General features: G+C 63.9%; 234 protein-coding genes, 3 tRNA genes and 2 pseudogenes (1 of these 239 only partly in view). 146 read left to right on the forward strand and 93 right to left on the reverse strand.

Annotated elements, in window-relative coordinates; genetic code table 11:
- The 19 genes from rplX to hisC form a co-directional block, all read left to right on the forward strand.
- On the forward strand, positions 1-216 hold the 3' portion of the coding sequence (gene rplX / locus QY049_RS37120) for a 50S ribosomal protein L24 (protein ID WP_007603031.1). Its footprint begins 99 nt before the window's first position; only the last 216 of its 315 coding nucleotides appear in the window; its start codon lies beyond the left edge, outside the window; it ends in the stop codon at positions 214-216.
- Complete coding sequence (gene rplE, locus QY049_RS37125; RefSeq protein WP_011088141.1) at positions 209-766, forward strand: 50S ribosomal protein L5; 558 nt, start codon at positions 209-211, stop codon at positions 764-766. Before rplX ends, rplE begins: the two co-directional genes overlap by 8 nt.
- A gap of 46 nt (positions 767-812) precedes the next feature.
- On the forward strand, positions 813-1,118 hold the full coding sequence (gene rpsN, locus QY049_RS37130) for a 30S ribosomal protein S14 (RefSeq protein WP_057745473.1): 306 nt from the start codon (positions 813-815) through the stop codon (positions 1,116-1,118).
- A gap of 14 nt (positions 1,119-1,132) precedes the next feature.
- A complete protein-coding gene (rpsH, locus tag QY049_RS37135; protein ID WP_015685407.1) occupies positions 1,133-1,531 on the forward strand; it encodes a 30S ribosomal protein S8 in 399 nt (132 codons plus the stop codon).
- Between the two features lie 16 nt (positions 1,532-1,547).
- Positions 1,548-2,081, forward strand: coding sequence for a 50S ribosomal protein L6 (rplF, locus tag QY049_RS37140; RefSeq protein ID WP_194482265.1), 534 nt, complete (start codon positions 1,548-1,550; stop codon positions 2,079-2,081).
- An 11-nt stretch (positions 2,082-2,092) separates the two neighbouring features.
- Positions 2,093-2,455, forward strand: a complete 363-nt coding sequence (gene rplR / locus QY049_RS37145; protein ID WP_008549238.1) for a 50S ribosomal protein L18 — start codon at positions 2,093-2,095, stop codon at positions 2,453-2,455.
- 44 nt (positions 2,456-2,499) lie between these two features.
- Positions 2,500-3,093, forward strand: a complete 594-nt coding sequence (gene rpsE / locus QY049_RS37150; RefSeq protein WP_194482266.1) for a 30S ribosomal protein S5 — start codon at positions 2,500-2,502, stop codon at positions 3,091-3,093.
- Between the two features lie 25 nt (positions 3,094-3,118).
- Positions 3,119-3,325, forward strand: coding sequence for a 50S ribosomal protein L30 (rpmD, locus tag QY049_RS37155; RefSeq protein WP_092294155.1), 207 nt, complete (start codon positions 3,119-3,121; stop codon positions 3,323-3,325).
- A 76-nt stretch (positions 3,326-3,401) separates the two neighbouring features.
- Positions 3,402-3,887, forward strand: coding sequence for a 50S ribosomal protein L15 (rplO, locus tag QY049_RS37160; protein ID WP_258766516.1), 486 nt, complete (start codon positions 3,402-3,404; stop codon positions 3,885-3,887).
- 150 nt (positions 3,888-4,037) lie between these two features.
- Entirely contained in the window at positions 4,038-5,369 is a 1,332-nt protein-coding gene (gene secY, locus QY049_RS37165) for a preprotein translocase subunit SecY (protein WP_092228451.1), read from the forward strand.
- Positions 5,370-5,645: 276 nt separating this feature from the next.
- Positions 5,646-6,491 (forward strand): adenylate kinase, encoded by an 846-nt coding sequence (locus QY049_RS37170; RefSeq protein WP_301270716.1) that lies wholly within the window; start codon positions 5,646-5,648, stop codon positions 6,489-6,491.
- A gap of 188 nt (positions 6,492-6,679) precedes the next feature.
- Positions 6,680-7,048 (forward strand): 30S ribosomal protein S13, encoded by a 369-nt coding sequence (rpsM, locus tag QY049_RS37175; RefSeq protein WP_301270547.1) that lies wholly within the window; start codon positions 6,680-6,682, stop codon positions 7,046-7,048.
- Between the two features lie 122 nt (positions 7,049-7,170).
- On the forward strand, positions 7,171-7,560 hold the full coding sequence (gene rpsK, locus QY049_RS37180) for a 30S ribosomal protein S11 (RefSeq protein WP_007603045.1): 390 nt from the start codon (positions 7,171-7,173) through the stop codon (positions 7,558-7,560).
- 112 nt (positions 7,561-7,672) lie between these two features.
- A complete protein-coding gene (locus tag QY049_RS37185; protein WP_194482269.1) occupies positions 7,673-8,704 on the forward strand; it encodes a DNA-directed RNA polymerase subunit alpha in 1,032 nt (343 codons plus the stop codon).
- Positions 8,705-8,869: 165 nt separating this feature from the next.
- Complete coding sequence (gene rplQ / locus QY049_RS37190; RefSeq protein WP_057745449.1) at positions 8,870-9,286, forward strand: 50S ribosomal protein L17; 417 nt, start codon at positions 8,870-8,872, stop codon at positions 9,284-9,286.
- Between the two features lie 322 nt (positions 9,287-9,608).
- On the forward strand, positions 9,609-10,397 hold the full coding sequence (locus QY049_RS37195) for an SDR family NAD(P)-dependent oxidoreductase (protein ID WP_301270548.1): 789 nt from the start codon (positions 9,609-9,611) through the stop codon (positions 10,395-10,397).
- A gap of 9 nt (positions 10,398-10,406) precedes the next feature.
- Positions 10,407-10,703 carry a DUF1330 domain-containing protein gene (locus tag QY049_RS37200; protein WP_194482271.1) on the forward strand — a complete coding sequence of 99 codons (297 nt, stop codon included), beginning with the start codon at positions 10,407-10,409 and terminating at the stop codon, positions 10,701-10,703.
- A gap of 57 nt (positions 10,704-10,760) precedes the next feature.
- Positions 10,761-12,071, forward strand: coding sequence for a chloride channel protein (locus tag QY049_RS37205; RefSeq protein ID WP_301270549.1), 1,311 nt, complete (start codon positions 10,761-10,763; stop codon positions 12,069-12,071).
- 2 nt (positions 12,072-12,073) lie between these two features.
- Positions 12,074-13,132 (forward strand): histidinol-phosphate transaminase, encoded by a 1,059-nt coding sequence (gene hisC / locus QY049_RS37210; protein ID WP_301270550.1) that lies wholly within the window; start codon positions 12,074-12,076, stop codon positions 13,130-13,132.
- Positions 13,133-13,186: 54 nt separating this feature from the next.
- On the opposite strand, the gene QY049_RS37215 is transcribed toward hisC, so the two are convergent.
- A complete protein-coding gene (locus tag QY049_RS37215) occupies positions 13,187-14,200 on the reverse strand; it encodes a zinc-binding alcohol dehydrogenase family protein (protein ID WP_194482274.1) in 1,014 nt (337 codons plus the stop codon).
- A gap of 121 nt (positions 14,201-14,321) precedes the next feature.
- On the opposite strand from QY049_RS37215, the gene QY049_RS37220 reads away from it, so the two are divergent.
- Positions 14,322-14,699 (forward strand): helix-turn-helix domain-containing protein, encoded by a 378-nt coding sequence (locus QY049_RS37220; RefSeq protein WP_301270551.1) that lies wholly within the window; start codon positions 14,322-14,324, stop codon positions 14,697-14,699.
- A gap of 38 nt (positions 14,700-14,737) precedes the next feature.
- Here the strand turns inward: QY049_RS37220 and QY049_RS37225 are convergent, their stop codons facing one another.
- Positions 14,738-16,369, reverse strand: a complete 1,632-nt coding sequence (locus QY049_RS37225) for an OprO/OprP family phosphate-selective porin (RefSeq protein WP_301270552.1) — start codon at positions 16,367-16,369, stop codon at positions 14,738-14,740.
- A 315-nt stretch (positions 16,370-16,684) separates the two neighbouring features.
- On the opposite strand from QY049_RS37225, the gene QY049_RS37230 reads away from it, so the two are divergent.
- The 3 genes from QY049_RS37230 to QY049_RS37240 all read left to right on the forward strand — a co-directional run bounded on the left by QY049_RS37230 (position 16,685) and on the right by QY049_RS37240 (position 20,791).
- The gene (locus tag QY049_RS37230) at positions 16,685-18,091 is read left to right on the forward strand and encodes a DegQ family serine endoprotease (protein ID WP_194482277.1); all 1,407 of its coding nucleotides are present in this window, start codon (positions 16,685-16,687) and stop codon (positions 18,089-18,091) included.
- Positions 18,088-19,425 carry a replication-associated recombination protein A gene (locus QY049_RS37235; RefSeq protein WP_194482278.1) on the forward strand — a complete coding sequence of 446 codons (1,338 nt, stop codon included), beginning with the start codon at positions 18,088-18,090 and terminating at the stop codon, positions 19,423-19,425. Before QY049_RS37230 ends, QY049_RS37235 begins: the two co-directional genes overlap by 4 nt.
- Before the next feature lie 151 nt (positions 19,426-19,576).
- Positions 19,577-20,791, forward strand: coding sequence for an RluA family pseudouridine synthase (locus tag QY049_RS37240; protein WP_301270553.1), 1,215 nt, complete (start codon positions 19,577-19,579; stop codon positions 20,789-20,791).
- A gap of 24 nt (positions 20,792-20,815) precedes the next feature.
- On the opposite strand, the gene QY049_RS37245 is transcribed toward QY049_RS37240, so the two are convergent.
- Positions 20,816-21,262, reverse strand: coding sequence for a hypothetical protein (locus QY049_RS37245; RefSeq protein ID WP_258766526.1), 447 nt, complete (start codon positions 21,260-21,262; stop codon positions 20,816-20,818).
- A gap of 114 nt (positions 21,263-21,376) precedes the next feature.
- Between QY049_RS37245 and QY049_RS37250 the strand changes: the two genes are divergently transcribed.
- The 3 genes from QY049_RS37250 to QY049_RS37260 all read left to right on the forward strand — a co-directional run bounded on the left by QY049_RS37250 (position 21,377) and on the right by QY049_RS37260 (position 24,127).
- The gene (locus QY049_RS37250) at positions 21,377-22,162 is read left to right on the forward strand and encodes an ATP12 family chaperone protein (RefSeq protein ID WP_301270554.1); all 786 of its coding nucleotides are present in this window, start codon (positions 21,377-21,379) and stop codon (positions 22,160-22,162) included.
- Between the two features lie 64 nt (positions 22,163-22,226).
- On the forward strand, positions 22,227-23,867 hold the full coding sequence (locus QY049_RS37255; protein ID WP_301270555.1) for a flagellar hook-length control protein FliK: 1,641 nt from the start codon (positions 22,227-22,229) through the stop codon (positions 23,865-23,867).
- Positions 23,864-24,127, forward strand: coding sequence for an EscU/YscU/HrcU family type III secretion system export apparatus switch protein (locus tag QY049_RS37260; protein WP_301270556.1), 264 nt, complete (start codon positions 23,864-23,866; stop codon positions 24,125-24,127). The genes QY049_RS37255 and QY049_RS37260 overlap by 4 nt, the downstream gene beginning before the upstream one ends.
- Positions 24,128-24,161: 34 nt before the next feature.
- Here the strand turns inward: QY049_RS37260 and QY049_RS37265 are convergent, their stop codons facing one another.
- Both QY049_RS37265 and QY049_RS37270 read right to left on the reverse strand, forming a co-directional pair.
- Complete coding sequence (locus QY049_RS37265) at positions 24,162-24,758, reverse strand: hypothetical protein (protein ID WP_301270717.1); 597 nt, start codon at positions 24,756-24,758, stop codon at positions 24,162-24,164.
- A 164-nt stretch (positions 24,759-24,922) separates the two neighbouring features.
- On the reverse strand, positions 24,923-25,327 hold the full coding sequence (locus QY049_RS37270) for a DUF4260 domain-containing protein (RefSeq protein WP_301270557.1): 405 nt from the start codon (positions 25,325-25,327) through the stop codon (positions 24,923-24,925).
- 145 nt (positions 25,328-25,472) lie between these two features.
- Here QY049_RS37270 and QY049_RS37275 point away from each other — a divergent pair, with 145 nt between their 5' ends.
- A complete protein-coding gene (locus QY049_RS37275; protein WP_194482284.1) occupies positions 25,473-27,005 on the forward strand; it encodes an acyl-CoA carboxylase subunit beta in 1,533 nt (510 codons plus the stop codon).
- 124 nt (positions 27,006-27,129) lie between these two features.
- Positions 27,130-27,477 (forward strand): hypothetical protein, encoded by a 348-nt coding sequence (locus QY049_RS37280; protein WP_301270558.1) that lies wholly within the window; start codon positions 27,130-27,132, stop codon positions 27,475-27,477.
- A gap of 9 nt (positions 27,478-27,486) precedes the next feature.
- Here the strand turns inward: QY049_RS37280 and QY049_RS37285 are convergent, their stop codons facing one another.
- The 3 genes from QY049_RS37285 to QY049_RS37295 all read right to left on the reverse strand — a co-directional run bounded on the left by QY049_RS37285 (position 27,487) and on the right by QY049_RS37295 (position 28,642).
- A complete protein-coding gene (locus QY049_RS37285; RefSeq protein ID WP_194482287.1) occupies positions 27,487-27,639 on the reverse strand; it encodes a hypothetical protein in 153 nt (50 codons plus the stop codon).
- Between the two features lie 93 nt (positions 27,640-27,732).
- Positions 27,733-28,374, reverse strand: coding sequence for a glutathione S-transferase family protein (locus tag QY049_RS37290; RefSeq protein WP_301270559.1), 642 nt, complete (start codon positions 28,372-28,374; stop codon positions 27,733-27,735).
- An 82-nt stretch (positions 28,375-28,456) separates the two neighbouring features.
- Positions 28,457-28,642 carry a hypothetical protein gene (locus QY049_RS37295; protein ID WP_301270560.1) on the reverse strand — a complete coding sequence of 62 codons (186 nt, stop codon included), beginning with the start codon at positions 28,640-28,642 and terminating at the stop codon, positions 28,457-28,459.
- A gap of 172 nt (positions 28,643-28,814) precedes the next feature.
- On the opposite strand from QY049_RS37295, the gene QY049_RS37300 reads away from it, so the two are divergent.
- Positions 28,815-29,120 (forward strand): twin-arginine translocation signal domain-containing protein, encoded by a 306-nt coding sequence (locus QY049_RS37300; protein ID WP_301270561.1) that lies wholly within the window; start codon positions 28,815-28,817, stop codon positions 29,118-29,120.
- Between the two features lie 116 nt (positions 29,121-29,236).
- Here the strand turns inward: QY049_RS37300 and QY049_RS37305 are convergent, their stop codons facing one another.
- Positions 29,237-29,482: a hypothetical protein gene (locus QY049_RS37305; protein WP_258766537.1), complete on the reverse strand. Its 246-nt coding sequence runs from the start codon at positions 29,480-29,482 to the stop codon at positions 29,237-29,239.
- Between the two features lie 306 nt (positions 29,483-29,788).
- On the reverse strand, positions 29,789-30,487 hold the full coding sequence (locus tag QY049_RS37310) for a helix-turn-helix transcriptional regulator (RefSeq protein ID WP_301270562.1): 699 nt from the start codon (positions 30,485-30,487) through the stop codon (positions 29,789-29,791).
- Positions 30,488-30,633: 146 nt separating this feature from the next.
- On the opposite strand from QY049_RS37310, the gene QY049_RS37315 reads away from it, so the two are divergent.
- The 3 genes from QY049_RS37315 (at position 30,634) to QY049_RS37325 (ending at position 32,197) form a co-directional block, all read left to right on the forward strand.
- Entirely contained in the window at positions 30,634-30,942 is a 309-nt protein-coding gene (locus QY049_RS37315) for an NIPSNAP family protein (RefSeq protein ID WP_301270563.1), read from the forward strand.
- Between the two features lie 23 nt (positions 30,943-30,965).
- A complete protein-coding gene (locus QY049_RS37320; RefSeq protein ID WP_194482293.1) occupies positions 30,966-31,316 on the forward strand; it encodes an antibiotic biosynthesis monooxygenase in 351 nt (116 codons plus the stop codon).
- A gap of 71 nt (positions 31,317-31,387) precedes the next feature.
- A complete protein-coding gene (locus QY049_RS37325) occupies positions 31,388-32,197 on the forward strand; it encodes an oxaloacetate decarboxylase (RefSeq protein WP_258766541.1) in 810 nt (269 codons plus the stop codon).
- Positions 32,198-32,257: 60 nt separating this feature from the next.
- Here the strand turns inward: QY049_RS37325 and QY049_RS37330 are convergent, their stop codons facing one another.
- The gene (locus QY049_RS37330; protein ID WP_301270564.1) at positions 32,258-32,683 is read right to left on the reverse strand and encodes a hypothetical protein; all 426 of its coding nucleotides are present in this window, start codon (positions 32,681-32,683) and stop codon (positions 32,258-32,260) included.
- 165 nt (positions 32,684-32,848) lie between these two features.
- Here QY049_RS37330 and QY049_RS37335 point away from each other — a divergent pair, with 165 nt between their 5' ends.
- On the forward strand, positions 32,849-33,493 hold the full coding sequence (locus QY049_RS37335) for a trimeric intracellular cation channel family protein (RefSeq protein ID WP_301270565.1): 645 nt from the start codon (positions 32,849-32,851) through the stop codon (positions 33,491-33,493).
- Here QY049_RS37335 and QY049_RS37340 read toward each other — a convergent pair whose 3' ends face one another.
- Entirely contained in the window at positions 33,494-34,705 is a 1,212-nt protein-coding gene (locus QY049_RS37340) for a cytochrome c (RefSeq protein ID WP_301270566.1), read from the reverse strand.
- Positions 34,706-34,987: 282 nt separating this feature from the next.
- Between QY049_RS37340 and QY049_RS37345 the strand changes: the two genes are divergently transcribed.
- The 9 genes from QY049_RS37345 to QY049_RS37385 all read left to right on the forward strand — a co-directional run bounded on the left by QY049_RS37345 (position 34,988) and on the right by QY049_RS37385 (position 48,027).
- The gene (locus QY049_RS37345; RefSeq protein ID WP_301270567.1) at positions 34,988-38,479 is read left to right on the forward strand and encodes an indolepyruvate ferredoxin oxidoreductase family protein; all 3,492 of its coding nucleotides are present in this window, start codon (positions 34,988-34,990) and stop codon (positions 38,477-38,479) included.
- Positions 38,480-38,945: 466 nt separating this feature from the next.
- Positions 38,946-40,103, forward strand: coding sequence for a thiolase domain-containing protein (locus tag QY049_RS37350; RefSeq protein WP_194482299.1), 1,158 nt, complete (start codon positions 38,946-38,948; stop codon positions 40,101-40,103).
- Positions 40,103-40,492, forward strand: coding sequence for a Zn-ribbon domain-containing OB-fold protein (locus tag QY049_RS37355; protein WP_258766544.1), 390 nt, complete (start codon positions 40,103-40,105; stop codon positions 40,490-40,492). Before QY049_RS37350 ends, QY049_RS37355 begins: the two co-directional genes overlap by 1 nt.
- Positions 40,493-40,689: 197 nt before the next feature.
- The gene (locus tag QY049_RS37360; RefSeq protein ID WP_258766545.1) at positions 40,690-41,550 is read left to right on the forward strand and encodes a MaoC family dehydratase; all 861 of its coding nucleotides are present in this window, start codon (positions 40,690-40,692) and stop codon (positions 41,548-41,550) included.
- A 45-nt stretch (positions 41,551-41,595) separates the two neighbouring features.
- Positions 41,596-42,474, forward strand: a complete 879-nt coding sequence (locus tag QY049_RS37365; protein ID WP_301270568.1) for an SDR family oxidoreductase — start codon at positions 41,596-41,598, stop codon at positions 42,472-42,474.
- Between the two features lie 28 nt (positions 42,475-42,502).
- The gene (locus tag QY049_RS37370) at positions 42,503-43,456 is read left to right on the forward strand and encodes a dihydrodipicolinate synthase family protein (RefSeq protein WP_301270569.1); all 954 of its coding nucleotides are present in this window, start codon (positions 42,503-42,505) and stop codon (positions 43,454-43,456) included.
- Positions 43,457-43,460: 4 nt separating this feature from the next.
- Positions 43,461-44,255: an NUDIX domain-containing protein gene (locus QY049_RS37375; protein ID WP_258766548.1), complete on the forward strand. Its 795-nt coding sequence runs from the start codon at positions 43,461-43,463 to the stop codon at positions 44,253-44,255.
- Positions 44,256-44,334: 79 nt separating this feature from the next.
- Positions 44,335-45,249: a DMT family transporter gene (locus tag QY049_RS37380; RefSeq protein ID WP_301270570.1), complete on the forward strand. Its 915-nt coding sequence runs from the start codon at positions 44,335-44,337 to the stop codon at positions 45,247-45,249.
- 90 nt (positions 45,250-45,339) lie between these two features.
- Positions 45,340-48,027, forward strand: a complete 2,688-nt coding sequence (locus tag QY049_RS37385; RefSeq protein ID WP_301270571.1) for a PAS domain S-box protein — start codon at positions 45,340-45,342, stop codon at positions 48,025-48,027.
- A 13-nt stretch (positions 48,028-48,040) separates the two neighbouring features.
- Here QY049_RS37385 and QY049_RS37390 read toward each other — a convergent pair whose 3' ends face one another.
- Positions 48,041-48,394 carry a GrlR family regulatory protein gene (locus QY049_RS37390; protein WP_258766550.1) on the reverse strand — a complete coding sequence of 118 codons (354 nt, stop codon included), beginning with the start codon at positions 48,392-48,394 and terminating at the stop codon, positions 48,041-48,043.
- Between the two features lie 262 nt (positions 48,395-48,656).
- Between QY049_RS37390 and QY049_RS37395 the strand changes: the two genes are divergently transcribed.
- Positions 48,657-49,154, forward strand: a complete 498-nt coding sequence (locus tag QY049_RS37395) for a hypothetical protein (protein ID WP_258766551.1) — start codon at positions 48,657-48,659, stop codon at positions 49,152-49,154.
- 24 nt (positions 49,155-49,178) lie between these two features.
- On the opposite strand, the gene QY049_RS37400 is transcribed toward QY049_RS37395, so the two are convergent.
- Entirely contained in the window at positions 49,179-49,565 is a 387-nt protein-coding gene (locus tag QY049_RS37400) for a VOC family protein (protein ID WP_301270572.1), read from the reverse strand.
- 152 nt (positions 49,566-49,717) lie between these two features.
- Here QY049_RS37400 and QY049_RS37405 point away from each other — a divergent pair, with 152 nt between their 5' ends.
- From QY049_RS37405 to QY049_RS37415, 3 genes are all read left to right on the forward strand, one after another.
- Positions 49,718-50,272, forward strand: coding sequence for a hypothetical protein (locus QY049_RS37405; RefSeq protein ID WP_301270573.1), 555 nt, complete (start codon positions 49,718-49,720; stop codon positions 50,270-50,272).
- A 161-nt stretch (positions 50,273-50,433) separates the two neighbouring features.
- Positions 50,434-50,922, forward strand: a complete 489-nt coding sequence (locus tag QY049_RS37410) for a hypothetical protein (RefSeq protein ID WP_301270574.1) — start codon at positions 50,434-50,436, stop codon at positions 50,920-50,922.
- Between the two features lie 148 nt (positions 50,923-51,070).
- A tRNA-Arg gene (locus tag QY049_RS37415) sits at positions 51,071-51,147 on the forward strand.
- Positions 51,148-51,438: 291 nt separating this feature from the next.
- Here the strand turns inward: QY049_RS37415 and QY049_RS37420 are convergent.
- Positions 51,439-52,605 (reverse strand): site-specific integrase, encoded by a 1,167-nt coding sequence (locus tag QY049_RS37420; RefSeq protein WP_301270575.1) that lies wholly within the window; start codon positions 52,603-52,605, stop codon positions 51,439-51,441.
- Between the two features lie 2 nt (positions 52,606-52,607).
- Positions 52,608-53,072, reverse strand: coding sequence for a hypothetical protein (locus QY049_RS37425; protein ID WP_301270576.1), 465 nt, complete (start codon positions 53,070-53,072; stop codon positions 52,608-52,610).
- 101 nt (positions 53,073-53,173) lie between these two features.
- On the opposite strand from QY049_RS37425, the gene QY049_RS37430 reads away from it, so the two are divergent.
- From QY049_RS37430 to QY049_RS37480, 11 genes are all read left to right on the forward strand, one after another.
- Entirely contained in the window at positions 53,174-53,401 is a 228-nt protein-coding gene (locus tag QY049_RS37430) for a hypothetical protein (protein WP_301270577.1), read from the forward strand.
- Positions 53,402-53,662 (forward strand): hypothetical protein, encoded by a 261-nt coding sequence (locus QY049_RS37435; protein WP_301270578.1) that lies wholly within the window; start codon positions 53,402-53,404, stop codon positions 53,660-53,662.
- 217 nt (positions 53,663-53,879) lie between these two features.
- Positions 53,880-54,272, forward strand: a complete 393-nt coding sequence (locus tag QY049_RS37440; RefSeq protein ID WP_301270579.1) for a hypothetical protein — start codon at positions 53,880-53,882, stop codon at positions 54,270-54,272.
- Positions 54,269-54,532, forward strand: a complete 264-nt coding sequence (locus QY049_RS37445; RefSeq protein ID WP_301270580.1) for a hypothetical protein — start codon at positions 54,269-54,271, stop codon at positions 54,530-54,532. Before QY049_RS37440 ends, QY049_RS37445 begins: the two co-directional genes overlap by 4 nt.
- Positions 54,529-55,863: an AAA family ATPase gene (locus QY049_RS37450; RefSeq protein ID WP_301270581.1), complete on the forward strand. Its 1,335-nt coding sequence runs from the start codon at positions 54,529-54,531 to the stop codon at positions 55,861-55,863. Before QY049_RS37445 ends, QY049_RS37450 begins: the two co-directional genes overlap by 4 nt.
- Positions 55,864-56,030: 167 nt before the next feature.
- Complete coding sequence (locus QY049_RS37455) at positions 56,031-56,534, forward strand: hypothetical protein (RefSeq protein WP_301270582.1); 504 nt, start codon at positions 56,031-56,033, stop codon at positions 56,532-56,534.
- Positions 56,535-57,013: 479 nt separating this feature from the next.
- Complete coding sequence (locus QY049_RS37460) at positions 57,014-57,622, forward strand: hypothetical protein (RefSeq protein ID WP_301270583.1); 609 nt, start codon at positions 57,014-57,016, stop codon at positions 57,620-57,622.
- On the forward strand, positions 57,612-58,964 hold the full coding sequence (locus QY049_RS37465) for a DNA-packaging protein (protein ID WP_301270584.1): 1,353 nt from the start codon (positions 57,612-57,614) through the stop codon (positions 58,962-58,964). The genes QY049_RS37460 and QY049_RS37465 overlap by 11 nt, the downstream gene beginning before the upstream one ends.
- Before the next feature lie 13 nt (positions 58,965-58,977).
- Positions 58,978-59,826, forward strand: coding sequence for a hypothetical protein (locus QY049_RS37470; RefSeq protein ID WP_301270585.1), 849 nt, complete (start codon positions 58,978-58,980; stop codon positions 59,824-59,826).
- Between the two features lie 93 nt (positions 59,827-59,919).
- Positions 59,920-60,105: a hypothetical protein gene (locus QY049_RS37475; protein ID WP_301270586.1), complete on the forward strand. Its 186-nt coding sequence runs from the start codon at positions 59,920-59,922 to the stop codon at positions 60,103-60,105.
- 458 nt (positions 60,106-60,563) lie between these two features.
- Positions 60,564-60,827 (forward strand): hypothetical protein, encoded by a 264-nt coding sequence (locus QY049_RS37480; protein WP_301268940.1) that lies wholly within the window; start codon positions 60,564-60,566, stop codon positions 60,825-60,827.
- A gap of 29 nt (positions 60,828-60,856) precedes the next feature.
- On the opposite strand, the gene QY049_RS37485 is transcribed toward QY049_RS37480, so the two are convergent.
- Positions 60,857-61,447, reverse strand: coding sequence for a DNA ligase (locus QY049_RS37485; protein WP_301270587.1), 591 nt, complete (start codon positions 61,445-61,447; stop codon positions 60,857-60,859).
- Between the two features lie 499 nt (positions 61,448-61,946).
- Here QY049_RS37485 and QY049_RS37490 point away from each other — a divergent pair, with 499 nt between their 5' ends.
- On the forward strand, positions 61,947-62,309 hold the full coding sequence (locus QY049_RS37490; protein ID WP_301270588.1) for a hypothetical protein: 363 nt from the start codon (positions 61,947-61,949) through the stop codon (positions 62,307-62,309).
- 1,227 nt (positions 62,310-63,536) lie between these two features.
- Here the strand turns inward: QY049_RS37490 and QY049_RS37495 are convergent.
- Both QY049_RS37495 and QY049_RS37500 read right to left on the reverse strand, forming a co-directional pair.
- Complete coding sequence (locus QY049_RS37495) at positions 63,537-63,806, reverse strand: hypothetical protein (RefSeq protein WP_301270589.1); 270 nt, start codon at positions 63,804-63,806, stop codon at positions 63,537-63,539.
- A 49-nt stretch (positions 63,807-63,855) separates the two neighbouring features.
- Positions 63,856-64,158: a hypothetical protein gene (locus QY049_RS37500; RefSeq protein ID WP_301270590.1), complete on the reverse strand. Its 303-nt coding sequence runs from the start codon at positions 64,156-64,158 to the stop codon at positions 63,856-63,858.
- A 967-nt stretch (positions 64,159-65,125) separates the two neighbouring features.
- Between QY049_RS37500 and QY049_RS37505 the strand changes: the two genes are divergently transcribed.
- From QY049_RS37505 to QY049_RS37520, 4 genes are read left to right on the forward strand one after another with little or no spacing between them, the layout of a single operon-like run.
- Positions 65,126-65,320 carry a hypothetical protein gene (locus tag QY049_RS37505; protein WP_301270591.1) on the forward strand — a complete coding sequence of 65 codons (195 nt, stop codon included), beginning with the start codon at positions 65,126-65,128 and terminating at the stop codon, positions 65,318-65,320.
- 3 nt (positions 65,321-65,323) lie between these two features.
- Positions 65,324-65,794 carry a hypothetical protein gene (locus QY049_RS37510; protein WP_301270592.1) on the forward strand — a complete coding sequence of 157 codons (471 nt, stop codon included), beginning with the start codon at positions 65,324-65,326 and terminating at the stop codon, positions 65,792-65,794.
- Positions 65,791-66,021 carry a hypothetical protein gene (locus QY049_RS37515; RefSeq protein WP_301270593.1) on the forward strand — a complete coding sequence of 77 codons (231 nt, stop codon included), beginning with the start codon at positions 65,791-65,793 and terminating at the stop codon, positions 66,019-66,021. Before QY049_RS37510 ends, QY049_RS37515 begins: the two co-directional genes overlap by 4 nt.
- Positions 66,018-66,278 carry a hypothetical protein gene (locus QY049_RS37520; protein ID WP_301270594.1) on the forward strand — a complete coding sequence of 87 codons (261 nt, stop codon included), beginning with the start codon at positions 66,018-66,020 and terminating at the stop codon, positions 66,276-66,278. Before QY049_RS37515 ends, QY049_RS37520 begins: the two co-directional genes overlap by 4 nt.
- A gap of 42 nt (positions 66,279-66,320) precedes the next feature.
- Here the strand turns inward: QY049_RS37520 and QY049_RS37525 are convergent, their stop codons facing one another.
- The 5 genes from QY049_RS37525 to QY049_RS37545 all read right to left on the reverse strand — a co-directional run bounded on the left by QY049_RS37525 (position 66,321) and on the right by QY049_RS37545 (position 70,210).
- Entirely contained in the window at positions 66,321-66,590 is a 270-nt protein-coding gene (locus QY049_RS37525; RefSeq protein ID WP_301270595.1) for a hypothetical protein, read from the reverse strand.
- A gap of 588 nt (positions 66,591-67,178) precedes the next feature.
- Positions 67,179-68,363: an IS481 family transposase gene (locus QY049_RS37530; protein ID WP_301270718.1), complete on the reverse strand. Its 1,185-nt coding sequence runs from the start codon at positions 68,361-68,363 to the stop codon at positions 67,179-67,181.
- A 157-nt stretch (positions 68,364-68,520) separates the two neighbouring features.
- A complete protein-coding gene (locus QY049_RS37535; RefSeq protein WP_301270719.1) occupies positions 68,521-69,486 on the reverse strand; it encodes a helix-turn-helix domain-containing protein in 966 nt (321 codons plus the stop codon).
- A 141-nt stretch (positions 69,487-69,627) separates the two neighbouring features.
- On the reverse strand, positions 69,628-69,807 hold the full coding sequence (locus QY049_RS37540; protein ID WP_246755832.1) for a hypothetical protein: 180 nt from the start codon (positions 69,805-69,807) through the stop codon (positions 69,628-69,630).
- A gap of 130 nt (positions 69,808-69,937) precedes the next feature.
- A complete protein-coding gene (locus QY049_RS37545) occupies positions 69,938-70,210 on the reverse strand; it encodes a hypothetical protein (RefSeq protein ID WP_258766555.1) in 273 nt (90 codons plus the stop codon).
- A 344-nt stretch (positions 70,211-70,554) separates the two neighbouring features.
- Between QY049_RS37545 and QY049_RS37550 the strand changes: the two genes are divergently transcribed.
- Positions 70,555-71,016 (forward strand): host attachment family protein, encoded by a 462-nt coding sequence (locus QY049_RS37550; RefSeq protein WP_301270596.1) that lies wholly within the window; start codon positions 70,555-70,557, stop codon positions 71,014-71,016.
- A gap of 40 nt (positions 71,017-71,056) precedes the next feature.
- Here the strand turns inward: QY049_RS37550 and QY049_RS37555 are convergent, their stop codons facing one another.
- Positions 71,057-71,320 (reverse strand): hypothetical protein, encoded by a 264-nt coding sequence (locus tag QY049_RS37555; protein WP_194482316.1) that lies wholly within the window; start codon positions 71,318-71,320, stop codon positions 71,057-71,059.
- Positions 71,321-71,626: 306 nt separating this feature from the next.
- On the opposite strand from QY049_RS37555, the gene QY049_RS37560 reads away from it, so the two are divergent.
- From QY049_RS37560 to QY049_RS37570, 3 genes are all read left to right on the forward strand, one after another.
- Positions 71,627-72,073, forward strand: a complete 447-nt coding sequence (locus tag QY049_RS37560) for a hypothetical protein (RefSeq protein WP_258766558.1) — start codon at positions 71,627-71,629, stop codon at positions 72,071-72,073.
- An 89-nt stretch (positions 72,074-72,162) separates the two neighbouring features.
- On the forward strand, positions 72,163-73,041 hold the full coding sequence (locus QY049_RS37565; protein ID WP_301270597.1) for a DMT family transporter: 879 nt from the start codon (positions 72,163-72,165) through the stop codon (positions 73,039-73,041).
- A gap of 88 nt (positions 73,042-73,129) precedes the next feature.
- Complete coding sequence (locus tag QY049_RS37570) at positions 73,130-73,873, forward strand: hypothetical protein (RefSeq protein ID WP_301270598.1); 744 nt, start codon at positions 73,130-73,132, stop codon at positions 73,871-73,873.
- Positions 73,874-73,924: 51 nt separating this feature from the next.
- Here QY049_RS37570 and QY049_RS37575 read toward each other — a convergent pair whose 3' ends face one another.
- Both QY049_RS37575 and QY049_RS37580 read right to left on the reverse strand, forming a co-directional pair.
- Positions 73,925-74,194: a histone gene (locus QY049_RS37575; protein ID WP_301270599.1), complete on the reverse strand. Its 270-nt coding sequence runs from the start codon at positions 74,192-74,194 to the stop codon at positions 73,925-73,927.
- Between the two features lie 68 nt (positions 74,195-74,262).
- Positions 74,263-75,654 (reverse strand): deoxyribodipyrimidine photo-lyase, encoded by a 1,392-nt coding sequence (locus tag QY049_RS37580; protein ID WP_301270720.1) that lies wholly within the window; start codon positions 75,652-75,654, stop codon positions 74,263-74,265.
- 170 nt (positions 75,655-75,824) lie between these two features.
- Here QY049_RS37580 and QY049_RS37585 point away from each other — a divergent pair, with 170 nt between their 5' ends.
- Positions 75,825-77,555 carry a methyl-accepting chemotaxis protein gene (locus tag QY049_RS37585; RefSeq protein WP_194482321.1) on the forward strand — a complete coding sequence of 577 codons (1,731 nt, stop codon included), beginning with the start codon at positions 75,825-75,827 and terminating at the stop codon, positions 77,553-77,555.
- A gap of 92 nt (positions 77,556-77,647) precedes the next feature.
- On the forward strand, positions 77,648-78,040 hold the full coding sequence (locus QY049_RS37590; RefSeq protein WP_301270600.1) for a DUF2177 family protein: 393 nt from the start codon (positions 77,648-77,650) through the stop codon (positions 78,038-78,040).
- Positions 78,041-78,131: 91 nt separating this feature from the next.
- On the opposite strand, the gene QY049_RS37595 is transcribed toward QY049_RS37590, so the two are convergent.
- Positions 78,132-78,791 carry a peroxiredoxin gene (locus QY049_RS37595; protein WP_194482323.1) on the reverse strand — a complete coding sequence of 220 codons (660 nt, stop codon included), beginning with the start codon at positions 78,789-78,791 and terminating at the stop codon, positions 78,132-78,134.
- 392 nt (positions 78,792-79,183) lie between these two features.
- On the opposite strand from QY049_RS37595, the gene QY049_RS37600 reads away from it, so the two are divergent.
- Positions 79,184-79,768 (forward strand): hypothetical protein, encoded by a 585-nt coding sequence (locus tag QY049_RS37600; protein WP_301270601.1) that lies wholly within the window; start codon positions 79,184-79,186, stop codon positions 79,766-79,768.
- Between the two features lie 51 nt (positions 79,769-79,819).
- Here QY049_RS37600 and QY049_RS37605 read toward each other — a convergent pair whose 3' ends face one another.
- Positions 79,820-81,676, reverse strand: a complete 1,857-nt coding sequence (locus QY049_RS37605; protein WP_258766565.1) for an alkaline phosphatase family protein — start codon at positions 81,674-81,676, stop codon at positions 79,820-79,822.
- A gap of 1,008 nt (positions 81,677-82,684) precedes the next feature.
- On the opposite strand from QY049_RS37605, the gene QY049_RS37610 reads away from it, so the two are divergent.
- Positions 82,685-83,146 carry a hypothetical protein gene (locus tag QY049_RS37610; RefSeq protein WP_194482326.1) on the forward strand — a complete coding sequence of 154 codons (462 nt, stop codon included), beginning with the start codon at positions 82,685-82,687 and terminating at the stop codon, positions 83,144-83,146.
- A 25-nt stretch (positions 83,147-83,171) separates the two neighbouring features.
- Here the strand turns inward: QY049_RS37610 and QY049_RS37615 are convergent, their stop codons facing one another.
- Positions 83,172-83,486, reverse strand: a complete 315-nt coding sequence (locus tag QY049_RS37615) for a hypothetical protein (protein ID WP_194482327.1) — start codon at positions 83,484-83,486, stop codon at positions 83,172-83,174.
- A gap of 156 nt (positions 83,487-83,642) precedes the next feature.
- Entirely contained in the window at positions 83,643-84,485 is an 843-nt protein-coding gene (locus tag QY049_RS37620) for a GNAT family N-acetyltransferase (RefSeq protein WP_258766567.1), read from the reverse strand.
- Positions 84,486-84,601: 116 nt separating this feature from the next.
- Between QY049_RS37620 and QY049_RS37625 the strand changes: the two genes are divergently transcribed.
- The 5 genes from QY049_RS37625 to QY049_RS37645 all read left to right on the forward strand — a co-directional run bounded on the left by QY049_RS37625 (position 84,602) and on the right by QY049_RS37645 (position 88,618).
- The gene (locus QY049_RS37625) at positions 84,602-85,306 is read left to right on the forward strand and encodes an SDR family oxidoreductase (RefSeq protein ID WP_301270602.1); all 705 of its coding nucleotides are present in this window, start codon (positions 84,602-84,604) and stop codon (positions 85,304-85,306) included.
- Between the two features lie 275 nt (positions 85,307-85,581).
- Entirely contained in the window at positions 85,582-86,406 is an 825-nt protein-coding gene (locus QY049_RS37630) for an outer membrane protein (protein ID WP_194482330.1), read from the forward strand.
- A 233-nt stretch (positions 86,407-86,639) separates the two neighbouring features.
- Positions 86,640-87,083 carry a helix-turn-helix transcriptional regulator gene (locus QY049_RS37635; RefSeq protein WP_301270603.1) on the forward strand — a complete coding sequence of 148 codons (444 nt, stop codon included), beginning with the start codon at positions 86,640-86,642 and terminating at the stop codon, positions 87,081-87,083.
- Between the two features lie 2 nt (positions 87,084-87,085).
- Positions 87,086-87,577 (forward strand): SRPBCC family protein, encoded by a 492-nt coding sequence (locus QY049_RS37640; protein ID WP_194482332.1) that lies wholly within the window; start codon positions 87,086-87,088, stop codon positions 87,575-87,577.
- A 198-nt stretch (positions 87,578-87,775) separates the two neighbouring features.
- The gene (locus tag QY049_RS37645; RefSeq protein WP_258766570.1) at positions 87,776-88,618 is read left to right on the forward strand and encodes a hypothetical protein; all 843 of its coding nucleotides are present in this window, start codon (positions 87,776-87,778) and stop codon (positions 88,616-88,618) included.
- Between the two features lie 3 nt (positions 88,619-88,621).
- On the opposite strand, the gene QY049_RS37650 is transcribed toward QY049_RS37645, so the two are convergent.
- From QY049_RS37650 to QY049_RS37665, 4 genes are all read right to left on the reverse strand, one after another.
- Positions 88,622-89,830, reverse strand: a complete 1,209-nt coding sequence (locus QY049_RS37650) for an ABC transporter substrate-binding protein (protein WP_301270604.1) — start codon at positions 89,828-89,830, stop codon at positions 88,622-88,624.
- 41 nt (positions 89,831-89,871) lie between these two features.
- Complete coding sequence (locus QY049_RS37655; RefSeq protein ID WP_301270605.1) at positions 89,872-90,723, reverse strand: fumarylacetoacetate hydrolase family protein; 852 nt, start codon at positions 90,721-90,723, stop codon at positions 89,872-89,874.
- A 24-nt stretch (positions 90,724-90,747) separates the two neighbouring features.
- Positions 90,748-92,244: a bifunctional 3-(3-hydroxy-phenyl)propionate/3-hydroxycinnamic acid hydroxylase gene (locus QY049_RS37660; protein WP_301270606.1), complete on the reverse strand. Its 1,497-nt coding sequence runs from the start codon at positions 92,242-92,244 to the stop codon at positions 90,748-90,750.
- A 72-nt stretch (positions 92,245-92,316) separates the two neighbouring features.
- Positions 92,317-93,108, reverse strand: coding sequence for a DNA-binding transcriptional regulator (locus tag QY049_RS37665; protein WP_301270607.1), 792 nt, complete (start codon positions 93,106-93,108; stop codon positions 92,317-92,319).
- Positions 93,109-93,255: 147 nt separating this feature from the next.
- Between QY049_RS37665 and QY049_RS37670 the strand changes: the two genes are divergently transcribed.
- Together QY049_RS37670 and QY049_RS37675 are read left to right on the forward strand one after the other, a co-directional pair.
- Entirely contained in the window at positions 93,256-94,239 is a 984-nt protein-coding gene (locus QY049_RS37670) for a VOC family protein (protein ID WP_194482338.1), read from the forward strand.
- A 44-nt stretch (positions 94,240-94,283) separates the two neighbouring features.
- Positions 94,284-95,246 carry an MBL fold metallo-hydrolase gene (locus tag QY049_RS37675; protein WP_301270608.1) on the forward strand — a complete coding sequence of 321 codons (963 nt, stop codon included), beginning with the start codon at positions 94,284-94,286 and terminating at the stop codon, positions 95,244-95,246.
- A gap of 9 nt (positions 95,247-95,255) precedes the next feature.
- Here QY049_RS37675 and QY049_RS37680 read toward each other — a convergent pair whose 3' ends face one another.
- Together QY049_RS37680 and QY049_RS37685 are read right to left on the reverse strand one after the other, a co-directional pair.
- Positions 95,256-95,909 carry a response regulator transcription factor gene (locus QY049_RS37680; protein ID WP_258766575.1) on the reverse strand — a complete coding sequence of 218 codons (654 nt, stop codon included), beginning with the start codon at positions 95,907-95,909 and terminating at the stop codon, positions 95,256-95,258.
- Positions 95,906-97,291 (reverse strand): histidine kinase, encoded by a 1,386-nt coding sequence (locus QY049_RS37685; RefSeq protein WP_301270609.1) that lies wholly within the window; start codon positions 97,289-97,291, stop codon positions 95,906-95,908. The genes QY049_RS37680 and QY049_RS37685 overlap by 4 nt, the downstream gene beginning before the upstream one ends.
- 186 nt (positions 97,292-97,477) lie before the next feature.
- Between QY049_RS37685 and QY049_RS37690 the strand changes: the two genes are divergently transcribed.
- Positions 97,478-97,915: a DUF2380 domain-containing protein gene (locus QY049_RS37690; RefSeq protein WP_367401210.1), complete on the forward strand. Its 438-nt coding sequence runs from the start codon at positions 97,478-97,480 to the stop codon at positions 97,913-97,915.
- Here the strand turns inward: QY049_RS37690 and QY049_RS37695 are convergent.
- Genes QY049_RS37695 through QY049_RS37705 form a run of 3 tightly spaced genes read right to left on the reverse strand, consistent with a single transcriptional unit; the run spans position 97,912 to position 100,947 of the window.
- Complete coding sequence (locus QY049_RS37695; protein WP_301270610.1) at positions 97,912-98,943, reverse strand: L-idonate 5-dehydrogenase; 1,032 nt, start codon at positions 98,941-98,943, stop codon at positions 97,912-97,914. The genes QY049_RS37690 and QY049_RS37695 overlap by 4 nt on opposite strands.
- Positions 98,944-98,967: 24 nt before the next feature.
- Positions 98,968-99,735 carry an SDR family oxidoreductase gene (locus QY049_RS37700; RefSeq protein ID WP_301270611.1) on the reverse strand — a complete coding sequence of 256 codons (768 nt, stop codon included), beginning with the start codon at positions 99,733-99,735 and terminating at the stop codon, positions 98,968-98,970.
- 12 nt (positions 99,736-99,747) lie between these two features.
- Positions 99,748-100,947: a mandelate racemase/muconate lactonizing enzyme family protein gene (locus QY049_RS37705; RefSeq protein ID WP_194482344.1), complete on the reverse strand. Its 1,200-nt coding sequence runs from the start codon at positions 100,945-100,947 to the stop codon at positions 99,748-99,750.
- Between the two features lie 178 nt (positions 100,948-101,125).
- Between QY049_RS37705 and QY049_RS37710 the strand changes: the two genes are divergently transcribed.
- Both QY049_RS37710 and QY049_RS37715 read left to right on the forward strand, forming a co-directional pair.
- Positions 101,126-101,893 (forward strand): GntR family transcriptional regulator, encoded by a 768-nt coding sequence (locus tag QY049_RS37710; RefSeq protein WP_301270612.1) that lies wholly within the window; start codon positions 101,126-101,128, stop codon positions 101,891-101,893.
- 40 nt (positions 101,894-101,933) lie between these two features.
- Positions 101,934-103,298 carry an MFS transporter gene (locus tag QY049_RS37715; RefSeq protein WP_194482346.1) on the forward strand — a complete coding sequence of 455 codons (1,365 nt, stop codon included), beginning with the start codon at positions 101,934-101,936 and terminating at the stop codon, positions 103,296-103,298.
- A 9-nt stretch (positions 103,299-103,307) separates the two neighbouring features.
- Here QY049_RS37715 and QY049_RS37720 read toward each other — a convergent pair whose 3' ends face one another.
- The 4 genes and pseudogenes from QY049_RS37720 to QY049_RS37735 form a co-directional block, all read right to left on the reverse strand.
- Positions 103,308-104,558, reverse strand: a complete 1,251-nt coding sequence (locus tag QY049_RS37720; RefSeq protein ID WP_301270613.1) for an arsenic transporter — start codon at positions 104,556-104,558, stop codon at positions 103,308-103,310.
- Positions 104,559-104,583: 25 nt separating this feature from the next.
- A pseudogene (locus QY049_RS37725) lies at positions 104,584-105,839 on the reverse strand (MFS transporter).
- A 67-nt stretch (positions 105,840-105,906) separates the two neighbouring features.
- A complete protein-coding gene (locus QY049_RS37730; protein ID WP_301270614.1) occupies positions 105,907-106,347 on the reverse strand; it encodes an EamA family transporter in 441 nt (146 codons plus the stop codon).
- Between the two features lie 12 nt (positions 106,348-106,359).
- A complete protein-coding gene (locus QY049_RS37735; RefSeq protein WP_194482351.1) occupies positions 106,360-108,837 on the reverse strand; it encodes a PAS domain S-box protein in 2,478 nt (825 codons plus the stop codon).
- Between the two features lie 214 nt (positions 108,838-109,051).
- Between QY049_RS37735 and QY049_RS37740 the strand changes: the two genes are divergently transcribed.
- From QY049_RS37740 to QY049_RS37755, 4 genes are all read left to right on the forward strand, one after another.
- The gene (locus tag QY049_RS37740) at positions 109,052-110,170 is read left to right on the forward strand and encodes a putative zinc-binding metallopeptidase (protein ID WP_301270615.1); all 1,119 of its coding nucleotides are present in this window, start codon (positions 109,052-109,054) and stop codon (positions 110,168-110,170) included.
- A 176-nt stretch (positions 110,171-110,346) separates the two neighbouring features.
- Complete coding sequence (locus QY049_RS37745) at positions 110,347-112,362, forward strand: acetyl/propionyl/methylcrotonyl-CoA carboxylase subunit alpha (RefSeq protein WP_301270616.1); 2,016 nt, start codon at positions 110,347-110,349, stop codon at positions 112,360-112,362.
- A 145-nt stretch (positions 112,363-112,507) separates the two neighbouring features.
- On the forward strand, positions 112,508-113,374 hold the full coding sequence (locus QY049_RS37750) for an oxaloacetate decarboxylase (protein WP_301270617.1): 867 nt from the start codon (positions 112,508-112,510) through the stop codon (positions 113,372-113,374).
- Entirely contained in the window at positions 113,371-113,670 is a 300-nt protein-coding gene (locus tag QY049_RS37755; protein ID WP_194482355.1) for an acylphosphatase, read from the forward strand. Before QY049_RS37750 ends, QY049_RS37755 begins: the two co-directional genes overlap by 4 nt.
- A gap of 76 nt (positions 113,671-113,746) precedes the next feature.
- Here the strand turns inward: QY049_RS37755 and QY049_RS37760 are convergent, their stop codons facing one another.
- Together QY049_RS37760 and QY049_RS37765 are read right to left on the reverse strand one after the other, a co-directional pair.
- Complete coding sequence (locus tag QY049_RS37760; protein ID WP_194482356.1) at positions 113,747-115,267, reverse strand: PAS domain-containing sensor histidine kinase; 1,521 nt, start codon at positions 115,265-115,267, stop codon at positions 113,747-113,749.
- 148 nt (positions 115,268-115,415) lie between these two features.
- Positions 115,416-116,270 carry a LysR family transcriptional regulator gene (locus QY049_RS37765; protein WP_301270618.1) on the reverse strand — a complete coding sequence of 285 codons (855 nt, stop codon included), beginning with the start codon at positions 116,268-116,270 and terminating at the stop codon, positions 115,416-115,418.
- Between the two features lie 113 nt (positions 116,271-116,383).
- Here QY049_RS37765 and QY049_RS37770 point away from each other — a divergent pair, with 113 nt between their 5' ends.
- Positions 116,384-116,806, forward strand: coding sequence for a 4-oxalocrotonate tautomerase family protein (locus tag QY049_RS37770; RefSeq protein ID WP_301270619.1), 423 nt, complete (start codon positions 116,384-116,386; stop codon positions 116,804-116,806).
- Positions 116,807-116,850: 44 nt separating this feature from the next.
- On the opposite strand, the gene QY049_RS37775 is transcribed toward QY049_RS37770, so the two are convergent.
- Both QY049_RS37775 and lipB read right to left on the reverse strand, forming a co-directional pair.
- The gene (locus QY049_RS37775; RefSeq protein ID WP_301270620.1) at positions 116,851-117,564 is read right to left on the reverse strand and encodes a DNA helicase; all 714 of its coding nucleotides are present in this window, start codon (positions 117,562-117,564) and stop codon (positions 116,851-116,853) included.
- A gap of 199 nt (positions 117,565-117,763) precedes the next feature.
- Entirely contained in the window at positions 117,764-118,501 is a 738-nt protein-coding gene (gene lipB, locus QY049_RS37780) for a lipoyl(octanoyl) transferase LipB (RefSeq protein WP_301270621.1), read from the reverse strand.
- A gap of 68 nt (positions 118,502-118,569) precedes the next feature.
- Here lipB and QY049_RS37785 point away from each other — a divergent pair, with 68 nt between their 5' ends.
- Positions 118,570-118,812 (forward strand): FliM/FliN family flagellar motor switch protein, encoded by a 243-nt coding sequence (locus QY049_RS37785; RefSeq protein WP_011088012.1) that lies wholly within the window; start codon positions 118,570-118,572, stop codon positions 118,810-118,812.
- A gap of 163 nt (positions 118,813-118,975) precedes the next feature.
- A tRNA-Leu gene (locus QY049_RS37790) sits at positions 118,976-119,060 on the forward strand.
- A 44-nt stretch (positions 119,061-119,104) separates the two neighbouring features.
- On the opposite strand, the gene QY049_RS37795 is transcribed toward QY049_RS37790, so the two are convergent.
- Positions 119,105-119,362: a hypothetical protein gene (locus QY049_RS37795; RefSeq protein ID WP_301270622.1), complete on the reverse strand. Its 258-nt coding sequence runs from the start codon at positions 119,360-119,362 to the stop codon at positions 119,105-119,107.
- A 227-nt stretch (positions 119,363-119,589) separates the two neighbouring features.
- Here QY049_RS37795 and QY049_RS37800 point away from each other — a divergent pair, with 227 nt between their 5' ends.
- Positions 119,590-119,964 (forward strand): hypothetical protein, encoded by a 375-nt coding sequence (locus QY049_RS37800; protein WP_301270623.1) that lies wholly within the window; start codon positions 119,590-119,592, stop codon positions 119,962-119,964.
- A 9-nt stretch (positions 119,965-119,973) separates the two neighbouring features.
- Here QY049_RS37800 and QY049_RS37805 read toward each other — a convergent pair whose 3' ends face one another.
- Positions 119,974-121,239 (reverse strand): polysaccharide deacetylase family protein, encoded by a 1,266-nt coding sequence (locus tag QY049_RS37805; RefSeq protein WP_194482363.1) that lies wholly within the window; start codon positions 121,237-121,239, stop codon positions 119,974-119,976.
- Positions 121,240-121,417: 178 nt separating this feature from the next.
- A complete protein-coding gene (locus QY049_RS37810) occupies positions 121,418-122,224 on the reverse strand; it encodes a polysaccharide deacetylase family protein (RefSeq protein ID WP_194482364.1) in 807 nt (268 codons plus the stop codon).
- Between the two features lie 76 nt (positions 122,225-122,300).
- On the opposite strand from QY049_RS37810, the gene mgtE reads away from it, so the two are divergent.
- The 4 genes from mgtE to QY049_RS37830 all read left to right on the forward strand — a co-directional run bounded on the left by mgtE (position 122,301) and on the right by QY049_RS37830 (position 126,103).
- Entirely contained in the window at positions 122,301-123,722 is a 1,422-nt protein-coding gene (gene mgtE / locus QY049_RS37815) for a magnesium transporter (protein ID WP_301270624.1), read from the forward strand.
- 167 nt (positions 123,723-123,889) lie between these two features.
- Complete coding sequence (locus tag QY049_RS37820; protein WP_194482366.1) at positions 123,890-124,201, forward strand: DNA-binding transcriptional regulator; 312 nt, start codon at positions 123,890-123,892, stop codon at positions 124,199-124,201.
- 137 nt (positions 124,202-124,338) lie between these two features.
- Positions 124,339-125,157: an aldo/keto reductase gene (locus QY049_RS37825; RefSeq protein ID WP_258766595.1), complete on the forward strand. Its 819-nt coding sequence runs from the start codon at positions 124,339-124,341 to the stop codon at positions 125,155-125,157.
- A 49-nt stretch (positions 125,158-125,206) separates the two neighbouring features.
- Positions 125,207-126,103, forward strand: a complete 897-nt coding sequence (locus QY049_RS37830; protein ID WP_258766597.1) for a hypothetical protein — start codon at positions 125,207-125,209, stop codon at positions 126,101-126,103.
- Between the two features lie 760 nt (positions 126,104-126,863).
- Here the strand turns inward: QY049_RS37830 and QY049_RS37835 are convergent.
- Complete coding sequence (locus tag QY049_RS37835; protein WP_301270625.1) at positions 126,864-127,580, reverse strand: DUF599 domain-containing protein; 717 nt, start codon at positions 127,578-127,580, stop codon at positions 126,864-126,866.
- 120 nt (positions 127,581-127,700) lie between these two features.
- Between QY049_RS37835 and QY049_RS37840 the strand changes: the two genes are divergently transcribed.
- The 9 genes from QY049_RS37840 to QY049_RS37880 all read left to right on the forward strand — a co-directional run bounded on the left by QY049_RS37840 (position 127,701) and on the right by QY049_RS37880 (position 135,256).
- On the forward strand, positions 127,701-128,363 hold the full coding sequence (locus QY049_RS37840) for a glutathione S-transferase family protein (RefSeq protein ID WP_301270626.1): 663 nt from the start codon (positions 127,701-127,703) through the stop codon (positions 128,361-128,363).
- Positions 128,364-128,449: 86 nt separating this feature from the next.
- Positions 128,450-128,818: a YidB family protein gene (locus QY049_RS37845; protein ID WP_194482371.1), complete on the forward strand. Its 369-nt coding sequence runs from the start codon at positions 128,450-128,452 to the stop codon at positions 128,816-128,818.
- A gap of 205 nt (positions 128,819-129,023) precedes the next feature.
- Entirely contained in the window at positions 129,024-129,215 is a 192-nt protein-coding gene (locus tag QY049_RS37850) for a hypothetical protein (RefSeq protein ID WP_080137309.1), read from the forward strand.
- A 152-nt stretch (positions 129,216-129,367) separates the two neighbouring features.
- Positions 129,368-130,324, forward strand: coding sequence for a hypothetical protein (locus QY049_RS37855; protein ID WP_301270627.1), 957 nt, complete (start codon positions 129,368-129,370; stop codon positions 130,322-130,324).
- A 42-nt stretch (positions 130,325-130,366) separates the two neighbouring features.
- The gene (locus tag QY049_RS37860; RefSeq protein WP_301270628.1) at positions 130,367-130,807 is read left to right on the forward strand and encodes a DUF1489 family protein; all 441 of its coding nucleotides are present in this window, start codon (positions 130,367-130,369) and stop codon (positions 130,805-130,807) included.
- Between the two features lie 259 nt (positions 130,808-131,066).
- The gene (locus tag QY049_RS37865; RefSeq protein WP_194482374.1) at positions 131,067-131,990 is read left to right on the forward strand and encodes a division plane positioning ATPase MipZ; all 924 of its coding nucleotides are present in this window, start codon (positions 131,067-131,069) and stop codon (positions 131,988-131,990) included.
- Between the two features lie 342 nt (positions 131,991-132,332).
- Positions 132,333-133,193 (forward strand): alpha/beta fold hydrolase, encoded by an 861-nt coding sequence (locus tag QY049_RS37870; RefSeq protein ID WP_194482375.1) that lies wholly within the window; start codon positions 132,333-132,335, stop codon positions 133,191-133,193.
- A gap of 139 nt (positions 133,194-133,332) precedes the next feature.
- Positions 133,333-134,088 carry a VWA domain-containing protein gene (locus QY049_RS37875; RefSeq protein ID WP_301270629.1) on the forward strand — a complete coding sequence of 252 codons (756 nt, stop codon included), beginning with the start codon at positions 133,333-133,335 and terminating at the stop codon, positions 134,086-134,088.
- 442 nt (positions 134,089-134,530) lie between these two features.
- Positions 134,531-135,256: a DnaJ domain-containing protein gene (locus tag QY049_RS37880; protein ID WP_194482377.1), complete on the forward strand. Its 726-nt coding sequence runs from the start codon at positions 134,531-134,533 to the stop codon at positions 135,254-135,256.
- Between the two features lie 225 nt (positions 135,257-135,481).
- Here QY049_RS37880 and QY049_RS37885 read toward each other — a convergent pair whose 3' ends face one another.
- Positions 135,482-137,284: a serine hydrolase gene (locus QY049_RS37885; protein ID WP_194482378.1), complete on the reverse strand. Its 1,803-nt coding sequence runs from the start codon at positions 137,282-137,284 to the stop codon at positions 135,482-135,484.
- A 388-nt stretch (positions 137,285-137,672) separates the two neighbouring features.
- Here QY049_RS37885 and QY049_RS37890 point away from each other — a divergent pair, with 388 nt between their 5' ends.
- Complete coding sequence (locus tag QY049_RS37890; RefSeq protein ID WP_148754857.1) at positions 137,673-138,011, forward strand: phasin family protein; 339 nt, start codon at positions 137,673-137,675, stop codon at positions 138,009-138,011.
- Positions 138,012-138,084: 73 nt separating this feature from the next.
- Here QY049_RS37890 and QY049_RS37895 read toward each other — a convergent pair whose 3' ends face one another.
- On the reverse strand, positions 138,085-139,470 hold the full coding sequence (locus QY049_RS37895) for a pilus assembly protein (RefSeq protein WP_194482379.1): 1,386 nt from the start codon (positions 139,468-139,470) through the stop codon (positions 138,085-138,087).
- A 485-nt stretch (positions 139,471-139,955) separates the two neighbouring features.
- Here QY049_RS37895 and clpS point away from each other — a divergent pair, with 485 nt between their 5' ends.
- Positions 139,956-140,288: an ATP-dependent Clp protease adapter ClpS gene (clpS, locus tag QY049_RS37900; protein WP_027530069.1), complete on the forward strand. Its 333-nt coding sequence runs from the start codon at positions 139,956-139,958 to the stop codon at positions 140,286-140,288.
- Positions 140,289-140,590: 302 nt separating this feature from the next.
- Positions 140,591-143,002 (forward strand): ATP-dependent Clp protease ATP-binding subunit ClpA, encoded by a 2,412-nt coding sequence (gene clpA / locus QY049_RS37905; RefSeq protein ID WP_194482380.1) that lies wholly within the window; start codon positions 140,591-140,593, stop codon positions 143,000-143,002.
- Positions 143,003-143,078: 76 nt separating this feature from the next.
- Here clpA and QY049_RS37910 read toward each other — a convergent pair whose 3' ends face one another.
- From QY049_RS37910 to QY049_RS37925, 4 genes are all read right to left on the reverse strand, one after another.
- On the reverse strand, positions 143,079-144,497 hold the full coding sequence (locus QY049_RS37910) for an MFS transporter (RefSeq protein WP_301270630.1): 1,419 nt from the start codon (positions 144,495-144,497) through the stop codon (positions 143,079-143,081).
- 148 nt (positions 144,498-144,645) lie between these two features.
- On the reverse strand, positions 144,646-144,792 hold the full coding sequence (locus tag QY049_RS37915; RefSeq protein WP_258767134.1) for a hypothetical protein: 147 nt from the start codon (positions 144,790-144,792) through the stop codon (positions 144,646-144,648).
- 100 nt (positions 144,793-144,892) lie between these two features.
- Positions 144,893-145,918 (reverse strand): aldo/keto reductase, encoded by a 1,026-nt coding sequence (locus tag QY049_RS37920; RefSeq protein WP_301270631.1) that lies wholly within the window; start codon positions 145,916-145,918, stop codon positions 144,893-144,895.
- 213 nt (positions 145,919-146,131) lie between these two features.
- A complete protein-coding gene (locus QY049_RS37925) occupies positions 146,132-147,088 on the reverse strand; it encodes a helix-turn-helix domain-containing protein (RefSeq protein WP_258766607.1) in 957 nt (318 codons plus the stop codon).
- A gap of 196 nt (positions 147,089-147,284) precedes the next feature.
- Here QY049_RS37925 and QY049_RS37930 point away from each other — a divergent pair, with 196 nt between their 5' ends.
- Together QY049_RS37930 and QY049_RS37935 are read left to right on the forward strand one after the other, a co-directional pair.
- A complete protein-coding gene (locus QY049_RS37930; protein ID WP_194482385.1) occupies positions 147,285-148,301 on the forward strand; it encodes a carbon-nitrogen hydrolase family protein in 1,017 nt (338 codons plus the stop codon).
- A gap of 28 nt (positions 148,302-148,329) precedes the next feature.
- Positions 148,330-149,370 carry a phenylacetaldoxime dehydratase family protein gene (locus tag QY049_RS37935; RefSeq protein WP_301270721.1) on the forward strand — a complete coding sequence of 347 codons (1,041 nt, stop codon included), beginning with the start codon at positions 148,330-148,332 and terminating at the stop codon, positions 149,368-149,370.
- Here the strand turns inward: QY049_RS37935 and QY049_RS37940 are convergent.
- The gene (locus QY049_RS37940; protein WP_301270632.1) at positions 149,367-150,005 is read right to left on the reverse strand and encodes an HAD family hydrolase; all 639 of its coding nucleotides are present in this window, start codon (positions 150,003-150,005) and stop codon (positions 149,367-149,369) included. The two genes, QY049_RS37935 and QY049_RS37940, sit on opposite strands and share 4 nt — an antisense overlap.
- An 82-nt stretch (positions 150,006-150,087) precedes the next feature.
- Between QY049_RS37940 and QY049_RS37945 the strand changes: the two genes are divergently transcribed.
- The 4 genes from QY049_RS37945 (at position 150,088) to tsaA (ending at position 152,764) form a co-directional block, all read left to right on the forward strand.
- Positions 150,088-151,050 (forward strand): lytic transglycosylase domain-containing protein, encoded by a 963-nt coding sequence (locus tag QY049_RS37945; RefSeq protein ID WP_301270633.1) that lies wholly within the window; start codon positions 150,088-150,090, stop codon positions 151,048-151,050.
- Positions 151,051-151,152: 102 nt separating this feature from the next.
- Positions 151,153-151,893 carry an AzlC family ABC transporter permease gene (locus tag QY049_RS37950; RefSeq protein WP_301270634.1) on the forward strand — a complete coding sequence of 247 codons (741 nt, stop codon included), beginning with the start codon at positions 151,153-151,155 and terminating at the stop codon, positions 151,891-151,893.
- Positions 151,890-152,240, forward strand: coding sequence for an AzlD domain-containing protein (locus tag QY049_RS37955; protein WP_194482389.1), 351 nt, complete (start codon positions 151,890-151,892; stop codon positions 152,238-152,240). Before QY049_RS37950 ends, QY049_RS37955 begins: the two co-directional genes overlap by 4 nt.
- Positions 152,241-152,272: 32 nt before the next feature.
- The gene (tsaA, locus tag QY049_RS37960; RefSeq protein WP_301270635.1) at positions 152,273-152,764 is read left to right on the forward strand and encodes a tRNA (N6-threonylcarbamoyladenosine(37)-N6)-methyltransferase TrmO; all 492 of its coding nucleotides are present in this window, start codon (positions 152,273-152,275) and stop codon (positions 152,762-152,764) included.
- Positions 152,765-152,767: 3 nt separating this feature from the next.
- On the opposite strand, the gene QY049_RS37965 is transcribed toward tsaA, so the two are convergent.
- From QY049_RS37965 to QY049_RS37980, 4 genes are read right to left on the reverse strand one after another with little or no spacing between them, the layout of a single operon-like run.
- Positions 152,768-153,193, reverse strand: coding sequence for an HIT domain-containing protein (locus tag QY049_RS37965; RefSeq protein WP_194482391.1), 426 nt, complete (start codon positions 153,191-153,193; stop codon positions 152,768-152,770).
- A gap of 50 nt (positions 153,194-153,243) precedes the next feature.
- Positions 153,244-154,485 carry a GNAT family N-acetyltransferase gene (locus tag QY049_RS37970; RefSeq protein ID WP_301270636.1) on the reverse strand — a complete coding sequence of 414 codons (1,242 nt, stop codon included), beginning with the start codon at positions 154,483-154,485 and terminating at the stop codon, positions 153,244-153,246.
- A 54-nt stretch (positions 154,486-154,539) separates the two neighbouring features.
- Positions 154,540-155,286 carry a glycerophosphodiester phosphodiesterase gene (locus QY049_RS37975; protein WP_301270637.1) on the reverse strand — a complete coding sequence of 249 codons (747 nt, stop codon included), beginning with the start codon at positions 155,284-155,286 and terminating at the stop codon, positions 154,540-154,542.
- Positions 155,287-155,296: 10 nt separating this feature from the next.
- Positions 155,297-155,764, reverse strand: a complete 468-nt coding sequence (locus QY049_RS37980) for a RidA family protein (RefSeq protein WP_258766614.1) — start codon at positions 155,762-155,764, stop codon at positions 155,297-155,299.
- Positions 155,765-156,023: 259 nt separating this feature from the next.
- Here QY049_RS37980 and QY049_RS37985 point away from each other — a divergent pair, with 259 nt between their 5' ends.
- Together QY049_RS37985 and QY049_RS37990 are read left to right on the forward strand one after the other, a co-directional pair.
- A complete protein-coding gene (locus tag QY049_RS37985; protein WP_194482395.1) occupies positions 156,024-156,869 on the forward strand; it encodes a cell envelope integrity EipB family protein in 846 nt (281 codons plus the stop codon).
- Between the two features lie 71 nt (positions 156,870-156,940).
- A complete protein-coding gene (locus tag QY049_RS37990) occupies positions 156,941-157,342 on the forward strand; it encodes a RidA family protein (protein WP_194482396.1) in 402 nt (133 codons plus the stop codon).
- Between the two features lie 149 nt (positions 157,343-157,491).
- Here QY049_RS37990 and QY049_RS37995 read toward each other — a convergent pair whose 3' ends face one another.
- From QY049_RS37995 to QY049_RS38005, 3 genes are read right to left on the reverse strand one after another with little or no spacing between them, the layout of a single operon-like run.
- Positions 157,492-157,887, reverse strand: a complete 396-nt coding sequence (locus tag QY049_RS37995) for an ACT domain-containing protein (RefSeq protein WP_301270638.1) — start codon at positions 157,885-157,887, stop codon at positions 157,492-157,494.
- 24 nt (positions 157,888-157,911) lie between these two features.
- The gene (locus QY049_RS38000; protein WP_194482398.1) at positions 157,912-159,216 is read right to left on the reverse strand and encodes a DNA polymerase IV; all 1,305 of its coding nucleotides are present in this window, start codon (positions 159,214-159,216) and stop codon (positions 157,912-157,914) included.
- A complete protein-coding gene (locus QY049_RS38005; protein WP_194482399.1) occupies positions 159,213-159,524 on the reverse strand; it encodes a DUF3572 domain-containing protein in 312 nt (103 codons plus the stop codon). Before QY049_RS38005 ends, QY049_RS38000 begins: the two co-directional genes overlap by 4 nt.
- 214 nt (positions 159,525-159,738) lie before the next feature.
- On the opposite strand from QY049_RS38005, the gene QY049_RS38010 reads away from it, so the two are divergent.
- Complete coding sequence (locus QY049_RS38010; protein WP_008566616.1) at positions 159,739-160,104, forward strand: response regulator; 366 nt, start codon at positions 159,739-159,741, stop codon at positions 160,102-160,104.
- 14 nt (positions 160,105-160,118) lie between these two features.
- The gene (locus QY049_RS38015; RefSeq protein WP_301270639.1) at positions 160,119-161,492 is read left to right on the forward strand and encodes a PleD family two-component system response regulator; all 1,374 of its coding nucleotides are present in this window, start codon (positions 160,119-160,121) and stop codon (positions 161,490-161,492) included.
- Between the two features lie 184 nt (positions 161,493-161,676).
- On the opposite strand, the gene QY049_RS38020 is transcribed toward QY049_RS38015, so the two are convergent.
- Positions 161,677-162,264 carry a TetR/AcrR family transcriptional regulator gene (locus tag QY049_RS38020; RefSeq protein ID WP_301270640.1) on the reverse strand — a complete coding sequence of 196 codons (588 nt, stop codon included), beginning with the start codon at positions 162,262-162,264 and terminating at the stop codon, positions 161,677-161,679.
- A gap of 155 nt (positions 162,265-162,419) precedes the next feature.
- Here QY049_RS38020 and QY049_RS38025 point away from each other — a divergent pair, with 155 nt between their 5' ends.
- The 4 genes from QY049_RS38025 (at position 162,420) to QY049_RS38040 (ending at position 167,191) form a co-directional block, all read left to right on the forward strand.
- A complete protein-coding gene (locus QY049_RS38025; RefSeq protein ID WP_301270641.1) occupies positions 162,420-163,658 on the forward strand; it encodes an MFS transporter in 1,239 nt (412 codons plus the stop codon).
- 156 nt (positions 163,659-163,814) lie between these two features.
- Positions 163,815-164,354 carry a Crp/Fnr family transcriptional regulator gene (locus QY049_RS38030; RefSeq protein ID WP_194482403.1) on the forward strand — a complete coding sequence of 180 codons (540 nt, stop codon included), beginning with the start codon at positions 163,815-163,817 and terminating at the stop codon, positions 164,352-164,354.
- Positions 164,355-164,426: 72 nt separating this feature from the next.
- Positions 164,427-165,083 carry a hypothetical protein gene (locus tag QY049_RS38035; protein WP_301270642.1) on the forward strand — a complete coding sequence of 219 codons (657 nt, stop codon included), beginning with the start codon at positions 164,427-164,429 and terminating at the stop codon, positions 165,081-165,083.
- 248 nt (positions 165,084-165,331) lie between these two features.
- Positions 165,332-167,191: a caspase family protein gene (locus tag QY049_RS38040; protein WP_301270643.1), complete on the forward strand. Its 1,860-nt coding sequence runs from the start codon at positions 165,332-165,334 to the stop codon at positions 167,189-167,191.
- Positions 167,192-167,293: 102 nt separating this feature from the next.
- Here QY049_RS38040 and QY049_RS38045 read toward each other — a convergent pair whose 3' ends face one another.
- From QY049_RS38045 to QY049_RS38060, 4 genes are all read right to left on the reverse strand, one after another.
- Positions 167,294-167,626 (reverse strand): DUF3551 domain-containing protein, encoded by a 333-nt coding sequence (locus QY049_RS38045; RefSeq protein WP_367401211.1) that lies wholly within the window; start codon positions 167,624-167,626, stop codon positions 167,294-167,296.
- Positions 167,557-167,802: a DUF3551 domain-containing protein gene (locus QY049_RS38050; protein WP_194482406.1), complete on the reverse strand. Its 246-nt coding sequence runs from the start codon at positions 167,800-167,802 to the stop codon at positions 167,557-167,559. The genes QY049_RS38045 and QY049_RS38050 overlap by 70 nt, the downstream gene beginning before the upstream one ends.
- Positions 167,803-168,140: 338 nt before the next feature.
- A complete protein-coding gene (gene rpmG, locus QY049_RS38055) occupies positions 168,141-168,308 on the reverse strand; it encodes a 50S ribosomal protein L33 (RefSeq protein WP_057756569.1) in 168 nt (55 codons plus the stop codon).
- 124 nt (positions 168,309-168,432) lie between these two features.
- A complete protein-coding gene (locus QY049_RS38060) occupies positions 168,433-169,758 on the reverse strand; it encodes an LLM class flavin-dependent oxidoreductase (protein WP_301270644.1) in 1,326 nt (441 codons plus the stop codon).
- Between the two features lie 212 nt (positions 169,759-169,970).
- Between QY049_RS38060 and QY049_RS38065 the strand changes: the two genes are divergently transcribed.
- A complete protein-coding gene (locus QY049_RS38065; RefSeq protein WP_301270645.1) occupies positions 169,971-170,522 on the forward strand; it encodes a hypothetical protein in 552 nt (183 codons plus the stop codon).
- On the opposite strand, the gene QY049_RS38070 is transcribed toward QY049_RS38065, so the two are convergent.
- From QY049_RS38070 to topA, 4 genes are read right to left on the reverse strand one after another with little or no spacing between them, the layout of a single operon-like run.
- Entirely contained in the window at positions 170,523-171,272 is a 750-nt protein-coding gene (locus QY049_RS38070; RefSeq protein WP_301270646.1) for an NUDIX domain-containing protein, read from the reverse strand.
- A gap of 32 nt (positions 171,273-171,304) precedes the next feature.
- Entirely contained in the window at positions 171,305-171,745 is a 441-nt protein-coding gene (locus QY049_RS38075) for a DUF983 domain-containing protein (RefSeq protein ID WP_194482410.1), read from the reverse strand.
- Positions 171,739-174,090, reverse strand: coding sequence for a ribonuclease R (gene rnr / locus QY049_RS38080; protein ID WP_301270647.1), 2,352 nt, complete (start codon positions 174,088-174,090; stop codon positions 171,739-171,741). Before rnr ends, QY049_RS38075 begins: the two co-directional genes overlap by 7 nt.
- A 7-nt stretch (positions 174,091-174,097) precedes the next feature.
- Positions 174,098-176,845 (reverse strand): type I DNA topoisomerase, encoded by a 2,748-nt coding sequence (topA, locus tag QY049_RS38085; RefSeq protein WP_194482412.1) that lies wholly within the window; start codon positions 176,843-176,845, stop codon positions 174,098-174,100.
- A gap of 251 nt (positions 176,846-177,096) precedes the next feature.
- On the opposite strand from topA, the gene QY049_RS38090 reads away from it, so the two are divergent.
- Positions 177,097-177,312 carry a hypothetical protein gene (locus QY049_RS38090; protein WP_246755837.1) on the forward strand — a complete coding sequence of 72 codons (216 nt, stop codon included), beginning with the start codon at positions 177,097-177,099 and terminating at the stop codon, positions 177,310-177,312.
- A gap of 91 nt (positions 177,313-177,403) precedes the next feature.
- On the opposite strand, the pseudogene QY049_RS38095 reads toward QY049_RS38090, so the two are convergent.
- Both QY049_RS38095 and QY049_RS38100 read right to left on the reverse strand, forming a co-directional pair.
- Positions 177,404-178,851: pseudogene (locus tag QY049_RS38095) on the reverse strand (DUF5939 domain-containing protein).
- A 188-nt stretch (positions 178,852-179,039) separates the two neighbouring features.
- Positions 179,040-179,510, reverse strand: a complete 471-nt coding sequence (locus tag QY049_RS38100) for a helix-turn-helix domain-containing protein (protein WP_301270648.1) — start codon at positions 179,508-179,510, stop codon at positions 179,040-179,042.
- 121 nt (positions 179,511-179,631) lie between these two features.
- Here QY049_RS38100 and QY049_RS38105 point away from each other — a divergent pair, with 121 nt between their 5' ends.
- Together QY049_RS38105 and QY049_RS38110 are read left to right on the forward strand one after the other, a co-directional pair.
- A complete protein-coding gene (locus QY049_RS38105) occupies positions 179,632-180,405 on the forward strand; it encodes an SDR family NAD(P)-dependent oxidoreductase (protein WP_194482414.1) in 774 nt (257 codons plus the stop codon).
- Between the two features lie 175 nt (positions 180,406-180,580).
- Positions 180,581-180,763 carry a hypothetical protein gene (locus QY049_RS38110; RefSeq protein WP_194482415.1) on the forward strand — a complete coding sequence of 61 codons (183 nt, stop codon included), beginning with the start codon at positions 180,581-180,583 and terminating at the stop codon, positions 180,761-180,763.
- A 57-nt stretch (positions 180,764-180,820) separates the two neighbouring features.
- Here QY049_RS38110 and QY049_RS38115 read toward each other — a convergent pair whose 3' ends face one another.
- Entirely contained in the window at positions 180,821-181,429 is a 609-nt protein-coding gene (locus QY049_RS38115; RefSeq protein WP_194482416.1) for an FMN-dependent NADH-azoreductase, read from the reverse strand.
- Positions 181,430-181,512: 83 nt separating this feature from the next.
- Between QY049_RS38115 and QY049_RS38120 the strand changes: the two genes are divergently transcribed.
- Positions 181,513-181,923 carry a helix-turn-helix domain-containing protein gene (locus QY049_RS38120; RefSeq protein ID WP_194482417.1) on the forward strand — a complete coding sequence of 137 codons (411 nt, stop codon included), beginning with the start codon at positions 181,513-181,515 and terminating at the stop codon, positions 181,921-181,923.
- Here QY049_RS38120 and dprA read toward each other — a convergent pair.
- Complete coding sequence (gene dprA / locus QY049_RS38125; protein ID WP_301270649.1) at positions 181,920-183,062, reverse strand: DNA-processing protein DprA; 1,143 nt, start codon at positions 183,060-183,062, stop codon at positions 181,920-181,922. The genes QY049_RS38120 and dprA overlap by 4 nt on opposite strands.
- Before the next feature lie 90 nt (positions 183,063-183,152).
- Between dprA and QY049_RS38130 the strand changes: the two genes are divergently transcribed.
- Positions 183,153-184,397: an amidase gene (locus QY049_RS38130; RefSeq protein WP_301270650.1), complete on the forward strand. Its 1,245-nt coding sequence runs from the start codon at positions 183,153-183,155 to the stop codon at positions 184,395-184,397.
- Here QY049_RS38130 and QY049_RS38135 read toward each other — a convergent pair.
- The 4 genes from QY049_RS38135 to QY049_RS38150 form a co-directional block, all read right to left on the reverse strand.
- Positions 184,389-185,549 (reverse strand): patatin-like phospholipase family protein, encoded by a 1,161-nt coding sequence (locus QY049_RS38135; RefSeq protein ID WP_301270651.1) that lies wholly within the window; start codon positions 185,547-185,549, stop codon positions 184,389-184,391. The genes QY049_RS38130 and QY049_RS38135 overlap by 9 nt on opposite strands.
- A gap of 157 nt (positions 185,550-185,706) precedes the next feature.
- Positions 185,707-186,303 carry a glycerol-3-phosphate 1-O-acyltransferase PlsY gene (gene plsY, locus QY049_RS38140; RefSeq protein WP_258766630.1) on the reverse strand — a complete coding sequence of 199 codons (597 nt, stop codon included), beginning with the start codon at positions 186,301-186,303 and terminating at the stop codon, positions 185,707-185,709.
- A gap of 17 nt (positions 186,304-186,320) precedes the next feature.
- On the reverse strand, positions 186,321-187,622 hold the full coding sequence (locus QY049_RS38145) for a dihydroorotase (protein WP_301270723.1): 1,302 nt from the start codon (positions 187,620-187,622) through the stop codon (positions 186,321-186,323).
- A gap of 5 nt (positions 187,623-187,627) precedes the next feature.
- Entirely contained in the window at positions 187,628-188,575 is a 948-nt protein-coding gene (locus QY049_RS38150) for an aspartate carbamoyltransferase catalytic subunit (RefSeq protein WP_194482422.1), read from the reverse strand.
- A gap of 187 nt (positions 188,576-188,762) precedes the next feature.
- Here QY049_RS38150 and QY049_RS38155 point away from each other — a divergent pair, with 187 nt between their 5' ends.
- The 4 genes from QY049_RS38155 to QY049_RS38170 all read left to right on the forward strand — a co-directional run bounded on the left by QY049_RS38155 (position 188,763) and on the right by QY049_RS38170 (position 192,804).
- The gene (locus tag QY049_RS38155) at positions 188,763-189,512 is read left to right on the forward strand and encodes a M15 family metallopeptidase (RefSeq protein ID WP_301270652.1); all 750 of its coding nucleotides are present in this window, start codon (positions 188,763-188,765) and stop codon (positions 189,510-189,512) included.
- A 19-nt stretch (positions 189,513-189,531) separates the two neighbouring features.
- Positions 189,532-191,175, forward strand: coding sequence for an acyl-CoA dehydrogenase family protein (locus QY049_RS38160; protein ID WP_301270653.1), 1,644 nt, complete (start codon positions 189,532-189,534; stop codon positions 191,173-191,175).
- 23 nt (positions 191,176-191,198) lie between these two features.
- Complete coding sequence (locus QY049_RS38165) at positions 191,199-191,966, forward strand: CPBP family intramembrane glutamic endopeptidase (protein WP_301270724.1); 768 nt, start codon at positions 191,199-191,201, stop codon at positions 191,964-191,966.
- Between the two features lie 175 nt (positions 191,967-192,141).
- Positions 192,142-192,804: a CPBP family intramembrane glutamic endopeptidase gene (locus tag QY049_RS38170; protein ID WP_301270654.1), complete on the forward strand. Its 663-nt coding sequence runs from the start codon at positions 192,142-192,144 to the stop codon at positions 192,802-192,804.
- Between the two features lie 3 nt (positions 192,805-192,807).
- On the opposite strand, the gene QY049_RS38175 is transcribed toward QY049_RS38170, so the two are convergent.
- Positions 192,808-193,731, reverse strand: coding sequence for an AEC family transporter (locus QY049_RS38175; RefSeq protein WP_301270655.1), 924 nt, complete (start codon positions 193,729-193,731; stop codon positions 192,808-192,810).
- 3 nt (positions 193,732-193,734) lie between these two features.
- Positions 193,735-194,226 (reverse strand): Holliday junction resolvase RuvX, encoded by a 492-nt coding sequence (gene ruvX, locus QY049_RS38180; RefSeq protein WP_258766636.1) that lies wholly within the window; start codon positions 194,224-194,226, stop codon positions 193,735-193,737.
- 47 nt (positions 194,227-194,273) lie between these two features.
- On the opposite strand from ruvX, the gene QY049_RS38185 reads away from it, so the two are divergent.
- The gene (locus QY049_RS38185) at positions 194,274-194,489 is read left to right on the forward strand and encodes a hypothetical protein (RefSeq protein WP_301270656.1); all 216 of its coding nucleotides are present in this window, start codon (positions 194,274-194,276) and stop codon (positions 194,487-194,489) included.
- Here QY049_RS38185 and QY049_RS38190 read toward each other — a convergent pair.
- Positions 194,476-195,366, reverse strand: coding sequence for a LysR family transcriptional regulator (locus QY049_RS38190; protein ID WP_301270657.1), 891 nt, complete (start codon positions 195,364-195,366; stop codon positions 194,476-194,478). The genes QY049_RS38185 and QY049_RS38190 overlap by 14 nt on opposite strands.
- Positions 195,367-195,462: 96 nt before the next feature.
- Here QY049_RS38190 and QY049_RS38195 point away from each other — a divergent pair, with 96 nt between their 5' ends.
- From QY049_RS38195 to QY049_RS38235, 9 genes are all read left to right on the forward strand, one after another.
- Positions 195,463-196,443, forward strand: coding sequence for a nitronate monooxygenase family protein (locus QY049_RS38195; RefSeq protein ID WP_301270658.1), 981 nt, complete (start codon positions 195,463-195,465; stop codon positions 196,441-196,443).
- 17 nt (positions 196,444-196,460) lie between these two features.
- Positions 196,461-197,537 carry a nitronate monooxygenase family protein gene (locus QY049_RS38200; protein WP_258766640.1) on the forward strand — a complete coding sequence of 359 codons (1,077 nt, stop codon included), beginning with the start codon at positions 196,461-196,463 and terminating at the stop codon, positions 197,535-197,537.
- A gap of 76 nt (positions 197,538-197,613) precedes the next feature.
- Positions 197,614-197,901: an Asp-tRNA(Asn)/Glu-tRNA(Gln) amidotransferase subunit GatC gene (gene gatC, locus QY049_RS38205; RefSeq protein WP_194482433.1), complete on the forward strand. Its 288-nt coding sequence runs from the start codon at positions 197,614-197,616 to the stop codon at positions 197,899-197,901.
- Between the two features lie 18 nt (positions 197,902-197,919).
- Positions 197,920-198,132: a hypothetical protein gene (locus QY049_RS38210; RefSeq protein ID WP_194482434.1), complete on the forward strand. Its 213-nt coding sequence runs from the start codon at positions 197,920-197,922 to the stop codon at positions 198,130-198,132.
- A complete protein-coding gene (gene gatA, locus QY049_RS38215) occupies positions 198,129-199,604 on the forward strand; it encodes an Asp-tRNA(Asn)/Glu-tRNA(Gln) amidotransferase subunit GatA (protein WP_301270659.1) in 1,476 nt (491 codons plus the stop codon). The genes QY049_RS38210 and gatA overlap by 4 nt, the downstream gene beginning before the upstream one ends.
- Positions 199,595-199,897, forward strand: a complete 303-nt coding sequence (locus QY049_RS38220) for a hypothetical protein (RefSeq protein WP_301270660.1) — start codon at positions 199,595-199,597, stop codon at positions 199,895-199,897. Before gatA ends, QY049_RS38220 begins: the two co-directional genes overlap by 10 nt.
- Positions 199,894-201,372 (forward strand): Asp-tRNA(Asn)/Glu-tRNA(Gln) amidotransferase subunit GatB, encoded by a 1,479-nt coding sequence (gene gatB, locus QY049_RS38225; RefSeq protein ID WP_194482437.1) that lies wholly within the window; start codon positions 199,894-199,896, stop codon positions 201,370-201,372. The genes QY049_RS38220 and gatB overlap by 4 nt, the downstream gene beginning before the upstream one ends.
- A gap of 1,537 nt (positions 201,373-202,909) precedes the next feature.
- On the forward strand, positions 202,910-203,176 hold the full coding sequence (locus QY049_RS38230; RefSeq protein WP_301270661.1) for a hypothetical protein: 267 nt from the start codon (positions 202,910-202,912) through the stop codon (positions 203,174-203,176).
- Between the two features lie 94 nt (positions 203,177-203,270).
- Positions 203,271-203,504, forward strand: coding sequence for a hypothetical protein (locus QY049_RS38235; RefSeq protein ID WP_194482439.1), 234 nt, complete (start codon positions 203,271-203,273; stop codon positions 203,502-203,504).
- Between the two features lie 130 nt (positions 203,505-203,634).
- On the opposite strand, the gene QY049_RS38240 is transcribed toward QY049_RS38235, so the two are convergent.
- Positions 203,635-203,727: transfer RNA gene (locus QY049_RS38240), tRNA-Ser, on the reverse strand.
- 883 nt (positions 203,728-204,610) lie between these two features.
- Between QY049_RS38240 and QY049_RS38245 the strand changes: the two genes are divergently transcribed.
- Positions 204,611-206,158 (forward strand): porin, encoded by a 1,548-nt coding sequence (locus tag QY049_RS38245; RefSeq protein WP_301270662.1) that lies wholly within the window; start codon positions 204,611-204,613, stop codon positions 206,156-206,158.
- 244 nt (positions 206,159-206,402) lie between these two features.
- The gene (locus tag QY049_RS38250) at positions 206,403-206,954 is read left to right on the forward strand and encodes a recombinase family protein (RefSeq protein ID WP_301270663.1); all 552 of its coding nucleotides are present in this window, start codon (positions 206,403-206,405) and stop codon (positions 206,952-206,954) included.
- A gap of 551 nt (positions 206,955-207,505) precedes the next feature.
- Here QY049_RS38250 and QY049_RS38255 read toward each other — a convergent pair.
- The 3 genes from QY049_RS38255 to QY049_RS38265 all read right to left on the reverse strand — a co-directional run bounded on the left by QY049_RS38255 (position 207,506) and on the right by QY049_RS38265 (position 210,781).
- Positions 207,506-208,096, reverse strand: coding sequence for a hypothetical protein (locus QY049_RS38255; protein WP_301270664.1), 591 nt, complete (start codon positions 208,094-208,096; stop codon positions 207,506-207,508).
- Between the two features lie 27 nt (positions 208,097-208,123).
- The gene (locus QY049_RS38260) at positions 208,124-208,921 is read right to left on the reverse strand and encodes a hypothetical protein (protein WP_301270665.1); all 798 of its coding nucleotides are present in this window, start codon (positions 208,919-208,921) and stop codon (positions 208,124-208,126) included.
- A gap of 264 nt (positions 208,922-209,185) precedes the next feature.
- Positions 209,186-210,781 (reverse strand): tyrosine-type recombinase/integrase, encoded by a 1,596-nt coding sequence (locus tag QY049_RS38265; RefSeq protein WP_301270666.1) that lies wholly within the window; start codon positions 210,779-210,781, stop codon positions 209,186-209,188.
- Positions 210,782-211,019: 238 nt separating this feature from the next.
- On the opposite strand from QY049_RS38265, the gene QY049_RS38270 reads away from it, so the two are divergent.
- Complete coding sequence (locus QY049_RS38270) at positions 211,020-212,525, forward strand: porin (protein ID WP_301270667.1); 1,506 nt, start codon at positions 211,020-211,022, stop codon at positions 212,523-212,525.
- 422 nt (positions 212,526-212,947) lie between these two features.
- Here the strand turns inward: QY049_RS38270 and QY049_RS38275 are convergent, their stop codons facing one another.
- Positions 212,948-215,371 carry a transglycosylase SLT domain-containing protein gene (locus tag QY049_RS38275; protein WP_301270725.1) on the reverse strand — a complete coding sequence of 808 codons (2,424 nt, stop codon included), beginning with the start codon at positions 215,369-215,371 and terminating at the stop codon, positions 212,948-212,950.
- Between the two features lie 295 nt (positions 215,372-215,666).
- Between QY049_RS38275 and dapA the strand changes: the two genes are divergently transcribed.
- The 4 genes from dapA (at position 215,667) to QY049_RS38295 (ending at position 218,177) form a co-directional block, all read left to right on the forward strand.
- On the forward strand, positions 215,667-216,557 hold the full coding sequence (gene dapA / locus QY049_RS38280) for a 4-hydroxy-tetrahydrodipicolinate synthase (protein ID WP_301270668.1): 891 nt from the start codon (positions 215,667-215,669) through the stop codon (positions 216,555-216,557).
- Positions 216,558-216,606: 49 nt separating this feature from the next.
- Positions 216,607-217,020, forward strand: coding sequence for a large conductance mechanosensitive channel protein MscL (gene mscL, locus QY049_RS38285; RefSeq protein ID WP_258766646.1), 414 nt, complete (start codon positions 216,607-216,609; stop codon positions 217,018-217,020).
- Positions 217,021-217,094: 74 nt separating this feature from the next.
- Positions 217,095-217,568, forward strand: coding sequence for an SsrA-binding protein SmpB (smpB, locus tag QY049_RS38290; protein ID WP_035709956.1), 474 nt, complete (start codon positions 217,095-217,097; stop codon positions 217,566-217,568).
- Positions 217,569-217,583: 15 nt separating this feature from the next.
- A complete protein-coding gene (locus QY049_RS38295; protein WP_301270669.1) occupies positions 217,584-218,177 on the forward strand; it encodes a peroxiredoxin in 594 nt (197 codons plus the stop codon).
- On the opposite strand, the gene QY049_RS38300 is transcribed toward QY049_RS38295, so the two are convergent.
- Both QY049_RS38300 and QY049_RS38305 read right to left on the reverse strand, forming a co-directional pair.
- Positions 218,174-218,851 (reverse strand): uracil-DNA glycosylase, encoded by a 678-nt coding sequence (locus QY049_RS38300; protein WP_301270670.1) that lies wholly within the window; start codon positions 218,849-218,851, stop codon positions 218,174-218,176. The two genes, QY049_RS38295 and QY049_RS38300, sit on opposite strands and share 4 nt — an antisense overlap.
- Entirely contained in the window at positions 218,832-219,476 is a 645-nt protein-coding gene (locus QY049_RS38305) for an NYN domain-containing protein (protein WP_194482445.1), read from the reverse strand. The genes QY049_RS38300 and QY049_RS38305 overlap by 20 nt, the downstream gene beginning before the upstream one ends.
- A 329-nt stretch (positions 219,477-219,805) precedes the next feature.
- Between QY049_RS38305 and rpoZ the strand changes: the two genes are divergently transcribed.
- The gene (rpoZ, locus tag QY049_RS38310; RefSeq protein WP_008133017.1) at positions 219,806-220,198 is read left to right on the forward strand and encodes a DNA-directed RNA polymerase subunit omega; all 393 of its coding nucleotides are present in this window, start codon (positions 219,806-219,808) and stop codon (positions 220,196-220,198) included.
- Positions 220,199-220,299 lie beyond the last annotated feature (101 nt).

Below are 220,299 nucleotides of genomic sequence, written 5' to 3' on the forward strand. Positions count from 1 at the left end.
ACGGCGCTCGTGCGCGGCATCAACATGGTCAAGCGTCACCAGAAGCAGACGCAGGCCCAGGAGGGCGGCATCATCTCGAAGGAGTCGCCGATCCAACTGTCCAACATCGCGTATGTCGGCAAGGACGGAAAGCCGACCCGCGTCGGATTCAAGATTCTGGCGGACGGCAAGAAGGTCCGCATCGCCAAGAGCTCGGGAGCTGAGATCGATGGCTGAGGCCGCTTACACCCCGCGCCTGCGCGCGGAATACGACGCGAAGATCCGCACGGCCATGACCGAGAAGTTCGGTTATGAGAACGTGATGCAGGTTCCGCGCCTGGACAAGGTCGTGCTGAACATGGGCGTGGGCGACAGCGTCAACGACCGCAAGAAGGCCGAGACCGCCGCTGCCGAACTGACCCAGATCGCCGGCCAGAAGGCGATCGTGACCTATTCGCGCATCGCGATCGCGACCTTCAAGCTGCGTGAGAACCAGCCGATCGGCTGCAAGGTCACGCTGCGCAAGGCCCGCATGTACGAGTTCATCGATCGCCTGGTGACGGTCGCGCTGCCGCGCGTCCGCGACTTCCGCGGCCTGAACCCGAAGAGCTTTGACGGCCGCGGCAACTACTCGCTCGGCATCAAGGAGCACATCATTTTCCCCGAGATCGACTTCGACAAGGTCACGGAAGCCCGCGGCATGGACATCACCGTCTGCACCACGGCCAAGACCGACGAAGAGGCGAGGGCCTTGTTGACCGCTTTCAATTTCCCGTTCCGGCAGTGAGACGCTGACCTAAAGCCTCTCAAACGCGGATACCCAGGAGCCAAGCATGGCAAAGAAGAGTTCAGTCGAGAAGAACAACCGGCGCAAGCGGATGGTGAAGAACGCCGCCCCGAAGCGCGAGCGGTTGAAGGCGATCATCGCCGACAAGACGCTGCCGATGGAGGAGCGGTTCGCCGCGACCCTGAAGCTTGCGGAAATGCCGCGCAATTCGTCGGCCACCCGCATCCGTCTGCGTTGCGAGCTGTCGGGCCGTCCGCGCTCGAACTACCGCAAGAACAAGCTGTCCCGTATCGCGCTCCGCGACCTTGGCTCCAAGGGCATGGTCCCTGGCCTCGTGAAGTCGAGCTGGTAAGGAGGGTCGTTTAGATGTCTACGCACGATCCAATCAGCGATCTGATCACCCGCATCCGCAACGCGCAGATGCGCTCCAAGAGCAAGGTCTCCACGCCTGGCTCGAAGATGCGCGAGAACGTCCTCGAAGTGCTCAAGAGCGAGGGTTACATCCGCGGTTATGCGACCCTCGAGCACTCCTCGGGTCGCAGCGAGATCGAGATCGAGCTGAAGTATTTCGACGGCGAGCCCGTCATCCGCGAAATCGAACGTGTTTCCAAGCCCGGGCGTCGCGTCTACGCCTCGGTGAAGAACCTGCCGCGGGTCAATAACGGACTCGGTATTTCGGTGTTGTCGACGCCGAAGGGGATCATGGCCGACCACAGTGCGCGTGAAGCGAACGTGGGCGGTGAAGTCCTCTTCACGGTGTTCTGAGAAGGGTTTTTGATCCATGTCACGTGTTGGCAAAAGGCCTGTGGCGGTGCCGTCCGGTGTGACCGCGACCGTCGACGGGCAGACCGTCAAGATGAAGGGGCCGAAGGGCCAGCTTCAGTTCGTCGTCCATGACGACGTCGAGGTGAAGCTCGAGAGCGGCCAGATCAAGGTCCAGCCGCGGGCCGAGACCAACCGCGCGCGGGCGCTGTACGGCACCGCTCGCGCCCAGGTCGCGAATCTGGTCGAAGGCGTCACCAAGGGCTTCGAGAAGAAGCTCGAAATCACCGGCGTCGGTTACCGCGCCGCGATGCAGGGCAAGAACCTGCAACTCGCGCTCGGCTACAGCCACGACGTGATCTACACGATCCCGGAAGGGATCACGATCACCGTGCCGAAGCCGACCGAGATCACGGTGACGGGCAGCGACATCCAGCGCGTCGGCCAGGTCGCCGCTGAGATCCGCTCGTATCGCCCGCCGGAGCCCTACAAGGGCAAGGGCGTGAAGTATGTTGGCGAATTCATCTTCCGCAAGGAAGGCAAGAAGAAGTAACGGAGCCGGTCATGTCCAAAGCCAAGGTTACCAATGCCCGGCGCAAGCGGAGTGTGCGGCTGAAGCTGCGCCGCTCCGGTGGTGGTCGTCCGCGTCTGTCGGTGTTCCGCTCGTCCAAGCACATCTACGCCCAGGTCATCGACGACCTGAAGGGCGAGACGCTGGCCTCTGCCTCCTCGCTCGAGAAGGCGATGCGCGACGGCGGCAAGACCGGCGCCGACATCGATGCGGCGAAGGCGGTCGGCAAGCTGCTGGCCGAGCGCGCTGCCGAGAAGGGCGTCAAGGAAGTCGTGTTCGATCGCGGCAGCTACCTCTACCACGGGCGTGTCAAGGCTCTTGCCGACGCTGCGCGTGAGAGCGGGCTGAGCTTCTAACAGAATTTGAGGATTGAGGCGCAAGCCTCTGAAGGATTGGAAAAATGGCAGAACGCGAACAACGTGGTGGACGCGATCAACGCGGCGGCGGGCGTGAACGCAAGGAGCGCGAGGAGCGCGACAGCGAGTTCGTCGACAAGCTGGTCCACATCAACCGCGTGGCCAAGGTCGTCAAGGGCGGCAAGCGCTTCGGTTTCGCGGCGCTGGTCGTGATCGGCGATCAGAAGGGCCGCGCCGGCTTCGGTCACGGCAAGGCGCGCGAAGTGCCTGAGGCGATCCGCAAGGCCACCGAGTCCGCCAAGCGCAACCTGACCCGCGTGTCGCTGCGCGAGGGCCGTACGCTGCATCACGACATCGCCGGCCGTCATGGCGCGGGCCGTGTCTACCTGCGTGCCGCTCCGGCCGGTACCGGCATCATCGCCGGCGGCCCGATGCGCGCCGTGTTCGAGACGCTCGGCGTCCAGGACGTGGTCGCGAAGTCGATCGGCTCGTCGAACCCGTACAACATGGTTCGCGCGACCTTCGATGCGCTCAAGCACCAGGACAGCCCGCGTTCGGTCGCGGCGCGCCGCAACATCAAGGTGTCCACCCTCCAGGGTCGTCGCGTCGGCGGCGATGCCGAGGCGGCTGCGGACTAACCAACGTTTTTCGGAGTAGACCACGATGGCCAAGGACGCCGCTAAGTCCGCAAAGACGATCAAGCTCGAGCAGACTGGCAGCGCGATCCGCCGCCATCACTCGCAGCGTTCGACGCTGATCGGGCTCAAGCTCAACAAGATCGGCCGCACCAGCGAACTGCCGGACACCCCGGCCGTGCGCGGCATGATCGAAAAGGTTCACCATCTCGTTCGCATCGTCGACGAGAAGTAAAATTTGCGCGCATGATCCCGAAAAGTGGATCCCGGTTTTCGGACCAGATCATGCGCAAAACACAAGGAGCAGGGCGATGAAGCTCAGCGATATCGCCGACAACGCCGGCTCGCGCAAGAAGCGCATGCGCGTCGGCCGTGGCATCGGTTCGGGCAAGGGCAAGCAGTCCGGCCGCGGCGGCAAGGGCCAGACCGCGCGTTCGGGCGTGCGCATCAAGGGTTTCGAAGGCGGTCAGATGCCGATGCATCGCCGTCTGCCCAAGCGCGGCTTCAACAACATCTTCCGCGTCGAGTACGCCGAGATCAATCTCGACCGTCTCCAGGATGCGGTCGATGCCAAGAAGCTCGAAGCCGGCAGCGTCGTGAACGTCGAGGCCCTGGTGAAGGCCGGCGTGCTGCGCCGCGCCAAGGGCGGCCTGCGGCTGCTCGGCCGCGGCGAGCTCAAGGCCAAGCTGAACATCGAAGTCCATGGGGCCACCAAGTCCGCGATCGAGGCGGTCGAGAAGGCCGGCGGTTCGGTGAAGATCCTCGCCCCTGCCAAGGAAGAAGGCGAGGCGGCGTAACAACTGCGTCATTGGCCCGCGCCTCGCGGGCCTTTACGCAGGCGGGACGATGGACTTATCGAAGCCGAAGCCCCAGATAATGTCCGGCGTCCGCTAGAATAGCCCGGCCGCGGGTATGACGGCGCAACAGGCGGCGGGAGAAAGTCCAATATGGCCTCAGCAGCGGAACAACTGGCAGCCAATCTCAATTTCGGCGCGTTTGCCAAGGCCGACGAACTGAAGAAGCGCATCTGGTTCACGCTGGGTGCGCTGCTCGTTTATCGGCTCGGAACCTACATCCCGCTGCCCGGCATCGATCCCAACATCTGGGAGCAGGTGTTCAAGTCGCAGGCGGGCGGCATCCTCGGCATGTTCAACATGTTCGCCGGCGGCGGCATCCACCGCATGGCGATCTTCGCGCTGAACATCATGCCGTACATTTCGGCCTCGATCATCATCCAGCTCCTCACCACCGTCTCGCCGCAGCTCGAGGCGCTGAAGAAGGAGGGTGAGGCGGGCCGCAAGACGCTGAACCAGTACACCCGCTACCTCACGGTGATCCTGGCCGCATTCCAGTCCTACGGCATCGCGGTCGGCCTCGAAGGTGCCGGCAATGTCGTCAGCGACCCCGGCATGTTCTTCCGTCTCTCCACCGCGATCACACTGACCGGCGGCACCATGTTCCTGATGTGGCTGGGCGAGCAGATCACCTCGCGCGGCATCGGCAACGGCATCTCGCTGATCATTCTCTCCGGCATCGTCGCCGAGCTGCCCGCGGCTCTCGCCAACATGCTCGAGCTCGGCCGTCAGGGTGCGATGTCGACCGGCCTGATCCTGGTCGTGATCGTGATGGCGGTCGCCGTGATCGCCTTCATCGTGTTCATGGAGCGCGCACAGCGCCGGCTGCTGATCCAGTATCCGAAGCGCCAGGTCGGCAACAAGATGTTCGAGGGGCAGTCCTCGCATCTGCCGCTCAAGCTCAACACCTCGGGCGTGATCCCGCCGATCTTCGCGTCCTCGCTGCTCCTCTTGCCGACCACGGTTGCGAACTTCAACGCAGGCAAGGGGCCGGAGTGGTTCCAGTGGATCACCACCCAGCTCGGCCACGGCCGTCCGCTGTTCCTGGTGCTCTATCTCGCGCTGATCGTGTTCTTCGCCTTCTTCTACACCGCGATCGTGTTCAACCCGACCGAGACCGCGGACAATCTGAAGAAGCATGGCGGCTTCATCCCGGGCATCCGGCCGGGCGAGCGCACCGCGGAATACATCGACTACGTGCTCTCGCGCATCACCGTGCTCGGTGCGATCTATCTCGCGATCGTCTGCTTGATCCCGGAGATCCTGATCTCCTACGCGTCGGTGCCGTTCTACTTCGGCGGCACCTCGCTGCTGATCGTGGTCAGCGTCACCATGGACACGGTGGCGCAGGTGCAGGGTTATCTGCTGGCTCATCAGTATGAGGGCCTGATCCGCAAGTCGAAGCTGCGAGGCCGCCGCCGCTAAGCCGCGGCGTCCTCCAAGGCGGCGCGCCTGCGCCGTCGATTCGCCGCGCGAGCGACGCGCGGCGCCTTCGGAAGGCGATCGACAACGGTTCGGTCGCGCCGGCAGAGCTGCTCTCGATGCAGCGCAATCACTGATTTCAAAGCTGTCTTGGCGTCCGGGCGTTTGCTCCCTTATGATATGGGTAGCGGTGCGGCGCTGATTATGATTTGCACTGTTACTGAATTTTCAAACACAGGTGCGCGATCTGTCGCTCACCAATCCGGGGGGGCGTACGCAATGAGAATTATACTTCTGGGACCGCCGGGATCGGGCAAGGGGACCCAGGCGCAGCTGCTGGTGCAGCGCTACGGTATCGTCCAGCTCTCGACCGGCGAAATGTTGCGTGCAGCCGTCGCGGCGGGGACGCCGGTCGGGCTGAAGGCCAAGGAGATCATGGCCAGCGGCGGACTCGTGCCCGACGACGTCGTGGTGGGAATCATCTCCGACCGCATCGACCAGCCCGACGCGAAAAATGGATTCATCCTGGACGGTTTCCCGCGCACCGTGCCGCAGGCCGCAGCGCTGGATGATTTGCTCAGGCACAAGCATCTCAAGCTCGACGCCGTGATCGAGCTCCGCGTCAACGAGAGCGCGCTGTTGAGCCGCGTCGAGACCCGCGTCGCCCAGATGCGGGAGCGCGGGGAGGAGGTCCGGCTCGACGACACCCCGGAGGTCCTGACCAAGCGGCTCGCCAGCTACCGCAGCCAGACGGAACCGCTGATTCACTATTATTCCGAGCGTCGGAAGCTATCGACGATCGACGGCATGATGGCCATTGACGAGGTCACCCGTGCCATCCACCGCCAGCTTCTGGCGCTGGGCGCGGTCGAGCCAAAGACCCATGCCCGCAGCGCGGCCAAGGCGGCGCCCGCGAAGAAGGCGGTAAGGAAGGTGAAGGCGGCGAAGAAATCGGCCAAAAAGGCGGCGAAATCGACCAAAAAGGCTGCCAAATCGGCCAAAAAAGCCGTGAAGGGCGCAAAAAGGGCGGCCAGGAAGACGGTCAAAAAGACCGCCAAGAAGGCCGTCAAAAAGGGTGCCAAAAAGGCCGTAAAAAAGGTCACGAAAAAGCGAGCCAGGCGCTAGCGGCGGTTGACGGAAGCCCCCTGAATCCCTTAATAAGCCCCGCATCCAAGTCGGATAGTTTCAAACGATGCCGGGCCCCAGGAAGACCAGGGGTGGGCGTCGTGTTCGCGTTTGTGAACACCTGCCCGAGAAACACAAGCACTTAAAGCCCGATTCCTGACGAGGGATCGGCAACAGGAGAGAAGGCCGTGGCCCGTATTGCCGGCGTGAACATTCCGACCAACAAGCGCGTGCTGATCGCGCTCCAGTACATCCATGGCATCGGCCAGAAGATCGCTGGTGAGATCCTTGAAAAGGTGAAGATCCCCAAGGATCGTCGCGTCAATCAGCTCAGCGACGCCGAGGTGCTTCAGATCCGCGAAGTGATCGACCGCGACTATCTCGTCGAGGGCGATCTGCGTCGCGAAGTCGGTATCAACATCAAGCGTCTGATGGACCTCGGCTGCTATCGCGGCCTGCGCCATCGTCGCGGTCTGCCGGTGCGCGGCCAGCGCACCCACACCAATGCGCGTACGCGCAAGGGCCCGGCCAAGGCCATCGCCGGCAAGAAGAAGTAAGTTTTCGAATCCAATCGCGGCGTGTGGCGATAGGGGAAGCCCGTTCGCCACGCGCCTTTCGTTCCATCAGGTGTAGCCGCTGGCATTACGGCGGCGTTTGAGATCTTCAGGAAAGGTACTCTATGGGCAAGGAAGCCACCCGCGTTCGTCGTCGTGAGCGCAAGAACATCGCCTCCGGCGTCGCGCACGTGAACTCGTCCTTCAACAACACGACCATCACCATCACCGATGCGCAGGGCAACACGATTGCCTGGTCCTCCGCCGGCACGATGGGCTTCAAGGGCTCGCGCAAGTCGACCCCGTATGCTGCGCAGGTTGCTGCCGAGGACGTCTCCAAGAAGGCGCAGGAACACGGCATGCGTACGCTGGAAGTCGAGGTCGCCGGTCCCGGTTCGGGCCGTGAGTCGGCGCTCCGTGCGCTCCAGGCCGCGGGCTTCACCGTCACCTCGATCCGCGACGTGACCACGATCCCGCACAACGGTTGCCGTCCGCGCAAGCGCCGGCGCGTCTGATGCGAAGTTGCGGGCGCTGTGGTGCCCGCGATGCTTTTTTAAGAAGCCGCGGGTTTGATCTGCGGCCTTTCTCCAACGCCAGTATTTGAATTTTTCAAATCGACTGGCCTGTATGGGTGAAACAGTGACGATCCAGAAAAATTGGCAAGAACTGATTCGGCCGAACAAGCTCCAGGTCACGCCCGGCAGCGATCCGTCGCGCTTCGCGACCATCGTTGCCGAGCCGCTCGAGCGTGGTTTCGGCCAGACCCTCGGCAACGCGCTGCGTCGCATCCTGCTCTCCTCGCTTCAGGGCGCGGCGGTGCAGTCGGTGCACATCGACGGCGTGCTGCACGAGTTCTCCTCGATCGCGGGCGTCCGTGAGGACGTCACCGACATCGTGCTGAACATCAAGGACATCTCGATCAAGATGCAGGGCGAAGGCCCCAAGCGCATGGTCGTGAAGAAGAGCGGCCCGGGCGTCGTCACGGCCGGCGACATCCAGACCGTCGGCGATGTCACCGTGCTGAACCCTGACCTCCAGATCTGCACGCTCGACGAGGGCGCCGAGATCCGCATGGAGTTCACGGTCGCGACCGGCAAGGGCTATGTGCCCGCCGAGCGCAACCGTCCTGAGGATGCACCGATCGGCCTGATCCCGGTCGACAGCCTGTACTCGCCCGTCCGCAAGGTCTCCTACAAGGTCGAGAACACCCGCGAGGGCCAGATCCTCGACTACGACAAGCTGACCATGACGATCGAGACCAACGGCGCCATCTCGCCGGATGATTCGGTGGCTTACGCCGCCCGCATCCTGCAGGATCAGCTCAACGTGTTCGTCAACTTCGAAGAGCCGCGCAAGGAAGTCGCCCAGGAGATCATCCCGGACCTCGCCTTCAACCCGGCCTTCCTCAAGAAGGTGGACGAGCTCGAGCTGTCGGTGCGTTCGGCCAACTGCCTGAAGAACGACAACATCGTCTACATCGGCGACCTCGTGCAGAAGAGCGAAGCGGAAATGCTCCGCACCCCGAACTTCGGCCGCAAGTCGCTGAACGAAATCAAGGAAGTGCTGGCCCAGATGGGTCTGCACCTCGGCATGGAAGTGCCGGGCTGGCCGCCGGAGAACATCGACGAGCTCGCCAAGCGCTTCGAAGATCACTACTGAGAATTCGTCGTTCCGGGGCGATGCGCGAGCATCGAACCGGAACCTCGAGATTCCGGATCGTCGCTTCGCGGCGTCCGGAATGACCGACCAGGGCGAACGCAGGCAGCCCACCTGAGCAACATGTCCGACGAACCGTCGCGGCAGTTTTAAGTAAGGACTACACACATGCGTCACGGCAAGGTTCATCGGAAGCTCAACCGCACGGCCGAGCACCGCCGCGCGATGTTCGCCAACATGGCGGCCGCGCTGATCAAGCACGAGCAGATCGTCACCACGCTGCCCAAGGCCAAGGAGCTTCGTCCGATCGTCGAGAAGCTCGTCACCCTCGGCAAGAAGGGCGGCCTCTCCATGCGTCGCCAGGCCATCTCCGAGATGCGCGACAAGGACCAGGTCAAGAAGCTGTTCGACGTGCTGGCGCCCCGCTACAAGGATCGCCAGGGTGGCTACACCAGGATCATCAAGGCCGGCTTCCGCTACGGCGACAACGCCGCGATGGCCGTGATCGAGTTCGTCGATCGCGACGTCGATGCCAAGGGCCAGGACTCCGGTCCGGTGCAGGCGAAGGAAGCCGAGGCGGCGTAAGCCGACTCGCAATCAGCGTTTCAGAAGCGGCGCCCCTGGGGCGCCGCTTTTTTTACATCCGGCAGCCATTTCTCGTGCTGCGCACGATGATGACGAAATCAAACGTGCGATTGCGCAAGGCATCGCGCGCGACGGTCGCAAGCTGAAGCCGCCGATGGCCTATGCTGGCTGCGCCACCATGACGGCCCAGGATCTCGATGCCATCGTCGCGTTTGTCCGGACGCTACCGCCGAAAAGCTCAATCCTCACGCGTCGGTGAGGGACGATTGAAGCTGCGTGTGCAGCGCACGATATCTCCGTCAACAGCAATGGAGATTGACTGATGAAGATCGACCTTTCCGGAAAGACCGCCCTCGTGACCGGCTCGACCGCCGGCATCGGCCACGCAATCGCCAAGGGTCTTGCCGGCTCGGGCGCGAGCGTCGTGATCAACGGGCGTAGCCGGGACAAGGTCGATGCAGCCGTGCACAAGCTGGAAGCGACCGGCGCCAGGGTGCGCGGCATCGCCGCCGACGTTTCGACTTCGGCAGGCTGCAAGGCGCTGGTGGCGGCGCTGCCCGAGGTCGACATCCTCATCAACAACGCCGGCATCTTCGAGCCGAAGGACTTCTTCGAGATTCCGGACGAGGATTGGAGTCGATTCTTCGAGGTCAACGTGATGAGCGGCGTGCGGCTGTCGCGCGCTTACATGAAGGGCATGCTCGAGCGCAACTGGGGCCGCATCGTCTTCATCTCCTCGGAATCGGGTCTCAACATTCCCGTCGAGATGATCCACTACGGCACGAGCAAGACGGCCCAGCTCGCGGTCGCGCGTGGCCTCGCGCAGCTCACCCGGGGCAGCGGCGTCACGGTGAACTCGGTGCTGCCTGGCCCGACCATGTCCGAAGGCGTCGAAACCTTCGTGAGGGATCTGGCCAGGCAGAACGGGCAATCGGTCGACGAGGCCGCCGCCAATTTCGTCAAGCAACACCGCCCGAGCTCGCTGATCCAGCGTTTTGCCAGCGTCGACGAGATTGCCAACATGGTGGTCTATGTCGCCTCGAAAGAGGCATCCGCCACCAACGGTGCGGCACTGCGCGCCGAAGGCGGCATCGTCAATACGATTGCGTAAGAGGGGCGCATGACGGCGTATGTGATTTCCGAAGTCGAGATGCGCGATCTCGATGGTTTCGAGGCCTATCGCGCGCTCGCGGCGAAGACGATCGCGCAATATGGTGGGCGATATCTCGTTCGTGGCGGCAAGGCGGAGCTGGCGGAAGGCAACCTTCCGCCGAGGGCCATCGTCGTCGTCGAATTTCCGTCGATGGCGAGGCTCAAGGAATGGTATGCCTCGCCGGAATACGCCGAGGCGTTGAAGATCCGCGCCGGCGCACTGGAACGCCGGTTGCTGTTCGTCGAGGGCGTGGTTCCGGACTAGCTGGTCTGCCCACTTGCCGCTTTAATTCGGAGCCCGACCGGCTAAAACAGGGGCTCCATGTTCCGTCCCCTCTCGACCCGCCACAAGCGCCTGTTCAGGCTGACGTCTGCGCGATGGCAGCGACGGGCAATCTTTCTGCTCGGGGGGATCGGGGTCGGCGCTGCGGCCGTGGCGCTGGCGCAGCTCGCTGATCTCGCGCAGCACGCCTTTGCGCTCCTGCTTGGCAAGTCGCGCTATGCCGTGCTGGCGGTGACGCCGCTCGGATTCATGCTGTCGGCCTATCTGACCATCCGCCTGTTTCCGAACGCGCAAGGAAGCGGCATTCCGCAGGCGATTGCCGCGCGGCATCTGACCGATCAAAGTGCGCGCGAGAGCCTGGTCTCGATCCGGATTGCAATCGGCAAGATTATCCTCACGCTGTTCGGCCTCCTTTGCGGCGGCTCGGTGGGGCGGGAAGGGCCGACTGTTCAGGTCGGCGCCTCGATCATGTTCGCGCTCGGGCGTGTCTCGCCGCGCCGCCAGCCCGGGTTGATCCTCGCCGGTGCCGCCGCGGGCGTCGCCGCGGCCTTCAACACGCCGCTTGCGGGAATTGTCTTCGGCATCGAGGAAATGAGCCGCGCGTTCGAGACCCGAACATCCAGCCTCATCATCGCGGCGGTCATCGCGGCCGGCCTGACCTCGCTCGCGCTGGCCGGCAACTACGCCTATTTCGGCAGCAGCGCGATGTCGCTTTCGCGTGGCGCCGACTGGCTGGCCGTTCCGCTTTGTGGGGTGGTCGGTGGCCTCGCCGGCGGCCTGTTCAGCCGGATCGTCATCGCCTTGGCGCGCGGTTTCAAGACCCCGCTCGGACGTGCGATCAAGGGCCACCCGCTCTGGTTCGCGTGTGCTTGCGGTCTCGCCGTTGCGATCTGCGGCCTGGTGTCCGGCGATACGATCTATGGCACGGGCTATGAGCAGGTGAAGACGGCGCTGGAGCACGGTACGCCGCTGCCTCGAGATTTTGGCGTGCTCAAGCTTCTGGCGACCACCTTCGCCGCGATTAGCGGCATTCCCGGCGGCATCTTCTCGCCCTCGCTGGCGGTCGGTGCCGGCATCGGCAGTAACATCGCGGCGCTCTTCCACGACGCGCCGCTCGGCGCGATCATGCTGCTCGGTATGGTCTCGTATTTCGCCGGCGTCGTGCAGGCGCCGATCACCGCCTTCGTGATCGTGACCGAGATGACCGACAATCACGGCATGGTCGTGCCGTTGATGACGGCCGCACTGATCGCGCATTTCGTCTCGCGGATGATCTGTGAGGAGGGTATCTATCACGCGCTGGCAAAAGGCTTTGTCGAGCGGGCGACGCGTTCGCGTGAGGGGGAGTGACGATGAGCCGTTTCTGGAGCAGCTTGACCCATGAGTTGAAGCCCTACGTGCCGGGCGAACAGCCCCGTATGACAGACCTCGTCAAGCTGAACACCAATGAGAACCCGCTTGGTCCGTCGTCGCGTGCGCTGGAGGCGATTCGCGAGGCGGCGGCCGATACGCTGCGTCTCTATCCGGACCCGCAGGCCACCGCGCTGCGGGCGACCCTGGCCGCCTATCACGGCGTGAGCCCCGAGCAGGTGTTTGTCGGCAATGGCTCGGACGAGGTGCTCGCGCATGCCTTCGTCGCCCTGCTGAAGCACGATGCGCCGCTGCTGTTTCCGGATATCACCTACAGTTTCTATCCGGTCTATTGTCGCCTGTTCGGCATCGCCCACGAGACCGTGCCGCTCGATCAGGCCATGCGGATCCGCGTTGCCGACTATCGCCGGCCGGCCGGTGCGATCATCATCCCCAATCCGAATGCGCCGACGGGGATCGCGCTGCCGCGCGCCGAGATCATAACGCTGCTTGAAGAGCATCCGGATGTGCCCGTGGTCGTCGACGAGGCCTATGTCGATTTCGGCGCCGAGACCGCGATTCCGCTGGTCGCGTCCCATCGCAATCTGCTGGTCGTGCAGACCATGTCGAAGTCGCGTGCGCTGGCCGGGCTTCGGGTCGGATATGCGATCGGCGATGCCGATCTGATCGATGCGCTGACCCGCGTGAAGGACAGCTTCAATTCATATCCGCTTGGCCGGCCGGCTCAGGCCGGCGCGATCGCCTCGCTCGAGGACGAAGCCTATTTCCAGCAGAGCCGCCTTCGCGTGATCGAGGGCAGGGAGCGGTTGACCCGTGGACTCAAGGGCGCTGGCTTCGAGGTGCTGCCGTCGCTGGCAAACTTCGTCTTCGCGCGCCATCCCGCGCATCGGGGGGCTGCCCTTGCAGCGGCGCTGCGGGAGCAGGCGGTGATCGTCCGCCACTTCTCCGCACCTCGGATATCGGACTATCTGCGGATCACCGTGGGCACGGATGAGCAGATCGACCCGATGTTGTCGGCCTTGTCCCGGATCATGGGATAACTAAGAACGGTGGGCACGGCGCAAGCGCCTTTGCCCACCTTGCGAGAGACTTGCCTACCACCCCTCCAGCACGATCTTGCCGCGCGACTTGCCGCTCTCGAGCAGTACATGTGCGCGCTTGAGATTGGTGGCGTTGATCGTGCCGAAGGTCTGGTCGAGCGTGGTGCGCAGCACGCCCTTGTCGATGAGGTCGGCGACGTCGTTGAGCAGGTGATGCTGCGCGATCATGTCGGGCGTCTGGAACGAGGAGCGCGTGAACATCGATTCCCAGTGCACCGAGATCGCCTTGCCCTTGAAGGTGCTCATGGTGAACTCAGGAGGATCGTCGATCAGGCCGAAGCGCCCTTGCGGCGCCATCAACTCGGCGATGCCCTTATAGTGCTGATCGGTGAAGGTGAGGCTCGCCACCAGCGCGACCGGCGGCAGCTTCAGCTTCTCGATCTGCTCCCTCATCGGCTTGCCGTGATCGATTACCGCATGCGCGCCGAGATCGAGGCACCATTTCTGCGATTCCGGCCGCGTCGCGGTCGCAACCACGGTGAGGCCGGTGAGCCGGCGTGCCAGCTGGATCAGGATCGAGCCGACACCGCCGGCGCCACCGGTGATCAAGAGCGTGCGCGGATCGACGCTTTTGCCTGGGACCGCACCGAGGCGGTCGAACAGCAATTCCCAGGCGGTGATGGAGGTGAGGGGAAGGGCTGCGGCCTGCGCGAACGAGAGCGATTTCGGTTTGTTGCCGACGATACGTTCGTCAACCAGATGGAATTCCGAATTGGTGCCCTGGCGCAGGATCGAGCCCGCGTAAAACACCTCGTCTCCGGGCTTGAACAGCGTGACCTCGGGGCCGACGGCGTCGACCACGCCGGCTGCGTCATACCCCAGGATCTTGGTCTCGCCTTCGGGCGGGGCGGCGCGCTTGCGTACCTTGTAATCGACCGGATTGGCCGAGATCGCCTTCACAGCGACGCGGATGTCGCGTCCCCTGGGCTCCGGCTTGGCGGTCTCGAAATCGATCAGCGCGTCCCGATCGTCGATCGGAAGCGACTTCCTGTAGCCGACGGCCTTCATGGCTTGTCTCCATCAGATGGCGAATTCGCCTGCCGCTCTAATTGTCGCGCTGGCTCCCATTTGGCAAGTACTGTACGTTTGGGGATATAGTCCCTGTTTGTATACTATTGGGAAAATGCAGATGAAGCGGCGTAATCTTGCCCGTCGTCCGGGCTGCTCGGTCGAGGCGACGCTGGATCTGATCGACGGCAAATGGAAGGGCGTGATCCTCTATCACCTCCAGAGCGGCACCCAGCGCTTCGGCGAACTGCGCCGCATGATGCCCGGCATCACCCAGCGGATGCTGACCAAGCAGCTTCGCGCGCTGGAGGAGGACAAGCTCGTCATCCGCAAGGTCTATGCCGAGGTGCCGCCGCGGGTGGAATATTGCCTGTCCGAGCTCGGCGAGAGCCTGCGGCCGGTGATCGACATTCTCAAGGCCTGGGGCGAGAGCCACCAGCAACGGCTGTCCTGTGCGCCGCCGCCGGTGGTCGTGAAGAAGGCGAAGCGCGCGGCGTGATATCCGGGAGCGGCGTGCCGCTCCCGGAAGAGATCGCCTTAGAACGCGACTTGCGTCCGCATCGCCACCGCATTGAACGTCGACCCCGCGTTCACCGCGGAGACGGCGCTGACCTGCTTGGAGATGTCGCCATGCAGATAGTCGAGCATGAAGCGGACATTGTTGTTGACGTACCAGTTCAGCGCGGCGGTGTAGATGGTTTGCCGTCCACCGGCGATGCCGGCGGCGGTTGCGAGCTGATCGTTCAGGTTCATCGTGCTCACGCGTCCTGCGATTTCCCATGCGCCCCAGCCGCCGCCCGCGAGCGAGAAGGGATTGGCCGGCTTGATGCCGCCATAGGCGGCCGACGCCGGATTGTAGGCACGGTGCTCGCCGGTCAGGACGTACCCGACCTGCGCGTAACCGCCGTCGAACTTCAGGCTCGTCGCGCCAACCGGCGGCAGGCCGGTGTTCGCCGTGCGGTCGACGTTGAACCAGTAATATTCGCCCTGCGCGATGAACGAGCCATAGGTCGCGGCCGCTTCGACGCCATAGACCTGCGCGCCGGAGACGTTGGCGATTGCACCGGTCGAGATCAGCGTCGTCGGATCGATCCGCAACTCCGGCCGGTCGCTGAGCGTGAGCGTCTGGGCCTGCGTTACCAGGTTGCGCGGCGGCTGGATCAGCCATTCCGCGTCGGCGCCGATATGCACGGAGTAGCCGTTGCCGCTGATCGGATTGCCGGCGACACGGGCGACTGCGCCATACTGCTCGCTGGTGCCGGGCGGCGAGACGCTGGACGCCGAGTGGATCTGGCCAGTGGTCGGTCCCGTGACGTAGGCGCCCATCCAGAGCTGGTCATTCCACCAGCGGGTCCCGACGGCCGAGCGGAAGTCGCCGGCTGCAATATTCTGCGCGATGAGACCGGGCGTGGCGCGCTCCATGAACATGATGTCGTTGGAGCTGGTGGATTCATCCATGGTCCAGGCGATATCCATGACGCCGGCCTCGACCGCCATCTTGCCGCCGAATGGCTTGAGGCCGGTGTAGCTCAGAAAGGCGTTTTCGATGCCCGACGTTCCGCCGCCCGGAAGGAAGCCGACAGCAGTGCCGCCAGCCGCGCCGGTGCCGCCAAAACCGTCGGACGAACCGCCGAAGTCGTAGATGAGGCTGTAGTTCCAGTCGCCAAAGAACTTGCCGACGATGCCGATGCGCGCGCGGCGGATGTTCTCGCCGCTGTCGAGCTTTTGCGGCACAGTTGATGCTGTGTCGGGACGGTAATTGTAGCCGCCGACATCCCAGTGCACGCGGCTCGTGATGGCCACGCAGTTCTGGTCGTCGGCCGTGCAGATGGTCGGCCGGTTGTTCGGCATCGTCACCACGACACCGGACGGGGCCACCGGGCCCTTGACCGGAATTGCCGCGTTGGCATTGGCGAGGGCAGCCTTCGCCTCGGAGCGCGCTTCAGCCTTGGCCTCTGCCTTCGCTTCCTGTCTCGCCTTCGCCGTGGCTGCCGTGTTGGCGGCGGTCTGGCTCTGAAGCTTGTCGAGCTTCTGCTCGAGCATCTTCAGCTGCTGTTTCAGGAGTGCGATCTCCTGTTCGCTGTTGCTTGCCGATTGGGCCTGGGCCTGTGAGGCCGCCAGCACGCCGGCGAGACCAATCGCCGTGGCTGCAATTCTCGTCCTGCTCATGTTGTGACTCCATCCTTTGACGAACTTCCCCAAGTCGCAACGGGAGAGCCTAAGAGTGATCGATGACTGCCCCGCGACGGCACGCGCCCGGTTGCGCGGTTCCCACTGATGCCAATTCGCCGCAACCGAATCCGCCATCGCGCAGAATGCAAGATGACGCGCATCATGCCAATCCACCAACCCCTGCAGATCGCGATTTCGCACGCGGGGCTTGCATGCCGGACACACCGGCCAGGAGCTGAATATTGCGGTCCGGCGCCCTTCTATTGGGGAGCGAACGCGCCTATATTCCGGCGTCTTTTCCAAGAGGTAGGAATGTTTCGATCGACCTGGACCGCCGTCGTCACGGCATTGTGCATAGCCTTTTCGGCCCACTTCAATCCTGCTGCGGCGCAGGACCGTCGCGTGCCCTCGTCGCCGGCCGAGCTGCGGCTGTCCTACGCGCCGATCGTGCAGCGTGTGCAGCCGGCGGTCGTCAACGTCTATGCCGCCAAGGTGGTGCAGAACCGCAATCCGCTGCTGGATGACCCGATCTTCCGCCGCTTCTTCGGCGTGCCGGGCCAGCAGCAGGAGCAGGTGCAGCGGTCGCTGGGCTCGGGCGTGATCGTCGATTCCTCGGGGCTCGTCGTCACCAATGTCCACGTCATCGAGGGCGCCGACCAGGTGAAGGTGTCGCTGTCGGACAAGCGCGAGTTCGAGGCCGAGATCGTGCTGAAGGATTCCCGCAGCGATCTCGCGGTGCTGCGCCTCAAGGACACCAAGGAGAAGTTTCCGGCGCTCGAATTCACCAATTCGGATGAGCTGATGGTGGGGGACGTCGTGCTGGCGATCGGCAATCCCTTCGGCGTCGGTCAGACCGTGACCCACGGCATCATCTCGGCGCTGGCGCGCACGCAGGTCGGCATCACCGACTATCAGTTTTTCATCCAGACCGACGCGGCGATCAATCCCGGCAATTCCGGCGGTGCGCTGGTCGACATGAACGGCCGGCTCGCCGGCATCAACACCGCAATCTACTCGCGCTCCGGCGGCTCGCAGGGCATCGGCTTTGCGATTCCGGCCAACATGGTGCGCGTCGTCGTCGCCTCCGCCAAGAGCGGCGGCACCGCAGTGAAGCGGCCGTGGCTGGGTGCGAAGCTCCAGGCCGTGACACCCGAGATCGCCGAGAGCCTGGGCCTGCGTTCGCCAACTGGCGCGCTGGTCGCGAGCGTCGTTCCGAACGGTCCTGCCGCGAAGGCCGGTTTGAAATCCTCCGACCTCATCACCGGCATCGACGGCCAGACCGTGGACGATCCCAACGCGTTCGACTACCGCTTCGCCACCCGTCCGCTCGGCGGCAGTGCGCAGATCGACGTGCAACGCAGCGGCAGGCCGCTCAAGCTCGCGATCGCGCTGGAGACGGCGCCCGATACCGGCCGCAACGAGCTCGTCCTCACCGCGCGCTCGCCGTTCCAGGGGGCGAAGATCTCGACCATCACGCCCGCACTTGCCGACGAGCTGCACCTCGATGCCGACACCGAAGGCGTCGTGATCACCGATCTCGGCGGTGACAGCGCGGCCGCGAATGTCGGCTTCCAGAAGGGCGACATCATTCTGGCCGTCAACAACCAGAAGATGGTCAAGAGCGTCGACCTGGAGAGAGTCGCCAGCGAGCGCCAGCGGCTCTGGCGCATCACGCTCTTGCGCGGCGGTCAGCAGATCAACGTCACGCTGGGCGGATGAGTCCGAAGCGACCACAGGAGACGCCAACTCTCTTTGCCGCGGCGGGGCTCGATCACGAGGCCCCGCATCCGCTGCCGGATCGGCTGCGGCCGCGTGCGCTGTCGGAGGTGGTCGGCCAGGATCACATCCTTGGCCCCGACGGCGCGCTGACGCGCATGCTGGAGACGCGCACGCTGGGTTCGCTGGTGTTCTGGGGCCCGCCCGGCACCGGCAAGACCACGGTGGCGCGGCTGCTGGCGGATGCGACCGACCTGCATTTCGAGCAGATATCGGCAGTGTTCTCCGGCGTCGCCGACCTGAAGAAGGCGTTCGATGCCGCGCGGGCCCGCCGCGAGATGGGCAAGGGCACGCTCTTGTTCGTCGACGAGGTGCATCGCTTCAACCGTGCCCAGCAGGATTCGTTTCTGCCCGTGATGGAGGACGGCACCGTCGTCATGGTCGGCGCGACCACGGAGAATCCGTCCTTCGAGCTCAACGCGGCGTTGCTCTCTCGCGCGCGCGTGCTGGTGTTCCGCTCGCTCGATGCCGCGGCGATCGAAAAGCTGTTCGCGCATGCGGAGGAGGTCGAGGGCCGCAAACTGCCGCTCGATGCAGAGGCGCGCGCCGTCCTGGTGCGGATGGCCGATGGCGATGGCCGCGCGTCGCTGACGCTGGCCGAAGAGGTCTGGCGTTCGGCACGGGCTGACGAGGTTTTCAATGCCGCGCAGTTGCAGGACATCCTGCAGCGTCGCGCGCCGATCTACGACAAATCGGCCGATGGCCATTACAACCTGATTTCGGCGCTGCATAAATCGGTGCGCGGCTCCGATCCGGACGCGGCGCTGTATTATCTCTGCCGCATGCTCGATGCCGGCGAGGACCCGCTGTTCCTGGCGCGGCGCGTCGTGCGCATGGCGGTGGAGGATATCGGCCTTGCCGATCCACAGGCGCTCGTCGTCGCCAATGCCGCGAAGGACGCCTTCGACTTCCTTGGCCATCCCGAGGGCGAGCTCGCCATCGCGCAAGCGGTGGTCTATCTCGCAACGGCGCCGAAATCGAACGCGGTCTATACCGCCTTCGGGACGGCGATGCAGGTCGCAAAACAGGCCGGTTCGCTGCTGCCGCCCAAGCACATCCTGAACTCGCCGACCAAGCTGATGAAGTCCGAGGGCTACGGCGCAGCTTACGAATACGACCACGACGCCCCCGATGCCTTCTCCGGCCAGGACTACTTCCCGGAGGCCCTGGGCCGCCAGACCTTCTACGACCCGCCAGAGCGGGGCTTTGAGCGCGAGATAAGGAAGCGGCTGGATTACTGGGCCAAGCTGCGCAAGGAGCGGGGCGGCTCGCGCTAAAGCATGATCCGGAAAAGTGCGTAGCGGTTTTCCGAAAAGATCATGCTCAACAATAGCCTAAGGCGCGATGACGATTCGTCCTCATCTCGTCGCGCTTTAGAAGGGCCATTTCGTCGTGACGAAAGGCCACTTTTAGGGTAGGCAGGCAGCCATGAGCCGCCGCATCAAAAGAACCAATCAAGAGCCCCGTTCGCGCGACGAGCGCAAGGATTCGCGTCCATTCAAGGCGCGTAGCACGAAGAAGACGGGGCCTCGTCCGGCGGCCAAGCCGGGCAGCAAGCCGCCGCGCTTTGCGGCTGAGCGCACTGAACGGCGTCCGCCCAAGGCGGAAGCGGAGAGGGCCGTGCCGGCAAAGCCGGTTGAGGCGCTGCTGCCGACCAAGGTGCAGACCGTCACCGTGACGGCGGACGAGAACAACATGCGCGTCGATCGTTTCCTCGAAGCGCGCTTTCCCGGCCTGTCGTTCTCCCATATCCAGCGCGTCGTCCGCAAAGGCGAGCTGCGCGTCGACGGCAAGCGCGTCGACAGCAAGGACCGGCTGGAGGAGGGGCAGAGCGTCCGCATTCCGCCGCTGAAGCTCGACGCACCAAAGGTTGTCGGCGAGCTTTCGGAGGCCGCGCAGAAGACGCTGAAGGCATTGAAGGAGATGACCATCTACGAGGACGACGACGTCCTCGTGCTGAACAAGCCCGCCGGCCTTGCCGTGCAGGGCGGCTCGGGCATGACCCGCCACATCGACCAGATGCTGGAGGTGATGCGCGATTCCAAGGGGCAGAAGCCGCGCCTCGTGCATCGCATCGATCGCGAGACGTCAGGCTGTCTGCTGATCGCCAAGACGCGCTTTGCTGCCTCGCATCTGACCGGCGCCTTCCGCTCGCGCTCGGCGCGGAAGGTGTATTGGGCGCTGGTGCCAGGTCTGCCGAAGCCGAAGCAGGGGCGCATCTCGACCTTCCTTGCAAAGGAAGAGAGCGAGGACGACACCATCATGCGCATCGCCCAGCACGGCGACGAGGGCGCCAGCCACGCGGTGACCTATTACGCGGTGGTCGAGACCGCCGGCAACAAGCTGACCTGGGTATCGCTGAAGCCGGTGACCGGCCGCACCCATCAGCTGCGCGCCCACATGGCGCATATCGGCCATCCCATCGTCGGCGATCCCAAATATTTCAACATCGAGAACTGGCAGCTGCCGGGCGGCCTGCAAAACCGGCTGCATCTGCTCGCGCGCCGCATCGTCATCCCGCATCCGCGCGGCGGCGTGATCGACGCCACCGCGCCGCTGCCGCCGCATATGCAGCAGTCGTGGAATCTGCTCGGGCTGGACGCGAGCCGGTTCGATCCGATCGAGAACGCGCCGGAGGAGTAGGATTGGGTCGACGGTGTCGTCGCTTCAATTCCGAAACTGCTCCAGAAACATCCGCAATGAGTCATGCGGGCTCTCGACGTCGGTGATCAGCCAGCCCTCCGGCTCGTTGACCAGGATGAAGTTCAGCCTCACAGGCCGGCCGCGATTGTCGAAACTCGCCGCGACATAGGTCTTGTCGTATTCCTTGCGGATGATTGAGATCGCGACCGGGCCGAGCTTCCAGCTCGGGCTCTGAACCAGGAAATCGTAGGGCTCGCTGCGCGGCGCGGACCACGCTCTGCGCAAGGAGGGATCGAAGAATTGCCGGGCCGTGGCATCGTCCCGCGGCAGGCCCCTGGAGAGTTCCGGCACGCCCTCGCCATAATGGGCGTAGACGTTGCGGATCAGCGATTCCGGGGTGCGAAAGCCGGCCTCGGCTCCGGCCAGCCAAAGCCCGGCGAACAGGGCCACGATGCCCGCAAGTTCCCTCATGCCCGCTCGCTTTATCGGCCGCAACTCTTAGCATAAAATCTTGGCATAAAATCTTGGCTTAAAACGCGCTTACCTTAAAAGCCTAGCATCCAGTGACCGGGACCGAAAACTCACATGCGCGAATTGTTCGAAGAAGCCGCCAGGCAACCACCGCCGGACCCCCGGGAATCGGCGCGCGCTTCGGCACGGATGCCGCTGCGCAAGCGCTTCTACAGGGAGGCCGGCGTCACCGAGGCCGAGGGCGGCTTTACCATCACGCTCGACGGCAAGCCGATCCGCACGCCCTCTGCACGCCCGGTGGTGATCCCCTCGCGCGGGCTTGCCGATGCCGTGGCCGCTGAATGGGCCGCCCAGGGCGAGGCGATCGATCCTGTCACCATGCCGCTGACGCGGATCGCCAACAGCGTGGTCGAGGGCGTGGTCGACCGCGTCGAACTCGTCACGGACGACCTTGCAAAATACTTCGAGACGGACCTGCTGTTTTATCGCGCCGGTCATCCCGAGGGGCTGGTCGCCCGCGAGGCCGCCCATTGGGACCCAGTGCTGTTTTGGGCCGCCGAGACGCTGGGGGCGCATTTCATCCTCTCCGAGGGCATCACGCATGTGAAGCAGCCCGACGAGGCGCTCCGGGCGGCCCGCAGCGCGCTGCCGGGAGATCCCTGGTCGGTGGCTGCCCTCCACATGGTGACGACCCTGACCGGCTCGGCGTTGCTGGCGCTGGCGCTCGCCCATGGCGCGCGTGACGCCGATCAGGTCTGGGCCGCCGCCCACGTCGATGAGGACTGGAACATCGACCAATGGGGCGTGGACGAGGAGGCGGCCGTCCGTCGCGCCGCGCGCCTCAGGGATTTCGAGGCCGCCGTGGCGGTCCTGATGGCCGTGAACCCGCTCGGGGCCTAAGGTCCTTAACGAGAGGTTTACGAGGGGGCCTTAGGGTGGGAATCGCGTTCCCCGGGCCCTTGAGATGCCGACGCCGATAAGCTCGATCATTCCGGTCAGTGCCGCCAGCCCCGTGGCTGATGCGGCAACGCCCGATCTTGTGCTGCAGGCCGGGAGCGTCGTCGATGCCAGGGTCGTCAGCGTGCTCGCCGACAATCTGGTGCGGATCGCGATCGCCAATCTGTCGATGGACGTGATGTCCGAGGCGTCGCTGACCCCAGGGCAAAATCTCCAGCTTGCGGTCTCGCAAAACGACGGCACGATCAGGCTCGCCGTGGTCAACGGGGCAGGCGGGGCGAGCGCCGATCAGGTGACGTTGACGCCGACGGCGGCGTCGCTGGTCGACAGCCCGTCGCTTGCGCCGTCCGCAATCGCGGTGCGTAACCCCCTGACGCCGGCCGAGCAGGTCGCTGTCACCCTCGCCTCGGCCGAGGCCGTGACCAAGCAGGGCGGCCAGGCGCCTCTATTCGCCAACCTCGCATCGGTCGTCACCGGTAGCGATCTGCCTGAGGGGCTGAAGCAGGCCGTGCTTGATGTGCTGGCACAACAGACGCCGCTCACCACTGCGCTCGATGGCGGCGATATCGAATCCGCCTTCCAGAAGTCCGGACTGTTTCTCGAGGCCTCGCTTGCAGCAGTCGCGACGCCGCCATCAGGTGCGGTGCCCGACCTGAAGGCCGCGCTGCTCGTGTTGCGCCAGACGCTGGCGGCGACGTCAGGCACCCTCGAGCCCCCAGGGCCGCAAGTCGCAGCACAAAGCGCAGCGGTTTCGCTGCCCGCTGCGGCCGCGCCGCGGATCGCAGTTTCGGTCCCGCAAGCGGCAGGCGAGGCCGTGCAGTCAGTACTGCCGACGGTTGACGCAGAGGTTGCTCAATCCGCCCAACTGCCGCGCGAGGCTGCGCTTGCGGCTGCCGTGCTGAAAGACATGGCCGGCGGTGCGTCGCAGGCAACACCGCCGCGGACCATCTCCGCAGGCCTTGCCGCGACCCTGCTGCAAGAGGTCACGCAAAACCTGCCGCGCATGACCGGCAATGTGCCGGGTTCAAATAAAGCAGTGCCTGACAGTCACGCCTTCGAAGCGGCCGCGCGTGCGACCACGCCGCCACCGTTTCGCGGCGCGCTGCCATCGCCGCAGGCCGTCGCCTCGCCATCGCTTGCACCAAACGCACCGCTCGCTGCGACCGTGCATCGCCTGCTCGGCGACACCGATGCCGCGATCGCGCGGCAGACGTTATTGCAGGTGGCCTCGTTGCCCGATCGCGCCGATGCTGGCGGCCATCGCATCGACCCGGCCGTGCCGCAGTGGAATTTCGAGATTCCGTTCGCGACCCCGCAGGGCACGGCGATGGCGCAGTTCGAGATCTCGCGCGATGGCGGCAACGATCAGGCCGATCCCGCCAAGCGCGCCTGGCGCGCGCGCTTCACGCTCAATGTCGAGCCGAGCGGACCGGTGCATGCGCTGATCACGCTGAGCGGTGACAAGACCTTCGTGCGGATGTGGGCCGAACGCCCGGCGACCGCGCAGCAGCTCCGCGCCGGGATAGGTGAACTCAATCAGGCGCTGACGAAGGCCGAGCTCAAGCCCGGCGACATCATTGTGCGCGACGGCACCCCGCCGCAGCCGGCAACCGCGCGCGCCGGGCATTTCCTGGATCGCGCCACATGAACGACGAATCCAAGCTCGCAATTGCGCTGCATTACGAGAAGGGCAGCGGTGCGCCTGTCGTCGTGGCCAAGGGCAAGGGCACGATCGGCGCCAAGATCGTCGAGATCGCGAAGGCCAACGATATCCCGATCGAGGAGAACGAGATTCTGGCCGGCGCGCTCTCCAAGGTCGAACTCGGTGAGGAAATCCCGCCTGACCTCTACAAGGCCGTCGCCGAAGTCCTCGTGTTTGTGCTGCGGCTTTCGGGCCGCGCGCGCTAGCGATGATCCCTGGCGCGCCTGACGCGCGGGCGCATCACGCCTCGTCGGCCGGCTTCGTCGCCGTCAGCGCCTGGTCGATGGCGAAGCCGCCGATCTCGCTCATCGCCTGCGAGATCACGTCGCCCTTCCGCGCAAAGCCGCTGGAGAGATAGTCGAACTGGGTCCGCGCCAGCCGCAGCACCTCGATCGGCACGGAGATAGCGGTCTCGTTGAACGCGTCGACCGAGGCGCGCAACGTCTCGAGTTCGGTGGTGAGCTTGCCGATATGGCCTTCCGCATCCTGCATCAGGTCGAGCAGCTTGCCGCGCTCGGTGTCGAACGCGGCCCGTTCGGCGGCCGCAGCTGTCGTCGCCTCGGTGAGCTGCGCCCGCAGCGCGGCGATCTGGCCGACCATCGCGTCGGAGGCGAGCTCGGTGGCCTCGCGCAGCTCCACCAGGCGCTTGTTCTGTTCCTGCTGTTCGTGAAACAGCCGTTCGGCCGACATGGCCCGTTGGGTGAGTGATGCAATCAGCGCGGCCGCGCGCAGCAGAATCTCGCCGTTCCGCCCCGACACCATGCTGGCCATGCGCCGCAGGAAATCTGTGGTCTCGGACGCGCTGTTCTGAAGCAGGGGAACGACCGTGGCGGACATGAGGTGATGCTTGCAGCCGGACGTGGTGACCGCCGCCGTACCGACTGAGCTCACGCAACATTCGGCGCCTGATCGAAGCGGTGAGCAAGCCTGAATCGGCAGGCCCGGTCAACCTGTCAGCCCCGACAAAATGGCGGTCATCCCGCCGCCAGTCCGCGCAAGGATCAGGCGTCCTTCTGCCGGCCGATCCGCCCCAGATGGGTGAAGCCGAAGCCGGCCGTATATTTCAGGCCATAGCCCAGGGCCCGGTCGATGCCGATATGGGCGAGCCAGATCAAGGCGATGGACAAGGTGAGGGGCGAGGCGAGGCCGAACCCCAGCGTCATCAGCGTCACCGGCGCCATGTAGCTGTGGGCGGCGTTGTAAGCCAGCGCGCCGAATTTGGCGTCCGACAAATAGGCCAGGAAGCTCAGATCCGGCACCAGGAAGAGCAGTAGATAGACCGTCCAGGAGCCGCCCCAGGCCGCATAGAGCGCCGTCATGCCTGCGAACAGAACGAGCCCCTCGAGCCGCAGCAGAATCCGGACGCCGCCGGTCACGGCGCCGGCTTCAGTCCCTCTCTCGTCCATCGTCGCCTCCGGGCAAAACTTTGCAATTCCTTGCGCTTTCACGCTGCGGCAGGGCAGCCCTGCGGCGCCGAAAGCCGCTTCCCGGCTTGCAAAATGCCGTGTTAGAACCCCGCATCACTTAAGGCTTAAGAACTGGCGGGAGCAAATGAAACATATCCTGGACGCCCTTGAAGACCGTCGCGCCGGCGCAAAGCTCGGCGGCGGGGAGAAGCGCATCGAGGCGCAGCACGCCCGCGGCAAGCTGACCGCGCGTGAGCGCATCGAGCTCTTGCTCGACAAGGGATCGTTCGAGGAGTTCGACATGTTCGTCGAGCACCGCTCCACCGAGTTCGGCATGGAGAAAAACAAGGTGCCCGGCGACGGCGTCGTCACCGGCTGGGGCACCGTCAATGGTCGCAAGACTTTTGTCTTTGCCAAGGATTTCACCGTGTTCGGCGGCTCGCTCTCCGAGACCCACGCGCTGAAGATCACCAAGCTCCAGGACATGGCGATGAAGGCGCGCGCGCCCATCATCGGCCTCTATGACGCGGGCGGCGCCCGCATTCAGGAGGGCGTCGCCGCGCTCGCCGGCTATTCCTACGTGTTCCGCCGCAACGTGCTCGCCTCGGGCGTGATCCCGCAGATCTCCGTCATCATGGGCCCCTGCGCGGGTGGCGACGTCTATTCGCCTGCGATGACCGACTTCATCTTCATGGTGAAGAACACCAGCTACATGTTCGTCACCGGCCCCGACGTCGTGAAGACCGTGACCAACGAGGTCGTCACCGCCGAAGAGCTCGGCGGCGCCTCGGTGCACGCCACGCGTTCCTCGATCGCGGACGGTGCCTTCGAGAACGACGTCGAGACGCTGCTGCAGATGCGTCGCCTGATCGACTTCCTGCCGTCCAACAACACCGACGGCGTGCCGGAATGGCCGAGCTTCGACGACATTGGCCGCGTCGACATGTCGCTCGACACGCTGATCCCCGACAATCCGAACAAGCCCTACGACATGAAGGAATTGATCCTGAAGGTCGTCGACGAGGGCGACTTCTTCGAGATCGCGGAGAGCTTCGCCAAGAACATCGTCACCGGCTTTGGCCGCATCGCGGGCCGCACCGTCGGCTTCGTCGCCAACCAGCCGATGGTGCTGGCCGGCGTGCTCGACAGTGATGCATCACGCAAGGCCGCGCGCTTCGTCCGGTTTTGCGACGCATTCAACATTCCGATCGTGACCTTCGTCGACGTGCCGGGCTTCCTGCCGGGCACCGCGCAGGAATATGGCGGCCTGATCAAGCACGGCGCGAAGCTCCTGTTCGCGTACTCGCAGTGCACCGTGCCGCTGGTCACCATCATCACCCGCAAGGCCTATGGCGGCGCCTTCGACGTCATGGCCTCCAAGGAAATCGGCGCCGACATGAACTACGCCTGGCCGACCGCCCAGATCGCCGTCATGGGCGCCAAGGGCGCGGTCGAGATCATCTTCCGCTCTGACATCGGCGACCCCGACAAGATCGCCGCCCGCACCAAGGAATACGAAGACCGCTTCCTGTCGCCGTTCATCGCCGCCGAGCGCGGCTACATTGACGACGTCATCATGCCGCACTCGACGAGGAAGCGGATCGCAAGGGCGCTGGCGATGCTGAAGGACAAGAAGGTGGAAGCACCGGCGAAGAAGCACGACAATTTGCCGTTGTGAGGGAAGCTAGCCCTGCGGATGCGCAAAACGCTTCTGCTCGGCGCAACCCGCCGACTTAATATTGCGTATTACGGCTGCGCCCAGTTAATCGGCCGTACAACCGGGGTCCGGCATCCGCAATCCCATGACCGAAGACGATCCGACCGACGAAATCTCCGATATCGAAGACCGGATCGAGCGGCTCGCCGAGATCGCGGAGCGGTGCCGAAAGTACATCCTGGCGTCCAAGATCGCGATCGGCGGCGGTGCGGCGCTGCTCCTGGTCACCATCCTCGGGCTGTTTGGATTTGGTCAGACCGCCGCGCTCGGCGCGATCGCGCTGGTGCTCGGCGGCATCGTGTCGCTCGGCTCGAACATCAGCACGTTGCGGCAGACGGACGATGCGATCGGTGCTGCGGAGGCGCGGCGCGCGGCGCTGATTGGAACGATCGACCTGCGTGTGGTCGCCGATACGCCGATGAAGCGGGTGTGACGCGCTGCCTTACGCGGCAGGCTTGAGGCTCAGCACCTGCAACTCCGCGCGGCATTCGGCGGCGAAGGCCTGAAGCCGTTCCGCGGTGTGCTGGTCGAGGATCGCCTTCGCCAGACGTTCAGCACGGGCTACTTGCGCTTTGAGATAGTCGATGCGGGCCATGTGTCACCTTCCGCAGGGATAATTTGAGGCAAATTGCTTCGTTCCAGTGGCCATGAGCCTATGGCTAACCCTGGGTTAATGATGTGCGGTGGGTCACACCGAGCGCGTCGCGTCCGCCGCAGCGAAATGCGCCATCTGGTCGTCCCGCGCTTTTGCGAACGCAGGCCTCGCCGTGGCGCGCGCGACGTAGGCGCGGCAGGCAGGGCTCCCGGCGAGCCCGTCGAAACGTTCGACGATGCGCAGCACGTCCGCCATCAGGATGTCGGCGACGGAGAAGGAGCCCGCAAGCCATTCGCGGTCGGCCAGCACCGCTTCCATGCGCTTGAGGCGAAGCTCGATGAAGTTGTCGAAGAACTTCGATCCCGGCTCGCCCATGAATTTCAGCATCGTCCAGGGAAGGCTTGCCATCTCCACCGAATTGAGCGCGCCGAATACCCATTCCGTCACGTCACTGCGGCCGCGCCGATCAGACGGCATCAGCTTGGTGCTGAGCCCGCCGAGATGCAGCAGGATCGCGCCGGTCTCGAAAATCGAGAGATCGCCGTCGGTCAGCCATGGCGCCTGGCCGAACGGCTGGTGCGCCAGATGTGCTGGGCCACGGTCGTCGAATGGCGTGCTGGCGACGCGATAGGGCAAGCCGGCCTCTTCTAGCGCCCAGCGCACCCTGAGGTCGCGGACATAGCCGCGCGGTGGCGGCGGAACCCAGTCGTAGGTGAACAAGGTGAGGTCGGGCATGCGGTGTCTCCGTGCTGTCTCAGGGATAGGACGGATGGAGGCGGCGCGTTCCGACAGGCAGAGGCGATTTTTTTGCGTGGTGCTACCGGCACGCCGGGTAGCCGAAGCGCCTGACGATTTCGCTTCCCGAGATTGAATGAAAGGCGAAGGTGTCCATGAAATGGTTGCCGGTCACGTATTGGCGCAAGGCGGCGCTGTAGGCGCTGGCCATTTGTTGCGTGCGCGATGGGCTGATGATGCCCTTTTTCCTGGAGCCGCCAAGATTCATGTTCCGTCGCGCGGCGCTCGCGCGAGACGCTGGTGCTGGCGCAGGAGTTCGCGAAATAGCACGCTATCCTGACATCCTTGCAATGAACCTGAACGGGCGATTCAGCGGCAGTTCATGTCATGCCCGCGACACTTCCTCTGCATCACTTGATCGATGAAGCAGAGGATATCTCATGGAGCGCCGGAACTTTTTGAAACTTGCCTTCGGTGTCGCGGCGGGAGCGGCCGCGTTCACCGCCGCCGCACAGGCTGCGCCGCTGGCGCCGCAGGTGCTCGGGAATGGCGGCATGCCATCAGCCAATCCGGACGCTCATCCCGCCGTCACCAGCAGCGAGGAGGCAGCCCAGCTCAAGCCCGAGCAGGTGCATTGGCACGGTCACGGTCACGGCCACTGGCACCGCCGTCACTGGGGCTGGCGCCATCGCCATTGGGGCTGGCATCGTCGCTGGCACCATCATCGGCATTGGCGCCGCTGGTAACGGCGCTGGACTGAAAAGGGGATCGCGACTGCGATCCCCTTTTTTGTCGAGGTCGGGCCTCAACGAAAATGGCCGCGCAGGCTTTTGCCGCGCGGCCATTTCGCGGGTGCGGTCAATCAGAACGGACGGCAGCGGCCGGCGTACCAGCGGAAGCCATAGGGGCACACGCGCGGACGCACGACGACGACCGGCGGGGCGACCACGACCGGAGCGGGGGCGACGACGACATGACCGCGCATCGGACGGCAGCCGCCATAGGCGCCGCGGTACCAGCCCGGGCCGCAACCACCGGCGGCGCTGGCCGCCTCGCTGAAGCCGACGACCGCGCTGGCGAGCATCACGGCGGCAAACAGATATTTCATTTGATCTTCCTTCTCGTCCTTGGGACTGGGCCTGGCGCTTGCGGCGCACAATCAATCAAACCATACGATTTGACATGTTAATTTTTGCGACATGTCGGCACGGCGCGATCCAAACCTGCCAATCATGACCTGAATGCGGCATGAATATTCGCCGCGTGCGGCCTTGCGCGACATGATGGCGCGTGAGCCTCGTCCCGATGAATCGGAACGAGCTCACGAATCTTGTTTGATGCGCTTTGTGGACGCCCGGCCATGACGACTGCGAGAGTTCGCGCGCGATTGCGCACTGTCACGCAACTCGCGCGATCAGTCCTTGCCGTTCCCGAACAGGGCCGCAAACTGCTTCTCGCCGGTGCGCGTAAAGTTCACCACGCGGCTGCCGGGGGTGGCGTCGCGCGCGGCCCATTTCAGCTCGGCGAAACGCTGCATCATCGCGGCGCCAAGCGTGCCGGCGAGATGATGGCGCCGCTCGCTCCAGTCGAGGCAGGCCTTGCAGACCGGCCGGCGCGGATGGCTGAGCATGCCAGGCGAGATCTGCAGATGCTTGGCGAGGAAGCGCTCGCCGTCCGCGGTCAGCTCGATGTCCTGCTTCTTCTGCCTGACGAGGTTGCGCGTCCGCAGGCTGTCGAGCATCTGCACGCCGAGATCACCGGCGAGATGGTCGTAGCAGATCCGCGCGCGCCGCAGTGCCGGGTCCTTCGGCCCGGTGCGCACGCGCATGTGGCCGGTGCGCGCGGCAAGTCCGGCAAGGCCTTCGAGCACGCCGGCGACGTCGTCGTCTGTGAGGCGGTAGTAACGGTGACGACCCTGCTTCTCCGGCTCGACCAGCCCGCCGGCCTCGAGTTTCGCCAGATGCGAGCTCGCGGTCTGCGGCGTGATGCCGGCCTCCTGCGCCAGCTCGCTCGCGGTGAGCGCGCGGCCGTTCATCAGCGCCGTGAGCATGTTGGCGCGGGCGGGGTCGCCGACCAGCGAGGCGACCATGGCGATGTCGGGTCCTGATTTCATGCTTCGATGGTAGCCGAAGCATTGTGGTCGGGCAAGCGCGTAGCGTGGTGCTGCGAATACGTCATTGCGAGCGAAGCGAAGCAATTCAGGTGCTTCAGCGGCGACGGTGTCGCTCGCGCTGCGCAATGAAAACCAAGGAGCCCATCATGTCCGTCACCGTCTTCATCCGCTACCAGCTCGATCCCTTCAAGCGCGCCCAGTTCGAGGAGTATTCGAAACGCTGGCTCGCCATCATCCCGAAATGCGGCGGCGACCTGATCGGCTATTTCATGCCGCACGAAGGCACCAACAACATCGCCTTCGCGCTGATCGCTTTCGAGAGCCTAGCCGCCTACGAGGCCTATCGCGCGCGGCTGCGGCAGGATGCGGAAGGCATGGCGAACTTCCATTTCGCCGAGGACAACAAATTCATCCTCGCCGAAGAGCGCACCTTCCTGCGCAAGGTGGTAGTGTAGGCCATCCAGTCAAGGAGACGCCCATGATCGCCGTGATCTTCGAGGTCTGGCCCAAGCCAGAACACAGTCAGACTTACTTCGACCTCGCGGCCGATCTGAAGCCGATCCTGCAAACCATCGACGGCTTTATCTCGGTCGAGCGCTTCGAGAGCCTGACCGAGAAGGGCAAGATCCTGTCGCTGTCGTTCTGGCGCGATGAGGCCGCGGTGCAAGCCTGGCGCAACACGATGGAGCACCGCCGCACCCAGGCCAAGGGCAGGGCAAAGATCTTCTCCGACTATCACCTGCGCATCGCCAGCGTCGTCAGGGACTACGGCATGACCGATCGCGAGCAGGCGCCGAAGGACAGCCGCGCCGTGCACGACGCGCACTAGGGCTGTCGGGCGCGCACTGGCGCTGCCCACTCAGTGTGCCTATCTCTGCGCGGCCAACAAGGGAGAGAAACATGCATGTGACGACCGCTGACAAGCGCGCGACGTTCAGGAAGATGCACGAGAGCGGCTGCTTCATCCTGCCCAATCCGGTCGATGTCGGCAGTGCCAAGGCTTTGCAGCATCTCGGTTTCAAGGCGATTGCGTCTTCGAGTGCGGGCTTCGCCTGGACCATCGGCAAGGCCGACAATCGCGTCACCGTCGAGGATGTCTGTCAGCATCTGGCAGCATTGAGCTCGTCCGTCGACATTCCCGTGAACGCGGATTTCGAGGGCGGTTTTGCGGTCGAGCCTGACAAGGTCGCCGATCACGTCGAGCGCGGCGTGCGCACCGGCGTTGCCGGCCTCTCGATCGAGGATTCCACCGGCGACAAGGACAAGCCGCTCTATGAGCACGCGCTCGCGGTCGAACGCATCAAGGCCTCGCGCAAGGCGATCGGCGACAGCGGCACACTCTTGGTCGGACGCTGCGAGGCGTATCTCTGGGGCGTCACCGATCTCAAGCTCGTCATCGACCGGCTCACCGCTTACGCCGATGCCGGCGCCGACTGCCTCTACGCGCCGGGCCTGAAGACCCGCGAGGATATCGCCGCGGTGGTGAAGGCCGTCGCACCAAAACCGTTCAATCTGCTGATTGGTGCCTCCGGCCTGTCGTTGAAGGAAGCCGAAGATCTCGGCGTGCGCCGCATCAGCGTCGGCGGCTCGCTCGCGCGCGCCGCCTGGGGCGGCTTCATGCGTGCGGCGAAGGAGATGGCGGAGAAGGGGACGTTCACCGAACTCGCCAGCGGTTACCCCGGCGGCGAGCTCAACAAGATGTTCAGCTAGAACCAGAACAAAGCGGCGGGATCTTTCGATCCCGCCGCTGTCGCATCGTGTTGCAAATCGTTACTTCGCGCCGTCAGACGGTGTCTGCGTAGCCGGCGCGGGCTTTGCCGCGGGCGTATCCGCCGGCGCAGCCGGCTTGCTCGGCGCGGCGCCCGTGGTCACGCCGGGCGAGGTGTTGCTGCGCGGCGTCACGTCGCGCATGCCGGGAGGGGCGGCCGGATTGGCCGGAGCCGTCTGCTGCGCGGTCTGCGTGCTCGGCGTGGTGCTTGCCTGGTTGCTCGTGCTGCTGTTGTTCAAGCCGTAGAACACAGCGCCCAGCACCAGGGCGATTGCCACGGCGAACAGCGCGACCTTGCCGCTGGAGGCGGGGCCTTCGCCCAGTTCGGGATCGGCCTGAAGGTCGGCATCCCGGCGCGCCGCGCGAAGATACTCATCGTCGGCGAGGTTCGAGCGGTACGGATCGTTGGGAAAACGGTCGTCAGCCATCGATTGGATCTCCTCGTTGATTGCGTCCTGACAACCCCGAGGTGCGAGATTCCGTTCCGCGCGCATTATGCTTTCGTCGCATGTTGCCCTCGCGCCAGGAATCGGGAACCTGTTCATGCGGGAACCCAGTACGTAAGTTCCATCGCGGGAGAAGGGAACAAGGCGATGTGGAACCTGCCGCCGAGCGATAGCGTGCTGCATTTCCTCTCTCTGGTCGCGGTGGCCGCGCAAGGCATGACCGCCGCACTTGCGGCGGGACGGCGCAGCATGGACTGGCTTGGCGTCTGCTTCCTCGGCTGCATTACGGCGCTCGGCGGCGGCACGCTGCGCGATCTCTTCCTCGGACACTATCCGCTGGCCTGGGTGCAAAATCCTGTTTACCTCGCGCTCGCCGGCGGTGCCGCTTTCCTCACGATCTTGACGGCCCGCCTCGTGCACCGGCTGAAGATCGCCTTCATCGTGCTCGATGCCATCGGCCTCGTCGTCTTCACCATGGCCGGCTGCGACGTCGCCTGGCAGATGGATGCCTCGCTGCCGATCGTGATCGTCTCCGGCATGGTGACGGGCTGCGCCGGCGGCGTGCTCCGCGACGTGCTCTGCAACGACGTGCCGCTGTTGTTTCGCTCCGAGCTCTACGCCAGCGTCTCGGTGGTGACGGGGTTGTTCTACGCGACCGCCTTCGGCCTGAAGCTCAATGCCGAGCTCTGGACCATCCTGACCTTCGTGCTCGGCATCAGCTTCCGCCTGCTTGCGGTGCGCTACAAATGGGAGATGCCGAAATTCGTCTTCACGGGGGATGAGGAGAAGTAGTTACGGCTGTTGCCCGCGTGCCTTCGCCACCTGTGCCGGCGTCACCAGCGGGCCGGCATTGCCCCAGGAATTGCGGATGTAGTTCGTCACCGCCGCGATCTCCTCGTCGGACAATTGCCTGGCATAGGGCGGCATCTCGCCGGTGTTCGGCGCGCGCGGCGTCGTCACGGTGTGGGCGCCATCGAGGATGATACGCAGGGTCGAGGACGGGTTGATCGATTGCAGCAGCGCGTTCGCCGGCAGCGGCGGATAGATGCGCGGTGCGCCGGAGCCATCGGCCTCATGGCAGGCGATGCAGAACTTTGCGTAGACCGCCTGGCCCGCCTTCATCTCGGCCTCGTCGGGCGGCGTCACGTTGGTCTCGCGGCGCGCCGGCGGCAGGCTCTTCAGGTACAGCGCGATTGCGCGCACATCGGCATCGCTCATCTTCGAGGTCGAGTTGACGATGACCTCGGCCATGGGACCGCCGGCATGGCTTTTGGCGTTGCGGCCGCTCTGCAGGTATTCCGTGATGTCATCCGCGCTCCACGATTGCAGCCCGCTGCGCGCGGCGCCATCGAGGCGCGGCGCGTACCAGCCGCCGATCTCGCTGCCGGCCAGTGCCTGCGCAGTCTTGTCCGCACCGAAATAGTTCTTCGGCGTATGACAGGCGCCGCAATGGCCGAGGCCGGTGACGAGATAGCCACCTCTGTTCCACGCCGCGCTCTTGCTCTGGTCCGGCTCGAACAGGCCGGGCGAGAAGAACAGCAGGTTCCAGCCGCGCATTAGGAAGCGATAGTTGAGGGGCCAGTCCAGCTGCGGTGGTTTGTTGCGGTTCACGACGGGCGCGAGCGTGCCGAGATAGGCGCGGATTGCCAGCGTGTCGTCCTTGGTCATCCGCGTGAAGTAGGGGTAGGGGAAGGCCGGGTAGTAAAGCGAGCCGTCGGGCGCGGTGCCGGTGCGCACGGCACGGGTGAAATCGGCATCCGTCCAGGCGCCGATGCCGGTGTCGCGGTCCGGGGTCAGGTTCGGTGCATAGATAGCGCCGAAGGGCGTGTCGATGCGCTTGCCGCCGGCAAACGGTTTGGCGGGGTCGGCGGTGTGGCAGCCCGCGCAGTCGCCGGCCTCGACCAGCGTCTTGCCGTAGGCGATCAGCTCGGGCGACGGCTCGGCGGCGAAAGCGGTCGTCGCAACCGCACTGCACAAGAGCGCAACAGCCAGAATCGTCCGCATCGAAAGCCTTCCCCTGCGACCATCGGTCGAGTGCCCGAGCATAGCGGCGTCATGTCGTTTCGCGACAGCCGGGGTATGGTGACACAAATTGAAAATCGCCAATGCCTTTCCGGCCACGAAATTGCGTTTTTTTCCCGCCGCCGCCGAAGGTCCAGATTTGTGATGCGCCGCGTTAAATATCCGACATAGAGTGGCAGAGGTGGTCGGCGTGCCCTAGCTAAAAACAACGGGCAGGCAACGGCTTAAGCAGCCAAACGCTCAAAAGGGCGGAAGAGGACAATAATGGGCATCAACCAGGGTCCGATCAGTCTCGATCAGAAATACACCCAGGACACCGGCCATATCTTCACGACGGGCATCCAGGCGCTGGTCCGTCTGCCCATGGCCCAGATTCGCCGCGACCGCGCCGCCGGCCTGAACACCGCAGGCTTCATCTCCGGCTATCGCGGCTCGCCGCTCGGCGGCTACGACCAGCAGCTCTTCGCCGCGCGAAAACATCTCGAGCAGTACAACATCAAATTCCAGCCCGGCGTGAACGAGGACCTGGCGGCTACCGCGGTGTGGGGCTCGCAGCAGCTCAACCTCTCGCCCGGCGCCAAGTATGATGGCGTGGTCGGCATCTGGTACGGCAAGGGCCCCGGCGTCGACCGCTGCGGCGACGTCTTCCGCCACGGCAACGCCGCCGGCTCCGCCAAGAATGGCGGCGTGCTGTGCCTTGCCGGCGACGACCACGGCGCCAAATCCTCCACCGTTCCCCACCAGTCCGACCACGCCTTCATCTCGGCGCTGATGCCGTATCTCTATCCCTCGAGCATCCACGAAATGATCGAGATGGGCCTGCTCGGCATCGCGATGTCGCGCTACTCCGGCTGCTGGGTCGGCATGAAGGTGATCACGGAGACGGTGGAGACCACCGCCGAGATCGACCTCACCGACGAGATGAAGCCCTTCATCATCCCGCCTGACTTCGAGTTGCCGCCCGGCGGGCTCAATCTGCGCTGGCCCGACGACCGCTTCGAGCAGGACCGCCGCCTGCAGGACTACAAGGGCTTTGCCGCGATCGCTTTCGCCCGCGCCAACAAGGTCAACCGCATTACCATGGATTCGCCGAACGCACGCTTCGGCATCATGGCCTCGGGAAAGAGCTATGAGGACGTCCGCCAAGCGCTGCGCGAGCTCGGCATCACCGAGCAGGTCGCCGCCAAGATCGGTCTCCGTCTCTACAAGATCGGCATGCCCTGGCCGTTGGAGCCGGAAGGCGTGCATGAATTCGCCGTCGGGCTCGAGGAGATCTTCATCGTCGAGGAGCGCCGCGAAATCGTCGAGAACCAGGTCAAGCAGGTGTTGTTCAACTGGCGCGACGACGTCCGCCCCCGCATCGTCGGCAAGATGGACGAGCACGACAAGCGCTTCCTGACCTTCGCCGCCGAGCTCAGCGTCGCCTCGCTTGCGACCTCGCTGACCGAACGACTCCTTCGACTTAATCTCAATCCTGAAATCGCGGAGATGCTCCGCGCCAAGGCCGACTGGTTCAACGGCCGCCAGGCGTCCCAGATGATCCCCACGGCGCCCGTCTCCCGCACCCCGTATTTCTGCTCCGGCTGCCCCCACAACACCTCGACCAAGGTCCCCGAAGGCAGCCGCGCGCTGGCCGGTATCGGCTGCCACTTCATGGCGCTGTGGATGGATCGCTCGACCGAGACGTTTACCCATATGGGCGGCGAGGGCGTGCCGTGGGTCGGCATCGCACCGTTCACGAACGAGAACCACATCTTCGCCAATCTCGGCGACGGCACCTATTTCCACTCCGGCCTTCTCGCCATCCGCCAGGCGGTCGCGTCCAAGACCAACATCACCTACAAGATCCTCTACAACGACGCCGTCGCCATGACCGGCGGCCAGCGCCACGACGGCGATCTCTCGCCGCAGCAGATCACTTTCCAGCTCCACGCCGAGGGCATCCGTGAGATCTATCTGGTCTCGGAGAATCCCGATGCCTATCCGGCCAGCACCATCGCGCCCGGTGTGAAGCTGCACCATCGCGACGAGCTGCAAGACGTCATGAAGATGTGCCGCGAATACAAGGGTACGTCGGCGATCGTCTTCGTGCAGACCTGCGCCGCCGAGAAGCGCCGCCGCCGCAAGCGCGGCCTGATGGAAGATCCGGCGCGCCGCGTCATGATCAACCCGGCGGTCTGCGAAGGCTGCGGCGATTGCTCGGTGCAGTCGAACTGCATCTCGGTCGAACCGCTGGAGACGGAGTTCGGCCGCAAGCGCGCCATCAACCAGTCCGCCTGCAACAAGGATTATTCCTGCCTGAAGGGTTTTTGCCCGTCCTTCGTCACCGTGGACGGCGGCAAGCCGCGCCATCGCGCGCCGGCTGATCTGTCCGACATCGGTGCAATTCCCGAGCCGGCCTCGCGGCCGACGCTGGACAAGCCTTACAACATCGCGGTCGGTGGTGTCGGCGGCACCGGCGTGCTCACCATCGGTGCGTTGCTCGGCATGGCTGCGCATATCGAGGGCAAGGCCTCGATGATCCTCGACATGTCCGGGCTCGCGCAGAAGGGCGGTGCGGTGCTCAGCCACGTCCGCCTGTCGGATCATCCGGCCGAAGTGACGTGCTCGCGCATCGTCACCGGCACCGCCGACGTCGTGCTCGCAGCCGACGAGGTGGTGGCGGTCGCCAAGGACACGATCTCGCTCTGCGACACCAGCCGTACCCGCGGCATCATCAACAGCCACGTCATCCCGACCGCGGACTTCGTGCTCAACCGCGACTTCAACTTCCAGACGCGCAAGCTGAATGGCTTGCTGGAAACGGCGCTGCACAAGGACTCGGTCTTCTTCGACTTCACCAAGCCGGCCGAGCAGCTGCTCGGCGATGCCATCGCCACCAACATGATGATGATGGGCTACGCTTATCAGAAGGGCCTGTTCCCGCTGTCGGCGGAATCGATCGAGCAGGCGATCGAGATCAACGGCGTCTCGATCAAGATGAACAAGGAAGCCTTCCGTCTCGGCCGCCTCGCGGTCGCGGACCCCGCGCGCCTCGCCGAGATGTTGAAGGGCACCGACGAGGTTGAGGCGCCCAAGGCGCTGGACGCCATGACGCTCGACGAAATCATCGAGCACCGCGCCAAGCATCTCACCGCCTATCAGAATGGCCGCCTCGCCAAGCGCTACCGCAAGCTGGTCGACCAGGTCCGCGACGCCGCGGTCAAGGGCGGTTACGGCGATGCGCTGCCGCGCGCGGTCGCGATCAATTATGCGAAGCTGCTGGCCTACAAGGACGAGTATGAAGTGGCGCGGCTCTTCACCGACGGTGCCTTCGCAAAGCAGCTCCAGGACCAGTTCGAGGGCGACTTCAAGTTCAGCTTCAACCTGGCCCCGCCCATCCTGGCGTCAGGCGTCGATGCGCTGGGCCGCCCGAAGAAGCGCGCGTTTGGCCCGTGGATGCTGAAGATGTTCGGCGTGCTGGCCAAGTTCAAGTTCCTGCGCGGCACCCCGCTCGACATCTTCGGTCGCAGCGCCGACCGAAAGCTCGAGCGCGATCTGATCGTCGGTTACGAGAAGGACGTCGCCACCGTGCTTGGCCTGTTGTCGCCGGTCACGGTCGACACGTCTGTCGAATTGCTCTCGCTGCCCGACCGCATCCGCGGCTACGGTCCGGTCAAGGAGAAGGCGGTGGCGGACGCGAAAGCCCGCTACGCCCAGCTTGCTGCGGATCTGGCGAACCCGCCGCCTGCGCCAAGGCAGATCGCGGCGGAGTAGGGGCTTTCGGTGGCGTAGCGGATTGCGCGAAGCGCAAACCGCTGGGCGTAACCCACCACTTCGACGTCCGCGTGGAGAGCAAAAAGGTGGGTTACGCTTTCGCTCACCCAACCTACGAATTCTCCTTTGAAATCAACCCCCGCTCTACTGTGCATGGGGTTGTTTTCGTAGGAGGAGACATTTCGACAAAAGCGAAATATTGCTTGCGCCGTCGGGCAAAACACCTTTAGGCTTTCGGCTGTCTCTTCCGTCATCGTGAGCGCCGCGAAGCAATCCAGAAATGCATCAGCGGAAAGACTCCTGGATTGCTTCGCCGCGCTCGCAACGACGGTGAGGAGGCGCACGGGCGCCCCACTTGCGCCGACCCGCTACCCTCTCGCGCGACGGAATATTTCCGCGCTTGCCAATCAGGCCGGTGCGGTTCAGAAAAAAGGGCCAAGAAGAAACGCGAGCGGAGACCTCTGTTTTGACCATCAAGGGCAAGGCCTACATTGCCGGGATCTACGAACACCCGACCCGGCATGCGCCGGACAAATCCACCGCCCAGCTTCACGCCGAGGTCGCCAAGGGCGCGATCGAGGATGCCGGGCTCTCCAAGGACGATGTCGACGGCTATTTCTGCGCGGGCGATGCGCCCGGCGGTGCCTGGCCGATGGTCGACTATCTCGGTCTGAACACCAAGAAGCTTCGTCATGTCGATTCTACCGAGACCGGCGGTTGTTCCTACATCATCCACCTCGGCCATGCCGCCGAGGCGATCGCCGCGGGCAAGTGCTCGATCGCGCTTGTTACGCTCGCCGGCAAGCCGCGCACCGGCGTGATGCCGCCGCGTGCGGCCGGCGCCGAGGTCGATTTCGAATCCGCTTACGGCGCGACCACGCACAATGCCTATGGCATGTGTGCCATGCGCCATATGCACGACTATGGCACCACCTCGGAGCAGCTCGCCTGGATCAAGGTCGCAGCCTCCCATCATGCGCAATACAATCCGCATGCGATGCTCAAGGATGTCGTCACCGTCGAGGACGTGCTGAACTCGCCGATGATCTCCGATCCGCTCCATCGCATGGATTGTTGCGTCGTCTCCGACGGCGGCGGCGCGCTGATCGTGACGACGCCCGAGATTGCCAAGAGCCTGAAGAAGCCGCTGGTCAAGTTGATCGGCCATGGCGAGGCCATGAAAGGACCGCGCGGCGGCAAGGATCTCGACCTCACTTATTCGGCCGGTGTCTGGTCCGGTCCGCGTGCGTTCGAGGAAGCCGGCATCACGCCGAAGGACATCAAGTACGCTTCGATCTATGACAGCTTCACCATCACGGTGCTGATGCAGCTCGAAGACCTCGGCTTCTGCAAGAAGGGCGAGGGCGGCAAGTTCGTCGCCGATGGCAACCTAATCTCGGGCGTGGGCAAGCTGCCGTTCAACACCGATGGCGGCGGCCTCTGCAGCAATCACCCCGTCAACCGCGGCGGCATGACCAAGATCATCGAGGCGGTCAGGCAACTGCGCGGCGAGGCGCATCCGAAGGTGCAGGTCAAGAATTGCGATCTCGCCATCGCCCACGGCACCGGCGGATTGTTGGGCGTCCGCCACGCTGCCTCGACGGCCATTCTGGAGCGCGTGTGATGAGCGAAGCCAAAAAATATCCGGCCCCGGTCACGAACCCCGAGACCGCCGCATTCTGGGATGCCGCCAAGCAGGGCAGGTTCATGATCAAGCGCTGCACCGCCTGCGGCGAAGCGCATTACTTCCCGCGCTCGATCTGCCCGTTCTGCTACTCCGACAAGACGGTGTGGGAGGAGGCGTCGGGCGAGGGCACGATCTACACCTGGAGCCTGATGCGGAAGTCTCCGACCGGCCCCTATGCCATCGGCTACGTCACGCTGAAGGAGGGTCCGTCGGTGCAGACCAATTTCGTCGACTGCGATCTCGAGAAGCTCAAGATCGGGCAGAAGGTGAAGGTGGTGTTCAAGCCGACCGACGGCGCGCCGCTGCCGTTTTTTACGGTGGCCTGACTGCTTTCTTCCTTCTCCCCTTGTGGGAGAAGGTGGCGCGAAGCGCCGGTTGAGGGGTTCTCTCCGCACCGAGAGTCTTGCTGCCGAGGCAACCCCTCACCCAAACGAGTTTGCTGCACCGTCCTCGCAGCCCTGTCCCACAAGGGAAGAGGGCTGCAACCGGCGGTGTCGAAGACATTCGGGAGGAAACAAACAAAATGTCCGCCAGATACGAAGAACTGAAAGGCCTGAAAAATCTCGGCCAGAAATATGCCTATGGCGATCGCGAGGTCATGCTCTACGCCTACGGCATCGGCCTGGGTGCCGATCCCATGGACGAGAACGAGCTTGCCTTCGTCAACGAGGGCACGTTCACGCCGCGGCCGCTCAAGGTGGTGCCGACCTTCGCCTCCGTCGCCGCCTGGGGCTCTGGTCCCGGCGAGATGAAGCTCAACCGCGTGATGGTGGTGGACGGCGAGCGCGACATCACCTTCCACCAGCCGCTGCCGATCGCTGCCAACATCACTGCCGACTCCTCCGTGCTTGAGGTCTACGACAAGGGCGAGGGCAAGGGCGTTGTCATCAGCCATCAGACCGTGCTCAAGAACGAGAAGGGCGACAAGCTCGCGACTCTCGTCGCTTCCCGCTTCGCCCGCGGCGACGGCGGCTTTGGCGGGCCGAGCCTGACCCAGCCCGATCCGCACAAGATCCCCTCGCGCAGCCCTGACAAGACCATCGACATCGTCACGCGGCCCGATCAGGCGCTGGTCTATCGTCTCTGCGGTGATCGCAATCCGCTGCACTCCGATCCCGAGTTCGCCAGGAAGGCCGGCTTCCCGCGTCCGATCCTGCACGGCATGTGCACCTACGGCATCACCTGCCGCGGCGTGCTCCAGACCTACGCCGACTACGACGCGTCCGCCTTCCGCCAGCACGTCGCGCGCTTCTCTTCGCCCGTCTACCCCGGCGAGACCGTGACCATGGACCTCTGGAAGGACGGCAACACGATCTCGTTCGAAGCCAAGGTGAAGTCGCGCGGCGTCACCGTGATCAGGAACGGCAAGACGGTGCTGGGTTAGGCGGATAGAGGCGAAGAAAGAAAAGCGAAACAGGGAGAAGCCACCATGGGACTACTCGACGGCAAGGTTGCGCTGATCACCGGCGCGGGCGGCGGGCTCGGTGAGGCCTACGCAAAGCTGTTCGCGCGGGAAGGGGCCTCGGTCGTCGTCAACGACCTCGGCGGGCCCCGTGACGGCTCCGGCGCGGACAAGTCGATGGCGCAGCTTGTGGTGGACGCGATCAAGGCCGAGGGCGGCAAGGCCGTCGCCAACGGCGCCGACATCTCCACCATGGAAGGTGGGCAGTCGGTGTTCGACGACGCCATCAAGCATTTTGGCCGCGCCGACATCCTCGTCAACAATGCCGGCATTTTGCGTGACCAGACCTTCGCCAAGGCCAGTGAGTCCGATTGGGACAAGGTGATCAAGGTGCACCTGAAAGGCACCTTTTGTTGCACCATGCCGGTGTTTCGCTGGATGCGGGAAAACGGCGGCGGCGTCATCGTCAACACCTCCTCGACATCTGGCCTGATCGGCAATTTTGGCCAGACCAATTACGGCGCTGCCAAGGGCGGCATCTGGGGCCTGTCCAACGTGCTGGCGATCGAGGGCCGGAAGTACAACATCCGGATCTGGACCCTTGCCCCAGGGGCCCTGACCCGCATGACCGCAGACCTGCCCCGCTATAAGGAGAACCCAGGTGCGGCGCTGGGGCCGGACGGGATCGCGCCGGCCGTGCTATACATGGTCAGCGATTTGTCGGGCGACCAGACCGGCAAGGTGCTGGGCGTGTCCGGGCCTCGCGGCGTGCGCGAAATGCGGATGATGGAAATGGAAGGCTGGAGACCGCCGCATACGGGCTGGAACGCCCAGGACATCGTCGATCATGCCAAGGAGATCTTCTTCTCCGAGGAGCAGATCAAGATGGGTGCGAGGCGGTTCTAGCCATCGACAAAGAGAAACAAGGAAGACGATGAAACTCACCGCCGACGCCAAGGGCACCTTCGCAATCGCGCCGACGCCGTTCCACGACGACGGCCGGATCGACGAGCGCTCGATCGACCGCCTGACCGATTTCTACGAGGAGGTCGGCTGCGACGGCGTCACGGTGCTGGGCATCCTCGGTGAGGCGCCAAAGCTCGATGCCGCCGAGGCCGAGCAGGTGGCGGTACGCTACGTCAAGCGTGCCAAGAAGATGCAGGTGATCGTCGGCGTCTCCGCGCCGGGCTTTGCCACCATGCGCTCGCTGGCGAGGACCTCGATGGACGCGGGCGCGGCCGGCGTGATGATCGCGCCGCCGCCCTCGCTCCGCACCGACGACCAGATCGTCGGCTATTTCAAGCAGGCGGCCGAGGCGATCGGTCCTGACGTGCCCTGGGTGCTCCAGGACTATCCGCTGACGCTCACGGTGGTGTTCACTCCCGCCGTGATCCGCAAGATCGTCATGGACAATCCGAACTGCGTGATGCTCAAGCACGAGGACTGGCCGGGCCTCGAGAAGATCTCGACGCTGCGCGGCTTCCAGAAGGACGGCTCGCTGCGCCCGCTCTCGATCCTTTGCGGCAATGGCGGCACATTCCTTGATTTCGAGATGGAGCGCGGCGCCGACGGCGCCATGACCGGCTATGCGTTCCCCGAGCTTCTGATCGATGTCGTCAACCTCTCCAAGGCCGGCAAGCGCGACGCCGCGCATGATCTGTTCGATGTACATCTACCTCTGATCCGCTACGAACAGCAGCCCGGCGTCGGCCTGACCGTCCGCAAATACGTGCTGCAGAAGCGCGGCATCATCGCCTCCAGCGCGCAGCGCAAGCCGGGCGCGACGATGACGGCGACCGCGAAGGCCGAGGTCGACTACCTTTTGTCGCGCGTCGCCCGTTTCGACAAGCGCGCCAATCTCGGCCCGCAATCCAGCGCCGCAGGTTAGTTGAATGGCCGAGACATCAGCATCACGTCCGGCTTCGACGATCCTCCTGCTGCGCGACGGCACCAAGGAGGTCGAAATCTTCATGATGGTTCGCCATCATCAGATCGAGTTCAACTCGGGCGCGCTGGTGTTTCCGGGCGGCAGCGTCGATGCCGGCGATAACGAGATCGTCGCCCGGGCCGATCTCTATTCGGGCGGCGAAGGCCTCGGCGAAGCGGAGCGCGGTTTTCGCATCGCTGCGATCCGCGAGACCTTTGAAGAAAGCGGCATCCTGCTGGCGCGCTCGAACGGATCGAACATACCTGTTGATGCCAAGCGCGCCGGCGAGATCGCCGACGCGCACCGCGTCGCGCTCAACGAGCACAAGATCAGCTTCCTGAGCATTCTCTCCGACAATAACCTTCAGCTCGCGCTCGACACGCTGGTGCCCTACGCGCACTGGATCACGCCGGAGGGCATGCCGAAGCGGTTCGACACCTGGTTCTTCCTCGCGGCGGCGCCGCCTGACCAACTCGGTGCGCATGACGGTCGGGAGTCGACCGACTCGATCTGGCTGTCAGCCCGCGAGGCGGTGGAGGGTGGTGAGAGCGGTCGCTTCAAGCTGCCGTTCCCGACCACGCGCAACCTGATACGGCTGGCCAAGCAGCCAAGCGTGAGCGCCGCGCTCGATCATGCCAGGGGGATGTCGATCGTCACGGTGATGCCGGTCATGACCAAGACTGAGACCGGCCGGCAGCTCAGCATTCCGCGCGAGGCCGGCTATGACGGCGAGGTGTTCGAGGTTGGCGCGGTCGGCTAGAACACTTCGATACCGAGCGAAGTATTACTGACCGCGGGCGCGCTAGAGTCCGTCCATTGCAGAGTGGACGGAGTGCGCCATGGACGCCAGGCAGGACACCAATATCGCCGTCGAGCTGGCGCTGCTGGTCGCGCTCGCCACGCTCTGGGGCGGCTCCTACACCTTCATCAAGCTCGGCGTCGCCACCATCCCGCCGGTCACGCTGATCGCCGCGCGCACGACGGTTGCGGGTCTGCTGCTGCTCATCGTCATGCGGGCGAGGGGCATCGGCATGCCCAGGGACGCCGCGACCTGGCAGCGCTTCGCCTTCCAGGCCGTGCTCAACAGCGTCATTCCCTGGACCCTGATCGCCTGGGGCGAGCGCCATGTCGATGCAGCCCTTGCCACCATCCTCAATTCGGCAGGCCCGGTATTCACGTTCCTGCTTACCGCAATCGTCACCCGCCATGAGGCCACGACTCCGCGAAAGCTGTTCGGCGTGGTTGCCGGCATGGCCGGCATCCTCCTGATCGTCGGCGTCGATGCGTTTCATGACGTCGGCAGCGGCCTCATAGCGGAGGCGGCCATCGTTGCCGCCACCATCTGCTACGCCTGCGCCGCGATCTTCGGCCGCAGCTTCAAGGGCCTTGATCCCATGGCGCCCGCCGCCGGCTCGCTGCTCGCGGGCGCGGCCATGCTGATTCCGGCCTCGCTGATGCTCGAGCAGCCCTGGACGCTGTCGCCCTCGCTGAGCTCCGTCCTGGCGCTGCTGGCGCTTGCGGTGTTCTCGACCGCAGCTGCCTTCGCGATCTACTTCCGCCTGATCCAGACCCTCGGCTCGGTTGGCACGACAGCGCAGGCGTATCTGCGAGTCCCCATCGGGGTCGCCATCAGCGTCGCCTTCCTGGGGGAGACCCTGAGCCGGACCGCCTGGATTGGGCTTGCCTGCGTCGTCCTCGGCGTCGCCGCCATGACGATTCCGGCCGGGCGGGCGGCCGTCGTTAAACCATCATGAAAAACAGCCGCTTCCGGCCCACGGAGGCATGTTCCCCCGGAGGGTCGATACAGCGTATATTGGAGGCGTATGGAGTCCGGTTCCGCCCCAATGCCCGTCGAAACGCCACCGAATCCGCCGCCGAAGCGATCATTTTCGCTATCGATCGGCCAGATGACGTTCGGCAGCTTCATCCTGGTGCTGGCGGTGATCATCGTCACCTCGACCGCCAGCGTGATCGCGATCCGGCATATCGACGCCACCTTCGCCGAACTCCAGCGGCTGCAAAGCGTCGGTGACCTCGCCGAAGACATCGACCGCCGCATGAACGATTTGCGGCTCGCCGCGCGCGACTTCGTCACCGATCCCGGCGCCGGCATCCAGTTCAAGCAGGTCGGCGAGGCCGCCTCGACCCTGAGCGACCTCCTCAAGAAGACCCGCATCGAGCTTGCCCCCGAGCAGCAGGACATGATCGACGGTGTTTCCGAGCGGCTTGCGACGTACCGCAGCGGTCTGGAGCGCATCTCGACCCTGATCGATCGCCGCGCGCAACTGCTCGCCGGGCTGCCGCCGCTGCGCGACCAGTTCGACGCCGCGGTCTCCGAAAGCGGGGATCGTGAGCTCGCCGCACGTCTGTCGGAAGCTCAGAGCCGTATCGCGCTCGGGCTGCTTGCACGCAACCCGTCCGCGGCGGAACAGGCCGCGCAGAGCATGCGGACGATGGAGATCGCCGACGCGAAGTTGAAGTCTGCCGTGAACAATTACGCCGACGCCATCATCGCGGTGGCCGTCCGCGAACGGCAGATCGCCGATATCGACCGCGAGGTGCTGGGTACCGAGGGCCGGCTGATCGGCCGTGTCACTGAATTGCTGCGTGACGTCAGCGACCGCCGTGGCCATGTGCTGTCGCGCGACTTTGCCCGGACGCTTGCCGAGGCGCGCTGGCAGAGCATCGTGCTCGGCAGCATGGGTGTGCTGATCGGCATCCTCGCCGCCGTCTTCGTGGTCGGGCGGACGGTGCGGCCGCTTGCCCAGATTGCGCGCTCCATCCGTGCCCTTGCAGCGGGCGAGAAGAGAACGTCGATCCCCTCGGCCGATCTCAACAACGAGATCGGCGACATTGCGCGAGCCGCAGAGGTGTTCCGCCGCGCGCTGGAGGAGGCCGACACCGCGCGAGAAGCCGCAGTGCGCGCGCTCACCGAGCAGCGGCTGGCCGAAGAAAGCTATCGCAAGCTGTTCGAGGGATCTGTCGACGGCATCTACGTGACGACGCCGGCAGGCGATCTCCTCAACGCCAACCCCGCGCTGGCGCGGATGATGGGCTATGACAGTCCGCAGCACCTGATCGACAGCATCAACGACATCGCCCACACCATCTACGTCCATCCCGAGGCGCGCGAGGAATACCAGCGGCTGATGCATCGCGACGGCATGGTGCGCGAATTCGAATACCAGGTGCGCCAGCGCAGCGGCGACATCCTCTGGCTTTCCGACAGCGCGACCGGGGTGCGGGACGAGCAGGGCAGGATCGTCCGCTACGAGGGCACGCTGCGCGACATCACCGACCAGAAGCGGGCGGAGGACGCCATTGCCGAAGGCCGGCGCCTGCTGCAGCAGGTCATCGATACCGTGCCCGCCGTCATCAACGTCAAGGACCGCGACCTCCGTTACGTCTTGATGAACCGCTACATGGCCGGCATCTTCGGCATCGAACCCGGCGATGCACTCGGTCGCACCACCGCCGATTTGATGTCGCGCTACGGCGCTGCCAAGACCGACGAGAATGACAAGCGCGTCCTCAGCCTGCGAAAGGGTCTCGGCTTCTACGAGGAGGAGTACAAGGACGCTTCCGGCAACATGCGGCAATGGCTGGTCAACAAGCTGCCGTTGCTCGACGCCGAGGGGGAGATCGAGCGGATCGTCACCGTGGCGCTCGACATCGGTGAGCGCAAGCGCGGCGAGCAGGAGATGCGCAAGGCCAAGGATGCCGCCGAAACCGCGCTTCGCAATCTGCGCGAGACCCAGGCCTCGCTGATCGAGGCGGAGAAGCTCGCCGCACTCGGACGCCTGGTCGCCGGTGTCGCGCACGAGGTCAACAATCCCGTCGGCATCAGCCTCACGGTCGCCTCTGCGCTGGAGCGCAAGACGGCGATGTTCAGCGCCGAGGTCGAGCGCGGCGAGCTACGCCGCTCGACGCTCAATGAGTACCTCAACACCAGCCGCGATGCGTCCTCGCAGCTCGTCTCCAACCTCAACCGTGCAGCCGAGCTGATCCAGTCGTTCAAGCAGGTTGCGGCCGATCGCAACTATTCGGACCAGCGCAGCTTCGACCTCGCCGACCTCACCGAGCAAGTGGTGATGAGCCTGCGACCGGGCCTGCGCAAACAGAACCTGACGCTCAACGTGGAGTGCCAGCCCAATCTGACCATGAACAGCTATCCTGGCCCGTACGGCCAGGTGCTGACCAATCTGTTCCTGAATTCGGTGGCGCACGCTTTCCCGGACGGACGTCCTGGCATCATCGACATCCAGGTACGCGAGTCCGGTAAGGACAATGTCGAGGTCATCGTCTCCGACAACGGTTGCGGCATGTCGCTCGACGTGCGCCGCCGTGCCTTCGATCCGTTTTTCACGACGCGACGCGACCAGGGTGGCACCGGCCTCGGGCTGCACATCGTCTACAGCATCGTCACCAACAGGCTTGGCGGACGGCTCGATCTCGATTCCGAGCCGGGTGGCGGCACGCGCATCCAGATGATCCTGCCGCGCACGGCGCCGCTGGAGCAGGCTGCCGAATAGGTCTGTGACTAGACTAGTCGACCTCTGCGAGCTTGAGCAGAGTGGCGCCGAAAATCAGGCTGGCCTTGCCGACCAGCGCCGTGCCGGTCATCTCCGCACGGGTGTCGGTATAGGTGCCGCTGACGCCGATGCCGACCGGGGCCGGGCCGCCGAACAGAGGATTGTCGTCACCGCGCGGCGAGGTGTGCCGTTGCACCAGCACCTCGCCCTTGAAGGTATGGTCGTCCTTCACCACGTAGCTGCCGGTGTAATAGAGGTACGCATCGCCGCCAAGGATCTTGCCGTCGCGAAAAAGAATCACGCCGCTGCCCTTGCCGACTCGTCCATCGAGCAGGCGCACGTGAATCGAATAAAGGCCGTTCTTCATAACGTCCCGTCGGCCGGCCGCCATCGCCCAATGGCGTAGCCGGTGAAGCTTTTATGCCAAAGCGCAACCCCGCGCGCAACGCGGCAGTTTTGCCTGCAACGGTGTCCCATGCCGGCCCGCGAACCGTAGTCGTCCCGGCTTGTCTGTGACGCAGATGTGACGGTCTCATCATGCAGCGAGGCCAGTCGTTGCGAATCAGAGTTGGCCCGCGAAATGCATATTCATTGTTGCACTGGCCGCGGGGTGCTGGAGCAAGACGAACGTGAGCAACTGGATCGATTCCGGCGGCGAAGAGCCGCGTCTGTACAGTGCGTGTCCCACGATTTGCGAAGCGCAGCGACGGCGGATTGGCCGTCCCCCACGGTGGCGAAGCGCGGCTAGCCTTGCTTGCGCGCTGACGCTGATCGCGCTGGTTGCCCCGCTTGGGCACGCACGTGACCGCGGCCAGTTCGTCAACACCAATGCCGAACTGAAGGCCTGGTTCGACGGCTTGCGCAGCGGCAAGGGGCCATGCTGCTCCGACGCCGACGGTTCGGCGATCTCGGACTCCGACTGGGAGAGCAAGGACGGGCACTATCGTGTCCGCGTCCCCCGCCTTGGCTACGTGACGGAAGGCCAACAGCAGGAGCTCGTCTGGGTCGACGTGCCGGAAGAGGCCGTGATTTCGGAGCCCAACCGGGTCGGACGTACCATGGTATGGCCGATCTACGGCTATATGGGCGTCACCATCCGCTGCTTTATGCCCGGTAGCATGACTTAGCCGGAAAGCGGCTCGCCTGCGGTATCAGGTGTATTTCTTGTCGCGCTCGAGCAGCTCGATGGAAATGCCTTCGGGACCGCGGATGAAGCAGATGCGGACCCCGGGCCGGATCGTGGTCGGCTCGCGCGTGAATGCCACGCCCTTCGACTTGATTTCGGCGGCAACGGCGTCGATGTCCTTCACCGTGAGTCCGAAATGGTCGAGGCCCTGATGCGGGTGCGGGGGCGGTGGGTTGACGGCGCTGTCGCCCTCCAGCGGCGCGATGAAGATCTTTGCGCCACCGAGATTCACGTCGATTCGGCCCGGTGCGCGCCCAATCTCGCCACCGAGGATATCGCGCAGCCAAGCCGCAGTCGTTTCCGGATCGGGGCTGCGCAGATGGACGTGATCCCAGGTAACGACGACCGGCATTTCAAACTCCTCCCGACAGGTCTTCGTGATATTGCAGCGCATGTTAGCGGTCCCCGTCGACGATCGCCACCCTGGCTCCTATGCGAGATTCGGGCTGACGAGGGAACTTTGGTTCGTCTTGCGGATTGTAAGATGGAGCGAGTAACGCACCCATGAAAGCTGCGTTTGGCCGGTCCGGACTGGGACGTTTCGTCGGCAACGGCGAGGAGCGGAAATGGTCCCAGCCGGCCGCAAGCATTTGGCTCCAGCGAGGTGTGTTGGGGCTGCTGGCCGCGGGCGTGGTCGGTGCCGTCTGGCTGATGATGCCGGCATCCGAAGGCCATGTTGCGCAAACCGAGCCAGTGAAGCTGGCGCAGGCAAATATTGATCCCGATCCTCCGACGTCAGCCTCGGACACATCCACTGCTGGGATCGTCGGGCCTGACCGGATGAGGATCTCGTCGCAGACTTGGCACCGCGGCGGGCTCGGCTCGAAGGCACTGGTGACGTTCACCGTGCGAAATGACAATGATTTTGCCGTAAAGGATGTCGAGATCGTCTGCGCTTTCGCGCGGCGCGACGGCAGCCATCTGACCGATCGCAGCCGCGTCCTGGCCGATACCGTCGGCATGAAGAGCCGCAAGACCTTTGCGCGCGTCCCCGTCGGGTTCGTCAACGTAAACGCTGATCAGGCGAAGTGTTCGCTGGTGACGGCGCGGCGCGCATAAACGGCCGGAGATTCCGCTAGCGGAAAAGTTACCTTGCTTGCCTCCTAGCCAAAAATCTTGGCGTTGCCATTTGAACCAAAGGCGGGGCGTAGGAACCAATTAAAGGATCGCCGGTTAAGGCGAAAAGCCCACGCGGGGATGCGGGGGGCGGAGCGCGGTCAATGCCCATCTTCCGGTATTTCATGTTCGTTGGTGGAGCACTGCTCGCACTGTTGTTTGCAGCTGATTTCATTTGGCCGACGGCGCCGGCTGTGCAGACCATCGCAGCTGCAAGCTATGATCAGCCGCTGATCCGGATCCGGTCGGACCGCCATCTACCCGAACGCGTCGTGCTCGACACCAACCAGCCGACCATTGCCGCGCCGGTGGTGAAGACGGCGGCTGTTGCCGCGCCTCAGCCGACCGCGCAGGCGGACCCATTGGCTGACATGTCGGCGAAGTCGCGGGTGCGCGATACATTCGCCCAGTTCACCCCGATGGTCGACGGCAAGCCGCAGGTCCAGGTTGCCCAGGCCCAGGCTCCCCAGGTTCAGACCCAGATTCGGCCCAAGCGCAGGGTCGCCCGGGCGCATCCGGCGCCGCAGCGCGGCCAGCCGATGATGCTGGTGGCACAGCAGCCCCATTTTGGGCTGTTCAACACGACTTGGTAACAACGCCGCTGCCCCGCTCCAATCGAGGCGGGGAGGGCTTTTTATTGTCGGACCTCTCTGCTAATCCGAACCGATCCGAACGTCATGGCTCAGCTGGCTCGCCAGCGGATGACTGGCGCGTCGGTTGCGGCCCAACGCCGGGGCCAGGGCGCTCGTAGCTCAGCTGGATAGAGCATCGGATTTCGATTCCGAGGGTCGGAGGTTCGAATCCTTCCGAGCGCGCCAGCACTTCTCTTGATATTTTAATAACTTAGGCCGCCCCGCGTTCGTTCTGTTGGCGTCTTTCGTGTTGCGCGTTGCTGCAAACCGAAACAAACAAAATCAACGGGTTACGAACGGCTACCAATCACTCCACGCAACACGGACGCGACACGGCAATTCGCGATCTGTTCTTTGTCAGCCGCATTGATGCCGCCAGGCTGCTGTCCAGCCTTCTGATGCGTCGCAGATTGCGATGCATGAAGTCGTTCTGTAATCTTAATCCACTCCGCGACCTGCTCGTCGGCTCCAGCTAAATCAGGAGCCCAGAAGCCTGGCTTGAATGTCCTCTGCTGCCTTCTGATCGGCCTCCACGTCGTGGAAGAGGTGGCCGTAGGTGTCGAAGGTCATCTGGATCGTACTGTGGCCCATGAGCGTCTGGATCCGCTTCGGGTTCATGCCGTTCTCGATCCAGAGAGAGGCGCAGGCGTGCCGCAGAGAGTGCGGGCCGTACTTTGCAACTTCCTTCATCACCGGTTGCCCGTCTTTTATGACTGGCTCGCCGGCCTCGTTCAGCACAGGCTCCGACACCGTCAGGCCAGCCGTCAGGAAGATCGGGTAGAGCCCGCGTTGGACGATATTCGAGTGCGACTCGACTTTGCCGCTCCCGGTCGGGAAGACTAGTCCAAGCTCGCCCTTCGGGCAGAGCAGCTTCCACTCACGCAGAGCGTTGATGACCATCGGAGGGCAGGGGATTGATCTATACCCCGCCTTCGACTTCAGGCGACCGATCTTGTGGAAGGTATCTGCGCGCTGCGTAACGTTGATTTTCCGATCTTCGAAATCGACGTCAACCCAGCGAAGACCGCGCAGCTCACTGCCGCGCAGTCCGCAGAATATTGCGGTGAGCACAAGCGGGCGCCAGCGACCCGCTGCCTTTGCGATTATTGCCTGAAGCTCGGCCTTGGTCGGAATAACCGGCCGCGGGTCTTCTCGTGTCGATAGATTGAGATCCAGCCCAGCAGTCGGATCGACAGCAGAAAGACCTCGGCGGCGCGCCTCACGGAAGATCGCTCCCAGCGAGCCCACAACGCGGCGAACCATGTCTGGCGACCGTCCTTCATCGCGTAGACGATCGGCAAAGGTGTTGACGGCTGGCGTTGTCATTTCCGCCAGCTTCCTGGCCCCGATGAAGGGGTAGATATGAAGCTCGGTGTGTTCTTCGTATCCGCGGATCGTGGACTGCTCGAGGCCTTTCTCGTTGCTGCGCTTGATCCAGAGCGATCCCGCTTGCTTGACGGTGGGGGATACCCCGGCCGGCGTGTGCAGGCCGCGCTTCAAGTCGTGCTTCGTCTCAACCAGCCAAGCCTCTCCATCGCTCTTGCGCTCGAACAGCTTGGCCCGTCGCTTGCCGGCGCCGTCCACGTATGACGCCTGCCAACGGATCAGACCGGAGGGGAGCTTGCGCTTGCGGACTGTAGCCATTTTCAGTTGCTCCTTTTCGCGTCTATCCGTTCGATAATCCGGCCAAGGTCAATCATTGTGTAGGTATCGGCAGGCCGACGGCTCAAGATCGGCAGAAGTTTCGAGAGCGGCGAACTCGCCATTTGCCACTCGTCCTCCCCCGTCGATCTCATCAGGATCAGGAAGAATGGCTCTGCGTTGGGTTTCTTGAGCTGCTTGCGCGCGAACTCTAGCTCTTGTTGGGCGTCGCCCAACTGGGGAGCAATGGCGACCGCCTTCATACCCGCGGCATCAGTCAGCATTTGCAGCAGAACCGCGCTCTCAACTGAGGCGGCCGAGTAGAGCCGGGCACGTCCGGTACCGGGGTTCAATTGTCCTTCCGGCTTCAGAAGTCGCTCTTTCGTCCAATTCCGAACCCGAGTGACGGCATCCTGGATATCTTCCTCCGGGCGCTTGATGATCGCTGCGATGTCAGAAACCGTAAACATTTGCGCTATCCGTAATCTTCCGTAGCCGATCGCCACGATAAAGATGATTTTCATCCTTGTAAAGGATAAAAATAATCGTTACAACCGTGCATAGGATCAAAATGATCTTTATCGAACGGAGCGGTTATATGGAAGTTGAAATTGCAGACGACCTGATGCTGGGCGCAAAGACAGTGGCCGCCTGGATGGGCCTCCCGGTACGACAGATCTTTTACATGGCTGAGACCGGACAGTTGCCGTTGTTCAAAATCGGCGGCAAATGGGCCGGTCGTAAATCGACAATCGCCGCCCATGTTGCGCGGCTCGAAAGTGCTGGGAGGGCGGCTTGAATGGCAGTTGACGGATTTCAAGCGCAGCCGCCACTCCAGATCGCGACAGTCAAGAAGTCGAGCCGGGAAGAGTTCAGGATCTCGCTGAAGGATTTCAGCGACGGCACAACCAAAGCGGAGGTTCGAATCTTCGAACGCCGACGCGATGGAGATTGGGAGCCCACGCCACGTCACGTCGTCATCGGACGCGATTTTATCGGAGGAGTGGCTGAGGGCCTATTACGGGCGAGATCGCTTCTTGAAGGGGAGATCGCCGCCTGATGATTCCTGGAAAGGAAGACCCCGCAACGCTGGCGGCGTGCGGGGCTCCGAATACTGATCTGGCTGACGGCGCTTCGATCAGTTCGGAATCTAATTCCATCCTGCCGCCAATACAAGCCGATCCTGCAGCCGAACTCGCCTTTGCGCACCAGCTTGCCGCCGTCGTGTTCGGGAGACCGATCGTTCCCGTTGTCGAACGGAAACGGCGCCGCGTGACGTGGAGGCCGGCACGATGAGGGGCGGCAGAAAATCCCGAGATAAGGGCAACCGCGCCGAGCGCGCGATCGTAAGGTTTCTCCAGGAGAGAGGTTTTGCAGCCGAACGCGTTCCGCTGTCGGGCTCGGCTGGTGGCTCATACCTCGGCGACGTGACGGTGCCGGTTCTCGGCGTCGATCGTGTCGCTGAAGTGAAGTGCCGCGCCGATGGCTTCCGCGAGCTCTACAAGTGGCTGGAGGCCCGCGACTTGCTGATAGTCCGCGCCGATCGCCGGGAGCCCTTGGTGGTCATCCCGCTGAAGCTCGCTGCCGACATCGTGGCGAGAGCGGAGGTGTGTAACCGTTACACACCTAAACCTGCGCAATCTGCGCAAGTTTCGGAGGGCTCGCGATGAAGCACGAGCGATTTTCAACATCTCAATCTGAGAGTTTGATCTCCCGCGACCATCTCATGGTCAGCGACACCGAGATCCGCAAGCAGCTACAGCTTGCCGGCCTGCGCTTCATGTATAGCCGCGCAATGTGGCTGGCGCACGAAGCCAAGGTCATGGGCCTCGCCGTAAAGAACGGCAGCATGACCACGGCGGAGCTTGACGCAAGGCTGGAGGAAATTGGCGCGCTGGATCTCGTCTATCCGGAGTTGATGCGCGCATGAAATACGATAACCCGTTCGACGCTCCAATTCCGGCGGTTGCCGTTGACGACCCGTTCCCGCATACCCATCCCGCCGAAGCAGAGGCGCGGTATCAGGTTCATCTGCAGGAAGCGGCTAAAAGGCGTCAACTCAATGCACAAGAACGTCAGATCAATGCGCACGCGGCGAAGCCTGACGGGTTCCCAGATACGTGGCCTGAAATGCAGTCCGCGCCCGCAGAGTGGCCCAAGGACAGCGTTGAGTATTGGAAATGGATGCGGGGAGAGATCGGCCCCCCAGGTTCGGTCGCCGAAATTCAAGCAACGGTATTGCAGCGCCAGCGCACTACCATGTCCGGGTATCGCTTCGTCACCTTTGACGAGATGGACATCGAGCCGCCGGCAAAGAATTGGCTGATCAAGGGCATTTTCGCGCGGGGTGAGACTTCTGCGTGGATTGCGCCACCTGGAGCGATGAAGTCTGCGCTGTTGGCCGAGGCTACTATTTCCGTCGCTGCCGGCCTTGACTGGCACGGCTATCGCAGCAAGGGATCTGCCGGCGTGGTGTATTTCGCGCTGGAGCGGGCCGATCTCGTCAAGCGGCGTCTGCGGGCGCACAAGAGGCTTCTGGGACTTCAGGGCACCCCGATCGCCGTTGCTGGTGGCGTGATCGAGCTGACGCATCCGGAGGCCTTCAAGAAGGTCATAGACACGATGCGGAGCGCCAAGACGGTGCTCAACGCCGACATTGGCATGATCGTAATCGACACGTTCGCCAAGCTGATTGCCGCCGGAGGCGGGGACGAGAACAGCGCGAAAGATCAAGGTGCGGTCTTTGCGAACCTTCAGCGCGTCAAGGACGTCACGGGAGCGCATGTCGCACTGATCGGGCATACCGGTAAGGACGAAAGCCGCGGAATGCGCGGGTCCAATGCTGCGCCTGGAGACTTCGACCTCGAAGTCAGGATCTCGGGTGACGACGTCAGAACGGCGACGGTTACAAAGGCGAACGACGCCCCCGAAGGCCCACTGTTCTCGTTCAAGTCGGAGGTGCATGAGTTCGGCGCCGACGAGGACGGCGATCCGGTCACGGTCAATATTGTGAGCCGTGAGGAGGTCTCGCGTCAAACTGACACAAAACTCTTCGAGCCTAGGCTGTCCACCAATCAGCGCGTCATGTTCCGGCTGCTGGCTGAGGCTGGCCCCGCCGGGCTCAGCGTGCAGGCCTGGAACGATGCCGCGCGAGAGCAGGGCATCGGCAGCAAGCAGCGCTTGTACGAGCTCCGAATGAACCTCAAGGACAAGAAACTGGTCAGGGAATACAACGGCGTCTGGAGGGCGAACGTTGCCTAAACCTCCGAATATAGCCGCGAAGTGGTTGACGCTATCTGCGGCCGGACCACTAACGGCCAAGGCTTGCTGAAGATTTGGGCTGGCCTACTTCTTCGGCCCCGACAGCCCAGGGTTGAATCCCGTTTGACCATAAGATAGCGTTGGCACTTTCATTGAAGGGGTGTCACATGTTTGGTCGAATTTTTGTTGTTGTCGCCGCTTTGCTTATGTCGACTAGCGCATTTGCCGCTAACCGCAAGCCTCAAAATTGTGTGCCAACATCTCGTACTAAGCCTGTTCCGGTGGCTCCTGATCCGCATCGCATATTACGCGGGGACGGAATTTCCGCCCTCGATCTCTATGGCATTACTTTTTCTATCACCGAAGAGCGATACGCAGACTGCCGTATCGCCTCAAGTTATCGCTTCGAGTATACGCAATATAATCACTTCCAACGCGGCAACGGTTACAATCCTGCACAGCCGACGGTTACGTTGACAATGATGTCAGGTGGGAGGGTTCTCGATCAGAATTTTCTGACGGTTGCGCCATCCTTTGGATTCTGCGGTCCGTACGGGACACCTGGACAACATGGTGGCTTCGTTGGACGCCTTGGGCGAAACTTATTCGATACTGTCGATCAAATTGTCCTAACAAGCGATCGGGTGTCGGGAAAGATGGGCAAGTGCTGAGGGGCACTTAGGCACCTCCTACTGCGCGCGTGGGGTAACGAGTAACGGTAACGGTCTCCCCTTATAGGGGGGAGACCCGTTACGTTACTTCGTTACCAAGGTAACGCGTGACCGGCTTCGTTACCATGACGTTACCATTCGTTACCCTTCCTGTTGGAAGGATGCTGGAGCAAAAGTAGAAAAGCCACACAAAGCCACACCACATCGTCCATGCAACGGCGCCTGCCGGCCGTCGCGCCAGCCAATCTTTTCGTGAGTATCGGATTCCATATCCGTACGTCTTCAAATCGGCGAGTCTTCTCAATTACTTGCACGGCGTGTTGCGGCTGTGTTGCGTGCGTTGTAGCCGTTTGTAATCGCGGCGCTTGAACCACTACAATTCATCGCGCATATTTGCGTTGTTGATTTGCTCAACGTGCTCATGGGTCGCGTGTATCGCGCGACAGCGGGCTTCCAGGTTCAACAGGGAAGCACTGCGCATGGGCGAGAAGATCGCCAACCATCGTTGTCAGGTGTGCCGTCATCCGGAGAGGTGGCGGATTGAGCTGCTGCATGCCGGTGGTGCCAGCCTCGATGCCTTGGGAGAGAAGTTCGGCGTCCATCGTGACGCGATCTGGCGCCACTGGACCAGGCACGTCTCCGACGAGACGAAGGCGACCTATCTCTGCGGTCCTGTCCGCCTTGCCGAGCTTGCCGAGAGAGCAGCGACTGAGGGCGACTCGGTTCTCGACCATCTCCGCATGGTGCGCACCGTCCTAACTGGGCAACTGGCTGCGATGAACGAGGCCGGCGATGGCCGCGGCGCCGCCATCGTGGCTGGACGACTGACCTCGACCCTGGAAACGATCGCCCGTGTGACTGGCGAGCTAGGCTCAATGGCTCAGTCGATCAACATCACCAACAATGTTGCCGTACTCGCCGAAAGCCCCGCCTTCCTGAAGATGCAGGCGACGCTGTTGAAGGCCCTTGCGCCTTACGCTGATGCGCGCGCGGCTGTGGTAGCGGCGCTTCGCGACCTGGACGACGGCGGCTTACCAGCGGGCCTGCCAAGCCCGTCTAGCGGCATGGTGATTGATCATGTCGCATAGCCTTGCCGGGAAGCTTGCTGACACGCTGGCGGATGGTGGCTGGCGTTCAAAGGCGCGTCCGTCCCAGCTACCTCCTAGCGGTGACTGGCGCGGGTGGATCATCAAAGCGGGGCGCGGGTTCGGAAAGGGTTGGGCTGGTGCCAATTTCACGAATGAGCTTGCCGAGGCCGGTACCGCATCCCGGATTGCCCTGATTGCTGCCACAGCCGCCGACGCCCGCGACGTCATGGTCGAGGGTGAAAGCGGGATCTTGCGGTTGGCGCCTTCGTGGTTCCGTCCGACCTATGAGCCGAGCAAAAGGCGCATCGAGTGGCCTAACGGAGCCACGGCGCATACGTTCTCGGCTGAGGAAGCAGACCGCTTGCGCGGTCCTCAGTTTGATTTTGGATGGTGTGATGAGTTCGCCGCCTGGCAGAACGTCCAGGCAACTTGGGATATGTTCCAGTTTGGCCTTCGTCTGGGCAAGCTTCCCCGCTTTGTCATCACGACGACGCCGCGTCCGCTGAAGCTCTTGAAAGAGCTGATGGCAATGCCGGACGTGGTGACGACCAGCGGCTCGACTTTCGAGAACGCGGATAATCTGGCTCCAAGCTTCCTCAAGTCGATCCGGGATAGATACGAAGGCACTCGGCTGGGCCGCCAGGAATTGAATGCCGAGTTGCTCGAAGACGTCCAGGGCGCTCTCTGGACACGCGACATGATCGAAAAGGCGCGGTTCACTGGCGCCGTTCCCAATCTCAAGCGCGTGGTGGTCGCAATCGACCCATCCGGCACCGGAGGAGAGAACGACGGGGGCGACGCAGTCGGCGTTGTGGTTGCCGGCCTCGGTATGGACGGGCTCGGCTATGTCCTTGCCGATCGCACTCTCAAGGCATCACCTGCGGCGTGGGGCGCGGCAGCAGTTGCGGCTTACCAGGAGTTCAGGGCTGATCGCATCGTCGCTGAAAGAAACTTCGGCGGTTCGATGGTTGAGCATGTCATCCGCACGGTAAATCCAAGCACGCCGTACCGTGAAGTGACTGCATCGCGCGGCAAGATCCAGCGCGCAGAACCGATTGCTGCTTTGTACGAGCAGAACAGGGTTCGTCACGTCGGCAGCCTCACTGAGCTGGAGGACCAACTCGCCGCAATGACGGGCGATGGATATTTGGGAGACGGTTCGCCTGACCGTGCCGACGCGCTGGTGTGGGCGCTGACCGAGTTGATGACGAGGCCGCAAGCTCCGGGAGCTTCGATGGGCTTCTACCGCCTCGGCGGCGATCCCGAGCAGCGCAAAAGCAACATCGCAGACGGACTGATCACCTCTGGCCCTCTGGCTGGTGGATTTGCAACACGAATGTGAACTGGAGAAACAAATGAGCGTAGCCGAGCAGTTCGGAGTCAAGGGTCGCAGGAAAATCCTGCCGCGAGACGTTCCTGGACGAACGAACCATGACATCCGAATGTGGGATTTGAAATCAAAGCCCGGCTCTACCATCGAGCGCTTGGAGAAGGCCTATCTCGATGCCTTGGGCGCAGTGGACTCTGCGGAGAGCGCAGGCCGCCAACTCTCTGCGGACACCCGTTACACCGAACAAGGCCGACAGGATCAACATCGCAGCCTCATTCTGAACCAGGGTGTTCCGGTATTTCATCAGGGTCGCCGCACGATCTCAAGGGCGAGGCAGGAACTCGACGAGATGCGCAGCCGCCTTCAACTGCCGAAGGTTGATCCCGCCGACGCCGCTGGGGCTATTGCGCGAATGGAAATTCGAACGTGGCTGCGTGGTCTGCCGCAGGGCGAGCGCGACAAGATCACTCGCTCAGAGAACATTGACCCGCAGATTCGTTCCGCGATCATCGAAGCGCCGGCAGTAATGACGGGTGTGGCCGACAGCCATGTAAGTCTACTGAAGGAGAAGGCCTTGCGCGAATTGCACGGCGCTCTCATGGACGAGATCGCCGAACTATCGACCGCAATCGACGTCGCTGCATCGGCCGTGGAAGCCGGCCGCGACAGCGCACGTATCGACACGGGCCTGACCGTCGAACAGTTCGAGGCCGCAGCCGCGCCCATCGAGGCGAAAGAGCAAGTGCCCTGGCTGCGCCGTGGTCGCGTGGTCGATCTTGAGCGCGGTGTCGAGCGAGAACCAACAGCGGACGAACTCGCCAATGGCATCGAAGCGCAAACCTTGGATGAGTTCAACCAACGCAAGGCGGCCTAATCGATACAGAGCGGCCCGCCGAGATCAATCACCCGAACTTTGTTGACCGCGGATGTACCGGCAACGAACCAGAACGAAGGACGATCAGAAGTGTTGAGCAAGCAAGACAAGGCGATGGTGCGGGAGGCGGCTCGGGGCATGAACGGTGCCGATGCTGCGAACTTCGAGGGCGCTGTGATTGCTCGCCTCCAGGAGCTTCTGGACAGCGGCGTCGTCGCGTCGATCGCAAAAAATCACATCAGGGCAGCAATGACCGCAGAACTAGCAAAGGGCAAATAGATGTTTGCTGCCATCATGTTGCGACAGCATAACTGCATCCAACTCGCGACCGATGCCGCGGGGGACCGCTGACTCGTTCCAGAATGACTTCCTTGCCTCCAGCGCAATCTCGACAAGCCGGCGAATGGCCTCGGCGCGCGTAGGTTTGTCGGTCTGGACGACTGCCAAGGAACCCGCCCCCTGCGTTAACGGCAGGGAGCGGGTAGCCAAAAGGGCGCACGAGGGACGGACGCCCGAAAGGGAACAAGCCATTTTCGAGAAAACGCGGCAATATGCCGTTAGTGATATTAGGGACGCTATTGCGGGCTGCATTAATACCGTCCGGCTACCGGCCAGCCCCATTTGCTGCGTCCCAGATTGAGACGTATGGCGCAGCCAATTCCAACGAACGGGGAAAACTTGGCAAATTGACACCTTTAGAGGTACGCTTTGAGTTTAAAGCGTGGGGGTCGCGTTATATGAGTAAATGGCAGGACGATTTGAAAGCGCTCGTCGCTGAGTCAACGGAATTTGTGAAGGCAGTTGATTGGGAGACAAATCGTCCCGCGCCACCCCGAAGAGAGGATGTTGAACGCGTTGGCTTGAAGCCGCTTGATTACGGCAAAGCTGAGCGCGCAGAGATAGCAAGGCGCGTTGAGACCTTCAGGGCGCACCAGGAGCGCTTCGACCGCGAGCGGAAAGAGTTTGCCGCCGCCGCGCTCAAGCGGGCGCTTAAATCCTGATCGTGATAATCGCTGAGTGAGCCGCCCGCCTATCCCAGAACTCGGGTCATGGCCGGGTGCGCTCGGTTCTTGATTTTGAGCCATTCGCTAGTGCGGCCGCCGATATATCGCCGGTCGCGGCGCTTTGAGACGATGCCTTCAAGGCCGAGGTCGCAGGCGGCACGAAATAGGTCTGGTCCGATCTCGCCGCTTTCAAATGGCGCGATGAAGATGCCGTCCGGCCGGCCGCGCAATAGCCGGGACAGTTGGGTCTTGCGCATCTCTAGCGGCAGCTCGCGGAGATCCTCGCCGAGCGCGAGAATATCGAATGCGTATAGTTGCACCTCGTCGTCGTGCTTGCGCGAGTGCAGGGCGTTGAAATCGGAGACGCCGTCGACGCCCAGCACGACAGCTTCACCGTCGACGATGAACTGTTGCTCGCGATTGCGCAGCGCGGCCTGAACAATCCAAGGGAAACGGTCGGTCCAGTTATGGCCGTTTCCGGTGATCAGGCGCACCTGGCTCCCGTTACGTTCGAGGCGAAGACGGTATCCGTCGTATTTGATCTCGTGGAGCCAGTCAGGTCCCACTGGGACGGCCTTGGCTGCGGTTGGCAGGCAGAACTCGAGTGCGCGGTGCATGGGAACAAAATAGTCACGCGGCTGCGAATATGCGAATCTCGGTCTCGTTTTAGCGTCGGGAGCTTCGTCCCGCGCGCGGTCTGGTTGGTGGAGATTGGCGCCATAGGTTCGTCGGTCTCACGCCACGCACAACCCGCGCGGGCGCCGAAGTCCTTCGAGGCGGTTGACGGCCCCGGCTTCAGGGGGGCTTTTGAGGTTAGGCCGGGGCCGCTCCGCCAGCCCGGCGGCGGGCCAGCGCTGGGATAATTCGGCAACCGGTTCCGCGTTCCTATTTGCGGTCACACGCGGCCAATGAACGCAAAAACGCCGCCCGCTTGAAAAGGTATTGCGAGCGGCGCCTATCCAGCCCCGAGGGGGATGATGCAAAACCCCGGTGACCTTTGGTCTGCACGAGACGTGCCAACGTTCATGTCTCAATCTGGGATATCTTGGGAGATTTACGGGTGGCGCCGGGCCTTATCAATGCCCAGGTCGCCCGCCTTGAGAGTTTCGGCGCAGATTGAGCCGAAACCTTTCCGGTGATCTTGATCCACTCCGCCATCTGCTCATCGCGCTCAAGCTTCGAGAGATCAGCGCGGCGGAGATGCGGTGGCGCTCGATCGAATATCTATCGCAACAGCGCTCGGCTGGAGGCTTAGTCCGGCCATACCTTGGAATTGCGCTCTGCTGCTCGCTAGCGACGCTCGACACCGCCATGATGAGCACTGCGCCGCCGCGGTTGGGAGTGCCTAAGGAAGGGTTTGAATTTCCGACTCAGGTCCATGTGCTCGATGCGTTCATCCATCAATTTGTTCAATTTCTTGTCCTGCTGAGTATCTCTCTTATGGAGCCTGCGATACAGGTCATAGGCAACGAACGTTAGGACAATCGCAGCGCCCGCAAAATAGTAGATTAAGGTTTGGTGGAACACGGACACTGCGCTGCCAGTTTGATTGGGCGGGAGCGCGGCCGGCGTTCTCATCACAGATAAAAGCCATATGTCGAGCTGTGATGCTCGAAGTGTGCGCCTGTATCTGGGGAATAGCGAGCTGTTTATTTCAGGCTTAAGAATGCGGGCCACGCCGCCGACCGGGACAGCGAGGGTACAGCTCCTATGGATCGAAACCGAAAACGGCTCCGAGCGTGATCCGGGGCTGGCCGGGAATTCGCTGGAGCCGTTTCGGGGCAGCCGAATCAAACGGCGCGCACTCGCTCAGCATTCCTCATTCTCAGATTTTGCGCACTAACATATGATCCAAAAATTGGCCCCAGCTCGCAGGGTCAGAAGAGCTGGGGCCAGTGGGGTCTGCCCTTCATGGCGGCGAAGGGCGAAGGGAAAACTTGGCAGTCCGTCGACCGTTCCTATGACCACTCGTAAATTTCCCAGTGGACCAATTTCGGTTTTGCAGCGCGGAAACTTTGAGCCAGATCAGATCGTTTTCGTGCGGTCTCGCCATTTTCCCGCCATGGCTCATTTCGTCTTCACTGTCCGAATACGACGCTGAAGGTCCAGCAATGGTTGGATGACGACGACGACGATGCACCCGCGGATCGGTATGAGGCGATCGCCTGCCCAGCTTGCGCGAAGGTCCACTTCATCAATCGGAGGACCCGTAAGCTGCTGGGAGAACAGTAATGCCGCCTCGATTCAATCAAGGAACGTTAGCCGGCGTGGGGCTGCTATTCATCGCCGGGTTGCTGCTGAGCGCCTTTTGGGCGCCTCAGTAAGAGCAACCTAACATTTGTTGTATTGCCCCTGGCTGGGCGGACGGCCCCGCAATGCCTGAACAGAGGCAAACGAGCGCCGTGGAATTTACGGTCCGGGCTCGTGCGGACTAGCCGAAAGTCGCCGACACGCTTAAGTCGCAGCGATAGATGATCTTCATTGTGCAGCCACCTATGGCTTTCGTCAAATTCCCAAAGACCCACACCGGTTCTCACCGAGGCGTTCCTTACGTCTTGACACGCGCGAGTCCTGATCGCTGGCAATACTCACTATCCCTCGGGGAAACGGAAAAGACCGGCTCCGTGAAAGCAAAGCTCGGATTGTTGGCGGTCCGGCGCGTGCAAATGCTAATTGATCGCCTGCAAAGGACGGCGGAAGGATGAATTATTTGAGCAGATCTTCGCCGGGCGGCATCAGCTTCAAATACGTTCCGCTTTCATGCAGTTCTAGCCAGCCTTGCTCTACAGCGTACTCGATGCCGGCGCTAAACTCAGGCCCGGTGGCTTTGCAACCGTCTTTCGATAGGAAGGACGCGTTGATTTTCTCGATGTGAATGCGGCCGTCCTGAACCGCCTCTATCGTCTTGGTCAATTCGATCAGCTTGCGAGCCGCGGCCTCGGGGTCGGAATAGGGACGCTCGCTTTTCATGTTCATGGATCAGCCCCAGCCAAATTGATGGCCGATCGTATAGGCGATTCTCAATTCACAGCCGGCTGTTCTTTCTCCGCACGATCGCTTGCTCGGTGCCGTTGCTGCCGGCGACAATGTTGGACCCGCGCGTGCCGCAAGCCGTGCAGACGAACCGCGGCTCAAGCTGTGAAATCCGGATCTCGTCCGGCCATCGGTCAACGTATTCGGCTGAGAGCTTGATATTGTGGCTGCACCTGTAGTCCTCGCAGAACACAATCAGGTCGCGCACGCCCGTTGATCGTAAGTCACCAAGCGTAATCTTGAGCGGGCGGCCGTCAGATTCGGTTGGGTCGATGTGTCGCGTCTGTCTGGGCATCGCGCTATCGAAGCGCGAAGCCGGCGAGAGTCAAATTATCGATTACTTGTAGTTCGGACAACCGGCGAAACACCGCCGGTCGTGGGTGTGGACACTGTGGCTAGTTGGGCACGAATTTGGCTGATACGATTGTCTTTCCGTCAGTAGTCGGTTCAACGGAATACTCAGAAGAAAAATTGAAAGTTCGATTCCCGCGTAACACAACATAGAGAACGGCAGCGCAATTCACACCATTACCTATCGTACCGCGCTCTCTAAACGAATCCATATCTAGAATGAGGGGCTTTCCGGCTATTTTTATTTTGCGGATTGCATCTAAATCCGCTCCAGACCCTCCGCTCCGGAGCAGTAAATCGATCGGATCAACAGACAGGCTGATAAAGGTCGCGAATTTTTGGTTGGCGAGATCTTTAACAGTCTCAATCGTTTCACGTTGGTCGCATTATGGTCGTCGACTTGACCAAATGGCCGTTATCCCGGAGGCGGAATCCGGCCGGCGCAATGCCGCAACGAGTTGATACCCGATCAGCGCAGAGAGCACGCCGCCAATATAGGCGAGCGCGACAACGATCCGGGTTGCGCGGTCCATGATTCAAAAATCCCTGAAATAATACCGGGATCGTATCGCAACCTAGAGGCGTGGAAAAGCCTCTCCCAAGCGGTCTTTTTATGCAACGTAGTACAAATCTACTTTACCTTGAGCCCGCTCTCCAACAGCCGGCGGATGGCCTCCGGCCGTCCGGGCAAGTCGTCCTGCTTACGGCGCCAATCATCGAGTTTTCTCAAGGACTGATCATCAAGACGCACGCCAATAAGAGTGCCGATCCCGGTCTTGGGGCGGCCTCTTGATTTTTTGTTATCAGATATTGACGGCATGGCAGTTATCGTGTTATCAAAAAAACAAGCCAGACGCAAGGCGGCAACCTCGCATCTGGCTCTGACCAAACGATCTGCTGGAGCAAATCAAATGGCTAATTCAGAGAATACCACGGTTCCCCTTTATTCGCTCGTTCGTTGCTGGAAACTGCGTCGGATCTTCTGGCAGGCCTCCCGCGAGGCTGGCGACGAGTTCGCTGTCCCTGTCGATCGTCCCAAGGTTCTCGACGGCGGCGCCGCCGAGCTGATCCCGACCACCGGCCGCCGCGTCCTGGTGGAGGCGTGACCCATGAAGCACGTTACGCCCCCCACGGGGGAGCCTGTAGAGGCTCCAGCGCCGTCTCCTGAGGAGTTGACCTCGCGGCTGATGAGACAGGAGCGCGAGCGGCAGAAGGCTCTCCGCCGAGTCCGGAAGATGCGTGAGAAGGCATCGGCTGAGATCGAGCGCCTGATCGGGTTTCTCGATGCCTCCGATCCTTATGCCAGCACCGAACTTGAGGAGCAGATAGACGACGGGCGTATCGATGATACCGAGCTTGAGCCTTCGCTCGGCAGCCGCGACCGTTCCGTCGATCAGACGCGGTGGGGCGGGAGTGGCGGATCAGATCTCCTGCTCATTGATTGCGAGCGGGACGACGCAGACGACGAGCCGTCCCTGGGATGGGCTCCGGATGAACCGGCCCATGGGCGCTACGCTGGCGTCACGCCAAGCGCCGTCGATATCGAGGAGCAGTGCGACGACGAAGGGGTGTCGGTATGAGCACGATCAAAGCCCAAAGCGACCTTCTGGACGTCGCCCAATACGCGAGCGACATCTTCAACTATTCCAGCCTGCTCGGCGTGGTCCTGGCGGGGCCTGACGCAGATACCGTGATCGACGGCATGCACACCATCATGCTGGAGATTAGGGAAAGCGCACGCTGCATTCAGGCGATACTGGACCGGGCGAACGAACGCCACCTCGACGCCGACGGAGCAAGCCAATGAGCAACGTCATCGACTACGGCTTGCCCGACGTCTTCATCTGTGAGCTGACGAAGATCGAGCCCCTCGGCACCAATAATCGCAGGCTCGTCTTCACCGTTCCGAGCCCGGAGTTTCCGGATCAGCGGCAGATTGTCGCCCGCATCATCGTGCCGACCGATTATCTCGTCACCCTCGGAGCGCTGATCTTGGGACACAATGGGGCGTCCCCATCAACGCAATACCTCGCCGCGTTCGATCCAGCCGGCGAGCCGAACTGATAAAAAGGCCTGCCGGCTCGACGCCGGCGGGCTTGCCACCCTTCACAGAGCGGTGTCGAGCGGAATGACGCAAATGGCGGCACCATCATCATCGATTACAAAGATGGAGTATCTTTTGCCTACCAGTTCTGGTCGGGTCTCGCGCAACGAACGAGCGAGCTTGGTCGCCTCTATTTGCGCTTCCGTTTCGCTAGGCAAATCATGCGCTCCGAAGTCCGAAACGAAATGCGCATCAATAAGCTTGTAAGTAAAAAGAGGCATCGGGATTGCCCGAAATAGTGCGAATAGCAAAGCCCCTGCTGGACTAGCCAAGCAGGGGCTCGCGGATGGATGGCGCGAGGCTCGCGTATGAGGTGTCGCCCCAAGGACCCGCATTACTGAAACAAACGACCGGCTCAGTTGGCTCGCCGAAATATTGTGCAAGCCGCGCAAATAAAAGGCCCGGCGCTCTTTCTCGAAGAATCACCGGGCCTCGTCCGATCCGCCAGGAGTCGGCTTTTGCAAATCGCGTGCCTTACCACGAGGGTGGATGCTGAATGCCTCGGCCTTACGAAAGGCATGTGAGAACGGCTAGAGCCACGTCAGCGACGGTTTCTCCCGACACCATCATAACGAGCAATCCAAAGCCGGCGGCAGCGGCTACTAGCTTCAATGCGAGCATGATCATAATCCCCTTTAGTCCAATGAGGGGACGCTAGGCCGGCTTCGTTTCAGGGATGCTTCGAGGCGTCAGAGAAATGGCTTCGTGCCGCCAGCAGCACCGTTGCAACACAATCAAGGCAAGTCGTTGAAATCACTTGCTATCGATCGGATTTCGATTCCGAGGGTCGGAGGTTCGAATCCTTCCGAGCGCGCCATTTGCCGGCTGTCCAGCCCGGAGACATGGGTAACGGAACGTACCTAAGACATGGGTGACAACCTCGTGCCGAACGGGTTGTCGAGGGGGTGCAGGGTTTTCTGCTCCAGGTCGAAGTATCCCAAATCATAGTGCATGAAGCTGACGAGCCAAATGCCCTCGTCGACTTCCCGGATTCCGAGTTTTTGGCCTGCGAGCACGAGCGAGATGTTGATTTTCTTGCGATGCAGGTAGAGGCGACCGCAGGATGTGATGACGACGTCTCGATCGTGGAAGGGATAGGTCAATTCAGGCAGGCCATCGTAGCGACGGGTTGAGGCTGTGAAGAGGTCTGCCGGGCGCCTCATGTCGAGAGCCTCGTGGGGGCGCTCCTGATTGAACTCGTGCAGGAAGCTGTCGAAGCGATCCTGCTGCTGTAAGCTGTTGAATCCCGGCGGCCGGGTCGCTTCCTTCTTGAGCGTGAGGTGCATGCGCTCATGGCGGCCGTTCTGCTGGGGATGGCCTGGCTTGATGCGCTCGATCGCAATGCCGAGCCTAAGCCACCACACCGACAGCTTTGAAAGGTTGAACAAGGCATTGGGACTGGCAAAGGGCACGCCGTTGTCGGAGCGGATGGCGTGCGGCAGGCCGCGCTCGCGGAACAGCCGCTCAAAGGCTGTAATGGCAGGGTCTTCGCGCGTTGAGTCCAGCGCTTCACAGAGTAGCAGGAAGCGCGAGGCATGGTCGGTGACGGTCAGCGGATAACAGTATCGGCCATTGCCGAGCTTGAACTCGCCCTTGAAGTCGGCGCACCACAGATCATTGGGGGCTGTGCCCTGCGACAGCGGCGTGCCGCGCGCGCGGTGGCGCGGCCCGCCGCCGCGCCTGACCAAGCCGTGGCGGTCGAGCACCGCATGGATAGTGCTCTTGGCCGGAACCCTGACATCACCGTCGAGCCGCCTGACCAGGAGTTCGCGGATCTTGCGCGCACCCCAATGCGGCTTCTCGGCCTTGAGCTGGACGATCAGGGTCTCGATCTGGGTCGGCAACTGGTTGGCATAGCGGACCGGCCGCCGGGAGCGATCGCTCAGCGCCTCGAGGCCGTGCTCCTTGTAGCGGTCGAAAATCTTGTAGCCGGTCTTGCGGGATATGCCGAACTCCCGGCAGACCTCGGTCATGGCTTCCCCATCCAGAAGCCGGGCAACAAAACGCAGGCGCTCTTCCATCACCGAACTCGCTTTCCACGGCATCCACACCTCCCGCAGAACAAAAGCGGAAAGTGTAACCCATGTGTCCGGTACGTTCTGTCACCTATGTCTCGGGCCGTTCAGGCCCAAGGCCATCGGGGCGGGCCGTTCGGAGCCGTACGCCCTCGGGTGCGATCCCACGCAATCGGTGCGGCTTTTATCAGTTCGCGTATTGACGAGTTTGCCGCGCCCGCGCCAGCGTGTCCGAGGGCGCTTCGTGGAAGGTGGCGCGGTAAGCCGCAGCAAACTCGCCGAGGTGGTGAAAGCCCTGGGCGCGCGCGCATGAGGCAACCGACACACCACCGCTCCGGAGAAGCTGTGCGCGGGTAGCCCACAGCCGCTTCAGGCGGATGTATTGATGCAGGCTCATGCCGCGTACTTTGCTCACCGCGCCGCTCAGAGTCCGGACCGAGACGCCGAATTTGCCGGCGAGATCGGCGGTGTAGATCGGCGCGGTCGGATAGGCCGTGACATAGTCGTCGATCAGCTGCACGAGCCTTGCCGATCTCGCGCCCGCGCGCGGCGCGCTGCGCTCGGACAGTGGGTCAATCTGAAACAGATCGTCGAGGGCGAGCAGCAGGCCCTCCTGGAGATGGGTTGCGACTTCGGAGGTTTCGAACCGGTGCGGCTCGATCGACGCAATCCTGAGAATGTCTTTCACAAGCTCCCGCGCGTAGAGGTGAGCGGCAGTGTCTGCGACGCGAACCCGCAACGCGTCGGGCCGATCGAACCAGCCGCGATCCTTCAGTGTTGGCGGGAACATGAGCAACGCATGATGATTGATCTGAGGCTCGACGAAATGGCAATGGTGGTTGCCGCGCAAGCCGATGAAGAAGCGGGAATCGATATCCATTCCGCTCGAGCTGGCGCGCAGATCATCGCTCATCGGCAGGATCACCATGCCGCCCGGCGCGCGGTAGGTGGTCTCGAGGATGCGCGCGAACGACCTTGCGACGATGATCCGGCACGCCGGCAGGTTCACGATCGCTCGTGCCGCGGCGAAATTGGCGACGTCGAGGGGAATGCTCCGGGAATCTTCCAACGTTTCGGCCGGTCGAAACGCGTCGACATCGGTAAACCGTGTGAGCTGGAGTGCGGAGGAGGGGGCGAGAGCGTCGAAGAACATGCGTCTGGCCGTATGCTGCAATGTAACAATAAAATGAAACGTCGGTACGTAGCCATCAATGGCGAAATGTAGCGACTGAGTAAACCGGATTCCTGGCCGTAGTATTGCGGACATCATGCCACGACGACCGAAGGGTCGCTGTCAGGGCCAACGGTCTCGGTTCATCGGCTGGCCGGTGGTGAGGTCGATGAAATGGAGTCTCGTACAGGCAGGGCAGGCAAAGGACTCAAAGCTTTGTCCCTCACGCTCTTGCCGCTTCTCGAGATGGGTCTGCACGTTCATGCCCGTCTGCGGGCATCGGAAAACAATCAAATCGGCCATCAAGACAGAATGACGACACGGCAAATTTCAGCTTTGATCCAGATCAGTTTTGGAATTGCTCCAGCCTGATGGCCAGTGGCGGCACCGTGATCTCGCAAAAGCGAAGGGGCCCGAGGGGCCCCTTCAAACTTCACCAGCGGCGATAGCCGTAGTGGCGATAGCGCGGGCCATAATAACGCGGGCCGTAGTAGCGCGGCGGTCCATAATATCTGGGACCGTATCCGTAGCCGTAATAGACGTTCGGCTGCCACCAGCAGCGTCCCCAGGCGTCGCAGACCGTGCGGACCTGCTCGACGTTTGAGACCTGCGGAGCCGCAGGCGCCGGGGCAACGGGCATGGCTGACGCCGATGCCGTGAGGGCACCAAACAGGAACGCGGCGACGAGGCCGATCTTAAGCTTCATGATGTCTTCCTCCGCTTACGCAATACAGAATACCGAAATTGTTCTGATCAAATTGTGGCAGAACCGAAATGTAATGCTGATGAACAAACCTTCAGCCGGCCGGCCGTAACCCTGATCAGGCGCCGTCCAACTATCCCGGGCCTGCGCCGATCGCCAAGGGATTGCCAAGGGATCGCCAAGGGCGCGGCGTTCACCGCCATCGTTGATCTTGCGCAATTCGCGGGTCGGGCTTCCTTCGTAGTGTCATCTTTGTTGTGGGGCGTGTTTCGAGGAGTTCGAAGCGTGCGCGACCGGCCACGACACGCCGGTGGACGCTACGCCCGCAGATTGTTGGGAGCAGTGCAATGAACAAGATGAGGATCCATAAGGGCGACTGGCTCGTCGTGTGCGACGGACGCAAGGCGCTCATCCTGGAAAATCTCGGCGATGAGATGTTTCCGAACCTTCACACCAGAGAGGTCCGTGAGCAGGCCAATCCGTCAACGGCCGCGCAAGGGACCGATGCTCCCGGCAGGCTGCATGCATCGGTCGGCGGTGCCCGCAGTTCGACGGAGCAGACCGATTGGCACGACGAGGCCGAACGCACCTTCCTGCGTAGTCTCGCCGAGCGGCTCGACGCCGCGCTCAGCGCGGGGGAGACCTCGGGCCTGACCATGGTGGCCTCACCGCGCGCGCTCGGCATGATCCGCACCGACTATTCGGACGCGGTGCGCAAGGCACTCAGGGGCGAGATTGGCAAGGATCTCGTCAAGCTGCCGGTCTACGAGATCGAGAAGCAGTTGCTGCTGTCGGGAGCCATCGGATAGGACTCCCGCCGGCAAAGGACGTCGCTCGCGCGGCACCCCCCTAGTAGCAGGGGTGCCGCCGGCGGTCCTGACCGACATAGGCCGCTGCGCTCTGGTAGCAATGGCTGGTGGACGGGCCGTCGTAGAAGGCGAAGGTGCCGGGGGTGATACCCGGGCCGTAATTGTGCAGATAGCTGATCGGGTAGGGCAGCGGATTGGCGTGGTAGCGGTGGTACCGGTGATGCACCCGCGCCTCCGCGAGGCCAGGGGCTAGGATTGCCGCCGACAGGGCAGCAACCGCGGCTACAAGCTTCAACTTGCTCATCTCGATTCTCCGGAACCTGCGCGAATAGCTCCGCCATCTATAGCCATTTCGGCTCGCGAGGGCACCCGTTCCGAGCCCCGAATTCGGAGCCAATCCGGCAGATTCCCGGGGAGGTGTGACAGAATTGCCGGGATTGGGGTCGGAGCCTGCCTATTTTTGGCCTTTTCGGGATGCTTAACGAATTCCCCACACAAGTATGGCCAAAGAGAATCGGGTCAAAGATTCCTCCCGCCGGCTCTTTGGGGTTTCATTGGGGTGCTCTTCGGGGCCGGTCCGTTCCTGCAAGGTTCTTGCCGTCAAGCTGTCATGCGCATCACGCTCTTCAGCCTGCTGTTGCTCTTCGTCGCTGCCGTCGCGCCCGCGCGGGCTCAGTTGCACATCACCCGCGACCACGGCGGCTATGTCGAGGAGTACAAGGCAAAGTACAAGCGCGTCCGGGACACCGGCGAGCGCGTGATCATCGATGGCATCTGCAACTCGGCCTGCACACTTGTGCTCGGCATCGTGCCGCTGAACAAGATTTGCGTGACGCCAAAGGCGAGCCTTGGCTTCCACCAGGCCTATTACGACAAGGCCTTCACCTTCGGCATCAAGGTCACCAGCGCGGAGGGGACGTCCGATCTGATGTCCTACTACCCCGATAAGGTGAAGGACTGGATCCGCCGCAATGGCGGGCTCACGACCGACATGAAGAAGATCAAGAACGGGGTCGAACTCTGGAAGATCATCGATCCCTGTCCGGAAGAATGGTGATCGGCTGATCCGGTCAACCGCGTCCGTCGCAGCGCAGCATCAGAAATTCGCATTGCCGCACAGTCCCTCGCTCGGGCAATGAGGGGGCAATGAATCATAATCAAGATCAATTGGCCGCGCGGGCTGCGCCGGTGCTGTTCGTCCTGCTCTGGAGCACCGGCTTCATCGGCACCAAATACGTCGTCAACAACGCCGATCCCTTGACCTATCTCGCCATCCGCATGGCGCTGGTGGTTGGCCTGATGGCGATCATCGCAGGCGTCGCCCGCCCGAAATGGCCCGATCGCGCCGGCATCGCGCACAGCGCGGTCGCCGGCATTCTGGTCCACGGCTTCTATCTCGGCGGCACCGCGATCGCGATCGCGCACTCGATTCCGGCGGGCCTCTCTGCGCTCATTCCGGGCTTGCAACCGATCCTGACTTCGACCATTGCCAACCGTTGGCTCGGCGAGAAGGTGACGCCGGTGCAATGGGGCGGCCTGCTGCTGGGGCTCGGCGGCGTGGCGCTGATCCTGCACAATCGCCCGATGACTGGAGAGGCCGGGCTGGGCTGGCTCGCCTCGGTGGTCTCGCTGATCAGCATCACGCTGGGTACGCTGTATCAGCGGCGCTACTGCAACCACATCGACTGGCGCGCCGGCAATCTCGTGCAATACGTGGCGGTCACGATCTTTTTCACGACCGGCGCCTTCCTGTTCGAGGGTCGGGTCGTGCACTGGACGCGCGAATTCGTGCTTGCGCTCGCCTGGCTTGCCGTCGCGCTCTCGATCGGGTCGATCGGGCTCTTGTATTGGTTGATCCGCCACGCCGCGGCGACGTCCGTTGCGAGCCTGTTCTATCTGGTGCCTGCGGTGACGGCGCTGATGGCCTATCTGCTGTTCGGCGAGAAGCTTGATGCGCTGGCGATCGCCGGCATGGCGATGTGCGCAGCCGCAGTGCTCGTGGTCAACCGGCGCTTCGGCGCGTAGGGGAGGCTTGCCGGAACACATCCCTGACGTGCAGCATCCTTCGTGTTAGGCTGACCGCATTTCAGCGGCCTTTCACACGGTGATTTGCATGAAGAAGGCGAAGCGTGCACTGCTCGGCATGTCGATGAAGCCTGTCCGGATTGCCTGCATCAACTACGCCAGGGAGTCGATCAGCGACCGCGACATGAGCCGGCTCACCGCGGCGCTGCAGAAATGTTACGACAAGCATTTCCTGCCGGTGTGGGGCTATCCGGTCGACCTCTATGTCACGCGCAAGGCCAAAGGCACCGACTGGCAATTGGTCTATTTCGACGATGCCTTGCACAAGAACATGCTCGGGCGCCACGAACTGACCCATCGGGGCCAGCCGATTTCGAAGATCTTCGTCAAGGCACTGGGTGAGGAGCCGATCAGCGTGGCAGCCTCGCACGAGCTGTTCGAGATGGTGCTCGATCCCATGGCCAATCTCTGGGCCGACAAGAACCCGAACACCCAATACGCCTATGAGGTCTGCGACGCGGTGGAGGAGGATTCCTTCGACGTCGACGGTCTGCCGATGTCGAACTTCGTCTACCCGTCCTGGTTCGAGCCATTCAAGCATCCCCGCGGCACCAGGTTCGACCACAAGGGAACGCTGAAGGCGCCATTCTCGATGACCGAGGGTGGCTACGTCATCAAGAAGGTCAACGGCAGGAAGGTGATCAAGGCGTTTGGGTCACCTGCGAAGCGGCGGCGTTTCAACGCCGAAGACCGGCGCGGCCATCGCAGCGAATTTCGCGATCCGAAGGGAAAGCACCATCCGGGGCGGCGCGCCGCGAAGCGGCGCGGGTAGTGAGGGAAGCCTCCGGGCGCCCCCGCACCCGGAGACTGTCGCGCGTTGCGATCAGCGCTTGGCCTTCTTGGCCTTCTTTTTTGATTTGGCAGCTTTCCTAGCCGTTTTCTTCACGGACCTCTTGGCCGCTTTTTTCGACGACTTCTTTGCAGCCTTCTTGGCTTTCTTCTTGGAAGCCTTCTTCGGCGCGACTTTCTTCGCGACCTTCTTGGCGGCCTTCTTCACCTTTTTCACGGCGGTGACGGCGGCGTCCTTGGTCGCTTCCACGGCGGTGGAGATCGTCTCCAGCGCCTGCTCGGTGATCGGCTTTTCGTCGTCCATATCGTGTCCCCCACGGTTTGCATGGAGCGATGACGATAGCGGGTTTCATGATTGTGTCAAAGCAACGCTCAACCTTTGCGGATCTTTGCGTAAGCGGCGAGCGCGCGCTCGCGTCCCTTGGCGTGATCGACGAGCGGTTGCGGATAGCTCTTGCCCAGCGTCACGCCCGCACTCGCAAGCTCGATCGGCGTTGCCTGCCAGGGCTGGTGGATCAGCTTCGCCGGCACGTCTTTCAGCTCCGGCACCCAGCGCCGGACGTAGGTTCCGTCAGGATCGAACTTCTCGCCCTGGAGAACCGGATTGAACACGCGGAAATAGGGTGCTGCGTCGGCGCCGCAGCCGGCGACCCATTGCCAGTTGGCCGGATTGCTGCCGGCGTCCGCGTCGACCAGCGTGTCCCAGAACCAGGCTTCGCCGTCGCGCCAGTCGATCAGCAGGTGCTTGACCAGGAACGAGGCGACCACCATCCGCACCCGGTTGTGCATCACGCCGGTATGCCAGAGTTCGCGCATCCCGGCATCGACGATCGGATAGCCGGTGCACCCGCGCTGCCAGGCAGCGAGCGCCTTCTCGTCGGGCTTCCAGGGGAAGTCGTCGAAATTGGTTTGCAGGTTCTCGGTGGCGAGGTTTGGATGATCGTGGAGCAGGTGGCGGCAGAACTCGCGCCAGCCGAGTTCGCTCAGGAACTTGTCGACACCCGGGCCGATCGCTGGGTTCTCGGCCGCTGCGAAGCGTGCGGCGTGAAAGATCTGGCGCGGGCTGAGTTCGCCGAACCGCAAATGCGGCGAAAGGCCCGAGGTGCCCTGGCGATCGGGCCGGTCGCGATCGCCGACATAACCGCGCGCGGTGTGCTTGAGGAAGTCGCGCAGGCGGGCACGGGCGGAGGCTTCACCCGGCGTCCAGGTCTTGCGCAAGCCGCCGGCCCAGTCGGGCTTGCTCGGCTCGAGCGTCCAATTCTCCAGCGTATCGCTGGCGAGCTTCGGCGCCGGGCGCAGCTCCTTCGGCGCGGGCAGCGGCCTGGGTGGGTCGCCGAGCGACAGCACTCGCCGCCAGAACGGCGTGAACACGCGCAGGCCCCGGCCTTCCTTGTTGCGGATCGCGGAGGGGGGGACCAGCAGATCGCCGGGAAGGCTTTGCGAGTCCACGCCGAGCTTTGCCAGCGCCGCTTCGAGCTGTTTCTCGACGGCCTGATGCGGGGCTTGAGCGACCGTATTCCAGTAGACAGCACAGGCCCCGCTCTCGCGCGCCACGTCAGGGATCACCCGGGCCGCCGGGCCTTTGCGCAGGACAAGCGCGCCGCCGCGGGTTGCGATCTCGGCGCCGAGCGCGCACAGCGACTGCGCCAGCCACCAGCGCGCCGCGCCGCCCGGTGCACGTCCGGCCGCATCGTCGAGCACATACAGGCAGATCGTCGGCGCTCCGGTCCTGGCGGCGGCGTGCAAGGCGGGATGGTCGGACAGGCGGAGGTCGTCGCGGAACCAGACGATAACGGGTGGGGGGCTTGTCGGGGGCAGGGAATGTCCTCGTCTACGTTCTGGAAACCATGCCGCGAGTGTGTCTGTGAACGACCGTTAATGGGGTCGTAAGCGGATTGCATGATTATGCAGGAATCCCGGGGGTAGTTCCAATCATGACCAACCTGTTAACGGCGAAATTTCTGCCGCAGTTCAAGCTGGGCACCAAGGCCGTCCTGTGTGCCGTGCTGCTGATTGCGATGAACACTGCATTGGTGGTCGGGGCCGGCTACTGGTCGCTCACCTCTGCCTTCAACGATCGTGCCCTGCGCGACATCGAGGTCAGCCTGCGCACGCTGGCGCTGGCCTTCGCCGAGGTCGTTCCCGACGCGAAGATCACGATTCGGGATGGCGCGGTAGCGCGCGCCGAGATCGCCAAGATGCCTGACTTCAGGGATCACGCCATCGTCGATCGCGCGGTGTCCTATGTCGGCGGCAATGCGACCCTGTTCGTGTTTGACGATGCGAGCGGGCAGTTCGTCCGCCGCTCGACCAACGTGAAGAAGGAGAACGGCGAGCGCGCCGTCGGGACCCAGCTTGCCGCCGACCACCCGGCACAAGCCGTCCTGCGACGCGGCGAGGCTTATAAGGGGCCGGCTACGCTGTTCGGCAAGTCCTTCATGACCGCATATTTTCCGATCGCGGATGCGACCGGCAAGGTCGTCGGCATTCTCTATGTCGGCATTCCGATGGCGCAGTACGAGAGCATGCTTGGCCAGGCCATGTCGAGCATGGCGGTCGCGGCCGGCATCGCGGCCCTGCTGGTCCTGGTGCTCACCATGCTGGTCGTCCGCCGCATCACCAAGCCGCTCACCTCGGTCACCCGCTCGCTGACGGCGCTTGCCAACGGCCAGAGCGATGTCGCGATCGATTGCGAGGACCGTGCCGACGAGATCGGTGAGATCGCGCGTACGGTTGCCGTGTTCAAGAGCAATTCGCTGGAGCGGGCGCGGCTGCGCAGCGAGCAGGCGGAAGCCGCGGCTGCCGCCGTCGAACAGCGCAAGGCCGACCTTCGCAACTTCGTTGCCGAATTCCGCGGCGGTGTCGGCGGCATCCTCGACAAGGTGCTGCATTCTTCCGGCGAATTCGAGCGCGTGGCGCGGCAATTGACCGACACTGCGCGCTCCACCGCTGACCTGTCGGCGAAATCGGCCGGCGCGTCCGAGCAAGCTTCCGACCACGTCCGAGCGGCGGCGTCAGCGTCGGATGAGCTGTCGCAGTCGATCTCCGAAATCACCCGTCGCGTGCAGGAATCCAACGCGATTTCCGCCGAGGCGGTGCAGCAGGCCGAGGCCACCGACCAGCGCATCGCGAAGCTCTCGGAAGCCGGCGCGCGCATCGGCGACGTCGTCAAGCTGATCACCTCGATTGCCGAGCAGACCAATCTCCTGGCGCTGAACGCGACCATCGAGGCCGCGCGCGCGGGCGATGCGGGCCGTGGCTTTGCGGTGGTGGCCCAGGAGGTCAAGACGCTCGCCGGCCAGACCGCGAAAGCGACCGACGAGATCTCGACCCAGATCGCGAGCATGCAGCTTGCGACCGAGGAGTCCGTGACCGCAATCAAGGCGATCACCGAGACCATTGAGCGCATCAGCGGCATTGCGGGCTCGATCTCGGCTGCGGTGGAGCAGCAGCGCAGCGCCACCCACAGCATCGCGGCCAGCGTTCGCGCCGCGGCCTCCGGCACGGCCGACGTCGCCGTCAATGTCCGCCATGCAGCCGAGGGCGCGAGCGAGACGGGCGAGACCTCGAGCCGGATGTTTGCCTCCGCCAAGGCCCTGTCGGGCGAGAGCCTGCATCTGAAGGCCGAGGTCGACGGCTTCCTCGACCGCGTGCAGGCGGCTTGATCCCGGACTGGCGGACTGAAACCATCAGCCCGCCGTGACGTAACTGACGGCATGATGAACTGCCCGCAAAATGGCGGGCAGGGAGGCCGCCAGTGAACCGCATCGCCGTGCTTTACGTTGCAACCCTTGTCGTCCTGATCGGCCTGGACATCCTGTTCCTCGGCCTGATCGCCAAGGGCTTCTTCACCGCTGAAGTTGGCGACATGCTGGGCGAGCTGAAGCCTTTGCCCGCGATCCTGTTCTATCTGCTCTACGTCGTCGGCATCCTGACCTTCGTCAGCGGCGCGACCGGCGCAACCGCGCAGTCAACGCTGTTATACGGCGCGCTGTTCGGGCTGTTTTGCTATGCGACGTTCGATCTCACCGCGCTGGCGCTGCTCAAGCACTGGAGCTGGCCGGTCGCGTTCCTCGACATCGGCTGGGGCGCGGTGGTGACCGCGGTCTCATCGACCGCGGGTCTGTTGGTGGCGGATCGTGTGACTTGAGACCGTCATTCCGGGGACGGTCCGCAGGATCGAACCCGGAATCTCGAGATCCCGGGTTCGATGCTGGCGCATCGCCCGGGATGACGATTGATCATTTGGGCTGCGGCACGATGCGGATATAGGGCTTCGGCTCCTTCCATCCCTGCGGATAGATCGTCTTGGCCTCGTCGTTGGAGACCGAGCCCGCGATGATGACGTCGTCGCCCTGCGACCAGTCGGCCGGCGTTGCGACGCGATGCTTTGCGGTGAGCTGGAGCGAGTCGATCACGCGGAGGATCTCCTGGAAGTTCCGGCCCGTGGTCATCGGATAGACCAGCACCAGCTTGATCTTCTTGTCCGGCCCGATGATGAACACGTTGCGGACGGTCTGGTTGTCGGCCGGCGTGCGGGTGAGGGGATCGCCCGAGGTCGAGGCCGGCAGCATGCCGTAGAGTTTGGAGACGTTGAAATCGGTGTCGCCGATCATCGGGTAGTTCGGGGCGGCGCCTTGCGTCTCCTTGATGTCCTCCGACCATTTGGAGTGGCGGTCGACCGGATCGACCGAGAGGCCCATCAGCTTGACACCGCGCTTGTCGAATTCCGGCTTCAACTTGGCGAGAGCGCCGAGCTCTGTCGTGCAGACCGGCGTGAAGTCCTTCGGATGCGAGAACAGGAGCGCCCAACTGTTGCCGATCCAGTCATGGAACTTGATCTTCCCTTCGGTGGTCTCAGCTTCGAAGTCGGGGGCGGTAGCGCCGATCGGAAGTGTCATGGTTTGACCTCATCACATTGAAATTGCTTGAGAATTACTGTCAGGCCGTCGTGCCCAATATAAGGGCTTGGCGACCTCAAGTGAACGGCAACTGAACTGCTTGAAGTAAAATGTGAATTCCTCCTCTGAAGGGCTGATTTCCGAGCACGTTTTTGTTACGGGGGCGCCTGCGGCGAAACATCTTCACCGGGGCTTCACGGTGTCGATTGCCCCGATAATGCCTTTTATGACCCGCATCACGCCCGCCCGACGCTCTCCGGAACCGAAATGGTCCTCGCAGCGACCAATCGGCAACCATTGAGAAAAGTCGCGATCCCCATATCGAATCATTAACCACCCCTTTACGCCAGCATGAAAATGCTGGTCGATCAGAAGAAATCTGGAAGTGAGCTATGTCCGCCGCACTGCCCAAGTCCGCTGAAAAGTCCATTGAGTCGTCGTCCCTCGAACCGTCCTGCCGCGATACCGCAGCCCATGCCCTTGCCGTCGTCCGTGACGGCGTGATCACGGGCGAAGGCCCGACCACCAAGGGCCGGGTGCACTTTTCCCGCTCCATCGATGCCGATGACACCGCCTGGTGCAAGCGCATCCTGACCGCCGCCGCGGTCAACGACCAGCCGGTCAGCCGCGCCGAAGCCGAGGCGCTGTTCGAGATCAACGAGGCTGCGACCGAGCGCGCCGACGGCGGGCGCTTCGACGATTTGCTGGCCAAGGCCGTCGCCCATTACGCCGCGAGCGCCTCTGGCCTGAAGGTTCCCTCGCGCAGCGTCGCACTGGCGCAGGACACCGACATCGAGAGCTGGGCGCCGTCCTATGCCTCGAAGGTCAAGAGCGAGATGCTGGAGTGGATCGCCGGCCAGATGCGCGGCAAGCGCCAGAACAACCGCCGCCTGATGGCGCTGGTGGCGACCTTCCTGGGCGCCACCGCGCTGCCCTTGGCGGGCCAGTTGCCGAACGTGTTCGACATCGGCATGTAAGGACCAAGACATTCGCGCGCCCCTCGCGGGGGCGCGAGAAAAGCGGCGGGGTTATTTCCCCGCCGTTTTTTGTTTGCCGGCGTCCGGCTCCAGGCCCAGCGTGCGGCCGGGGAAACCGGCGGCGTCGAAATAGCGCTGGCTGCCGACACGCTGGACGTTGAGCACGGTTTCCAGACCGTTCTCGGACTTCTTCTTCGACTTTTCGACGGACTTGAAGGCCTTCGGCACGATGCCGTTGGGCAGGGCCTCGGACATCACCCGGCCGACCAGACCGCCATTCCGCGAACCGCGCAGGCCGAGCAGCTGGGCCGCCGTCATGCCGACGTCGGCATTGCTCACCGGCAGCTCGTCGACATAGCCGGCTTTGAAGTCCGGACCGATCGCAGCCATGAAGTTGTAGGTGTCGCCGCGGCTGAAGCTGCCATGCATGCCCTGGCCCTGGCGCAGTACGGTGTCGGCGACCTGCACCGAGCAATTGGTCGGCGCCTCGCCGCATTCGCTGGCGTAGGAGCGGAAGTTGACCACGATCGCCGGTGTCGGCGTCGCTGCCTTGCCGCGCAGATTGATGCTCGACAGCGGCATGGTGCCGGGGAAGCGGCCGAGCTGATCGTCCACGAACAGGCCGGAGACGTAGTCCTGCTCCATCAGCGCCTTGATGGTCCTGGCCGCCAGCTTCTTGTCCTTGCTCGGCAGGTAGATCAGGTCCGAGCCGCCGTTGGTGGCGACGACGAGGTCGGGCTTGGTCGGATCCTTGCCGAGGACGCCGTTACCGGCCTTCGGATGCGCGTTGCCGGTGACGGCCGCATTCTTGTCGTTGGGATCGAACAGCGGCAGGTCGAGCGCCTTGGCGAGGTCGAGAGCGACGAAGCCCATCGGCAGGAAGTCCTTCGGCGTGTCGCCATAGCTGACTTTGGCCGAGGGGCTGGTCTTGCTCTCCTTGGAGATGGTCGAGAAGCCGTGGTCGGCCTGGATCATGATGTTGGTGTTGGCGGCAAGCCCGAGCTCGTCCAGCGCCTTGCGGATCTGGGCGAGGTTGTTGTCGACGTTCTTGATGCTCGCCATCGTGCTCGGGCCGTTGATGCCCGGCAGGATCTGATTGAGGCTGTCGCCCTGGTTATGCTGGGTGCCGTCGGGATCGCGCGACCAGAACACCAGCACGAACGGCTTGTTGCGCGCCTTGAACATCGGCAGCACGACCTTGGTCGCGACGTCGGCGAAATAGGCCTGTTGCACGACGTTGGCCGTCGTGGTGCCGGGCGTCTTGGCGTCACCCGCCTTGGCGTTGTCGCCGCGGCTCGGAGCGACGAGGGGCAGGCCGGCCTTGGTCAGGGCGTCCTTCATCTCGTCCGATAATGTCACGCCGGCCTTGCCGCCGGTGGAATCGTCGATGACGATCGAGTGCTTGCCCGGCTTCTCCGGATGATCGGTGTGGTCGAACTGAAATGTCGGGCCGACCTTGCCGATCGCGGCCGTGCTCAGGCCCTTGTCGCGGGCCATCTTCAACACGGTTTCTTCGTTGAGATAGTCGCCCTTGAAATGCTCGTCGACGTCGCCGAGCACGGCGTCGTTCTCGATGAAGGGGACCACGGTGTCTCCGGCGGGTGCCGAGGTGTAGTTGGTCCAGATCGTGTTGGAGAACACCCCGGTGTCGCCGAGATAATGGCCGGTCGACATCGCCGAGCCGTTGGCCATCGTGAAGGTCGGGAACAGCGAATGCGAGTTCTTGAAGTTGACGCCCTTGTCGCGGACCTCGGCCATGGCAGGCGCGGTCTCGGGAGTGATCTTCAGCGCGCGCAGCCCGTCGGGAATGAACAGGATCAGGTTGCGGGGCGTGTTGTTCTCAGCGGAGGCAAATCCGGTGGACAGCACTGTCAATCCGGCTGACAGCAACACCAGTGAACGGCGCATCAAAATCTCCTAGCGGTGAGGCGGCTTGGCCGCCGAACCGCGGCCCCCGGCAATCGTTTAGTTTTGCTGTGTGACGGTTTTGTTACAAGAGCGGATCGGCATGCAGAAGTGACGGGGAGGCGGCCAGGCATCCTCGGATTCGTCATTGCGGGGGCGGACAGGCGGCACGAGACCCAGTTCAAGGTTAGACATGGATAATCATCCTCGCGGCTTTATCCGCCCGAGCTTTGCGTTGTCGCCTCACCCTCAAATGAAAGAGGGTGCAGGGAAGACCGGGTGCCGGCTGGCACCCGCGGTCCACTGTGCGATATCTGCGCTACGAGAGGCTGCACAGCGGCATACAGGTGAAGCCAAACATCCGGCCTTCCCTGCGCAGTGGTTTGACGGCTTATGTCGCGATCTCCCCGGGGAGCGATGCACTATTGCCCCCGTCGCCCTGCAGATGGCTGATGTGTGCGTCCGGTCGGACATCGCACATCACCACAGGACTTGGCGCACAGGCTCCGGGCGCCAGGACCACACGATTTTGCCGTACGCGGATCACACCGGTCGTGTGCGCGATGGTCTTGCTCACGGTTGCCCGCCCTGCAAAGCCCTTCGCGCCGATGAGACCCACGCCCACCACGGCCCGGCCCGCGTCGTGACGATCGCGATACGCCCCTCTTCCAGGGGCCGGGTTGCGCGACACATACGCCGTTTCCGAATTTCGGTAAAGCGGAATATTTTGAGCGGCGGTCTCGACCAATGGATGGCGTGTTTTGCCCGTTGGGCACCGCAAGGGGTTGTAGCCCGGATGGGGATTCTCGCGGCACGGGCAGCGGCCCCGGATTTCGCTGGCTTCATCCGGGCAACGGTCGCCGGAAATGCCGGGCGTTCTGCCGCAGCCGGTTCCCTGTTAATCCCGTGCCTTAACCAATAATTAATTATACGTTTGCGGGCGGGCGACAGGGCGGCCTAGCGTGCGGTGGGGAGCCGCAATTTGCGAAGCCAGACGAGTTGGTGCGTATCATGATGTCCAGATCAGTTGGGGCGTTGTTCGCCTCTCTCAGCGCAGCCGCGCTGCTCCTTGCCGCCAGCGATAGTTTTGCACGACCGGGCGGCGCCGCCCCGCATGGCATGGTGGCCGCCGCCGCGCCGCCGGCCGCGGCACGACCGTCGATCTCGGCGGGTGCGCGGTTCCGCGGCCGCGGCAATCGCTTCAACAATCCCTGGGTCTACTGGCCCGGCGGCGGCGGGTTCTTCTACGACGGCGCGAGTCACAGCGAACCTTTCGTCGATGCGGGGCAGCCTGTCACCAACGACGTTCGCTATACCTACACCTACGACGTTCCCTGGGACTGGGCACACCGCTTCCCGCCGAACGTCGTGCCATCCGACCGGCCCTATGTGTCGAGCTGCCCGACGGAGCAGGTGACCGTCCCCGGCCGTGGTGGTGTCGAGCACACCGTCAACATCACGCGCTGCTACTGAGCAGCGCGCCGGGTTTCACCGAACGCTACAGGATGCCTGCCGCGGCTGCCTCGTCGCGGTCCGACTGTTTCTGCCTCACATTCGCCAGCTCGCGGCTGCAAGCCACAAACGCGTTTGTCCCCGGGCGCAGCCCGAACTGACCGCAGACATCCCGATCCTCATTGGCAATGACGCGCGCGAGCTCCGCCTCGGCGGCGTCGCGCATCGCAGACGCCGAGACGAGCGTGTGCAGCCCGAGCGCCGTCACGACCGCAAGCAGCAGCGCAGCCGCGATCCCGAGGCGCTGGGTGTCGTCGGTCGTGTGTTGAGAGGGGCGGGCCTTGGTTCTGGCTTCGGTCATGAAATCCTCTGGACGGAAAATATCGATGGTCGGAAAATGACGTTCGCGCCGGCCGGACAATTCGGCGGATCGAACACCAATACACGCTGCATCGCAGCGGGCACGTGAAACAGATTACAAATCTCAGGCAGCATGGGCCGAAATTAAAAGTCGCTATCAACCCAGTTCAAAGCTGGTTACCCCGAACACGCGGTCGAGCCGCAATGACGCGATCGGTCCGGTGTACATTCGCGCCGTTTCGAACGTCGGCTTCAGCCTGAGGGATTCCGCAAGCGCCATAGCATCGCGGTTCATCGCGGGGATGTCGAGCACAATCTCGTTGCTTCCGGGACTCGCCAGCAAAGCCTGCAATACGGCCTCCGCCGAGGCGCGATCATCGGCCACCAGCGGGCCGATCTTGCGACCGCTCCGGCAGGGGCGGATCACGCCCCACGCGGCAAGCTTGCCGTCGCGCAGCAGTGCACGGCCGACGTGTCCCGGTGCGTTGATCCAGGCGCGCAAAAAGGCCGGGCGCGGGGCCGGGAAGACGGTGGCGTCGTCGGCTTGCACGAGCGCAAACGGGATTGCGTCGAGCGCAACAACTGCGGCGGGCGGCTTCGGTGGCGCGGCAACGATGCCACCGCAGCGGATATTGGCATAGGCCAGCTGGAAGCCGGACTTCCTGTAATTGTCCTGCTGGGCGACGACGCCGTCGAGCCCGATCACGCGCGAGCCTGCATGCGCGATCGCGGCGTTCCAGATGCGCAGGCCATGGCCTCTGCCGCGAAAGCCAGCGCGCACGATGTAGAACCCGAGGAACGCGAAGCGCTCGTCGTAGGTGACGCAGGAGACGGTTGCGACCGGCTCGCCGTCGATCTCGCCGACGAAGAAGCCCCGCGTATCGGGGATCGCGAAGCAGGCGGCATCGGCAAGGCCGGGATTCCAGCCCTCAGCCGCGGCCCAGTCGATCGCGACGGAGATCTCGTCGGGTCGCAAATTGCGGATCTGCAAATCGCTCATGTCGCGTCGCCTCGTGGCTATGGGCCTGTTGGCAAGTCTGGTTTGCGGGCAAGTGTGGCGGTAGAAGGCCTGACGACAGGCTGAGCCTCAACACACTATCACAGGGATATCCGGTCATGGCAGCAGAGAAGGTCGCACTCGTCACCGCAGGCGGCAGCGGCATGGGAGCAGGGGCCGCGCGGCGGCTCGCAGCCGACGGCTTTCGCGTCGCGATCCTGTCGTCCTCCGGCAAGGGCGAAGCGCTCGCGACCGAGCTCGGCGGGTTTGGCGTCATCGGGTCGAACAAGTCCAATGACGACCTCAAGCGCCTCGTCGACGGCGCGCTGGCGAAGTGGGGACGGATCGACGTGCTCGTCAACAGCGCCGGCCACGGACCGCGCGCGGCGATCACCGAGATCACCGACGAGCAGTGGCACCTCGGCCTCGATACGTATCTGCTCAACGTGATCCGTCCGGTCAGGCTGGTGATGCCGGCGATGCAGGCGCAGAAGGGCGGTGCCGTCATCAACATTTCGACCGCCTGGGCGTTCGAACCGAGCGCGATGTTTCCGACCTCGGCGGTGTTCCGCGCAGGCCTTGCCGCCTACACAAAAATCTTCACCGACACCCATGCGGCCGACAACATCCGCATGAACAACGTGCTGCCGGGCTGGATCGACAGCCTGCCGCAAACCGATGCGCGCCGCGACAGCGTGCCGTTGAAGCGTTACGGCAAGGTCGAGGAGATCGCGGCGACGATCTCGTTCCTGGCCTCCGACGGTGCGGCCTACATCACCGGGCAGAACATCCGCGTCGACGGCGGATTGACGCGCTCGGTTTGATACGCCGGCCATTCGAGTCGCGTTTTCTTTGTCTCGTTGTCTGATGCGACACGGCGCTGCATCGCGCGTCGCCGCTGAAGGATGATGCGTGGCCCCGGGGTCACACTCGTCATCCGTTCGTACGATGTTGCGCGCACATTGCGTCACAGTCCCTGCGAACTTCGCCGCAGCCCAAGACGCCGCGCGAGGTGCTGCCTATGCCTAGCCCGTGCCGGAAACACCTGGCGGTGCATGTGAAGACGCGCGTTTCGATCGCGTGGGGCAAGGAGACTGGAATGAAAAGGTTTTTGCTGGCGGCTGCGATGGCCGTGTTGGGCACCGTGGCCGCGCAAGCCGCCGACCTCGCGGCGCATTACACCAAGGCGCCGATGATGGCGGCCGCCTATAACTGGACGGGTTTCTACGTCGGCGGCAATGTCGGTGGGCAGTGGGGCAGTGCTGATGCCGCGACCACCACCCTCGACCCTCCGGTCGCGTACTTCGCAAATTCGAGCGTGCCTGCCATCGCAGCGGTCGGCGCGCAGCACGTCAACTCCTCGAGCGTGACCGGAGGTTTGACCGCCGGCTACAACTGGCAGGTCAACAGCGCGGTGTTCGGCCTCGAGGGCGACATCAACTATTTCGGCTTCAAGGGCAGCGCGACCGGTTCGGCGCTCTATCCTTGTTGTGCACCGACGGGCTTCACCGTCAACTCGCAGGTCTCGGCCGACTGGCTCGCAACGATCCGCGGCCGCATCGGCTTCCTCGCAACGCCGAGCTGGCTGATCTACGCCACGGGCGGTGCGGCGATTGCCGACGTGAAGGGCAATTTCAACTTTTCCGACACGTTCGCAGCCGCGACCGAATCCGGCGCGATCCGCGATACCCGCGTCGGCTGGACCGCAGGTGTCGGCGGCGAATATGCGGTCGGCAACGGCTGGTCGCTCAAGGCCGAGTATCTCTATGTCGATCTCGGTCGCGCCAGCATGACCAGCAACAATCTCGTCGCTGGTGGGCCGCTGCCGGCCCAGACCTTCACGCATTCGTTCGACATCAAATCGAACATCGTGCGCATCGGCGTGAACTACAAGTTCGGTGGGCCCGTGGTCGCCAGATACTGATCCCGGTTTAGATGTGGCGAGGAAAGCCCCGGCCCGGCCGGGGCTTTCTGTTTTGGGAGGGCCGGGGCAGCCCAATTCACATTTGCGCGTTGTGGTTCCATTGCTGTGGCCTTGCTTCGTTAGCCGGATGGAGCGTCAGCGAAATCCAGCGAGATGATTCCGCGAGGCGATAATCCCGGATTGCGCCTTGCTCCGTCCGGGCTGCGAAAAATAGTTATCTTTCTGGCTAACAATTGTTGACGCCGGATCGCGGTGGCCCTATAGTTAGCTTCATGGCTAACCAATTACCCCAGCTCGACCAGGTCTTCTCGGCGCTCGCCGATCCCACGCGGCGGGCCATCGTGATGCGGCTGTGTGCCGGCGAGGCCTCGGTCGGAGAACTCGCCGAGCCGTTCGAAATGGCGCTGCCGAGCTTCATGAAACACATCCATGTGCTGGAGACGAGCGGGCTCGTGCAGTCGGAAAAGTCCGGCCGCGTGCGCACGTGCCGCCTCAGTCCTGAGGCGCTCGTCGGTGCGGAAGACTGGTTCCAGCACCAGCGCGCGATCTGGGAAGCGCGGCTCGACCGCTTCGAGGCCTATGTGATGAAGCTGAAGAAGGAGAGGGCGGCCGCCCGGCGGCCGTCCAAAACGACCGAGAAGACCAACAACAAGCCAAGCAAACGAGAAGGTACCTGACGATGACGAATGCTGCCAATGCCGCCCTGTCGCAATGGTCGATCGACCGCGAGATTGTGATGTCGCGCGTGATCGACGCGCCGCGCGATCTGGTGTTCGAGGCGTGGTCCGATCCAAAACACCTGCCGCAATGGTTCGGGCCGAAAGGGTTCAAGATCGAGACCTTCGAGATCGACGTGCGCGTCGGCGGCGTCTGGCGCTTCAACATGATCGGCCCCGACGGCACCGTCTATCCGAACCGCATGCGCTTCCGCCGGATCGAGCGGCCGAAGCTGATGGAGATGGACCACGGCGACGACCAGGACGACGATCCCAGCATGTTCCGCTTCATCCTGACCTTTGCCGAACAGAGCAATGGCAAGACCGTGCTGATGATGCGGCAACTGGCATCGACCTCGGAACAGCGCGACCACATGATCGGCTTCGGCGCCGTCGAATACGGCTACCAGACGCTCGACAAGCTCGCGGCCTATGTCGGCGGTCTGAAGAAATAAAAGCTGCGCATGTTTCGGGGGGCGCCACGCGAAGTGGCGCCTCCTGAATGAGTTTGGAAACGCAGGCGTCTTTGCAATTATGACACTGCGCGTGCGAATTATGACAGTGGCGTCACGCAGATTTTTGTCGCGCCGTGCGTAACATTTATGACAGAATTGCTACCGTTGGATGTCATCTCGACTACAGCGGAGCTCATCATGTTGCAGTGGCAGGCCCGGTCAAATCCCCTCGCGTGGTGGTGGGGGTCCCTGACGCTTGTCAGTGCGGCGAACATTCTCGTCTGGTTTATGCTGTACCGCGAGTTCTATCCGAGCGTGGCCGGCAGCGTCGGCGGTGGCTCGGACATCGGGCTGATGTTCCTGTTGTGCGCGGGCTATGTGTTCGGCTGCGCCTTCCGCTCGGTGCTGCCGCGCGCCGACGTGCAGCGCATCTGCCTGTTCGACACCTGGCTCTCCAGCGTCTTCATCGGGCGCACGGTCGCGACCGTGGCAGAGGTGTGCTTCGCTGCGCAATGGGCGATCATCCTGCATCAGCTCGGCAAGATGACTGGCGCGCAGACCGCGGTGAACATTGCGCTCGTGATCGTGCCGATCATCATCGTCGCCGAATGCTTCTCCTGGTATGCCGTCGTCACCACCAACTTCCTCTTCAACGCGATCGAGAACTCGCTGTGGGCGGTGACGTTCTTCCTTGCCGGCATCGCCCTGTGCCGTCTGATGCCGGAATTCCAGGGACCGGTGCGCTGGGCGCTGGTCGCCGGCATCGTCGGCATCGCCTGCTTCCTCGCCTTCCTCGTCACCGTCGACGTGCCGATGTATCTCAGCCGCTGGCGGGCAGGGCATGCCGAGGGCAATAGGTTCCTCGGCTTCCTCGAGGGCCTGCATGACGTTTCGACGCGATGGGTGGTGACCCACGACATCGCGCACTGGAAGGGCGAGCTGACCTGGATGTTCCTGTATTTCAGCGCCGCCGTATGGTCGAGCCTTGCGCTCTGCGCGCTCTACGCCATGGAAGGCTATCTCACGCGGTATCTGGCGTAACGGCTACTTGCCGACCAGGCTGCACTTGCTGCGGTCGAGCGGGCGGAAGGCCTGCTCGGGCGGGATGGTCGCGACCAGCTTGACGAAGTCCCACGGGCCCTTGGATTCCTCGGGCGTCTTGACCTGCACCAGGTAGAGATCGTGCACCATGCGCTGGTCCTCGCGGATGTGGCCGTTGGTGGTGTAGGCATCCGACACCGGCGTCGCTTTCATCTTCGCCATCACGGTGGCGCTGTCGTCCGAGTCCGTATCCTTGACGGCTTGCAGATAGTGCCGCACGGCCGAGTAGACGCCGGCCTGGATCTGCGAGGGCATCGCCTTGCGGCGCGCATAGAACGCGTCGGAGAATTTTCGCGCGGCCGGCGAGACGTCCTCGAAGAACGAGGTGACGATCAGATCGCCGCGCGTCGCCTTCAGGCCAACGGCTTCGATGTCGACGTTCTGGAACGACATCGGCACGATCTTGATGCCCTGGTCGGCGAGGCCGAATTCCTCAGCCTGCTTGATCGCGGTGGCGTTGTCGCCGGCGACGTTGATTGCGAGGATCTTTGCGCCCGAGGACTGGGCCTGCAGCAGGAACGACGAGTAGTCGGGCGTGCCGAGCTGGGCCTTGACGCTGCCGGCGACCTTGCCGCCGAGCGCGGTGATGCGGTCGCGCGCGGTTGCCTCGATCGAATGGCCGAAGGCGTAGTCGCCGGTGATGAAGAACCACGGCTCCTTGCTGGTCTGCATGACGCCGGAGACGACGGCCGTCGCCGTGGAGTAGGCGTCCTGGGTCCATTGCACGCTCGAGGGCGCGCAGGCCTCGTCGGTGAGCTGGTTGGCGCCGGCGCCGGAGACGAGGAATATCTTTCCGTTGCCGCGCACCAGCTCCTGCACGGCGAGTGCCGCGCCGGAGCTGCCGCCATCCGCGATCGCCTGTACGCCGTCGCTGAACCACTTTCGCGCCAACGAGGCAGCAAGGTCCGGCTTGTTCTGGTGATCGGCCTGCAGGATCTCGATCGGCTTGCCGTTGATCTTGCCGCCGAACTCCTCCGCCGCCATCCGCGCGGCCTCGACCGAGCCGGGGCCCATCGCGGTCGCGAAAATCCCGTTCATGTCGGTGAGGACGCCGATGCGGACGGCGTCGCCCTTGATCTCGGCGCGCGCGGTGCCGGCGAGCGCCAGCGAGATCAGCAGGATGGCGGTGGATGTGGTGCGGAGAGTAGCCATGGCGTTTCCTGATTTTATCGTTGGTTTGATGGCGTTGGCGGTCAGGCCGCCTCGGCGACGACCTTGTTGCGGAGCGTTCCGATGCCGGAGATCTCGACCTCGACGGTGTCGCCGGGACGCATCCACAGAGGCGGCGTGCGCTTCAGGCCGACGCCGCCCGGCGTACCCGTCACGATGACGTCGCCGGGGACGAGGGGGCAGATCGTCGAGATGTAGGCGATCAGGTCGGGGATGCCGGTGATCAGCAGATCCGTGGTGGTGTTCTGCACCACGGCGCCGTTCAGGCGCGTCTGGAGCGTGAGCTTCGACGGGTCGGGAATCTCGTCCGTCGTCACCAGCCACGGGCCAAAGCTGCCGCTCTCCGCAAAGGTCTTGCCGGAGAGGAACTGGCTGGTGTGGCGCTGCCAGTCGCGGATGCTGCCCTCATTGTAGCAGGCGTAGCCGGCGATGTGGTCGAGCGCGCGGCTCGCCGGAATGTGCCGGCCCTGCTTGCCGATGACGAGCGCAAGCTCGCCTTCGTAATCGAAATCGTCGCTCACCCTCGGTTTCACGATCGGTTGAAGATGACCGACTTGGCTGCAGGGGAAGCGGACGAACAGCGCCGGCTTCTCGGTGACGGTGCGGCCGGTCTCGGCGACGTGGTCTCGATAATTCAGGCCGACGCAGATGATCTTGCCGGGATCGGGGATGACGGGCGCGAAGCTGATGCTGTCCAGCGGATGATCCGGCGCAGTGGATGCGAGCAGCTTCGTCGCTTCGGTCACGCTGCCCGCTTCGAGCAACTGCCGCAGCGTTGCGCATCCAGCCATGCGTTTGCCGAGATCGACGACGCCATTGTCCCTGACGGCCCCGAACGAGGCGCGGCCGTCGACGATGAAAGAGAGCAGCTTCATGGGATATCCTCGAGAGATGTTCGGTCAGGCCGCGGACGGCACGTGGGTGGGAGGCGTGATTGCGGCGATGAGCCGGTCGAGTTCGGCATCGTTGCGGGCGGTGCCGCGGATGTAGCGGTCGGGGCGAACCAGCGCGGCGGTGAGGCCGTGCTCGCGCAGCCAGGGGCCGATGCCTTGCGCATCATCGCCGGTCAGGATTTTGATCCCCGCTTGCGAAAGCGCGGGATGCGCGGCGCTCTCGACCAGCAGCACATGGCTGTAGCCGATCAGGTCGTCGCCGCGGCTGCCGTCCTTCAGCATGAATTGCGGCGCGAGATGTCCGGTGAGCGCGAGCTCGCCGAGCGCGAGCCCGGGGCCGAGCAGGGGCTTTTTCACCTCCAGCTTGACCGGCGCGTTCTCGCGCGCTTGCCCGGCGGCAAGGCCCGCTTCGATCGCCTTGGTGTTGATGACACCGCCCAGGCGGATGGCGAGCTCGATGAATTCGCGCACATGCGGCTGCCGTTCGCTTTGATAGGTATCGAGCAAGCCAGGCGCGGCATCACCGCGGATGACGGCCGCGAGCTTCCAGGCGAGGTTGGCGGCATCGCGGATGCCGGCGCACATGCCCTGGCCGAGGAAAGGCGGGGTCTGGTGAGCTGAATCGCCGGCCAGCAGCAGCCGGCCGTTACGCCATTGCTGTGCGATCACGGAATGAAAGGTGTAGACCGCCGCGCGCTCGAGCTCGGCATCCTCGGGCGTGATCCAGCGGGACAGCAGCTCCCAGACCTTTGCGGATTGAGCGACCTCGTTCGAATCCTCGTCAGGGAGAACCGTGATCTCCCAGCGCCGCCGCGTGCCGGTGCCGCGGACATAGGTCGCGGGACGCCTGACATCGCAGTGCTGAAGGCTGTAGTCGCCGAGATCGTCGCGCGCGCGCTTGAGCAGCACGTCGATCACCAGCCAGCGCTCGTGAAAGCCCAGGTCGTCCATGCCGGAGCCGATGAAGCGGCGAACGATTGACCGAGCCCCATCGCAGCCGATGACGTAACCGGCGCGAACTTCGCTGAGCTTTCCGTTGGAGATATCCTCGTAGCGGATGCGCACGCCGGTCTCGTCCTGGTCCAGCGCGAACACCTCGCAGCGGCTGCGCAAGGTGACGTGCGGCCAGCGCGCGAGGCCGCCGATCAGCGCGTCCTCCAGATCGGGCTGGTGGAAGCGATAGCTGAGGTTCCAGCCCATCGGCGTCAGCGTCTGCGGTCGCGACCAGTCCAGCAGCATCTTGCCGTCGGCGTCGAGGAACAGCATGCCGGGGCTGAGGATGACCTGCGGCAGGATGGCGTCGGCGAGGCCGATGGTCTGGAACACGCGCATGCATTCGTCGTCGAAATGCACCGCGCGCGGCAGATGATAGGTCCGCGCCTCGCGCTCCAGCACCAGCGTCCGCACGCCGCAGAGGCCGAGCAGATTGGCAAGCGTGGCGCCGACCGGGCCACGGCCGACGATCACGACGTCAAACTCTTCAGGAGCGGATTTATCTTGCATGGGGCTATCTCTTCCCCATCAGGTGCCACCGCTTCAACGGCGCCGGCCGAAGTGTCCGCCCAGCGGACGACCCTAAGTCTCGACCGGAATGGCCGCAGCCGTCTCCTGAAGCTGGCTGACGAACTGCGCCATGGCTTCCTCGATCCCCAGCGCCGAGCGGATCCAGATGATGGAGATACAGCCGTAGACCGCGCCATTGCGCACGATGGGAACGGCAATCGACGCCGTCTTCGGATTGTATTCGCCCTCGCTGCGGGTCGCGTAGCCGCGTGCTTGAGTCTCGGCGATCATCTGGTCGAGGCGGGTCCGCTCGAGGAAGGGGCGGTCGTCAGCTTCGTCGATGCGGCGCAGATGGCTGACGATGAGATCGCGTTCGCGCACGGGGCAGGCGGCGAGATAGGCCCGGCCCGCGGAGGTCCGCAGCATCGGCAAGCGCTTGCCGATCATGCCGCGGTCGATCGACAGCGGGCTGCGCGAATGCGTGGTCTCCTGCACCACCATCGCCGCGTTCTCGTAAGTGGAGAGATCGACCGGCCAGACCAGCGTCTTGCTCAGCTCGGCGAGAAAAGGCGCGGCCGCCTGGCAGATCACCACGCCGGGGTCGTAGCCGTCGCCGAGGCTCAGGGCGAGCCGGGTGACGCGAAAGCGGTCGTCGCTGGCGCTGCGGGCGACATAGCCGAGTTCCTCCAGCGTTTCGAGCAGGCGATAGACGGTGGGGCGGGGCAGGTCGAGCGCGCGGGCGACGTCGCCGGCGCGGATGCCGCCGGAGCGGTTGACCTCCTGCAGCACGTCCAGCCCGCGCTTGAAGGCGCGCACGCCCTCCGACTGCCGCGGCTGGCCGTTCCGCGTCCGCTCCTTGGACACTTCGTATTTCCTCCCTTGTGGCCGACGGCTTCGCGATTATCGTCTTTGCGAACGCGAAGCGATTGCGGGACGCCACCGTAGGATTGCGCGCGGCCTGTATCAAGCTCGCCGCAATGCGGCGAAGGCGATGCCCTCGGGAGGAATTCGATGGAAATCACCGCGCTCGGCTATATCGGCATCAATTCGTCGCAGCTCGACCAGTGGGGCCAAATGGCGACCGGGCTGCTCGGCATGCAGCAGGTCGATCGCGGCGGCAGGATGCGGGCATTTCGCATGGACGATCGCAAGCAGCGCCTGATCGTCGACGGCAGCAGCGATGCCGGCCTTGCGGTCATGGGCTGGGAAGTTCCGTCTGCCGCCGAGCTGGACCGGCTCGCGGCGCGACTGGAAGGCCATGGCGTCAAGGTGACGCGCGGCTCGCGCGCACTCGCCGACGAGCGGCACGTGGCCGAGCTGATCACGTTCGCGGATCCCGCCGGAAACCGGCTGGAAGCGTTCTGCGCGCCTGAGCTTGCGAGCGAACCCTTCAGACCCGGTCGGCCGATCTCGGGCTTTCGCACCGGCGCGCTGGGCATGGGGCACGTCGTGCTCAATGTCGAGGACGTCGAGCCGCTGGTGCCGTTCTATCGCGACGTGCTCGGCTTCCACGTCTCCGATTTCGGGCTGAAGCCTTACGGGCTCTATTTCTTCCACGTCAACGGCCGGCACCATTCCTTCGCAATGGTCGGCTCGGGCCGCAAGGCGCTGCATCATTTCATGGTCGAGCTCGGCAGCCTCGACGATGTCGGCCAGGGTTACGATCTCGCCCAGCTCGAAGATGGCCGTGTCGTCTATACGCTGGGTCGCCACACCAACGACCACATGACCTCGTTCTACGTGAATACGCCCTCGGGCTTCTTCATCGAATATGGCTGGGGCGGACGGATCATCGATCCCGAGACCTGGCAGCCGCACGAGACGTTTGATGGCCCGTCACTATGGGGTCACGAGCGTCTCTACATGCCCGACGAGCAGCGCAAGCGCCTGCGCGAGATGCGGCTGGATGCTGCGGCCCGCGGCGTCCGCGTCGCCGATCCGCGCGTGCCGCCACTGAACTGCGCGTGGCTGGACTCGGTGGTCGCGCGCGAATGATCCGCGGCCACGCGGCAATGATCTGACACTCAGGGAAGGACAATATGCTCAGGACTCTCCTGCGGGCAGGCTTCGTGCTGCTCGCGTTCAGCACGGCTGCGTCGGCCGAACCGATCAAGGTCACGCTGCTCGGCACCGGCGTGCCGACACCGCGGCCGACGAGTTTCAGCGCCTCGACGCTGGTGGAGGCGGGGAGCGAAAAGCTGCTGTTCGATCTCGGCCGCGGCTCGACCATGCAGCTCTACAAGCTGAAGATTCCGCTCGGCGCGATCACCGCCAGCTTCCTCACGCATCTGCATTCCGACCACATCGTCGGCCTTCCTGATATGTGGCTCACAGGTTGGCTCGCCACGCCCTGGGCCTCGCGCAAGGGGCCGATGAAGCTGTTCGGGCCCAAGGGCACCGTGGCGATGACGGAGAACCTGACCAAAGCCTTCGCCGACGACATCCGCATTCGTATCGACGACGAGCATCTCGATCCCAAGGCGGTCGAGTTTGCCGCAAAGGATGTCGAGCCGGGACTTGTCTACGACAACAACGGCGTCAAGGTCACCGCGATCGAGGTCAATCACGGTGAGAAGATCAAGCCGGCGTTCGGCTATGTGATCGAGTATGGTGGGCACAAGGTCGTGCTGTCGGGCGACACGAAGTATGACGAGCGGATCGCCAAGGCAGCAGCGGGTGCCGATTTGCTGATCCACGAAGTCGCGGTGATCGAGCCGGAGCTGCTGGTCAGGAATCCTGTTTACAAGGACATCCAGGCGCACCACACCTCGCCCGAGGAGGCCGGCCGCATCTTTGCCTCAGCCAGGCCGAAGCTCGCGGTCTATTCCCACATCGTGTTCGGCACGGTGAAGCCCGGACCCGATATTCCGGAGGAGCCGCTGATCGAGCGCACGCGCACCGCCTACAACGGACCGTTGCTGGTCGGTCGCGACATGATGTCGTTCAGGATCGGCGACAACGTCGAGGCGTCCGCGCCTGATGGCACGAAGCTCGTGCCGTAACGCGGGCGCTCAAGCGTCGCCGAGATCGAGCTGCGTCAGGATTCCCTGTCGCAGCGCCAGCCGGACCAGCTCGATGTCGGAGCCGACGCCGAGCTTGTCCTTGATCAGCGAATGCAAATTCGCGACCGTCTTCGGGCTGACATGCAGCGTCTCGGCGATCTCCTCCGTCGTGTTCTCGGCGAGCAACAGCCGCAGCACCTCGAACTCGCGCGGCGTGAGCACGTCGGCGGCGGAGCTCTCGCCGCTGATCCGGCTGAGCGCCAGTTCGTGGTCGATATCAGGGCTTATCGCGATCTTGCCGGCGAGCACATCCATCACCGCGCGCACCAGTGTCTCCGGAGGACTGGTCTTGGTGACGTAACCTCGTGCGCCGGCGCGGATGGCCTGGACGGCAAAGCCGGCATTGTCGTGCATGGTGAAGACGAGGATCTTTGCCGCCTTGTCCCATTGCCGGATGCGCCTGACGGCCTCGACGCCGCCGATGCCGGGCATGCTGAGATCCATGATGACGAGATCTGGTGCCTCGGACTTGAAGAGGCGATAGGCCTCCGCGCCGTCGCCGGCTTCGGCGATGACGCGCAGGCCCGGCTGCTTCTGCAACACGGAGCGATAGCCTTCGCGGACAACCGAGTGGTCGTCGACCAGTAAGATGGTCGCGGTCATGCCGCGTGCTCCAGCGCCTGCGGACCCGCGGCGACAAGGGGAATGACGACGCGCAGTGCGGAGCCGCCGTTGGCGCCGGCCTCAAAACTCAGATGGCCGCGCAGGGCTGCGACGCGTTCGCGCATGCCGAGCAGGCCCATGCCGGCTTTTGCGGCGGGATCGGTCGAGCGGCCGTCGTCATCGACGGCGAGCGCGATTTCGGCCGCACACATCGACAGTTCGAGGTTCACCTTGGTGGCGCCGGCATGCTTGGCCGCGTTGGTGAGCGCCTCCTGCACGATGCGGTAGAGGTTGGCACTGATCGTGGCCGGCAGCGTCCCGAACGAGCCGTCGAAACGGATCGAGAAGCGCGTCTCACCGCGGCTGCGGCCGTTCCACCCGGCAACGAGGCCTTCGAGGCTGGCGACGAGGCCGAGCTCCTCGACATCAGGCGGGCGGAGCCGGAACAGCGCGCCGCGCAGCGTCTCCATCATGCCGGTCGCGGTCCGCGCGATCCCGTCGCATTCGCCGAGCAGGGAAGGGCAGTCCTGCGCGGCGGTCTGGCGGGCGGAGGCGGCGAGCGCGCGGATCGCGGCCAGCGACTGGCCGAATTCGTCATGGAGCTCGCGGGCGAGATGGCGGCGCTCCTCGTCCTGGAGCGCGATCAGTTTTCGGGTCAGCTCGGCGCGCTCGGCGAGTGCCGTGTCGAGGCTTTCGGCGAGATGATTGAAGACGTCGCGCACCGCGGAGAGCTCGGCGAGATCGAATGGCGGCAACCGCGCGGTGAGGTCATTGGCGGCAATCCGCTCCAGGCCGGCGCGGATCATCCGGGTCGGGCGCAGGGCGCGGGCCAGCGCGGCGTAGACCAGGACGCACAGCAGCGGCAGCGCGATAGCCAGCGCCAGCATCAGGCGGCCGGCCTCGTGCCAGGCCTCCGCCATCCGCACAGCCGGATCGACCGAGACTACGGCCTCACCCAGCTTTGTCCCGCGCAGGATCACCGGCCGCGCCGCCTCACGGCCGGGGTCGAACAGGCCATGATAGAACGCCGTGAAGATCTGCGGCGGCGGGTCATCCGCGACAGGCGCGCCGCTACAGAAGCGCTGCAGCATCTCGCCGCTGACGCCACGGAAGGCCAGGCACAGGCCGGGCGTCATCACATAAGCCGAGACGGGGTCGAGGTTGGGAAAGTCCGACCGGGGGTTCGCGGTCCAGAGCACCTTGCCCTGTTGAAGCTCCAGCGTCTTTGCAACGATGGCGGCGATGCCGTCGATGCGCGCATGGGCTGCGCGGTCGGCCGTGATGAGAAAATAGGCTGATATAGCGGTGAAGCAGGCGGCCGAGACGGCAGCCACGCGCAAGGTCAGACGGACCTTGAGATCGAATCTCGGGCGGTTCCACATCAGCGGGCACCTGGGGCGAACGGTATGTCGCCTGCGCATTAAAGGGCAGAACGCTGCCTGCGCAAAGCGGCACTCTTACCGCGCTGCAACGTCGTGAAATTTTCCCGGGACCAGCCGGGAGCGCCACGGCTGCGGTGCGTAATGCGTCCGCCTAGTTTGCGGCCTTTCCGTCATGCGAGGCCCGCGATGCACCGTACCCGCTCGTTGCTGTCTTTCCTTGTTCTTCTTGCGGCCGGGCTGAATGGCCGGGCCGTCGCCGCCGAGACCACCATTGCGCTCGACGATTTCAGCTACACTGACACCTCGGCCGAGCCTGTTGACCAGAGCGCCGCTCATGAGCGGCGGCTGCAGGCGTTCATGGTCGCGCTCCGGCGAGACATCGCCGCCGACCCGCGCTACCGGCTTGCGCCGTCGGTGCAAGAGGGGGCGGCGTTCAAGGTGATCGGCGGCATCCAGAAGACCAGCACGCTGGTGCAATGGGCCAAGGTCGCGGTGATCGACGTTGGCGCCAGGAAGGTCGTGATGGACAAGCTCTATACGTTCCGAGGCGACAACGACGAGTCCTGGGAGCGCGCGGAGGTCTTCGTCTCCCGCGAGGTCATCGCGGCGTTGGCGCAGCCCTAAAAGGTCAGCTGCACCTTCATCGACTGCGAGCGGTCGGTAGCCAATTCAAAAGCCGCGACCGCGTTCTCGAACGGCATCGTCGCCGTGATCAGCGGCTTCACGTCGATCAGGCCTTCGCCCATCAGCCGCACCGCCAGCTCGAATTCGGGGTCGAAGCGGAAGGTGCCGCGGAGCTGCAATTCCTTGGCGACGATCGAGTTGATCGGCAGCGTCATCTCGCCGCCGAGGCCGAGTTGCACCATCGTCGCGCCGGGGCGGAGCACGTCGAGCGCGGTACGCAGCGCGGCCTGATTGCCGGAGGCTTCGAACAGCGTGTCGAACGCGCCCTTGCCGGCGCGCCAGGGATCGAGCGCGGCGGCATTGGTCGCGACATTGATGGCGTGCGTGGCGCCGAGCTTCCTGGCGACTGCGAGCGGGGCGTCGGCGACGTCAGTGACAACGATCTCGGACGCACCACCGAAGCGCGAGACCAAAATCATGAGAGCGCCGATCGGGCCGCAACCGGTGATCAGCACGCGCTTGCCGAGCAGGGGCCCCGCCTGCTTGCCGGCGTGCAGGCACACCGCGAGCGGCTCGGCGACCGCGGCCTCCGCCAGCGACAGCTTGTCGGAGATCGGCACCGCCTGCGTGGCATCGACCGTCATGAACTCGCGAAAACCGCCCTGCACATGGGGAAAGCGCATCGCGCTGCCGAGGAAGCGCATGTCGAGGCATTGGTTGCGCATGCCTTCCTGGCAATGCAGGCATTGGCCGCACGGTTTGCTCGGATTGACGGCGACGCGGGTCCCGGCCTTTACGCTGGTAACGCCATCACCCACGGCCGCGACCACGCCGGCGATCTCATGCCCCAGCGCCATCGGTTGCTGGATGCGCACCACGCCGAAGCCGCCATGATGGTAGTAGTGCAGGTCCGAGCCGCAGATACCGCCATTGGCGATCTTGACGCGGACCTCGCCCGGGCCGGGCTCCGTGTCGGGGTAGTTGTCGATCCGGAGGTCTTTCGGGGCGTGGATGACGACGGCGCGCATGGGCTTGTTCCCTCGTGTTCGCGATTACATCGCGGCGATCATGCCGCCATCGACATAGATGATCTGGCCGTTGACATAGGTGGAAGCATCCGAGGCGAGGAAGATTGCCGCACCCACCAGCTCGTCAGGCTTGCCCCAGCGCTTGGAGGGGATGCGGCCCATCAGCCAGTTGTTGAAGTCGGTGTTGTTGACCAGCGCCTCGTTCATGTCGGTCAGCATGTAGCCGGGACCGATCGCGTTGGCCTGGATGCCGTGCTGGGCCCATTCCACCGCCATCGAGCGGGTCAGGTTCTTGATGCCGCCCTTGGCGGCGGTGTAGGGCGCGATGGTGGGGCGCGCCAGCTCGCTGCCGAGCGAGCCGATATTGATGATCTTGCCGTGCTTGCGCGGGATCATCCGCTTGGCAGCTTCCCGGCCGATCACGAAGGCGCTGGTGAGGTTGGTCTCGATCACCTTGCGCCATTCGTCGGTGGTGAATTCCACCAGCGGCTTGCGGTGCTGGATGCCGGCATTGTTGACGACGATGTCGACGGCGATGCCCTTCTTGTCGAAATCGTTGAAGGCTGCGACGATCGCGGGCTCGTCGGTGACGTTGAAGGCGGCGCCTTCGGCCTGATGGCCGGCGGCGCGAAACTCGGCGACGGCCTGCTCGACGCGCTTGGGATCGACACCGTTGACGATGATCCTGGCGCCGGCCTTGGCCATGCCTTCGGCGATGGCGCGGCCGAGCCCACGCGAGGAGCCGGTCACGAGGGCGGTGCGGCCGGAAAGGTCGAAGAGGGCAGTGCTCATCTCAAAAAATCCTCAAGCGTTGGAGCGGCGCACGATCAGATCAGAGCGCTCGAATACGGCGGGCAGAAGGTCGACGCCAAGGCCGGGGCCTTCCATCGGGAAGACGTAGCCGTCCTTGATGGTGGGCATCGTGGTGACGAGCTCATTGTACCAGCCCTTGTAGAAGGCGCGCACCGATTCCTGGATCAGGGTGTTCGGCTGGCTGAACGACATGTGGATGGCGGCGATGAAGCCGATCGGGCCGATGCAGTCATGCGGCGCGAAGGGGCGGTGGTAGGTTTCTGCCATCGCCGCGATCTTGCGGCCCTCGGTGAGGCCGCCGGTCCAGCACAGATCGGCCATCACCACGTGCATGGCGTCGCGGTCGAGCATGTCCTTGTAGGGGAAGCGCGAGCCCAGCGTTTCGCTGGCGCAGACCCAGACGTCGGTCGAGCGGGCATATTCGGCCAGCGCCTGCGGCGAGTTCATGCGGATCGGGTCTTCGTACCAGGTCGGCTTGTACGGCTCGAGCGCGCGCGCGATCTGCTTGGCGGTTGGCAGATTCCAGAGCGAATGGAGTTCGACCATGATCTCCATCTTGTCGCCGACGGCCTTCCTGATCTTCTCGAACGGCTCGATCGCCTGCTTCATCTGGGCGGCGGTGATGTAGAGACCCTTGTTCTCCTGCGCGGCCGGATCGAACGGCCAGATCTTCATCGCCGAGATGCCGCTTTCCAGCAGGCTTTCGGCGAGCGCATCCGCGCGGTTCATGAAGCCGTCGAGGTCCTCATAGGGACCCTTGTTGGCCCCGAGATTCCAATTTGCGACCGGGCTGATATTGGTCGAGCGGACATATTGCGTGCCGGCGCAGGTGTTGTAGATGCGCTGCTTGTCGCGGCAGAGGCCGCCGAGCATCTGGTGCACCGGCTGATTGCAGACCTTGCCGAACAGGTCCCACAGCGCAATGTCGATCGCCGACGCCGCGCGGTATTCGACGCCGGTCGAGGACTGCGCCATCGGCAGGTTCAGCATGTCGCGATGGATCGCTTCGATGTGCAGGGGATTGCGGCCGAGCAGGCGGCCGGCAAAGGTGTCGTGGATCTGCGCTTCGACCGCGCCGGCGCCATAGAAGGTCTCGCCGAGACCGATCACGCCGCTATCCGTGTGAACGCGCACCCAGATGACGTTGGAAAATTCCTCGGTGCGCAGCGTCTCGATCGACGTGATCTTCACGGCAGATGTCCTCCCGTCACAGGCGCCTCGCGCCGGTCTTGTTCATTTTGCACCGCAGCACGTTGCGGGCCGTCGGGGGGAGTCTTACGCCTGCTTGTAATATATCACAACATGTTTTAAGGGTGCCACAAACAAGCGCCGCCTTGCGAACGACAGCGCGGGCGGACGGGAGGCAAACATGGCACGGCGCAAGCGCGCGCTCGAGGTGGTGAGACCAGAGGACGACGGCGAGGGCAGGCCCTCGCGGCGCAACCGTCTCAACTTCTTCGAGCTGGCCTATCAGAAGATCGAGGAGCTGCTCGTTCATTGCGAACTCAAGCCCGGCCAGTTCATGACCATGCTCGAGTTGCAGCAGATCACGGGCTTCGGCCGCACGCCGGTGCATCATGCCGTCAACCGCCTCTCCGCCGACACGCTCATCATCATTCGTCCGCGTCACGGCCTGCATATTGCGCCGATCGATCTGGCGCGCGAGCGCATGCTGCTGGCCTTGCGCCGCGACATGGAGCGATTCGTCATTCGCCTCGCGGCTGATCGCGCCAGCCTCTCGCACCGCAATCAGGCACTGCACATCGAGCGTCTGCTGCGCGAGCGCCGTGCGACTTTGACCCTCGACGAGTTCAACAACATCGACCGCCGCATCGACGCGCTGGTGCTCGAGGCTGCGGGCGAGCCGTTCCTGGTGCACACGCTGCGGCCGCTGCACACGCTGTATCGCCGCATCGGCTACATCCACCACCGCTTCATGCCGGGACAGACCGATTTGTCCGGCACGATCGATCACCATCTCGCCATTCTCTCGGCCGTTGCCGGCCGCCGCGTCGAGGACGCGGTGAAGGCGAGCGATGCCCTGATCGACTTCATGGATTCGATGTTTGCGGGCATGGAGGCGGGGATCGATCCGCGCCTGCTCGATTGCAGCATCGAGCCGCTGCTCGGCACATAGCAGGACTAGGCGCCTAAGAGTTTTGAAGAAGGGACCAAACATGTCGACGATGGCCATGCCACAACCGACCGCGAGCGAAGCCGCGGTCCGCTATCTCATCACCAATTACAGCCCCAAGGGCAACAAGGTCGGCTGGCTGATGATGGCCTCGATCCTGGTCGAGGCCTGGGATCTCTACTCGATCGCCTTCGTCCTGATCTTCATCAAGGAGCAGTACAATCCCGATCCACTGATGCTCGGCCTTGCCGCGGCCGGCACGCAAGGTGGTGCGCTGATCGGCGCGCTGCTCGGCGGCTGGCTGTCGGACAAGATCGGCCGCCGCGTGATGTTCCTGGTCACGATGGTGATGTTCATCGTGCTGGCGCTGGCGCAGGCCTTCGTGCCCAACGTGACCTGGCTCATCGTGATCCGCTTCCTGCTCGGCGTTCCGCTCGGCTCCGACATCTCGACCGGCTACACCTACATCATGGAATCCATGGCCAAGGGTGAGCGCGAGGTCATGGGCAACCGCTGGCAGTTCATGTTCGCCGTTGGCGAAGTGCTGACCATCGGCGTCATCGTGATCTTCCTCCTGCTCGACATCAACCACGAGACGCTGTGGCGCGTGACGCTCGGCCTCGGTGCGCTGCCGGCGCTGATCATCCTGGTGATGCGTCACGACGTGCCGGAAACGGCGGTCTGGCTGGTGCAGAAGGGGCGTTATCGCGAGGCCAAGCAGGTCGCGCGCGAGATGTTCAACGACGATCTCGCCATGCTGCCCGACCAGGACGTGGTGGTGCCGAAGGTCTCGACCCGCGCCTTCCTCGCCGACCTCAAGCAGGACCCGATCCGCTGGCGTGCGACGATCTACGGCTGGATTGCCTGCTTCGTGCAAGCCAGCGAGTTCTCGACCTTCGCGTTCTATCTGCCGGTGCTCTTTGTCATGGTCGGCGTGTCGAGCGTGCTCGGCATCAATCTGGTGACGATGGCGCTGTTCTCCTTCGCCGCCGTGTCGGGCTGGGTCGGTCCGCTGCTGACGCCGAAGATCGGCCACCGCGGCATCTCGATCGCGGGCTTCTCGATCGTGCTGGTCTCGCTGCTGGTCGCGGCTTTCGCGCTCTATACCGACAACAAGATCCTGCTGCCGTTCGCGGCCGCCGCGATGCTGTGGGGCCATTATTGGGACGCGTCGAACTGCATGACGATCCCGACCATGGTCGCCAAGCCGAAGTACCGCGGCACCGCCAGCGGCTTTGCCTACATGTTCGTGAAGCTGCCGTCGTTTCTGGCGATCTTTCTGTTCCCGACGGTATTCGCCGCGATCGGGCAGGCCAATGCCACGCTGATGGTCGCGATCTTCCCGCTGATCGGGTTGTGTGCGGCAATCTTCATCCTGCCGGAAGTGTACGGCTACGAGAACGACTGATCTCGCAAGTTACCTGATCGCGGCAGCCAAGGCCGCGATCAGGGCCGGCGGCGTCACCAGCATGCCGAGCTTGAGGAATGGCCAGGCCCCGACCTCGATTTTCTCCCGCCGCAACGCGACCAGCCAGAGGATGGTAGCGAGCGAGCCTGTCACCGACAGGTTGGGCCCGAGATCGACGCCGATCAGGATGGCGCTGACAACGGGCGCGGGCAGATGATCGCTCGCGGCCACGGAGCCGGCGACGAGGCCGACCGGCAGATTGTTGGCGATGTTGTCGGCGATGGCGGTGGCGATACCGACGCTCCAGGCGGCTTTTGGGGCTGATTGCGCGACAGCCTGATGCAGCAGTGCGCTGAGCTGGCCGATCACGCCGGTCTTGATCAGTGTCTCCACCATCACGAAGAGACCGCCGACCAGCGGCAGCACGCTCCAGGACACGCCCTTCAGCACGGGCAGCGGCGATTGGCGGCTGATCAGCAGCACGATCGCGGCCGTGACCACGCCGCAGATGAAGGTCGGCAGGCCCAGTTGCTTGTCGAGCGCGGAGGCCGTGACCAGCACGACACCGATGGCGACGATACCGACGGCCGTCAGCTTGCCGCCGCGGCCGAGTTTGGGGTGTGGCACGCTACGCGCGATCGATTCTTCCTTCAACGCGCGCTGCTGGGTCAGGCGAAGCACGATATAGGTGAGCACGATCGAGGCCACTGAGGGCAGGGCGAACAGGCGCAGCCATTCGCTGAGCTGCGGCATGCGTGCGCCGAACACGACGAGATTGGCGGGGTTGGAGATCGGCAGCACGAAGCTTGCGGCGTTGGCGATGAAGGCGCAGACGAACAGATAAGGCAGCGGCTTTGCGCCGGCCGCGCGCGTGGCTGCATAGACGGCGGGCGTCAGCACGATCGCGGTGGCGTCATTCGACAGCAACACGGTCACGACCGTGCCGACGATGTAGATCAGCAGGAACAGCCGCTGCGGCGAGCCGGCGGCATATTCCACCGCAAGCGCGGCGAGATAGTCGAACAGGCCTTCGAGCCGGGCCAGTTCGGCGATCAGCATCATGCCGATCAGGAACAGGTAGACGTCGATGCCCTTCTCGGTGCCGAGAAGCGCATCCTGCCACGACAGGAGACCGAGCAGCACGAGCGCGCCGGCGCCGAGCACCGCCCAGATCGCCTCGGGCAGGCGAAAAGGGCGGATGATGACGCAAGCAGTCGCGACGACGATGATGCTCCAGGCCCAGATGGCGTCAGATGGCACGTTCAATCCTTAGGATGGAGTGAGTTCATTCGGCAGCGATAGCGGAAGCCGATCCCGCTGTCTTCCCCCGTGGCCGCGGACCGCCATCGGCGATTTGGCGCGTCTCGGGCAAAGCGAGGAGGCAGATGACGGCGCCGATCACTGCAACCGCGCCAAGCGTGATGAAGGCTGCGCTGTAGCCGGCGCCGACCACGACGAAGCCGGCCAGTGTCGTCGACAGCGCGGCGCCGATGCTTGCGCGATGTTGAAGCGTCCGGTGTTGCGCATGAGATCGGCGACGATGACGGGGAAGATTGCGCCAAAGATGCCGGCGCCGACGCCGTCGAGCAACTGCACGCCGACCAGCCAGAACGGATTGTCCGAGAGCGTGTAGAGCGCGCCCCGAACGGTCAGGATCAACAGTGCCGCGAGGAAGAAGCGTTTGTGGCCCCAGCGGTCGGCTCGCGCGCCGACCAGCATTGCGAACGGGACCATCACGATTTGGGCTGCCACGATGCAGGCCGACATCAGGCTGGTGCCCATGTTCTTGTCCTGGAGGGCCAGCTTCTGCCCGACCAGCGGCAGCATTGCTGCATTGGAGAGGTGGAACAGCGCCGTGCAGATCGCAAAGACGAGCAGGGGGCGGCAGGTCAGGAGAACGCTAAGCCCTGACGGCTGTTCGCTATGCGTATCGGCCTCGTCCAAGCCGCGGGCGAGGTCGTGGTCGATGGCTCGTTCCGGGATCGCAAGGATGCTGATGAGGCTCGCGATCGCCATCGCGCCAAGCAGATAGAACACCACGGTCGGGCCGAACCAGTAGGCGGACACGCCCGCGAGCCCGGCCGCGACGGCGTTGCCGGCGTGATTGAAAGTCTCGTTGCGGCCGATCCTTCGGGTGAAGGCGGCATGACCGAAAATGCCGAGCGAGACGGCCGCGATCGCCGGCGGGAAGATGACGGCGGCCGCCTGTGCGACGCCTTGCGAGATCGCGACCGGCAGGAACGTCGGAAACAACGGCAGCGACAGCGACGCCACCGTCACCATGATGGCGGCGACCGCCATCACCGTCCGCTTCGCACGCGTCGCATCGACCAGCGCGCCGGCCGGCGTCTGCGCGACGATGCCGGCGATGGTTGCGATCGACATCACGAGACCGATGCGCGCCTCGTGCCAGTGCTGCTCCGTGAGGAGATAGACGGCGAGATAGGGGCCGAGCCCGTCGCGGACGTCGGCGAGGAAGAAGTTGGCGGCATCCAGCGCGTGGCCGGCCTGCCTTGCCTGATCGGGGTTTTCGCTCGACATTGGTCTCTCGATCGAGGCAGGGAAGCGCCCCGGCAGAAACCGATCTCACATCAGCTTTGTTCCCGGCTTAGAACTTCACGGCCAGGAGAACGGCGCCCGCACCGATCATGGCGATGCCGACCCAGCCTTGCGCCGTCGGCCGTTCACCGAGAAAGACGAAGGCGAATAGCGCCACCAGCACGACGCTGAGCTTGTCGATCGGTGCCACCAGCGTGGCTGGCCCGAGCTTCAGGGCGCGGAAGTAGCAAAGCCACGAAGCGCCAGTGGCGAGTCCGGACAGCACCAGGAACGACCAGGTCCTCGACGACACCGCCGACGGCACCGCGAACTGCCCCGTGAAGAACAGCAGCACCGAGAAGGCGAGCAGCACCACGATGGTGCGGATGAAGGTGGCGAGGTCGGGATTGATGTTCTCGACACCGACTTTTGCGAAGATCGCGGTCAGCGCGGCAAAGCAGGCGGAGAGCAACGCCCAGGTCTGCCAGGCGGAGAAGAGGGCGGGTTTCATGTGAGATATCTCTTACCTTGCCACCGACAGCTTCTCCGTAATCGCCTTGCGCAAAATGCGCGAGAGCGATTCCACCGAATACGGCTTCTGGATCAATTCAAATCCGCGATGGGCGTTTTCGGCGAGCACGTTGCTGTAGCCCGAGGTGAGGACGACGGGGAGGCCCGGATAGCGCTCGCGGATGATGCCGGCGAGCTCGACGCCGTTCATGCCGGGCATGATGACGTCGGAGAATACCAGATCGACCGCGAACTCGTTCTCGCCGAGGATGGCGAGCGCGGCGTTGGCGTTGGCGACACGGCGGGTGACGTAGCCGAGATCCTCCAACAGCTCGGTCGAGAACTGGCCGACATCGTCATTGTCCTCGACCACGAGCACGCGATAGCCGCGCCCGGTGGTCGCGCCTTCGCTGGTCAGCGACGCCGCTTCCTTCTCGGCGGCCGGGCTTTGTGCCTGCGGCAGATAGATCGTGAACTTTGCGCCCTTGCCAGGCGTACTCGTCACCGCGATGTCGCCCTCGGACTGTTTGGCGAAGCCGAAGGCCTGGCTGAGGCCAAGGCCGGTGCCCTTGCCGACCTCCTTGGTGGTGAAGAACGGCTCGAAGATCGCGTCGATGTTCTCGGGCGCGATGCCGCCGCCGGTGTCGGCGACCGAGATCGCGACGTAGTCGCCGCCGCGCGCCGATTGCGCACGCAGGTTCGGGATGCCCTGAACCTTGCGCACCGAAATAGTAAGGCGGCCTTCGCCGTCCATGGCGTCGCGGGCGTTGATGGCGAGGTTGATCAGCGCGGTCTCGAATTGCGCGATGTCGGCGATGGTGAAGCAGTCGGGGTCGTCGATCTCGACGACGATCTCGATACGGCCGCCGACCAGCGGCCGCACCAGCTGCGCCACGCCCTCGACCTGGCTGCCGACATTGAAGATCTGCGGCTTCAGCGGTTGCCGTCGCGCGAAGGCCAGCAGCTGCGCGGTCAGTTTTGAGGCGCGCTCGACGGTGTCGGAGATGGCGTCGACATAGCGGCGGCGGCGCTCCTCCGGCAGCTCGCGCCGGCGCAGGAAGTCGGTCGCCGAGCGGATGATGGTGAGGAGGTTGTTGAAGTCGTGCGCGACACCGCCGGTGAGCTGGCCGATCGCCTCCATCTTCTGCGACTGCCGCAACGCTTCCTCGCCGCGGCGGCGCTCGGTGATGTCGACGGCCTCGGGCACCGCGCCTGTAATGTTGCCGTGGCGGTCGAGCACCGGGCGCATGCCGAAATCGAAATCGCGCTCGCCAATGGGCAGCCGCAGCCGCATCTCCATCCGCACCGCTTCGCCCCTCAGCACGGTGTCGAAGGCCTCGCGCACGGCGGCGCTCATACCGTGGGTGGCGGTGAACCAGGGCGTTTCCCAGAACGGCTTCCCGATCACGTCCGCCGAGTCCGCCTCGATGCCGTCCAGGGCGGTACGGTTGGCGTAAAGCAGTTCGCCCTTGAGATTGACCAGGCCCTGATACTGGTTGCTGGTCGCCAGGATCGCGCGTAGCCGGGATTCGTTGGACTCCAGCTCGGCGGTGCGCTCGACGATGCGCTCTTCCAGCGTTTCGTTGAGCTTCCGCAGCTCGATCTCGGCCTGCTTGGCAACGGTGACGTCGTGGGCGACACCGATGAAGCCGATGTGCTTGCCGGTCGGATCCCAGCGCGGCTGCGATTCCGAGCGCAGCCAGCGCCATTCGCCCGAGGCGTCCTTGTAGCGCGCCTCCAGCACGAAGGGTTTGAGCGAGGCTTCGCCCTGAACCGATTGCTGCAGGACGCGCGGCAGGTCGTCCGGGTGCAGGACCTTGCGCCAGTCGAAGGCGATGGCCTGCTCGTAGGGCAGGCCGACGAAGTCGACATAGGCCTGGTTGGCGAAGGAGCGTGTGCGGTCGAGCTTCGTCACCCAGATCGGCACCGGCGCGCTGTCGGCGATCAGGCGAAAGCGTTCCTCGCTCTCGCGCAGCGTCTCGCGCGCGAGCGCTTGGTCGGTGACATCGATATGCGCGCCGACCAGGCGGATGGCGCGGCCGTCGGCGTCGCGCTCGATCTTGGCCACGACGCGGATCCAGCGGGTCTGGCCGTCACTCGGGCGGATGATGCGGTATTCGGCGGTGTAGTCCTCGCTGGTGCCGGCCAGCGCATCGAAGAAATGCTTGACGGTGGCGTCGCGGTCGTCGCGGTGAATGCGGCTGACCCAGTCCTCATGCGTCTCGTCGGCGGCCTCGGGCGGCAGCCCATGGATCATCAGATATTCCGGCGAGCGGCGGTTCTTGAAGCCTTCGCGGAAATCGACCTCGAGTCCACCGACCTTGCCGATGCGCTGGATGCGCGCCAGCTCCGCCTCCCGCTCCTGGAGCGCATGATAGGCGTTGTCGCGCTCGCGCGCGATCTCTTCGAGGTGCTGGCGCAGCCTTTCGGCGGCAAGGGTCTCGGGCAAAGGATCGTTCAAGGCGTCGGCCGTTGTGATGCTGGAGCGCACGTGCCGGTCAGATACTCACACAGACACAGCGTGATAGCCATTGCTCAAAAGGGAATTGATCAGGAAACGCCAGCCGCACCGGGCGTGGCTGGCATGAGCGAACGCGGGAGCTGGCTATTTGTTCCTGAAATTGGAACGATGAGCAGTCGGCGCGCGTATCTGCGGGGCGTCATATTTGATACCAGCAAGACACCCTTTCCGAAGAGGCTAAACCTTGAAGCTCTTTGTCTGCCAGGACTGCGGCAACGTTCTCTATTTCGAGAACCGCGCCTGCGAACGCTGCGGCCACCGCGTCGCCTTCCTGCCGGAGAAGGAGACGATGTCGGCGATCGAGCCTGATGGAGCGGGCTGGAGGACGCTCGCGGACAAGGGCGAACGCCGCATGCTCTGCCGCAATGCCGAGTACGACGCCTGCAACTGGCTGACCGATGCTACCGATACCACCGGCTATTGCCGCGCCTGCCGCCACAACGGCATCGTGCCTGACCTCTCTGCCCCCCCGCAACTGGGCGGTTGGCGCGAGCTGGAGGTGGCGAAGCACCGGCTGTTCTATTCCCTGATCCGCTGGAAGCTGCCGCTCCAGACCCGGCAGGAGAATCCCGAGCACGGGCTGATCTTCAACTTCCTCGCCGACGATCCCAACAGCGGGCAGAAAGTCATGACCGGCCATGACAACGGCTTGATCACGATCGCGCTCACCGAGACTGACACCATCGAGCGCGAGCGGCGCAGACTGGAGATGGGCGAGCCTTACCGGACGCCGCTCGGCCATTTTCGCCACGAGGTCGGCCACTATTTCTGGGACGTGCTGGTGCGTGAGGGCCGCAGGCTGGACGAATGCCGCGCGGTTTTCGGCGATGATTCCGTTGACTACGGCGAGGCGCTGCAACGCCACTATGCCGAAGGCGCGCCGCCGGACTGGCAGCAGAACTACGTCTCGGCCTATGCCACCATGCACCCCTGGGAAGATTTCGCGGAGACCTGGGCGCACTACCTCCACATCGTCGACACACTGGAAATGGCCTCGGAGTTCGGCATGGAGGTGCGCCCGAAGGTCGACCGCGACGGGGAGTTGTCGACGCGGATCCGTTTCAACCCCTACGAGGCGCGGGACGTCCAGGCGATCGTCGACGCATGGCTGCCCTTCACCTTCGCGATGAACAGTGTCAATCGCGCCATGGGCCTGCGTGATCTCTATCCGTTCATCCTGTCACCGGCTGTGGTCGCCAAACTGGGCTTCATTCACAGCCTGGTCCGGGACGTGGCCAAGGACCGGATCAAGGACAGGACCAAGGACGGGACCAAGGATAGCGCCAGGGACGGAAAAGCATAGGCCGGCCGGTGGCTCACCGAGCCTGCCGGTCTTGCGTTGGTACGCCAGAGCGGGGCGGATTTAGACCGTTGCCTCCGGCCGATTTTGCTGTACCACCACAGGATACGGCCCCGTCCCACCGGCCCGCCAACGGCGTGGGGTAGGGTCCCGCCCAAGGGACGAAGCTCAAGACAATCATGTTCAAACGCATCCTGATCGCCAATCGCGGCGAAATCGCCTGCCGGGTCATCAAGACGGCCCGCAAGATGGGGATTCAGACGGTCGCCGTCTATTCCGAGGCCGACCGCGACGCCCTCCATGTCGAGATGGCCGACGAAGCCGTCCTGATCGGCCCGCCGGCCGCGGCCGAAAGCTATCTGGTCATCGAGAAGATCGTGGAGGCCTGCCGCAAGACGGGCGCCGAGGCCGTGCACCCCGGCTACGGCTTTCTCTCCGAGCGCGAGGCGTTCCCGCGGGCGCTGGAAGCCGCAGGCATCGTTTTCATCGGTCCGAACCCCGGCGCGATCGCCGCGATGGGCGACAAGATCGAGTCCAAGAAGGCGGCCGCGAACGCCGACGTCTCGACCGTGCCGGGCTTTCTCGGCGTGATTGAAGACGCCAGGCATGCGGTCAGGATCGCCGACGCGATCGGCTACCCCGTGATGATCAAGGCCTCTGCCGGCGGCGGTGGCAAGGGCATGCGCATCGCCTACTCGACCCAGGAGGTCGCGGAGGGATTTGGGCTTGCGAAGGCGGAAGCGAAGGCGTCATTTGGCGACGACCGCGTCTTCATCGAAAAGTTCATCGTCGATCCCCGCCACATCGAGATCCAGGTGCTGGGCGACAAGCACGGCAACGTGATCTATCTCGGCGAGCGTGAATGCTCGATCCAGCGCCGCAACCAGAAGGTCATCGAGGAAGCGCCGTCGCCGCTGCTCGACGAAGCCACCCGCCGCAAGATGGGCGAGCAGGCTGTCGCACTGGCCAAGGCCGTGAACTACGATTCCGCCGGCACCGTCGAATTCGTCGCCGGACAGGACAAGAGCTTCTACTTCCTGGAAATGAACACGCGCCTCCAGGTCGAGCATCCCGTCACCGAGCTGGTCACCGGCATCGATCTCGTCGAGCAGATGATCCGCGTTGCCGCCGGCGAGAAGCTCGCGCTGGCGCAGAAGGACGTCGCGCTGACCGGCTGGGCCGTGGAGTCGCGTCTCTATGCCGAGGACCCGTTCCGCAACTTCCTGCCCTCGATCGGGCGGCTGGTGAAGTACCGCCCGCCGGCGGAAGCGAGCCAGGACGGCATCACCGTGCGCAACGACACCGGCGTGCAGGAAGGCGGCGAGATCTCGATCCATTACGATCCGATGATCGCCAAGCTGGTCACGCACGCGCCGTCGCGCGCGGCTGCGATCGAAGCGCAGGCGACTGCGCTCGACTCGTTCTACGTCGACGGCATCAGGCACAACATCCCGTTCCTGTCGGCGCTGATGCACCATCCGCGCTGGCGCGAGGGCCGGCTCTCGACCGGCTTCATCGCCGAGGAATTCCCCAAGGGCTTTGCGGTGCGCGTGCCCGAAGGCGAAGTCGCGCGCCGCATCGCCGCGGTCGGCGCCGCCATCGATCACGTGTTGGGTGAGCGCAAGCGGCAGATCTCCGGCCAGATGGGCGGGCGTGTCGTGCAGCGCGAACGCCGTCGCGCGGTCTGGCTCGATCGGCAGGAAATCCAGCTCGAGGTCGCGCGTGAAGGAGACGCCATCGCGATCCGTTTCGTCGATGCCGACGGCAAGGCCGGCCATGCGCATCTGCTGAAGTCGCCCTGGAAGCCGGGCGATCCGGTCTGGCAGGGCACCATCGACGGTCACTTCATTGCGGTACAGACGCGCCCGATCGCCAACGGCATTCGTCTGGCGCATCAGGGCGTCGAGGTACCGGTCTATGTCTGGACCGAAGCGGAAGCGGCCTCGGCACGCCTGATGCCGGTGACGACGGCTTCCGACACCGGCAAGAAGCTGCTTTGCCCGATGCCCGGCCTCATCGTCTCGATTGCGGTGATCGAGGGGCAGGAGGTCAAGGCCGGCGAGACGCTTGCGGTGGTCGAAGCCATGAAGATGCAGAACGTGCTGCGCGCCGAGCAGGACGGCACCGTGAAGAAGATCCACGCCAGCGCCGGCGCCACGCTCGCGGTGGATGCGCTGATTTTGGAGTTCGCGTAAGGCGCTCCGGAGGACAATAGGAGACCCTCACCCTGGGGAGCGCGCCCCTTGGCACGCGTCTCGAAGGGCGAGGCCACCAGGCCGTCATCCTTCGAGACGCGCGCGAGAGGGCGCTCCTCGGGATGAGGAATTGAGAGAGGGCACCATGGCCTTTCGTTCCCGCCGCGAAAAACTGCGCCTCATCCTGTCGGGCGAGACTTGCGTCCATCCCGGCTCGGTCTATGACGCGATCTCGATCCGCATCGCGGAGGACCTCGGCTTTCCCCTCGGCATGTTCGGCGGCTCGGTCGCCTCGCTCGCGGTGCTCGGCGACCCCGACGTCACGCTTATCACGCTCACCGAGCTTGCCGAGCAGATGCGGCGGATGTCGCGTGCGGCGGTGCTTCCGGTGCTGGTCGATGCCGATCACGGTTATGGCAATGCGCTCAACGTGCGCCGCACGGTGCAGGAGCTGGAGACGTCGGGCGCCGCCGGCCTCACCATCGAGGACACGCTGCTGCCGGCGGCCTTTGGCGAAGCCAAAGCCCAGCTGATCCCGCTGGAGGAGGGCGTCGGCAAGATGAAGGCCGCTCTGGACGCGCGCGGCGATTCCTCGCTCGTCGTCATGGGCCGCACCGGTGCGGCCTCGATGACCTCGATCGAGGATGCGATCCGCCGTGCCAAGGCCTATGAAGCCGCCGGCGTCGATGCGCTGTTCTTCACCGGCATCAAGTCGCGCGCGGAACTCGAGGCCATCGTGGACGCGACGCGTCTTCCCATCGTGCTCGGCGGCGCGCCGGATGAGCTGAGTGCGATCGACTATCTCGCGAGCCGGCGCGTTCGCATTGCGCTTCAGGGCCACGCACCGATCGCGGCGGCCATGCAGGCCGTCTACGAGGTCCAGAAGGCGTTGCGCGAGGGCACGTTGCCGAAGGCTCTCGAGGGATTGCCGTCAGCCGAGCTGACCAGTCGTGTCATGCGCGACGCCGAGGTCAGGGCGCGCAGCGCTGACCTTCTCGGATTGAAAAAATGAGCCGGGCAATCCTGCAGGTCATGATCCGCGGCCGCGTCCAGGGCGTCGGCTATCGGGCCTGGGTCGAGTACCAGGCGACCGCGAGCGGCCTCGAAGGCTGGGTCCGCAACCGCAGCGACGGCAGCGTCGAGGCGCTGTTCGCCGGATCGCCGAAGCATGTCGCCGACATGGTCGCGCTCTGTCGCCACGGCCCGCCGTCGTCCCGCGTGGACAACGTCACGAGCGAAACGGCGAGCGTGGATGAACTGAGCCTGCGCAGGACAGGGGAGGCGTTTTCGGTGTTGCCGACGGTGTGAGTGCAGCCTCAAAGAAGGTCCTCATGGCCGGGCTTGTCCGGACAAGCCCGGCGATGAGGCCGTGGAGGCGGTAGTATCACCTCGGCAGCTTCGAAATCGCTTCGCTCAGCTCGTGGATCTCATACGGCTTGCGCAGGATCGGGAAGTCGCCGCGGACGCCGGCGGCGGCTTCGCTGTAGCCGCTTGCGAGCAGGATCGGCAGTTCGGGATGGGTCTGGCGCAGATGATGGGCGAGGCCGAGCCCGTCCATCTTGCCGGGCATGACGATGTCGGAGAAGACAAAGTCGACGCCGTTGTTCTCGAGCTCGCGTAGCGCGGATTCCGCATCCGCAACCCGGCGCACGTGATAGCCGAGCTGTTCCAGCAGGCCGATGCTGACGATGGCGACGTCGGGATTGTCCTCGACCAGCAACACCGTGCCGCTGCCGCGCACTGGCAGCGTCTCAGGCGGTTCGCTCAGTGCGGCTGCGGTCGCGCGCGGCAGCAGGATGGTGAAGGTCGTGCCCTTGCCGAGCTCGCTCGAGACCTTGACCGTGCCGCCGGCCTGATGCGCAAAGCCGTGCACCTGTGACAGGCCGAGGCCAGTGCCTTTTCCGACCGGCTTGGTCGTGAAGAACGGCTCGAAAATCTTGTCGACCACGTCGGAGGGGATGCCGAGCCCGGTATCGGCGACGGTGATCGCGACGTATTCGCCGCGATGGAGCGGATCGTCCAGCACGATGTTATGCGCGCCGATGGTGACCGTGCCGCCGTCGGGCATGGCATCGCGCGCGTTGATGACGAGATTGAGCAGTCCAGTCTCGAACTCCGAAATGTCGGCCTTGACCGGCCAGACGTCGCGCCCGATGTCGAAGGCGAGGCGAACCGCGCTGCCGACGCCGGCATGGAGCACCTCGCGGATCGCCTCGATGCGATCGCCGAAACGGATCGCCTGCGGATTGACGCTCTGCCGCCGCGCAAAGCTCAAGAGCTGCCCCGTCAGCGCGGCGCCGCGCTTGGCGGCGGTCTCGATCGCCAGGATCGCACGCTGGAATTTGGAATCGTCAGGGTCACCCTTCTTCAGAATGTGAAGGCTGCCGCTGATGATCATCAGCAGATTGTTGAAGTCGTGCGCGACGCCGCCGGTGAGCTGGCCGAGGGCGTCGAACTTCTGCGACTCCGCAAGCTGCGTCTGCATCGCCTCGAGCTTGATCTGGGTGTTCCGGCGCTCGGTGATGTCGCGGGTGATCTTGGCAAACCCGACCAGCGCCCCGTCCTCGTAGATCGGGTCGATGATGACACTCGCCCAGAAGAAGGTGCCGTCCTTGCGGACGCGCCAACCTTCCTCCTCGTAGCGTCCCTGGTCGCGCGCGATGCCGAGCGCACGGGCAGGCTTGCCGTTGGCCCGGTCGGTCTCGGTATAGAAGCGCGAGAAATGCTGGCCGAGAATCTCGTCTGGCGAATAGCCCTTGATCCGCTCGCCGCCGATGTTCCAGCTCGTGATGATCCCGTTGGGATCGAGCATATAGAGGGCGTAGTCCGCGACTCCCTCAACCAACAGCCGGAAACTCCGTTCGCTTTCGAACAAGTCTCTCTGTTGACTGGACTTTTTCACCATTCCGGACCCCACCTCGACGGGGGCAAACGTTCCAGAGGGCGTTTGGTTCCAGGTTTCTGGAACGTTTTTAGGCAAATCAAGCAAACGGTATGCAGGAGGCGAGGCGGCGTGACGGCGGTCGACGCCTTCGAGGCGATCCTGTGAGATGTCAGATGGCGGCCACGCCCCGGAACGTCGCGGCTACCGCGCGCAGTGCCGCCAGCTTGGCGGGATCGCTGACCTTCGAATGCAGCATCACCTTCGATCTGCCGAGCTTCGGCAGCTTGTGCGTGGAACCGATATCGATCAGCCCCGGAGGCGCGATCCGCCGTGCCAGCGGCGCCACGGCAAGGCCAGCCAGTGCGGCCGCGACGACCGCAGTAACGCCACCACCGACAAAGCGCTCGCGCCAGGCGATGCCGGCCTTGTCGAGCGCGCGCACGGCGATCGCGCGCACCCCGCAGGGTGGGGCGAGCGTCGCAAGCGGCAGTGCTTCGCCCTTCGGCAGCGTGAAGCGTCGGGAGGCGAACCAGCCGAATTCGTCCTCGGTCAGCTTTTCGCCGTCGCGGCGGCTACCTTCCTGGCGAACGATCACCGCGTCCAACCCACCCGCGTCATAGGCATCCTGCATCTCGCGCGAGAAGCCGATGGTGACGGCCAGAGTCAGGTTGGACGACATCGCATGCAGCCGTTCGAGCAGCGGCACCAATTCAGGGCCCGCCGCATGGTCGGAGATGCCGAGCGAGAGTGATTGCGTGGCGGGTGCCTCACCCGACAGCGCACGGTCGTGAGCTGCCATCAGCGCTCGGGCGCGATCGAGGAAGCTCGCGCCCTCGGCGGTGAGCCGAACCGCGCGCGGCGAGCGTTCGACGAGGCGTTTGCCCAGCAGTGTTTCCAGCCGCTGAAGCTTGAGGCTGACCGCCGCCTGCGTCGTGCCGAGCACTTCCGCGGCGCGGGTAAAACTGTGGAGGTCGGCGACCAGCAGGAAGGCCTTGATGGTGGCGATGTCGAGGGTATCTGTCATTATTAATGGTTATCACTGGTATCATCATATATAAGATATCAAAATGATGGCTGAAGGTCTAGCTTCTCACCAACGCCGCGCAGACAGCGCGACATCTTGAGGAGAGAACGACAATGCCCTTGATCACCGTATCCTATACCTCATCCCGCCAGTCGCAGTCGCTGAAGGCGGACATCGCGAGCGCCGTGTCCGAACTGACCGCAAAGATCCTGCGCAAGGATCCTGAGGTGACCGCCATCATCGTGAAGTCGGTGGACGCGGGCGACTGGTTCGCTGGCGGCAAGTCGCTCGCCGAGCAAAAGCTCGCCAGCTACTGGATCGATATCCACGTCACCGAAGGTACCAACACCAAGGATGAGAAGGCAGCCTATCTCGCTGCGATGTTCAAGCGCATGGCCGAGATCCTGGGACCGCTGCATCCCGAAACCTACCTGCATGTCGACGAGGTCAAGGGCGACGCCTACGGCTTTGGCGGCCTGAGCCAGGAGCGGCGCTATATCGCCGGCAAGCTCGAGATGTCGCTGAAGGCGGCGTGAAGCTGGCAAGCTGCGGGTGAGCCATCTCACCCGCAGCCCGTTTGTCAGCTCGCGGCCCGGAACTGGACTTCGGAGTTGTTCAGGAAGCAGGTCTTGTCGAACAGTTTCAGGTCCAGCGGGTTCGGCAACCTGACATCGCCGAGATCAGGGCAGGGCTTGACCGCGGGATCATAGGACCGGTCGATCTGCGAGATGAACACGACGATCAGGCCCTTGTCGCGCGCGAAGGATCTTAGCGCGCGCACCTGGACTGTGAGGTCAGGGTTTTCCCGCCGCTGGTCGAGCAGTTGCAGATAGTCGATCACGACGACCGTGCCGCGCGGCGCTGTGGCCATCTGCTTGACGATGTAATCGGCGCTGATGGCGTCGGAGCAATCGACTTCGAGCAGCTTGTCGAACTGCGCCGGCTCCACGCCGATCGCGCGCAGGCCGTCCAGCACCTCCTTCTCGGTGTATTCGAGCGAGAAGAAAGCGGCGCGATGGCCTGGTTTCATCGCCTCCACGGCAAGCTCAAGACTCATCAATGTCTTGCCCTGACCGGGGCGGGCGCCGATGAGCACGAGGTCGCCGGACCCGAATTGCGGAAACAGCTTGTTCGCGGGCGTCATCGCCGCAGCCTTTGCCGCGAGCATGCTCCAGGCGGAAAAGCCTTCCGTCGCCGCGACGCGGTCGAGCGCGTCGTAGAGCGGGATGCCGCCCTCGCGGGACAAGCGTTTTGCTTTGCGCTTCAGATGATGGATCGGTGCAGAAAGCTTCATCGTCAGAACCTCCTGATGCGAGCAGAAAGCGCAATCCCTCCTTATGCCCGGTGCTCAAACAGTCGGTCCGATGGCTTAGTCGCCCGGCATGGTCTGTACTTTCCCGGTGGAGGGGGGAGGCGTGGGCGGCACCTGATAGAAGCGTAACCGATTCCGCGCTCGCGGAGAATGCGGTCGGCGTGTCTCCAACAGGAATGAGTCAGGCGGCAGCTTCCGGCGCCAACGCTTTGGTCGGCCCGAACAGCTGTTCAAACGACTGCCGGAGCGCGACGTCGACATCCTCAAGCGTCGCGAGTCGGCCGAGATCGACCAGCGAGGTGACGCCGTAGCGGGGATCGGCAACGCCGCAAGGAATGATGCCGGCGAAATGCGACAGCTCCGGCTCGACATTGATGGCGATGCCGTGGAACGAGACCCACCGTTTCAGCCGCACGCCGATCGCCGCGATCTTGTCCTCGTGCTCGGGTCCCTTGTCCGGCCGCTTCACCCAGACGCCGACCCGGTCCTCGCGCCGCTCGCCGCGGACGTTGAAGGCGGCGAGCGTCTTCAGGATCAGTTCCTCCAGGCTTGCAACATAGGCGCGGACGTCAGGCCGGCGGCGCTTCAGGTCGAGCATGATGTAGGCCACCCGCTGGCCGGGGCCGTGATAGGTGAGCTGCCCGCCGCGCCCCGTCGCGAAGGTCGGGAAGCGGGGATCGAGCAGGTCGGCCTCCTTGCCGGACGTCCCGGAGGTGTAGAGCGGGGGGTGTTCGAGCAGCCAGACCAACTCCGCCGCGTCGCCCGCCGCGATCGCGGCGACCCGCGCCTCCATTTCGGCCACCGCCTCCGGATAGGGCACCGGCGCGTCGGAGATTCGCCACTCGACGGGCTCGCCGCCTGAGACGGAAAACGACGTCAAATCGAGCTCTTGGCGGGGGTTTTGCGGTGAATTAACCATTGGCTAACCATAACGTGGTGATCATCGTGGGAGCAAATACCAAGTCCCCAGTTGCGGCGGTCCTGACAGTGCCCACACTCGATAAAGTCACCGTGGATCTCATGGTCGTCCTCGGGACGACCACCATGCCGATCCATCAAGTATTACGTCTTTCCCGCGGCGCCATCATCGAGCTGGACGCAACCGAGGCCGACGAGGTCAAGGTCCTCGCCAACAATCTGCCGGTAGCTTCCGGCGTCGTGCTGGTCGATCGCAACCGGATCGCGGTCGAGGTCAAGCAGATGCTGCCGCGGACGCCGGGCACGCGGTAGCGGACCCGGCCTCACCCGATAGGGCCGATCCGGGCGGGGGAGCGAGACTTTCCTGCCAGGCTTGTGGATTTCAGCGTCTTTGCAGGCTTGTATCCCCCTGATGGATTTGTTAGATCGGCGCCGCTGATCCGGCCAGCCGACGACCTCAGGCCGGTATCTTCTTGCGCTCGTGGCGGAACTGGTAGACGCGCTGCCTTGAGGTGGCAGTGGGTAACACCGTGGGGGTTCGAGTCCCTCCGAGCGCACCATCTTCAAATATTATCCCTGGAAGCCGGCGGCCCGCACGGGCCTGTCAGCCATATTCGTCGCCGATCCTGTATTCCCGGTAGATCTCCAGCGGATCGAGGTCGGGGAACAGGCGGCATTTGGCCTGGGCGAGGTGCAAGGTCACCGCGTTCGGCTCCTTGCCGTGCGACAGCATCCTGCGGATGTCGTCCATATGCGCGCTCGGCTGGTGCTTCGCCTCGAGCTGCTCCAGCGCGACCAGGGCGGTCGCAAGCGCCTCGGTCAGAACCCAGTCGTCGTGGCCCGTGATTCCCTTCTTCGACATCGGCAGACCCCAATCCGCAGACTTCAGGCGTGACAGCGGCAGTCTACCGTAGCTTTACGCGAATCTCCATCGAGCAGCACTGCGTGGAACGGAACGGGCGCCTCGCGCACTCGCTTGCATTACGGCGGCGCGTGGCTAAAAGGCGGCGGCGCGCGGGGGATGGTATCTTTGTCGAAACAAAGTTGGCGTAGACGGGCCTCGCGCGACTTCTCGCGGCTGGAGCCAGCATGGTCTTTCTAAGCTTCGTCTACCGCTTCCTGACCAACTTCGCGTTCATGGCGCTGGTCTATTTCAGCCTGAACTTCATGGAGAAGTATCAGAACCGGGCGATCCTCGCGATCCTGGTGCTGGTCTATAGCGGCATGCGCGCGGCCTCGACGCTGCGCGCGTTCTACTTCTTCCAGAAGATCGAGAAGCTCGAGGCCGAGACCAAGCGGCTTCAGGCGCCGATCAATGACGGCTCGGGCGGGACCAACGCGCGCAAGCAGGTCGTGGCGGACGTCGCAAGGCTGCGCCGTGACGGCGAGCTCAAATCCTATATGGACCTGTTCTTCCTGGCGCTGGTCGTGCTGCTGTGCGTGGCCAACATCATGCGGCAGTAAGCGCGCTATTCAGGCGCGCTTCTTGACGCTGGTGGCGAGGCGGGTCGGATGGGACGCCGTACGCTTGGCCTGAGCGGCGGGCCTCGGCCCGGTATGCGCAGCCGTTCGCCGAGCGTGAATCTTCCCAGCCCTGATCGTCCCGGCCTTGCCCTTGCCGGCATGCGGCCCTTCGGCCGCCATCGCGAGTCGCGTCGCGGCCCGCCGCGACAAGGTCGTCGAGAGCAGCACCTCGACCGATCCCTCGGGGATGGCAAAGACATCGCGGCCGGGCGCGGGCAGGGTGGCGGCGATATCGGCCTGCGCGATGGCCTTGCGCGGCAAGACCTGCGGCTGGTGCGCGGTCTGCGCGTTGAGATCGGCGAGGCCTGGGGCCGGCAACGTCGCGGTCTGTGTGAACACGAAGCTTGGTACGGCGGGCCAGCGCGCGATCGGCGTCGTCTCGGTCGGCGGATGCAGCAGCCATTCCACCGGTGTCGTCGGCGTCGCCGGACGGTCGGCCGTGGCGGGCACCACGTGCACGATGCGATAGCCCTTCGCCTTGAGGTCGCGAATGATCTTCGGCAGCGCTGCGACCGTGCGGGCCTGGATGTCGTGCAGCAGCAGGATGCCCTTGCCCTTGGCCTCCAGCCGCTGGATCGCGAGCTGGTAGACGCGGTCGGGCGAGATGTGGCGCCAGTCGTCGGCCGGGAAGTCGGCGCTCCACACCTGGATGCCGCGCGAGATCAGATAATTCTCGACGCCGTCAGCGCGCATCAGGCCGGGAATGCGGAAGAACGGCGCGAGCCTGGAAGGGTCCGTCATGGCCGCCGAGGTCCACTCGATGCCGCCGTCGATCTCAGCCTGAGCCTTCTCGATCGGCATTTTGTTCATCGTCAGCGGATGGTTCATGCTGTGCGTGCCGACGGTATGGCCCGCCGCCACAAGCTTGCGCACGCCGTCCGGATTGGCCTTGGCCTGCTGACCGATGATGAAGAAGGTCGCCTTGATGCACTCGCTCGCGAGGATCTGCAGCACCTGGTTGGAATATTTCGGCAGCGGACCGTCGTCGAAGGTCAGCACCACCTCATGGTCCTTCAGCGGCAGGGTCTCGCGGTACTGCATGGTGCCGATGCGTGGATGCTCGCGCGGATCGACCACGAGCGTGCGGGAGGTGCCGAGCGCATCGGGATGTCCCGGACATTCGGCGGCGAAGGCTGCCGGCGACGCCGTGGTCAGCAATCCCAGGAGAAGGACGGTCCACGATCGCGTCCGAAAAACAGCGCTACTGCCGATCATGAACTCCGTAAGCCCTCATCTGCGACTGTCGCCATAATAGGTCGGAGACATCCGGAAACGGTTCAGGCGCAAGCACCTTCCCGCCGATGATGTCCCTCAATCATTGCATGGCGTAGCATGAACAGAATGTTAATAGGGCTCAAATCACCCCATTTTGGTCAGCCGTGACATTCCGGCATCAACGCGCGTCGGCGTTCTTCCGTGGCGTGTTCGCCGGCACGATGTGGACCACGTGATAGCCGTTCTCCCGCAAATATCTCAAGAAGGCTGGCATCATGGCCGCGGTACGCGCCTGGGCATCGTGGAACAGGATGATACCCTTGCGGGCAGCGGCCACGCGATCGGTGATCAGCTTGAGTTCCTGCTCCGGGGTCATGTCGTTCCAGTCGCTGGCCCAGAAATCCGCCCCGAACACGACGATGCCGCGCTGCTCGAGCAGATCGAGCTGCGCCGGCGTGGACTCGAAATAGGGGAAGCGGAAGAACGGCGTCGACGGGATCGTGGTCGAGACTCCGTGCAAGGCCATCTCGTCGGAGGCGATCCCGTGGTCGATTTCGTACTTCGCCGTATCGGCCGGTATCCGCGTCATATGCGGGTGCGACCAGGTGTGGTGGCCGATGGTGTGACCCTCGCGGGCGATGCGCTTGACCAGATCGGGGAATTCGGTGGCGCTCCGGCCGACCAGGAAGAAGGTCGCGCGCACGCATTCCTGCGCCAGCGCCGCCAGCACCTTGTTCGTCGACGGCGGACGCGGACCGTCGTCGAAGGTCAGCACTACTTCGTGATCGGCGAGGGGAAGTGTCTGCGGAAAGCTCTTGAGGCCGACGCGGGGCGTGGTCTTGGCATCGACGCTCATGACCCTGAAGGTGCCGAGCGCATCGCTCCGCGGGCAGTCCGCGGCCTTCGCTGAGCCGATCGCGGTGAGGGTGGCGAGAGCGAGGCCCATCGTGATCGAGGTCGATTTCGGCCGCTGCATCTTTGCCATTGCACTCCCGATTGCCTTGAGGGTATTGCCTGACCGTCAGCCCAAATCACCAACCTGTCCAACGGCGAGGCGTTCCATGGATGAATATATGGATGGCGCTGCTTCCGCCGAGACATTGGTACTCGACCACGTCCCGATGCGCAATGAAGACGGCGAAATCCGGCAGGAATTCGTCGACGAAATCGCCCATGCGATCGAGGCCGCCGACAGCGCCACGCTCCGCGCCTGCGTTGCCGATCTGCACGAGGCCGATCTCGGTGACCTCATTGCCGCTCTTGCTCCCGAAAACCGCGTTCGCCTGGTCGAACTGACCGGCGCCGATTTCGACTTCTCCGCTCTGAACGAGGTCGACGAGACCGTTCGCGAGGAAATCCTCGACGAACTGCCGCCGGAGACGGTTGCCGAAGGCGTCCGCGAGCTGGAATCCGACGACGCGGTCGAGCTGCTCGAGACCCTCGACGAGGAGGAGCAGGAGGAGATCCTCGAGAAGCTGCCGCTCCAGGAGCGCGTCGCGCTCGAGCGCAGCCTGCTGTACCCGGAAAACTCCGCCGGCCGGCGCATGCAGACCGAGTTCATCGCCGTGCCGCAGGATTTCACGGTCGGTCAGGCGATCGACTACATGCGCGACACGCCTGATCTGCCCGACCGCTTCTACGAGATCTACGTCGTCGACAAGGACCAGCACTGGCTGGGCGCGGTCGCGCTCGACGTGCTGCTCCGCGCGCGCCGCCCGGTACCGCTGACCGAACTGACCGACGAGGATCGCCGCCGCGTCTCCGTCCTGGAGGACCAGGAGGAGGTGGCGCGCATGTTCGGCAAGTACAACCTCGTCGCCGCGCCCGTGCTCGACACCCAGGACCGCCTCGTCGGCGTCATCACCGTCGACGACGTGGTCGACGTCATCGAGGAGGAGGCGGACGAGGACCTCAAGGCGCTCGGCGGCGTCACCAGCGACGAAGAGCTGTCGGACACGTTTCTGACCATTGCGCGCGGCCGCTTCAACTGGCTGCTGATCAATCTCGCCACCGCCTTCCTGGCGTCCTCCGTGCTCGGCCTGTTCGAGGGCCAGCTCGAACAGATGGTGGCGCTCGCCGTGCTGGCGCCGATCGTCGCGAGCCAGGGCGGCAATGCTGCGACCCAGACCATGACGGTTGCGGTGCGCGCGCTCGCGACCCGCGAGCTCGGTGCCTCCAACGCCTGGCGCGTGATCGTCCGCGAGACGCTGGTCGGTCTCGTCAACGGCATAGGCTTTGCCGTGATCACGGGCATCGCGGCGGTCGCCTGGTTCAAGATCCCGGGCCTCGGAATCGTCATCGGGCTCGCGATGATCTGCAACCTCATTGCCGGCGCGCTCGGCGGCATCCTGATCCCGATGGCGCTCGAACGCGTCAGGGCCGATCCGGCGGTGGCCTCGGGCACGTTCGTGACGACGGTGACCGACGTCGTCGGCTTCTTCTCGTTCCTCGGCATTGCGACGCTGTGGTTCGGGTTGAAATAGGTCTCTTGCGGCAACCGCGCTCTCGTGTCCCGGGCGCGCTGCAACGCCCTTGGCGTTGCTGCGCCGAACCCGGACATAGACGGCGGCACGGCGCACCCGGGGCACGAGACCCCCATCCTTAATCCGACCTTAAGCGACCTGCCGCATGATCGCCCGTGCTTGGGGGAATGAGCATGCGCGTGCGGCTGAAGGCGGATGGACGGATCGTTGAGGTGCGGGACGGGCAAGAGTTTCCCGTCCAGCCGGTCCAGCCTGCGGTCGAGGCGTCGCCGGCCGAGGCCGGCTCGCTCGCGGTGCGCGATTTGCGCCGGCGCGCCTGCCTCACCCAGATGGAGTTCGCCGCCAAGCTTGGCGTGCCCGTCGAGACCATCCGCAATTGGGAGCAGGGCAAGCGCGCCCCGCGCGGACCTGCCCGCGCGCTGCTGGCCGTGATCGCACATGCGCCCGACACGGTTTTCCAGGCACTCGCCAAAGCCTGACACCAAGGCCTCACCTTGCGAACCTTCCGTTAGCATTGCGGCTGAAGATCTGGTTTCGCGATCGGCCTCGTCCGTTGCACTCTGGCGGCCCGGGTCCATAATGATGCGAGAGGCTGCCGCAACAGAGAGGATTCCTCATGCGGTTCGTCGAGGCCAATGGCGCGAAGATTCCGGCGGTCGGGCTCGGGACCTGGGAGCTCAGCGGCCGGACCTGCGCCCGCGTGGTCGAGCAGGCGCTGCGACTCGGTTACCGCCACATCGACACCGCCCAAGTCTACGACAATGAACGCGAGGTCGGCGACGGCTTGCGCGCCTCCGGCGTGCGCCGGGACGACGTCTTCGTCACCACGAAGGTCTGGACCAACCATTTCGCGCCCCACGATCTCGAACGGTCGGTCAAGGAGAGCCTGGTTCGCCTAAGGCTTCCAGCCGTCGACCTCGTGCTGTTGCACTGGCCCAATCCGCACGTGCCGCTGGAGGAGACGCTGGGCGCGCTGGCGCATGCCAAGCGCATGGGCCTGACGCGCCACATCGGCGTCTCCAATTTCACGGTGGCGCTGATCGAGCAGGCGGTCGCTCTGTCGGGGGAGCCGCTGGTCTGCAACCAGGTCGAATATCATCCCTATCTCGACCAGACGAAGGTGAGGGCGGCCTGTGACCAGCACGGGATGGCGCTCGTTGCCTACAGTCCGATCGCCAAGGGGCGCATCAAGGCCGACCAGACGCTCGCGGCCATCGGTCGTGCCCATCACAAGACGCCGGCACAAATCTGCCTGCGCTGGCTGGTGCAACAGAATGTGTCGGCAATTCCCAGAACGTCGCGCATCGAGCGCCTGTCGGAAAACATCGAGATCTTCGATTTCGAGCTCTCCGACGAGGAGATGGGGCAGATCGCCGCGCTGGCGAGCCCCAAGGGCCGCCTGACCGATTTCGGCTTCGCGCCGAAATGGGATTGAGGGGGAACCCGGGTATGCTAGGAGCAAAGTGGCAACCCAAGATCGGGCGATGGAACCGCGGAAGATCATACGGCCTGATATTGCGGCGTCAGCGATCGCGCATCTGACGCTGGTGGCGCTGATCATCCTGATCAGCGAGGTCCATCCGTTTCATGCCGCGCCGGCCGAGACCGTTGCGGTCGATATCGTTACCCCGGAGCAGGTGAAGCAGGAGGAGGCCAAGGCGGAAGAGAAGGCGCGGGAGGAGGCGAGGGAGAAGCCGCCCGAACAGCTCCCCGAGTTCAAGCTGCCGAAGCTCGACTTCACCGACAAGGACAAGCTGGACACATCGCCCAAGCCTGCGCCGTCCGAAGAGAAGCCCGCGGAGAAGGCGCCACTGCAGCAGAGGCAGCAGCCTCGGCCGCCACAGGCGGCGAAGCCGCAAGAGGCCAACGCACAGTCTCAACCCCAGCAATCTCAACCGCAACAGCCACCGGCTGCGATGCCGCAGCCGCAGGCCGCGCCTCCGGCCTACAAGCAACCGGAGCCGGATGTCACCGTCAGATACCATGTGACGCTGGGCCTGCCGCCTGCATTGCCGCCCGCGCCGAAAGACGCTCCCAAGGATGATGGCGGCGATGCCAAGGACTCGATCGCAGCCAAGCTGCCGCCTGAGGTCATTGCCGAGCTTCGCCGTCACCTGAGGAGCTGCTCGAAACTGCCCGCGGGGGTCGCGCCGACCGATGCCGTGCGCATCAGGTTGCGGGCGGTGATGGCCACGGATGGTACGCTGGCGCGCGAGCCGATCCTGATCGAGGCGCCGCCGTCCGCGAAGGGCGTCGCCATCGTGAAATCAGCGATCAGCGCGCTCCAGAATTGCCAGCCCTACAAGATGCTGCCAACGGACAAATACGCGGAATGGAGCGTGATGGACCTTTCCTTCACGCCGGGGGATTTCGGGTCGTAGCCGCGCGAACGGCCCGACGGGCAAAACACCGCCGATGCTGTCAATCCGCGCCGGCGAAAATATTCCACTTTACCGAAATTCGGAAATAGCGTATGTGTCGTCCATCCCGGTTCATCCTTGAGGGGCGATCGTACGTCGTCACGAATTGCGAGCCGGAGTGCGGTGGACGCGGCAGCGTCGTCACGAGAGGGTGCGGGCAGGGCGGGTAGTCCCTGTGAGCCCGAAACCGCGTGCGGACGAGCGGCGCTGTTCAGTTCGTCTCGCCAGCATTCTTGCGGCGCGTGTGCACACGTCTGCAAGACCCTGTGGCGGCAACGGACGCGCGTACGGCAAAACCGTGTGGTCCCGGCCGTCGTCGCTACGGTCAAGCCTGTCGCGGAGATGTGGAGCGTCCAACCGGATCAACCACATCGTCAATTCGCGGGGCGAGGGAGGCCAGAAGGAATTCGGCTCCCGGGAGAGCGCGGCATAAGCCGTCAACCCATCGCGCAGGGAAGGCCGTGTGTTGGGGCTTCACCTGTATGCCGCTGTGCGGTCTTTCACTGCGCTACATTCGCGCAGCGGACCGCGGGTGCCGCCGGCACCCGGCCTTCCCTGCACCCTCTTGGACAAGAGGGCGGAGAGAACAAGCAAAGCTCGGGCGAAACGCGTCGCGAGAGCGCGAAGGTGTGTCTGCGATTCGAAATGCAAAACTGCAGGAGCGATGCCGTTGCCTCGAACTTCGTCATTGCACGCAAAGACGTTGTGGCGAGAGCCGGACTCAACGACGCCGCTTCAATCCCTCGTCACCCGCGACCACCTCCGGCGCCATCGCGGCCCAGGCGCTCGACGCGAACTGCCGCCGCCAGGTCACGACCACCACCGCGGCCGTGGTCACGAACAGCACCCAGGGGCTGACGAACCAGCCGAGATAGCCGAGCGCGAAGAAGAAGGCGCGCTGGCCGCGGTTGAAATGGCGGCCGGCGGATTCGAACACGCGCGAGGTGCGGACGACATGGGCCTCGGCTTCCGCCGTGTCGCGCATGGAGGCCGGCGGCATGCCGCCGAACAGGATCGCGACGTAGTTGAACAGGCGGTATGCCCAGGCGAACTTGAAGAAGGCGTAGACGCAGATCAGCACCAGGCCGACGCATTTCAGCTCCCACAGCGCCGGCGAGGGGCTGAGGTCGATCGGCAGCTTGGCCAGAATGGCGATGGCGTCGTTGGTCGCATGCAGCAGCGCCAGCGCGCCGCCGAGCGCGAACAGGCTGGTGGAGGCGAAGAAGGCGGTGCCGTTCTGAAGCGAGGCCATGATCTGCATGTCGACCATGCGCGCCTCGCGGTCGAGCAGGCGGCGGACCCAGACCTCGCGGTAGCGGTTCATTCGCGCAGACAGGCTGTCGCGGCCATAGGCGGAGTGTTCGAGCGTGGCGGCATAGACCAGCCATTCGACGATGAAGAAGCCGACGGCGGTGATGTCGACCCAATGCCTGCTCATGTCTCTCTCCTCGCGGGCCACACGATTGCCACGCATGGTGGGGTGCGGCAACGATTGATTGGGGGCAGGCGATGGCGCTAAAAGCAGCCGCACAGACGGACTTAGGTAAGGACCAGCGACATGGCAGCGCTCAAGCTCGCGATCGGCAACAAGAACTACTCGTCATGGTCGATGCGGCCCTGGCTCGCGCTTCGCGCCAACGACATCCCGCTCGTGGAGACCGTGATTCCGCTCTACACCGACAATCCCGCGGACAAGGAGCAGATCCTGTCCTTCAGCCGCGCCGGCAAGGTTCCGGTTCTGGTCGACGGCGACATCACGGTGTGGGATTCGCTCAGCATCATCGAATACATCGCCGAACGCTATCCGGAGAAGAAGCTCTGGCCCGACGATGTCGCGGCCCGCGCCTTTGCCCGTTCGGTGTGCGCCGAGATGCATTCCGGTTTCATGGCCCTGCGCGGCGAATGCGGTATGAACCTGCACCGTCCGGTGCGGCCCGTGACGCTGTCGGCGGACGCCAGGGCCAATGTCGCGCGCGTGGAGGAGATCTGGCACACGTGCCGGGCCGGCTACGGCGCCGGCGGGCCGTTCCTGTTCGGTCGCTTCGGAGCTGCGGATGCGATGTATGCCCCGGTCGTGCATCGCTTCCGCACCTATGCCATCGAGGTCACGCCGGAGACCAAGGCCTACATGGACACGATGATGGCAATGCCGGCGTTCCAGGAATGGACTCGCGACGGCATCGCCGAAACGCTCGTCATCGAAAAGTTCGAGAACGTGTAATCACGAATGTGATCGAGCGCGGCTTGACGGCATACCAGCTTGCGGCGCTCAATCCAAGGGAAGACGGGCTCTGGAGAGGGACGACGATGGGAATCCTGGACTCACTCGAAAACAATCCCGCATTGCGCAGCGCGCTCGGTCAGCTCGGCGCCGCGGTTCTGCCGGCCGTGCTGGGCGAGGTGATGGGCAGCAACAACCAGGGCGGCCTCGGTGCGATCGTTGCAAAGCTGCAGCAGGCGGGCTTCGGCGACCAGGTCAAGTCCTGGCTCGGTAACGGCCAGAACCTGCCAATCTCGGCCGACCAGCTTCGTGCCGTGCTCGGCAACGACACCGTCCGCCAGCTCGCCGCCCGCTACAACATCCCGGTCGACCAGCTCGGCGAGATCCTGGCGCAGGAGCTGCCCAAGGCCGTGGACCAGGCGAGCCCGGACGGCCATCTGCCTCACGGCGCCTGAGGGGGAGGTTCCGGCGGGCGTCGCCGGCCGCCCGGTTCCCCAGCTATCACCCTGAAAATATTGCGGGATTGGTGCGTTTGCGCTGGCTGCATACTGCTGGCCAAAACGCCGCATCGCGTGCTATAGGTCGCACCGGGTTTTCAGCCGGTCCGTCGCAGTGGGACCCTGGGCACGGCCGGCGCTGTTTGAGTGATGGAGATGGGCGTTGAAGCATAAATTCCCCGTGGGAACGCGCGTATTGTTCACTGCCAGCAACATCGCGCGCCCGGCTGCGAGTGGTTCGTACGAGGTCATTCGCCTGCTGCCGACGGAAGGCGACGACTGCCAGTACCGGATCAAGAGTTCGACCGAAGCCTTCGAACGGGTCGCCAAGGAAAGCCAGCTCGCGCTCTCGTAATGCGCTGACGGCAGCCGCGCGTTGACATCGCGGACGAATTTGCGCCGCCCGCCGTCAAATGGCCCGCTTCGCCTCGCCAAGGTGAGGTGGGGGCGGTTGCCGACTCGCGGTGCTCGCTTGACCATCAGCTCTCGCGTGGGGGGACATCGCGCATGAACTGGGCATGGGCCTCATCGCTCGACGAAATCTGGCGCTCGCCGGCCTTCCCGATGTGGATGACGCTGGCAGCTGGCGGCTTCTTCGGATTGATCCTGCTGATCACGCTGGTGCGTGCCGAGAAATCGGTCGCCAACGGGGCGCTGACCGTCATCACGCTGCTCTCGATCGGCATCGCGGTGGCCGCGACCATGCGCATCTATGGGCCGCTGGGGCACGATAACCCGATTGCGGAAGTTGGCACGCAAGCCACGGTGACAGCGAGCCTGCCGGCGCTGTCCTGCCTCGACGATCTCGCCGGTGACGCCGTCGCCGCTGGCTGCGAGAAGGCCCTGTTCGGTGCGCCCGATACCGCGGCTGCTGCGGTCGCCTATACGGCGGCCCGGATCGATCGGCTGACCGCGCTCGGCGATGCCGCGACCGCCGACAAGAGCATGACGCTCGACACCAAGGTGCTGCGCAAGTCGCTGGAGCATGATCGCTACGGCCTCGTGGCTCAGGTGCTGGTCGCGCGCGACGGCTGCACCCAGTTTGATTGCGCAGCGTTCCGCTCTCTGACGGACCAGCAGCAGGTTGCCGCCAACATGGACGCGCATCTCTATGATCAGCTGGTCGCGCGCTACGCGCCGACCTGGAATACGCCGGCCGCCGCGCCGGGAGCGCTGCCGCCCAACCCGATCGCTGCGTTACCGCCATCGATGCCGACGGGCCGGCCGACCAATGCCGAGTTCCCGAGCGCCTCGTCGACCCCGCCGGTGAGCATCATGACGCCGGAGCCGCCGACGGCAGCCACGCGGCCGCCGCCGGCCGCCAATGCGGCGGCACCTGCGACGCCTCGTGCTCCGGCCGCGAAGAAGCCCCCGGCGCCGAAGGCTGCGCGCGCGCCTGTTGCTGCGCCGGTTCCGCTGACGCCACCGCCGGGCTCGGTGCCCGCGGCTGCGGATAACAACTAGTTCGGCTTTGAAAAGCTGCGCATGGCCCGCTAATGCTGGGCCATGCCACTCCATCTGATCAAGCTTGCCGTCGGCTGCGACTCCGTCAAGGAATTGAAGGGGTGGATCGCCGAACGGATGCAAACGGCCAAGAAAAAAGGCCTGCCGCAACACCACATCCACATCACCCGCATGGTGCCGAAGCGCGTTGCCGAGATTCTGGCAGGCGGATCGCTCTATTGGGTCATCAAGGGCGAGATCGCCGCACGCGAGAAGATCATCGGCATCGAGCCGTTCCGCGACAAGGACGGCATCGGACGCTGCCGGATCGTCATGCAGCCGAAGGTGATCTCGGTGTCGCCGCGGCCGATGCGTCCGTTCCAGGGCTGGCGCTATCTCGCCGACGATTCGGTGCCGCCCGATCTCGGCAAATCCGCCGCGGGCACGATCGCGGCGATGCCCGAGCCGATGCGGCGCGAGCTGCGTGATCTCGGGCTGCTCTGAACCGCGATATTGTCGATCAGCCGCGCAGCCGGCTAACCTTAACAAGCGGCGGTCGTGGACGCCATGCATCGACATCGGGCACAGCATTCCCGTGCTGCGATGATGTCGCGTGATCGTGGGCTGGATCACAGGCGCAATGTCGCGGCGCGATTCATGATGACCCATCATCGCACGGTGATTTCGTCATCCCGTTACGCATTTCACTTGACCGCAGACGCGGCCAACTCGAAGATATTGTTCAGGGGTGTCGAGGATCGCCATGCTCGTGCAGGCTAGCCAAAGCCAATCCGGCTCGGCGCATGTCGTCGTGCTCGGCAATGAAAAGGGCGGCTCCGGCAAATCGACCACCGCCTTGCACATCGCGGTTGCGCTCCTGAAGGCCGGCCAGCGCGTCGCCACTATCGACCTCGATTGCCGTCAGCAAAGCTTCACCCGCTACATCAACAACCGCTCGGCATGGGCGCGCCGCACCAAGGTCGATCTCGAGCTGCCGGTGCATCGCTGCATCAAGCTCGGCGAGACCATGCAAATCGCCGACAACGAGAATTCCGAGTTCCAGCAATTCATGGAGGCGGTCTCGGCGGTGGAGAGCAGTTTCGACTTCATCGTCATCGATACGCCCGGCACCGACAGCTATCTGATGCGGCTGGCCCATTCGATGGCCGACACGCTGGTTACGCCGATCAACGACAGCTTCCTCGATTTCGACGTGCTCGGCACCGTCGATCCCGCCAACTACGCCGTGACGGGGGAAAGCCATTACGCCGAGATGGTGCGCGACGTCAGGCGCAAGCGCCGCCAGCTCGACGGCTCGACCACCGACTGGATCGTGGTGCGCAACCGCCTGTCGATGCTCGGCTCGCGCAACAAGCAGCTCGTCGCCGAGGGGCTGAAGGACTTGTCGCTGCGGCTGGGCTTCCGCTACGTCGACGGTTTCGCCGAGCGCGTCGTCTATCGCGAGTTCTTCCCGCGCGGCCTGACGGCGCTTGACGAGATCGACGAGGCCACGCTCGGGATGCGGCCCAATCTCGGCCATCTCACTGCGCGGGAAGAGGTGACGAGCCTGCTGCGCCAGCTCAAGCTGCCGCTCGATGAGCGCGGCCGTCGACGTGCGGCAAATCGCGCGGAGTGGTTCAGTCAGGTCGACAAGCCGCTCGAGGTTCACGACATCCTCGGGGCCTAGGCGGTACGCTGCTACTTCCGATCGATGATGGCGGCCGGTCCTCGAGGGAACCCAACGCCGCCCCAAGTCGTTTTCACCCGGCATTCACCGCGAAATTGAATCCGATCGTGACGGGTTGCGTCGGATGCTCATCTGCATCCGGACGTAGCGGTACCATAACAGGGTGCCCACCAAACGTGTGCGTCGCACAATGAAAGGGCTGCCGGATCACAATATTTAGCCTTCCTGTCACGCTGCTGTGACATATATTAGGGAATAGGCGACCAGGGGCCGGAGAGCCCCGGAAGAAACACGATTTTCAACAGGGATTCAGGCCGCAAGAGCCTGAGGCTGAGGACGAAAATGAAGCGTGGAATTGCCGTTCTGGTTTCTGTCGGAGCCCTCTGCGGCGTCGCCTATTTCACGGCGAGCAAGTGGGCCATCAAGCACGAGACCATCACCTTCTATGACGCCTCGCGCGACAATCGTCCCGTGCCTGTCGACATCGCCATCCGTCGCGACAAGGAAATGCAGGCCAACGCCGGCATGATCACCCTTCCGGTTGCCGTGATTAATCACGGCAACACCGTCAAGAACACCGAGTATGGCTTCCTCGCCAACATCTTCGCTGCGCGTGGTTATCTGGTCGTCAGCCCGCAGCACGATTTGCCGACCGACCCGCCGATGGTGACCAAGCCCGGCGAGCTCTATGTCGGCCGCCTGCCGCAGATCCTGCGCGGCGTCGCCAACATCCATCTGGCGATGCAGGAGATGAAGAAGGTTCAGCCCAACGCCGACTACTCCAAGGTGACGATGGTCGGTCATTCCATGGGCGGCGACATCACCATGTATTTCGCCAAGCAGTACCCGGATGAGGTCAAGAAGGTCGTCACGCTGGACAATCTCCGTGTGCCTTTCGTCACTGCGGGCAAGTTCAAGATCCTGTCGTTCCGTTCTCATGATCCGCAGTTCAAGACCGATCCAGGCGTGATCCCGACCGACGAGGAGTGCGAGAAGGCCGGTATTGAGGTTGTGAAGACCAACTTCCAGCACAACGACATGCGCGACACTGGCCCGGATGACGCCAAGAGCTCGATCCAGGGCATGCTCGATAAATTCCTGAGCGACACCGACAGTGCGATCGCACCGGTCGATACCCATTCTGCTCCGCCCAAGATCCTCGAGCCCGGCCCGGTCGCCCTGATGGCGCCAGCCAAGAGCTGATCTGAGAAGAGCTGACTCGCTCGACATAGCTCGAAATGCCTCTCAAAGCCTCCGCCGACACCTTCGGCGGAGGCTTTGCACATTGACCGGGCAGGGCGCGCTATCCACATTGGTGGCGTGACACCGAGTGTGATCCCAGATGTCCGGCGACCCCATCAAACCGCGCAATAGCGATGCCGTGTCGGCGAGAGCCGAAGGTGACGGCGCACTGCCGCAGGCAAAGACCTCGACCGCGGAGGACGTCGCCGCCTTCGTCGCCAAGGCGCATGCGCTGTCGCCGCATGCACCCGGTGCGAAAGGCCGCTTGATCTTCGCGCTGGATGCGACGATGAGCCGGCAGCCGACCTGGGACATGGCCTGCGCGCTTCAGGCCGACATGTTTCGCGAGGCCGCAGCGCTCGGCAGCCTCGACATCCGGCTCGTCTATTATCGCGGCTTCAACGAATGTCGAGCGACGGGATGGATTTCGGACAGCGGCAAGCTTGCGACGCTGATGAGCAAGATCGATTGCCGCGGCGGCGACACCCAGATCGGCAGGGTGCTGACCGATGCGCGGCGCGAGGCGGTCGCATCGGGCGTGCGTGCCGTGGTCTTCGTCGGCGACGCCATGGAAGAGAAGGTCGATGCGCTCTGCGCCAAGGCCGGCGAACTCGGCATGCTGAAAGTGCCGGTGTTCCTGTTTCAGGAAGGTCATGATGTGGTCGCCGAACACGCGTTTCGCGAAATCGCACGTCTGACGGGCGGCGCCTGGTGCCGGTTCGATCCGGGCGCGGCGGCGCAGCTGCGCGAGCTGTTGCGCGCCGCCGCGGCCTACGCTGCCGGCGGTCGCGAGGCGCTGTTGAAATTGGCGAAGACGGCGAGCGGCGCGGCGCAACTGATCGGGCAGATGAAGTAGTGCGTCAAGCCGGCGCGGCCTGCGCCGGAGGCTGAGCCGCGACCGGCGGCAGCAGGCGTCCCTGCACAATCGAGCGACTCGGCCCGCGCGAAAATCCAACGCAGCGCGAAGAGAGCAATCAGCGCAGCCCAGACGACGGAGGCGAGACCGAGAATGATTTCACCGACGATGGCGGGCAAGTGCCAGACCTAGTGCGCAGCGCGCCAGGCAAGGGCAAGACCTGCAAGGCCAAGCACGATACCGAAGAACGCGGCCGGTACTATCGGTGGCTTGAACACGTTGCTCATCGTTCCCTCGAAATCCTCACCATCACCCCTGCGATAATGATGCGACCTCCGCTACCGCCGACAGTGACGGAATTGAACCTCTCGTGTCACCTTCCGATCGTGGACTGATGGAAGGACAACATGCTTTTTGACAAGAGGGCGACTATATTCCGGCCATGACCCTGATCGCCGGCGTTGTGGCCGTTATCACGCTTTATCTGTTGCTCCAGATGTTCCGCGCCGCGAATCCGGCGGCGTTGGCGCGGGCCATCAAGGTCGGCGGCGGCGTGGTCGCGCTCGCAGTGGCTGCCTTCACCGGATTGAGGGGCGAACTGGCGGTCGCGATCCCGCTCGGAATATTCGGGGCGGGATTACTCGGCTGGACGCCGCTCGCGAATGCGGGGTTCGGGAATATGGGGGGGCTGTTTGGCGGTGGCGCAACGCGCCCGTCCGGCCAGAGTTCGCGCGTGCGCTCGCAATTCCTGGACATGCGGCTCGATCACGAGTCAGGCCAGCTCTCGGGCGAGATCGTCGCCGGACCTTACGCCGGACGCAGCCTCGACGAGTTCGATCTCGCTAGCCTGCTGGCGATGGTCCCGGCGTTCGACGCCGAGAGCGTGGCCCTACTCGAAAGCTATCTGGACCGCCGGTTTCCCGCCTGGCGTCAGAACGCGCAAGGCAACGCGGCAGGGGGGCAACGCCGCACGACGGCGAGCGGCAAAATGACGGCGGAGGAAGCCTATCAGATCCTTGGCTTGCAGCCGGGAGCGGGGCGCGACGACATCAGCCGGGCGCACAAATCCCTCATGAAGAAACTGCATCCCGACCAGGGGGGCTCGACGTACCTCGCTGCCCGGGTAAACGAGGCCAAGGATACTCTGCTTCGTACGCATAACGGCTAACTCCGGCACCACGCCACAAACGCCCGTACCGTGTAAGCTCCGCTTGCTCCGTTTGCCGTCGCCCGATGCCCGCCATTGTCGGCGTGGTCGATCCCTTGAGCAAAGTTTTAACCGTAAATTCTTGACGAGAGGTTGTCGCGGAACAGCTTCCCGCGCCACGGCATCCCCGAAACAAAAATGCCCGCGCAAGGCGCGGGCATTTCGGTTTGGAAAGGCCGGGAGAGCTCAGTTGCGGACGGTCATGCAGGAGATGTCGGCGCGCTTCAGCGTCCGGCACACTGCCTCGGCCTGGTCCCGCTCGAGGCCGGCGAAGCGGGCGCGGTAGAGCTTGCGATTGTCCCTGGCGACGACAGGCTCCGTGAACGGGTCGGCCTTGCTGAGCAGGCCTCGGGCCGAACTGCGGGCGGTTTCGATGCGCTGCTGGGCCTCGCTCTCGCTCTCGAGCGCGCCAACCTGGACGATCCAGCCGCTATGGGTAACAGCGGGCCTGGTCGTGGCGCTCATCTGGAGCGGCTGCGGTGCCGGATCGGCCGAGGCAAGCCTGGCGACGGGAGCGGGCGCCGGGGAAGCGGCCGTGGCCGCCGGGAGCACCCCGAGGATGCCCTTGCCGGTGCCGAAGCCTGCGGGCTGCTGCGGCATTTCGGACGGGGCGGGCTCCGACCTGTTGATGACGTCGGCCCGGGCGACTACGGCGCCGGAGGTCTCGGCGACGTCGTTGCGGGGTGAAATCGTGTTGGTGACCTGCGGGGCGACCTGGGTCGGGGCGGCGGAGGCAACCTTCACTGCGCCGGCCTTGACCTGAACCGTCTTGACCCGGACCGGCTTCATCGGCTCGGACGAACCCGGAATGAGGGAGAGCGGCTGGCTCGAGATCACGCCATTGGTAAGCGGCGCGGGCTCGATCCTGGACTCCATCGGCTTGGCTTCAGGCTTGGGCTGGACCGGCGGCATCGCGGCCGTCGCGGCGGCAAGGGTCGCCAGGCGCGAGGGACGCGGCGCGGCTGCCTCGGGGGAAGGAGCGGCCGCGACCTGAACCGGCTGAGCGGGGCGGGCCGGAATATCCGACGCATCGGCGACGTCGGTGTTGGCGTCTGCGCTATTACGCTCGGTCACCGCGGCGACGGTGTGGGTGGTCGCGCCCTTCTCGAGGTTCTCCGCGAGCAGGTTGCGCATGATGGCATCGCGCGACCCGCCGCTGCGGCCGCCCAGCACCACGCCGATCAAATGGCGGTTGCCGCGGCGCAACGAGGTCACCAGGTTGAAGCCGGAGGCGCGCGTGTAGCCGGTCTTGATGCCGTCCACCCCCTCGACGCTGCCGAGCAGGTGATTGTGGTTGCGGATCTGCTCACCGCGCCAGGTGAAGGAGGTGGTCGAGAAATAGCGATAATAGCGCGGGAAGCGCTCCTGGATGGCGCGGCCGAGCGTGGCCTGGTCGCGAGCGGTGGTGACCTGTTCGTCGTTCGGCAGTCCATTGGCGTTGCGATAGACCGTCTTGGACATGCCGAGCGCGCGCGCCTTGCGCGTCATCATCGCGGCGAAATCGTCCTCGTCGCCGGCGATCGCTTCCGCGATCACCACGGCCGCGTCGTTGGCCGAGCGGGTGACGAGGCCCTTGATCGCGTCTTCCACGCGGATGGTCTGGCCGGCATGCAGATTGAGCTTGGTCGGATCCTGGTCGGCGGCGTGCTGGGACACCGGCATCTCGGTGTCGAGCTTCATCTTGCCGGACTCCAGACGCTCGAACAGAAGATAGAGCGTCATGATCTTGGTGAGCGAAGCGGGATGGCGCAGCCCGTCGGGGTTGTTCGACTGGAGCACCGCGCCGGAATTGCCGTCGACGATGATCGACGCGAATTTCGGGCTGGAGCTCTCGGACGCTTCGCGCTGCACCCGGTGGTGTGCGTAATGGCGCCGATGGCGCCGCGCGTCGGCTGCATCGGTCGTGAAGATGACGGCAGTTGTGACCGTGAGAAGCCCGAAAACGCCGACCCGCGCCAAGCGCGAGGAAGACCAGTTGTTACGAAGCATGGAACCCCGTCCCCGTTTGTGACTTGATCACCGGCTCGTGAGGCGAAATTGTGCCCTGCGGACCCGGGATCATTACCTGCTCATGCTGTCCCTCCGCTGGTGCTCACTGCGGGGGACGTTGGGCCTGAGCCGCTGTTCTGGCTAAGGTGATGTTCTCAAACGGCTTTTGACCGTCTGCGGAAGGTGAACACGTCCAGGGAATCAGGGTAGGGTGCCGCGGTTTCCAAAAGCTTAAGGAACCCTTGCGGGAAAGCCCGGGAATCTCCGTAACTTGCATCGATTTTTGTGCGACGCACAAGATTCTTGACTTTTTTGTGCGTTGCACTAATTGTGGGCAGAGTCAGGGAGCCGGGGCTTCCGGACACGAGCCAGGGAAAAGGATTTCAAGATGTTCAAGGTTGAAGACTTCCAGAACTACGGGAAAGAGCATTTCGAGACGTGCGTTGCGTCCGCGACCTCGGTGCAGCACGGCCTCCAGGCGATCGCCAGCGCTTATGGCGACTACACCAAGAAGTCCTTTGAAGACACCAAGTCGTTCGTCGAGAAGCTTTCCGGCGTGAAGTCGCTGGACAAGGCGATGGAAGCCCAGACCGACTTCGCCCGCTCCGCCTACGAGACCTTCGTCGCGGAATCGCAGAAGATCGCCGGCCTCTACAGCGACCTCGCCAAGCAGGCGTTCAAGCCGGTCGAGACGGTCGTGTCGAAGTTCACGCCGGCCGCGCAGTAATTTCTAAACTCCTGGAATCAAAAAGCCCGGCTGAATCAGCCGGGCTTTTTTTCGTTTGTTGCGATGGCTTCGATCAGCGTGCCACGCGCAGCTTCGACAGCGACGTGCCGATGCTCTGGAAAACCGAGACGGTCTGGTTGGCCGACGTGATCAGGAAGAACTTGTCGGTGCTGCTCGCGCAATATTGCATCACGCTCGAGGTCGGATCGGAGCCGGTGTTGACCTGCACCGTGTAGATCGTGATGCCCTGGGCTTTGATGTTGTCGCACAGGATCTTCTGCCGTGCGTCGATCGAGCCGTTGAACTGGGTGTTGCCGTTGCCGTAGGCCGGCCAACGATCTTCGGTGTTGAGGCCGTCCGACAGCAGGATGATCGCCTGCTTGTAGGTGTAGTTGCTGTCGAGCGCAGGCGCATTCATCGGCGAACTTTGCTGAAGCGTCATCCACGCCCATGCCAGTCCGATCGGTTGGTTGGTACCGCCGGTGGGCTGCATGTTGTTGATCGTCGTCTTGATCGACGTCCAGTCGTAGCTCAGCGGCATGATCGGCTGAAGCTGGGGGCTGTTGCCGGTCTTGCAGTAATATTCGCCGTTTTCATAATACTCTTCGGCCGGGAACAGGGTCGCGACGTTGCTTGTCGTCGGCGTGGTGCTCTGCGTGTCGTAGGGCTGGGTGCGGTCGGTCACGCAGCCGGTCCAGGTGTTGTGGTTGGCCGGCGTCCAGGTCGAACTGGTGCATTGGCCCCAACTGTTGCGCGCAGTGCAGGTGCTGGTGCCGTTCGCAGAATTCCAGTCCGTCCAGTCGAGCCATGACTGGCTGTAATTGGTGCTGCCGACATTGACGTCCTTGGCGAAGGGGACGACCGAGATGTAGATGTCGCCATTGGTCTTCGCGAGCGTGCTGAGCTGGTCGACCAGGTTGCTGGCGGCGGTGCGCAGGGCGCCGATCTTCCCGCTCTGGGCCATCGAGCCGGTGTTGTCGAGTGCCATGGCGACGCGCATCCGCGTCATGCCCCAGGCACTGGTGGACGACGTGTTGATGTCGAGCGTCGGGTAGCCGGCAATCTTCATGAAAGTGGTCGTGAAGTTGCCGTCACCGGTGACCTGGATGGTCGAGCCCATGGACGTGCTCGCGGTGTAGGTCGCGTTAACCGTGACGTTCGGCAGTGCGGAGGTGTCGGTGAACAGCGCGTTGAAATAGGCGGTCGCCTTCGTGCTGATCTGCGCCGTTGTGATGGCGCCTGATGACAAGTCCTTGGACAGCATCAGCGCGGTCGAGTCGAGCGCTGCTTGCATCGAGGAGCGGGCCTGCACGGCGCGACTGTAGTCGACGGCCGCGCCGACGAAGCCCAGGATCGGGACCAGCGCGATGGCAAAGATCACGGCAATGTTGCCTTGCTCGGCCCCGGCGAAGCGGGCGAGCTGTCGTCTGGTGCGGCTGACAGCGGGCAAGCAAGACATGGCGATCCCCGAGATCTGTGATTTTGCCCGATTTCACGCCACATCTTTCAACGGCGGGTAAATTGGGCCGTAGAAAAACGGAGGAATCTCGCGCCGAACCGCCCCGGCCATGTCCGTGTCGGGTTCCTGGTCAACACGGTCTGAACAGGCTGACCGGAAATTTTTGTCAAATCGGTCCGGATTGATTAACCTTGATCAGGATCGCCCGGATCGGGAATCGGGACCGCCGCGGCCGCATTGGCTGGACCTTTGCACGCTTGCGACGAGCCGGGGGCAGGCCCATATTCCCAGTAATCGATCCGGTGCCGACCGGACCGATGGGAAGCGGCGATCCAACAAGGCGGCGCGCCAGTGCGAGGTCCCGGAAGGTGGGGCTGCGCGGCAGACTGTCATACGCTTCCGTGGGGAATTTGAACGCCTGAGCCATGCCGCAATTGTCTTCCAGACTCGACCTGTCCGCGGCCGCCGCCGCCCACGCTCCCCGGATGAGCAATGACGAGAACCGTTCCGGAGGCCCGGCGGGTCCGAACACGTCGGTCATCACCAAGGTCAAACCGAAGACCAAGCGGCCGAACCTCTACCGTGTGCTGATCCTCAACGACGACTACACGCCGATGGAATTCGTCGTCCACGTGCTGGAGAAGTTCTTCCAGAAGGACGTCGAGGCAGCGACCAAGATCATGCTGCATGTCCACCATCACGGCATCGGCGAGTGCGGCGTGTTCACCTACGAGATTGCCGAGACCAAGGTGACGCAGGTGATGGACTTTGCCCGCAAGCATCAACACCCGCTGCAATGCGTGATGGAAAAGAAGTAGGGCACGCCAAGGCACCTTCGAAGCCGCCCCTTGCGCACATGGCACAGTGTGATCGTCGCGTGATCTGTTGGCGTGGCGTCGATGACCATCGGCAAAACTACGGAAATCCGCGCCGGCGAGAATCCGTCTAGGAATCCTGCCCAAATCGGAACGGGTTTTGCATCGAAAATACCGCAGGTGTGTCGCTGCCGAGTCGCGGAACCGGTCTTTCGCCGCGATCTTGTATAACTATATGTGACAAAGGTTGTTGTTGCCTGACCGGGCGATGACGATCATGATGGTGGGGGCCATAGAGGACGCGAATGCCGACTTTTTCCCAAAGCCTTGAACAATCCCTGCATCGTGCGCTGGCGATCGCCAACGAGCGTCATCACCAATACGCGACGCTCGAGCATCTCCTGCTTTCCTTGATCGACGATTCCGACGCAGCCGCCGTGATGCGCGCCTGTAGCGTCGATCTCGACAAGCTGCGCACGAGCCTCGTCAATTATCTTGAAACCGAATTCGAGAATCTGGTGACGGACGGCGCCGATGACGCCAAGCCGACCGCCGGTTTCCAGCGCGTGATCCAGCGCGCGGTGATCCATGTGCAGTCATCTGGTCGCGAAGAGGTGACCGGTGCGAACGTGCTGATCGCGATCTTCGCCGAGCGCGAAAGCCATGCCGCGTACTTCCTGCAAGAGCAGGACATGACGCGCTATGACGCCGTCAATTACATCAGCCACGGCATTGCCAAGCGGCCGGGCGTCTCCGAGGCACGACCCGTGCGCGGTGTCGACGAGGAGACCGAGACCAAGGGCAACGAGGACGCCAAGAAGAAGGGCGAGGCGCTCGAGACCTATTGCGTCAACCTCAACAAAAAGGCGCGTGACGGCAAGATCGATCCGGTGATCGGGCGCAATTCCGAGATCAACCGCGCGATCCAGGTGCTGTGCCGCCGGCAGAAGAACAATCCGTTGTTCGTGGGCGAGGCCGGCGTCGGCAAGACCGCGATCGCGGAGGGCCTCGCCAAGCGTATCGTCGACAGTGAAGTACCGGAGGTTCTGGCGGCTGCGACCGTGTTCTCGCTGGACATGGGCACGCTGCTCGCGGGCACGCGCTATCGCGGCGACTTCGAAGAGCGTCTCAAGCAGGTGCTCAAGGAGCTCGAGGCGCATCCCAACGCCATCCTGTTCATCGACGAGATCCACACCGTGATCGGTGCGGGCGCGACGTCGGGCGGGGCGATGGATGCCTCGAACCTGCTCAAGCCGGCGCTCGCCTCGGGCACGATCCGCTGCATGGGCTCGACCACCTACAAGGAATACCGCCAGCACTTCGAGAAGGACCGCGCGCTGGTGCGGCGTTTCCAGAAGATCGACATCAACGAGCCGACGGTCGAGGACGCCATCGCGATTCTCAAGGGCCTCAAGCCCTACTTCGAGGACTACCACCGGCTGAAATACACCAATGAGGCGATCGAGGCTGCGGTGCAACTGTCCTCGCGCTACATCCACGACCGCAAGCTGCCCGACAAGGCGATCGACGTGATCGACGAATCCGGCGCGGCGCAGATGCTGGTCGCCGAGAACAAGCGCAAGAAGACGATCGGCATCAAGGAGATCGAGACCACGATCGCCTCGATGGCGCGGATCCCGCCGAAGAGCGTGTCGAAGGACGATGCCGAGGTGCTCAAGCATCTCGAGCAGACCCTGAAGCGCACGGTGTTCGGCCAGGACAAGGCGATCGAGTCGCTTGCGGCATCGATCAAACTGGCGCGTGCCGGCTTGCGCGAGCCGGAGAAGCCGATCGGCTGCTATTTGTTCTCGGGCCCGACCGGCGTCGGCAAGACCGAGGTCGCGAAGCAACTGGCGGCGACACTCGGTGTCGAGTTGCTGCGCTTCGATATGTCCGAATACATGGAGCGGCACACCGTGTCGCGCCTGATCGGTGCGCCCCCCGGCTATGTCGGCTTCGACCAGGGCGGCTTGTTGACCGACGGCGTCGATCAGCATCCGCATTGCGTTGTGCTGCTCGACGAAATCGAGAAGGCGCATCCCGACCTCTACAACGTGCTGCTCCAGATCATGGACCACGGCCGGCTCACCGACCACAACGGCAAGCAGGTCAACTTCCGCAACGTGATCCTGATCATGACCACGAATGCGGGCGCGGCGGATCTTGCCAAGCAGGCGTTCGGCTTCACGCGTTCGAAGCGGGAAGGCGACGATCACGAGGCGATCAACCGGCAGTTCGCGCCGGAATTCCGCAACCGCCTTGATGCCATCGTCTCGTTCGGCCATCTCAGCGTCGAGGTGATCGGCACCGTGGTCGAGAAGTTCGTGCTTCAGCTCGAGGCGCAACTCGGCGACCGCGACGTCACCATCGAGCTGTCTGAGCCCGCCAAGACCTGGCTGGTCCAGCACGGCTATGACGAGCAGATGGGTGCTCGGCCGATGGCTCGCGTGATCCAGGAGCACATCAAGAAGCCGCTGGCTGACGAAGTGCTGTTCGGCAAGCTCAAGGGTGGCGGCCACGTCCGCGTCGTCCTGGTCAAGGACGAGGCCGACGAGACCAAGGACAAGATCGGTTTCGAGTTCGTCGAGGGCCCGGTCACGCCGAAGCAGGAAAAGCTGCCCGGCACCCGCAAGCGCCCGCCGGGCAAGCCCAACAAGCCGGGCGGCCCCGGCGGCTCCAAGGGGCCGACCTCGAAGGGCCCGCTGGTCAAGGCTTGATCCGCGCTTCATGAATCTAAAAAGGCCGGCTGAAGAGCCGGCCTTTTTGTTTATGCCCTGTCATAAACTGAGGACGCTATTCGCCCCGCAGGCGCTGGTCGTCCTGCACGCGGACATGTTCGGCGCCGCGCGCACCCGCGGGCGACAGCCGCAGCATGCTCAGCATCGCGCCGCAGAGGGCAAATCCGACGCCGGTGAGAAGCGCGATCCGCGTTCCCTCAACCGGGTAGCGGCCGAGGAAGAGCGCGACCAGCGCCGCGCCCGTGGTTTGGCCGAGCAGGCGCGCCGTGCCCAGCATGCCGCTCGCGCCGCCGGCGCGGTCGCGCGGGGCGGCCGCGATCATGGTGCGATTATTGGGGGTCTGGAATAGACCAAAGCCGAAGCCTGCCAGGGCCATTCGCCAGACCACGTCGAGCGGCGTCGGGCTCACAGGCAGGAAAGCGAGCGAGGCAAGGCCACAGGCGAACAGCGTCAGCCCGACGCCGCCGAGTAGGCCGGCCGGATAGCGCTCGACCAGGCGGCCGGCGAGGGGCGCTGCGCACGCCACCGCGATCGGCCACGGCGTGATCAGCCGGCCCATATGCACGGCCGAATAACCGAAGCGGCTCTGGAGGTAGAAGGGGATCGCGACGAAGGCCAGCATCTGCCCGCAGAACGAGGCGATCGAGGTCGCAATCGACAAGCCGAACACCGGAATGCGCAGCAGGTCGACCGGCAGCAGCGGCGACTTCATGTGCGTTTCGCGATAAATGAGCAGTGCGCCGGCGACGATCGCGATCGCGAACTGAACCAGGCAGGTGACGGCCGCCTCGCCATGGCCGACACTGTCGATCGCGGCGATGCCGACACCAAAGGTGATTGCCGAGAGCCCCGCGCTCTGCCAGTCGAAGGAATGGCTCGCAGCTGTCGTATGTGGCAGGCTGCGTAGGCCGAACACGAGCGTGATCACGCCGAGTGGCACGTTGATGGCGAACAGCCAGGGCCAACTGCCGACGGCGAGGATGCCAGCGGCGAGCGTCGGGCCGACAGCGGCGGAGAAGGCGACGACGAGCGCGTTGAGGCCGATGCCGCGGCCGAGCAGGCTGCGCGGATAGGTGAAGCGGACCAGCGCCGAATTGACGCTCATGATGCCGGCCGCGCCAAACCCCTGGATGATGCGTGCGATCGTGAGCAGCGGCAGCGTATGTGCCAGCGCGCAGAAGGCGGATGCGAGCGTGAACAGCACGAGTCCGACCAGATAGACGCGGCGATAACCTACGATCTCGCCGAGCGAAGCCAGCGGCAAGAGCGAGATCGTGATTGCAAGCTGATAGCCGTTGACGATCCAGATCGAAAAGGCCGGGCTCGCATTCAGGTCGGTTGCGATCGTCGGCAGCGCGACATTGGCGATAGCGCTGTCGACGACGGCCATGGTGATGCCGAGCGCAATCGTCAGGATTGCCTGGTTGCGCTGTGGCTGCGGCAGGCCGTCGGCATGCTCGATTGGGACAGACATGGTCAAAGCGCGCTTGATTCGAGCTGTGAGTATCCCCTCGATTAGGAAATTGCTTCGACCATCGCAACCCGGCAGGACACGGGCGGTTCCTGTGCCTTACGCAGGTCGCCCGGCGCTCCGGGCATGGATCGGCGCGCTGTTCGTGCGCTCACCAGCGCGCGGTCGCCTTGCCGTAGATATAGAGCGCGACCAGGCCGAGTGTCACGACCGTCGAGAAGATCAGGATGCGGCGATCCCAATCGATCCGCGTCCGCTCAGCGCGGTCGAGATTGAGGGCCGTGAACAAGGCTTTCATGGCAAATCGGCGCATCGGGCTGCCTCGCAGGCGGCACGATGCCACGATCTGCATCGGCCGGATTGATGCAGCTCAAGCCAGCCCTTGCGGGCGCGGTCAATCACACCGGCGGTGGATTGCGGTCGGAGAAAGTGCCGCGCTGGTGCCAGTACGGATAGGGCAATGTCACCTTGCTCGCGGCATCGAGCTTGTTGATCTGGTCCTTCGACAGCGACCAGCCGACCGCCCCCAGATTTTCGCGCAGTTGCGCTTCGTTGCGCGCGCCGATGATCAGCGTCGAAACGCTCGGACGCCGGAGCAACCAGTTCAGGGCGATCTGCGAGACGCTCTTTCCGGTCTCCTTGGCGACCTCGTCGATGGCGTCGACGACGCGATAGACGTGTTCGTCGGGCACGGGTGGTCCGAAATCGGCAGTCTGCGGCAGGCGGCTCACTTCAGGCTTTGGCTGGCCGCGGCGGATCTTTCCGGTGAGGCGGCCCCACCCGAGCGGCGACCAGACCACGGCGCCAAGTCCCTGGTCGAGACCGAGCGGCATCAGCTCCCACTCATAGTCGCGCCCGACCAGCGAATAATAGGTCTGGTTGGCGACATAGCGCGGGAAGCCGTGCTTGTCGGCAACGCCGAGCGATTTCATCAGGTGCCAGCCCGAGAAATTCGAGACGCCGACATAGCGGATCTTGCCGGCGCGCACGAGTACGTCGAGAGTGGCGAGCACCTCCTCGGGCGGCGTCATGGCGTCGAAGCCATGGAGTTGGAACAGATCGATATGGTCGGTGCCGAGCCGCTTCAGCGAGCCGTCGATCGCCGCGAGCAGATGCTGCCGCGACGAGCCGATGTCGTTGAGGCCGTCGCCGAAGCGGAAGGTGGCCTTGGTCGAGACCAGCACCTTGTCGCGGCGGCCCTTGATGGCTTCGCCGAGGACGCGCTCGGATTCGCCGAGCGAATAGACGTCGGCCGTGTCGAACATCGACACGCCGGCTTCCAGGCAAATGTCGAGAAGGCGCCGCGCTTCGGTCGCGTCGGTCGTCCCCCATGCCGCGAGGCGACCAACACCGCCGAAGGTGCCCGTGCCAAGGCTCAAAGCGGGCACCATGAGGCCGGACCGGCCCAAGCGTCGGTATTCCATCGAACTGCTCCTCGTGGCCGGCGGTTGATTGGCGCGACCTTGGGTGCCGATCGTAATGCAAGCAAGCGCCTTGTCCTATTGCGTGCTGACATACCCGCCTTGCTCGGGAATGGCCTGGCCGTGCAGACGCATGTCGTCGAAGGCTGCATCCTGCGACGCGCGAGTACCTTCGCCTGAGGCAAAGGCTCCAAAGGTGGCTGGCCGGACTGGATGTCAGTGCCGCAATTGGCTCTGCCTGAAGTCGCGCGGTGACATCCCGAAATGCTCACGGAAGACGCGGCCGAAATGCGAGACGTCGTTGAAGCCCCAGGCAAACGCGATCTCGCTCACGTGGCGATGAGCGAGCAGGGGCGAGGCGAGGTCGCGCTTGCATTGCGCCAGGCGCTCGGCAAGCACATGGCGCTGGAACGAGGTGTCCTCGTCGGCGAGGAGATCGTTGACATAGCGCGAGGAGATGCCGAGCGCTGTGGCGGTCTCAGCCAGCGAGAGATCGGGATCGGCGAGGCGCGCACGGACATGCGCCTTGAGCCGGTAGAGCAGGGCGGAGCGATGAGTCGAGGACGGCAGCGATGTCGAGCCGAGCCGCTCGCTCAGTGCCATCGCCAGCAAGTCGACGGCCTGCTCGGACAACGCGGCGGCGCTGTTCGGAGCAAGCCGGTCCGCGCTCTGGCAGAGCCTGAAGATGAAATCATAGGCCAAACGCTCGACCGGCATGTCGGCCCCGAATGTGATCGCGGTGAGTGTCTCGGTGCCGCCGAGCCGCCGCTGCAGCATCTCGCGGGGCACCTTGAAGATGGTCTGCGAGAACGAGTCCTTGAATTTCAGCTCATAGGGACGCGTAGTGTCGTAGAGCGCGAACTCGCCGGGATGGATCACGGTGTCGCGACCGTCCTGCACCACACCGCCATCGCCGCGATTGCCGAGGGCGACCAGAACATAATCCTGATCCGAGCGGGCGATGCGCGAGGGCGTGCGGAAGACGTGCTGGCGGTCGGAGCACACTTCGGAGCAGACGGCCTTGCCGAGCGGGGCTTGCGTGACCGAGCCATGAAAGGCGCTGCCGAGGTCGGACTTGCAGTCCAGCCCGACGAAGACGTCGCAGACGATATCCTGCCAGAGGGCGAGCCGCCGATAGCCGGGGCTGCCGTCGGTCGTGAACTGGATTGTCATCGGCAGGCCTCCCTTTCACCTCGGGCAAAACCGCATGGTGGCGCAGATCCAGCCTGACCGCAGGCAAGTTCCGTACCGGGGCGCGATCCCCTCCAGTCGAGTTTTTGTTCCGCCGTGGTCGAGCGCGCGGCCGCCCGGCTTGGCCCAATAGACTGCATCGGACGCGGTCTTGGATCAACCGGCAATGGAGGCGGCAATGGGCATCGAACATCCGAAATACAAGGTCGCGGTGGTGCAGGCGGCACCCGCCTGGCTCGATCTCGACGCGTCGATCGACAAGTCGATCGCGCTGATCAGGGAAGCCGCCGAGAAGGGTGCCAAGCTGATCGCGTTTCCGGAGGCTTTCATCCCCGGCTACCCCTGGCATATCTGGATGGACTCGCCGGCCTGGGCGATCGGCCGCGGCTTCGTGCAGCGCTATTTCGACAATTCGCTGTCCTATGACAGCCCGCAGGCCGAGCGGCTGCGCGAGGCCGTGCGCAAGGCCAAGCTCACGGCCGTGATCGGACTGTCCGAGCGCGACGGCGGCAGCCTTTATCTGGCGCAATGGCTGATCGGCCCCGACGGCGAGACCATCGCCAAGCGTCGCAAATTGCGGCCGACCCATGCCGAACGCACGGTCTATGGCGAAGGCGACGGCAGCGATCTCGCGGTCCATGCCCGGCCCGACATCGGCCGCATCGGTGCGCTGTGCTGCTGGGAGCATCTCCAGCCGCTGTCGAAATACGCGATGTACGCCCAGAACGAGCAGGTGCACGTGGCGGCGTGGCCGAGCTTCTCGCTGTACGATCCTTTCGCGCCGGCATTGGGGGCCGAGGTTAACAACGCCGCCTCCCGCGTCTACGCGGTCGAGGGCTCCTGCTTCGTGCTCGCGCCTTGCGCGACGGTGTCGCAGTCGATGATCGACGAGCTTTGCGACCGGCCCGACAAGAATGCGCTGCTGCATGTCGGCGGTGGTTTCGCCGCCATCTATGGACCCGACGGCAGCCAGATCGGCGACAAGCTCGCGCCGGACCAGGAGGGCCTGCTGATCGCCGAGATCGACCTCGGCGCCATCGGCGTCGCAAAGAACGCAGCCGATCCGGCCGGGCATTATTCGCGGCCCGACGTCACGCGTTTGCTGCTCAACAAGAAGCCCTACAAGCGGGTCGAGCAGTTCGCGCTGCCGGTCGACACCGTCGAGCCTGCCGACATTGGCGCGGCAGCGAGTTGATCACCGAGATCGAGGGGAGGACATGACCATGGAATCCGCAATTCCCGCGTATCTCGAAACCCAGCGCACGCGCCACAAGCGCGTGCCTGACGATTACCAGCCGCCATATCCGTCGTTTGTGGCGCGCTACAAGCCCGGCGTGAGCCGCGTCGTGATGGCCTATTTCGGCGTGCAGTACCGTGGGGCCGCGCAGGCGGCTGCGATGCAAGCGCTCGCCGAAATCGCCGGGCTGTTTGCCGGCGAGGGCGGTCCCACGCACTGGGATCGCGCACACTATGTCGATCAGGTTGGCCACGGGAACACAGTCTCGGTGGCCTATTGGGACAACATCGCGCGCTTCGACGCCTGGTTTGCGCCGGCACGCGAGGCTTGGACGGGAAGGCAGCGCAACGGCATCGGCACCTTCGTCGAGATACTACGACCCGCTGTCGCGCGGCACGAGACGCTATTCTCCTCGCTCGGCAGGCCCGAAGGTGTCGCGGCGATTGCGGACGGCATGAGCGGGGAAGTGCAGGAGCACGCGTATTGGGGCGGCATGCGCGATCGCATTCCGCTGTCGCAGACCGATCCGATGTCGCCCGGCGGCAATCCCGAGTTGATCCGTGACGGTACGCGGCTGCGGGTAAAGGCGAACGACAATCTCTGTTTGATCCGCTCCGGGCAGGATTGGAGCGATACTGAGGCATCCGAACGGAAGCTCTATCTCGACGACGTCGAACCGGTGCTGCGCGAGGGCATGGATTTCCTGCGCGACGATGGGCTCGCGATCGGCTGCTATGCCAACCGCTACATGCAGGTGCTCTCCGCCGACGGCAAGGCGAGTGAAAAATCCTACGGCCAGAGCTGGTGGAAAAGTCTTGCTGCACTGGAGCGATGGGCGGAATCGCACCCGACCCACGTCAAAATCTTCGGCGCGGCGATGAAATATCTGTCGACGCTCGGGCCGTCAGCGAAGCTGCGACTCTATCATGAAGTTACGGTGGCGGCCGCGGATGAGCAGTTCTTCGAATATCTGAACTGTCATCCGAAGACGGGAATGCTTGCGGCGGTCGAGACTGTTACGGCTTAGGCTACGCAATGGCCGAGCAGCTCCGGGTGCGCGGCGCAGATGTGATGCGCGCCTGCGCCTCGCAGCTCGGCCTCGCTGCCATAGCCATAGAGTACGCCGATTGCCGTCATGCCGTTGGTCCGGGCGCCGACCACGTCATGGCTGCGGTCGCCGATCATGATCGCGCTACGCGCATCGATCTTGGCTTCAAGGAGCGCGTAAGCAAGCAGGTCGCGCTTGTCGGCGAGCGTGCCGTCGAGCTCTGAGCCGAACACGCGCTCGAAATACGGCTTCAGGCCGAAGTGCTCGACGATGCGGGTAGCGTAGACGGCGGGTTTGCTGGTCGCGACGAACATGCGCGCACCGGTCGCGGCCACTGCCGCCAGAGTGTCGTGAATGCCCGGATAGGGTGAGTTCTCGAACAGCCCGACCTCGGAAAACCGTTCGCGGTAGAGCAGGAGCGCCTGGTCGGCCAGCGCGTCGGTTCCGGTCAGCGCCTTCAGGCTCGCATGCAGGGGCGGCCCGATGCACCAGGCCAATTCATCCTGGCTCGGGACCGCCTGCCCAAGTCTTTTCAGGGCATACTGGATCGAACCGGTGATCCCGGGCTTGGGATCGGTCAGCGTACCGTCGAGATCAAAATAGATTGTCTGCATTCGGGCCGGGCTCAGCATTGCCAATTCCGGCCGTTGCTAGTTGCCTTGGGGCTCGAGTTCAAGAGCCGATATTGGGAGCGACATGGCGTTCGTCCGGGCTCAGAAGCTGATCTGGTGGGGGCTCGCTGTGGCGTTCGTTTTCACGCCGGCGCTTGCCGAGGATGCTCCGGTCCCTCCTACCCAGCTTGGCCCCGAGGCGCCGGCAAAACCGGCAGGGGGCGAGCCTGTGCGCGAGAGCGACACGCGGGAGTCGATCTGCCTGATCGTGGAGGCGGCCGCGCGCGATGCCAACCTGCCATTGGAATTCTTCGCCCGCGTGATCTGGCAGGAGAGCCGCTTTCAGGCCGATGCGGTCGGGCCAATGACGCGCAGCGGCGAACATGCGCAGGGCATCGCGCAGTTCATGCCAGGCACCGCGAGCGCGCGCGGATTGCTCAATCCGTTCAATCCGGTGCAAGCGCTGCCGAAATCCGCCGAGTTCTTGAACGAGTTGCGCAACCAGTTCGGCAATCTTGGTCTCGCCGCGGCCGCCTATAATGCCGGTCCGCGACGGGTGCAGGAATGGCTCGCCGGCACCGGTGGCATGCCGGACCAGACGCGCAACTATGTCTACGCCATCACCGGTGCGAGCATCGACACATGGGCCAAGACCGGCGGCACCGGCAAGGGGCCGCCCAGTTCACCGCCGACGAGTTGCCGCGATCTCATGGCGCTGTTGAAGCGCGCACCGAACCCGTTCGTCGCCGAGCTCGAGCAGCATGTCGAGCTCGCCGCCGCCAAGATCTGGGGGGTGCAACTCGCCGCCGGCTTTGACCGCAACAAGGCGCTGGCGATGTATTCCCGCGCGGTGACGCGCCTCAGCAGCGTCATCGGCGAGCGCGATCCCAGCCTGTTGAGCTCTGTGGTGCGCAGCCGCGGTTCGCACGCGTTCTACCAGGTGCGCATTGGGGCTGACACGCGAAGTGAGGCTGACGATCTCTGCAACCGCATCCGGAAAGCAGGCGGGGCCTGCTTCGTGCTCAAGAACCGGGGCGTGAACGGATAAGGAGTGCCGAGCGCATGCCAGCCCCGCCGCGGGCTTCCTTGACGCGGCCGCTCGCATTGCCCGTTATGCAGGCACGATTCCGCAACCCTCGGCCGAGCTCGCGTGGCGCTTCCTCCGCTCGATTCCCCTCAATGGCAAAGTCCCTGGCGCGCCTTCGCCTGGGGACTGCGCTCGATCACGCAGACGATCCTTACGCTCGTCCTGTTCGCGACCTATCTCGGCATCGGCGCGCTCGCTCACGACACCCATTTCAGCCTGCTCTGGGCGCTCTGCTCGACGCTGTTCGTGTGGGCAGGACCGGCGCAGATCATTTTGATCACCACGCTCGGCTCGGGCGCGACCATCGTCCAGTCCGCTATTGCTGTCACCGTCAGCGCTGTCAGGCTGTTTCCGATGGTGGTTTCGGTGCTGCCGCTGATGCGCACGCCGACGACCAGGCGGCGCGAGCTGTTCTTTGCAGCCCATCTCACGGCGGTGACGCTGTGGGTCGAATGCCATCGCTTCCTGCCGCAGGTGCCGCGCGAGCGACGGATCGCCTTCGTCAACGGGCTTGGCTTCGGTCTGGTCTCGGTGTGTCTCACCGCCAACACGGTCGGCTATTTCCTCGCCGCCAATCTGACGCAGTCGCTGGGCGCTGCGATCCTGCTGCTGACGCCGTTGTCCTTCCTGTTCTCGACCGCGCGCAACAGCCGCGAGGTCGCGGACGTGGTTGCGCTCGCGCTCGGGGTTCTGCTCTATCCGCTGGCGGCGAGGATGAACTCCGGCCTCGACATCCTCGTCAGCGGCCTTGTGGCCGGCACGATCGCCTATGGCGTGCATTGGTGGCGCGAGGTGCGCGCATGAGTGCTGCGCAGCTCATTGGCGACTGGCAGGCGCTGGTCGTGCTGTTCGTCGCCGGCGTCATTCCCAACCAGATATGGCGCATGCTCGGCCTGTGGTTCGGCGGCGGTATCGACGAGGGCTCCGAGCTGCTGGTCTGGGTGAGGGCGGTCGCGACCGCGATCCTGGCCGGCGTCATCGCCCAGATCGTGGTCCAGCCGCCCGGCGCGCTAGCCAGCGTGCCAGACGTCCTGCGCTATGGCGCGGTGGCCGCCGGCCTCGTCGTATTCCTTCTGACCCGGCGTTCGATCTTCGCGGGCGTCGTCGCCGGCGAAGTCTTCATGCTGGCCGGCAAGTGGTGGTTGGGCTAAAACCGCCAGCGAACAGCCAAGGAACTGGAAATATGGTTCGCGAAAACGAACTCCGCGAGGGCGAGGTCGCCATCGGGCTGCCACCCGTGGAGGACGCCGGTCTCGTCTTCATCGGCCGCATCCGCACGCCCTGGACCTCGCGGCTGGAGACGCCGCGGCAGGGGCGCCAGGACGGCCCGATCTGCCGCCTCGAGATCTTCGAGCCGTTCGTGCCGGCCATCAAGGGCGTCGATTTCTACAGCAATCTCGAAGTGCTATATTGGCTCGACAAGTCGCGCCGCGACATCGTTCTGCAGAGCCCGAAGAACAACGAGAAGACCCGCGGCACGTTTTCGCTGCGCTCGCCGGTGCGGCCCAACCCGATCGGAACGTCGATTGTGAAACTGGTCGGCATCGAGGGCAATACGATCCTGGTGCGGGGCCTCGACTGCCTCGACAATACGCCGCTGATCGACATCAAGCCCGACCGCTGCGAGTTCACCCCGCTGGCTGCGCCGCAGCCGGGGGATTTTCAGACTGAATGACGATCAGCCCTTCAACGCTGCGATCAGCTTGGTCGCGTTCTCTTCCAGTACCTTGACGTCTTCCTTGCGGCTCGCGGGCGGCAGCATCGCCACGCCATCGTGGCGGGGCAGGACATGCATGTGGAGATGAAACACCACCTGTCCGCCGGCGGCCTCGCTGAACTGCTGCACGGTGATGCCATCAGCCTTGAAGGCCTTCATCGCGGCAGCCGCGATCTTGTGCGCACCGCGGGCGACATGGGCGTAGTCGTCCGGCTTGACGTCGAGGATGTTGCGGGCAGGGGCCTTCGGGATCACCAGCGTGTGGCCAGGCACCCGCGGCATGATGTCGAGGAAGGCGAAGACATGCTCGTCCTCGTAGACCTTGTGGCAGGGAAACTCGCCGCGCAGGATCTTTGCGAAGATGTTGTTGGGGTCGTAGGCGGTCATGGCGGGCTCCCAGAAATTTTGCGCTTACTGTCACCAGCGACGGCGAACCGTCAAGGCGCCTCGTCGACGCCTTTCCGGAACGGGCCGAGCTCGGCGAGCTCCCGTCCAGCCTCCGCGACATAGGCGCGTTCGCGCTTGAGGTAGTCATCGATGGCGCGGCGCAGGCCGGGATCGGCGATGAAATGGGCCGAGTGCGTGGTCCGCGGCAGGTAGCCGCGCGCGATCTTGTGCTCGCCCTGCGCGCCGGCCTCGACATGCGTGAGACCGTGTTTGATGGCGAAATCGATCGCCTGGTAGTAGCAGACCTCGAAATGCAGGAACGGATGGTGCTCGACGGCGCCCCAGTTGCGGCCGAACAGCGTGTCCGAGCCGATGAAGTTGATCGCGCCCGCGATCCAACGGTCGTTGCGGCGAGCCATCACCAACAGCACGTCCTTGCTCATCGTCTCGCCCACCAACGAAAAGAACTCGCGCGTGAGATACGGACGGCCCCATTTGCGCGAACCGGTCTCCATGTAGAATTCGAAGAAGGCGTCCCAGGCGTCCTCCGTAATGTCCTTGCCCGTGAGCCAGTGGACGGTGACCCCTGCGGCAAGCGCGTCGCGCCGCTCGCGCTTGATCGACTTGCGGTGGCGCGAGTTCAGCGTCGCCAGGAAATCGTCGAAGGTTTCAAAACCCTCGTTGCGCCAGTGGAACTGCTGGTCGGTGCGCTGGAGGAAGCCGTGCTGGGCGAGCAGCTTCCACTCGGCCTCGCGCGCGAAGGTCACGTGTACCGAAGAGGCCTTGCTGACGCCGCACAGAGCCACCAGGCCGCTCGCCAGCGCCTCGCTGATGCGCTCGCGATCGACGCCATCGCGGACCAGGAGCCGCGGTCCTGTGGCGGGGGTGAAGGGAACCGAGACCTGAAGCTTCGGGTAATAGCGCCCGCCGGCGCGCTCATAGGCATCGGCCCAGCCGCGGTCGAAGACATACTCGCCCTGGCTGTGCGACTTCAGATAGCAGGGCACGACACCGGCGACACGGCCGTCGATCTTGGCGACGAGATGCCGCGGTCCCCAGCCGGTGCGGATCGTGGCCGAACCTGATTTCTCAACAGCGGAAAGAAAGGCGTGCGAGACGAACGGGTTATGGGCGGGCTTTAAGAGGCCGCGCGAGTCGCCGTGAAGCCCGGATGAGGTCCCCAAGCCGTACCCATTGCAGATCTTGCCGGGATTGGCGCAGGCGTCCCAATCCTCCGGCGAGACTTCGCCAATGGACGGTACGGCCTCCAGGGTGATGTCGGATGATGCCATTGCGCCCAAGATCGTGCATTGCAGCAGCGACTTCAAGGGTCGGGAACATCAAGCTTACGGCACGAAGCCCTCAAAGATCATCTGGTCGGCATATTGCCCGACCCGCGTCCGCTGCTCTCCCGTGCGCACGGTCCAGCCCAGCAGGGCGCAGCCGAACACGTTCCGTGCGATCCAGGGGGCCGGCGCCGGAAGGTGATCGACCTTGAAGGCGACGAAATGCGGCTGGGTCCGAAAACCGTGGCGCAGGTACATCATGCTGTCGCGCTGTTCCCGGGTCAGGTGGGCCCAGTATTCATCCTCATAGCTCCGCTGCGCGACGATGCCGCGCGGGCGGTTGGGCAGCAGCTCGCGCAGCGCCAGCACCTGGTCGGGGTCGAAGGACATGCCGACCGCTTGGCCCTGATAGGACGTCAGCACTTCGGCCATCCGCTTCACCAGCTTACGGTCGCCGTCGAAATGGCTCTTCACCTCGATCACCAGCGGCACGCGGCCGGCGACCATGGTGCAGAGGTCGCTGAGCGACATCATCCGCTCGGGCGTGTCTTTGAACGTGACGGCCTTCAGCTCCGCCGCGGTTTTTGCGACCACCGGGCCTGTGGTCTCGGTGAGGCGGCCAAGCGCATGGTCGTGATGCACCATGGCCTCGCCGTCAGCCGAGAGCTGGATGTCGACCTCGATCGCAAAATTGCCTGCGATCGCGGCCTGAACCGCGCCCGGCATGTTTTCCACGATGCCACGCGAAATGTCATGCAGGCCGCGATGGGCGACCGGCCGCGCTGTCAGCCAATCCGGAGCACGCACGATGCTGACCTCAGGCGACCTCGAACACGCCTTCGACCTCGACCGCCGCATCCGCGGGCAGCGAGGCGACGCCGACGGTGGTGCGGGCGTGGCGGCCCTTGTCACCGAAGGCGGCGACCATCAGGTCGGAGGCGCCGTTCAGCACCTTCGGCCCGTCCAGGAAGTCAGGCGCCGAGTTGATGAAGCCGCCGAGGCGCACCACGCGCGTGACCTTGTCGAGGTCGCCGATGGCCGCCTTGACCTGTGCGAGCAGGTTGACTGCACAGCCGCGTGCAGCCGCCGCGCCGTCCTCGAGCGAGACGCCGGCGCCAAGCTTGCCCTTGGCGATCAGCTTGCCGGCGGGATCGAAGCAGACCTGGCCGGAGATGAACAGAAGATTGCCGGTGCGCACGAACGGCACGTAGTTGGCCACGGGGGTGGGGGCCTCGTGCAGCTTGATGCCCTGTTCCGCCAGTTTCTGCTCGACCGTGCCCGCCATGTTCGACCTCGTTGTCCAAAATCAGTTCAAGAATTCATCTGCCCTGGCGCGTCCTGGGGACGCCGGGCGGCGCCCTGTTTCGCCCATCGTGCGGCCACATGCAAGCAACCGGCGGGGACTTCGATCTGTTGGGGTGGGGCGGGCGGTTCACGGCGAGGGCCGCAACTTTACGTGAAACGGCCTCAGTTGCGGCGCAATAGAACGGTCATTAAAATGTCGAATCTGCGCTCTCCCTAGGACGCATCCTCAAGGAACAGACATGGTGCACCTTTTCCGGACTTCGCTCGGTGTGATGGCGCTCGCGGCGGCGGCTTTTGCCCCCGGCTGCGGGGCGCAGGCGGCCAGCGGTCCGTTCCTCGCGCACCAGGCGCTGTACGACCTGAGCCTGGTCAAATCGCGCTCCAACTCGATCAACAGCGCGCGCGGCCGCATCCTCTACAATTTCACCGGAAGCTCCTGCGAGGGCTACACCTCCGAATTCCGCCAGGTCTCCGAGCTCGACAGCGGCGAGGGCAAGATCACGCTGAGTGATCTCCGCTCCAATTCCTGGGAGGATGCCGCGGCGAAAAGCTACCGCTTCAAGATCGAGACGCGGATGAACGATACCCAAAGTGGCCTCGTCGACGGTTCGGCGGAGCGCGACGGCGACCACATCAACGTCAAGCTGAAATTGCCGGCGCCGAAGAAATTCACCCTCGACGGCAAGATCGTGTTTCCGACCGAGCAGATCCGGCGCATCATTGCCGCCGCCAAGGACGGCAAATCGCTGCTGGAGCTGTCCGTCTATGACGGCTCCGACGATGGCCAGAAGGTCTACAACACGCTGACCGTGATCGGTCAGCCGATCCCCGCCGACCGCACCGCATCGCCCGATCCGTCGACGTCGGACGAGCACATGAAATCGCTGACGCGCTGGCCGGTGACCGTCAGCTATTTCGACCGCGACGTCCAGCAGAAGGAAGGCGAGCAGACCCCTGTTTACGCGATGTCGTTCGAGCTCTACGAGAACGGCGTCTCCCGCCAGCTCGTGCTCGATTACAACGATTTTGTGATCTCCGGCGTGATGGGCAAGTTCGACGTCAAGGACAGCAAGCCCTGCAATTGAGCGTCGAGGCTGGTCCTCGGCACCGTCTTTCGCTACGCTCGCTCCCAATCACAAGCGTCGGGAGCCAGCCCATGCCCAAGCTCGATCATCTCCGCCCCAGCGGCCTGCATCACAATCCCGCTTATTCCCACGTCGTCACCGCCTCCGGAGCGCGAACGATCTACATCTCCGGCCAGGTGTCGGTGGATGAAGAGGGGCGGATCGTCGGCGAGGGCGATATCGCCGCGCAGACCACGCAGGTGATGCAGAATCTCGGCCACGCCCTGAAGGCGGCCGGCGCCACCTACGCCAACATCGTCAAGATCACGACCTTCGTCGTCGGCTACAAGCCGGAGCTGCGCCCGATCATCGGCAAGGCCCGCTCGGTCTTCTTCGAAGGCATGGAGCCGCCGGCCTCGACCCTCGTCGGCGTCTCCGCGCTCGCCGCGCCGGAATGGCTGATCGAGATCGAGGCCATCGCGGTCGCGGATTGAGGTGGCCTCGCCACGAAACATCGAAAACAACCCCATGCACAGTAGAGGCGCGTTCGAAGGGTAGACGTCAATTTCGTATTTCACGAATTTCGTTTGACGCGTCGGGCAAAACAGTGGCACTATGCCAAGCTGGCGTTTTTCGAAGGGGGCTAGGGCGATATCCCCACCAGCAACGCCATCGCTTCGTCAGCCCGGTCTACGGGCACGAAGAGGTGGTCATGATGGAAGGCTGACACGGCGTTGACGCTGATGCCGGCTGCAGCGAGACGCGCGGTAATCGCCGCCAGGAATCCCACGGCGTCGAGTGCGGAGTGGACCTTCAGCGTGATCAGGCGCGAGGCGAATGCGTGGTTGAGTCCTGCCGCCTCAGCCTCTTCACGCGGAACGACCAGCGTCGTTCCTTCCTGCTCGCGGAACGTCAGCAGCGGTTTGAGCGCTGCCGGAATGCGCGCATCCGTCGCGATCGTGCAGAACACGAAGATGCTCGGTTGCATCTCGGCCTTCACGTTCTTCAGCAGCGCGGTGAGATCGCGTTCGGCTGGCATGGTCGTTACCTCTCGCGAAATTCCTCACTCCTGCGCCTTCTCAGGTCCCTCATACGCGATGCCGCGGATCACGGCGGCATTGCCGAATTTCTTGCGCAGACTGTCCACGGCACGCTCCGCATGCGCTGCGCGGCGGTCGAGCATGTCGGTGTCGTCGGCGGGGGAGCCTTCGCGTAATGCGCTCACGCCGGCGCCCATCAGGCGGAAGGCAGTGCCGTCGATTTCTTTCGCCAGCATCTCGCGGCAGATCGAGAAGATCTTCGCGGCAAGCTGCGTCGGCGCCGCGATCGACTGCGACCGCGTGCGCTGGCGGAAATCGGCGGTCTTCAGTTTCAGCGTGACGGTCGAGCCGGCCAGCTCGCCGCTCTTGAGCCGAGTCGATGTCTTCTCGCACAGCCGCCACAGGATTTTCTCCAGTGACGCGAAATCGCGGATGTCGGTCTCGAACGTGGTCTCGCTCGAAATCGTCTTGGCGCCGCGGTCGGCCTCGACGCGGCGATCGTCGATGCCGCGCGCAAGGCGCCACAGCCTGCGACCGTCGCTCGGAAACTGCCGCATCATCTCGATCTCGTCGGCCTTTTGCAGGTCGGCGATGATGCGGAAGCCGCGTTGCATCAGGCGCTCCTGCGTGGCCGGTCCAACACCGAAGATGAAGCCGACCGGCTTCGAAGCCAGCATCGTCAGCGCTTCCTCCTGGTCGAGTGCTGCGAAGCCGCGGGGCTTGTCGAGATCGGAGGCGATCTTTGCAAGGAACTTGTTGCAGGAGAGGCCGACTGAGACAGAGATGCCGATCTCGCGCTCGACGTCGCGGGCAAAGCGCGCCAGCACTTTTGCCGGGATCATGCCATGCACCCGCTCGGTGCCGGAGAGATCAAGGAAGGCTTCGTCGATCGAGAGCGGTTCGACCAGCGGCGTCAGCGCCTGCATGGCCTGTCGCACCTCGCGGCCGACGCGCACATACTTCGCCATGTCGGGCCGGATCACGGTCGCATGCGGGCAGGCCTCCAGCGCCTTGAACATCGGCATCGCCGAGCGCACGCCATAGGTGCGCGCGATGTAGCAGGCCGCCGACACCACGCCCCGTTTGCCCCCGCCGATGATGACGGGCTTGTCGGCGATGTCAGGATTGTCGCGCTTCTCGACCGTCGCATAGAAGGCGTCGCAGTCGATATGGGCGATGGTGAGCCCGGCGAGCGCGTGGTGGCGGACGAGGCGAGGGGAGCCGCAGGCGGAACAGCGTCGCCCGCCCGGGTTCTTTGCGCCGACATCCAGATCGGCCAGACAATCCCGGCAGAAGCAGCGGGGACCGGCCGCCTCCGGGGTGCTCACGGCACGTCGCGCTCCCAGGTCCGGTCGCCGAGCGCATCGCCCAGCACCTGCCGCGCTGCGGCAACGTTGGTCGGGTGCAACTCCGTGGCCTTGGCAAACGCCTTCACGGTGTCGTCATCGCGCAGCACGAAATCGAGCACGCTGAGCAGGAAATTCGGGTCCGAGGCGGCGTTCCGGAGCGTCTCGGGGCCGACCCCTGTCTCAGCCAGGAACAGGCCCAACCTTTCAGGGTCGCCGGCAACGAAGGACAGCGCCTGAATCGCAACGATTTCAGCGACTTCGCGAGGGTTGTGAACAGGCTTTTTCAACGGCCCGGTTTGCCTTTCCGTTAACTTTCGGTGTCTACTTTGGACTATGCCCGAGTCTCGAGACTGAGTCTTGGGCTTGAGTCTTGCTGGCCCGGACAAGCAACTGGAAACCACATCGCTGAAAGTGGCCCCTCGGGTTTAACGAAACTAGAGCGAATCTGAGGCTAGTTTGAATCCAGTTTTCGAAGCGCCGGAGAGCGGCGTCTGAGGCGCTATGGCTAAGACCGTCCTGATCGTGGAAGACAACGAGCTCAACATGAAGCTCTTCCGCGACCTGTTGGAGGCGCACGGCTACCAGACCTCGGGCACCAGCAACGGCTACGAGGCGCTCGACCTCGTGCGCAAGATGCGGCCTGACCTCGTGCTGATGGATATCCAGTTGCCGCAGGTCTCGGGGCTCGAGGTGACTCGCTGGATCAAGGACGATCCGGAGCTGCGCGCCATTCCCGTCGTCGCGGTCACGGCGTTCGCCATGAAGGGCGATGAAGAGCGCATCCGCGAGGGCGGCTGCGAAGCCTATTTGTCCAAGCCGATCTCGGTCGGCAAATTCATAGAGACGGTCCGGCGTTTCATCGGATAGGAAGTGAGTTCACAGTGTCCGCGCGTATCCTTGTGGTCGACGACGTTCCTGCCAACGTCAAGCTGCTGGAGGCCCGTCTCTCGGCCGAGTATTTCGACGTGATGACCGCCTCGAACGGCACCGAGGCGCTGGCGCTGGCCCGCCGTGCCGAATGCGACATCATCCTGCTCGACGTGATGATGCCCGACATGGACGGCTTCGAAGTCTGCCGCCGTATCAAGACCGACCCGGCCACGCACCACATTCCCGTCGTGATGGTCACTGCGCTCGACAGCCCCGCCGACCGCAATCGCGGCCTCGAAGCCGGCGCCGACGATTTTCTGACGAAACCCGTCTCCGACATCGTGCTGATCGCGCGCGTGCGCTCGCTGACGCGGCTGAAGATGATGACCGACGAGCTGCGCATGCGCGCCATCACCTCGCTCGAGATCGGCATGCAGGCGCCCGAGCGCAGCGCGGTCGCCGACACCGGCAGAGGCGGCCGCATCCTGCTGGTCGACGACCGCGAGTCCTCCTATGAGCGGCTGGCCACGATCCTCGCCGCCGAGCACACCGTCGACGTCGAGCCCAACCCGACCGAAGCGCTGTTCCATGCGGCCGAGGGCAACTACGATCTGCTGATCGTCTCGCTCGACCTGAACAATTTCGATGGCCTCAGGCTTTGCAGCCAGGCGCGCTCGCTGGAGCGCACCCGCCACGTGCCGATCCTCGCGATCGCCGAAGCGGAGAACTCCACGCGGCTGCTGCGCGGTCTCGAGATCGGCGTCAACGACTATCTGCTGCGCCCGATCGACAAGACCGAGCTGCTGGCGCGCGCCCGCACGCAGATCCGGCGCCGCCGCTACACCGATCATCTGCGCGACAACGTGCAGAACTCGATCGAGATGGCGATCACCGACGCGCTCACCGGCCTGCACAATCGCCGCTACATGGAGAGCCATCTGGCGACGCTGGCCGAGCAGGCCTCCACGCGCGGCAAGCCGCTGGCGCTGATGATCCTGGACATCGACTATTTCAAGTCGATCAACGACAATTACGGCCACGACGCCGGCGACGACGTGCTGCGCGAATTCGCGGTGCGCGTGCGCAAGTCGATCCGCGGCATCGATCTCGCCTGCCGCTACGGCGGCGAGGAGTTCGTCATCGTGATGCCGGAGACGGATCTCCATGTCGCCGGCATGGTTGCCGAGCGCCTGCGCCGCTCGATCGCGGGCGAGCCGTTCGCCGTCCACAAGGGCACCAAGCGCATCGAGGTCACGATCTCGATCGGGCTGACGACGCTGGAGCAGAAGGGCGAGGCGGTCGCCGACGTGCTCAAGCGCGCCGACACCGCGCTCTACCGCGCCAAGCACGATGGCCGCAATCGCGTGGTGTCGCAGGCGGCGTGAGCCTGCTCGCGCAACTGGCTCCAACGTGGGGCTTGGGGCCATAACCGTTCCCTAAACTCCGCTGTCATTCCCCGCGAAAGCGGGGAATCCAGTACGCCGCGGCGTCTCGGCTCGAACCTCACCGTCTCTGGGATACTGGATCACCCGCTTTCGCGGGTGATGACACCGAGAAGTGCGGCGACAGTCATGATTGCGGCGCGCGCTTGCCCTTCATAAGCACAGGCTTCGCCGCGTCACCCTCCACATCCACCCCCGCATTCCGCAGCAGCACCATCGCGGCTTCCTTGGCCGCGCGCGCCATGGCGGGATCGTCGCGTACCAAATCCTGAGCGATCGAACCATCGACAAGCAGCACCAGCTGCGTTGCGAGCGCATCGGCATCCGCAACACCCAGCTCGTTGAGCCGCTCGCGAAACCAGAGGCGGCGGCTTTCCTTGAAGGCGACGGCGATCTTCTTCACGGTGCGGTCGGAGGGGCCGAGTTCGGCGACCGCATTCACGAACGGGCAGCCGCGAAAATCCTTTGCCGCAAAGCGCCGCTCCAGCGAATCGAAGGTGCCGAGAATCTGCTCGGCCGGCGGCTTGTCCGAGGGGCGCGCGTGGACGAAGCGGCGTTCCAGATAAGCCGCGATCAGCGCGTCCTTGGATGGGAAGTGGTTGTAGAGCGTGCGCTTGGAGATGCCGATCTCGGCCGCGATGGTGTCGACGCCGACGGCGCGAATGCCTTGCAGATAGAACAGCTTGTCGGCGGTCCCGAGGATCCGTTCCTTCATGTCGGATTTTTCGGCGGACGGCATAACACAGACCTGTGTAACAAGCGCCTTGACAGCGCCCGCTACCTATAGACTAATTACACAGGTCTGTGTAACCAAAATCGACTGATCTTGCGGATGCCGGCGCGCGCCCCGCGCCCAAGAGGGAGACAACAATGCCCCTGTTTCAGATCCTGCGCCCGACATTGCCGATCCTGATCGGCGCCTCGATCATGCTGACGCTGAGCATGGGGCTGCGGCAGTCGCTCGGCATCTTCATGCAGCCGCTGACGCACGACATCCACCTCTCGGTGTCGGATTTCACGCTGGCGCTCGCCGTGCAGAATCTCGCCTGGGGCTTTCTGCAGCCGCTCGCCGGCGCGATGACGGTGCGCTTCGGCTTCCGTCCCATCATGGTCGCAGGCGCGCTGATGTACATCGCGGGCCTTGCCTTGATGACGACCGCGAACGGTCTCGTCGGCATCATGATCGGCGCCGGCGTGCTGATCGGTACCTCGCTCGCCTGCACGGCGAACGCGATCGCGATGTCGGTGGCCGCGCGCGCAGTGCCGGCGACGGTGCGCTCGACCGTGCTCGGCCTCGTCTCCGGGGCAGGTTCGCTCGGCGCGCTGCTGTCGGCGCCGATCGGGCAGGTGCTCAACGAGGGTTTTGGCTGGCGCATCGGCCTTGCCGGCTTCGTCATCATGTCGGCGCTGATGATCCCGGCCGCCTTGTATGCCGGCCGCGTCGACAAGGTGCCGCTGCCGAAGCCCGCCGCCGACGAGATCGGCGATGCCACGCCCGCGTCCGTCGCCAGGTCGGCGTTCGGCAATGCCTCCTTCGTGGTGATGACCTGCGCCTATCTCGTTTGCGGCATGCAGCTCGTGTTCCTCACCACGCATCTGCCGTCGTACCTGGCGATCTGCGGCCTCGACCCGATGCTCAGCGCGCAGACGCTCGGCATGATCGGCGGCTTCAATGTGCTCGGCTCGCTGTTCTTCGGCTGGGCCGGCCAGCGCTGGAACAAGCTCGCGCTGCTCGGCGGCATCTATGTGCTGCGCTCGCTGGCGCTCGCCTGGTACTTCATGCTGCCGGCAACGCCGTTCTCGACGCTATTGTTCGGCGCCATCATGGGCTTCCTCTGGATGGGCGTCGGCCCGCTGGTCGCAGGCGCCGTCGCCGAGATGTTCGGCCTGCGCTGGCAGGCGATGATCCAGGGTCTCGCCTTCATGAGCCACCAGATCGGCAGCTTCCTCGGCGCCTACGGGGGAGGGCTGATCTACGACGCGCTCGGTTCCTACACCATGGCCTGGCGCATCGGCGTCGCGCTCGGCCTTGCCGGCGGCATCGTCCAGGTCGCGTTCGCACTGATCAGGCCTTCGCAACCGCCGGCGCCGGTGTTGCGGACGGCGTAGGCGGGCCGATCGCGACGACCAGATGCAGCCATTTGTCTCGTAACCCTCGCGGGTTATGATAGCCCAAGCTCCGGGTGGGCTCATGCAATGACTGTAAGGTCTGTCGACAATTGGCTACCTGCCGCCGCGCGAGCAGCCGCGGTCGACCGCAGGCTGATGGCAGGCGAGGCGCTGTTTCGATGCGGCGACAGGACCGAGGGACTTCTGGAAGTCCTGGCGGGACGCGTTCGGCTCACGCGGACCGATCGCTCCGGCCGCGAAGTCGTGTTGCACGTGGCTGATCCAGGGGAGACCTTGGCCGAGGCATCATTGTTTTCAAGACAGTATCATTGCGATGCAATCGCAAGCACTGACGCAATTGTGCGGCTGTATCCGAAGCGCGAAGTGTTGGCCGCGTTCGAAGCAAATCCGAAGGCCAGTCAGGCGTTCTCGGCGACCTTGGCCCATCAGGTGATGAACCTGCGCACCCGCATCGAGCAGCGCAATATCCGTTCGGCAGCGGACCGCGTCCGGCACTTTCTCGTGCTCAACGCCGGCGCAGACGGTCGTACGGTCGAGTTGCCCGGCACCTTGAAGGACCTTGCCGGTGAACTTGGTCTAACCCACGAGGCCCTCTATCGGACGCTGGCGAAGCTCGAGCATTCAGGCGAAATCAAGCGTAGGGGGTCGAAGATCACTATCGCTTCAAGCATATGATTGAGATCATATGCTTGTAGGGGCGTGGCTGTTAAAAAGCAAAAAGGGGCGCACGCAGTCGAAGAGGTCCTCATGACGAAATTTCCCTGGAAAGCGGCCATCACCGTATCGGCGATCCTTGCTGCCACCGCGTACGCCTTTGCCCAGATGCCGCCGGACGGCGCGATGGGCATGCATGGCCACATGCAGCAGGGTGGAACGATGGACCAGATGCATCAGCAGATGATGCAGCGCGGCGGCGCCGGCAACCATAGCATGATGCACGGCGCGCAAGCTGGCCCAACAAGTATTCCGACCAGCTCGGGGCAAGATGCTTTCGGTGCGATCCAGGAGATCGTTCAAATGCTGCAAGCTGATCCGAAGACGGATTGGTCGAAGGTCAACATCGAGATGTTGAGGCAGCACCTCATCGATATGAACGAGGTGACCCTACATGCCATCGCTACCCAGCGCGACGTGAACAACGGTATTGAAATCAAGGTAACCGGCGAAGGCCGTGTGCTGCCGGCGATCAAGCGGATGGTTCCTGCGCACGTGACCGAGTTGCGCGAGATGGGCTGGAATGCAAAGAGCGACGATTTGCCGGATGGCGTCACTCTCACTGTGACAGCGAGCGAAGCGCAGCCCCTGATCAAGCTGAAGGCGCTCGGCTTCATGGGAATCATGGTGCAGGGCAGCCACCATCAGCTGCATCACCTGATGATGGCAGAAGGCCAGTTCGTTCATTGAAGGCGCGTTTTCAACATTGAACCTGTGCGGGATATCGGCCCACAGGTCCGTGGGTCGCCAGCGCGTGAGGACCGTTTCGTATCTGCGGTCCTGGTGGCTTGACCATCCCCGAGCCGCTCAGGTCCGATGTTGCGGACGGCGTCGGCGAACTGTGATGTACATCACGAAACTTGCGCGACTTCTTGCGCATTGTGATCGCCAGACTCAATGTTAGGGTCGGTTTTTATTGGCGATTTGGAATTTTGGGGATGCGCTTCCTGGTTGGCCTTTTCGTGTCGGTCTGGCTCGTTCTGCCGACGACACCAGCGTTGGCGGACAAGCGCGTCGCGCTCGTCATCGGCAATTCGACCTACCGCAACGTCGCCAAGCTCGGTAATCCCGTCAATGACGCGGCCGCCGTTGCGGCGATGTTCAAGGCGGCAGGGTTCGATTCCGTTGAGTCCAAGCTCAACGTGACCGTCAGCGAAATGCGCAAGTCGTTGCGTGATTTCGGCAATGCCAGCCGCGATGCGGACGTCGCCGTCGTCTATTATGCCGGTCACGGCATCGAGCTGGACGGCACCAATTATCTCATCCCGATCGACGCCACGCTCGAGACGGACACCGACGTCCTGGACGAGACGCTGTCGCTCGACCGCGTGCTGGTCGCGGTCGAAGCGGCCAGGCAATTGCGGCTGATCATCCTCGACGCCTGCCGCGACAATCCCTTTGCGAAGAACATGAAGCGGACGATGGCCTCGCGCGCGGTCGGCCGGGGTCTCGCCAAGGTCGAACCGACGAGCCCGAATACCGTGATCGCGTTCGCCGCCAAGGCCGGATCGACGGCATCCGACGGCACCGGCAAGAACAGCCCCTTTGCAACGGCGCTGGTGGAGCACCTCGCCAAACCGGGCCTCGATCTGCAAAGAGCATTCCGCTATGTCCGCGACGACGTTCTGAAGGCGACCAACAACACGCAGGAACCGTACACGTACACGTCGCTTGGCGGTGATGACGTTCCCCTTGTCGCCGCCGCTCCGGCAAAGCCTGTGGTTGCCGCGCCTGCCGCAGCGGCCCCGATTGACCAGAGCGCGACCATGCGGCGTGACTATGAGTTCGCCTTGCAGGTCGGCACAAAACCGGCGTGGGACGCTTTCATCGAACAATACCCGACCGGATTCTTCACTTCGCTTGCGAAGGCTCAGCGCGACAAGCTCGCGGCGGAAGCGGCGCAGATCGAAGCCACCAACAAGGCCAACGCCGCGCGCGAAGAGCAGGCCCGGCTCGCTGCGGAGGGCGCCAAAGCCTCGGAGCAGGCCAAGGCCGCCGAGCAGGCCAAAGCCGCCGAACGGGCACGGATCGCAGCGGAAGCGGCCAAGAAGGCCGAGGACGCCAAGCTCGCCGAAGCCGAACGTGTCAAGGCTGCCGAAGCCGCCAAGGCGCAGGCCCAGGAGGCTGAACGCGTCAGGGCGCTTGAAGCGGCCAATGTCACGCGAGAGGCGAAGCTGGTTGCCGATCAAAAGGCCAGAGACGAGCAACTGGCGATCGAGCAAAAGGTCAGGGAGGACAAGCTCGTCGCGCTGACCCCGCCTGCCGACAAACCGGATCTTGCGGCTGAGGCTGATCTTCCGCGCGCGCTTCAGGCAGAACTTCGCCGCGTCGGCTGCAACACCGGTGCAGTCGACGGCAACTGGAATGCAGCCGCGCAGCGGTCGCTCGATCTCTTCAACAAGCACGCCGGGATGAAACTCGACGTCAAGACGGCCAGCGCCGATGCGCTCGATGCCGTCAAGATGAAGCCGGGTCGGGTCTGTCCGTTGGTTTGCGATCACGGGTTCAGGGCCGATGGCGACCGCTGTACGAAGATTACATGCCGGGCTGGATACGAAGTCGGCGACGACAACACTTGCGAAAAAATCGAAGTGAAGAAACCGGTGGCCAAGCGCGACGATCGGAAGCGCGAATCGTCAGAACGGGCCAAGACGGAGGCGTCGCCTGCCAAGCCGCAGGCTTCGGGCCAGATGTATTGCGGGGCGGCCGGATGCCGCCCGGTGGCCAAAGGGTGCCGACTGGATACTGCAGCTCGCAACGGCAATATCGTGACGTCGCCTCGCGAGATCTGCGATTGAGCGGCCGCGAATGCTTTGCGCGAAACTACGGCACGACATTGCCGGTTGGCTCCAAGCCAGCGGCTACGGTCAAATCGTCCTTCATGGCCTCCGCAGTCGCACCTATCGCCGACGCGGGTTGCGGTCCGGATGAGGCGGCAGCTGCGGCACGTAAGGGTTTTGCAGGCACATGGCGGAAAGGCCCGCAGCGCTTGCTCGACACTCATCCCATGAACGATAGTCGCACGAAATCCAGGTGACGCCGCCCCATTCCCACCTCTGAAGGCACACCGGATAGTTTCCGCCGAAGCGCTGAGCTGCCGCCGGAGTGGGCGCGGACATGGTGATCCACAGGATGAGGAGACAGGGAAGCGCGCGCATCATGATCAGTGTGTCCTTCGCGGCGCCGGCTGCTTGAACCTGACGCGCGGATTTATGTCGCAATAGGTGTTCCATCGCCCGGACGCCGAGGCCAGGCACTGTTCTCGTGTCGAATACATGCACTCGCCGGGAGCGCCGAGCCCTCCGCCAAAGACGCACCAGGGATAGTCGCGCTCGGCGTGCGCTGCGGGAGCAAACCCGATGAGTGTAAGGACGAGCAGTAGGGCGAAGCGCATGCGATCCTCCGTCATGTCAGCCGACGGCGCCGGACAAGCTGGGGTCTGGCAGGATAACCCGTCGCTGATTGTCGCTCAAGAATTGTTCCCCTAGAGGCAAACGCGGCGGCTGCCAGAGCGCAGCCGGCGAGGTCTTTCCGAATTGCTTGGCCGCGGTGGGCCGGCGCTCTCTGCGATTCATGAATGGTGGACGATGATGCGAATTAGCCTCGCAACAAAAGGCGGTGAGGCTGCTTCGTCCAGCCGCGCCAGGATTTCACGAGGCTGACGGCCCGTTGAGCGTCCGGGACTGGGGGCCGAACGAAAACGGGGCCCGAAAGGGCCCCGCAAAAGTCTTCAGCTTGTCCGCGATCTCACTTGATCTTGGCTTCCTTGAATTCGACGTGCTTGCGCGCGACCGGGTCGTACTTCTTCTTGACCAGCTTGTCGGTCATGGTGCGCGAATTCTTCTTGGCGACGTAGTAGAAGCCGGTGTCGGCCGAGGACACGAGCTTGACCTTGATGGTGACCGCTTTGGCCATGTTCTGAACCTCAGAATATTGGGGAATCTGGAGCCGGCCAAATGGCCCGCGTTGGCCGGCAACCTAGCCAGAAACCGCCTGATGTCAAGGTTTTACACCCCGAAAACCACTCAAATCGGGCCCTTTACGCCTCGAAGAAGCGGTTTTTCGGCCGGGGAAGGCCCAGATTCTCCCTCAAAGTGGCTCCTTCATACTCTTTCCGGAAAATCCCGCGCCGCTGCAGCTCCGGCACGACCTTGTCGACGAAATCGTCGAGGCCCGCAGGGACGAACGGGAACATGATGTTGAAGCCGTCGGAGCCGCGCCCGACCAGCCATTCCTCCATCTGGTCGGCGATGGTCTTCGCGGTGCCGACGAAGGACAGCCCGCCATAGCCGCCGACGCGTTGGGCCAACTGGCGCACGGTGAGCTTGTCGCGCCTCGCGAGATCGACCATGCGCTGGCGGCCGCTCTTGCTGGCATTGGTCTCGGGGATGTCAGGCAGTTGCCCATCGGGATCGAAGCCGGAAGCGTCGGTGCCGAGCACGACAGAGAGCGAGGCGATGGCGCTCTCATAGTGCACGCGGCTGTCGAGCAGCGCGCGCTTCTCCTTGGCTTCATCGACGCTGTCGCCGACCGCGACGAAGGCGCCGGGCAGGATCTTGAGGTGTTCAGGGTCGCGGCCGATCTTCTCCATCCGGCCCTTGATGTCGGCATAGAGTTTCTGTCCGTCGGCGAGGCTGCCGCCGCCGGTGAAGACGGCCTCTGCCGTCTCGGCCGCGAGCTGCTTGCCGTCCTCCGATGCGCCGGCCTGCACGATCACGGGCCAGCCCTGCACGGGGCGGGCGATGTTGAGGGGGCCGCGCACCTTCATATACTTGCCGACGTGGTCGAGCACATGCATCTTCGACGGCTCGAAGAAAAGCCCGCTCTCGACGTCGCGCACGAAGGCGTCGTCGGCGAAGGAATCCCACAGGCCCGTGACGACGTCGTAGAACTCGCGGGCGCGCTTGTAGCGCTCGGCGTGCTCCATGTGATCGTCGAGGCCGAAGTTCAGCGCCGCGTCGGGATTCGAGGTGGTGACGATGTTCCAGCCGGCGCGACCGCCGCTGAGATGGTCGAGCGAGGCGAAACGGCGGGCGACGTGGTAGGGCTCGTCGAAGGTGGTCGATCCCGTCGCGATCAGGCCGATCCGCTCGGTGACGGCTGACAGCGCCGACAGGAGCGTGAACGGCTCGAACGAGGTCACGGTGTGGCTGCGCTTGAGCGCGTTGACCGGCATGTTCAGCACGGCGAGGTGATCGGCCATGAAGAAGGCATCGAACTTGCCGGCCTCGAGCTTCCGGATCAGCTGCTTGATGTGGCCGAAGTTGAAGTTGGCGTCGGGCCAGGCCCCGGGATAGCGCCAGGCGCCGGTGTGGATGCTGATCGGGCGCATGAACGCGCCAAGCTTGAGTTGCCGTTGTGCCATCGCGCCCAAAATCCCGTTCTGGTGTTCGTTGGGCAAAGACATAGGCAGCCTGCGGAACTCCGCCATTGGGGGAGGCGGGAAGAATTTTTTGTTTTTCGCGGGCACTTCAGCACAATCGCGTCATACCGGGTCGGCACGTTGTGGCGAGGCGGTCGAACCAACCTGGGGCTCGCGCCGACCAAGCCAGGACTTCGCTCCCGAGGAGACCTTTCATGACCAGCGCAATGACGGTAGACGGCGGCATCGTCCGGATCGACCGGCCGATGCCCTGGTTCGGCCGGCTGCTGTCGCTGCCGCTCTTGGCGGCGAGCGCCTTTCTGCTCTGGAATGTCGCGCTCGGCCTGCGCCAGGATTTTTCCGGCTTCGGCAGGCTCGCGGACGACCTCGTGCCGGTGCTGGTGTTCACGGGTCTCGGCCTGCTCATCGGCATTCCCGGATTGATCCTGCTGACGTTCCGCACCTTCGTCGTGCTCAACGAGACGCTGCGGCAGATCGTGATCACCAGGCAGTTCGGCCCGCTGAATATCAGCAGGTCCCGCGATCTCGCCGATTACCACTTCATCAGCATCACCGACGACTATGATCCCGCGCTGACGACCTACGACGTCAATCTCTGCGGCAACAAGGGCATCGAGCCGATCACGCTTGTGAGCTTCACCAAGCGCGCCGAGGCGGACGAACTCGCCAGCGAAATCGGCCGCGTCCTGAATCTGCCGGCGCGCGACTATGTCGGCACCGAGCCCGATGACGACGACGCGCGCTGATCAGCTCAAAATATCCTTCTGCATCTTGCCGCCGTAGAAATGGAAGAACGGCACCGGCGCATCGTGGCGCAAGGGGCCGGTGGCGAGGCGCGAGTCGAGCTCGTTGAGCACATTCCGCGTCATGGGATGCAGATCTGCGAGCGGCTTTGAGCCGAGTTCGACCCAGACCAGTTCGACCAGTTCCGCATCGGCATGGATGACGCCCTCGACATGATGGGTGATCGCCGATGCATCTGCCGTGAAGAAGCGCGTGTCGAAGCGCTTGACGCGGCCGGGCGGTGTGATCGCGCGCGCGATCAGGAACAGGCTGGAGGGATCGGGCAGCAGGCCCGCATCGGCGAACGGCTTCCAGGGGCCTTCGAGCCTCGCCTTGCCCTCGCTCTTGCGCCCGAGGCAGAGGCCGGTTTCCTCGCAGGCCTCGCGGATCGCGGCAATCGCAAGCGACTTGGCGCGCGAGGCCGGCGTCTTCGGGCTGCCCTTGGCGAGATTGGCTTCGAGTTCGGTGGTGACGGGAGCCGCGACCGGCACGCGATGATCGTCCTTGTCGACGCGGCCTCCTGGGAAGACGAACTTGCCGGGCATGAACACGACCTTGTCGTGGCGCTTGCCGACCAGCACCTTCGGGATACTGCCGCTGCGATCGACCAGGATCAGCGTCGCCGCATCCCGGGGCCGGAAATAGGGATGGTGGTCGGCTTCCTTTTCCTCGTGGACCTTGGCCTTCTCGGCCGTCTGCGCCGTATCGCTCATATCCTCACCCAGGCTGTTCTTGCTTATTGTGCTTACACAGGCGGAATACCATCCGGCGGGTTGTCGTCAAACCCGTGCATGCGCAGAGCCCATTGCAAGCCGACCACAGCTCCCTTGACCGGCTGCAGCAGTCCGAGCGATGCAAAGAAGGTGAAGGGCAGGTAGGCCACGAAGCTGAGCCAGACCGGCGTCGTGTAATTGGTCTCGATCCAGAGGATCGTCGGCACCACGATGTGGCCGACGATGACGATGACGAGATAGGCCGGCAGATCGTCGGCGCGGTGCGGTGTGAAATCGAGACCGCAGGACGCGCAATTGTCCGCGGTCTTCAGGAACGCGCGGAACAGTTTTCCCTCGCCGCAGCGCGGGCAGCGGCCGCGAAAGCCGCGCTTCATTGCCGCCCAGAGGTCGCGCTTCTCGACGAGGCCGGTCTCGCGCGTCCAGATTTTGGGGGCCGTGCTCATGGTCACCATGCCTTGCCCTTCTTGCCTTTACTCTTGCCCTTGTTCTTTCCTTTGCCCTTCTTGCCCGGTTTTGGCTTCGGCGGCTTGCGTTTTTTATCCGGGCTGCGGCCGGGATGGGCCTTGAACGAGGGGCGACGTTGTGGACCTGATAGCCTGCGGTCGCGCGGCGCGGTCTCGCTGGACGACGACAGCAGCTCGAAACGCAGCGCGCCCGCGACGGGAGCCGCCTCAATCAGGCGGACGTCGACGACGTCGCCGAGTTGGTACATCGTGCGGCTGCGCGTGCCGATCAGCGCGTGGCGGCTCTCGTCATAGTTGAAATATTCCGTGCCGAGGGATCGGATCGGGATCAATCCGTCGGCGCCGGTCTCGCTCAGCTTCACGAACAGGCCGGCGCGCGTGACGCCGGAGACGCGGCCCTGGAAGCTCGCGCCGATGCGGTCGGCGAGATGATGCGCGATCAGGCGATCGACGGTCTCGCGCTCCGCCTTCATCGCGCGACGCTCGGTCAGCGAAATATGCGCGGCGACTTCGCTCAGGGTTTCCGCCGTCTCGCTGTCGGGCAGGGCGCCTTCGCCGAGCCCGAGCGCGCGGACCAGCGCGCGGTGCACGACGAGATCGGCGTAGCGGCGGATCGGCGAGGTGAAGTGCGCGTAGCGGCGCAAGTTCAGGCCGAAATGACCATAGTTTTCCGACGAATATTCCGCCTGCGCCTGCGCGCGCAGCACGACCTCGCTCACCAGCGGATAATAGTCGTGACCCTCGAGCTGGGCCAGCACGCGATTGAACAGGGTTGGGCGCAGCGCGCCTGATTTGGCGAAGGGGACGTCGAGCGTCTCCAGGAATTCCGAGAGCGCGTGGACCTTCTCCAGCGTCGGCTCGTCATGCACGCGGTAGATCAGCGGGAGCGATTTCTTCTCCAGCATCTCGGCCGCCGCGACGTTGGCGAGGATCATGAACTCCTCGATCAGCTTGTGCGCGTCGAGACGCTCAGGCACGACGACGCGGGCGACCGTGCCGTCGCTCTTCAGGAGGATCTTGCGTTCGGGCAGATCGAGATTGAGCGGATCGCGCTCGTCGCGGGCGCGCTTGACGCAGGCATAGGCCGCGTAGAGCGGCCTCAGGATCGGATCGAGCAGGGGGCCGGTGGTATCATCGGGCCGCCCATCGATTGCGGCCTGCGCCTGCGCATAACTCAGCTTCGCGGCCGAGCGCATCAGGATGCGGTGAAAGCTGTGCGACTTCTTGCGGCCATCGGGGGCAATGATCATCCGCACCGCGAGCGCGCCGCGCGGCTCGCCCGGCACCAGCGAGCAGAGATTGTTGGAGATGCGCTCGGGCAGCATCGGCACGACGCGATCGGGGAAATAGACCGAGTTGCCGCGGTCGAGCGCGTCGCGGTCGAGCGCGCTGCCCGGCCGGACGTAGAAACTCACGTCGGCGATGGCGACGTCGACGATGAAGCCGCCCTTGTTGTTCGGATCGGGATCGGCCTGCGCATGCACCGCGTCGTCGTGATCCTTGGCGTCAGGCGGATCGATGGTGACGAGCGGCACGTCGCGCCAGTCCTCGCGTCCCTTCAAATTCGCAGGCTCCGCCGCTTCCGCATCGCGCTCGGCGGACGAGGAGAATTGCAGGGGAATGTCGTGGGCGTAGATCGCGATCAGGCTGATCGCCTTCTCTGATTTCACCGAGCCGAGCTTCTCTTTCACGCGGCCTGAGGCAAGGCCGAAGCTGCGCGTGCGGACGATATCGACGCTGACGAGATCGCCGTCCTGCGCACCCCTCGTGTCGGCCGCGGCGATATTCAGCTCGCGGTCGGCCATCTTCTTGTCGACGGGCACGAGCCGTCCACCGCCTTCGGGAAGCTCGCGGAACACGCCGAGGATTCGGCTCTTGGCCTTGTCGAAGACCTTGATGATGCGGCCGCGATAGGCCGGGCCTTCGTCCTCGCCGGTCCGTTCGACCCGCAGCAGCGCACGGTCGCCGACGCCGGCGGCGGTGCCCGGCTTGGGTCGACGCGGCATCTCGATGAAGATCTTTGGCGGCTCGCCGTTTTCGACCTCGTCCCATTCCGTCGGGGAGGCGATCAGCTCGCCGTCGCGATCGCGCCCGGTGATGTCGGCGACCAGCGTCGGCGGCAGGCTGTCCGGTTCCGAGACCGTGTGGCGTTTTTTCTTGATGGTGCCGTCATCGGCGAGCTCGCGCAGAATGCGCTTGAGCTCGATGCGATCGGCGTTCTTCAGGCCGAACTCGCGTGCAATATCGCGAGTTCCGACCTTTCCTGGATGTGCCTTGATAAAGGCGACGATGGCTTGCCGGTCGGGAAAGCCACGGTCATTCTTGCGTTTCACTTAACCTCTAATTGGTGCCGGCACTCTTCTTGGCCGGAGCCTTGGCAGCGCCACCTGATTTGGTCGCCGACGTTTTGGCCGTCGACGCCACGCCTGCGCGCGCCTTGCTGGTGGATTCAGTTTTGGTTTTGGCCGCCTTCTTGGCGGCCGGTTTCTTCTTCGGCGCGGCGTCGTCGCCGTCCGCGGTCTTCGCTGCAGTCTTCTTGGCCTTGGCCGGCTTCGCCGCCTTCTTGGCTTTCACCTTGCCGCCGCCCTTGGCCGCACGCTCGTCGATCAGCGCTATCGCCTGAGCCAGCGTCACCGTGTCCTTTTCGAACTCGGCCGGGATCGTCGCGTTGACGCCGCCCGCGGTGACATAGGCGCCGTAGCGGCCGCTCTTCACGGTTACTGTGCCGAGCGAGGGGTGATCACCGAGCGCCTTGCCGGGATCGGCGCCGAAGCGGCGGCTCGGACCCTTGGCGACCTTTTCCGCAATCAGCGTCACGGCGCGATTGAGGCCGATGTCGAAGACTTCATCGCCGGCTTCGAGGCTGGCATAGGTCTTCTCGTGCTTCACGAACGGCCCGAAGCGGCCGAGGCCCGCCGTGATCGGCTGGCCGGTCTCGGGATGCTTGCCGATCTCGCGCGGCAGCGACAACAGTTTCAGCGCAAGCTCGAGCTCGACATCGCTGGGCGAGGTGCCCTTGGGGATGCCCGCGCGCTTCGGCTTCTCGCCTTCCTCATAGTCCTTCTGCTCGCCGAGCTGGATATAGGGGCCGAAGCGGCCGGCCTTCACCCAGACATCGCGACCCGTCTCGGGATCCTGGCCGAGCGAACGGTCGGCGGTGGTCTCGCTGTCGGCTGCGAGCTGGCGGGTGTAGCGGCACTCCGGATAGTTCGAGCAGCCGACGAAGGCGCCGAACTTGCCGGCCTTCAGATTCAGCCGGCCGTTGCCGCAGCTAGGGCACTGCCTGATGTCGCCGCCATCCGCGCGCGGCGGATAGATGTGCTGGCCCAGCATCTCATCGAGCACGTCGAGCACCTGGGCGACGCGCAGATCCTTGATCTCGTCGACGGCGCCGATGAAGCCGGTCCAGAAATCCTTCAGCACCTGCTGCCAGGAGATCTCGTTGTTGGAAATGCGGTCGAGCTGCTCTTCCAGATTGGCCGTGAAATCGTACTCGACGTAGCGATTGAAGAAGCTTTCGAGGAACGCGACCACGACGCGACCCTTGTCCTCGCCATGCAGACGCTTCTTCTCGAGCTTGACGTAGCCGCGATCCTTCAGAACCTGGAGGATCGAAGCGTAGGTCGAGGGACGGCCGATGCCGAGCTCTTCCATCCGCTTGACGAGAGAGGCTTCCGAGAAGCGCGGCGGCGGCTCGGTGAAGTGCTGGGTGACGGATAGCGACTGCCGCTTGATGGGCTCGCCCCGGTTCATCGCGGGCAGGCGGCGGGAGTCCTCGTCCTCCTCGTCGTCGCGTCCTTCCTGGTACAGCGCCAGGAAGCCGTCGAACTTGACGACCTGGCCGGTGGCGCGCAGTTCCAGCGTGCGGCCGCCGGCTTTCGCCGTGATGTCGACGGTGGTGCGCTCGAGCTCGGCCGATTCCATCTGGCTCGCGATGGTGCGCTTCCAGATCAGCTCGTAGAGCCTGGCCTGGTCGGCATCGAGCTTGCGGCTCATGCTGTCGGGGCGGCGCGAGAGGTCGGTCGGGCGAATGGCTTCGTGCGCTTCCTGGGCGTTCTTGGCCTTGGCCTGGTACTGGCGCGGGGCTTCGGGCACGTAGGCGTTGCCGTAATCCTCGCCGATCACCTTGCGCGCCTGGGTGATCGCTTCCGGCGCAATCTGCACGCCGTCGGTACGCATATAGGTAATGAGTCCCGTGGTCTCGCCGCCGATGTCGATGCCTTCATAAAGGCGCTGCGCGATGCGCATCGTGTGCGCCGGGGCGAAGCCGTATTTGCGGCTGGCTTCCTGCTGCAGGGTCGAGGTGGTGAAGGGCGCCTGCGGGTTGCGGCGAGCCGGCTTGGCGTCGACCGCGGTCACCGCGTAGGTGGCCAGCTCGAGCGCCTTCTTGAAGTCTTCCGCTTCCGCGCCGGTGCCGATGTCGAGCCGCTGGATCTTCTTGCCGTCGGCACCGACGAGGCGCGCCTCGAACGCATCGCCGCGCGGTGTCAGCAACGTCGCGATCAGCGACCAGTATTCGCGGGCTACGAACTTCTCGATCTCGAGCTCGCGGTCGCAGACGAGGCGCAGCGCCACCGACTGCACGCGGCCCGCCGAGCGGGCGCCCGGCAGCTTGCGCCACAGTACGGGGGAGAGCGTGAAGCCGACCAGATAGTCCAGCGCGCGTCGCGCCATATAGGCGTCGACCAGGGCGCCGTCGATCTCGCGCGGATGCTTCATCGCATCCGTGACGGCCTGCTTGGTGATGGCGTTGAACACCACGCGCTCGATCTTCTGATCCTTGAGCGCGCGCTTCTCCTTCATCACCTCCAGCACGTGCCAGGAGATGGCCTCGCCCTCGCGATCAGGGTCGGTCGCCAGAATCAGGCGGTCGGCACCCTTCAGGGACCTGGCAATATCGTTGAGGCGGCCAGCCGCCTTGGGGTCGACCTCCCAGATCATCTTGAAATTGCTGTCGGGATCGACGGAACCGTTCTTCGCCGGCAAGTCCCGGACATGGCCGAACGAGGCCAGAACCTCATAGGACGAGCCCAAATACTTGTTGATCGTCTTGGCTTTCGCCGGCGACTCCACAATGACGATATTCATGTAGTTCCAGTGACTTACGGGAAAATCTTGGGCCGAAATCGACAAGATTCGGGTCGGCCGTTCCGACCCGAACATGGGTGGTGAGGCGGGTCCTGTCAAATCGAAGGGTGTTGAAAGCCCGCGGATTGAGAAAAGTTTCATATCGAGAAAGTTGCGAAATACCACCTTGGAGTTGTGGCCGGTGTCGGCGTAATGTTTCCGCGGGGCATGGGATTCGGGTGGGGCTGGTGGCAAAGCCAGGGAAGAAACGCGTGCGCGCCGCGTCGGGCGCAGAAGCACGTTCGCGCAACGAGGAACCGGGGGAAGGCGGGGTCGATGAAGCCGTGACCTTCATCGCCGAGCAGGTGGGCGCCTTACGCAAGCTCGCCGAGCGCCACAAGCTGGATGTGCTGCATTATCTCCTGGGAATGACCAAGCTCGAGGCCGACGAGCACCTGCGGCTGCGGAGCAAGCGCAAGCTGTCGTGAGGATGGCTATCGGGGAAGGTGCGAGCTCTGGCCGCGATGACGGGGCAGGAGATGCAGTCATCGTTGTCCAACTGGCGTTCGGAAGGCAGGTTTACGTATCCGTTACGCGATAGACGCACGCGGCCCCTTCCACCCCCCGAAGCGGTGCATCGAACGCGACGACATCGTGACCAGCGAGAAGCTGACTTACCCCCGGTGCCGAGTAGAGCGCCTCCGAGAGGCAAATTTCGCCGGGGCCGGCCAATGCCTGTACACGTGCTGCAACATTCACGGTCTGCCCGAAATAGTCGAGATTTTCGTTCAAGGTGACCGCGATCGATGGTCCGCAATGGGCGCCTATCTTGAGGATGATACTGGGATCGCCGTGCTCTGCATTGTAGCGCTCTATATCCGCCAAAATATGCAAGGCGGCCGAGACTGCATCGGGCGGACGGGAGAATACGGCCATCACGGCATCGCCGATCGTTTTGACGATCGCGCCGGAATGCTGCTGCACGGTTGAGCCTAGCAGAGCAAAGTGCTCGCGCACCAGCGCATAGGCATTGAGGTCACCTAGTCGCTCGTACATGGCGGTCGATCCCTTGAGGTCCGTGAACAGCAAGGTGACCTGCCTGATGCCGAGGCCTTCCTTCTCATCGACACGCTCGGACCGGAACAGACGTCGGAAAGTCTGTCGGGCAAGCAGCATGCCGCCCGACAGGTAGGGATCAAAGTCGAGCGCCGGCTTGACCGTCTGCGCCAAAATCTCCGGTGGCCAGTTGATGAGAAGCAATGAGCCGCGTGTGGCGGAGCAGTTCTCCACCTCGACCACCGCCGGTCCGGGCGGCACGGCCGATGCGAGCGGTAAAAAGCGGCGTCCGTCATATTTCACGGACAAGCGCGTCGGTATCGCCGCAGTGTCGCCAGTCACATTGACTGCGAAGCTGGCCTGCGTCTGCACATTGACCCCGGAGAGCGCTCCGGGCGCGAGTTCGACCGGGAGCGCCGTCGTCGAGCCCGGAGGCAAGAACGACATGCCGCGAGCAAGGCCGCGGAGGACATCAAGAAAGCGGGTCGGCTGACCGGGCAAGCGCCCGTCGGCGAGAAAGCGGGCCTTCCAATGGAAGTCCTCGACTGAGAGCTGTTCGAGGTCGTGAAACTGAAGCCTTCGAAGCTGCGGAGACACCGTGAAAGTCACTTCGATGAAATCATCGAGGTCGGTATCGCCGCTGACGTCGCACAAACCGCAGACATAGTGGGTCTTCAGGGTCCGCAAGGCACCAAAACTGTCCAGCACCATGCCGGATTGGGGGCAGACGACATCCCAACTCATGTCGAACAGGCCGCTGCGTGCTGCATGGAGAAACAGGTCGATGCTCTCTGCTTCGCTGATGGCGCGGTCGCGGGCAAAGCCAAGCGGATTGACGCGGTAGAGAGAGAGAGATCGTCGCCGCCCCGGATCAGGCTTTCGAATTTGGAGATGACGCGCGGGCTCCAAGACCGGGCCTGCTCGACCTCGATCATCTTGCTTTCGAGGAGCCGTTCTTGAACGTGATGCATCTTCCCACCCAGGTCATCGACGAGGTTGAACGGGACGTCACGCGTCAGCAAAAATGGCAGCTGCTTCCAGCAGTTCTAGAGTAGCATAAAACCCAACGGGACAAATGCATCCTTGAGTGCACGTCGGGAGTGCTCCGGCCCCGTGCGCGTGCTTTTGCGCGGACGGCCGGGAGCCGATGCGCACGCAGCTATCCTGCCGCGCGCCGGCGCGGCGCGGGCCTCGGTTTCAGTATGGTGTCGGCGGGACTGAGCAGCCGCCCGTCCTCCGCGTGCATTTCGAGCTTCCTGACCGGGCGGCCCTTCGCGCGATCGACCAGGATGGTCGCGATCTGCTCGGGATGGTCGTCGAACTCCTCGCTCCATTGCCGCAGCGCCACCAGGATCGGGAAGGTGCCGCGGCCCTTCGCCGTCAATACATATTCAGAATAAGCACTGCCGTCGGAGGCGGGGGCGGTTTCCAGGATGCCGTGGTCGACCAGCGATCGCAGCCGCGCCGACAGAATGTTCCTGGCCATGCCGAGCTTGCTCTGAAATTCGCCGAAACGGCGCACGCCGAACAGCGCCTCGCGGATGACCAGCAGCGACCACCAGTCGCCGATCGCTTCCAGCGATCGTGCGATCGGGCAGGCATCGCCCTCAAAGCTCGTTCGTTTCACCATCGTTCCGGTCCTGTCGCGTTCGCACGATTTCGGCGCCGATCACGCGGATGTGTGGTTGCATCATAAAACCATATGCCCTAGATGGCAACATAGTTTTATCATGCAACTACTGGAGGCGAGCGTGAGGCTGAAGAACAAGACGGCACTGATTACCGGCGGCAACAGCGGCATCGGACTGGCAACGGCAAGGCTGTTCGTGGCCGAAGGCGCGAAGGTAATCATCACCGGGCGCAACAAGGAGACGCTGGAGGCCGCCGCGAAGGAACTCGGCCCGAACGCGATTGCACTTGCGGCTGATGCCACCGACATCGCCGCGACCGAAGCTGCGATCAAGAAGGGCACCGACAAGTTCGGCAAGCTCGACATCTTGTTTGCCAACGCCGGCATCCCCGGCGGCACGCCGCTGGGATCGGCGACGCTCGAGGTGTTCGAGAAAGTCATCAGCACCAATCTCACCGGTGTGTTCTTCACGGTGCAGTCGGCGCTGCCTTATCTCAACGACAACGCCTCGATCATCCTCAACGGCTCGGTGATTTCAGTGCTCGGCATTCCCGGCTATTCGGCTTACGGCGCCGCGAAGGCCGGCGTGCGGGCGATGGCGCGGATCATGGCTTCGGAACTGTCGCCCCGCGGCATTCGCGTCAATGTGGTCGCGCCGGGTGCGATCCGCACGCCGATCTGGGGCGCGGCGATCGCAACACCCGAAGCGGAAAAGGCGTTCGAGAAGCGCATCGCGCTGTCGACGCCGCTCGGCCGGATTGGTGAACCCGATCACATTTCGAAGACGGTGCTGTTCCTTGCGTCTGACGATGCCGCGCATGTTCAGGGACAGGAGATCTTCGTCGATGGCGGAGCGGTGGCGTCTCCGAGCGGAGCGCCGATCTATCGCGGTTGATCAAATGCTCTGAGAATTGAATCGGCCGGCGCCAACTGAAACGGTTGCGCCGGCCGGTTCCCTCGTCTTGCAGGACGTATTTTCTGAAGCCTGCGTGATACGTTGAACCTTCGCTTATGCTGCCAAGACTTTTCTACGGGCGTGGGGTGATAAGACCCATTTAAGGGAGCCCGTTATGCCGAAACCAGCACGCATTCTTGCTCCGATTTCAGAACCGCGTATCTACACCGAACATTCCGCAGTTCCGGCCAAGCATTCCGACATGTCGGAGTTCATCGGGGTTGCCATCTTCTCCGGCGTCGGGCTGCTCGTGTCGCTCGTTGCCGTGATCCTGGGCATGCAGGGTTCCTGGTTTTAGCTTTGTCGATCTTGCAGCCGCCGCCGGGGGCCGGCGGCGGCTCTCGCCGGTGTAGCGTTACGCCGCGCGCAAACTGGTGGCCGCCTGGAGCGCGCCGGCCAGCGCTTTCTCGCGATGCTCAGGGCCAACCTGGATGCCGTCAGCGACGATGAATTCGGGGCTCGTGATGCCCATGAACGCGAACACGCCGCGCAAATAGCTTTCGAGATGCTCCAGCGCGGCGGCAGGCGTACCCGCACCGTAATAGCCGCCGCGCGAAATCGCGAAGATCACGCGCTTGCCGCCGGCAAGGCCCTCCGGGCCGCTCGCGCCATATTTGAACGTCTTCCCCGCCACCATCACGCGGTCGATCCAGGCCTTGAGCTGGCTCGGGATCGTAAAATTGTACATGGGCGCGCCGATCACGACGACGTCTGCATCGAGGAACTCATTCAGCACGGCTGCGCTTGCCGCGAGATCGGGTGCGAGTTCCGCCGGCGCGGGCGCGCCTTGGGCGGCCGCGAGGTGCGAGCCGGAGAGGTGAGCCAGCGGGGTCTGGGTCAGATCGCGATAGGCGACCTCGAGCGAGGGCGTCGCCTGCCCGAGGCGGTCGACGATGGCGGCAGAAACCTGTCTGGAGACGGAGTGGGGGCCGAGGACGCTAGAGTCGATATGGAGGAGTTTCATTGGGGTCACCCATGGTATAGATTTGTAACCCGCACTACATGAGTGACTGGCGAAACCCCCGCAAGAACGCACTTTTTTGAGCCATGGGCACATCTTTGAGACCTGCACACATCGATTTTCCTGCTCCAGCGAGACCCGATCCGAACCATGCGGACTGCCGTGGGGTGGCTTCCGTGCTGTCCCGCGTCGGCGACAAGTGGAGCGTGTTCGTCATCATGATGCTGAGCGACGGGCCGAAGCGCTTCAACGAGCTCAAGCGCATGATCAATGGCATCTCGCAGCGGATGCTGACCTTGACCCTGCGCGGGCTGGAGCGCGACGGCCTCGTCACGCGGACGATCTTCCCGACCATTCCGCCGCGCGTGGATTACGAGCTGACCGATCTCGGTCGCGGGCTGTCGCAGCCGGTCGAGGCGCTCGGCAAATGGGCGAAGGACCATCTGGTGCAGATCGAGGCGGCACGCTCGCAATTCGACGAGCGCAACGATCGTTAGATCAGCGACACCAATCCGCCACCATGACGCTCGAGCTTTCCGGCGAGTTCGAGCTCCAGCAGCACCGTGCGCACGATCGCGGGCGAGGCGCCGGACATCCGCACCAGATCGTCGATCGTGATGGGGGCAGGGCCGAGCAGGCGCGTGATCTGATCGCGGTCGTGGCCTTGCGGGTCGCTCTCGAACGGTTCGCTGTCGGGCTCGCCCATCGGATGCATCAGCGGCCGCTCCATGATCGGCTGAACCGCGTTGATGATGTCGGCGGCTTCCGTGACGAGTGTTGCGCCCTGCTTGATCAGGTCGTTGGTGCCGGCGGCGCGCGGATCGAGCGGCGAACCCGGGACGGCGAACACCTCGCGGCCCTGCTCGGCCGCCATGCGCGCGGTGATCAGCGAGCCCGAGCGGTGCGCGGCCTCCACCACGACCACGCCGAGCGCGGCGCCGGAGATAAGGCGGTTGCGGCGAGGAAAGTCGCGGGCGCGCGGCTCGTGGCCGAGCGGCATTTCGGAGACCGCAGCGCCCGTGTGGTCGAGGATCGTCGTGAGCAGGTCGCCGTGCTCGGGCGGATAGATGCAGTCGTGTCCGCCGGCGAGCACGGCGATCGTGCCGCTCGCGACGCTGGTGCGATGCGCGGCCTGGTCGACGCCGCGGGCAAGGCCCGAGATAATGACGAAGCCGGCCTCGCCAAGCTCGCGCGCGAGCTGGCCGGCGAATTTCAAGCCCGCACCGGAAGCGTTGCGCGAGCCGACGATGGCGATCATCGGCCGCATCAGCGTTGCGACGTCGCCGCGCGCGGCGAGCAACGGCGGCGCATCGTCGATCATCGCCAGCCGCGCCGGATAGCCGTCCTCGCCGGGCGCGAGCCAGGCGATGCCGAACTGGCGGCTCGCGGCGAGCTCGGCCTTCGCCTCGTCCGCGCTGCAGATGCGCCCGGATCGTGACGCGCCGCCGCGGCGCGCCAAGTCCGGCAGTCGCTCCAGCGCGGCCCGCGCCGAGCCGAAATGATCGACCAGCGATCGGAATGTACGCGGCCCGACATTGTCGGAGCGGATCAGCCGCAGGCGGTCGATCCTGTCGGCCTCGGTCAACTCTGCGCTTCTGTTGATGGCGTCCACTGCGTCTCCTTGTGGGCGCAGCATGAAGCAACCTGAGGGCGTGGGCAACCGCGGCGTGCGCTTGCGCGGCCTCGCCCCGATGCTAAAAGCGATGCCAATAAGAAGGATTTTGCCATGATCTCGCTTGCCGACCTCCAGCGCCGCATCGAAGCGGGGGAGCTTTCGCCCGATGACGCCGTCGCCCAGTCACATGCGGCGATCGAGGCCCGGGAGAAGGACATCCGCGCCTTCGTCCGCCACGACAAGTCGGCGAAAGCGCAAACTGCCGGACTCCTGCGCGGCATCGCCGTCGGCATCAAGGACATCATCGATACCGCCAATATGCCGACCGAGATGGGCTCGGAGATCTATCGCGGCTGGCAGCCGCGCGCGGATGCGCCTGTCGTGATGATGCTGAAGCGGGCGGGCGCCACCATCATCGGCAAGACCACGACCACGGCGTTCGCCTCGCGCGATCCGACCCCTACGCTCAATCCGCACAATCCCGGCCACACGCCGGGCGGCTCGTCCTCGGGCTCGGCGGCGGCCGTCGGCGCCGGCATGATCCCGCTGGCGCTGGGCACGCAGACCGGCGGCTCGGTGATCCGTCCCGCCGCCTATTGCGGTGCCGCCGCGATCAAGCCGTCGTTCCGCATGCTGCCGACGGTCGGCGTGAAATGCTATTCGTGGGCGCTCGACACGGTCGGCCTGTTCGGGGCGCGTGCGGAGGATCTCGCGCGCGGACTTCTGGGAATGACCGGCCGCACAGAGTTCGCAGGCATCGCGCCGGCGAAGTCACCGCGCATCGGCGTGGTCAGGCAGGAGTTTGCGGAAGCCGTGGAGCCGGCGGCGGAAGAGGGCCTGCTGGCCGCGATCAAGGCGGCCGAGAAGGCTGGCGCCAGCGTACAGTCGATCGACCTGCCCGAGGCGGTCAAGGAGGCCTGGCGCATCCATCCCATCATCCAGGATTTCGAGGCGCATCGCGCGCTCGCCTGGGAGTTCGACGAACGCCATGACGAGATCGCGCCGATGCTGCGTGCCAGCCTCGATGAGACGGTCGGCCTGACGCCGAAGGAATACGACGATGCGCGCCGGATCGCCCGCCGCGGCCGTCGCGAGCTCGGCGAGCTATTCGAAGGTTTCGACGTGCTGCTGACTTATTCGGCGCCGGGCACCGCGCCGGCCAAGGAGCTCGCCTCGACCGGCTCGCCTCGCTACAACCGGCTGTGGACGCTGATGGGCAATCCTTGCGTCAACGTGCCCACGATGAAGGTCGGCGGCCTGCCGATCGGCGTGCAGGTGATCGCGCGCTTCGGCAACGATCCGGGCGCGCTGGCGGCTGCGTGGTTTCTGGAGAATGCGCTGGCGAGGTCAGGCTAGCGCGGGCTCGGCTGCAGGCAACGCGCGTTGAGCCTCGGCGTCCGTTGCGCCGAGCCAGCGTTCGGCGGCTTCGCGGCCGCTCCGGTGCAGCGTGCGGATGAAGCCGCGGCCGAGATCGGTCGATGAACGTTGCGCGAGGCCCTCGATCGAGTCTTCGGCAGCGATTGTTGAGAGCCGCAGCGTTGGCGCAGCGTTTGGCCGCGCCCATTCGATCGCTGCGATCTCGGCCTTGAGCGCGGCATTGGCCGCGATCTGGTCGAGGCGGCGATCAATCGCGGCAAGCGTGATCGGAACAAAGCTGTCGCGCGTGGGCGTGACCTGGATGAGCAGCAGGTCGGCGGTCGTCGATTGTTGCGCCAGCCTGATCAGCGGCGGATTGCCACCGAAGCCACCATCCCAATACGCCTCGCCGTCGATTTCGACGGCGCAGTGAACCAGCGGCGGGCAGGTCGAGGCGAGCGCAACGTCGGCGGTGATGGCGTCGTTGCCGAAGACCTGCTGCTGCCCGTCGCGGATGCGCGTCGCCGCGATCAGGAGTTTGGGGCATTTTGGGTCGCGCAAGGCTGCAAAATTGATGTCGCGCGAGAGGGCTTGGCGGAGCGGGTCGAGATCGAACGGATCGAACTGGCCCGAGCGCAGCGTCGGGCCGAACGCGACGGAGCTTCCGGCCGGCGAGAAACCGCCGACCAGCATCAGCGAGCGGAACGAGGCTTCGTGCATCAGCCGGAGCCAGAACCGGTTCAGGCGATTGCGGGCACCTTCGCGGCCGCCTTCGGCAAGACCGCCAGCGAGCAGCAGCGCGTTGATCGCGCCGGCACTCGCGCCGCTGATCGCGTCGAATGCAATGGATGGCTCTTCAAGTAGCCGTTCGAGCACGCCCCAGGTGAAGGCGGCAAACGTGCCGCCACCCTGGAGCGCCAGCGACAGTTTGCGCGGCGGCCATTGAGTGGGGCGAGTCGGCTCGGCGGGCTCGGCCGTCGCGGCCACCGGCGCATGCGCTTGCACGGAGGGGGCCGGCGGCGAAACGGGAGCAGGTTCTGGCGCAGCAGGCGGCGAGGGCACGTCGGACCAGATGCTGGTCGTCAGGAGCAGGCGGCTTGCCGCAGTCTCCTGCGCGCCTTCATCGTGCGTGCCGTCAATCGTCTCGCTCATTCTGAGCAACCGCGTAACGCCATATCCTGTGCCAGGATGACAGGCATGGAACCGGTTCGCCACTGCCACCTGCCAGCCGGACGGAAGTTGCGAACAGCATTTGGGCTATAATGCGAAAGGCCGGCGGCGGTATCCGTACTTTTTCCGGCTTCTGGCTTTAGGTCTTCTCGCCGATGCGGCCTTCTTTTCCTGCTTGCAGCCGCTTGATGTTCTCGCGGTGCATGTAGAACAGCAGCAGCGTCAGCACCGCGAACAGGGAGGCCAGTGCGAGGTGGCCGAACCACCACAGGAACAGCGGCGTGATGAACGCCGCCACCAGCGCCGAGAGCGAGGAATAGCGGGTGGTGAAAGCGGTCGCCAGCCACAGCAGGCAGAACACGGCGGCGCCCGGCCAGAACAGGCCGAGCAGGATGCCGATATAGACGGCGACGCCCTTACCGCCCTTGAATTTGAGCCAGACCGGGAAGAGATGACCGAGGAAGGCGCCGAGGCCGGCCACCATTGCGGCATTGGGGCCGGCGATGTAGCCCGAGATCACGACCGCCGCGGTGCCCTTGAGCGCGTCGAGCAGCAGGGTCGCCGCGGCGAGGCCCTTGCGGCCCGTGCGCAGCACGTTGGTGGCGCCGATATTGCCGGAGCCGATCGAGCGCAGATCCTGCGTGCCGGCGAGCCTGGTCAGCACCAGCCCGAACGGGACAGAGCCGAGCAGATAGCCGATGACGAAGGCCACCGGCAGGAATGCATCAAACCCCATGTCTGTCTCTCCCCACCTCAGACATGCTCGTACACCGTGCGCCCGCCGACGATGGTCCTGACCGCGCGACCTGTAAAGCGCGCTTCGTCGAACGGGGTGTTCTTGCAGGGCGATTTGAGGTCGGCGGGATCGACCACCCAGGGCACGTCGGGGTCGATGACGACGACGTCGGCCGGCGCGCCGGGGCGCAGGGTTCCGCCCGCAAGCCCGAGCAGTTCAGCCGGCCGTGTCGACATCGCGCGGATCAGCGTCTTGAGATCGATCTCGTCATTATGGACCAGCCGCAGGCCCGCTGGCAGCATGGTCTCCAGACCGATGGCGCCGGGGGCGGCTTCCGCGAACGGCAGGCGCTTGACCTCGACGTCCTGCGGATTGTGGTCGGACATGATGACGTCGACGAGGCCGGACGCCACCGCCTCCACCAGCGCGCGGCGATCGTCCTCGGTCCGCAGCGGCGGCGACAGTTTGAGGAACGAACGATAGGGGCCGATGTCGTTCTCGTTCAGCGCAAGATGGTTGATCGAGACGGAGGCGCTGACGGCAAGGCCGGCATCGCGGGCGCGCTTCAGGATCTCGAGCGACTCGATGCACGACAGCGACGCCGCGTGATAACGGCCGCCGGTCAGAGCGACCAGGCGCATGTCGCGTTCGAGCATCACGGCCTCGGCGGCCTTCGGGATGCCCATCAGGCCGAGGCGCGAGGCGAACTCGCCCTCGTTCATCACGCCTTCGCCGACCAGATCGGGGTCCTCGGTGTGATGCACGATCAGCGCGTCGAAATCACGGGCGTAGGTCAGCGCGCGCCGCATCACCTGCGAATTGGTCACGCTGCGGTCGCCATCGCTGAAGGCCAGGGCGCCGGCGGCCTTGAGCAGGCCGAACTCGGTCATTTCCTCGCCGCGCATGCCCTTGGTCAGCGCGGCCATCGGCTGGATGTTGACGATCGCGGTGTCGCGCGCGCGGCGCATCACGAAATCGACGGTCGCCGAATTGTCGATGACCGGCGAGGTGTCGGGCTGGCAGATGATGGTGGTGATGCCGCCGGTCGCGGCTGCCTGGCTCGCGGAGGCAAAGGTCTCGCGATGGCTGAAGCCGGGCTCGCCGACGAAGGCGCGCATGTCGATCAGGCCGGGCGCGACGATCTTGCCCGAACAGTTGATGACGTCGGTTCCTTCGGGGACGCCGGCGGCTCCAATGCCGCGGCGGGTCTCGCGGATGATGCCGTCGGCAATCAGGACGTCGCCGGGGCCGTCGAAATCGCGGGACGGATCGACGACGCGAGCGTTGGCGAGCAGGATCGGGCGGCGGTCGGTCAGCATGGGCATCACGCGTTCGGCAGGTTACGGGCGAGCGCTTCCAGCACCGCCATGCGCACGGCAACACCCATCTCCACCTGTTCGCGGATCAGGGATTGTGCGCCGTCGGCAACCGCAGTGTCGATCTCGACGCCGCGGTTCATGGGGCCGGGATGCATCACCAGCGCGTCGGGCTTGGCGTAGCCGAGCTTCTTCTGGTCGAGCCCGAAATAGTGGAAATATTCAGAGGTCGACGGCACGAAGGAGCCGTTCATACGCTCGCGCTGGAGCCGCAGCATCATGACGATGTCGGCCCCGTTGAGGCCCTCGCGCATGTCGCGCGCGACCTCGACGCCCATCCGCTCGATGCCGGGCGGCAGCAGCGTGGAGGGGCCGACAACGCGGACGCGGGCGCCCATGGTGTTGAGCAGGATGATGTTGGAGCGGGCGACCCGCGAATGCAGCACGTCGCCGCAGATCGCGACCACGAGGCCTTCGATCCGGCTCTTGTTGCGGCGGATGGTGAGCGCGTCGAGCAGCGCCTGGGTCGGATGCTCATGCGCGCCGTCGCCGGCATTGATCACGGAACCGTCGACCTTGCGGGCCAGCAGTTCCACGGCGCCGGAGGCATGATGGCGCACCACCAGGATGTCAGGGTGCATGGCGTTGAGCGTCATCGCGGTGTCGACCAGCGTCTCGCCCTTCTTGATGGACGAGGAGGACACCGACATGTTCATGACGTCGGCGCCCAGCCGTTTGCCGGCGAGCTCGAACGAGGACTGGGTTCGGGTGGAGGCCTCGAAGAAGAGGTTCACCTGCGTCCGTCCGCGCAGGACGGTGCGCTTCTTGTCAACCTGGCGGTTGAGCTCGACATATTCTTCGGACAGGTCGAGGAGGCCGGTGATGTCGGCCGCGGAAAGGCCCTCGATGCCCAGCAAATGCCGGTGGCCGAGGACGAAGGTCGATTTCGATGTCATTAAAAGCAGAGCTATAGGGGGGGATGGCGGGGGGAGCAAGGCCCAATCCGCGGCAGGCGAGTTATCCCCTGATCTGTCGGTTCTGCCGCCGTAAAAAGGGCGTGGATGGCCGGGACATAGGCGAGCGGAAGCGACGCCGTCCTTGCAGACGGCTATTCCCGGGGCGTGACCATGCGGGGGGCATTCCGTGAAATCAATTCGAATTGCAACAGTACTGATAACGACCGCTTCCGCCGCCCACGCCCAATCGCTCCCCGGCGGATTCGTCTATCTGCGCGATGTCGATCCCAGCATCATCCAGGACATCCGCTACGCCACCTCGAGCAATTTCGTCGGCCGTCCGCTCGCCGGCTACGGCGCGGGCGAATGCGTGGTGAAGCGCGAAGTCGGGTTGCGGCTGAGGGCGGTTCAGCAGGATCTCGCCGCGCAGTACCTGTCGCTCAAGATGTTCGACTGCTACCGCCCGGCGCGCGCCTCGCTCGACATGGTGAGGTGGTCGCAGAACGGCCACGAGACGGCGGCCGACCGGCGCTACAATCCGCGGATTCCCAAGACAGAACTGTTTCGCCTCGGCTATATCGCGAGCCACTCGCAGCATTCGACGGGGGCCGCGCTCGATCTCACGCTGGTCGATCTCAAGGCGGACAATTCCGCCAAGATCGATCCCTCGAAGGTCTACGCCGATTGCACGGCGCCGGTCGCGGAGCGGCTGCCGGAAGGCAGCGTGGATATGGGCACGGGCTATGATTGCACGGATGTAATGGGGCATACCGCAGCACCATCGATCACACGGGATCAGCGCGCCTGGCGCAAGCGGCTGGTGGCTGCGATGGCGAAGCAAGGCTTTGTGAACTATTCGAAGGAGTGGTGGCATTTTTCCCTGCCGGGGGCGGGCGGGGCGGCCTATGATTTCCCGATCCAGCCGCGACGGAACTGATTCCGGCCCGAGACACGCCATGACCCAGCCGAGTTTCGCAACCCACGAGGTCTTCAACCAGTCGCCGCCTTTCGAGGATGTCGACCTGTTCGCCGTGGACCGCCCGCTGGTCGAGGCAGTCAAGGCCAATGGCGGCGCAGCGGCAGAGCAGGAGCTGTCCGAGTTCGGCAAGCATTGGGGCTCCGCGGCGATGGCCGATCGCGGCCGCGTCGCGAACGAGAATTCGCCAAAGCTGCGCACCTTCGATGCCAAGGGCAATCGCCGCGACCAGGTCGAGTTTCACCCCGGCTATCATGAACTGATGGCGCACAGCGCGCATGCCGGCTTGCACAATTCGACCTGGACCGCGGACGGGAAGCCTGCCGGTGGTGCCGCCGAAGTCATCCGCGCCGCAAAATTCTACATCGCCTCGCAGGTCGAGACCGGTCACCTCTGTCCGATCACGATGACGCGCGCCTCTGTTGCTGCCTTGGCGATGCAGCCGGACGTGCTCGCGCGCGTGATGCCGGTGCTGTCGACCAGGAGCTACGATCCCAGCTTCGCGCCGTGGTGGGAGAAGCGCGGCATGACGCTCGGCATGGGCATGACCGAGAAGCAGGGCGGCACCGACGTGCGCGCCAACATGACGCGCGCGGCGCGCGACGGGAACGCCTACCGCATCACCGGCCACAAATGGTTCATGTCAGCGCCGATGTGCGATGCGTTCCTGGTGCTGGCGCAGGCCGAGCAGGGACTGACCTGCTTCTTCATGCCGCGCTTTGCGCCTGACGGATCGGTCAACGCGATCCAGTTCCAGCGGCTGAAGGACAAGCTCGGCAACCGCTCCAATGCGTCCTCGGAAGTCGAGTTCGTCGGCGCCCATGGCGAACGCGTCGGCGAGGAGGGCAAGGGCATCCGCACCATCATCCAGATGGTGCAGCTGACGCGGCAGGATTGCGCGATCGCCTCGGTGGGCCTGATGCGCTCGGGGCTCGCGCATGCGCTGCATCACGCCCGCCACCGCAGCGTGTTCCAGAAGCATCTCGCCGATCAGCCGCTGATGCGGGCTGTGCTCTCCGATATGGCGCTGCATGTGGAAGCTAGCACCGCGCTGGTGATGCGGCTCTGCCGTGCCTTCGACCGGACGCCGCACGATGCGGCGGAGGCCGCCTATATGCGGCTGTTGACGCCCGCGATCAAATACTGGACCTGCAAGAGCGCGCCGCCATTCCTTTACGAGGCGATGGAGTGCCTCGGTGGCAACGGCTATGTCGAGGACGGCATCCTCGCGCGCCATTACCGGGAGGCGCCGGTCAATGCGATCTGGGAGGGTTCCGGCAACGTGATGTGCCTCGACGTGCTGCGCGCGCTCTCGCGCGAGCCTGAGGCGGCGACGGCGGTGCTGCAATCGCTCGCAGCCGAGACCAAGGGCCTGCCCGGGGCAGGTGAGGCCGTCGCGTTCATCGGCAAGACCTTCCGCCGCGCCGATGGCGAGCGCGTCTCGCGGCTCGCAGTCGAGAAGCTGGCGCTGCTGGCCGCGGCCGCCGCGCTCAACGGTGTCTCACCTCACAACGCGGAGCTCTTCGCGGCAACACGTCTCGCCACCAATCACGCCAGCATGTACGGCGCAGTGGAGCTGGAGAGCGGCGACGTGCGTGTGCTGCTGGAGCGTGCGCTGCCGTGAGTGTTCAAAACGAAAGCCTCCTGATGGATTCCCTCAATCCCGACCATCCGCCGCCGATCGTGACGCCGGCGCCGCCGCGCGTCTGGAAGTTCTGGGGCACGGCGCTGTGGGGCCTCTTCATCTTTGCCGCGATGTTTGTCGGCCAGATCGGGGCGATCCTGCTGCTGGTGGCGATGCGCGGGTTGCCGTTCGACATGGCCTCGATCCAGCTTGTTGGGAAGGAGCCGCAAGCGCTGGCGTTGTCGGTGATCATGGGCCTGCCTGCGACGCTTGCGGCCGTGTGGCTCGCTATCCGCCGCATCAAGAAGGCGTCTTTCGTCGACTATCTCGCGCTGCGTTGGCCGACCTGGAAGCAACTCTTGCTCGGTGCTGCCGGTCTCATTGTGACCGTCTTGGTCTGGGAGGTGCTGTCGCGATCCCTCGGCCGCGAGGCCACGCCGGGCTTCATGACTGATCTGTTGAAATCCGGCCGCGACAAGGGCGCGGCTATGCTGCTGTTGTTTGCCTTCAGCGTGGCAGCGCCGATGTCGGAAGAGGTGCTCGCGCGCGGCTTCCTGTTCCGCGGCTGGTCGGCGAGCTTCCTGCGTGTGCCCGGCGCGATCATCCTGTCGTCACTGGTGTGGACGGCGGTGCATCTGCAATACGATTTTTACTTTCTCGCCGAAGTGTTCTCGATCGGACTGTGGTTCGGCTACATGCGCCACCGCGCCAACTCGCTCTGGCTCACCATCGTGCTGCATGCGCTGAACAACATGACCGCGGTGGTGCTGACGATGTGGCTGGGGGAGTGACGGCGGAATTCGCTCGCGAAGGGCCGCCGCTCATCAAGCGGCTGGTCGTCTTGCCATGCCATATGATAGGTGGAACCAGGTCCGATCGTCGCGGATAGGTTGTTCACTTATGTCAGAGCTCCCTCATTTTCCGTCAGCCATGGGCTCGCCTCGGCCTCCAAGGACGTGGGATTTCATGGAGACGCTGCTCGTTGCTCTCATCGCTTATGCCGTTCAAACTCTGACATTGAAATTTGCCCTGAACGCGATGTGGGACTTGCGCCAAATCGTGACGCAATTCTCGTTGGCACAGGTGCGGGTAGGGTTTGCCGTTATTTTCGCGTGTCCGACAATGGTCGTGTTCTGGATTGCGACACGCATGGCCAACCAGAGGTTCGCTGACTACCTCGCTTTGAGCTGGCCGACTTCACATGAATTGGTAATTGCGCTCGCTCTCACGGCGGCACTTCTCTTGGCTGAATCTCTCGCTTGGCCCATTCTCAATAGATGGGAATTGACTGCCTCCGATCATTCTTTCTCGAGCTCGCCGGACGGATTGCTGATTTACTTGATGGGCGGGTGCATTGCCGCGCCAATCACGGAGGAGCTCGCCTTCCGCGGCTTTATCTTTCGCGGTTGGTCGCAATCATTTCTGCACCCACGAGGTGCCATCGCACTGACGGCCGTCGCGTGGGCATTACTCCACACTCAATATAATTGGCTCGGCCAGGCTTCGGTGTTCGCCGGCGGGTTGCTCCTTGGATACATACGCTGGCGCAGCAATTCGACTTGGCTGACTGTCATGATGCATTCGGGAGTCAACATCATCATGTTCCTCAGAGGTGGTGTCTACGTCTAGCGCTCACGCCACCAGCGCGATCGCAATCGGCATGGTGATCACCGCCAAGATCGTCTGCAGCGTGATGATCTGCGCCAGCAGCGGCGCGTCGCCGCCCATCTGGCGGGCCAGCACATAGGCGCTGGGTGAGGTCGGCACCGCCGCGCAGATCGCGACGATCGCGAGGCTGTCGCCGGAGAGGCCGAACCAGGCGGCCAGCGCCAGCGCAAGCACGGGCATCAGCACCAACTTGAACGCCACGCCAAGCGTCACACCTACGCTCGGGCGGAGCAGGCCCTTGAGTTGCAGGCCGGCGCCGGTGACGAGCAGGCCGATGGCGAGCGAGGAGCGACCGAGCGCGTCGGCCACCTCGTGCCAGATTTTTGGCAGCGGCAGATGGATCACGTTGATGACGAGGCCGATGACGCAGGCCCAGATCAGGGGATTGCGGATCACGGTCATGGCGATGGCGCGCGCGGACTGCTTCTCGGGCGACGCATATTGCGCGAGCACGGCGACGCTGAACACGTTCACCAGCGGAATGATCGCGACCATCGCGACGGAGGCGAGCGCCAGCCCGACGTCGCCGTACAAATTGGCGGAGACGGACAGCGCGACATAGGTCTGCCAACGTGTCGCGCCCTGGAAGATCGAGGTGAAGGCGGGGCCGTCGATGCCGAGCCGCGATAGCGCCGGCCGGAGCGCAAGGCAGAGCAGCGACATCGCCAGCGCCGACAGCAGCAGGGCGCCGCCGACGCCGGCGACAGGCACTTTTGAGAGATCAGCCTTCACCAGTGTCTGGATCAAGAGCATCGGGAAAAGGACAAAATAGGTCAGCCGCTCCAGCCCGTGCCATTGCGTGTCGAGCCGCATCAGGCTGTGCCGGAGCACGACGCCGAGCACGATGAGGATGAAGACCGGCAGCAGCGCCGCGATCACGACGGCCATGGATCAGCTATTTCCTGATGCCGTGCGCAGATTGGTGAGCCGGTCGAGCGCGCCTTGCAGAATGAAGATGGCGGCGTGCTCGTCGATCACCTCGGCGCGCTTGGCGCGGCTGACGTCCATGCCGATCAACTCGCGCTCGACCGCTGCGGTCGAGAGGCGTTCGTCCCAGAGACCGATGGGGAGTGGGGTCAGATTGGCGAGATTGCGCGCAAAAGCCCGGGTCGACTGCGCGCGCGGGCCCTCGCTGCCGTCCATGTTGATGGGGAGGCCGAGCACGAAGCCGACGACCTTGCGCTCGGTGGCGATCGCGAGGAGGCGGGCTGCGTCCTGCTTGAACTGCTTGCGCTGGATCGTCTCGACACCGGTCGCCAGCCGCCGGTCTGGATTGGACACGGCAACGCCGATGGTTTTGGTGCCGAGGTCAAGACCGATCAACCCGCCGCGTTCGGGCCAGTGGGTTGCAGCATCGACGAGGGGCAGGATAAGAGCCGGCATGGCACTAGCGCATATCATGCGCCGCGCCGCGGAGTGAACCCGTAACGATGGATGCACTGACACTATTCGGCCTGTTTGCCGTGACGGCGATGCTGGTCTGCTATGCCTTTGAGGATCGCAGCCCCTGGTTCGTGTTGTTGTTCGCGGCCTCTTGCGCGCTCGGCTCGGCCTACGGATTCATGCAGGGCGCCTGGCCGTTCGGTCTGATCGAGGCGATCTGGGCTTTCGTGGCGCTGCGGCGCTGGTGGATCAGGCCGCGATGATCTCGTCGTCCTTGGTCAGGCAGGACAGGAAGCCGCTCAGCGCGCTGGTTTGATGACCGGCGCGGCGCTGGATGAACAGCGTCTCGACGCGTCCATGCGACGGGCTCAGCGCGTGCATCGTCACGCTGCCGTTCATCGTGCTGCGCTCGACGACCGCGCGGGGCAGTAGTGTGACACCCATGTCGGCGGCGACGCAGCCGATCATGCCGTCGAGCGTGCCGAGCTCGAAGCGCGTGGCTGAGGGCCAGCCGAACTCGACAAAGATCTGCTCGAGGCGCTGGCGGTAGGTGCAGCCGGTGCGGAACACCAGCGCGGTCGGGCCTGACTCGGGCGTGCCGGCGCGCAACTCGGCGAGCGAAGCCCAGCGCCGCGCGCTGACCAGCACCAGCTCCTCGCGGAACGCGCTTGTCACGGTGAGGTCGTCATGCGCGATGGGGCCGGCGACGAAGGCCCCATCGCGCGTGCCTTCGAGCACGGCGGCGACGAGATCGGCGGTCGGTGAAGTGCGCAAGCTGAGGCGTACGGCCGGGAAACGGCGGTGGAAATCGGCGAGCAGAGTCGGCAGTCGGACTGCGGCCGTCGTCTCCATCGAGCCGATCGCAAGCGGTCCCTTCGCCTCGCCATCATCGCGCGCCGCGAGCACGGCTTCGCGCGATAGCGCGGCCATCCGTTGCGCGTAGGGGAGGAGGCGCTTGCCGGCGCCGGTCAGCGCCATGCCGCGGCTGTGGCGCTCGAACAGCGGCGTGCCGATCTCGGCCTCCAGAGACTTGATGCGCTGGGTGACGTTGGATTGCACTGTGTTGAGCTCTTCGGCGGCGCGGGTGATGCCGCCGGTGCGGGCGACCGCGGCGAAGGTCTGGATGTCACTCAGTTCCATGGCGTCGTTTCGCTTTTGTGATGGCAGCGTTCGCAAGAATTCATTTTTCGAGAATGCTAGTTGCACCTAATCTCCGTGTCCAGAGCGGGAGATCCCATGCCAATCACGACGCCGTTGACGGAGCTTCTCGGGATCAGGCATCCGATCCTGCTGGCGCCGATGGATATCGTCGCCGGCGGTCGCCTGGTGACGGCCGTGAGCCGTGCCGGCGGATTTGGCATTCTGGGCGGCGGCTATGGCGAGAATGCGTGGCTGGTGCAGGAGACGGCGAAGCTCGCGGCATTAGATGCGCCGTTCGGGATCGGCTTTATCACCTGGAGCCTCGCCAAACGCCCCGAACTTCTCGATGTCGCGCTCGCAGCAAAGCCGTCCGCGATCATGCTCTCGTTCGGCGATCCCGCGCCGTTCGCAGCGAAAATCGCATCAGCCGGCGCGCGGTTGATCTGCCAGGTGCAGGACGAGGCGATGGCGCGGCAAGCGCTCGATGCCGGCGCCGATATTCTGGTCGCGCAGGGGACAGAGGCGGGCGGCCACGGCGCCTGGCGCACCACCATCGATCTCGTACCTGCCATTGTCGATCTGGCCGTGGGCCGTGTGCCTGTGGTGGCGGCCGGCGGCATCGCCGACGGTCGCGGTCTCGCCGCCATGATGATGCTGGGCGCAAGCGGCGTGCTGCTCGGCACACGCTTCTATGCAAGCCAGGAGGCCGACGGTGCCGACGAGGCCAAACGGCGCATCTGTGCAGCGAACAGCGGTTCCACGGTTCGCGGCATCATCTTCGATCTCTCGCGCAACAATGTCTGGCCGGCGCCGTTCACGGGACGGTGTCTGGTCAATGACCACGCCCGTCGCTGGATCGGGCGCGAGGTCGAGCTGGTGCAGAATGTCGCCGCAGTCGCGGCGGAGTATGCGGCCGCGAAAGTCTCGGGCGATTTTGATATTGCCGCGGTCATTGCGGGAGAAGCGGTCGGCCTGATCCATGATATTCCACCGGCGGCCGAGATCGTCGAACGGATTGCGTCCGAGGCCGAACAGTTGCTGGCCGGCCGACGCAACTCCATCGCCTCGCTCGCCTGAACCAGGAGAGACCCACCATGTGGCCCGACCGTCGACTGATCGATCTGTTCAAGACCGAATTCCCGATCGTGCTGGCGCCGATGGCTGGTGTGATGGATGCCGAGCTGGTGATCGCGGTGGCTGAAGGCGGCGGGCTCGGCTCGCTGCCGAGCGCGATGCTGTCACCGGAGAAGGCGCGCGAGCAGGTCAACATCATTCGCCAGCGCGTGAAGGCGCCGGTGAACATGAATTTCTTCTGCCACACGCCGGTCGATCTCACGCCGGAGGCCGAAGCGCACTGGAAGAGGCGGCTCGCGGGCTACTACACCGAGCATGGACTCGATCCGGCGGCGCCGATCAATGCGGCCAACCGGGCACCGTTCGATGCCGCCTTCTGCGAGGTCGTCGAGGAGCTGAAGCCGGAGATCGTCAGCTTCCATTTCGGCCTGCCGGAGCAAGCGCTGCTCAAGCGCGTCAAGGCGGCGGGCTGTCTCGTCATCTCGTCTGCTACGACGGTGAAGGAGGCGGTCTGGCTCGAACAGCGCGGCGTTGACGCCGTGATTGCCCAGGGCGCCGAAGCGGGCGGCCATCGCGGCATGTTCCTGACCGACAAGATTGCGGAGCAGCCCGGCACCTTTGCGCTGGTGCCGCAGGTTGCCGATGCCGTGAAGGTGCCCGTCATCGCGGCGGGCGGCATCGCGGACGGGCGCGGCATCGCCGCGGCCTTCGCGCTCGGTGCATCCGGCGTGCAGATCGGCAGCGCCTATCTGCGCTGTCCCGAGTCCAAGGTCAGCGCAGGCGGCCGCAAGGCGCTGGCCGAGGCGCGGGACGATTCCACCGTCATCACCAACGTCATGACCGGCCGCCCGGCGCGCGGCGTGCAGAACCGCCTGATGCGCGAGGCCGGCCCGATCTCGCCGGATGCGCCGCCGTTTCCTCATGCGGCTACCGCGCTGGGGCCGCTCAAGGCGGCGGCCGAAAAGCAGGGCAAGGTGGACTTCACCAACCTGTGGGCTGGGCAGGCCGTGGCGCTGGGCCGCGAGGTCCCTGCGGCCGAATTGACCCGGGATTTCGCCAAATCGGCGCTGGCGCGCCTCCGCCAGATGGCCGGGTAGCGTCCGCCGCCGGTTGCGGCGCAAAACCGGCCTCTGCTATACGGCACATGAGTTTTGCCGTGAGAGGCCTTATATAATGTCCGTCGACGCCGCTACCGTCCGCCGCATCGCGCATCTGGCGCGCATTGCGGTTTCCGAGGACGAGGTTCCGCATCTGCAAGGCGAGCTCAACGCCATGCTCGCCTTTGTCGAGCAGCTCTCGGAGGTCGATGTCGAGGGCGTGGAGCCGATGACCTCGGTCACCCCGATGCAGATGAAGAAGCGGCAAGACGTGGTCAATGACGGCGAGATCGCCGACGATATCGTTGCCAACGCGCCTGCGACCGAAGGTCACTTCTTTCTCGTGCCCAAAGTCGTCGAGTAACTGTTAGGACGCCGTGCGATGTGCCTGCTTTGCGACGATGAGAAGGCCTATCAGGCCTACATGAACTACCTCGACAAGATGGAGCGGCAGGGCAAGGCTGCCGATCCCAATGTCGCCGTCAACGCCGTGCTCGACGAAATGCAAGCCGCCGCGAACGCGGCCGCCAAAAAAGACGACCCGGCCAACGACAAGACCCTGTCTCCGTTCTTCTGCAGCCCGATCAATAAATGACCGATTTGACATCGCTGACGCTCGCCGAGGCCCGCAAGGGTCTCGCCGACAAGACTTTCACGTCGCTCGAGCTGACCGACGCGCATCTTTCCGCGATCGAGAAGGCGCGCGTGCTCAATGCCTTCGTGATGGAGACGCCCGACCAGGCGCGCAGCATGGCGCGCGAGGCGGACGCCAGGATCGCCAAGGGGGACGCCGGCCCGCTCGCCGGCATCCCGCTCGGCATCAAGGACCTGTTCGCGACCAGGGGCGTGCGCACCACGGCGTGCTCGAAGATCCTCGGCAATTTCGTGCCGACCTACGAGTCCACCGTCACCTCGCAGCTCTGGCGCGATGGTGCCGTGATGCTCGGCAAGCTCAACAATGACGAGTTCGCGATGGGCTCGGCGAACGAGACCTCGTGCTTCGGTCCCGTCGGCAATCCCTGGCGACGTGAGGGGAGCAACACGACTCTGGTGCCGGGCGGCTCGTCCGGCGGCTCGGCCTCGGCCGTCGCCGCGCTGCTGTGCATGGGCGCGACCGCGACCGACACCGGCGGCTCGATCCGCCAGCCGGCCGCGTTCACCGCCACCGTCGGCATCAAGCCGACCTATGGCCGCTGCTCGCGGTGGGGCATCGTCGCCTTCGCGTCCTCGCTCGACCAGGCTGGTCCGATCGCGCGCAGCACGCGCGATGCAGCCATGCTGCTGCGCTCGATGGCCGGCCACGATCCGAAGGATACGACCTCGGTCGACATTGCCGTGCCTGACTACGAGGCTGCGATCGGCAAGTCCGTGAAGGGCATGAAGATCGGAGTCCCCAGGGAGTATCGTCTCGACGGCATGCCGGCCGAGATCGAGAAGCTCTGGAGCGAGGGCGCAGCCTGGCTGAAGGCGGCCGGCGCAGAACTGGTCGAGGTGTCGCTGCCCCACACCAAGTACGCGCTGCCGGCCTACTATATCGTGGCGCCGGCGGAGGCCTCGTCGAACCTCGCGCGCTACGACGGCGTCCGCTACGGCCTGCGCGAGCAGGCCAAGAACATCATCGAGCTCTACGAGAATACCCGCGCCGAAGGATTTGGCGCCGAAGTGCGCCGCCGCGTCATGATCGGCACCTATGTGCTCTCGGCCGGCTATTACGACGCCTATTACCTGCGCGCCCAGAAGGTGCGCACGCTGATCAAGAGGGACTTTGAGGATTGCTTCGCCAAGGGCATCAACGCGATCCTGACCCCGGCGACGCCGTCGGCCGCCTTCGGCATCGGCGAGAAGGGCGGTGCCGATCCCGTCGAGATGTACCTCAACGATATCTTCACGGTGACGGTGAACATGGCGGGCCTGCCGGGCATCGCCGTGCCCGCCGGCAAGGATAGCCAGGGCCTGCCGCTCGGCCTGCAACTGATCGGCCGTCCGTTCGAGGAGGAGACGCTGTTCTCGCTCGGCGAGGTGATCGAGCAGGCCGCCGGCCGCTTCACGCCCGCGAGGTGGTGGTGAATGCCGCCGACTTCATCGCAAGCCTCGACGGCGCGGCGCCCGCGCCTGGCCTGACCGCGCCGCTCGCCGGTCTCTGGTGGGCGGCGAAGGGCGACTGGGACGAGGCGCACAGGATAGTTCAGGACGACACCAGCCGCGACGCTGCCTGGGTGCACGCCTATCTGCACCGCGTCGAAGGCGATCTCGGCAATGCCGGCTACTGGTACCGGCAGGCCGGTAAGCCTGCGGCCAAGGATTCATTGGAAGCGGAGTGGGAGCGGATCGCTGTCACGCTGCTCGGGAGCACAACATGAGCACGGCCACGCACAAGCTTCTCAAGGGAGCCACCGGCGATTGGGAGATGGTCATCGGCATGGAGATCCATGCCCAGGTGACGTCGAACTCAAAGCTGTTCTCGGGGGCGTCGACCGCATTCGGCGGTGAGCCGAACACTCATGTGTCGCTCGTCGATGCGGCGATGCCGGGCATGCTGCCTGTGATCAACGAGGAATGTGTCAGGCAGGCTGTCCGGACCGGGCTCGGGCTCAACGCAAAGATCAATCTGCGTTCGGTGTTCGACCGGAAGAACTATTTCTATCCGGACCTGCCGCAGGGCTACCAGATCAGCCAGTACAAGTCGCCCGTGGTGGGCGAGGGCGAAGTTCTGGTCGAACTCGACGGCGGCCGCAGCGTTTCGGTCGGCATCGAGCGGCTGCATCTCGAGCAGGACGCCGGCAAGTTGCTGCACGACCGGTCGCCGACGATGACCAATGTGGATCTCAACCGCTCCGGCGTGGCGCTGATGGAGATCGTCTCCAAGCCCGACATCCGCGATGCCGAGCAGGCCAAGGCCTATGTGACCAAGCTCCGCTCGATCCTGCGCTATCTCGGCACCTGCGACGGCGACATGGAGAAAGGGAGCTTGCGCGCCGACGTCAACGTCTCCGTTCGCAAGCCCGGCGCACCGCTCGGCACCCGCTGCGAGATCAAGAACATGAACTCGATCAACTTCATCGGCCAGGCGATCGAGTTCGAGGCGCGCCGCCAGATCGAAATTCTCGAGGATGGTGGTGCGATCGACCAGGAGACGCGGCTCTACGACCCCAACAAGGGCGAGACGCGCTCGATGCGCTCGAAGGAAGAGGCGCACGACTACCGCTACTTCCCCGATCCGGATCTGCTGCCGCTGGAGTTCTCGCAAAGCTTCGTCGACGAGCTGAAGGCGAAGCTGCCGGAACTGCCGGACCAGAAGAAGGCGCGCTTTGTCGCAGACTTCGGCCTGTCGGCTTACGACGCGAGCGTTCTCGTCGCCGAGCGCGAGAGCGCGGTGTTCTATGAGACGGTGCTCGACAAGCTCGCCGACCGCGCCCGCGACGGCAAGATGGCGGCGAACTGGGTGATCAACGAGCTGTTCGGCCGTCTCAACAAGGAAGGCCGGGATATTACGGGTTCTCCCGTCACGTCCGAGCAGCTCTCAGGGATCATCGACCTGATCGGCGAGGGGACGATATCAGGCAAGATCGCCAAGGATCTGTTCGAGATCGTCTGGCAGGAGGGCGGCGACCCGCGTGCGCTGGTCGAAAGCCGCGGCATGAAGCAGGTGACGGATCTTTCGGCGATCGAAAAGGTTGTCGACGACATCATCGCGGCCAATCCCGACAAGGCCGCGCAGGTGAAGGACAAGCCGCAGTCGCTCGGCTGGTTCGTCGGCCAGGTGATGAAGTCTTCAGGCGGCAAGGCGAACCCGCAAGCGGTCAACGAACTGCTCAAGTCCAAGCTCGGCGTCTGATCTCGCGCGTTCGGACGAGGTGGCGATACGCTTCGTCACCTCGCTTCGCGTCGCGATGCGGCGCTCGCACGCGTCATCGACGGCAATCATCATCCGCTCAAGGGCGCGCAGCGCCACCGAATCGCAGGTCGCGCGATTCGCTCGAAACGGCGACTTGCTCGCGCTCTGGCGAGCGCTTCCGCCGTTAAGCATGAAAATAATTTCGTTGCCAAAACTTCCGACTCAGAGTCCGCGACTCCGTCTCGCGACGCCATCGCGCGCTTCGCGGTGTCCGTCGTCGCGCTGATCGCATGTGGTGCGCGTGCGCAGAATCATCCTTGCTACATAGTGTTTTCCTGCAATCGTTGCGCTCGACGACGTCGATGTTGCGAGATGCATCTGCAATCGCAGACACGTGCCGCTGCCGACGGGCAAATCAAGCGCGGCTGTCGCACGCTCGCCACGTCGTCAACACTTCCTTAAGTGAGAAGATGTTTTTTTCGTCGTGTTGGTGTATTCGGGGTGAGTGCATTCGATCCCCGAATGCGCGCAGCGATTAAAGCCATCTCACACATCGGAGGGCAACATGGCCAAGAAAGCGAAGAAGGCGAAGAAGGCGAAGAGCGCAGTGAAGAAGACTGCGAAGAAGACCCGCAAGGTCGCGAAGAAGAAGAAGTAACTTCGCTTCTGAAGTTGCCGGCTCTTCGTAGCCGGCACGTCATCAGCGCCTTTCGGGGTTCTGGTCGACGATAGAGGGTGTCGGCGAGACATCAGGTCAACGGTCGGATCGTCAGCTTCGCGAGTTCGCTCGTCAAAGTCCGGTCCGGCAGAAGAAACAAGTTTTCTTCGTTCGGTGCGGGTCTCCTTCAAAAGGGCTCCGCAATTCCACAAGCGGCCTTCGGGCTCATTTGGAATCTGGTCCTGACGTGTTCGCCGACGCCCTCGTTCCCTGAGGCCGGGGTATTGCCGGCAATCCCTTTTCCCCACATTGTTGATCTGATCACGACCGCAGCCGCATGATCTCGGCCGAGGTGCTTCGGCCGTTCTGCCCTGAGGCAGGCGAGGGCTGAGGCCCGGTTGCGCGTTGTTTGCGCGACGCTCCTCCATGCGCGGTGTCATCGCCCGGCTCCGACCGGGCGATCCTGTACGCCGAGATGTCAGTGGTTGAATCGATGAGCCGCGGCGTACTGGATTCCCCGCCTGCGCGGGGAATGTGGGCGGACGCGGTGCGCCACCGTGCGCGATGGTTATCGATGTCCTGAAGCCGCAGGGTAAACCGAATCTGACGAATCGCAGAAGTGCCTGCAAATCGTGGACTTCTTCAATCGTCCGCGTTTGCGGCGCGGCCTCGCGTTTACGTCTGCTTCATCGCGATACTTAAACTGCCATTCAAATTTGCCCGCCATCATCGCCTCCAACAAGCCGGCAAACGGCAACGGGCAAGAAGCCCTGGGGATGAGTTGAACAGCGCGCGGCCCGGAAGGGTCACGCACATCAGAGTTGGACGGGAGCCGCGCTCGGGGGAACGAGGCGGCCTAAGAAAAAAAGGGGATGCGTTATGTTTCAGGGTACTTTCGATCTCGAGACGGCAACGCCGATCGATGCAAGCGCGCTGTCGGACGTTCTGTTCGAGCGCGGGATCTACTGGGCGAGCGGCCGCTCCGGCCTCGTCGATCTCGTCGCCGCGCACAAATGGTTCAACCTCGCAGCCCTGAAGGGCCGCAAGGACGCCGTCGCGCTGCGCCAGGAAGTGGCAGGCCAGATGTCGGAGACCGAGATCTCGGCTGCGCAGCGTGAGGCGAGGGCTTGGGTGTCCGCGCACTGAGCCGAGCAGTTCATCCGGCCCGGTGGTTCTACGGGGCGCAGGAATTGCGCTGAATCAAGTTCGCAGGGCGTATCGCCATCTAGACCTGCGCGGCATGAGCGATTCCGACAACAGCGACCCGGGACCGAGTCCAAGACCGCGCGAATGGCTGCCGATTCAGATCGCGCCCGACGATTGCGATCTGGAACTCGGACGGCCGCACAAGTCAGGCATTCTGCCGCTGACCTTTCCATGCCGCCGCAAGGGCGGCGTGTGGTTCAATGTCTGGGCGAACGAGGCCGTGCTGATATCGCCTTCGCACTGGCGGGTCTGGCGATCGCGCATCTAGGTATGCGCACACTTATATATAAGGTGAGCGCGAATCGGGTTGAGATCGGCCGCGCGGAACCTTGCGCCTAGCCTTTGCCCCGACGGCTTTCATATGAAGACACGCGACAGAGCTGGAATCTGCGGCTGGGTGGCGGAGAGAGAGGGATTCGAACCCTCGATACAGCTTGAGACCGTATGACGCTTTAGCAAAGCGTTGCCTTCAGCCACTCGGCCACCTCTCCGGTGCGAGCCTTATGCATCTAATTGCTTGGGCCGGTCAATTTGGAAGCGTGTGTTTTCGTTCAAATATTCCCAACGAATTCCGCATCACTGCGCGCCGATAGAGATGGTTTGCTGTCCGGTTGCGAAACATTGAGTCGAAAGAGCTGACCAGGATCCAGCGCGATTGGAAGAGGCGACGTCGAAGGGGTCGCGCAAAACGTCATCCATCTCGCGTTAAGCGATTGAATTCACTAGAAAGTTCATGCGGAGGCACGGCGCCCTGCAAGGCGTCACACCGGCTGGCTGCTGCGTCCGAGGCTTATGAAGGGCTGTCCGCCGGGCGACGTCGTCCGTGGCCGCCGGCCCTGATGTCCCGATCCCCCGAGCGACTTCAACTCGCGCAAAGGGGCGGCGCTGCGGTGGTCGCGCCGGTCGCTTTGCGTAGCCCCCTGAGATCACCGAGAGTTACGGCGCATTACGCATCCCCCGAGTCGCGCGCATCGATCCCATGATTCGAACGCGTCGGAGCCGGCTCTGTGCGTAAGCCGGCGCGCGTACGGCTGGACCGGGAATTTCGACGGCAAATGGAACCGTTCAGAAAGCGGTAATGAAAACAATGTGTTACCGGCGCAGTTTGATCACATCTGCGTGTTATTTGTGCAACACTTTCAGGGAAACACGCTTCGTGGACCCGTTTCGGAGCGTTCTGTTGTTGTGTGTGCAAGGACGTTCGGTAATTGTGATCGGGCGACGGAGGGGGGCATCCCAAGGTCGTCCCGTTTAGGTCTTTCGCTTAAGTAGACCTAAGCAATGAGGATGCGTTGAATTTCAACGACTTTTCGCGGGTAGCTCAAACGGCTTTGTACAATGGTTTGTACGGGGCCTTCAACTTGGAGGTTTAACATGAAGTTCAAGGGCCTTTTGCTCGGTTCTGCGGCAACGCTGCTTGCCGTTGGCGGAGCACAAGCGGCTGATCTTCCCGTAAAGGCCAAGGCGGTCGAATACGTGAAGATCTGCTCGCTCTACGGTGCGGGTTTCTATTACATGCCGGGCACCGACACCTGTATCAAGCTGGGTGGTTACGTCCGCGCTGACGCCGTTTTTGGTGGCGCTGGAGACTATAACTTCAACGCTAACGGCCCGACGGTCAACGGTGGCTCGAACAACCGTCTGACGAACTACTACTACACCCGCGCTCGTATGGACTTGAACGTCGATACCCGCACGGCGACCGAGTACGGTGTTGTTCGTACCTATGCTGACATGATCTTCAGCTACGATACCGGTCAGGTGACCGGCAGCAGCCCGACGACGTTCGCAGCCGGTGGCGCCACGCTCGGCCTCTACCATGCGTTCATCCAGTTCGCTGGCTTCACCATGGGCCGCACTGTCTCGATCTTCGACGCTCCGTGGCAGAGCTATCCGGCTGGCGGTCCCGATACCATTCCGGGCGGCTCCAACCACGTCACCGGTATCAACCAGTTCGCCTATACTGCTGATTTCGGTCAGGGCATCACTGGCTCGCTCGCCTTGGAGAGCCCCGATACTCAGTCCAACGGTAACGGCAACCTCTGGAACACCGCGGGCTTTGCGGCCAGCAGCGCCGTTAGTGGCGCGGGTGCCATTGTGACCACTAGCGCAGCTACCAATGCCGGCAACGCCCTCATCGCGGGACAGTACGGTGTGAGCTCTGCAGGTGGCACGCGCTCGCCCGATATCATCGGCGCTCTTCGTGTTGACCAAGCTTGGGGTCTTGCCCAGTTGTCGGCTGGCGCCCATGAATTGCATGCTGCCTACTACGGTACGACGGAACCCACGTTCCACCCGTCCGACAAGTGGGGTTGGGCTGTGCAGGGCGCCTTGTCGATCAAGAACATCCCGACTGGCGCGGGTGATTCGATCAACTTGCAGGCCGTCTACACTGATGGCATGAGCAAAGAAAACTTCCAGGTCCTGTTCCCGGCTCAGTTCTCCATCTACAGCGGCTCGGGCATCGGCGCCTACCAGAGCCTCGGTTTCGCGGGCATCGCTGACGGCGTCTTCGGCGCTGGCGGCAGCATCGAGACCGTCAAGACCTGGGGCTTCCGCGGTGGCTACACCCACAACTGGACCCCGAACTGGGCGAGCGCAATCTACGGTGGCTATGCTTCGTTGAGCTACAGCGGAGCAGGTAAGGCTTTGATCTGCGGTAACTTTGTTGCTGCTTTCGGTGCCGCCACTGCGACCTGTAACCCGGACTTCAACTTCGGCGTTATCGGCGTCAACACCGTCTGGACCCCGGTCAAGAACCTGGCGTTCACGGGTGACCTGAGCTGGTCTCGCCTGGATCAGAAGTACTCTGGCACAATCGCGACCCCGGCCGTTTCGGCCATTGCGAAGCCGGCTGCTGTGTATGAGCTGAAGGATCAGAACTCCCTGACCCTGATGCTCCGCGCTCAGCGGACCTTCTGATCTGATCTAACAAATCTGATCGAGAGCCCTCGGCGGGAAACTGCCGGGGGTTTTTTTGTGGTCAGAATGGCTCCGTGTGCAGTCCGTTGGAAGCCGCGTATGTTAACCCGCACATCCCGTATCATTGGGTCTACCCTTCCGAGACATTCACCTGAGACACAAGTAACGTCTCAATAGAGTTGACATTTGAATTTCGAGACGCCAATGTCTCGTGGTCTAAACTCTAATGAGACAGGACTGGCGAATGACCATCATCGGGTACGCCCGCGTGAGCACCACCGATCAACACCTCGACCTCCAAGAGAACGCATTGCGCGCAGCAGGCTGCGACCTCATCCGTTCGGAGAAGCGCAGCGGCACCACCACCACCGGCCGCGCAGAACTTCGCACCGTGCTGGACTTCCTCCGCTCCGGTGACGTGCTCATGGTGACAAGGATCGACAGGCTCGCCCGCAGCATCGGAGACCTTCAGGACATCGTGCGCACCGTGAAGGCGTGTGGCGCCTCGCTGAAAGCTACAGAGCAGCCCATCGACACCAGCACCGCAGCAGGCAAGTGCTTCTTGGACATGCTCGGCGTGTTCGCTGAATTCGAGACCAACCTACGGCGCGAGCGCCAACTGGAAGGCATTGCGGACGCTAAGGCGCGTGGCGTCTACAAGGGCCGCAAGCCTTCGGTGGACGTTGCGAAGGTGAAGGCGATGCACGCGGAAGGCAAAGGACCGTCAGCCATCGCGAAGGAGCTTGGGATAGGCCGCGCCTCGGTCTACCGCGCCCTTGAAGACAAGGACGGCTAAGCGCCGCCCAGCTGATCAGCAGCTAAGGAGCCTCCGGGACGGGAATGGAACCTTTCTTGGAAACTTTGGCCATCCCCGCCTTCGCAAACTCTGGGCTAAAGCCCTCGGCCCCAGCTCAGCTGAACAGGGCAGTGTGCTTCCGTAGAGTACCGACAGGAAAGCCAGGAGAGGTGAAGGAGAACAAGAATACGTGGTAGTTTAGTACCATCCTCCATGTGCCACAGGGAAGGCTGCTGGTGATGGTTTGGTCAAGGCTATGATGGCCCGGACATAGAGCGCGCCAACGCCCCTACGCGATTCCTAGGGTTGTATAGAGGCATTGCTCCTATTCCCTGCGGCTCTCCAAAGCCAGGTTCTCAGCTGTGCGCACATATACGGCGGCGCACTAGCCCAACCATGATCCGGCCCGAGGGGCGGGCTTCACGGCCAAATTCGTTCTCCGTTATAGGCGATGTGCGCTGTGGTCTATTTTCTAGCTAGTAGCTAACCTTCTATCTCTCCCTAGGGGTCTAGGCTCTATGGGTTTGGGGGTAGGGGTAAGGGCGGCGGCATCAAGGCACGAAAAGGCGTTCTCCCTGCCTGCTATTGATTTTGAGGCTAGCACGGGCGGGGATTTGCCCGACGCGGAAATGGCCACCGAAAGCTCCCGTCAACGCCATAGCGCCTTGGCGCTCATACTGTTCGGGAACAATCAGGCTATCATGCACCGCTAAGCTCGGTACGCCATCCCGCATCAGCCCCTGCATAGCAGCGACGATGACGCGGCTCTCTTCAAACATAAGATCAGCCCAAGTGCGGACCCGGCCATCTTTTAGCGGCTGGCCCCATCGGCCCATAAGCGGGTGGTGCTTGGTTATCAACTCGCCTAGCTGCACCGGAGGGTATCGATCGGTGTCCAAAGGATGGCCGTGCTCTAGCTCGTAGTCCTTCAGAATGACTGTAGGCCACTTGCGCAGCGGCCCACTGCTCCCGAATGTCGCAGCCACCCACAGCTTCACGACGGCGCGCGCCTCCTCGCCAAGTCCGGGGATCACGTAAGGGTCGTGGTCTTTATCGAGTTGCACGCCATGCCAAAGGTGGAAGATGGTCAGGTAGCTGGCTCGCAGATCAATCTCGACTACCGGCGAGCCGTTGATGGTCATCTCAAGGCGCTTCTTGCCGGACTGCTGTTAATAGTTTCTGTCTGCTGGTTGGCTGTACAATCGCCCACCCTGATCCCAATTGAAGTTCGCGGCATCGCCGTTCTGGAAGATGCGAACGTAGCCGCGATGTATGCAGCCGCCACCGAAGGTCTGCTGCGCAAGAAACTCATTCAGCACCTGCACCTCCGCTTCCAACTTTAGCGACAGGTCCGTGTGCTCAAACTTCATGACGCGACCTTGGACCTTGCGGCCTGCGTCCCATGTGCTCGCGGTGCGCTTCTGAAGCGGTTGCTTCGGCAAACCATAGTCGAAGTGGTCTACTGCGTTCTCCAAGCTAATGCCGTGCTCGCCTGCCAGCTCTATGAGCTTCGTGGTCGGACGATAGCGCGAAGCCATTCGACGGCTGGCCAACGCCGGTCCGTCTTCGTCAAATCGGACCCAATGGCTAACGACACCGCCATAATGCTCCACAAGGCCAAGCTCTCGCATGGCTTGTTGGAGAGGAACGAAAGCCTTTGCGCCAATCACCGCCCCCGTGAAGCTGTCCTTCTTGAGTGACCGATAAACCCATTTGCCCTCAGCGCTCAGCAGATCAGCTAGGAAAGCCGCGATAGCTGGCTTGAGCTTCTTGCGGTTCCTCTTGGGCTCCCCGAAAAACTCCGTGTGGGCTAGTAGTTGCAGCACCTGTTCGTTGACGGCCTCGGTGAGAGCCTGCGCGGCTGCGGTGCTCGGGTGCCCCTCAAGGGAAGCGAAAGTAGCATCGCGCAGTTCGTCTCCCATAGTTGCCTCGGTCTCCGGGGCAGCGGGCAGTGTGTTCTTCGGCAACGTAGTGTCTTCCCTTCTTCGGCGCACCAAGGTTTCTCATCAGGATACCAAGGTGCGCCGTTTTCCTTTACTGACAGGTCGTGTTCGTCCCGCCGATGCCATTAGGCATGGTGGAGCAGTGAACCGTAGGCGGGTTGATGCTCTGCAATAGAGCGCCCGATTGATTGCGGTCGCGAGCCCAGCAGCCAGCGATGATAACTACTGTTGCTGATGTCCTGTGCGGTCCGGCCACTGACACATTGCGCTCTATTTCGGCAAGCACCATTAGTCGAGCTTGTAGCGAGGAAAGCGCTTCATCGCCTCGGCAAGATCCTCGGGCGTGGGGGTAGTATACCTTCTACCTGTTGTTGGGGGTGCGTGGCCCGTGATGGCGTCGCTGTATCGCTCATCAATGGCAACTCGGGCGGCCATTGCCTTGAAAGTGTGACGCCAGGCATGGTTCGGGCCAACTTCCATGTCCGTTATGCCGAGCGAGCGAACCCAAGTACCCACTTGAGCCCTCATGCGCTCGGCCGGGCTCTGACGTGGGCCACCACTGGCGCGTTCTTTCTTTGGCGTCATATAGAAGAGGGGAGCGCCTTTGGCACTTGCTACAAACTCAACGAAGCCCAGCTCGATCAAGTGCTCATGGAGCGGGACAGTGCGCGCCTTTCGCGTCTTAATTTTCCCTGCGGAAGGTGTCAGTCTCGCGAAATAGACGCCATCTCGCTGTTGAATGTCGCCGGGACGAAGCTGAGTGATTTCTCCGGCGCGAGCGCCAGTATAAGCACAAATCCACGGCACCCATCGACAAGCGCGTTCAGTCAGAGACTTCGTGTCATCGCATTTCAAGGCAGCCGACAAGATAATCTTGACCTCTGCTGCTTCGAAAGCCTTGGTTTCGCGTTCGACATTTTTGCGAGGGACGGTGATATGCACTTGAGGGAACGGGTTGCTATCGACAATCTTCTCCAAGACGCCCCACGCGAAGACCGTCTTGAGGGCCGTGCGCCAAGCCGTCGCGACTGTGTTGGCCGAGCGGTCTTCACTGACCAAACTGTTCATCCAGGCCTTGGCCTGATCGTAACTGATACTCCTCACATCAGGGAAATGCCGACCTGCTTCTTTGAAAACCGTTGCCCAACGATAGACCGTACCTTCGGCAGGCTGCACTGCTTTTGCCCAAGCGCCGAAAAGCTCCATCGCTGTGACAGGCGCTGCCGTGGCGTCCCCTTGCTCGAACTGAGGGAACACCTGCGGATGACTATCCGGCGTGTAGTCTCCACGCGCGAGCGCTTCAAGGCGCTGGAACGCGGGAAGGAGATTGTCGCTCACCGCGTCCACGAACAGGTTCGTTGCGTCGGGGCTTAGTCTCAGGCCGTGCTCAAGCAAGAACGCCGTAGTCTGAGCCTCGATTGCGATTGCAGGGCGCACCTCAGCTCGCACCTCTGGACTGAGTTTCCAGTCCCAATTTGGATCATCCTTTGGTCGCTGCTCATATTCCTCCGGAGCATGGGGGCGAAGCACATCCCAGACTAATGTGTCTCCCAGGTTCCGCCAGTGAGCTGGGGTACGAAGGTCGCGCTCGTGCTTGGAAACGAACCACGCATACCACTTGCCAGCCAGCGCGTAGGCGGCCTGTCGGGTGAGGGGTTGCGCTCCGTTCTTCTTTGCTGCCCGAAGGGCTCCGACGCGGGTTTCGATATCCGCCAGCCACTCGCCGAAGCGCGCTCGGGCTTCATGCTCTGACGCGCCTGCTTCTAAGCGAAACTTCTCTTCCCAAGCATTACCGTACTTTGCGGCGTAAGCAGTTCGAATGTCTGCTGGGATTACCTTTCGGGCCACGTAGGCACCTGTGGAAGTTCGCTTCATTCCAGCCATTAACACAGTCATTTTGTACGATGCCTTGTACCTACAGGCATCCAAATAGCTTTGGCAATCAGTAACTTACTGATTTTCCTTACCTCAGCTCACCGAGCGTTCGGATCGCTTAAGTCCCTCGCGTTCATGCGGGTGTGTCCGAAGACGCGAAGGTGACCAAAGCGGTGATTTAGAGGGGGTTGGGGAATTGGCCGTCCGGGTCAGTGACCTTCCCTGAAGAGCAACTTGGAAGTTTAACATGAAGTTGGTTAAGAGCCTTTTGCTCGGCTCAGCGGCGGGTCTGATCGCCGTGGGCGGAGCTCAAGCAGCCGATCTCCCCGTGAAGGCCAAGGCGGTCGAATACGTGAAGATCTGCTCGCTGTACGGTGCGGGTTTCTACTACATGCCGGGCACCGACACCTGCATCAAGCTGGGTGGTTACGTCCGCGCTGACATGGTTCTCGGCGGCGCCGGAGACTATAACTTCAACGCTAACGGCCCGACGCTCAACGGTGGTTCGAACAACCGTCTGACGAACTACTACTACACCCGCGCTCGTATGGACCTCAACGTCGATACGCGTACCGCGACCGAATACGGTGTTGTCCGTACCTACGCTGACATGATCTTCTCGTATGATACGGGTCAGTGGTCCGGCAGCGCTCCGTCGACGTTTACCGCTGGCGGCGTTTCGCTCGGCCTCTACCATGCGTTCATCCAGTTCGCTGGCTTCACCTTCGGCCGCACGGTCTCGATCTTCGACGCTCCGTGGCAGAGCTACAATGCTGGCGGTCCCGATACCATTCCGGGCGGTTCCAACCACGTGACCGGTATCAATCAGGCCGCTTATACCGCTGATTTCGGCCAGGGCATCACCGGTTCGGTCGCCTTGGAAATGCCCGATACGCAGTCGAACGGTGTGGGTAACCTCTGGAACGTTTCGGCCACCACTGCTAACGCGGCGTTCATCACGGGCTCCTACGGCAACAACGGTTGGGGTGGAACGCGTTCGCCCGACATCGTCGGTGCTCTCCGTGTCGACCAGGCCTGGGGTCTGGGCCAGATTTCGGTCGCCGCGCATGAACTGCATGCTGGCTACTACGGCACGACTGAGCCCACCGGTCATCCTTCCGACAAGTGGGGTTGGGCTGTGATGGGCGCATTGTCGATCAAGAACATCCCGACCGGTGCGGGCGACACGATCAACATGAACGCCGTCTACACCGATGGCGACACCCGCGAGAACTTCCAGGTTCTGTTCCCGCAGACCTTCTTCATGTACAGCGGCACGGGCGTGGCTGGCGCTTATCAGAGCATCGGTTTCGCTGGTATCTCTGACGGCGTGTTCAGCTCTGCTGGCGGTGGCATCGAGACCACCAAGAGCTGGGGCTTCCGCGGTGGTTATACCCACAACTGGAACCCGAACTGGGCGAGCGCCATCTACGGCGGTTACGGTGGCGTGAGCTACACCACCAACGCCAAGGCGACGATCTGCGCTGCCTTTGCTCTGGCTGTCACGACTGCCGGTGCGACCTGTAACCCGGACTTCAACTTCGGCGTTATCGGCGTCAACACCGTCTGGACCCCGGTCAAGAACCTGGCGTTCACGGCTGACCTGAGCTGGTCGCATCTCGACCAGAAGTACTCGGGCGTCATCTCGGGTGCGAACACTGCGGTCGCTGCTGCTGCGAAGCCGGTTGCGACGTATGAGCTGAAGGATCAGAACTCGCTGACCCTGCTGCTCCGCGCCAACCGCACCTTCTAAGTTCGACCACTCCACTCGAGCCCCCGGCGGGAAACCGCCGGGGGCTCTTGCTTTTGGGCGGTACGGCGATCGTCCCGTGTCACACCAATCAGGATGACCATCCACGAGGGCAGGGCGGACGAAGTCGACCTCGTCTTTTGAAACGAAAGAGGCCGCCTCGCGAGGCGGCCTCTTCGATTCCTGTGCCCCGCCTCCCTGGCTTCGGGCCAAGGCTCGGCCGATTGTCGAGGCTTTCGATATCGCTCCTGCTTCGACCCATCCAGGCGGTAAGGTGCAATGCAGCTTCGCTTCCTGTTTCTTGTCCGGAGGCAGCAGATGCTTGGCCCGGAAGCGAGCGCAAGCGAGCCGGCATGAAGCAGCCTCGCGCACCCTGGCCTCGCCGGAAATCGGGGTGAGTGTCTTCCGTCCGAAAGGGAGCGGCTCTATTCGACGCTGCCGACGCCGCGATGCAGGTCGGCCTCGATCTGCAAGCGCGTGCCACCGCCGAAGCGGGCGCGGTAGACCTGAAGATTCTCCATGATCCGCTGCACGTAGTTGCGAGTTTCGGAGAAGGGAATCAGCTCGACCCAGTCGACCGCGTCGACCTTTGCGTCACGTGGGTCGCCGTAGCGGTCGATCCATTTCCTCACGCTGCCGCGGCCGGCATTGTAGGCCGCGAAGGTCATGATGTAGGAGCCGCGATAATCCTCGAGCAGGCCGCCGAGTTCGGCCGCGCCGAGCGTGGCGTTGTAGGACGGATCGTTCTTCAGCCGCGACAGGTCATAGGTCGCACCGTGCCGCTTGCAGACATAGCGCGCGGCATCGGGGGTTACCTGCATCAGGCCATAGGCCTGCGCCGGCGAGACCACGGCCGGATTGAACGCGCTTTCCTGCCGCGCGATCGCGTAGACGACGCTGCGCTCGACCTCGGGGCCGATCTGGGTGAAGTGCGGAATACCGTTGACGGGATAGGCGTAGAAATCGAACGGCAGGCCGCGATTGAGCGCCGCCTTGCCGACCAGCAGCATGCCGCGCGCGTCGCCGTAGCGCTGGGTCAGCTCGCCGAGGCCGGTCAGCGCCTCGGGATCGCCGTTCTCGCCCATGTCGGCAAGCATCGGCACCGCCAGATCGCGCTCGTCGAGCTCGTAGAGCAATTGCGCCGCGCGCACGATCTCCAGCCGTTCGGCGCCGCGGCCGCGCGGCTGGCTGTTCAGCTCGATTTGCGGCAGGCCGAGCTTTGCGCGAGCGAGCTGGCCGTAATAGCTGGTCGACTGCTCGGCAGCACGGGCGTAGGCGTTGCGCGCCTCCTGCTGCCGGCCGGCGGCCTCGGCGGCGCGGCCCTGCCAGTACCCGGCACGCGCGAGCGTGGTTGGATTGACGCTGCCGACGCCGATGCGGGCAAAATGCTGGGCGGCTGCCGCGGGATCGTTGAGGAAGCGCAGCGCGATCCAGCCCGCGGTGAACTCCTGTTCGGTCTTGTAGATGTCGCGCGAGGGCAGGGCGGCGTCGCGCGCGATCAGATAGGCGCTGCGGAAGTCTTCGCTGTCGATCATCTTGCGTGCCAGCAGGCGCCGCTCGATCCACCATTCGTCGACATTGTAGAGCCGGTTGGGGTCCTTCGGCGCCGACAGCATCAGCTGAGCCGCTTCGGGAAACTTCTCTTCGCGGCGCAGAAGCTGAATCTTGCTGAAGATGAAGCCGGGATCGCCGTGCAGCTCGCGCGGCACCTCTTCGAGCAGCGCGCGCGTGTTGGGCGCCTTCCTGAAGGAGGCGATACGGGCCCTGGCGAGCGCGACATAGCCGGCGCCAAGCCGTTTTGCCGCGCGCAGGGCCGCCTCATGCTCGCTGCCATAGAGCAGCGCGTCCATCCGCGCCTTCTGGTCGCCCGGTGTGAGCAGCGCACCGAACTGGTCGAGCGCGTTGTTCTCGGTATCCTCCGACATCGGATCGCTGCGCCAGGCTTCGCGCACCAGCCGCTCGGCATTGGCGCGGTCGCCGCGCGCCAGCATTGCCTTGGCGAGGGCGAAGCGGCCCTTGGCCGAAACGGGGGATTCGTTCTCGAACCACGACCAGGCAACCGAATCGTCGCGCTTGTCGTCCCACATCGCAGCTTCGAGGCGCCGGCGCAGGAAGGTCTGCGACGGCCAGCTTGGATTGGCAGAGAGGAAAGCGCGGTAGCGTTCGACGCTCGCGCCATTGTCCTCGCTGCGCAGGATGATCCATTCCGCGAGTTTTCGCGCGACTGGATCCGAGATCGAATCCGCGTAACTGGTGGCATCGCCCGGTTTGCGCTTGCGCACGAGCTCGATGACGTTCTCCAGCGTGTCCTTGTCGGCTTGCGAGGTCGACGAGGTCGCCGCGACGGCGGCTGGCATGACCGGCTTGCGCGGCGCGGCGTGTTGGCGCGTTGCCGGCGCGAGCACGGGCGTTGCGACAGGTCCGGCCGAGACAGGTGCCGGGGCGGTGTGTCTCACGGTAGCCGTCGCCGCCGGCGCGGCGTGGGAAGCCGACGCGTTGGAGGCCGGTCGCGACTTTGACGCGGAGGCAGCTGCAGGCTTCGGCTTGTCCTTCGCAGCGTTCTTGCTGGCAGGTTTCTTCGCCGCATCCTTGGCTGGCGCCGAAGCTGCGCCCTTGCTCGCTCCCTTGGCGGTCTCTTTGCTTGCGCCCTTGGCTGTGTGCTTGGACGTTTCTTTGGACGTTTCCTTCGCGGCGCCGGTGGCGAGTCTCTTGGCAGATCCCTTCGCCGCGTCTTTCGCAGGCTGCTTGGCGGCTGGTTTCGCGGTTCCCTTCGCTGTTTGCTTTGCGGGTTCCTCAGTCGTCTCCTTGGACTTGGCCAAAGCGACGCAGCCGACCGACAGGCCTGCCATCAGGCACAGCGCCAGACCGGCTGATCGCCATGCGGCACGAGCAAAGGAGGTCACGGCGTTTCGTCGCCCCGAATCAGTCAATTGGCTCAAGACCTATCTGTACAAGATCTGGCTGTATTTGATTGAATATGCGGACAAAATACCAACAGCCGCTTACCGCGGCCGGGTTTGCACCACCACAGCGGCAAAATCGCGGCTTAAACGGTGCGTCACACGGATGCAGGCCTTTTACGGGCGGGTTAGACCCGATAAGAATGGGGCTTGCTCTAAATCTCGCCGCGTACGGAGGAAGTCCATGGCAGCCAAGACGAAATTCCGGGGATCTTTCACCGCCTTGGTCACGCCGTTCAAGCATGGCTCGCTGGACGAAGCGGCGTTCCGCTCCCTGGTCAACTGGCAGATTTCGGAAGGCACCAACGGCCTGGTCCCGGTCGGCACCACCGGCGAGAGCCCGACGCTCAGCCACGACGAGCACAAGAAGGTCGTCGAATGGTGCATCGAAGAGGCCAAGGGCCGGGTGCCCGTGATCGCCGGCGCCGGCTCCAACTCGACCAAGGAGGCTGTTGAGCTGGCCCAGCACGCGGAGAAGGCGGGCGCCAACGCCGTGCTGGTGGTGACGCCGTACTACAACAAGCCGACCCAGGAAGGCATGTATCAGCACTTCAAGGCGATCAACGATGCGATCGGCATTCCGATCATCATCTACAACATCCCGCCGCGCTCGGTGATCGACATGTCGGTCGACACCATGAAGCGTCTGTGGGAGCTGAAGAACATCGCCGGCGTCAAGGACGCCACCGCCAGCATGGTGCGCGTGTCGCAGCAGCGCGCCGCGATGGGCGAGGATTTCAACCAGCTCTCCGGCGAGGACGCCACCATCATCGGCTACATGGCCCATGGCGGCCATGGCTGCATCTCGGTGACCTCGAACGTCGCGCCGCGCCTGTGCGCCGAGTTCCATGCCGCGTGGGCGAAGGGCGATACCAAGGCGGCGCTCGCGATCCACGACAAGCTGATGCCGCTTCACAACAACCTGTTCATCGAGAGCAACCCGGCGCCGATCAAGTACGCGATGTCGCTGCTCGGCAAGTTCGACGAGACGCTGCGCCTGCCGATGGTTCCGGTCTCCGAGCCGACCCGCGTTGCCGTGCGCGACGCCATGGTTCATGCCGGCCTCATCAACTAGGCGGCGTTCGTAAACCTCATCGTCACAGGCAAATCAGGGGGGATCACCGATGCTGAAGGAATTCCGCGAATTCGCGATGAAGGGCAACGTCGTCGATCTCGCCGTCGCGGTCATCATCGGCGCCGCTTTCGGGGCCATCGTGACCTCGATGGTCAACGACATCATCATGCCGATCATCGGTGCAGTCACCGGCGGCCTGGATTTCTCCAATTATTTCATCGGACTTTCCAGCAAGGTCACCGCGACCAATCTCGCTGATGCCAAGAAGCAGGGGGCGGTGCTGGCCTATGGCAGCTTCTTCACCCTGGTCGTGAACTTTGTCATCGTCGCTTTCGTGCTGTTCATGGTCATTCGCACCATGAACCAGTTCAAGCGCAAGGAAGAGGTCAAGCCCGCGGAGCCGCCGAAGCCGTCGGCCGAGGTCGAGTTGCTGACCGAGATCCGCGATCTCCTCAAGAAGTGACGCGCGCGCTTCATCCAATCTGTTAGCGTCGCTGCGCATCCCGATCAGGTTTGTCTGCCAGGTTTTTGAAGGTCATGGCCGATAAGAACGAACGTCCGATCAAGGTCATGGCGGAAAATCGCAAGGCCCGCTTCAACTACGCCATCGAGGACACGATCGAGGCGGGCATTGCGCTGACCGGAACCGAGGTGAAGTCGATCCGAAACGGCAAGAGCACGATTGCGGAGTCCTACGCCGATTCCAAGGACGGCGAGATCTGGCTGATCAACGCCACCATTCCCGAATACCTCCAGGGCAACCGCTTCAACCACGAGCCCAAGCGGCCGCGGAAGCTGCTGCTGCATCGCCGGCAGATCAACAAGCTGATGGGCGCGGTCGATCGCGAGGGCATGACGCTGATCCCGCTCAAGCTGTATTTCAACGAACGCGGGCGCGCCAAATTGCAGCTGGCGGTTGCAAAGGGCAAGAAGCTGCACGACAAGCGCGAGAGCGAGAAGAAGCGCGACTGGAGCCGGGAGAAGGGCCGGCTGATGCGGGCGAGGGGATAGGGCCGAGAGGACGGGATGACGCAGAAGAACCTGCTCGAGGTGGACTGGAGCCGAATTCCTGCACCTGATGACGATGGCGGCGCTGCCCATCTTGCAGGTCTGACGCTGCCCGCGATCAGCCTGCTTGCGACCGACGACACGTCGGTCAATCTGTCGGCGCTACCGGGGCGCACCGTGGTGTTCGCCTACCCGCGCACCGGCGAGCCCGGAAAGATCGGATTGGTCGACGATTGGGACATGATCCCCGGGGCGCGGGGCTGCACGCCGCAGACCTGTGCGTTTCGCGACCTGTTCGCCGAGTTGAAGGCCGCCGGCGCGGCGCAGGTGTTTGGTCTCTCGACCCAGAGCAACACCTACCAGACCGAGATGGCATCCCGGCTGCATCTGCCGTTCCCCGTGCTCTCCGACGAGAAGCTGGTGCTCACGCGCGCGCTCAATCTGCCGACCATGGAGGTCGCGGGCCTGACGCTGATCAAGCGCCTCGCGCTTGTTGTCGACGATGCCAGGATCACGCATGTGTTCTATCCGGTGTTTCCGCCCGACCGGAACGCCGGCGATGTGCTGGACTGGCTGAAGGCCCATCCCGCCAAGGATTCAGCAAAAGCCTAGTCGAGATCCGTCTTCACCTTCGCGAATACGCTGCGGAACATGTCCGGCGTCAGTACGCCCGTGTTCGTGTTGTAACGGGAGCAGTGATAGCTGTCGTACAGCTTGAACGCGCCGGCCTGGTGCACGGCGCCGTGGCCGAAGGGGGCCTGCGAGGCCTTCAGCTTCAGCGGCTTGAGCACGCTGTCGTGCGCAATCCGCCCGAGCGCAATGATGGCGCGCAGCTTCGGCATCGTTTCGAGATTGGCGACGAGAAACTGCCGGCAGGTATTGATCTCGACCGGCAGCGGCTTGTTCTGAGGCGGAACGCAATGCACGGCATTGGCGATCCGGCAGTCGACCAGCTTCAACCCGTCATCGGGACGCGCCTGGTATCTGCCCTTGGCGAAACCGTATTCGAGCAGCGTGGCGTAGAGCAGGTCACCGGCATAGTCGCCGGTGAACGGCCGGCCGGTGCGGTTGGCACCCTGCATCCCCGGCGCGAGACCGACGATCAGGAGGCGGGCCGAGATGTCGCCGAACGGCGCAACCGGAGCATTGTGCCACAACGGCTCGCGCGCGCGGTTCGCCTCGCGAAAGGCGACCAGGCGCGGGCAGAGCGGACAGTCACGGTCGGGGACGACGAGGTTGGGGGCCTGGCGGCTCGACTTTGCCGCCTCACTCCTCGAAGTCGTCATCGCCCCTCGGCGCCATCGTGGTCGCGCGCTGGAGGAACTGCGGGGCGTGGTGGCGGGCCTCGCGCTCGCCGCGATCACGTGGTGCCGGGCGCTCGGACGGGTCGCGGCCAAGCTTGGACTGCAACTCGACGAGATCGGTGAAGACGTCGGCCTGGCGGCGCAGCTCGTCCGCGATCATCGGCGGCTGGCTGGCGATGGTGGAGATCACCGTGACGCGGACGCCGCGGCGCTGCACGGCCTCGACCAGCGAGCGGAAGTCGCCGTCACCCGAGAACAGCACCATCTGGTCGACGTGCTCGGCGAGCTCCATGGCGTCGACAGCGAGCTCGATGTCCATGTTGCCCTTGACCTTGCGGCGGCCGGAGGCGTCGATGAACTCCTTGGTCGCCTTGGTGACGACGGTGTAGCCGTTGTAGTCGAGCCAGTCGATCAGGGGACGGATCGAGGAATATTCCTGATCCTCGATGATCGCTGTGTAGTAGAACGCCCGCAGCAACGTCCCGCGGCTCTGAAATTCCTTCAGAAGGCGCTTGTAATCGATGTCGAAGCCGAGAGTTTTGGCCGTTGCGTAAAGATTGGCCCCGTCGATGAAGAGCGCGATCTTGTTGGTAGGGGAAGGTGACATTCAGTTTGCTCGCGAAGCGTTCGTGATAATTCGTTTTTTGTTGGCGCGATGGCAGCAAGCCGCGCAGTTTTAAAGTGCTGCCGAAACCCGTCGAAACCGCAAATCCGGAGAAGTCGGGGCAATCAAGGTATAGTTATGGCGGCCCTTCATACACCCGGCGCCGCCCACAACGGCAGCCCGGGAAACCACCCATCCCAGCCCTAATGTGGAGGTAACAGAGCCGTTTGGCGAGGCCAAATCACAAATTGGCCTTGCGAAATCGCCCCGGCCCTTATAATTAGCCCCGATCATCCACATATTTCGTCCCACCCACAACGGAGCGACAGTCTATGGCTCGCGTCACCGTAGAAGATTGTATCGACAAGGTCGACAACAGGTTTGACCTGGTCTTGCTGGCCGCCCACCGTGCCCGCATGATTTCGTCCGGTTCACAACTAACGGTTGACCGCGATAACGACAAGAACCCTGTTGTATCCTTGCGCGAGATCGCCGACACGACCATCTCGCCCGAGGATCTCCGCGAGGAGCTGGTGCATTCCCTGCAGAAGTTCGTCGAAGTCGACGAGCCGGAGCCGGATACGGTGCCGCTGATCGGTTCCGCCGGCGCCAGCGTCGATGCCGACGACACCGAAGTCGCTGTGGAGCGCATGACCGAAGAGGAGCTCCTGAAGGGCCTCGAAGGCCTCGCGCCGCCGGAAGAGCAGCCCGAGGAGGACGAGTAATCGTCTTACTCGCGATCGTCGATTTCTTGTGATCTTATCAAAGGCCCGAACCTGAGTTCGGGCCTTTGCTTTTGTTGGCGTTTTCGTGGTTACCATAGCGT

The organism is Bradyrhizobium sp. WYCCWR 13022, assembly GCF_030435535.1.
In the GTDB taxonomy this organism is placed as follows: domain Bacteria; phylum Pseudomonadota; class Alphaproteobacteria; order Rhizobiales; family Xanthobacteraceae; genus Bradyrhizobium.

Coding starts and splice junctions, on each gene's coding strand:
- QY049_RS38270 (WP_301270667.1), top strand. CDS start 211,020: ATGAAGTTGGTTAAGAGCCTTTTGCTCGGCTCAGCGGCGGGTCTGATC.
- QY049_RS37545 (WP_258766555.1), bottom strand. CDS start 70,210: ATGAAGCTTAAGATCGGCCTCGTCGCCGCGTTCCTGTTTGGTGCCCTC.
- QY049_RS37765 (WP_301270618.1), bottom strand. CDS start 116,270: ATGACAGATACCCTCGACATCGCCACCATCAAGGCCTTCCTGCTGGTC.
- QY049_RS37760 (WP_194482356.1), bottom strand. CDS start 115,267: ATGGTGAAAAAGTCCAGTCAACAGAGAGACTTGTTCGAAAGCGAACGG.
- QY049_RS37795 (WP_301270622.1), bottom strand. CDS start 119,362: ATGTCGAAGAAGGGAATCACGGGCCACGACGACTGGGTTCTGACCGAG.
- QY049_RS37830 (WP_258766597.1), top strand. CDS start 125,207: ATGGAACCGCGGAAGATCATACGGCCTGATATTGCGGCGTCAGCGATC.
- QY049_RS37955 (WP_194482389.1), top strand. CDS start 151,890: ATGAGTGCTGCGCAGCTCATTGGCGACTGGCAGGCGCTGGTCGTGCTG.
- QY049_RS37215 (WP_194482274.1), bottom strand. CDS start 14,200: ATGAAGGCCGTCGGCTACAGGAAGTCGCTTCCGATCGACGATCGGGAC.
- QY049_RS37660 (WP_301270606.1), bottom strand. CDS start 92,244: ATGCAAGATAAATCCGCTCCTGAAGAGTTTGACGTCGTGATCGTCGGC.
- QY049_RS37560 (WP_258766558.1), top strand. CDS start 71,627: ATGCGCATCACGCTCTTCAGCCTGCTGTTGCTCTTCGTCGCTGCCGTC.
- QY049_RS37375 (WP_258766548.1), top strand. CDS start 43,461: ATGGCCGAGACATCAGCATCACGTCCGGCTTCGACGATCCTCCTGCTG.
- QY049_RS37370 (WP_301270569.1), top strand. CDS start 42,503: ATGAAACTCACCGCCGACGCCAAGGGCACCTTCGCAATCGCGCCGACG.
- QY049_RS37620 (WP_258766567.1), bottom strand. CDS start 84,485: ATGAGCGATTTGCAGATCCGCAATTTGCGACCCGACGAGATCTCCGTC.
- rpoZ (WP_008133017.1), top strand. CDS start 219,806: ATGGCTCGCGTCACCGTAGAAGATTGTATCGACAAGGTCGACAACAGG.
- QY049_RS37515 (WP_301270593.1), top strand. CDS start 65,791: ATGAGCACGATCAAAGCCCAAAGCGACCTTCTGGACGTCGCCCAATAC.
- clpA (WP_194482380.1), top strand. CDS start 140,591: ATGCCGACTTTTTCCCAAAGCCTTGAACAATCCCTGCATCGTGCGCTG.
- QY049_RS37495 (WP_301270589.1), bottom strand. CDS start 63,806: ATGAACATGAAAAGCGAGCGTCCCTATTCCGACCCCGAGGCCGCGGCT.
- QY049_RS37185 (WP_194482269.1), top strand. CDS start 7,673: ATGGGTGAAACAGTGACGATCCAGAAAAATTGGCAAGAACTGATTCGG.
- QY049_RS38305 (WP_194482445.1), bottom strand. CDS start 219,476: ATGTCACCTTCCCCTACCAACAAGATCGCGCTCTTCATCGACGGGGCC.
- QY049_RS37775 (WP_301270620.1), bottom strand. CDS start 117,564: ATGAAGCTTTCTGCACCGATCCATCATCTGAAGCGCAAAGCAAAACGC.
- QY049_RS37800 (WP_301270623.1), top strand. CDS start 119,590: ATGGTCTTTCTAAGCTTCGTCTACCGCTTCCTGACCAACTTCGCGTTC.
- QY049_RS37385 (WP_301270571.1), top strand. CDS start 45,340: ATGCCCGTCGAAACGCCACCGAATCCGCCGCCGAAGCGATCATTTTCG.
- QY049_RS37730 (WP_301270614.1), bottom strand. CDS start 106,347: ATGAAACCCGCCCTCTTCTCCGCCTGGCAGACCTGGGCGTTGCTCTCC.
- QY049_RS38210 (WP_194482434.1), top strand. CDS start 197,920: ATGTGCCTGCTTTGCGACGATGAGAAGGCCTATCAGGCCTACATGAAC.
- QY049_RS37680 (WP_258766575.1), bottom strand. CDS start 95,909: ATGACCGCGACCATCTTACTGGTCGACGACCACTCGGTTGTCCGCGAA.
- lipB (WP_301270621.1), bottom strand. CDS start 118,501: ATGGTTAATTCACCGCAAAACCCCCGCCAAGAGCTCGATTTGACGTCG.
- QY049_RS37880 (WP_194482377.1), top strand. CDS start 134,531: ATGACCCTGATCGCCGGCGTTGTGGCCGTTATCACGCTTTATCTGTTG.
- QY049_RS37980 (WP_258766614.1), bottom strand. CDS start 155,764: ATGGCGGGCACGGTCGAGCAGAAACTGGCGGAACAGGGCATCAAGCTG.
- QY049_RS37420 (WP_301270575.1), bottom strand. CDS start 52,605: ATGGCTACAGTCCGCAAGCGCAAGCTCCCCTCCGGTCTGATCCGTTGG.
- secY (WP_092228451.1), top strand. CDS start 4,038: ATGGCCTCAGCAGCGGAACAACTGGCAGCCAATCTCAATTTCGGCGCG.
- QY049_RS38040 (WP_301270643.1), top strand. CDS start 165,332: ATGCGCTTCCTGGTTGGCCTTTTCGTGTCGGTCTGGCTCGTTCTGCCG.
- QY049_RS38145 (WP_301270723.1), bottom strand. CDS start 187,622: ATGCTGACCGACCGCCGCCCGATCCTGCTCGCCAACGCTCGCGTCGTC.
- QY049_RS37865 (WP_194482374.1), top strand. CDS start 131,067: ATGCTCGTGCAGGCTAGCCAAAGCCAATCCGGCTCGGCGCATGTCGTC.
- QY049_RS37595 (WP_194482323.1), bottom strand. CDS start 78,791: ATGACACTTCCGATCGGCGCTACCGCCCCCGACTTCGAAGCTGAGACC.
- QY049_RS38130 (WP_301270650.1), top strand. CDS start 183,153: ATGATCTCGCTTGCCGACCTCCAGCGCCGCATCGAAGCGGGGGAGCTT.
- QY049_RS37290 (WP_301270559.1), bottom strand. CDS start 28,374: ATGCCCGACCTCACCTTGTTCACCTACGACTGGGTTCCGCCGCCACCG.
- QY049_RS37450 (WP_301270581.1), top strand. CDS start 54,529: ATGAAATACGATAACCCGTTCGACGCTCCAATTCCGGCGGTTGCCGTT.
- QY049_RS38100 (WP_301270648.1), bottom strand. CDS start 179,510: ATGGTGAAACGAACGAGCTTTGAGGGCGATGCCTGCCCGATCGCACGA.
- QY049_RS37645 (WP_258766570.1), top strand. CDS start 87,776: ATGTTGCAGTGGCAGGCCCGGTCAAATCCCCTCGCGTGGTGGTGGGGG.
- QY049_RS37840 (WP_301270626.1), top strand. CDS start 127,701: ATGGCAGCGCTCAAGCTCGCGATCGGCAACAAGAACTACTCGTCATGG.
- QY049_RS37430 (WP_301270577.1), top strand. CDS start 53,174: ATGATCTTTATCGAACGGAGCGGTTATATGGAAGTTGAAATTGCAGAC.
- QY049_RS38030 (WP_194482403.1), top strand. CDS start 163,815: ATGGCAGGCGAGGCGCTGTTTCGATGCGGCGACAGGACCGAGGGACTT.
- QY049_RS37500 (WP_301270590.1), bottom strand. CDS start 64,158: ATGCCCAGACAGACGCGACACATCGACCCAACCGAATCTGACGGCCGC.
- QY049_RS37365 (WP_301270568.1), top strand. CDS start 41,596: ATGGGACTACTCGACGGCAAGGTTGCGCTGATCACCGGCGCGGGCGGC.
- QY049_RS37750 (WP_301270617.1), top strand. CDS start 112,508: ATGGCCTTTCGTTCCCGCCGCGAAAAACTGCGCCTCATCCTGTCGGGC.
- dprA (WP_301270649.1), bottom strand. CDS start 183,062: ATGCTGCGCCCACAAGGAGACGCAGTGGACGCCATCAACAGAAGCGCA.
- QY049_RS37810 (WP_194482364.1), bottom strand. CDS start 122,224: ATGGCAAAGATGCAGCGGCCGAAATCGACCTCGATCACGATGGGCCTC.
- QY049_RS38120 (WP_194482417.1), top strand. CDS start 181,513: ATGGGCACATCTTTGAGACCTGCACACATCGATTTTCCTGCTCCAGCG.
- QY049_RS37245 (WP_258766526.1), bottom strand. CDS start 21,262: ATGAGGGAACTTGCGGGCATCGTGGCCCTGTTCGCCGGGCTTTGGCTG.
- topA (WP_194482412.1), bottom strand. CDS start 176,845: ATGAATATCGTCATTGTGGAGTCGCCGGCGAAAGCCAAGACGATCAAC.
- QY049_RS37630 (WP_194482330.1), top strand. CDS start 85,582: ATGAAAAGGTTTTTGCTGGCGGCTGCGATGGCCGTGTTGGGCACCGTG.
- QY049_RS37885 (WP_194482378.1), bottom strand. CDS start 137,284: ATGCTTCGTAACAACTGGTCTTCCTCGCGCTTGGCGCGGGTCGGCGTT.
- QY049_RS38035 (WP_301270642.1), top strand. CDS start 164,427: ATGACGAAATTTCCCTGGAAAGCGGCCATCACCGTATCGGCGATCCTT.
- rplE (WP_011088141.1), top strand. CDS start 209: ATGGCTGAGGCCGCTTACACCCCGCGCCTGCGCGCGGAATACGACGCG.
- QY049_RS37295 (WP_301270560.1), bottom strand. CDS start 28,642: ATGAATCTTGGCGGCTCCAGGAAAAAGGGCATCATCAGCCCATCGCGC.
- gatB (WP_194482437.1), top strand. CDS start 199,894: ATGAGCACGGCCACGCACAAGCTTCTCAAGGGAGCCACCGGCGATTGG.
- QY049_RS38060 (WP_301270644.1), bottom strand. CDS start 169,758: ATGGCACAACGGCAACTCAAGCTTGGCGCGTTCATGCGCCCGATCAGC.
- QY049_RS37235 (WP_194482278.1), top strand. CDS start 18,088: ATGAGTCCGAAGCGACCACAGGAGACGCCAACTCTCTTTGCCGCGGCG.
- QY049_RS37265 (WP_301270717.1), bottom strand. CDS start 24,758: ATGTCCGCCACGGTCGTTCCCCTGCTTCAGAACAGCGCGTCCGAGACC.
- QY049_RS37995 (WP_301270638.1), bottom strand. CDS start 157,887: ATGCCAGCCGAACGCGATCTCACCGCGCTGCTGAAGAACGTGAAGGCC.
- QY049_RS37535 (WP_301270719.1), bottom strand. CDS start 69,486: ATGTTCTTCGACGCTCTCGCCCCCTCCTCCGCACTCCAGCTCACACGG.
- rpsN (WP_057745473.1), top strand. CDS start 813: ATGGCAAAGAAGAGTTCAGTCGAGAAGAACAACCGGCGCAAGCGGATG.
- QY049_RS37200 (WP_194482271.1), top strand. CDS start 10,407: ATGACGGCGTATGTGATTTCCGAAGTCGAGATGCGCGATCTCGATGGT.
- rpmG (WP_057756569.1), bottom strand. CDS start 168,308: ATGGCCAAAGCGGTCACCATCAAGGTCAAGCTCGTGTCCTCGGCCGAC.
- QY049_RS37340 (WP_301270566.1), bottom strand. CDS start 34,705: ATGCGGACGATTCTGGCTGTTGCGCTCTTGTGCAGTGCGGTTGCGACG.
- QY049_RS37225 (WP_301270552.1), bottom strand. CDS start 16,369: ATGAGCAGGACGAGAATTGCAGCCACGGCGATTGGTCTCGCCGGCGTG.
- plsY (WP_258766630.1), bottom strand. CDS start 186,303: ATGGGGTTTGATGCATTCCTGCCGGTGGCCTTCGTCATCGGCTATCTG.
- QY049_RS38300 (WP_301270670.1), bottom strand. CDS start 218,851: ATGACGACTTCGAGGAGTGAGGCGGCAAAGTCGAGCCGCCAGGCCCCC.
- QY049_RS38165 (WP_301270724.1), top strand. CDS start 191,199: ATGGATTCCCTCAATCCCGACCATCCGCCGCCGATCGTGACGCCGGCG.
- QY049_RS38170 (WP_301270654.1), top strand. CDS start 192,142: ATGGAGACGCTGCTCGTTGCTCTCATCGCTTATGCCGTTCAAACTCTG.
- QY049_RS37745 (WP_301270616.1), top strand. CDS start 110,347: ATGTTCAAACGCATCCTGATCGCCAATCGCGGCGAAATCGCCTGCCGG.
- QY049_RS37875 (WP_301270629.1), top strand. CDS start 133,333: ATGTCCGGCGACCCCATCAAACCGCGCAATAGCGATGCCGTGTCGGCG.
- QY049_RS37310 (WP_301270562.1), bottom strand. CDS start 30,487: ATGAAATCAGGACCCGACATCGCCATGGTCGCCTCGCTGGTCGGCGAC.
- QY049_RS38295 (WP_301270669.1), top strand. CDS start 217,584: ATGACGCAGAAGAACCTGCTCGAGGTGGACTGGAGCCGAATTCCTGCA.
- QY049_RS37285 (WP_194482287.1), bottom strand. CDS start 27,639: ATGGCCCGCATCGACTATCTCAAAGCGCAAGTAGCCCGTGCTGAACGT.
- QY049_RS37205 (WP_301270549.1), top strand. CDS start 10,761: ATGTTCCGTCCCCTCTCGACCCGCCACAAGCGCCTGTTCAGGCTGACG.
- QY049_RS37710 (WP_301270612.1), top strand. CDS start 101,126: ATGGCACGGCGCAAGCGCGCGCTCGAGGTGGTGAGACCAGAGGACGAC.
- QY049_RS38250 (WP_301270663.1), top strand. CDS start 206,403: ATGACCATCATCGGGTACGCCCGCGTGAGCACCACCGATCAACACCTC.
- QY049_RS37820 (WP_194482366.1), top strand. CDS start 123,890: ATGAGCATGCGCGTGCGGCTGAAGGCGGATGGACGGATCGTTGAGGTG.
- QY049_RS37425 (WP_301270576.1), bottom strand. CDS start 53,072: ATGTTTACGGTTTCTGACATCGCAGCGATCATCAAGCGCCCGGAGGAA.
- QY049_RS38255 (WP_301270664.1), bottom strand. CDS start 208,096: ATGACCATCAACGGCTCGCCGGTAGTCGAGATTGATCTGCGAGCCAGC.
- QY049_RS37565 (WP_301270597.1), top strand. CDS start 72,163: ATGAATCATAATCAAGATCAATTGGCCGCGCGGGCTGCGCCGGTGCTG.
- rpsK (WP_007603045.1), top strand. CDS start 7,171: ATGGGCAAGGAAGCCACCCGCGTTCGTCGTCGTGAGCGCAAGAACATC.
- QY049_RS37970 (WP_301270636.1), bottom strand. CDS start 154,485: ATGGCATCATCCGACATCACCCTGGAGGCCGTACCGTCCATTGGCGAA.
- QY049_RS37915 (WP_258767134.1), bottom strand. CDS start 144,792: ATGAAAGCCTTGTTCACGGCCCTCAATCTCGACCGCGCTGAGCGGACG.
- QY049_RS37355 (WP_258766544.1), top strand. CDS start 40,103: ATGAGCGAAGCCAAAAAATATCCGGCCCCGGTCACGAACCCCGAGACC.
- QY049_RS37390 (WP_258766550.1), bottom strand. CDS start 48,394: ATGAAGAACGGCCTTTATTCGATTCACGTGCGCCTGCTCGATGGACGA.
- QY049_RS38020 (WP_301270640.1), bottom strand. CDS start 162,264: ATGAAGGAACGGATCCTCGGGACCGCCGACAAGCTGTTCTATCTGCAA.
- QY049_RS37615 (WP_194482327.1), bottom strand. CDS start 83,486: ATGACCGAAGCCAGAACCAAGGCCCGCCCCTCTCAACACACGACCGAC.
- QY049_RS37320 (WP_194482293.1), top strand. CDS start 30,966: ATGATCGCCGTGATCTTCGAGGTCTGGCCCAAGCCAGAACACAGTCAG.
- QY049_RS37480 (WP_301268940.1), top strand. CDS start 60,564: ATGAGTAAATGGCAGGACGATTTGAAAGCGCTCGTCGCTGAGTCAACG.
- mscL (WP_258766646.1), top strand. CDS start 216,607: ATGCTGAAGGAATTCCGCGAATTCGCGATGAAGGGCAACGTCGTCGAT.
- dapA (WP_301270668.1), top strand. CDS start 215,667: ATGGCAGCCAAGACGAAATTCCGGGGATCTTTCACCGCCTTGGTCACG.
- QY049_RS38135 (WP_301270651.1), bottom strand. CDS start 185,549: ATGAGCGAGACGATTGACGGCACGCACGATGAAGGCGCGCAGGAGACT.
- QY049_RS37770 (WP_301270619.1), top strand. CDS start 116,384: ATGCCCTTGATCACCGTATCCTATACCTCATCCCGCCAGTCGCAGTCG.
- QY049_RS37220 (WP_301270551.1), top strand. CDS start 14,322: ATGAAGCGGCGTAATCTTGCCCGTCGTCCGGGCTGCTCGGTCGAGGCG.
- QY049_RS37890 (WP_148754857.1), top strand. CDS start 137,673: ATGTTCAAGGTTGAAGACTTCCAGAACTACGGGAAAGAGCATTTCGAG.
- QY049_RS37655 (WP_301270605.1), bottom strand. CDS start 90,723: ATGAAGCTGCTCTCTTTCATCGTCGACGGCCGCGCCTCGTTCGGGGCC.
- QY049_RS37465 (WP_301270584.1), top strand. CDS start 57,612: ATGTCGCATAGCCTTGCCGGGAAGCTTGCTGACACGCTGGCGGATGGT.
- tsaA (WP_301270635.1), top strand. CDS start 152,273: ATGGTTCGCGAAAACGAACTCCGCGAGGGCGAGGTCGCCATCGGGCTG.
- QY049_RS37260 (WP_301270556.1), top strand. CDS start 23,864: ATGAACGACGAATCCAAGCTCGCAATTGCGCTGCATTACGAGAAGGGC.
- QY049_RS37985 (WP_194482395.1), top strand. CDS start 156,024: ATGGTGCACCTTTTCCGGACTTCGCTCGGTGTGATGGCGCTCGCGGCG.
- QY049_RS37870 (WP_194482375.1), top strand. CDS start 132,333: ATGAAGCGTGGAATTGCCGTTCTGGTTTCTGTCGGAGCCCTCTGCGGC.
- QY049_RS37640 (WP_194482332.1), top strand. CDS start 87,086: ATGACGAATGCTGCCAATGCCGCCCTGTCGCAATGGTCGATCGACCGC.
- QY049_RS37990 (WP_194482396.1), top strand. CDS start 156,941: ATGCCCAAGCTCGATCATCTCCGCCCCAGCGGCCTGCATCACAATCCC.
- QY049_RS37330 (WP_301270564.1), bottom strand. CDS start 32,683: ATGGCTGACGACCGTTTTCCCAACGATCCGTACCGCTCGAACCTCGCC.
- QY049_RS37690 (WP_367401210.1), top strand. CDS start 97,478: ATGCACCGTACCCGCTCGTTGCTGTCTTTCCTTGTTCTTCTTGCGGCC.
- QY049_RS38065 (WP_301270645.1), top strand. CDS start 169,971: ATGACCAGCGCAATGACGGTAGACGGCGGCATCGTCCGGATCGACCGG.
- QY049_RS37305 (WP_258766537.1), bottom strand. CDS start 29,482: ATGAAATATCTGTTTGCCGCCGTGATGCTCGCCAGCGCGGTCGTCGGC.
- smpB (WP_035709956.1), top strand. CDS start 217,095: ATGGCCGATAAGAACGAACGTCCGATCAAGGTCATGGCGGAAAATCGC.
- QY049_RS38190 (WP_301270657.1), bottom strand. CDS start 195,366: ATGGAACTGAGTGACATCCAGACCTTCGCCGCGGTCGCCCGCACCGGC.
- QY049_RS37325 (WP_258766541.1), top strand. CDS start 31,388: ATGCATGTGACGACCGCTGACAAGCGCGCGACGTTCAGGAAGATGCAC.
- QY049_RS37345 (WP_301270567.1), top strand. CDS start 34,988: ATGGGCATCAACCAGGGTCCGATCAGTCTCGATCAGAAATACACCCAG.
- QY049_RS37940 (WP_301270632.1), bottom strand. CDS start 150,005: ATGCAGACAATCTATTTTGATCTCGACGGTACGCTGACCGATCCCAAG.
- gatC (WP_194482433.1), top strand. CDS start 197,614: ATGTCCGTCGACGCCGCTACCGTCCGCCGCATCGCGCATCTGGCGCGC.
- QY049_RS37605 (WP_258766565.1), bottom strand. CDS start 81,676: ATGCGCCGTTCACTGGTGTTGCTGTCAGCCGGATTGACAGTGCTGTCC.
- QY049_RS37845 (WP_194482371.1), top strand. CDS start 128,450: ATGGGAATCCTGGACTCACTCGAAAACAATCCCGCATTGCGCAGCGCG.
- QY049_RS38265 (WP_301270666.1), bottom strand. CDS start 210,781: ATGGCTGGAATGAAGCGAACTTCCACAGGTGCCTACGTGGCCCGAAAG.
- QY049_RS38275 (WP_301270725.1), bottom strand. CDS start 215,371: ATGGCAGGCCTGTCGGTCGGCTGCGTCGCTTTGGCCAAGTCCAAGGAG.
- hisC (WP_301270550.1), top strand. CDS start 12,074: ATGAGCCGTTTCTGGAGCAGCTTGACCCATGAGTTGAAGCCCTACGTG.
- QY049_RS37405 (WP_301270573.1), top strand. CDS start 49,718: ATGAAAGCTGCGTTTGGCCGGTCCGGACTGGGACGTTTCGTCGGCAAC.
- QY049_RS38195 (WP_301270658.1), top strand. CDS start 195,463: ATGCCAATCACGACGCCGTTGACGGAGCTTCTCGGGATCAGGCATCCG.
- QY049_RS37755 (WP_194482355.1), top strand. CDS start 113,371: ATGAGCCGGGCAATCCTGCAGGTCATGATCCGCGGCCGCGTCCAGGGC.
- QY049_RS38235 (WP_194482439.1), top strand. CDS start 203,271: ATGAGCGATTCCGACAACAGCGACCCGGGACCGAGTCCAAGACCGCGC.
- rpmD (WP_092294155.1), top strand. CDS start 3,119: ATGGCCAAGGACGCCGCTAAGTCCGCAAAGACGATCAAGCTCGAGCAG.
- QY049_RS38185 (WP_301270656.1), top strand. CDS start 194,274: ATGGATGCACTGACACTATTCGGCCTGTTTGCCGTGACGGCGATGCTG.
- QY049_RS37920 (WP_301270631.1), bottom strand. CDS start 145,918: ATGGAATACCGACGCTTGGGCCGGTCCGGCCTCATGGTGCCCGCTTTG.
- QY049_RS37240 (WP_301270553.1), top strand. CDS start 19,577: ATGAGCCGCCGCATCAAAAGAACCAATCAAGAGCCCCGTTCGCGCGAC.
- QY049_RS37925 (WP_258766607.1), bottom strand. CDS start 147,088: ATGACAATCCAGTTCACGACCGACGGCAGCCCCGGCTATCGGCGGCTC.
- QY049_RS37445 (WP_301270580.1), top strand. CDS start 54,269: ATGAAGCACGAGCGATTTTCAACATCTCAATCTGAGAGTTTGATCTCC.
- rpsE (WP_194482266.1), top strand. CDS start 2,500: ATGGCAGAACGCGAACAACGTGGTGGACGCGATCAACGCGGCGGCGGG.
- QY049_RS37685 (WP_301270609.1), bottom strand. CDS start 97,291: ATGTGGAACCGCCCGAGATTCGATCTCAAGGTCCGTCTGACCTTGCGC.
- QY049_RS37315 (WP_301270563.1), top strand. CDS start 30,634: ATGTCCGTCACCGTCTTCATCCGCTACCAGCTCGATCCCTTCAAGCGC.
- rplF (WP_194482265.1), top strand. CDS start 1,548: ATGTCACGTGTTGGCAAAAGGCCTGTGGCGGTGCCGTCCGGTGTGACC.
- QY049_RS38245 (WP_301270662.1), top strand. CDS start 204,611: ATGAAGTTCAAGGGCCTTTTGCTCGGTTCTGCGGCAACGCTGCTTGCC.
- QY049_RS38010 (WP_008566616.1), top strand. CDS start 159,739: ATGGCTAAGACCGTCCTGATCGTGGAAGACAACGAGCTCAACATGAAG.
- rplR (WP_008549238.1), top strand. CDS start 2,093: ATGTCCAAAGCCAAGGTTACCAATGCCCGGCGCAAGCGGAGTGTGCGG.
- QY049_RS37275 (WP_194482284.1), top strand. CDS start 25,473: ATGAAACATATCCTGGACGCCCTTGAAGACCGTCGCGCCGGCGCAAAG.
- QY049_RS37695 (WP_301270610.1), bottom strand. CDS start 98,943: ATGCGCGCCGTCGTCATCCACGCCCCGAAAGACCTCCGGATCGACAAC.
- QY049_RS37895 (WP_194482379.1), bottom strand. CDS start 139,470: ATGTCTTGCTTGCCCGCTGTCAGCCGCACCAGACGACAGCTCGCCCGC.
- QY049_RS37935 (WP_301270721.1), top strand. CDS start 148,330: ATGGAATCCGCAATTCCCGCGTATCTCGAAACCCAGCGCACGCGCCAC.
- QY049_RS37585 (WP_194482321.1), top strand. CDS start 75,825: ATGACCAACCTGTTAACGGCGAAATTTCTGCCGCAGTTCAAGCTGGGC.
- rpsH (WP_015685407.1), top strand. CDS start 1,133: ATGTCTACGCACGATCCAATCAGCGATCTGATCACCCGCATCCGCAAC.
- QY049_RS37170 (WP_301270716.1), top strand. CDS start 5,646: ATGAGAATTATACTTCTGGGACCGCCGGGATCGGGCAAGGGGACCCAG.
- QY049_RS37610 (WP_194482326.1), top strand. CDS start 82,685: ATGATGTCCAGATCAGTTGGGGCGTTGTTCGCCTCTCTCAGCGCAGCC.
- QY049_RS38200 (WP_258766640.1), top strand. CDS start 196,461: ATGTGGCCCGACCGTCGACTGATCGATCTGTTCAAGACCGAATTCCCG.
- QY049_RS37855 (WP_301270627.1), top strand. CDS start 129,368: ATGAACTGGGCATGGGCCTCATCGCTCGACGAAATCTGGCGCTCGCCG.
- QY049_RS37230 (WP_194482277.1), top strand. CDS start 16,685: ATGTTTCGATCGACCTGGACCGCCGTCGTCACGGCATTGTGCATAGCC.
- QY049_RS37195 (WP_301270548.1), top strand. CDS start 9,609: ATGAAGATCGACCTTTCCGGAAAGACCGCCCTCGTGACCGGCTCGACC.
- QY049_RS37455 (WP_301270582.1), top strand. CDS start 56,031: ATGTTTGGTCGAATTTTTGTTGTTGTCGCCGCTTTGCTTATGTCGACT.
- QY049_RS37505 (WP_301270591.1), top strand. CDS start 65,126: ATGGCTAATTCAGAGAATACCACGGTTCCCCTTTATTCGCTCGTTCGT.
- QY049_RS37280 (WP_301270558.1), top strand. CDS start 27,130: ATGACCGAAGACGATCCGACCGACGAAATCTCCGATATCGAAGACCGG.
- QY049_RS37715 (WP_194482346.1), top strand. CDS start 101,934: ATGTCGACGATGGCCATGCCACAACCGACCGCGAGCGAAGCCGCGGTC.
- QY049_RS37570 (WP_301270598.1), top strand. CDS start 73,130: ATGAAGAAGGCGAAGCGTGCACTGCTCGGCATGTCGATGAAGCCTGTC.
- QY049_RS37530 (WP_301270718.1), bottom strand. CDS start 68,363: ATGCCGTGGAAAGCGAGTTCGGTGATGGAAGAGCGCCTGCGTTTTGTT.
- QY049_RS38150 (WP_194482422.1), bottom strand. CDS start 188,575: ATGACATCGAAATCGACCTTCGTCCTCGGCCACCGGCATTTGCTGGGC.
- QY049_RS38230 (WP_301270661.1), top strand. CDS start 202,910: ATGTTTCAGGGTACTTTCGATCTCGAGACGGCAACGCCGATCGATGCA.
- QY049_RS37250 (WP_301270554.1), top strand. CDS start 21,377: ATGCGCGAATTGTTCGAAGAAGCCGCCAGGCAACCACCGCCGGACCCC.
- QY049_RS38175 (WP_301270655.1), bottom strand. CDS start 193,731: ATGGCCGTCGTGATCGCGGCGCTGCTGCCGGTCTTCATCCTCATCGTG.
- QY049_RS37380 (WP_301270570.1), top strand. CDS start 44,335: ATGGACGCCAGGCAGGACACCAATATCGCCGTCGAGCTGGCGCTGCTG.
- QY049_RS37625 (WP_301270602.1), top strand. CDS start 84,602: ATGGCAGCAGAGAAGGTCGCACTCGTCACCGCAGGCGGCAGCGGCATG.
- QY049_RS37400 (WP_301270572.1), bottom strand. CDS start 49,565: ATGCCGGTCGTCGTTACCTGGGATCACGTCCATCTGCGCAGCCCCGAT.
- QY049_RS38045 (WP_367401211.1), bottom strand. CDS start 167,626: ATGGAACACCTATTGCGACATAAATCCGCGCGTCAGGTTCAAGCAGCC.
- QY049_RS37825 (WP_258766595.1), top strand. CDS start 124,339: ATGCGGTTCGTCGAGGCCAATGGCGCGAAGATTCCGGCGGTCGGGCTC.
- QY049_RS38050 (WP_194482406.1), bottom strand. CDS start 167,802: ATGACGGAGGATCGCATGCGCTTCGCCCTACTGCTCGTCCTTACACTC.
- QY049_RS37255 (WP_301270555.1), top strand. CDS start 22,227: ATGCCGACGCCGATAAGCTCGATCATTCCGGTCAGTGCCGCCAGCCCC.
- clpS (WP_027530069.1), top strand. CDS start 139,956: ATGAGCAATGACGAGAACCGTTCCGGAGGCCCGGCGGGTCCGAACACG.
- QY049_RS37270 (WP_301270557.1), bottom strand. CDS start 25,327: ATGGACGAGAGAGGGACTGAAGCCGGCGCCGTGACCGGCGGCGTCCGG.
- QY049_RS37510 (WP_301270592.1), top strand. CDS start 65,324: ATGAAGCACGTTACGCCCCCCACGGGGGAGCCTGTAGAGGCTCCAGCG.
- QY049_RS37930 (WP_194482385.1), top strand. CDS start 147,285: ATGGGCATCGAACATCCGAAATACAAGGTCGCGGTGGTGCAGGCGGCA.
- ruvX (WP_258766636.1), bottom strand. CDS start 194,226: ATGCCGGCTCTTATCCTGCCCCTCGTCGATGCTGCAACCCACTGGCCC.
- QY049_RS37485 (WP_301270587.1), bottom strand. CDS start 61,447: ATGCACCGCGCACTCGAGTTCTGCCTGCCAACCGCAGCCAAGGCCGTC.
- QY049_RS37360 (WP_258766545.1), top strand. CDS start 40,690: ATGTCCGCCAGATACGAAGAACTGAAAGGCCTGAAAAATCTCGGCCAG.
- QY049_RS37335 (WP_301270565.1), top strand. CDS start 32,849: ATGTGGAACCTGCCGCCGAGCGATAGCGTGCTGCATTTCCTCTCTCTG.
- QY049_RS37600 (WP_301270601.1), top strand. CDS start 79,184: ATGTCCGCCGCACTGCCCAAGTCCGCTGAAAAGTCCATTGAGTCGTCG.
- QY049_RS37805 (WP_194482363.1), bottom strand. CDS start 121,239: ATGATCGGCAGTAGCGCTGTTTTTCGGACGCGATCGTGGACCGTCCTT.
- QY049_RS37550 (WP_301270596.1), top strand. CDS start 70,555: ATGAACAAGATGAGGATCCATAAGGGCGACTGGCTCGTCGTGTGCGAC.
- QY049_RS37555 (WP_194482316.1), bottom strand. CDS start 71,320: ATGAGCAAGTTGAAGCTTGTAGCCGCGGTTGCTGCCCTGTCGGCGGCA.
- QY049_RS37520 (WP_301270594.1), top strand. CDS start 66,018: ATGAGCAACGTCATCGACTACGGCTTGCCCGACGTCTTCATCTGTGAG.
- QY049_RS37945 (WP_301270633.1), top strand. CDS start 150,088: ATGGCGTTCGTCCGGGCTCAGAAGCTGATCTGGTGGGGGCTCGCTGTG.
- QY049_RS37575 (WP_301270599.1), bottom strand. CDS start 74,194: ATGGACGACGAAAAGCCGATCACCGAGCAGGCGCTGGAGACGATCTCC.
- QY049_RS37670 (WP_194482338.1), top strand. CDS start 93,256: ATGGAAATCACCGCGCTCGGCTATATCGGCATCAATTCGTCGCAGCTC.
- QY049_RS37675 (WP_301270608.1), top strand. CDS start 94,284: ATGCTCAGGACTCTCCTGCGGGCAGGCTTCGTGCTGCTCGCGTTCAGC.
- QY049_RS38160 (WP_301270653.1), top strand. CDS start 189,532: ATGACCCAGCCGAGTTTCGCAACCCACGAGGTCTTCAACCAGTCGCCG.
- QY049_RS37835 (WP_301270625.1), bottom strand. CDS start 127,580: ATGAGCAGGCATTGGGTCGACATCACCGCCGTCGGCTTCTTCATCGTC.
- QY049_RS37410 (WP_301270574.1), top strand. CDS start 50,434: ATGCCCATCTTCCGGTATTTCATGTTCGTTGGTGGAGCACTGCTCGCA.
- QY049_RS37650 (WP_301270604.1), bottom strand. CDS start 89,830: ATGGCTACTCTCCGCACCACATCCACCGCCATCCTGCTGATCTCGCTG.
- QY049_RS37470 (WP_301270585.1), top strand. CDS start 58,978: ATGAGCGTAGCCGAGCAGTTCGGAGTCAAGGGTCGCAGGAAAATCCTG.
- QY049_RS37965 (WP_194482391.1), bottom strand. CDS start 153,193: ATGACCGCCTACGACCCCAACAACATCTTCGCAAAGATCCTGCGCGGC.
- gatA (WP_301270659.1), top strand. CDS start 198,129: ATGACCGATTTGACATCGCTGACGCTCGCCGAGGCCCGCAAGGGTCTC.
- QY049_RS37435 (WP_301270578.1), top strand. CDS start 53,402: ATGGCAGTTGACGGATTTCAAGCGCAGCCGCCACTCCAGATCGCGACA.
- rplQ (WP_057745449.1), top strand. CDS start 8,870: ATGCGTCACGGCAAGGTTCATCGGAAGCTCAACCGCACGGCCGAGCAC.
- QY049_RS38070 (WP_301270646.1), bottom strand. CDS start 171,272: ATGAGCGATACGGCGCAGACGGCCGAGAAGGCCAAGGTCCACGAGGAA.
- QY049_RS37700 (WP_301270611.1), bottom strand. CDS start 99,735: ATGAGCACTGCCCTCTTCGACCTTTCCGGCCGCACCGCCCTCGTGACC.
- mgtE (WP_301270624.1), top strand. CDS start 122,301: ATGGATGAATATATGGATGGCGCTGCTTCCGCCGAGACATTGGTACTC.
- QY049_RS37540 (WP_246755832.1), bottom strand. CDS start 69,807: ATGGCCGATTTGATTGTTTTCCGATGCCCGCAGACGGGCATGAACGTG.
- QY049_RS38025 (WP_301270641.1), top strand. CDS start 162,420: ATGCCCCTGTTTCAGATCCTGCGCCCGACATTGCCGATCCTGATCGGC.
- QY049_RS37910 (WP_301270630.1), bottom strand. CDS start 144,497: ATGTCTGTCCCAATCGAGCATGCCGACGGCCTGCCGCAGCCACAGCGC.
- QY049_RS37860 (WP_301270628.1), top strand. CDS start 130,367: ATGCCACTCCATCTGATCAAGCTTGCCGTCGGCTGCGACTCCGTCAAG.
- QY049_RS38110 (WP_194482415.1), top strand. CDS start 180,581: ATGCCGAAACCAGCACGCATTCTTGCTCCGATTTCAGAACCGCGTATC.
- QY049_RS38115 (WP_194482416.1), bottom strand. CDS start 181,429: ATGAAACTCCTCCATATCGACTCTAGCGTCCTCGGCCCCCACTCCGTC.
- QY049_RS37460 (WP_301270583.1), top strand. CDS start 57,014: ATGGGCGAGAAGATCGCCAACCATCGTTGTCAGGTGTGCCGTCATCCG.
- QY049_RS38075 (WP_194482410.1), bottom strand. CDS start 171,745: ATGGTGACCATGAGCACGGCCCCCAAAATCTGGACGCGCGAGACCGGC.
- rplO (WP_258766516.1), top strand. CDS start 3,402: ATGAAGCTCAGCGATATCGCCGACAACGCCGGCTCGCGCAAGAAGCGC.
- QY049_RS37300 (WP_301270561.1), top strand. CDS start 28,815: ATGGAGCGCCGGAACTTTTTGAAACTTGCCTTCGGTGTCGCGGCGGGA.